This window comes from Pseudomonas kurunegalensis (genome assembly GCF_030291635.1).
Classification (GTDB): Bacteria; Pseudomonadota; Gammaproteobacteria; order Pseudomonadales; family Pseudomonadaceae; genus Aquipseudomonas; species Aquipseudomonas monteilii.
Genome location: NZ_CP127871.1, coordinates 5,308,682 through 5,539,367 on the forward strand (window position 1 = coordinate 5,308,682; position 230,686 = coordinate 5,539,367).

General features: G+C 61.4%; 196 protein-coding genes, 2 tRNA genes and 1 other RNA gene (2 of these 199 cut by a window edge). 91 read left to right on the forward strand and 108 right to left on the reverse strand.

Annotated elements, in window-relative coordinates:
• From gluQRS to QQ992_RS24355, 12 genes are all read left to right on the forward strand, one after another.
• On the forward strand, nt 1–524 hold the 3' portion of the coding sequence (gluQRS, locus tag QQ992_RS24300) for a tRNA glutamyl-Q(34) synthetase GluQRS (protein WP_177410905.1). It extends 364 nt beyond the left edge of the window; only the last 524 of its 888 coding nucleotides appear in the window; its start codon lies off the left edge, out of view; the stop codon is at nt 522–524.
• A 146-nt stretch (nt 525–670) separates the two neighbouring features.
• Nucleotides 671–847: a hypothetical protein gene (locus tag QQ992_RS24305; protein WP_003250005.1), complete on the forward strand. Its 177-nt coding sequence runs from the start codon at nt 671–673 to the stop codon at nt 845–847.
• Entirely contained in the window at nt 831–3,806 is a 2,976-nt protein-coding gene (locus QQ992_RS24310) for a sensor histidine kinase (protein ID WP_286111327.1), read from the forward strand. The genes QQ992_RS24305 and QQ992_RS24310 overlap by 17 nt, the downstream gene beginning before the upstream one ends.
• Nucleotides 3,807–3,810: 4 nt before the next feature.
• Nucleotides 3,811–5,256: a sigma-54-dependent transcriptional regulator gene (locus tag QQ992_RS24315; protein WP_286111329.1), complete on the forward strand. Its 1,446-nt coding sequence runs from the start codon at nt 3,811–3,813 to the stop codon at nt 5,254–5,256.
• A gap of 965 nt (nt 5,257–6,221) precedes the next feature.
• A complete protein-coding gene (locus QQ992_RS24320) occupies nt 6,222–7,610 on the forward strand; it encodes a polynucleotide adenylyltransferase PcnB (RefSeq protein ID WP_016712071.1) in 1,389 nt (462 codons plus the stop codon).
• Entirely contained in the window at nt 7,607–8,086 is a 480-nt protein-coding gene (folK, locus tag QQ992_RS24325; RefSeq protein WP_119371474.1) for a 2-amino-4-hydroxy-6-hydroxymethyldihydropteridine diphosphokinase, read from the forward strand. The genes QQ992_RS24320 and folK overlap by 4 nt, the downstream gene beginning before the upstream one ends.
• 262 nt (nt 8,087–8,348) lie before the next feature.
• Nucleotides 8,349–9,149 carry a 3-methyl-2-oxobutanoate hydroxymethyltransferase gene (panB, locus tag QQ992_RS24330; protein ID WP_019098148.1) on the forward strand — a complete coding sequence of 267 codons (801 nt, stop codon included), beginning with the start codon at nt 8,349–8,351 and terminating at the stop codon, nt 9,147–9,149.
• On the forward strand, nt 9,146–10,009 hold the full coding sequence (gene panC, locus QQ992_RS24335) for a pantoate--beta-alanine ligase (protein ID WP_286111332.1): 864 nt from the start codon (nt 9,146–9,148) through the stop codon (nt 10,007–10,009). Before panB ends, panC begins: the two co-directional genes overlap by 4 nt.
• A 144-nt stretch (nt 10,010–10,153) precedes the next feature.
• Nucleotides 10,154–11,818: a glucose-6-phosphate isomerase gene (gene pgi / locus QQ992_RS24340; RefSeq protein WP_286111333.1), complete on the forward strand. Its 1,665-nt coding sequence runs from the start codon at nt 10,154–10,156 to the stop codon at nt 11,816–11,818.
• 136 nt (nt 11,819–11,954) lie between these two features.
• Nucleotides 11,955–13,889, forward strand: coding sequence for an acetate--CoA ligase (gene acs / locus QQ992_RS24345; RefSeq protein ID WP_286111334.1), 1,935 nt, complete (start codon nt 11,955–11,957; stop codon nt 13,887–13,889).
• 42 nt (nt 13,890–13,931) lie between these two features.
• Nucleotides 13,932–14,801 (forward strand): oxygenase MpaB family protein, encoded by an 870-nt coding sequence (locus QQ992_RS24350; protein WP_286111335.1) that lies wholly within the window; start codon nt 13,932–13,934, stop codon nt 14,799–14,801.
• A 78-nt stretch (nt 14,802–14,879) separates the two neighbouring features.
• Entirely contained in the window at nt 14,880–17,816 is a 2,937-nt protein-coding gene (locus QQ992_RS24355) for a DUF748 domain-containing protein (RefSeq protein ID WP_286111336.1), read from the forward strand.
• A gap of 157 nt (nt 17,817–17,973) precedes the next feature.
• On the opposite strand, the gene QQ992_RS24360 is transcribed toward QQ992_RS24355, so the two are convergent.
• Nucleotides 17,974–18,387, reverse strand: a complete 414-nt coding sequence (locus QQ992_RS24360) for a VOC family protein (protein ID WP_027610101.1) — start codon at nt 18,385–18,387, stop codon at nt 17,974–17,976.
• Between the two features lie 60 nt (nt 18,388–18,447).
• On the opposite strand from QQ992_RS24360, the gene QQ992_RS24365 reads away from it, so the two are divergent.
• The gene (locus tag QQ992_RS24365) at nt 18,448–18,750 is read left to right on the forward strand and encodes a heme-binding protein (RefSeq protein WP_286111337.1); all 303 of its coding nucleotides are present in this window, start codon (nt 18,448–18,450) and stop codon (nt 18,748–18,750) included.
• Nucleotides 18,751–18,826: 76 nt separating this feature from the next.
• Here QQ992_RS24365 and QQ992_RS24370 read toward each other — a convergent pair whose 3' ends face one another.
• The 16 genes from QQ992_RS24370 to rlmE form a co-directional block, all read right to left on the reverse strand.
• A complete protein-coding gene (locus tag QQ992_RS24370; protein WP_105948687.1) occupies nt 18,827–19,177 on the reverse strand; it encodes a BON domain-containing protein in 351 nt (116 codons plus the stop codon).
• A 262-nt stretch (nt 19,178–19,439) separates the two neighbouring features.
• Nucleotides 19,440–21,545 carry a polyribonucleotide nucleotidyltransferase gene (pnp, locus tag QQ992_RS24375; RefSeq protein WP_003249974.1) on the reverse strand — a complete coding sequence of 702 codons (2,106 nt, stop codon included), beginning with the start codon at nt 21,543–21,545 and terminating at the stop codon, nt 19,440–19,442.
• A gap of 250 nt (nt 21,546–21,795) precedes the next feature.
• Nucleotides 21,796–22,065 (reverse strand): 30S ribosomal protein S15, encoded by a 270-nt coding sequence (gene rpsO / locus QQ992_RS24380; protein ID WP_003249971.1) that lies wholly within the window; start codon nt 22,063–22,065, stop codon nt 21,796–21,798.
• 147 nt (nt 22,066–22,212) lie between these two features.
• Entirely contained in the window at nt 22,213–23,130 is a 918-nt protein-coding gene (gene truB, locus QQ992_RS24385) for a tRNA pseudouridine(55) synthase TruB (RefSeq protein WP_016712081.1), read from the reverse strand.
• Nucleotides 23,131–23,133: 3 nt separating this feature from the next.
• Entirely contained in the window at nt 23,134–23,532 is a 399-nt protein-coding gene (rbfA, locus tag QQ992_RS24390; protein WP_286111339.1) for a 30S ribosome-binding factor RbfA, read from the reverse strand.
• A gap of 118 nt (nt 23,533–23,650) precedes the next feature.
• Nucleotides 23,651–26,191: a translation initiation factor IF-2 gene (gene infB / locus QQ992_RS24395; RefSeq protein ID WP_286111340.1), complete on the reverse strand. Its 2,541-nt coding sequence runs from the start codon at nt 26,189–26,191 to the stop codon at nt 23,651–23,653.
• A 27-nt stretch (nt 26,192–26,218) separates the two neighbouring features.
• Nucleotides 26,219–27,700, reverse strand: coding sequence for a transcription termination factor NusA (nusA, locus tag QQ992_RS24400; RefSeq protein ID WP_009685349.1), 1,482 nt, complete (start codon nt 27,698–27,700; stop codon nt 26,219–26,221).
• Between the two features lie 59 nt (nt 27,701–27,759).
• On the reverse strand, nt 27,760–28,218 hold the full coding sequence (gene rimP, locus QQ992_RS24405) for a ribosome maturation factor RimP (RefSeq protein WP_009685348.1): 459 nt from the start codon (nt 28,216–28,218) through the stop codon (nt 27,760–27,762).
• Between the two features lie 130 nt (nt 28,219–28,348).
• A tRNA-Met gene (locus QQ992_RS24410) sits at nt 28,349–28,425 on the reverse strand.
• A gap of 100 nt (nt 28,426–28,525) precedes the next feature.
• A tRNA-Leu gene (locus QQ992_RS24415) sits at nt 28,526–28,611 on the reverse strand.
• 21 nt (nt 28,612–28,632) lie between these two features.
• Nucleotides 28,633–29,031: a preprotein translocase subunit SecG gene (gene secG, locus QQ992_RS24420; protein WP_016712084.1), complete on the reverse strand. Its 399-nt coding sequence runs from the start codon at nt 29,029–29,031 to the stop codon at nt 28,633–28,635.
• A 4-nt stretch (nt 29,032–29,035) separates the two neighbouring features.
• On the reverse strand, nt 29,036–29,791 hold the full coding sequence (gene tpiA / locus QQ992_RS24425; protein ID WP_086977100.1) for a triose-phosphate isomerase: 756 nt from the start codon (nt 29,789–29,791) through the stop codon (nt 29,036–29,038).
• Nucleotides 29,792–29,856: 65 nt separating this feature from the next.
• Nucleotides 29,857–31,197, reverse strand: a complete 1,341-nt coding sequence (gene glmM, locus QQ992_RS24430; protein ID WP_286111343.1) for a phosphoglucosamine mutase — start codon at nt 31,195–31,197, stop codon at nt 29,857–29,859.
• Between the two features lie 16 nt (nt 31,198–31,213).
• The gene (gene folP / locus QQ992_RS24435) at nt 31,214–32,065 is read right to left on the reverse strand and encodes a dihydropteroate synthase (protein WP_286111344.1); all 852 of its coding nucleotides are present in this window, start codon (nt 32,063–32,065) and stop codon (nt 31,214–31,216) included.
• An 8-nt stretch (nt 32,066–32,073) separates the two neighbouring features.
• Complete coding sequence (gene ftsH / locus QQ992_RS24440; protein WP_105948691.1) at nt 32,074–33,978, reverse strand: ATP-dependent zinc metalloprotease FtsH; 1,905 nt, start codon at nt 33,976–33,978, stop codon at nt 32,074–32,076.
• A gap of 203 nt (nt 33,979–34,181) precedes the next feature.
• Entirely contained in the window at nt 34,182–34,808 is a 627-nt protein-coding gene (gene rlmE, locus QQ992_RS24445; protein ID WP_286111347.1) for a 23S rRNA (uridine(2552)-2'-O)-methyltransferase RlmE, read from the reverse strand.
• A 102-nt stretch (nt 34,809–34,910) separates the two neighbouring features.
• Here rlmE and yhbY point away from each other — a divergent pair, with 102 nt between their 5' ends.
• Nucleotides 34,911–35,219: a ribosome assembly RNA-binding protein YhbY gene (gene yhbY, locus QQ992_RS24450; RefSeq protein WP_003249945.1), complete on the forward strand. Its 309-nt coding sequence runs from the start codon at nt 34,911–34,913 to the stop codon at nt 35,217–35,219.
• Nucleotides 35,220–35,231: 12 nt separating this feature from the next.
• Here yhbY and QQ992_RS24455 read toward each other — a convergent pair whose 3' ends face one another.
• The 8 genes from QQ992_RS24455 to grpE all read right to left on the reverse strand — a co-directional run bounded on the left by QQ992_RS24455 (nt 35,232) and on the right by grpE (nt 45,570).
• On the reverse strand, nt 35,232–35,681 hold the full coding sequence (locus QQ992_RS24455) for a hypothetical protein (RefSeq protein WP_012053750.1): 450 nt from the start codon (nt 35,679–35,681) through the stop codon (nt 35,232–35,234).
• Nucleotides 35,659–36,135 (reverse strand): transcription elongation factor GreA, encoded by a 477-nt coding sequence (gene greA / locus QQ992_RS24460; RefSeq protein WP_024717413.1) that lies wholly within the window; start codon nt 36,133–36,135, stop codon nt 35,659–35,661. Before greA ends, QQ992_RS24455 begins: the two co-directional genes overlap by 23 nt.
• A gap of 2 nt (nt 36,136–36,137) precedes the next feature.
• Nucleotides 36,138–39,359: a carbamoyl-phosphate synthase large subunit gene (gene carB / locus QQ992_RS24465; RefSeq protein ID WP_274908586.1), complete on the reverse strand. Its 3,222-nt coding sequence runs from the start codon at nt 39,357–39,359 to the stop codon at nt 36,138–36,140.
• A 105-nt stretch (nt 39,360–39,464) separates the two neighbouring features.
• Nucleotides 39,465–40,601 (reverse strand): glutamine-hydrolyzing carbamoyl-phosphate synthase small subunit, encoded by a 1,137-nt coding sequence (gene carA, locus QQ992_RS24470; protein WP_003249935.1) that lies wholly within the window; start codon nt 40,599–40,601, stop codon nt 39,465–39,467.
• A gap of 245 nt (nt 40,602–40,846) precedes the next feature.
• On the reverse strand, nt 40,847–41,650 hold the full coding sequence (gene dapB, locus QQ992_RS24475; RefSeq protein ID WP_200928809.1) for a 4-hydroxy-tetrahydrodipicolinate reductase: 804 nt from the start codon (nt 41,648–41,650) through the stop codon (nt 40,847–40,849).
• A gap of 13 nt (nt 41,651–41,663) precedes the next feature.
• Entirely contained in the window at nt 41,664–42,791 is a 1,128-nt protein-coding gene (dnaJ, locus tag QQ992_RS24480) for a molecular chaperone DnaJ (protein ID WP_019098160.1), read from the reverse strand.
• A gap of 194 nt (nt 42,792–42,985) precedes the next feature.
• Nucleotides 42,986–44,911: a molecular chaperone DnaK gene (gene dnaK / locus QQ992_RS24485; protein WP_105948694.1), complete on the reverse strand. Its 1,926-nt coding sequence runs from the start codon at nt 44,909–44,911 to the stop codon at nt 42,986–42,988.
• 101 nt (nt 44,912–45,012) lie between these two features.
• The gene (grpE, locus tag QQ992_RS24490; RefSeq protein ID WP_274080290.1) at nt 45,013–45,570 is read right to left on the reverse strand and encodes a nucleotide exchange factor GrpE; all 558 of its coding nucleotides are present in this window, start codon (nt 45,568–45,570) and stop codon (nt 45,013–45,015) included.
• A 192-nt stretch (nt 45,571–45,762) separates the two neighbouring features.
• Here grpE and recN point away from each other — a divergent pair, with 192 nt between their 5' ends.
• Entirely contained in the window at nt 45,763–47,436 is a 1,674-nt protein-coding gene (gene recN, locus QQ992_RS24495) for a DNA repair protein RecN (RefSeq protein WP_110742383.1), read from the forward strand.
• Between the two features lie 78 nt (nt 47,437–47,514).
• Here the strand turns inward: recN and fur are convergent, their stop codons facing one another.
• Nucleotides 47,515–47,919, reverse strand: a complete 405-nt coding sequence (fur, locus tag QQ992_RS24500) for a ferric iron uptake transcriptional regulator (RefSeq protein WP_012274258.1) — start codon at nt 47,917–47,919, stop codon at nt 47,515–47,517.
• Between the two features lie 97 nt (nt 47,920–48,016).
• Between fur and QQ992_RS24505 the strand changes: the two genes are divergently transcribed.
• The gene (locus QQ992_RS24505; RefSeq protein WP_025754268.1) at nt 48,017–48,553 is read left to right on the forward strand and encodes an outer membrane protein assembly factor BamE; all 537 of its coding nucleotides are present in this window, start codon (nt 48,017–48,019) and stop codon (nt 48,551–48,553) included.
• Nucleotides 48,554–48,615: 62 nt separating this feature from the next.
• Here QQ992_RS24505 and QQ992_RS24510 read toward each other — a convergent pair whose 3' ends face one another.
• Nucleotides 48,616–49,050, reverse strand: a complete 435-nt coding sequence (locus tag QQ992_RS24510; RefSeq protein WP_060498454.1) for a type II toxin-antitoxin system RatA family toxin — start codon at nt 49,048–49,050, stop codon at nt 48,616–48,618.
• 163 nt (nt 49,051–49,213) lie between these two features.
• Between QQ992_RS24510 and smpB the strand changes: the two genes are divergently transcribed.
• Entirely contained in the window at nt 49,214–49,696 is a 483-nt protein-coding gene (gene smpB, locus QQ992_RS24515) for an SsrA-binding protein SmpB (protein WP_012274261.1), read from the forward strand.
• A 169-nt stretch (nt 49,697–49,865) separates the two neighbouring features.
• Here the strand turns inward: smpB and QQ992_RS24520 are convergent, their stop codons facing one another.
• Nucleotides 49,866–50,633: an FCD domain-containing protein gene (locus QQ992_RS24520; protein ID WP_019098164.1), complete on the reverse strand. Its 768-nt coding sequence runs from the start codon at nt 50,631–50,633 to the stop codon at nt 49,866–49,868.
• A gap of 255 nt (nt 50,634–50,888) precedes the next feature.
• Between QQ992_RS24520 and QQ992_RS24525 the strand changes: the two genes are divergently transcribed.
• From QQ992_RS24525 to QQ992_RS24565, 9 genes are all read left to right on the forward strand, one after another.
• Entirely contained in the window at nt 50,889–52,559 is a 1,671-nt protein-coding gene (locus tag QQ992_RS24525) for a lactate permease LctP family transporter (RefSeq protein ID WP_019098165.1), read from the forward strand.
• Between the two features lie 63 nt (nt 52,560–52,622).
• A complete protein-coding gene (lldD, locus tag QQ992_RS24530; RefSeq protein ID WP_016712100.1) occupies nt 52,623–53,768 on the forward strand; it encodes an FMN-dependent L-lactate dehydrogenase LldD in 1,146 nt (381 codons plus the stop codon).
• A gap of 75 nt (nt 53,769–53,843) precedes the next feature.
• Complete coding sequence (locus tag QQ992_RS24535) at nt 53,844–56,654, forward strand: FAD-binding and (Fe-S)-binding domain-containing protein (protein ID WP_286111352.1); 2,811 nt, start codon at nt 53,844–53,846, stop codon at nt 56,652–56,654.
• A 377-nt stretch (nt 56,655–57,031) separates the two neighbouring features.
• Nucleotides 57,032–57,322 carry a PA2433 domain-containing protein gene (locus QQ992_RS24540; RefSeq protein ID WP_119371493.1) on the forward strand — a complete coding sequence of 97 codons (291 nt, stop codon included), beginning with the start codon at nt 57,032–57,034 and terminating at the stop codon, nt 57,320–57,322.
• Between the two features lie 99 nt (nt 57,323–57,421).
• Nucleotides 57,422–57,820, forward strand: a transfer-messenger RNA (tmRNA) gene (ssrA, locus tag QQ992_RS24545).
• Between the two features lie 187 nt (nt 57,821–58,007).
• Nucleotides 58,008–59,264, forward strand: a complete 1,257-nt coding sequence (locus tag QQ992_RS24550; RefSeq protein WP_286111353.1) for an integrase domain-containing protein — start codon at nt 58,008–58,010, stop codon at nt 59,262–59,264.
• 941 nt (nt 59,265–60,205) lie between these two features.
• Nucleotides 60,206–61,186: an integrase domain-containing protein gene (locus tag QQ992_RS24555; protein ID WP_286111354.1), complete on the forward strand. Its 981-nt coding sequence runs from the start codon at nt 60,206–60,208 to the stop codon at nt 61,184–61,186.
• Nucleotides 61,183–61,542, forward strand: coding sequence for a hypothetical protein (locus QQ992_RS24560; protein ID WP_286111356.1), 360 nt, complete (start codon nt 61,183–61,185; stop codon nt 61,540–61,542). The genes QQ992_RS24555 and QQ992_RS24560 overlap by 4 nt, the downstream gene beginning before the upstream one ends.
• Before the next feature lie 282 nt (nt 61,543–61,824).
• A complete protein-coding gene (locus tag QQ992_RS24565; protein WP_286111358.1) occupies nt 61,825–63,168 on the forward strand; it encodes a ComEC/Rec2 family competence protein in 1,344 nt (447 codons plus the stop codon).
• Nucleotides 63,169–64,155: 987 nt separating this feature from the next.
• Here the strand turns inward: QQ992_RS24565 and QQ992_RS24570 are convergent.
• The 7 genes from QQ992_RS24570 to QQ992_RS24600 all read right to left on the reverse strand — a co-directional run bounded on the left by QQ992_RS24570 (nt 64,156) and on the right by QQ992_RS24600 (nt 85,119).
• Nucleotides 64,156–66,258: a UvrD-helicase domain-containing protein gene (locus tag QQ992_RS24570; protein ID WP_286111360.1), complete on the reverse strand. Its 2,103-nt coding sequence runs from the start codon at nt 66,256–66,258 to the stop codon at nt 64,156–64,158.
• A gap of 1 nt (nt 66,259) precedes the next feature.
• On the reverse strand, nt 66,260–72,697 hold the full coding sequence (locus tag QQ992_RS24575) for a DEAD/DEAH box helicase (RefSeq protein WP_286111362.1): 6,438 nt from the start codon (nt 72,695–72,697) through the stop codon (nt 66,260–66,262).
• Nucleotides 72,698–72,848: 151 nt separating this feature from the next.
• Nucleotides 72,849–77,696: an Eco57I restriction-modification methylase domain-containing protein gene (locus QQ992_RS24580; RefSeq protein ID WP_286111364.1), complete on the reverse strand. Its 4,848-nt coding sequence runs from the start codon at nt 77,694–77,696 to the stop codon at nt 72,849–72,851.
• Nucleotides 77,697–77,729: 33 nt separating this feature from the next.
• A complete protein-coding gene (locus QQ992_RS24585) occupies nt 77,730–80,627 on the reverse strand; it encodes a DEAD/DEAH box helicase (protein WP_286111365.1) in 2,898 nt (965 codons plus the stop codon).
• A 211-nt stretch (nt 80,628–80,838) separates the two neighbouring features.
• The gene (locus tag QQ992_RS24590) at nt 80,839–82,869 is read right to left on the reverse strand and encodes a DUF262 domain-containing protein (protein WP_286111366.1); all 2,031 of its coding nucleotides are present in this window, start codon (nt 82,867–82,869) and stop codon (nt 80,839–80,841) included.
• On the reverse strand, nt 82,859–84,379 hold the full coding sequence (locus tag QQ992_RS24595) for a DUF262 domain-containing protein (protein WP_286111367.1): 1,521 nt from the start codon (nt 84,377–84,379) through the stop codon (nt 82,859–82,861). The genes QQ992_RS24590 and QQ992_RS24595 overlap by 11 nt, the downstream gene beginning before the upstream one ends.
• Nucleotides 84,376–85,119, reverse strand: coding sequence for a hypothetical protein (locus QQ992_RS24600; protein WP_286111369.1), 744 nt, complete (start codon nt 85,117–85,119; stop codon nt 84,376–84,378). The genes QQ992_RS24595 and QQ992_RS24600 overlap by 4 nt, the downstream gene beginning before the upstream one ends.
• A gap of 321 nt (nt 85,120–85,440) precedes the next feature.
• Here QQ992_RS24600 and QQ992_RS24605 point away from each other — a divergent pair, with 321 nt between their 5' ends.
• Entirely contained in the window at nt 85,441–86,898 is a 1,458-nt protein-coding gene (locus QQ992_RS24605) for a DUF726 domain-containing protein (RefSeq protein WP_286111370.1), read from the forward strand.
• A 300-nt stretch (nt 86,899–87,198) separates the two neighbouring features.
• Here the strand turns inward: QQ992_RS24605 and QQ992_RS24610 are convergent, their stop codons facing one another.
• The 5 genes from QQ992_RS24610 to QQ992_RS24630 form a co-directional block, all read right to left on the reverse strand.
• Nucleotides 87,199–88,110, reverse strand: a complete 912-nt coding sequence (locus tag QQ992_RS24610) for a restriction endonuclease (RefSeq protein ID WP_286111371.1) — start codon at nt 88,108–88,110, stop codon at nt 87,199–87,201.
• 105 nt (nt 88,111–88,215) lie between these two features.
• Nucleotides 88,216–90,015 carry a LeoA/HP0731 family dynamin-like GTPase gene (locus tag QQ992_RS24615; protein ID WP_350157654.1) on the reverse strand — a complete coding sequence of 600 codons (1,800 nt, stop codon included), beginning with the start codon at nt 90,013–90,015 and terminating at the stop codon, nt 88,216–88,218.
• Nucleotides 89,948–91,579 (reverse strand): GTPase, encoded by a 1,632-nt coding sequence (locus QQ992_RS24620; protein WP_286111373.1) that lies wholly within the window; start codon nt 91,577–91,579, stop codon nt 89,948–89,950. The genes QQ992_RS24615 and QQ992_RS24620 overlap by 68 nt, the downstream gene beginning before the upstream one ends.
• A 55-nt stretch (nt 91,580–91,634) precedes the next feature.
• Entirely contained in the window at nt 91,635–92,510 is an 876-nt protein-coding gene (locus QQ992_RS24625) for a hypothetical protein (RefSeq protein ID WP_286111375.1), read from the reverse strand.
• Between the two features lie 277 nt (nt 92,511–92,787).
• Nucleotides 92,788–93,051, reverse strand: a complete 264-nt coding sequence (locus QQ992_RS24630) for a hypothetical protein (RefSeq protein WP_286111377.1) — start codon at nt 93,049–93,051, stop codon at nt 92,788–92,790.
• Between the two features lie 120 nt (nt 93,052–93,171).
• Between QQ992_RS24630 and QQ992_RS24635 the strand changes: the two genes are divergently transcribed.
• From QQ992_RS24635 to QQ992_RS24645, 3 genes are all read left to right on the forward strand, one after another.
• Nucleotides 93,172–94,044 (forward strand): helix-turn-helix transcriptional regulator, encoded by an 873-nt coding sequence (locus QQ992_RS24635; RefSeq protein WP_286111378.1) that lies wholly within the window; start codon nt 93,172–93,174, stop codon nt 94,042–94,044.
• A gap of 62 nt (nt 94,045–94,106) precedes the next feature.
• Complete coding sequence (locus tag QQ992_RS24640; RefSeq protein WP_286111379.1) at nt 94,107–95,309, forward strand: hypothetical protein; 1,203 nt, start codon at nt 94,107–94,109, stop codon at nt 95,307–95,309.
• A gap of 353 nt (nt 95,310–95,662) precedes the next feature.
• On the forward strand, nt 95,663–96,853 hold the full coding sequence (locus QQ992_RS24645; protein WP_286111380.1) for a ComEC/Rec2 family competence protein: 1,191 nt from the start codon (nt 95,663–95,665) through the stop codon (nt 96,851–96,853).
• A 386-nt stretch (nt 96,854–97,239) separates the two neighbouring features.
• Here the strand turns inward: QQ992_RS24645 and QQ992_RS24650 are convergent, their stop codons facing one another.
• The 3 genes from QQ992_RS24650 to QQ992_RS24660 all read right to left on the reverse strand — a co-directional run bounded on the left by QQ992_RS24650 (nt 97,240) and on the right by QQ992_RS24660 (nt 98,953).
• Complete coding sequence (locus QQ992_RS24650) at nt 97,240–97,611, reverse strand: hypothetical protein (protein ID WP_286111381.1); 372 nt, start codon at nt 97,609–97,611, stop codon at nt 97,240–97,242.
• A gap of 161 nt (nt 97,612–97,772) precedes the next feature.
• Nucleotides 97,773–98,453 (reverse strand): EcsC family protein, encoded by a 681-nt coding sequence (locus QQ992_RS24655; protein ID WP_286111382.1) that lies wholly within the window; start codon nt 98,451–98,453, stop codon nt 97,773–97,775.
• Nucleotides 98,454–98,686: 233 nt separating this feature from the next.
• On the reverse strand, nt 98,687–98,953 hold the full coding sequence (locus QQ992_RS24660) for a hypothetical protein (protein ID WP_286111384.1): 267 nt from the start codon (nt 98,951–98,953) through the stop codon (nt 98,687–98,689).
• Nucleotides 98,954–99,072: 119 nt separating this feature from the next.
• Here QQ992_RS24660 and QQ992_RS24665 point away from each other — a divergent pair, with 119 nt between their 5' ends.
• Nucleotides 99,073–99,948 (forward strand): BrxR family helix-turn-helix transcriptional regulator, encoded by an 876-nt coding sequence (locus QQ992_RS24665; protein ID WP_286111385.1) that lies wholly within the window; start codon nt 99,073–99,075, stop codon nt 99,946–99,948.
• A 65-nt stretch (nt 99,949–100,013) separates the two neighbouring features.
• Here QQ992_RS24665 and QQ992_RS24670 read toward each other — a convergent pair whose 3' ends face one another.
• Both QQ992_RS24670 and QQ992_RS24675 read right to left on the reverse strand, forming a co-directional pair.
• Nucleotides 100,014–102,407: a TonB-dependent siderophore receptor gene (locus tag QQ992_RS24670; protein ID WP_286111386.1), complete on the reverse strand. Its 2,394-nt coding sequence runs from the start codon at nt 102,405–102,407 to the stop codon at nt 100,014–100,016.
• An 88-nt stretch (nt 102,408–102,495) separates the two neighbouring features.
• Nucleotides 102,496–104,031, reverse strand: coding sequence for an MFS transporter (locus QQ992_RS24675; RefSeq protein WP_286111387.1), 1,536 nt, complete (start codon nt 104,029–104,031; stop codon nt 102,496–102,498).
• A 126-nt stretch (nt 104,032–104,157) separates the two neighbouring features.
• Here QQ992_RS24675 and QQ992_RS24680 point away from each other — a divergent pair, with 126 nt between their 5' ends.
• On the forward strand, nt 104,158–105,027 hold the full coding sequence (locus QQ992_RS24680; RefSeq protein ID WP_286111388.1) for a LysR family transcriptional regulator: 870 nt from the start codon (nt 104,158–104,160) through the stop codon (nt 105,025–105,027).
• A gap of 7 nt (nt 105,028–105,034) precedes the next feature.
• Here QQ992_RS24680 and QQ992_RS24685 read toward each other — a convergent pair whose 3' ends face one another.
• The 4 genes from QQ992_RS24685 to QQ992_RS24700 form a co-directional block, all read right to left on the reverse strand.
• Nucleotides 105,035–106,075, reverse strand: a complete 1,041-nt coding sequence (locus tag QQ992_RS24685; RefSeq protein WP_286111389.1) for a PDDEXK nuclease domain-containing protein — start codon at nt 106,073–106,075, stop codon at nt 105,035–105,037.
• Between the two features lie 144 nt (nt 106,076–106,219).
• Entirely contained in the window at nt 106,220–107,611 is a 1,392-nt protein-coding gene (gene gabP, locus QQ992_RS24690) for a GABA permease (RefSeq protein ID WP_286111390.1), read from the reverse strand.
• A 382-nt stretch (nt 107,612–107,993) separates the two neighbouring features.
• Nucleotides 107,994–109,337 (reverse strand): MFS transporter, encoded by a 1,344-nt coding sequence (locus QQ992_RS24695; RefSeq protein WP_286111391.1) that lies wholly within the window; start codon nt 109,335–109,337, stop codon nt 107,994–107,996.
• 119 nt (nt 109,338–109,456) lie between these two features.
• Nucleotides 109,457–110,401 (reverse strand): 2-hydroxyacid dehydrogenase, encoded by a 945-nt coding sequence (locus QQ992_RS24700; protein WP_286111392.1) that lies wholly within the window; start codon nt 110,399–110,401, stop codon nt 109,457–109,459.
• Nucleotides 110,402–110,500: 99 nt separating this feature from the next.
• Between QQ992_RS24700 and QQ992_RS24705 the strand changes: the two genes are divergently transcribed.
• Nucleotides 110,501–111,388 (forward strand): LysR family transcriptional regulator, encoded by an 888-nt coding sequence (locus QQ992_RS24705; protein ID WP_105946203.1) that lies wholly within the window; start codon nt 110,501–110,503, stop codon nt 111,386–111,388.
• 47 nt (nt 111,389–111,435) lie between these two features.
• Here the strand turns inward: QQ992_RS24705 and gudD are convergent, their stop codons facing one another.
• Both gudD and QQ992_RS24715 read right to left on the reverse strand, forming a co-directional pair.
• The gene (gudD, locus tag QQ992_RS24710; RefSeq protein WP_286111395.1) at nt 111,436–112,791 is read right to left on the reverse strand and encodes a glucarate dehydratase; all 1,356 of its coding nucleotides are present in this window, start codon (nt 112,789–112,791) and stop codon (nt 111,436–111,438) included.
• 19 nt (nt 112,792–112,810) lie between these two features.
• Nucleotides 112,811–114,163 (reverse strand): MFS transporter, encoded by a 1,353-nt coding sequence (locus tag QQ992_RS24715; protein ID WP_286111396.1) that lies wholly within the window; start codon nt 114,161–114,163, stop codon nt 112,811–112,813.
• Between the two features lie 261 nt (nt 114,164–114,424).
• On the opposite strand from QQ992_RS24715, the gene QQ992_RS24720 reads away from it, so the two are divergent.
• Nucleotides 114,425–115,126 (forward strand): FadR/GntR family transcriptional regulator, encoded by a 702-nt coding sequence (locus QQ992_RS24720; protein WP_019097491.1) that lies wholly within the window; start codon nt 114,425–114,427, stop codon nt 115,124–115,126.
• Between the two features lie 56 nt (nt 115,127–115,182).
• Here QQ992_RS24720 and QQ992_RS24725 read toward each other — a convergent pair whose 3' ends face one another.
• From QQ992_RS24725 to QQ992_RS24760, 8 genes are all read right to left on the reverse strand, one after another.
• On the reverse strand, nt 115,183–116,136 hold the full coding sequence (locus QQ992_RS24725; protein WP_119372048.1) for an IS110 family RNA-guided transposase: 954 nt from the start codon (nt 116,134–116,136) through the stop codon (nt 115,183–115,185).
• A gap of 308 nt (nt 116,137–116,444) precedes the next feature.
• A complete protein-coding gene (locus tag QQ992_RS24730) occupies nt 116,445–117,206 on the reverse strand; it encodes an ABC transporter ATP-binding protein (RefSeq protein WP_286111397.1) in 762 nt (253 codons plus the stop codon).
• Complete coding sequence (locus tag QQ992_RS24735; RefSeq protein WP_286111399.1) at nt 117,203–118,264, reverse strand: FecCD family ABC transporter permease; 1,062 nt, start codon at nt 118,262–118,264, stop codon at nt 117,203–117,205. The genes QQ992_RS24730 and QQ992_RS24735 overlap by 4 nt, the downstream gene beginning before the upstream one ends.
• A complete protein-coding gene (locus QQ992_RS24740; RefSeq protein ID WP_286111400.1) occupies nt 118,261–119,376 on the reverse strand; it encodes an ABC transporter substrate-binding protein in 1,116 nt (371 codons plus the stop codon). The genes QQ992_RS24735 and QQ992_RS24740 overlap by 4 nt, the downstream gene beginning before the upstream one ends.
• Nucleotides 119,377–119,500: 124 nt before the next feature.
• Complete coding sequence (locus QQ992_RS24745) at nt 119,501–120,511, reverse strand: zinc-dependent alcohol dehydrogenase family protein (RefSeq protein WP_286111401.1); 1,011 nt, start codon at nt 120,509–120,511, stop codon at nt 119,501–119,503.
• A 229-nt stretch (nt 120,512–120,740) separates the two neighbouring features.
• Nucleotides 120,741–121,331 (reverse strand): HAD family hydrolase, encoded by a 591-nt coding sequence (locus QQ992_RS24750; RefSeq protein WP_286111402.1) that lies wholly within the window; start codon nt 121,329–121,331, stop codon nt 120,741–120,743.
• A complete protein-coding gene (tesB, locus tag QQ992_RS24755) occupies nt 121,328–122,197 on the reverse strand; it encodes an acyl-CoA thioesterase II (RefSeq protein WP_201204975.1) in 870 nt (289 codons plus the stop codon). Before tesB ends, QQ992_RS24750 begins: the two co-directional genes overlap by 4 nt.
• Before the next feature lie 97 nt (nt 122,198–122,294).
• Entirely contained in the window at nt 122,295–122,864 is a 570-nt protein-coding gene (locus tag QQ992_RS24760) for a GNAT family N-acetyltransferase (RefSeq protein ID WP_019097494.1), read from the reverse strand.
• A gap of 180 nt (nt 122,865–123,044) precedes the next feature.
• Here QQ992_RS24760 and pmrG point away from each other — a divergent pair, with 180 nt between their 5' ends.
• The 3 genes from pmrG (at nt 123,045) to QQ992_RS24775 (ending at nt 126,074) form a co-directional block, all read left to right on the forward strand.
• The gene (pmrG, locus tag QQ992_RS24765) at nt 123,045–123,731 is read left to right on the forward strand and encodes a lipopolysaccharide core heptose(II)-phosphate phosphatase PmrG (protein ID WP_286111403.1); all 687 of its coding nucleotides are present in this window, start codon (nt 123,045–123,047) and stop codon (nt 123,729–123,731) included.
• Nucleotides 123,732–123,769: 38 nt separating this feature from the next.
• Nucleotides 123,770–124,684, forward strand: coding sequence for a histone deacetylase family protein (locus QQ992_RS24770; RefSeq protein WP_286111404.1), 915 nt, complete (start codon nt 123,770–123,772; stop codon nt 124,682–124,684).
• 148 nt (nt 124,685–124,832) lie between these two features.
• Nucleotides 124,833–126,074 carry a TIGR03862 family flavoprotein gene (locus QQ992_RS24775; RefSeq protein ID WP_286111405.1) on the forward strand — a complete coding sequence of 414 codons (1,242 nt, stop codon included), beginning with the start codon at nt 124,833–124,835 and terminating at the stop codon, nt 126,072–126,074.
• Between the two features lie 137 nt (nt 126,075–126,211).
• On the opposite strand, the gene rhlE1 is transcribed toward QQ992_RS24775, so the two are convergent.
• The 5 genes from rhlE1 to QQ992_RS24800 all read right to left on the reverse strand — a co-directional run bounded on the left by rhlE1 (nt 126,212) and on the right by QQ992_RS24800 (nt 130,648).
• Nucleotides 126,212–127,543 carry an RNA helicase RhlE1 gene (gene rhlE1 / locus QQ992_RS24780; RefSeq protein WP_016712133.1) on the reverse strand — a complete coding sequence of 444 codons (1,332 nt, stop codon included), beginning with the start codon at nt 127,541–127,543 and terminating at the stop codon, nt 126,212–126,214.
• A 55-nt stretch (nt 127,544–127,598) separates the two neighbouring features.
• Nucleotides 127,599–128,519: a drug/metabolite exporter YedA gene (yedA, locus tag QQ992_RS24785; RefSeq protein ID WP_286111406.1), complete on the reverse strand. Its 921-nt coding sequence runs from the start codon at nt 128,517–128,519 to the stop codon at nt 127,599–127,601.
• Between the two features lie 197 nt (nt 128,520–128,716).
• Nucleotides 128,717–129,322: a 3'-5' exonuclease gene (locus QQ992_RS24790; protein ID WP_028699929.1), complete on the reverse strand. Its 606-nt coding sequence runs from the start codon at nt 129,320–129,322 to the stop codon at nt 128,717–128,719.
• A 9-nt stretch (nt 129,323–129,331) separates the two neighbouring features.
• Nucleotides 129,332–129,823: an NYN domain-containing protein gene (locus tag QQ992_RS24795; protein WP_156867665.1), complete on the reverse strand. Its 492-nt coding sequence runs from the start codon at nt 129,821–129,823 to the stop codon at nt 129,332–129,334.
• A gap of 66 nt (nt 129,824–129,889) precedes the next feature.
• Nucleotides 129,890–130,648 carry a DUF2076 domain-containing protein gene (locus tag QQ992_RS24800; protein WP_286111407.1) on the reverse strand — a complete coding sequence of 253 codons (759 nt, stop codon included), beginning with the start codon at nt 130,646–130,648 and terminating at the stop codon, nt 129,890–129,892.
• A gap of 167 nt (nt 130,649–130,815) precedes the next feature.
• Between QQ992_RS24800 and QQ992_RS24805 the strand changes: the two genes are divergently transcribed.
• Together QQ992_RS24805 and QQ992_RS24810 are read left to right on the forward strand one after the other, a co-directional pair.
• Nucleotides 130,816–131,472 (forward strand): YciC family protein, encoded by a 657-nt coding sequence (locus QQ992_RS24805; protein WP_286111408.1) that lies wholly within the window; start codon nt 130,816–130,818, stop codon nt 131,470–131,472.
• Between the two features lie 84 nt (nt 131,473–131,556).
• On the forward strand, nt 131,557–132,048 hold the full coding sequence (locus tag QQ992_RS24810) for a hypothetical protein (protein ID WP_286111409.1): 492 nt from the start codon (nt 131,557–131,559) through the stop codon (nt 132,046–132,048).
• Between the two features lie 18 nt (nt 132,049–132,066).
• On the opposite strand, the gene hrpB is transcribed toward QQ992_RS24810, so the two are convergent.
• Nucleotides 132,067–134,595 carry an ATP-dependent helicase HrpB gene (gene hrpB / locus QQ992_RS24815; RefSeq protein WP_286111411.1) on the reverse strand — a complete coding sequence of 843 codons (2,529 nt, stop codon included), beginning with the start codon at nt 134,593–134,595 and terminating at the stop codon, nt 132,067–132,069.
• 117 nt (nt 134,596–134,712) lie between these two features.
• Here hrpB and QQ992_RS24820 point away from each other — a divergent pair, with 117 nt between their 5' ends.
• Both QQ992_RS24820 and QQ992_RS24825 read left to right on the forward strand, forming a co-directional pair.
• Nucleotides 134,713–135,132, forward strand: a complete 420-nt coding sequence (locus QQ992_RS24820; protein ID WP_016712156.1) for a hypothetical protein — start codon at nt 134,713–134,715, stop codon at nt 135,130–135,132.
• A 24-nt stretch (nt 135,133–135,156) separates the two neighbouring features.
• Nucleotides 135,157–136,026, forward strand: coding sequence for a cation diffusion facilitator family transporter (locus tag QQ992_RS24825; protein WP_286111412.1), 870 nt, complete (start codon nt 135,157–135,159; stop codon nt 136,024–136,026).
• 3 nt (nt 136,027–136,029) lie between these two features.
• On the opposite strand, the gene QQ992_RS24830 is transcribed toward QQ992_RS24825, so the two are convergent.
• Nucleotides 136,030–136,860 carry a DUF6515 family protein gene (locus tag QQ992_RS24830; RefSeq protein ID WP_105946252.1) on the reverse strand — a complete coding sequence of 277 codons (831 nt, stop codon included), beginning with the start codon at nt 136,858–136,860 and terminating at the stop codon, nt 136,030–136,032.
• Nucleotides 136,861–137,255: 395 nt separating this feature from the next.
• Here QQ992_RS24830 and QQ992_RS24835 point away from each other — a divergent pair, with 395 nt between their 5' ends.
• Together QQ992_RS24835 and QQ992_RS24840 are read left to right on the forward strand one after the other, a co-directional pair.
• Entirely contained in the window at nt 137,256–137,732 is a 477-nt protein-coding gene (locus QQ992_RS24835; protein WP_016712159.1) for an Lrp/AsnC family transcriptional regulator, read from the forward strand.
• A gap of 54 nt (nt 137,733–137,786) precedes the next feature.
• Complete coding sequence (locus tag QQ992_RS24840; protein WP_003249787.1) at nt 137,787–137,990, forward strand: DUF2788 domain-containing protein; 204 nt, start codon at nt 137,787–137,789, stop codon at nt 137,988–137,990.
• Between the two features lie 34 nt (nt 137,991–138,024).
• On the opposite strand, the gene QQ992_RS24845 is transcribed toward QQ992_RS24840, so the two are convergent.
• From QQ992_RS24845 to QQ992_RS24860, 4 genes are all read right to left on the reverse strand, one after another.
• The gene (locus QQ992_RS24845) at nt 138,025–138,663 is read right to left on the reverse strand and encodes a pseudouridine synthase (RefSeq protein ID WP_286111413.1); all 639 of its coding nucleotides are present in this window, start codon (nt 138,661–138,663) and stop codon (nt 138,025–138,027) included.
• A gap of 6 nt (nt 138,664–138,669) precedes the next feature.
• The gene (gene amn, locus QQ992_RS24850; protein WP_119371548.1) at nt 138,670–140,133 is read right to left on the reverse strand and encodes an AMP nucleosidase; all 1,464 of its coding nucleotides are present in this window, start codon (nt 140,131–140,133) and stop codon (nt 138,670–138,672) included.
• Nucleotides 140,134–140,238: 105 nt separating this feature from the next.
• A complete protein-coding gene (locus QQ992_RS24855) occupies nt 140,239–141,891 on the reverse strand; it encodes an acyl-CoA dehydrogenase family protein (protein ID WP_286111415.1) in 1,653 nt (550 codons plus the stop codon).
• Nucleotides 141,892–142,006: 115 nt separating this feature from the next.
• Complete coding sequence (locus QQ992_RS24860; protein WP_286111416.1) at nt 142,007–143,995, reverse strand: sensor histidine kinase; 1,989 nt, start codon at nt 143,993–143,995, stop codon at nt 142,007–142,009.
• 265 nt (nt 143,996–144,260) lie between these two features.
• Between QQ992_RS24860 and QQ992_RS24865 the strand changes: the two genes are divergently transcribed.
• The 4 genes from QQ992_RS24865 (at nt 144,261) to QQ992_RS24880 (ending at nt 147,741) form a co-directional block, all read left to right on the forward strand.
• Nucleotides 144,261–145,058 carry a hydroxymethylpyrimidine/phosphomethylpyrimidine kinase gene (locus tag QQ992_RS24865; RefSeq protein ID WP_016712164.1) on the forward strand — a complete coding sequence of 266 codons (798 nt, stop codon included), beginning with the start codon at nt 144,261–144,263 and terminating at the stop codon, nt 145,056–145,058.
• Nucleotides 145,059–145,071: 13 nt separating this feature from the next.
• Nucleotides 145,072–145,695: a thiamine phosphate synthase gene (thiE, locus tag QQ992_RS24870; protein WP_234229122.1), complete on the forward strand. Its 624-nt coding sequence runs from the start codon at nt 145,072–145,074 to the stop codon at nt 145,693–145,695.
• Between the two features lie 18 nt (nt 145,696–145,713).
• Nucleotides 145,714–146,997: a glutamate-1-semialdehyde 2,1-aminomutase gene (gene hemL / locus QQ992_RS24875; RefSeq protein WP_019098013.1), complete on the forward strand. Its 1,284-nt coding sequence runs from the start codon at nt 145,714–145,716 to the stop codon at nt 146,995–146,997.
• A gap of 198 nt (nt 146,998–147,195) precedes the next feature.
• Complete coding sequence (locus tag QQ992_RS24880) at nt 147,196–147,741, forward strand: tetratricopeptide repeat protein (RefSeq protein ID WP_016712168.1); 546 nt, start codon at nt 147,196–147,198, stop codon at nt 147,739–147,741.
• A 3-nt stretch (nt 147,742–147,744) separates the two neighbouring features.
• Here QQ992_RS24880 and QQ992_RS24885 read toward each other — a convergent pair whose 3' ends face one another.
• The gene (locus QQ992_RS24885) at nt 147,745–148,071 is read right to left on the reverse strand and encodes a DUF1820 family protein (RefSeq protein WP_060498505.1); all 327 of its coding nucleotides are present in this window, start codon (nt 148,069–148,071) and stop codon (nt 147,745–147,747) included.
• A gap of 275 nt (nt 148,072–148,346) precedes the next feature.
• On the opposite strand from QQ992_RS24885, the gene QQ992_RS24890 reads away from it, so the two are divergent.
• From QQ992_RS24890 to lnt, 4 genes are read left to right on the forward strand one after another with little or no spacing between them, the layout of a single operon-like run.
• Entirely contained in the window at nt 148,347–149,345 is a 999-nt protein-coding gene (locus QQ992_RS24890; protein ID WP_016712170.1) for a PhoH family protein, read from the forward strand.
• Nucleotides 149,338–149,811, forward strand: a complete 474-nt coding sequence (ybeY, locus tag QQ992_RS24895; protein ID WP_019098014.1) for an rRNA maturation RNase YbeY — start codon at nt 149,338–149,340, stop codon at nt 149,809–149,811. Before QQ992_RS24890 ends, ybeY begins: the two co-directional genes overlap by 8 nt.
• A 25-nt stretch (nt 149,812–149,836) precedes the next feature.
• Nucleotides 149,837–150,676: a CorC family transporter gene (locus QQ992_RS24900; protein ID WP_016712172.1), complete on the forward strand. Its 840-nt coding sequence runs from the start codon at nt 149,837–149,839 to the stop codon at nt 150,674–150,676.
• Nucleotides 150,677–150,684: 8 nt separating this feature from the next.
• On the forward strand, nt 150,685–152,202 hold the full coding sequence (lnt, locus tag QQ992_RS24905) for an apolipoprotein N-acyltransferase (protein ID WP_286111421.1): 1,518 nt from the start codon (nt 150,685–150,687) through the stop codon (nt 152,200–152,202).
• 125 nt (nt 152,203–152,327) lie between these two features.
• Here lnt and QQ992_RS24910 read toward each other — a convergent pair whose 3' ends face one another.
• Both QQ992_RS24910 and QQ992_RS24915 read right to left on the reverse strand, forming a co-directional pair.
• On the reverse strand, nt 152,328–153,089 hold the full coding sequence (locus QQ992_RS24910; RefSeq protein ID WP_286111422.1) for a YdcF family protein: 762 nt from the start codon (nt 153,087–153,089) through the stop codon (nt 152,328–152,330).
• A 135-nt stretch (nt 153,090–153,224) separates the two neighbouring features.
• Nucleotides 153,225–153,539 (reverse strand): hypothetical protein, encoded by a 315-nt coding sequence (locus tag QQ992_RS24915; protein WP_019098017.1) that lies wholly within the window; start codon nt 153,537–153,539, stop codon nt 153,225–153,227.
• Between the two features lie 229 nt (nt 153,540–153,768).
• Here QQ992_RS24915 and leuS point away from each other — a divergent pair, with 229 nt between their 5' ends.
• The 5 genes from leuS (at nt 153,769) to QQ992_RS24940 (ending at nt 159,791) form a co-directional block, all read left to right on the forward strand.
• Nucleotides 153,769–156,375 carry a leucine--tRNA ligase gene (gene leuS, locus QQ992_RS24920; protein WP_286111423.1) on the forward strand — a complete coding sequence of 869 codons (2,607 nt, stop codon included), beginning with the start codon at nt 153,769–153,771 and terminating at the stop codon, nt 156,373–156,375.
• Between the two features lie 61 nt (nt 156,376–156,436).
• Nucleotides 156,437–157,042 (forward strand): LPS-assembly lipoprotein LptE, encoded by a 606-nt coding sequence (locus QQ992_RS24925; protein WP_060498510.1) that lies wholly within the window; start codon nt 156,437–156,439, stop codon nt 157,040–157,042.
• A 37-nt stretch (nt 157,043–157,079) separates the two neighbouring features.
• The gene (holA, locus tag QQ992_RS24930) at nt 157,080–158,117 is read left to right on the forward strand and encodes a DNA polymerase III subunit delta (protein ID WP_016712178.1); all 1,038 of its coding nucleotides are present in this window, start codon (nt 157,080–157,082) and stop codon (nt 158,115–158,117) included.
• 132 nt (nt 158,118–158,249) lie between these two features.
• Nucleotides 158,250–158,414, forward strand: a complete 165-nt coding sequence (gene arfA / locus QQ992_RS24935; protein WP_016712179.1) for an alternative ribosome rescue factor ArfA — start codon at nt 158,250–158,252, stop codon at nt 158,412–158,414.
• Between the two features lie 60 nt (nt 158,415–158,474).
• Nucleotides 158,475–159,791 (forward strand): lytic murein transglycosylase, encoded by a 1,317-nt coding sequence (locus QQ992_RS24940; protein ID WP_198752391.1) that lies wholly within the window; start codon nt 158,475–158,477, stop codon nt 159,789–159,791.
• A gap of 147 nt (nt 159,792–159,938) precedes the next feature.
• Here the strand turns inward: QQ992_RS24940 and QQ992_RS24945 are convergent, their stop codons facing one another.
• The 13 genes from QQ992_RS24945 to QQ992_RS25005 form a co-directional block, all read right to left on the reverse strand.
• A complete protein-coding gene (locus tag QQ992_RS24945; RefSeq protein ID WP_286111426.1) occupies nt 159,939–160,877 on the reverse strand; it encodes a S66 peptidase family protein in 939 nt (312 codons plus the stop codon).
• An 86-nt stretch (nt 160,878–160,963) separates the two neighbouring features.
• Nucleotides 160,964–161,980, reverse strand: coding sequence for a lipoyl synthase (gene lipA / locus QQ992_RS24950; RefSeq protein ID WP_016712182.1), 1,017 nt, complete (start codon nt 161,978–161,980; stop codon nt 160,964–160,966).
• Between the two features lie 2 nt (nt 161,981–161,982).
• A complete protein-coding gene (gene lipB / locus QQ992_RS24955; protein ID WP_019098023.1) occupies nt 161,983–162,630 on the reverse strand; it encodes a lipoyl(octanoyl) transferase LipB in 648 nt (215 codons plus the stop codon).
• Nucleotides 162,630–162,905: a DUF493 domain-containing protein gene (locus tag QQ992_RS24960; RefSeq protein WP_003249736.1), complete on the reverse strand. Its 276-nt coding sequence runs from the start codon at nt 162,903–162,905 to the stop codon at nt 162,630–162,632. The genes lipB and QQ992_RS24960 overlap by 1 nt, the downstream gene beginning before the upstream one ends.
• Nucleotides 162,906–162,978: 73 nt before the next feature.
• Nucleotides 162,979–164,139 (reverse strand): D-alanyl-D-alanine carboxypeptidase family protein, encoded by a 1,161-nt coding sequence (locus QQ992_RS24965; protein WP_286111429.1) that lies wholly within the window; start codon nt 164,137–164,139, stop codon nt 162,979–162,981.
• A gap of 287 nt (nt 164,140–164,426) precedes the next feature.
• Nucleotides 164,427–165,425 (reverse strand): septal ring lytic transglycosylase RlpA family protein, encoded by a 999-nt coding sequence (locus QQ992_RS24970; protein WP_286111432.1) that lies wholly within the window; start codon nt 165,423–165,425, stop codon nt 164,427–164,429.
• On the reverse strand, nt 165,425–166,435 hold the full coding sequence (gene mltB / locus QQ992_RS24975; RefSeq protein ID WP_025754323.1) for a lytic murein transglycosylase B: 1,011 nt from the start codon (nt 166,433–166,435) through the stop codon (nt 165,425–165,427). Before mltB ends, QQ992_RS24970 begins: the two co-directional genes overlap by 1 nt.
• Nucleotides 166,436–166,452: 17 nt before the next feature.
• Complete coding sequence (rodA, locus tag QQ992_RS24980) at nt 166,453–167,556, reverse strand: rod shape-determining protein RodA (RefSeq protein ID WP_042131952.1); 1,104 nt, start codon at nt 167,554–167,556, stop codon at nt 166,453–166,455.
• 38 nt (nt 167,557–167,594) lie between these two features.
• Nucleotides 167,595–169,484 carry a penicillin-binding protein 2 gene (mrdA, locus tag QQ992_RS24985; RefSeq protein WP_286111433.1) on the reverse strand — a complete coding sequence of 630 codons (1,890 nt, stop codon included), beginning with the start codon at nt 169,482–169,484 and terminating at the stop codon, nt 167,595–167,597.
• Between the two features lie 16 nt (nt 169,485–169,500).
• Nucleotides 169,501–169,968, reverse strand: coding sequence for a 23S rRNA (pseudouridine(1915)-N(3))-methyltransferase RlmH (gene rlmH, locus QQ992_RS24990; RefSeq protein WP_003249722.1), 468 nt, complete (start codon nt 169,966–169,968; stop codon nt 169,501–169,503).
• Between the two features lie 10 nt (nt 169,969–169,978).
• Complete coding sequence (gene rsfS, locus QQ992_RS24995; protein WP_016712189.1) at nt 169,979–170,398, reverse strand: ribosome silencing factor; 420 nt, start codon at nt 170,396–170,398, stop codon at nt 169,979–169,981.
• A 43-nt stretch (nt 170,399–170,441) separates the two neighbouring features.
• Complete coding sequence (gene nadD / locus QQ992_RS25000; RefSeq protein ID WP_119371560.1) at nt 170,442–171,134, reverse strand: nicotinate-nucleotide adenylyltransferase; 693 nt, start codon at nt 171,132–171,134, stop codon at nt 170,442–170,444.
• Entirely contained in the window at nt 171,103–172,374 is a 1,272-nt protein-coding gene (locus QQ992_RS25005; protein WP_286111434.1) for a glutamate-5-semialdehyde dehydrogenase, read from the reverse strand. The genes nadD and QQ992_RS25005 overlap by 32 nt, the downstream gene beginning before the upstream one ends.
• Before the next feature lie 484 nt (nt 172,375–172,858).
• Between QQ992_RS25005 and QQ992_RS25010 the strand changes: the two genes are divergently transcribed.
• Nucleotides 172,859–173,527, forward strand: a complete 669-nt coding sequence (locus QQ992_RS25010) for a DNA-3-methyladenine glycosylase (RefSeq protein WP_104833882.1) — start codon at nt 172,859–172,861, stop codon at nt 173,525–173,527.
• Between the two features lie 2 nt (nt 173,528–173,529).
• Nucleotides 173,530–174,846, forward strand: a complete 1,317-nt coding sequence (locus QQ992_RS25015) for a bifunctional DedA family/phosphatase PAP2 family protein (protein WP_286111436.1) — start codon at nt 173,530–173,532, stop codon at nt 174,844–174,846.
• Nucleotides 174,847–174,860: 14 nt separating this feature from the next.
• Here the strand turns inward: QQ992_RS25015 and QQ992_RS25020 are convergent, their stop codons facing one another.
• From QQ992_RS25020 to QQ992_RS25030, 3 genes are read right to left on the reverse strand one after another with little or no spacing between them, the layout of a single operon-like run.
• Nucleotides 174,861–175,451 carry an LON peptidase substrate-binding domain-containing protein gene (locus tag QQ992_RS25020; RefSeq protein ID WP_119371563.1) on the reverse strand — a complete coding sequence of 197 codons (591 nt, stop codon included), beginning with the start codon at nt 175,449–175,451 and terminating at the stop codon, nt 174,861–174,863.
• A gap of 9 nt (nt 175,452–175,460) precedes the next feature.
• Nucleotides 175,461–176,177 (reverse strand): LrgB family protein, encoded by a 717-nt coding sequence (locus QQ992_RS25025; RefSeq protein ID WP_286111437.1) that lies wholly within the window; start codon nt 176,175–176,177, stop codon nt 175,461–175,463.
• Complete coding sequence (locus QQ992_RS25030) at nt 176,174–176,536, reverse strand: CidA/LrgA family protein (protein ID WP_286111438.1); 363 nt, start codon at nt 176,534–176,536, stop codon at nt 176,174–176,176. Before QQ992_RS25030 ends, QQ992_RS25025 begins: the two co-directional genes overlap by 4 nt.
• Nucleotides 176,537–176,679: 143 nt before the next feature.
• On the opposite strand from QQ992_RS25030, the gene QQ992_RS25035 reads away from it, so the two are divergent.
• The 9 genes from QQ992_RS25035 to QQ992_RS25075 all read left to right on the forward strand — a co-directional run bounded on the left by QQ992_RS25035 (nt 176,680) and on the right by QQ992_RS25075 (nt 187,766).
• Nucleotides 176,680–177,135, forward strand: a complete 456-nt coding sequence (locus QQ992_RS25035) for a MaoC family dehydratase (protein ID WP_286111439.1) — start codon at nt 176,680–176,682, stop codon at nt 177,133–177,135.
• 114 nt (nt 177,136–177,249) lie between these two features.
• Nucleotides 177,250–178,128, forward strand: coding sequence for a 50S ribosomal protein L11 methyltransferase (gene prmA, locus QQ992_RS25040; protein ID WP_105946274.1), 879 nt, complete (start codon nt 177,250–177,252; stop codon nt 178,126–178,128).
• Nucleotides 178,129–178,170: 42 nt separating this feature from the next.
• On the forward strand, nt 178,171–179,523 hold the full coding sequence (locus tag QQ992_RS25045) for a DUF3426 domain-containing protein (RefSeq protein ID WP_286111440.1): 1,353 nt from the start codon (nt 178,171–178,173) through the stop codon (nt 179,521–179,523).
• A gap of 202 nt (nt 179,524–179,725) precedes the next feature.
• Nucleotides 179,726–180,739, forward strand: a complete 1,014-nt coding sequence (gene dusB, locus QQ992_RS25050) for a tRNA dihydrouridine synthase DusB (RefSeq protein WP_016712200.1) — start codon at nt 179,726–179,728, stop codon at nt 180,737–180,739.
• The gene (fis, locus tag QQ992_RS25055) at nt 180,736–181,056 is read left to right on the forward strand and encodes a DNA-binding transcriptional regulator Fis (protein WP_019099786.1); all 321 of its coding nucleotides are present in this window, start codon (nt 180,736–180,738) and stop codon (nt 181,054–181,056) included. Before dusB ends, fis begins: the two co-directional genes overlap by 4 nt.
• 81 nt (nt 181,057–181,137) lie before the next feature.
• Entirely contained in the window at nt 181,138–182,745 is a 1,608-nt protein-coding gene (purH, locus tag QQ992_RS25060; protein WP_232888583.1) for a bifunctional phosphoribosylaminoimidazolecarboxamide formyltransferase/IMP cyclohydrolase, read from the forward strand.
• A gap of 184 nt (nt 182,746–182,929) precedes the next feature.
• Nucleotides 182,930–184,225: a phosphoribosylamine--glycine ligase gene (gene purD, locus QQ992_RS25065; protein WP_016712203.1), complete on the forward strand. Its 1,296-nt coding sequence runs from the start codon at nt 182,930–182,932 to the stop codon at nt 184,223–184,225.
• Nucleotides 184,226–184,360: 135 nt separating this feature from the next.
• A complete protein-coding gene (locus tag QQ992_RS25070; RefSeq protein WP_286111443.1) occupies nt 184,361–187,132 on the forward strand; it encodes a hybrid sensor histidine kinase/response regulator in 2,772 nt (923 codons plus the stop codon).
• A 37-nt stretch (nt 187,133–187,169) separates the two neighbouring features.
• On the forward strand, nt 187,170–187,766 hold the full coding sequence (locus QQ992_RS25075) for a MarC family protein (RefSeq protein WP_016712205.1): 597 nt from the start codon (nt 187,170–187,172) through the stop codon (nt 187,764–187,766).
• Here the strand turns inward: QQ992_RS25075 and QQ992_RS25080 are convergent.
• From QQ992_RS25080 to cobG, 7 genes are all read right to left on the reverse strand, one after another.
• Nucleotides 187,763–188,386, reverse strand: coding sequence for a hypothetical protein (locus QQ992_RS25080; RefSeq protein ID WP_286111445.1), 624 nt, complete (start codon nt 188,384–188,386; stop codon nt 187,763–187,765). The genes QQ992_RS25075 and QQ992_RS25080 overlap by 4 nt on opposite strands.
• Nucleotides 188,373–189,059, reverse strand: a complete 687-nt coding sequence (locus tag QQ992_RS25085) for a hypothetical protein (RefSeq protein WP_286111446.1) — start codon at nt 189,057–189,059, stop codon at nt 188,373–188,375. Before QQ992_RS25085 ends, QQ992_RS25080 begins: the two co-directional genes overlap by 14 nt.
• 61 nt (nt 189,060–189,120) lie before the next feature.
• Complete coding sequence (locus tag QQ992_RS25090; protein ID WP_286111447.1) at nt 189,121–189,816, reverse strand: hypothetical protein; 696 nt, start codon at nt 189,814–189,816, stop codon at nt 189,121–189,123.
• A gap of 100 nt (nt 189,817–189,916) precedes the next feature.
• Nucleotides 189,917–191,614 carry a precorrin-3B C(17)-methyltransferase gene (cobJ, locus tag QQ992_RS25095; RefSeq protein WP_286111448.1) on the reverse strand — a complete coding sequence of 566 codons (1,698 nt, stop codon included), beginning with the start codon at nt 191,612–191,614 and terminating at the stop codon, nt 189,917–189,919.
• The gene (locus QQ992_RS25100) at nt 191,602–192,336 is read right to left on the reverse strand and encodes a precorrin-2 C(20)-methyltransferase (RefSeq protein ID WP_286111449.1); all 735 of its coding nucleotides are present in this window, start codon (nt 192,334–192,336) and stop codon (nt 191,602–191,604) included. The genes cobJ and QQ992_RS25100 overlap by 13 nt, the downstream gene beginning before the upstream one ends.
• Nucleotides 192,333–192,959 (reverse strand): precorrin-8X methylmutase, encoded by a 627-nt coding sequence (locus tag QQ992_RS25105; protein WP_039613543.1) that lies wholly within the window; start codon nt 192,957–192,959, stop codon nt 192,333–192,335. The genes QQ992_RS25100 and QQ992_RS25105 overlap by 4 nt, the downstream gene beginning before the upstream one ends.
• The gene (gene cobG, locus QQ992_RS25110) at nt 192,952–194,283 is read right to left on the reverse strand and encodes a precorrin-3B synthase (protein ID WP_286111450.1); all 1,332 of its coding nucleotides are present in this window, start codon (nt 194,281–194,283) and stop codon (nt 192,952–192,954) included. Before cobG ends, QQ992_RS25105 begins: the two co-directional genes overlap by 8 nt.
• Nucleotides 194,284–194,425: 142 nt before the next feature.
• Between cobG and cbiE the strand changes: the two genes are divergently transcribed.
• The 17 genes from cbiE (at nt 194,426) to QQ992_RS25195 (ending at nt 212,207) form a co-directional block, all read left to right on the forward strand.
• Complete coding sequence (gene cbiE, locus QQ992_RS25115; protein WP_286111451.1) at nt 194,426–195,637, forward strand: precorrin-6y C5,15-methyltransferase (decarboxylating) subunit CbiE; 1,212 nt, start codon at nt 194,426–194,428, stop codon at nt 195,635–195,637.
• The gene (locus tag QQ992_RS25120; RefSeq protein WP_286111452.1) at nt 195,630–196,724 is read left to right on the forward strand and encodes a cobalt-precorrin-5B (C(1))-methyltransferase; all 1,095 of its coding nucleotides are present in this window, start codon (nt 195,630–195,632) and stop codon (nt 196,722–196,724) included. The genes cbiE and QQ992_RS25120 overlap by 8 nt, the downstream gene beginning before the upstream one ends.
• Nucleotides 196,721–197,512 (forward strand): cobalt-precorrin-6A reductase, encoded by a 792-nt coding sequence (locus tag QQ992_RS25125; protein WP_286111453.1) that lies wholly within the window; start codon nt 196,721–196,723, stop codon nt 197,510–197,512. The genes QQ992_RS25120 and QQ992_RS25125 overlap by 4 nt, the downstream gene beginning before the upstream one ends.
• 436 nt (nt 197,513–197,948) lie before the next feature.
• Complete coding sequence (locus tag QQ992_RS25130) at nt 197,949–198,386, forward strand: NfeD family protein (protein ID WP_286111455.1); 438 nt, start codon at nt 197,949–197,951, stop codon at nt 198,384–198,386.
• Nucleotides 198,387–198,412: 26 nt separating this feature from the next.
• Nucleotides 198,413–199,267 (forward strand): SPFH domain-containing protein, encoded by an 855-nt coding sequence (locus QQ992_RS25135; RefSeq protein WP_016712216.1) that lies wholly within the window; start codon nt 198,413–198,415, stop codon nt 199,265–199,267.
• 120 nt (nt 199,268–199,387) lie between these two features.
• On the forward strand, nt 199,388–199,777 hold the full coding sequence (locus QQ992_RS25140; RefSeq protein ID WP_105946284.1) for a DUF2946 domain-containing protein: 390 nt from the start codon (nt 199,388–199,390) through the stop codon (nt 199,775–199,777).
• A 46-nt stretch (nt 199,778–199,823) separates the two neighbouring features.
• Nucleotides 199,824–200,309: a copper chaperone PCu(A)C gene (locus QQ992_RS25145; protein WP_286111457.1), complete on the forward strand. Its 486-nt coding sequence runs from the start codon at nt 199,824–199,826 to the stop codon at nt 200,307–200,309.
• Nucleotides 200,310–200,331: 22 nt separating this feature from the next.
• Complete coding sequence (locus tag QQ992_RS25150; RefSeq protein WP_110740814.1) at nt 200,332–200,763, forward strand: DUF2946 domain-containing protein; 432 nt, start codon at nt 200,332–200,334, stop codon at nt 200,761–200,763.
• Nucleotides 200,764–200,829: 66 nt separating this feature from the next.
• Complete coding sequence (locus QQ992_RS25155) at nt 200,830–202,896, forward strand: TonB-dependent copper receptor (RefSeq protein ID WP_105946286.1); 2,067 nt, start codon at nt 200,830–200,832, stop codon at nt 202,894–202,896.
• A 58-nt stretch (nt 202,897–202,954) separates the two neighbouring features.
• Entirely contained in the window at nt 202,955–204,322 is a 1,368-nt protein-coding gene (locus QQ992_RS25160; protein ID WP_286111461.1) for a PepSY-associated TM helix domain-containing protein, read from the forward strand.
• A 222-nt stretch (nt 204,323–204,544) separates the two neighbouring features.
• Nucleotides 204,545–205,951, forward strand: coding sequence for a D-serine/D-alanine/glycine transporter (gene cycA, locus QQ992_RS25165; RefSeq protein ID WP_286111463.1), 1,407 nt, complete (start codon nt 204,545–204,547; stop codon nt 205,949–205,951).
• A 185-nt stretch (nt 205,952–206,136) separates the two neighbouring features.
• A complete protein-coding gene (gene urtA, locus QQ992_RS25170) occupies nt 206,137–207,402 on the forward strand; it encodes an urea ABC transporter substrate-binding protein (RefSeq protein WP_016712223.1) in 1,266 nt (421 codons plus the stop codon).
• Between the two features lie 86 nt (nt 207,403–207,488).
• On the forward strand, nt 207,489–209,009 hold the full coding sequence (gene urtB, locus QQ992_RS25175) for an urea ABC transporter permease subunit UrtB (RefSeq protein WP_433963126.1): 1,521 nt from the start codon (nt 207,489–207,491) through the stop codon (nt 209,007–209,009).
• Entirely contained in the window at nt 209,009–210,088 is a 1,080-nt protein-coding gene (gene urtC / locus QQ992_RS25180) for an urea ABC transporter permease subunit UrtC (RefSeq protein WP_019098563.1), read from the forward strand. Before urtB ends, urtC begins: the two co-directional genes overlap by 1 nt.
• Nucleotides 210,085–210,942: an urea ABC transporter ATP-binding protein UrtD gene (urtD, locus tag QQ992_RS25185; RefSeq protein WP_016712226.1), complete on the forward strand. Its 858-nt coding sequence runs from the start codon at nt 210,085–210,087 to the stop codon at nt 210,940–210,942. Before urtC ends, urtD begins: the two co-directional genes overlap by 4 nt.
• A 19-nt stretch (nt 210,943–210,961) precedes the next feature.
• Nucleotides 210,962–211,660, forward strand: a complete 699-nt coding sequence (gene urtE, locus QQ992_RS25190; protein WP_105946291.1) for an urea ABC transporter ATP-binding subunit UrtE — start codon at nt 210,962–210,964, stop codon at nt 211,658–211,660.
• 31 nt (nt 211,661–211,691) lie between these two features.
• Nucleotides 211,692–212,207 (forward strand): GNAT family N-acetyltransferase, encoded by a 516-nt coding sequence (locus QQ992_RS25195; RefSeq protein ID WP_286111465.1) that lies wholly within the window; start codon nt 211,692–211,694, stop codon nt 212,205–212,207.
• Between the two features lie 68 nt (nt 212,208–212,275).
• Here the strand turns inward: QQ992_RS25195 and QQ992_RS25200 are convergent, their stop codons facing one another.
• The gene (locus tag QQ992_RS25200) at nt 212,276–212,581 is read right to left on the reverse strand and encodes a chaperone modulator CbpM (protein WP_198752972.1); all 306 of its coding nucleotides are present in this window, start codon (nt 212,579–212,581) and stop codon (nt 212,276–212,278) included.
• 2 nt (nt 212,582–212,583) lie between these two features.
• Nucleotides 212,584–213,540, reverse strand: coding sequence for a curved DNA-binding protein (gene cbpA / locus QQ992_RS25205; RefSeq protein WP_286111467.1), 957 nt, complete (start codon nt 213,538–213,540; stop codon nt 212,584–212,586).
• A gap of 164 nt (nt 213,541–213,704) precedes the next feature.
• On the opposite strand from cbpA, the gene QQ992_RS25210 reads away from it, so the two are divergent.
• A complete protein-coding gene (locus tag QQ992_RS25210; RefSeq protein ID WP_286111469.1) occupies nt 213,705–214,976 on the forward strand; it encodes an Hsp70 family protein in 1,272 nt (423 codons plus the stop codon).
• A 138-nt stretch (nt 214,977–215,114) separates the two neighbouring features.
• On the opposite strand, the gene QQ992_RS25215 is transcribed toward QQ992_RS25210, so the two are convergent.
• On the reverse strand, nt 215,115–216,122 hold the full coding sequence (locus QQ992_RS25215) for an AI-2E family transporter (RefSeq protein WP_060498558.1): 1,008 nt from the start codon (nt 216,120–216,122) through the stop codon (nt 215,115–215,117).
• A gap of 70 nt (nt 216,123–216,192) precedes the next feature.
• Nucleotides 216,193–216,480 (reverse strand): PsiF family protein, encoded by a 288-nt coding sequence (locus QQ992_RS25220; protein WP_025754342.1) that lies wholly within the window; start codon nt 216,478–216,480, stop codon nt 216,193–216,195.
• A gap of 377 nt (nt 216,481–216,857) precedes the next feature.
• Here QQ992_RS25220 and QQ992_RS25225 point away from each other — a divergent pair, with 377 nt between their 5' ends.
• Entirely contained in the window at nt 216,858–217,730 is an 873-nt protein-coding gene (locus tag QQ992_RS25225) for a DMT family transporter (RefSeq protein WP_286111471.1), read from the forward strand.
• Here the strand turns inward: QQ992_RS25225 and QQ992_RS25230 are convergent.
• Nucleotides 217,727–218,617: an esterase/lipase family protein gene (locus QQ992_RS25230; RefSeq protein WP_286111473.1), complete on the reverse strand. Its 891-nt coding sequence runs from the start codon at nt 218,615–218,617 to the stop codon at nt 217,727–217,729. The two genes, QQ992_RS25225 and QQ992_RS25230, sit on opposite strands and share 4 nt — an antisense overlap.
• 123 nt (nt 218,618–218,740) lie before the next feature.
• Between QQ992_RS25230 and osmE the strand changes: the two genes are divergently transcribed.
• Both osmE and QQ992_RS25240 read left to right on the forward strand, forming a co-directional pair.
• On the forward strand, nt 218,741–219,082 hold the full coding sequence (gene osmE, locus QQ992_RS25235; protein ID WP_286111475.1) for an osmotically-inducible lipoprotein OsmE: 342 nt from the start codon (nt 218,741–218,743) through the stop codon (nt 219,080–219,082).
• Between the two features lie 42 nt (nt 219,083–219,124).
• Entirely contained in the window at nt 219,125–219,655 is a 531-nt protein-coding gene (locus tag QQ992_RS25240; protein ID WP_105946297.1) for a ferritin-like domain-containing protein, read from the forward strand.
• A gap of 48 nt (nt 219,656–219,703) precedes the next feature.
• Here the strand turns inward: QQ992_RS25240 and QQ992_RS25245 are convergent, their stop codons facing one another.
• On the reverse strand, nt 219,704–221,770 hold the full coding sequence (locus QQ992_RS25245; RefSeq protein ID WP_286111476.1) for an AsmA family protein: 2,067 nt from the start codon (nt 221,768–221,770) through the stop codon (nt 219,704–219,706).
• Between the two features lie 341 nt (nt 221,771–222,111).
• Between QQ992_RS25245 and QQ992_RS25250 the strand changes: the two genes are divergently transcribed.
• The 3 genes from QQ992_RS25250 to QQ992_RS25260 all read left to right on the forward strand — a co-directional run bounded on the left by QQ992_RS25250 (nt 222,112) and on the right by QQ992_RS25260 (nt 224,552).
• Entirely contained in the window at nt 222,112–222,654 is a 543-nt protein-coding gene (locus QQ992_RS25250; protein ID WP_286111478.1) for a phage infection protein, read from the forward strand.
• Between the two features lie 121 nt (nt 222,655–222,775).
• The gene (locus QQ992_RS25255) at nt 222,776–223,411 is read left to right on the forward strand and encodes a TetR family transcriptional regulator (protein ID WP_019098907.1); all 636 of its coding nucleotides are present in this window, start codon (nt 222,776–222,778) and stop codon (nt 223,409–223,411) included.
• 43 nt (nt 223,412–223,454) lie between these two features.
• Nucleotides 223,455–224,552: an AGE family epimerase/isomerase gene (locus QQ992_RS25260; RefSeq protein WP_286111480.1), complete on the forward strand. Its 1,098-nt coding sequence runs from the start codon at nt 223,455–223,457 to the stop codon at nt 224,550–224,552.
• Between the two features lie 113 nt (nt 224,553–224,665).
• Here QQ992_RS25260 and QQ992_RS25265 read toward each other — a convergent pair whose 3' ends face one another.
• From QQ992_RS25265 to QQ992_RS25290, 6 genes are all read right to left on the reverse strand, one after another.
• On the reverse strand, nt 224,666–225,433 hold the full coding sequence (locus QQ992_RS25265) for an SDR family oxidoreductase (RefSeq protein WP_016712242.1): 768 nt from the start codon (nt 225,431–225,433) through the stop codon (nt 224,666–224,668).
• 593 nt (nt 225,434–226,026) lie between these two features.
• The gene (locus QQ992_RS25270; RefSeq protein WP_016712243.1) at nt 226,027–226,743 is read right to left on the reverse strand and encodes an ABC transporter ATP-binding protein; all 717 of its coding nucleotides are present in this window, start codon (nt 226,741–226,743) and stop codon (nt 226,027–226,029) included.
• Complete coding sequence (locus QQ992_RS25275) at nt 226,740–227,615, reverse strand: ATP-binding cassette domain-containing protein (protein WP_010955466.1); 876 nt, start codon at nt 227,613–227,615, stop codon at nt 226,740–226,742. The genes QQ992_RS25270 and QQ992_RS25275 overlap by 4 nt, the downstream gene beginning before the upstream one ends.
• A complete protein-coding gene (livM, locus tag QQ992_RS25280) occupies nt 227,612–228,913 on the reverse strand; it encodes a high-affinity branched-chain amino acid ABC transporter permease LivM (protein WP_286111482.1) in 1,302 nt (433 codons plus the stop codon). The genes QQ992_RS25275 and livM overlap by 4 nt, the downstream gene beginning before the upstream one ends.
• Before the next feature lie 2 nt (nt 228,914–228,915).
• A complete protein-coding gene (locus QQ992_RS25285) occupies nt 228,916–229,830 on the reverse strand; it encodes an ABC transporter permease subunit (protein ID WP_119371591.1) in 915 nt (304 codons plus the stop codon).
• Between the two features lie 154 nt (nt 229,831–229,984).
• A protein-coding gene (locus QQ992_RS25290; RefSeq protein ID WP_286111483.1) for a branched-chain amino acid ABC transporter substrate-binding protein crosses the window boundary here: on the reverse strand, nt 229,985–230,686 show its 3' portion. 435 nt of this gene lie beyond the right edge of the window; the window shows 702 of its 1,137 coding nt (coding positions 436–1,137); the start codon falls outside the window, past its right edge — the gene reads right to left on this strand; its stop codon occupies nt 229,985–229,987.

Sequence of the window (230,686 nt, forward strand, 5' to 3'; positions counted from 1 at the left end):
CCGGGCATGCCCGTGAAGGCGCGGCAATCCGCTTGCGCGTGCCCGAGCTGATCTACCGCTTTACCGACCGGGTACAGGGTGAGTACCAGCAACACCTGGGGCGTGAGGTGGGCGACTTTGTCATCCAGCGCCGTGACGGGCTGTATGCCTACCAGCTGGCGGTGGTGCTGGACGATGCCTGGCAGGGTGTTACCGATATCGTGCGTGGCGCCGACCTGCTCGACAACACCCCGCGCCAGCTGTACCTGCAAGAGCTGCTGGGCTTTTCACAGCCGCGCTACCTGCATATTCCGCTGATCGTACAGCCGGACGGGCACAAGCTGGGCAAGTCATACCGCTCGCCGCCGTTGCAGGCGGAGCATGCTACGCCGTTGTTGCTGCGCGCGTTGCGGGCGCTGGGGCAAGAAGCAGACCCCGAGTTGCTGTTGGCAACACCGGCTGAAGTGCTGGCGGTGGCGCGCAAGCAGTGGCGGCCAGAGGCGATTGCGCAGCGGACCACGGTGCCAGAGGCTGATTTGCGCTGAGGCCGGCACAGGCAAACAAACTCTCAGAAACAAAAGCCAAACAAATTCAAAGCCTTGGCTAACACTATGGATTCCCGCTAGCATCCCCCCAGCCATTTGCGCCAATAATAAGTCCAAGCCCGCAGCGCCCAACCATCGAGGCCAGCATGTACATCTATCGTTTGGTCCTGCTTCTGGTCGTGGGGATCTACCTGTTCTCCCCGGCCATCATGGACTGGTGGATCGAACCGACCGGAGCCTGGTACCGCCCTTACCTGCTCTGGCTGATCCTGATCGTCGTCACCTTCATCCTGCAGAGCCAACGAGATGCCGATGAGCTTTAGCCTGACCCAGATGATCCTGATCAGCGCCGGGTACCTCATGGTGCTGTTCGGCGTGGCCTGGATCAGCGAGCGGGGGGTCATCCCGCGCTCGATCATTCGCCACCCGCTTACCTACACCCTGTCGCTGGGCGTATACGCCAGTGCCTGGGCCTTCTATGGCTCAGTCGGCCTGGCCTACCAGTACGGCTACGGCTTCCTCGCCTGTTACCTGGGCGTGTCCGGCGCGTTCCTGCTGGCACCGGTGCTGCTTTACCCGATCCTCAAGATCACCCGCACCTACCAGCTGTCATCGCTGGCCGACCTGCTGGCGTTCCGCTTCCGCAGTACCTGGGCGGGGGCGCTGACCACCATCATCATGCTGATTGGCGTGTTGCCTTTGCTGGCGCTGCAAATCCAGGCGGTGGCCGACTCGATCAGCATCCTCACCGGTGAGCCGGTCAAGGCAAGGGTGGCATTCGCCTTCTGTACGCTGATCATCCTGTTCACCATCTTCTTCGGTTCGCGGCACATCGCCACGCGCGAGAAACACGAAGGGCTGGTGTTCGCCATCGCCTTCGAATCGGTGATCAAGCTGCTGGCCCTGGGGGGCATCGGCCTTTACGCCCTTTATGGCGTATTTGGCGGCCCGCACGAACTGGAAGTCTGGCTGCTGCAGAACCAGACCGCCCTGGCCGCCCTGCACACCCCGCTGCAGGAAGGGCCATGGCGCACCCTGCTGCTGGTGTTCTTCGCCTCGGCCATCGTCATGCCGCACATGTACCACATGGCCTTCACCGAAAACCTCAACCCGCGCTCGCTGGTCAGCGCCAGCTGGGGCCTGCCGCTGTTCCTGCTGCTGATGAGCCTGGCCGTGCCGCTGGTGCTGTGGGCCGGCCTGCGCCTGGGCGCCAGCACCAACCCCGAGTACTTCACCCTGGGCCTGGGTATTGCCGCCAACAACGAGGCACTGGCACTGCTGGCCTACGTCGGCGGCTTGTCGGCCGCCAGCGGCCTGATCATCGTCACCACCCTGGCGCTGTCGGGCATGGCCCTCAACCACCTGGTGTTGCCGCTGTATCAACCCCCGGCCGAAGGCAACATCTACCGCTGGCTGAAGTGGACCCGCCGCGCGCTGATCGTTGCCATCATCACCGCCGGCTTCATGTTCTACCTGACCCAGAACAACCACCAGAGCCTGGCCAACCTGGGCATCGTCGCCTTCGTCGCCACCCTGCAGTTCCTGCCCGGCGTGCTGTCGGTGCTGTACTGGCCCACCGCCAACCGCCGCGGCTTCATCGCCGGGCTGCTGGCCGGCACCCTGGTGTGGATGGTGACCATGCTGCTGCCGCTGCTGGGCAACCTGCAGGGCTTCTACATCCCGCTGCTGGACATGATCTATGTGCTGGACGACACCAGCTGGCACATGGCGGCCATTGCCTCGCTGGCGGCCAACGTGCTGCTGTTTACGCTGATCTCGCTGTTCACCAACGCCAGCAACGAAGAAGTCAGCGCCGCCGAAGCCTGCGCGGTGGACAACGTGCGCCGTCCGCAGCGCCGCGAGCTGCACGCTGCCTCGCCCCAGGAGTTCGCCACCCAGCTGGCCAAACCGCTGGGCGCCAAGGCCGCACAAAAGGAAGTGGAGCAGGCCCTGCGCGACCTCTACCTGCCCTTCGACGAGCGCCGCCCCTATGCCCTGCGCCGCCTGCGAGACCGCATCGAAGCCAACCTGTCCGGGCTGATGGGGCCGAGCGTGGCCCAGGACATGGTCGAGACCTTCCTGCCGTACAAGTCCGGTAACGAAAACTACGTGACCGAAGACATCCATTTCATCGAAAGCCGCCTGGAAGACTACCACTCGCGCCTGACCGGCCTTGCCGCAGAGCTCGATGCCCTGCGCCGTTACCACCGCCAGACCCTGCAGGAGCTGCCCATGGGCGTCTGCTCGCTGGCCAAGGACCAGGAAATCCTGATGTGGAACAAGGCCATGGAAGAGCTCACCGGCATCGCCGCCAAGCATGTGGTCGGCTCGCGCCTGGTCACCATCGACGAGCCTTGGCGCGGCCTGCTGCAAGGCTTCATCAACGTGCCCGACGAGCACCTGCACAAGCAGCGCCTGGCGCTGGACGGCCAGCCGCGCTGGCTGAACCTGCACAAGGCCGCCATCGACGAGCCGCTGGCCCCCGGAAACAGCGGCCTGGTGCTGCTGGTGGAAGACCTGACCGAAACCCAGGCACTGGAAGACAAGCTGGTGCATTCCGAGCGCCTGGCCAGCATCGGCCGCCTGGCCGCTGGCGTAGCCCACGAAATCGGCAACCCGATTACCGGCATCGCCTGCCTGGCGCAAAACCTTCGTGAGGAACGTGAAGGTGATGGCGAAATCATCGAGCTGTCCAGCCAGATTCTCGACCAGACCAAGCGGGTATCGCGCATCGTCCAGTCGCTGATGAGCTTCGCCCATGCCGGCGGCAGCCACCAGAACAGCGAAGAGCCAGTGTGCCTGGCCGAAGTGGCGCAGGACGCCATCGGTCTGCTAGCGTTGAACCGGCGCAATTTCGAAGTACAGTTCTTCAACCTCTGCGACCCGGACCACTGGGCCGAAGGGGACCCGCAGCGCCTGGCCCAGGTGCTGATCAATCTGCTCTCCAACGCCCGTGACGCCTCGCCACCCGGCAGCGCCGTGCGTGTGCGCAGCGAAGTGAGCGAGCACACCGTCGACCTGATCGTCGAGGACGAGGGCAGCGGGATACCGAAGAACATCATGGACCGCCTGTTCGAACCCTTCTTCACCACCAAGGACCCGGGCGAAGGAACCGGACTGGGGCTCGCTCTGGTCTATTCCATCGTGGAAGAGCATTATGGGCAAATCACCATCGACAGCCCGGCCGATATCGAACGGCAACGTGGCACCCGGATCCGCGTGACCCTGCCCCGGCATGTCGTAGCGACGTCCCCTGAAATTCGAGACCGTCGAGAGAATTGAATCAATGCCGCACATTCTGATCGTCGAAGACGAAACCATCATCCGCTCGGCCTTGCGTCGCCTGCTCGAGCGGAACCAGTACCAGGTCAGCGAAGCCGGCTCGGTGCAGGAAGCCCAGGAACGCTTCAGCATTGCCACCTTCGACCTCATCGTCAGCGACCTGCGCCTGCCAGGTGCGCCCGGCACCGAGCTGATCAAGCTCGGCCAAGGTACCCCGGTGCTGATCATGACCAGCTACGCCAGCCTGCGCTCGGCGGTGGACTCGATGAAAATGGGCGCGGTGGACTACATCGCCAAGCCCTTCGACCACGACGAGATGCTGCAGGCCGTGGCGCGTATCCTGCGCGACCGGCAGAACGCTCCGGCCGCCGCACCAGCTGCCGAGCCACGCGCCACCAATGGCAAGGCCGCCCCGACCGACAAAGGCAGCACGGCTGCGGCCAATGGCGAAATCGGCATCATCGGCTCATGCCCGCCCATGCAGGACATGTACAGCAAGATCCGCAAGGTGGCGCCCACCGACTCCAATGTGCTGATCCAGGGTGAGTCGGGTACCGGTAAAGAGCTGGTGGCCCGCGCCCTGCACAACCTGTCACGCCGGGCCAAGGCACCGATGATCTCGGTGAACTGCGCGGCCATCCCCGAGACCTTGATCGAGTCCGAACTGTTCGGCCACGAGAAAGGCGCATTCACCGGTGCCAGCGCCGGGCGTGCGGGCCTGGTAGAGGCCGCCGACGGTGGCACGCTGTTCCTTGACGAAATCGGTGAACTGCCGCTGGAAGCCCAGGCCCGTCTGCTGCGTGTACTGCAGGAAGGCGAGATTCGCCGGGTGGGTTCGGTGCAGTCGCAAAAGGTCGATGTGCGCCTGATCGCAGCGACCCACCGCGACCTGAAGAACCTGGCCAAGGCCGGCCAGTTCCGCGAAGACCTTTACTATCGCCTGCACGTCATCGCCCTGAAACTGCCTGCCCTGCGCGAGCGCGGCAGTGACGTGAACGAGATCGCCAGCGCCTTCCTCGCCCGCCAACGCGCGCGTATCGGTCGCGACGACCTGCACTTCTCGGCCGAAGCCGAGCAAGCCATTCGTCATTACAGCTGGCCGGGTAACGTACGTGAGCTGGAAAACGCCGTGGAGCGTGCGGTGATTCTAAGCGAGAGCGCAGAAATTTCGGCCGACCTGCTGGGCATCGACATTGAACTGGGCGACCTGGAAGAGGACGAGATCCTCAACAACGCCCTGGTTGCAGCCAGTGCTGCCAATGCCAGCCACGAGCCGACCGAAGACCTGTCGCTGGAAGACTACTTCCAGCACTTCGTGCTCGAACACCAGGACCACATGACCGAGACCGAGCTGGCACGCAAGCTTGGCGTCAGCCGCAAGTGCCTCTGGGAACGCCGTCAGCGCCTGGGCATTCCTCGGCGCAAGAGCAACGTTACCAGCGATAACTGATCTGCCTGCCTTACGCCGCAGCATGTGCGGCGCCTGTGAGATCGAGCGCCGCCCGCGCGGCGCATCGCGAGCAAGCTCGCTCCTACATTTGTTTCCGGCCAGTAACGCCTGTGCCAGCGCGCGCGACAGCCTTCTTTGTTCATCACGATATTGAGGTGGATGCCAAGGGGCCGCGCGCGTTTGGTACAGAACTCATTGGCCAGAAACAAATGTAGGAGCGAGCTTGCTCGCGATGCGCCGCGCGGGCGGCGCTCGATCTCACAGGCGCTGAACCTGTCACGGCGAACACCCCAGGTAACACATCAGTCCCCGCAAAAATCTGTTACCCAACCTTTCCGTCGTAACAGTTCCCGAGGCGTACGGTAACGAAATCCCGACATTTTCAGCCCCTCGAAAATCGCCAGAACGCCTCAAACCCTTGATTTTACTGGGTTTGCAAAAGTTGGCACGGCACCTGCTATATGCTTAGTACAAAAACAATAACAAGCACTGCAACTCAGAATAAGAACAAGACGAAACGGCTCACGCACAATAAAAACAAGACGGCGGAGGCGCAGCTAACTGATTCTTTTGGAGAGGATGCGTGTTTGGGGCTTGCCCCACAACCAGGCAGAGAACAACAAAAACTGCACTAAAAAGCAGCGCCTGAACTGGTTGGATCGACAGATCAACGTGACATCAGCGGCCAAAGCAATCCGTTTGCTCTTAACCCCTGGATTGGGGGTCGTCCACAAGCTTTGAGATTTGTGGACAGGGCACTCAACAAAAACAAGAAGCCCAGCAAAAAAACAATAAGAGCACGCAACGACTTCTGGGGGAGCTTAGGCTCCCCTTGTCGTTTCTACCCTTCTGGCAGGCATCCTGCTACCCGCCTACACCATTCCCTGAGTAAATGCTAGAATCCCCGCCCATCATGCGGCCATTCTCCTATTCTTGGCCGAACATTCCTTCAAACAGTGCATCCCATGCTGAAGAAGCTGTTCCAGTCGTTCCGCCCGCCCGTACCGGGCCAGCACCACAGGCGCACCACGCCTGAGGTGATCAACAAGAGCCAGCACTCGCTGCAGCGCCACCAGTTCAGCCGCCATGCGGTGAACATCGTGGAACGCCTGCAAAGCGCCGGCTACCAGGCTTACCTGGTCGGTGGCTGTGTCCGCGACCTGATGCTGGGCATCACGCCGAAAGACTTCGACGTCGCCACCAGTGCCACTCCCGAACAGGTCCGTGCCGAGTTCCGCAACGCGCGCATCATTGGTCGCCGCTTCAAGCTGGTCCACGTGCATTTCGGCCGTGAGATCATCGAAGTCGCCACCTTCCGCGCCCCTCACTCGGAAGACGATCAGGGCGACAGCCACCGTTCGTCGCACAATGCCAGTGGCCGCATCCTGCGCGACAACGTGTACGGCACCCTGGAAGAAGACGCGCAACGCCGCGACTTCACCATCAACGCCCTGTACTACGACCCGGTCAGCGAGCGCATTCTCGATTACGCCAACGGTGTGCACGACGTGCGCAACCGCCTGCTGCGGCTGATCGGTGACCCGACCCACCGCTACCAGGAAGACCCGGTGCGCATGCTGCGCGCGGTGCGTTTTGCCGCCAAGCTCGACTTTGGCATCGAAAAGCACACGGTCCAGCCGATTCGCGAACTGGCCCCGTTGCTGCGCGAGATCCCGCCAGCGCGCCTGTTCGAAGAAAGCCTCAAGCTGTTCCTTTCCGGCCAAGGCGCCATCGCGTTCGAAATGCTGGTCGACCTGCAGCTGTTCGAGCCGCTGTTCCCGGCCAGTGCCCACGCCCTGGACGAGCGCCCGACCTACACCCACACGCTGATCAGCCAGGCACTGAACAACACCGACCTGCGCGTGAAGCAAGGCAAGCCGGTCACGCCGGCGTTCCTGTTCGCTGCACTGCTGTGGCCAGCCTTGCCATCCCGCGTGCTGCACCTGCAGAACCAGGGTGTACCGCCGATCCCGGCCATGAACGGTGCCGCTCACGACCTGATCGCCGAGCAATGCGCACGTATCGCCATCCCCAAGCGCTTCACCCTGCCGATCCGCGAGATCTGGGACATGCAGGAGCGCCTGCCACGTCGCAGTGGCAAGCGTGCCGACATGCTGCTGGACAACCCGCGCTTCCGCGCCGGTTACGACTTCCTGCTGCTGCGTGAAAGCGCAGGCGAAGAAACCGACGACCTCGGCCAGTGGTGGACCGACTACCAGGATGCCAACGACAGCGAGCGCCGCGAGATGATCCGTGAGCTGGGCAGCCGTGACGAAGGCACCGGTGCCGGCCCGCGCAAACGCAAGCGCAGCGGCAGCAAGCGCAAACGCGGTGGCGACGAGGCGTTCGAGTGAAGACCCGCGCCTACGTCGGCCTGGGCAGCAACCTGGACGCACCTGCCGAGCAGCTGCGTAGCGCCTTGCAGGCGCTTGACCAGGTGGACAGCACCCGCCTGGTAGCGGCCTCGGCCCTGTACACCAGCGACTCGTTGCTGCCCGGCCAACCGCGCTACACCAACGCAGTTGCTGCCCTGGACACTGCTCTGCCGCCCCTGGCCCTGCTCGATGCGCTGCAGGCCATCGAGAACGACCAGGGCCGCGTACGCAAGGAACGCTGGGGCCCGCGCACGCTGGACCTGGACATCCTGCTGTTCGGTGATCAGGTACTCGACGAGCCACGCCTGAAAGTGCCGCACTACCACATGCACGCCCGCCCCTTCGTGCTGTACCCGCTGGCCGAACTGGTCCCGGGCGATTTCCGCCTGGCCGATGGCCGCGCCCTCGCACAGTTACTCGACGACTGTCCGTTCGTCGGCCTGGAACGCCTGTAAACCGGGCGTTCCAGCCTGCCACGCCACCGCGGTAACGCCAGTAACACCCTGATCGTAACAATGCGGTAACAGGGTGATTGACTTCCCCCACCTCGCTCACGACTATAGGCGTCCCGTGTGGCACCAAAGTGCCGCATACCCGTATTTAGGCCCGGACGGACCTGTGCCCGAACATCACGCGCGATGATGTGCCGCTCCGGAAGATGACTACACGCGTTGAATGCAGTCGTTTTTTACAGCGCCTGAACGAGGAATTTCCTACATGCCTGAAGTAACCCTCACCACCCTCAATGGCCTCAAGGCCAAGGGTGAAAAAATCACCATGCTGACCTGCTACGACGCGACCTTCGCCAAGGCCGCCAGCCAGGCCGGTGTCGAAGTGTTGCTGGTGGGCGACTCGCTGGGGATGGTCCTGCAGGGCCACGACAGCACCTTGCCGGTCACCACAGCAGACATGGCCTACCACACCGCCTGTGTCAAACGCGGCAATGACGGCGCCCTGATCCTTGCCGACCTGCCGTTCATGGCACATGCCACCCCGGAGCTGGCCTTCGCCAACAGCGCCACGCTGATGCAAGCCGGCGCCCACATGATCAAGATCGAAGGCGCTGCCTGGCTGGCAGAAACCATTCGCCTGCTGGCCGAGCGTGGCGTGCCGGTGTGCGCGCACATGGGCCTGACCCCGCAGACCGTCAACGTGCTGGGCGGCTACAAGGTGCAGGGCCGCCAGGAGGCCCAGGCCCGGCAGATGCGTGCCGACGCCATCGCCCTGGAGCAGGCCGGTGCCGCCATGCTGCTGCTTGAATGCGTACCCAGCGAACTGGCGGCGGAAATCACCAATGCCGTGGGCATCCCGGTAATCGGCATCGGCGCCGGCAGCGCCACCGATGGCCAGGTGCTGGTGCTGCACGACATGCTCGGCCTGTCGCTGAGCGGCCGGGTACCGAAGTTCGTGAAGAACTTCATGGAAGGCCAGCCAGACATTCAAGGCGCCCTTGTCGCCTATGTCGAGGCCGTCAAGCAAGTCAGCTTCCCAGGTAGCGAACACGGGTTCAGTGCATGAATACAGTCAAAACCGTCCGTGAACTGCGTGCAGCCGTTGCCCGCGCCCGCGGTGAAGGCAAACGCATCGGCTTCGTGCCGACCATGGGCAACCTGCACAGCGGCCACGCAGCCTTGGTGACCAAAGCTGCACAGCGCGCCGACTTTGTGGTGGCCAGCATCTTCGTCAACCCGCTGCAGTTCGGCGCCAACGAAGACCTGGACAAATACCCACGCACCCTGGCCGCCGACCAGGAGCGCCTGCTGCAAGCCGGCTGCAACCTGCTGTTCGCGCCCACCGTGGAAGAGATGTACCCCGACGGCATGAGCGTGCAAACCCGTGTCAGCGTGCCGCAGCTTTCCGAAGGCCTTTGCGGCGCCAGCCGGCCTGGGCATTTCGAAGGCGTGGCCACCGTGGTCAGCAAGCTGTTCAACATGGTCCAGCCGGACCTTGCCGTATTCGGTGAAAAGGACTTTCAGCAACTGGCAGTGATCCGCGCCATGGTGCGCGACCTGAACATGCCGGTCCAGATCATTGGCGAGCCCACCGTGCGTGCTGAAGATGGCCTGGCGCTGTCGTCGCGCAATGGCTACCTCACGCCCGAGCAGCGTACTGCAGCGCCCGCGCTGTACCGCACACTGCAGCACATTGCAGCGGGCATCAGCCGTGGCCAACGGGATTTTGCCGCGCTGGTCGCTGAAGGCCAGGCGCAACTGAGCACTGCGGGTTTGCGCCCGGATTACCTGGAAGTGCGTCATGCCGTGAGCCTGCGCCCGGCAATGATCGATGATCGCGACCTGGTTGTGATCGCGGCGGCTTACCTCGGTAATACCCGGTTGATCGACAACCTTTACCTGCACGTCGAAGACAAGACCGCGTAATAGCCTGGGGCTGCTTTGCAGCCCCAAAATCACCCTGCCATACCCATTCCCAGCGCGTGGCCTTTGCCTATAATGATGCCAGCCTGAACCCGGCAATGACTGCCGTGTCCAAGGCATCACCACGCACCAAGGGAACCCCGCGCAATGGCGTATTACCGTACACCCCACGATGTGACGGCCCTGCCCGCCTGGCAGGCGCTTCAGCAACACCGCGACGCCATGCAAGGTTTCAGCATGCGCGAAGCCTTTGCCGCCGATGCCAAACGCTTCGACCAGTTCTCCCTGAGCTGCTGCGGCCTGTTCCTGGACTACTCGAAAAACCTGATCACCGAACAAAGCCGCGATCTGCTGGTGAACCTGGCCAACGAAGTGGGCCTGCAAGACGCCATCAAGTCGATGTTCGGCGGCGAAATCGTCAACGCCTCCGAAGGCCGCCCCGTGCTGCACACTGCGCTGCGCCGGCCAGTGGGCGACAAGCTCAGCGTCAACGGCGTGAACGTCATGCCGGAAGTGCACAAGGTGCTCAACCAGATCACCGAACTGGTCGGGCGCATCCACGACGGCCTGTGGCGCGGCTACAGCGAAAAGCCGATCACCGACGTGGTCAACATCGGCATCGGCGGCTCGTTCCTCGGCCCCGAACTGGTGTCCGAAGCACTGCTGCCGTACGCCCAACGCGGCGTGCGTTGCCACTACCTGGCGAACATCGACGGCAGTGAGTTCCACGAGCTGTCGGCCAACCTGCGTGCCGAAACCACCCTGTTCATTGTCTCGTCGAAGTCGTTCAACACCCTCGAGACCCTGAAAAACGCCATGGCCGCACGCACCTGGTACCTGGCCCAGGGCGGCTCGGAAGCCGAGCTGTACCGCCACTTCATCGCCGTTTCCAGCAACAAGGCTGCCGCCGTGGCCTTCGGTATCCGCGAAGAGAACATCTTCCCGATGTGGGACTGGGTCGGCGGCCGCTATTCGCTGTGGTCGGCCATCGGCCTGCCAATCGCTCTGGCTATCGGCATGGCCAACTTCAAGGAGTTGCTGTCGGGTGCCTACACCATGGACCAGCACTTCCAGACCGCGCCGTTCGACAAGAACATGCCAGTGCTGCTGGCCCTGCTCGGCGTGTGGTACGGCAACTTCTGGGACGCGAACAGCCATGCGATCCTGCCGTACGATCACTACCTGCGTAACATCACCAAGCACCTGCAGCAGCTGGACATGGAGTCCAACGGCAAGAGCGTGCTGCAGGACGGCACCCCGGTGAAAGTTGATACCGGCCCGGTGATCTGGGGCGGCGTCGGCTGTAACGGCCAGCACGCCTACCACCAGTTGCTGCACCAGGGCACCCAGCTGATTCCGGCCGACTTCATCGTGCCGGTGGTGAGCTTCAACCCGGTGGCCGACCATCACCAGTGGCTGTACGCCAACTGCCTGTCGCAGAGCCAGGCGCTGATGCTCGGCAAAACCCGTGAAGAAGCCGAAGCCGAGCTGCGCAGTAAAGGCCTGAACGAAGCGGACATCGAAAAGCTGGCCCCGCACAAGGTGATCCCGGGCAACCGCCCGAGCAACACCTTGGTCGTGGAGCGCATCAGCCCTCGCCGCCTGGGTGCGCTGGTGGCGATGTACGAGCACAAGGTGTTCGTGCAGAGCGTGATCTGGGGTATCAACGCGTTCGACCAGTGGGGCGTAGAGCTGGGCAAGGAATTGGGCAAAGGCGTTTACCAGCGCCTGGTCGGCAGCCTAGAAGACAACGCCGAAGACGGCTCCACCCAAGGCCTGATCAACTACTTCCGCGGCCGTCACCGCGGTTGATCTGATACCTGTACCGGCCTCTTAGCGGGCGAGCCCGCGAAGAGGCCGGCACAGGTTGAACACCTCTCCCAGCTACACTGTCCTATCGAATAGCCGTTGCAGTCCCTCGCCCCTTACAAGAGCAGGACCACCCGCCATGTTCGATATCCGCAATTACCCCGAGGCCCTGGCCGTCAGCCAGTCTGCCGCCCTCACCCCCGACGAATACCGCCGCCTCTACCGCCAGTCAGTCGATGACCCCGATACCTTCTGGGCCGAACAGGCCAAGCGCCTGGACTGGATCAAACCTTGGTCCAGCGTGCAGCAATGCGACCTGAAAACCGGTAAGGCCCGTTGGTTCGACGGCGCCCGACTCAATGTCAGCTACAACTGCATTGATCGCCACCTGGCCCAGCGTGGCGAGCAAACTGCCCTGTTGTGGGAAGGTGACGACCCAAACGACTCAAAAGCCATCACCTACCGCGAGCTGCACCGCCAGGTCTGCCGCCTGGCCAACGCCCTGAAGGCTCGCGGGGTAAAGAAAGGCGACCGGGTATGCATCTACATGCCGATGATCCCCGAGGCCGCCTTCGCCATGCTTGCCTGCACCCGCATAGGTGCCATCCACTCGGTGGTGTTCGGCGGTTTCTCCCCCGATGCCCTGCGTGACCGTATTCTCGATGCCGACTGCCGCACCGTGATCACCGCCGATGAAGGCGTGCGTGGCGGCAAGCGCATCCCGCTGAAACAGAACGTCGACAAGGCCCTTGCCAGTTGCCCTGCCGTCAGCAGCGTATTCGTGGTGCGCCGCACCGGTGGCGATGTTGCCTGGGTCGAGGGCCGTGACCTTTGGTACCACGAGGCAACAGAAAATGCCGGCAACGACTGCGCCCCCGAACCGATGGATGCCGAAGACCCGCTGTTCATCCTCTACACCTCTGGCAGCACCGGCAAACCCAAAGGCGTGCTGCACACCACCGCCGGTTACCTGCTGCAGGCGACGATGACCTTCAAGGTGGTGTTCGACTACCGTGACGGCGAGGTGTTCTGGTGCACCGCCGACGTCGGCTGGGTCACCGGCCACAGCTACATCGTCTACGGCCCACTGGCCAATGGCGCGATTTCGCTGATGTTCGAAGGCGTGCCCAACTACCCGGACACCTCACGCTTCTGGCAGGTGGTGGACAAGCATCAGGTGAACATCTTCTACACCGCCCCGACCGCCCTGCGCGCACTGATGCGCGAGGGCTCCGCGCCACTGCAAAGCACTTCGCGCAAAAGCTTGCGCCTGCTGGGCAGCGTCGGCGAGCCGATCAACCCCGAAGCCTGGGAATGGTATTTCGAGGAAGTCGGGCAAAAGCGCTGCCCCATCGTCGACACCTGGTGGCAGACCGAAACCGGCGGCATCATGCTTACCCCGCTTCCCGGCTCCGAGTCACTCAAGCCCGGCTGCGCGACCCAGCCCATGTTCGGCGTGCAACCGGTACTGCTGGACGAAAAGGGCAAGCTGATCGAAGGCCCCGGCGCCGGCCTGCTGGTGATCAAGGCCAGCTGGCCTGGGCAGATTCGCAGCGTGTATGGCGACCACCAGCGCATGGTGGATACCTACTTCAAGCCCATGCCCGGCTATTACTTCACTGGCGACGGTGCTCGCCGAGATGCCGACGGCGACTACTGGATCACCGGCCGCATCGACGATGTGATCAATGTCTCGGGCCACCGCATCGGCACCGCCGAAGTGGAAAGCGCACTGGTGCTGCATGACAGCGTCGCCGAAGCGGCGGTGGTCGGATACCCTCACGACCTCAAAGGCCAAGGCGTCTACGCCTTCGTCACGCCTATGAATGGCGTGACGCCAGACGACACGCTGAAGGCCGAACTGCTGGCCCTCGTCAGCAAGGAAATCGGCAGTTTTGCCAAGCCCGAGCTGATCCAGTGGGCCCCGGCGCTGCCCAAGACACGCTCAGGCAAGATCATGCGGCGTATACTGCGCAAAATCGCCTGCAACGAGCTGGACAACCTGGGTGACACCTCTACCCTGGCCGACCCCAGCGTAGTCCAAGGCCTGATCGACAAACGCCTCAACCAGTAACCGGCGGCCGCTGCTCGTGGCCGCCCTGCACCGCAGGTCGCCATGGAAGCCCTTCGTCGCCGTATCGAAACCCAGGTCATGAGCCTCACCGGGCTGGCCCTCGGCCAGCTCGACCTGGAAACGCCCAAGGGCGACCCCGGCCTGTTCGGCCCCCACAGCGTCAGTTGGCAAGTGCATGGCGACTTCCCGAGCATGCTTGTCGGCGGCATCAGTGCACTCATGCTGCAGTTACTGCACCCGCTGGCCCTGGCCGGTGTGTGGGACCACTCCAATTTCCGTGAGGACCTGATCGGCCGCTTGCGCCGTACCAGCCAGTTTATTTCCGGTACCACCTTCGGTTCCACGCGCGATGCCGAATGGCTGATCGACAAAGTGCGCACCATCCACCTGCAGGTCACCGGCACTGCGCCGGATGGCCGCCCTTATGCGGCCAGCGACCCCGATCTGCTGACCTGGGTTCATGTGGCAGAGGTCAGCAGCTTTCTCGCTGCCCACTTGCGCTACCGCAACCCGCAGCTGTCGCGCGCCGAGCAAGATGCCTACTACACCGAAATCGCCCTGATTGCCGAGCGCCTTGGGGCCCGTGACGTGCCACGTTCGTGCCAGCAGATCGAAGACTACCTGCTGCGCATGCGTGCGCAGTTGCGCTGCGACAGCCGCAGCCACGAGGTAGTCGGGATTCTGCTCGATGCCCCGGCCCCCAGCCGCCTGGCACAGCCGGTGGGCAAACTGATGCTGCACGCCGGTATCGACCTCTTGCCGGATTGGGCCCAGACCCTGCTCGGCCTGCAGCACGGGCCCTTGCAGCGGCGCCTGATACGCCTGGGCCTGCGACGCACCGCACCGGTATTGCGCTGGGCCATGCGAGACGGTTCGGCGCACCGGGCCAAACGGCGCATGGGCATCGAATAAGGTCAAATGGTCGCCCCTGCGGAACTGATTTAACGTGCCATACTCCAAGCACTCCTGCTTAGACAGACGAAGCGACACATGTACAAAGGATTGACTCGCGCCGCTGGCGCAATCTTGGCCCTGGTGGCCCTCTACAGCCTGCTCGGCTTTCTCATTCTTCCCGGTGTGGCACTGCGCATCGCCAACCAGCAGTTGGCCCAGTACGCGACGGTGCCGGCCCACCTCGAACGGATCGAACTCAACCCCTTCAGCCTGGAGCTGACATTGTGGGGCCTGCAGATCGGCGAGCCCGGCAAGGAACAGGTCGGGTTCGAGCGGCTGTACGCCAACCTCTCGCTCGACAGCCTGTGGACCAAAGCGCTGCACCTGGAAGCCGTCGAGCTCGACAAACCGCGTAACGAGGTGCTGTTTGCCAAGGACGGTAGCCTTAACCTGACCGGCCTGTTCAAGCTGCCCGCCAGCGAAGCCAAACCTGACGAGCCACCCAGCGATCCGTTTCCGCTGCGCATCGGTAGCATCAAGCTCATCGACGGCTACCTGCATTTCGAGGACTTGCGCCCCAGCGAGCCGATCGAGTTTCTCTACGACAACATGAACCTGGAGCTGAAAAACCTCAGCACCTTGCCCGACGACAGTGCCGACATGACCTTGGTGGCCAACGGCCCCAATGGCGGGCGCATCGATTGGAACGGGACCCTGAGCCTGTCACCGATCGCCTCTGAAGGCACGCTGAAGATCACGGAAGGCAAGATGAAGGCCTTCTGGCCGTACGTGCGTGATGTTGTGCCACTGGTGCTGGAAGACGGCGTGGTCAGCCTCGACACGCACTACAAGCTCAACCTCGCCAAACAGACGGAGCTACTGCTGGACAACGCCTCCGTACGCATTGCACCGTTCGCCATCAAGGCGCCGGATGGCCGCCCCTTGGCGCGCCTGGCCAGCCTGGAGGTGAGCGAAACCTCCGTTGACCTGGTCAAGCAACAGGTCACCGTAGGTAAAATCCGCAGCGAAAAACTCGAAACCTGGGCTGCGCTGGAAAAAGACGGCCAGCTCGATTGGCAAAAGCTGTTTGCCAGCCAGCCTGCCAAAGCCACGCCGAAGGAAAAGGCAGAGCCGGCTGCCGCCGAGCCGACACCTGAGCAGCAAGCCGCCAAAGAGCCGAGCAAGCCTTGGCAAGTGCTGCTCAAGGACGTGCAACTGCGCAACTACCTGGTGCACCTGGCAGACCGCAGCCAGAAAGAACCGGTAGCCTTGGACATCGGCCCGCTCAACGCCGACCTGCAAGGCTTCGACAGCCTCAACCAGTCGCCCTTCACGCTCAAGCTCGATACGGGCGTAGGCAAGCAAGGCAAGCTGCAGGCGGCCGGCCAGGTCAACCTGGCGCCGATATGGGCCAAGCTGGACGTAAGCACCCGCGATATCGACCTGCGCGTAGCACAGGCCTATATCAGCCCGTTCATCCTGCTGGAACTGCGCAGTGGCATGCTCTCCAGCGACCTCAAGGTCGACCTGAAGAACACCGCACCGCTGGCCTTCAATATCACGGGCAAGGCCCAGGTGAACCAGCTGCACACCCTCGACACCATCAAAAGCCGCGACTTCGTCAAATGGCAGCAGGTGAACGTCGATGGCTTGTCTTATGTACACGGCGATGCCTTGTCGATCGACAAGGTAACCCTGCTGCAACCCTATGCACGCTTCATCATCAACGAAGACCGCACCACCAACGTCAATGACCTGTTGATCCCGCAACCGGCTGGCACCCCGGCGAAAAGCCAGGCCAAGCCGGCCGCAGCCAGCAGCGACAAGCCGCTGGGTATCCACATCGGCCAGATCGACATCAACGACGGCTCGGCCAACTTCGCCGACCTCTCCCTCACCCCCAACTTTGCCACGGCCATTCAGCAGCTCAATGGCCAGATCGGCACCATCGACAACCGCAAGCCGACGCCGGCCAAGGTCGACGTGAAGGGCAAGGTCGACCGCTACGCACCGGTCACCATCAAGGGCGCACTCAACCCGTTCAACCCGCTGGCCAGCCTGGATATCGCCACCAGCTTCAAGCGCGTCGAACTGACCACCCTCACGCCCTACTCCGGCAAGTTCGCGGGCTTCCGCATTCGCAAAGGCCGGCTCAACCTCGACCTGCACTACCTGATTACCAACGGCCAGCTCAAGGCCGAGAACAAGGTGGTGGTGGAGCAACTGCAACTGGGTGAAAAAGTCGACAGCCCAGACGCCGTCGACCTGCCGATCCGCCTTGCGGTGGCGTTGCTGAAAGATACCGAGGGCAAGATTTCGATCGAGCTGCCAGTGTCTGGCGACCTCAACAACCCGCAATTCAGTGTGATGCCGATCGTCTGGCAAACCCTGCGCAACCTGGTACTGCGTGCGGCACAGGCACCGTTCAAGTTCATTGGCGGGCTGATTACCGGCGGTGGCTCGGAAGACCTGGGTAACGTGGCTTTCGCCCCTGGGTCCAGCGAACTCAGTGGCGACGCCCAGTCGTCCCTGGACAAGCTGGCATCCGCGCTCAAAGAACGCCCGGAACTGCGCCTGGAAATCGAAGGCACAAGCGCCCAGGCCAGCGATGGCCCGCTGATCGCCCAGCAGCGCCTGGAACGTGAGTACCAGGCCACCTGGTACAAGATCCTGCAGCGCCGGGGCGACAAGGTGCCTGCCAATGCCTCGATGCTGGTGGTGGACGACAGCGACAAACCGGCAATGCTCGAAGGTATTTACCGCACTCGCCTGAAGCAGCAGCCACCTTCCGAATGGGAGCAACTGGGCCGCGACGAACGTACCGCCAAGCTGCGCGAGGCAGTGATCAAGTCGTGGGCCGAGAGCACCGCCTTGCTGCGCACGCTGGGCCAGGAGCGGGCCAGCAGTATCAAGGATTACCTGGTGGACAAGGGCAAGCTGGAAGATGACCGGGTGTATTTCATCGATACCAGCCTGGGGCAGCCTGAGAGCGACGGGCGGGTGGTGACGCCGATGCATCTGGATGCTGAGTAGCCCCAGGAAATGATGCGCTCCCTGTAGGAGCGGCCTTGTGTCGCGAAAGGGCCGCAAAGCGGCCCCCGATTTTCAGCTTTGATGCATCTATCCCCGGGGCCGCTGCGCGGCCCTTTCGCGACACAAGGCCGCTCCTACAGGGAGAAGTGGTGCCTGCCTAGACCAACCGCTGCCCCGACACCGCCGGGTGATACAGCGGCTGCACCTTGTTCCCCGCCGGATCCAGCAAATGGAAGCTGCGCGCCCCGTCGCCATGGTTGAACGGCCGGTCCAGCAAGGTCACACCATGGGCTTTGAAATACTCGTACCAGGCCTCCAACTCCTCCACGCTGTCCACGATGAACCCATAATGATCCAAGGTCTGCAGCCCGTTGGCCGCCCCCGCCCCGCGCCCAAGCGAAAGGTTGTCGTTGCCACAGGTCAAATACACCAGATCTTCGTTGGCACGGTTCAACACCTCCATACCCAGCACATCGACATAAAAGCGTTCGCACTCTTCCAGGTTGGGTACCAGCAAGGCGATATGGCGCAAGCCATTCAAGCGGCCGGGGCGTGCAGGCAATTCGGACATTGGCGAGACTCCATTTTTGTATACAATTCATTCGTGAATTTAAAACAAAAGGAGCGACTTGTGTATAGCCTGTTTATCAAGACCCGTGTGAAGCCCGGTTGCGCCGAGGACTTCCTGACAGCGATCAAGGTCAATGCTGCGGCTTCTGTCGCCAACGAGCCAGGCTGCCTGGTATTCGATGTGTCGCAGGACCGACTCGACCCGGAGGTAATCTACCTGTACGAAATCTACCGCGATGATGCAGCGTATGAAGCGCATACCCAAACCGCACACTTTCGCGACAGTCGCCCACTGGTAGAGCCGCTGATCGTCGAGCAGGAATGCTTCGAAAGCGATGTGATCGCCCTCAACCCGGGCTACTGAGCGCAAAAGCAAAGCCCCGGCACAGGCCAGGGCTTCATCAGTGGTGGCCAAGTCCGTTTGGCCGACGGGACATCCCTTATTCGGACTTCAGGCCATCAGCCGAAACGGCCTGAACGCCTTTGATCTTCTTGGCGATGGCGACTGCCATCTCTTTCTGTGCATCGGTAATGGCCACTTCGGACGACAGCGACACGACACCTTTGTTGGTTTCGACTTTGATGTCACTGCCTGGCACGCCTTTCTCGGTCATCAGGTCAGCCTTGACCTTGGTGGTGATCCAGGTATCAGAGGTAGCTTCCTTGGCTTTGGTCACCTCACCGGCCGCCAGCGTCATGGGGGCCTGGGTGGACTGTTGGGCGAATGCCGCGTTAGCCATGGTCAGGGTCAGAGCGGTAGCAGTAGCGGCAGCAATGGCGAACTTCTTCATGTGGGTCACTCCTGTTTATCGAAAGGTCTGCGCCGTATGTCCTGGCGGCAGGTATGAAGGTAGTTGCATGTGCTGTGCCAGCTTTATCGCCTCAACTTAACCCTTTTAAATCAATGAGTTAGCAAAAAGACATCACTTTCAACATCGTGCATTTTGCAACCTGCACGGTAAACCTGCATGCAAGATGCAAGTCCGCCAAAGGTTTCCGCAGCCCATGAAAAAAGGGCCCCGAAGGGCCCTTTTCCTGTTGCGTGACAGTCGCTTAGACGCCCGAGGCCTTGGCCGCGGCAACGTCCTTGATCGACAGCTTGATACGGCCGCGGTTGTCCACGTCCAGTACCAGTACTTCAACTTCCTGGCCTTCTTTCAGGATGTCGGTGACTTTCTCGACGCGAGCATCGCTCAGCATGGAGATGTGCACCAGGCCGTCCTTGCCAGGCAGGATGTTGACGAACGCGCCGAAGTCGACGATGCGCTCAACCTTGCCGACGTAGATCTTGCCAATTTCGGCCTCGGCGGTGATGCCCAGGATGCGCTGCTTGGCAGCGTCTGCAGCTTCCTTGGTTTCGCCGAAGATCTTGATCGAGCCGTCGTCTTCGATATCGATCGAAGCCTTGGTCTCTTCGCAGATGGCGCGAATGGTGGCGCCGCCTTTACCGATGACGTCACGGATCTTGTCGGTGTCGATCTTCATCGCGATCATGGTCGGGGCGTTGGCCGACAGCTCGGTACGCGACTGACCAATGATCTGGTTCATCTGGCCGAGGATGTTCAGGCGCGCTTCCAGGGCCTGGCCCAGGGCGATTTCCATGATCTCTTCGGTGATGCCGTTGATCTTGATGTCCATCTGCAGCGCAGTAACGCCTTTGGCGGTACCGGCTACCTTGAAGTCCATGTCGCCCAGGTGGTCTTCGTCACCGAGGATGTCGGTCAGGACCGCGAACTTGTCGCCTTCCTTGACCAGGCCCATGGCGATACCGGCAACTGGCGCCTTCATCGGCACACCAGCGTCCATCAGGGCCAGGGAAGCACCGCAGACCGAAGCCATGGAGCTGGAACCGTTGGATTCGGTAATTTCCGAAACCACGCGGATGGTGTATGGGAACACGTCGGCGGCCGGCAGCATGGCCTGGACCGAACGACGGGCCAGACGGCCGTGGCCGATTTCGCGACGGCCAGCACCGCCCATGCGGCCACACTCACCTACCGAGAACGGTGGGAAGTTGTAGTGCAGCATGAAGGGGTCTTTCTTCTCGCCTTCGAGGGTGTCCAGCAGCTGGGCGTCACGGGCAGTACCCAGGGTCGCAACGACCAGGGCCTGGGTTTCGCCACGGGTGAACAGTGCCGAACCGTGAGTTTTCGGCAGCACGCCTACTTCGATGTTCAGCGGGCGAACAGTCTTGGTGTCGCGGCCGTCGATACGTGGCTTGCCGTTTACGATGTTTTCGCGAACGGTGCGGTACTCGATTTCGCCGAAGATTTCTTTGACTTCGGAAGCCGAAGGCTGGCCTTCTTCACCCGAGAACTTGGCAACGGCCTGGTCACGCAGCTCGCCCAGGCGCGCGTAGCGGTCAGCCTTGACGGTGATGGTGTAGCCCTGCGAAACCGCTTCGCCGAACTCGGCGCGGATGGCGTTGAACAGTTCGGTGTTGGCAACGGCTGGTTTCCAGTCCCAGGTCGGCTTGCCAGCTTCGGCAGCCAGTTCCTTGACAGCCTGGATAACGGCCTGGAATTCGTCGTGGGCGAACAGTACAGCGCCCAGCATCTGGTCTTCGGTCAGCTCTTGAGCTTCCGATTCAACCATCAGTACGGCGTCGGAAGTACCGGCTACGACCATGTCCAGGCTCGAAGCAGCCAGTTGCTCGTAAGTCGGGTTCAGCAGGTAGCCGGTGCTTTCGTGGAAGGCAACGCGCGCGGCGCCGATCGGGCCTTCGAACGGAATGCCGGAGATGGCCAGGGCAGCCGAGGTACCGATCATCGCGGCGATGTCCGGGTCGGTCTTCTTGCTGGTGGAAACCACGGTGCAGACGACCTGCACTTCGTTCATGAAGCCTTCCGGGAACAGCGGACGGATCGGACGGTCGATCAGGCGCGAGGTCAGGGTCTCTTTCTCGGAAGGACGGCCTTCACGCTTGAAGAAGCCACCCGGGATCTTGCCGGCGGCGTAGGTCTTTTCCTGGTAGTGAACCGACAGCGGGAAGAAGCCCTTGCCTGGATCAGCCTGTTTGGCGCCTACCACAGTCACCAGCACGGTGACGTCGTTGTCGACGGTAACCAGCACAGCGCCGGTTGCCTGACGGGCAATACGGCCCGTTTCGAGAGTAACGGTCGATTGACCGAACTGGAAAGTCTTGATTACCGGGTTCACGGTTTCCTACCTTTTTCAGTGGCTCTTGGGGGAACTGGTTTCTTGCGAATTCTTGGGCAGAACGGGGAATCGGCCCCATTGACCGTCCAGATACAACACGAGGCTGGGAGCCTGGCACCAAGCGGAAAAACCGCTCAGCATTGCCAGGCTGCCAACCTCGGAGATACGCGTGGCGTGTCCAACGGCAGCGCTGCAAAACAGCCCTGCCGAAGCCTGCGACACGCCATGCACACCACTGACCAGGCCGCTATTAGCGACGCAGGCCCAGGCGACCGATCAGGGCGCTGTAACGAGTGGTGTCTTTGCCCTTCAGGTAGTCCAGCAGCTTACGACGCTGGTTGACCATACGGATCAGACCACGACGGGAGTGGTGGTCTTTATCGTTGGCCTTGAAGTGGCCTTGCAGCTTGTTGATGTTGGCGGTCAGCAGAGCAACCTGCACTTCCGGGCTACCGGTATCGCCGGCGGCTTGCTGGTATTCGGCAACGATCTGAGCTTTTTCTTCAACGCTGAGGGCCATTTGGCTTCTCCTGATAACGGATCCCGCAAGCGGGGTCCAATAGGCCAGGGACAAATCCCTGTATTAATAAAAAAGGTGTGACCGTGCCTACTGACAGCCACCCTTGATGCCGCGGGGTTCGGCTACTGCCTGGCCCCCCGGTTTCGGTCATTCCGACCGAATCAGCCGACGCGGCGCAATGCGCCCGTCTTCGCTCACTTCACCGATACCGATGAAGCGCGCATTGTGATCCTGTACCCGGACCATGCCAAATTGTGGCGCGTCCGGTGCGCGTACCGCCTGCCCATGCAGCCAGTAGAACGCACTGTGTTCGGACAGGCACACCAAAGGCCAGTCCTGCAGGCCGCTGTCCGATGGCATCAGGAAGCGATCGAGCGCTTCGTTGCCACCTTCGGCGTGGGCCTGTTCGAGTTCCTCGAGGGTGACCGTCTGTGCCAGCGCGAAAGGCCCGGCCTGGGTCCTGCGCAGCTCGGCAACATAGGCGCCACAGCCAAGGGCCTCGCCAATATCCTCCACCAGGGTGCGGATATAGGTGCCTTTGCTGCATCCTACGCTCAACCGTGCACGGGTGCCTTCGCACTCGAGCAACTCCAAGCGGTTAATAGTAACAGAACGCGCCTCGCGCTCCACTACCTCTCCTGCACGAGCCAGCTTATACAGTGGCTGGCCGTCACGCTTGAGCGCCGAGTACATCGGCGGTATCTGGCTGATCTGGCCACGAAAACGCGGCAACAGCGCCTCGATGTCGGCGCGACCAACGGTCACGTCGCGGGTCTGCAGCACCTCACCTTCGGCATCGCCGGTGTTGGTAGTCTGCCCCATCTGCATGACGGTTTCGTAGCCCTTGTCGGAATCGAGCAGGTACTGCGAAAACTTGGTCGCTTCACCGAAGCACAGCGGCAGCACGCCGGTTGCCAGCGGGTCGAGGCTACCGGTGTGGCCGGCCTTTTCCGCATTGAGCAGCCAGCGCACCTTTTGCAGGGCGGCATTGGAGGTGAAACCCAGCGGCTTGTCGAGCAGGATGATGCCGCTGACGTTGCGGCGGATACGTTTGACCTGGGCCACCGCTTACTCCTTGGTGTCCGGCTCGTCGGCGTCCTTGTGCATGCGGTCTTCGGCCACTGCACGTTCGATCAGCGCCGACAGGTGGACACCGCGGCTAACGCTTTCATCGAAGTGGAAGTGCAGTTGCGGCACGCTGCGCAGCTGCATCGAGCGGCCCAGGTGCAAACGCAGGAAGCTGGCAGCGCTGTTCAACGCCTTCAGCGACTGCTGCACGGCATCTGGCGTTTCCTCGCCCATGACGGTGATGAACACCTTGGCATGGCCCAGGTCACGGCTGACGTCCACGGCGGTGATGGTCACCAGGCCAACACGCGGGTCTTTGACTTCGCGACGGATCAGCTCGGCCAGCTCACGCTGCATCTGATCGCCGATACGTTGGGTACGGCTATATTCTTTGGCCATTCTTGTTACCTGTAACTTAAAGCGGCAAACGCCCGGTCAGACCAATGCCTGACCGGGCGCTACCTGTAGAGGTGCTGAAAACCGCCGCTTAGAGAAGCGGTTTGCAGCCAGCTCACCCTTAGAGGGTACGAGCAACCTGGACTTTCTCGAAGACTTCGATCTTGTCGCCGACCTTGACGTCGTTGTAGCTCTTGACGCCAATACCGCACTCCATGCCGTTACGCACTTCGGAGGCATCGTCCTTGAAGCGACGCAGCGATTCCAGCTCGCCTTCGAAGATCACAACGTCTTCGCGCAGTACGCGGATCGGACGGTTGCGGTACACGGTACCCTCGATGACCATACAGCCAGCGATGGCGCCGAACTTCGGCGAACGGAACACGTCACGTACTTCGGCAACGCCCAGGATGTTCTCGCGAACATCGCTGCCCAGCATACCGGTCAGGGCCTTCTTGACGTCTTCGATGATGTCGTAGATCACGTTGTAGTAACGCATATCCAGACCTTCCTGCTCGACGATCTTGCGCGCGCCAGCATCGGCACGCACGTTGAAGCCGAACAGTACTGCATTCGAAGCCAGCGCCAGGTTGGCGTCGCTTTCGGTGATACCACCAACGCCGCCACCAATCACGCGCACCTGAACTTCGTCGTTGCCCAGGCCGCCGAGCGAGCCCTGCAGTGCTTCCAGGGAACCACGCACGTCGGTCTTGAGGACGATGTTGAGGGTCTTCTTCTCTTCCTGACCCATGGTCTCGAAGATGTTTTCCAGCTTGCCGGCGTGAGCACGGGCCAGCTTGACCTCGCGGTACTTGCCTTGACGGAACAGGGCCACTTCACGGGCTTTCTTCTCGTCGGCAACCACGGACAGCTCGTCACCGGCTTCCGGGGTACCGTCCAGGCCGAGGATTTCGACCGGAATCGACGGGCCGGCTTCCTTCACAGGCTTGCCGTTCTCGTCGAGCATGGCACGCACGCGGCCATAGTTGGAACCGCACAGGACCATGTCGCCCTGACGCAGGGTACCGTCCTGAACCAGGATGGTCGCCACCGGGCCACGGCCCTTGTCCAGGCGCGATTCGACAACCACACCGCGACCTGGAGCGGTCGGGGTAGCGGTCAGTTCGAGAATCTCGGCCTGCAGCAGGACGGCTTCCAGCAGCTCGTCGACACCGGTACCCATCTTGGCCGAAACCTTGACGAACGGCGTGTCACCACCCCAGTCCTCGGAGGTAACGCCCTCGACGGCCAGCTCGTTACGGATGCGATCGAGGTCAGCGCCCGGCTTGTCGATCTTGTTCACTGCAACCACCAGCGGAACGCCAGCTGCCTTGGCATGCTGAACCGCTTCGCGGGTTTGCGGCATCACGCCGTCGTCCGCCGCCACCACCAGGATGACGATGTCGGTGGCCTTGGCACCACGGGCACGCATGGCGGTAAACGCGGCGTGGCCAGGGGTGTCGAGGAAGGTGACCATGCCACGGTCGGTTTCCACGTGGTACGCACCGATGTGCTGGGTAATACCACCGGCTTCGCCAGCAGCCACCTTGGCACGACGGATGTAGTCGAGCAGCGAGGTCTTACCGTGGTCAACGTGACCCATGACGGTAACGACCGGTGCACGCGACTCGGTCTGGCCTTCGAACTTGAGCGATTCGGCCAGGGAGTCTTCCAGTGCAGTATCGCTGACCAGGGTGACCTTGTGGCCCAGCTCTTCTGCGATCAGCTGAGCGGTTTCCTGGTCGAGCACCTGGTTGATGGTAACCGGGGTGCCCAGCTTGAACATGAACTTGACGACTTCAGCGCCCTTGACGGACATCTGGTTGGCCAGTTCAGAGACCGTGATGGTCTCGCCGATGGTCACATCACGGATGATGGGGCCAGTCGGGTTCTGGAAGCCGTGCTGGTTGCGCTTCTTCAGCTTGCTCTTGCCACCGCGGCCACGGCGTACGCCATCGCTTTCTTCATCGGTGGTGCGCGGTGCGGCACGTGGAGTCGGAGCCTTTTCCTTCTCCTTGACCTTGACCTTGATCGACACGCGCGGGGCTTCGCCACGACGCTCGCCGCCACGACGGTCTTCGTCACGGGTGCGGCCTTCGTTGCGACGGGCTTCGTCCTTCTTGCGCTCGGCAGCACGGGCTGCGGCGTCTTCGGACGCCGGGGCGTCGGCGACTACCGGGGCCGGAGCAGCGGCAGGTGCCGGCTCAGGCTTGGCGGCTGGCGCAGGTGCGGATGCAGCAGCTTCGGCGGCCTGACGGCGAGCCTGCTCTTCGTTGCGCTGGCGAACTTCGGCCTCGACCTTGTCGCGAGCGGCATTTTCAGCCGCGCGGCGCTCATCCAGCTCACGCTTCTGCTCAGCCTGGATTTCTTCCGGGCTGCGCTGCACGAATACTTTCTTCTTGCGTACTTCTACGCTGATGCTCTTGCTACCGGCGACACGCAGCGTGCTGGTGGTTTTGCGCTGCAAGGTAATCTTGCGCGGCTCTTCCGCCTTGCTCTTGTGGCTGCTCTTCAAATGAGTCAGCAGGGTCTGCTTCTCATTGTCGGTCACTACCTGACCGGCGTCGGTGTGCGGCAGACCTGCCTCACGCATCTGCTGCAGCAGGCGCTCTACCGGTGCCTCGACCTCTTGGGCCAGTTCTTTCACCGTGACTTGCGTCATGCACTTCTCTCCTCAGGCCGCGCCTAATTACTCGAACCAGTGGGCTCGGGCGGCCATGATCAACTTGCCGGCACGCTCTTCGTCGATGCCGTCGATGTCGAGCAGATCGTCGATCGACTGCTCGGCCAGGTCTTCGCGGTTAACCACGCCGCGCACCGCCAGTTCAGCCGCCAGGTCCTTGTCCATACCCTCGAGGGAGAGCAGGTCTTCGGCCGGGTGGGCGTCTGCCAGTTTTTCTTCGGTAGCGATGGCCTTGGTCAACAAACGGTCCTTGGCTCGAGCGCGGAGCTCATTGACGATATCTTCGTCAAAGCCATCGATGTTGAGCATTTCTTCCAACGGTACGTAGGCAATTTCTTCGAGGCTGGTGAAGCCTTCGTCGACCAGCACTTGGGCCAGCTCCTCGTCGACTTCCAGCTCATCGATGAAGTTGCGCAGGATGTCACCGGTTTCGGCCTGTTGCTTGGCCTGGATGTCCTTCTCGGTCATCACGTTCAGGGTCCAGCCGGTCAGCTGACTGGCAAGACGAACGTTCTGACCGCCACGGCCAATGGCCTGGGCCAGGTTGTCCTCGGCGACGGCGATGTCCATGGCATGGGCATCTTCATCAACGATGATCGCCGCGACTTCAGCCGGCGACATGGCGTTGATGACGAACTGCGCCGGGTTATCGTCCCACAGGACGATATCCACACGCTCACCACCCAGCTCCCCGGATACGGCCTGGACGCGCGAACCACGCATGCCGATACAGGCGCCTTGCGGGTCGATGCGCTTGTCCTTGGAGCGGACGGCGATCTTGGCTCGCGAACCCGGATCACGGGAAGCAGCCATGACTTCGATCAGGCCCTCGGCAATTTCCGGCACTTCAATGCGGAAAAGCTCGATCAGCATCTGCGGCGCGGTGCGCGACAGGATCAGCTGTGGGCCACGGTTTTCGGTGCGAATTTCCTTGAGCAGCGCACGCAGGCGCACGCCAACACGGAAGGTTTCGCGCGGAATGATGTCTTCGCGGGCCAGCAGGGCCTCGGCGTTGTTGCCCAGGTCAACGATAACGTTGTCGCGGGTAACCTTTTTGACGGTGCCGGAGATGATCTCGCCAACGCGCTCACGGTAGGCATCGACCACCTGCGCACGCTCGGCCTCACGGACCTTCTGCACGATGACCTGCTTGGCGGTCTGGGCAGCGATACGACCGAACTCGATAGACTCGATCTTCTCTTCGATCACGTCACCGACCTTGGCTTCAGGGTGGGTGTCCTTGATCTTGTCCAGCCAGGTCTCGATTGCCGGATCATCAAGATCGGCTTCGTCGACCACGGTCCAGCGACGGAAAGTCTCGTAGCTACCGGTGTGGCGGTTGATTTCCACACGCAGGTCGACTTCGTCTTCAAAACGTTTTTTGGTTGCAGTGGCCAGGGCCACTTCCAGCGCTTCGAAAATGACGCCGGGCGGTACACCTTTTTCGTTGGATACCGATTCAACAACCAGCAGTACTTCTTTGCTCATCGTACGCCTCGCCTTGCGCAAGCCATTGGGCCCGGACAGTTCACCGGGCCCGGCACGTCTCAGTCAAAACTGGGAATAATATTGGCCTTGTCGATCGAGTCGATCGGCAACAGGAACTCCTGGTTGTCCACCTGGACCACCACATCCTGCTCCTCCACACCGCGGAGAAGGCCCTGGAAGTTACGACGACCCTCGAAGGGTGAGCGCAGCTTGATCTTCACTTGTTCGCCGGCATGCGAGGCAAACTGTTCCAGAGTGAACAGTGGGCGATCCATGCCTGGAGAAGACACCTCGAGGGTGTACTCACTGCTGATTGGATCTTCCACATCGAGGATTGCGCTGGCCTGACGGCTGACCGCTTCGCAGTCATCCACCAGGATGCCACCTTCCTTGTCGATGTAGATGCGCAGTACCGAATGCTTACCCTGGGAAACGAACTCGATCCCCCAGCACTGATAGCCCAGACCCTCGACAACCGGGGCCAACAAGGCCTGCAACTGTTCTAGCTTGCTCGACACCTGAACCCCCTCGTGCATGCTGTGCAAATAAAAAATGGGCGAAGCGCCCATCCCTGAAAGCGCCGTTGGACAACGACGCCGAAAACTGTTCGGTTAGCAAAAAGCCCCTGAAAAGGGGCTCCGCTGAAGCTGGTTGCGGGGGCTGGATTTGAACCAACGACCTTCGGGTTATGAGCCCGACGAGCTACCAAGCTGCTCCACCCCGCGACAAAGCTGGGGCAAAAGTATAAGACCGAACCCTGTTGAGGGTCAAATCAGAACCTTCACCTGCAAGAAAGCCCGCTAAAGCGGGCTCTCAAGCTTTAATTGGTACCGAGAAGGGGACTCGAACCCCTACACCCTATGGGCACAACCACCTCAAGGTTGCGTGTCTACCAATTCCACCACCTCGGCAATACTACTACTTGAAACCCGTTACTTCTGCTCTTGCGCCGGAGGAGGTACATCACCCGAGTTGCTGGTGGTTTCGCTCTTCTGCTGCTGGAGCACCGGTACATCATCATTAACTGCCGGTTTCTGCGGCTCTTTCACTTCTAGCACTGCTGGATCTGGAAGACCTGCTTGGCTAAGCTGGTGAGCTTGTTGCTTCGCGAAGTATCCTAACCCAAGTGCTGTCAAAAAGAAAGTGGCAGCGAGTATAGCAGTTAATTTACTTAGGAACGTTGCAGAGCCCTGGCTTCCGAACACGGTGTTTGAGGCACCCGCGCCGAAAGATGCACCTGCTTCAGCACCTTTACCCTGTTGCAACAGAACCAGCACTACTAGCGACAGCGCTGCCAACAGATGAAAAACAACGATGACTGTTTCCAGCATTTGTTCAGTTTCCTGCGGCGCGACAAATTGCACCGAATTCGTCTGCGTTCAGGGAAGCCCCACCAATGAGACCCCCATCGATATCCGGCATGCCGAACAGTTCGGCCGCATTGGCCGCCTTCACGCTGCCGCCGTAGAGCAACTGCACCTTCGCAGCCACTTCAGCATCTTCTGCCGCCAGCTGGCCGCGGATGGCGGCGTGCACATCCTGGGCCTGCTGTGGCGTGGCCGTCAGGCCAGTACCGATGGCCCATACAGGCTCATAGGCAATTACTGCATTGGCAAAAGCCTTAACACCGAATGCTTCGATGATACTGCTTAGTTGACGCCCGACAACTTCAAGCGTCTTGCCAGCCTCGCGCTCTTCAAGGGTTTCCCCGATGCAAAGCACTGGCTTCAAACCTTTGGCCTGCGCTGCTGCAAACTTGCGATTGAGCACTTCGTCGGTTTCACCAATGATCTGGCGACGCTCCGAATGACCAATCAACACCAACTTGCAACCCGCTTCAACCAGCTGCTCGGGAGCAACTTCCCCGGTCAGCGCACCCTGTTCGGGTTGTACAGCAGAATTCTGTGCGCCAACAGTAATTTCTTTACCTGCCAGGCCATCGATCACTTGATTGATGAACAAGGCCGGTGGAAATACCGCGACTTCCACTCCGCTCGGCAAGGCGAGATTACTCAAGCCTTCGGTCAGCTCAGCGACGCTAGCGCGGGTACCGTGCATCTTCCAGTTACCAGCTACCATAGGGCGACGCATGCTTTACCTCGTCGGTCAAAGTGGGCGCAGATCTTACCCAACCAGATCTGCGCTGGCAAGCGCCTTCAGACACAAACTTCGCCGACCAGTTTGGCCAGCGCTTCAGCGTGCATACGCACCTGGTTCTCGTCCTCGCCCTCGACCATAACCCGAACCAGTGGCTCGGTACCGGATTTGCGCAACAGCACACGGCCACGGCCCGCCAACGCCTCGGTCACCTTGGCACTGGCTTCCTTGACGGCCGGGTGCTCCAGCGGGTCGACCTTGCTGGCGCCGAAGCGCACGTTGATCAGCACCTGCGGGCACTTGCGCAGGGCCTGGCGGGCCTGGGCAAGGGTTTCGCCACGGCGCTTGAGCGCCATCAGCACCTGCAGCGCGGCGATGATCGCATCACCGGTAGTGGTGTGGTTGCAGCACACGACGTGGCCAGAGTTTTCACCACCGACCAGCCACTCACGCTCAAGCAGCTCGGCCATGACGTAACGGTCACCGACCTTGGCCCGCACGAACGGGATATCCAGGTCCTTCAGCGCCAGCTCCAAGCCCAGGTTGCTCATCAGCGTACCCACTACCCCGCCCTGCAGCTTGCCGCGTTCGTGCAGATCCCGGGCGATGATGAACAGCAACTCGTCACCATCGACGATGGCGCCAGTGTGGTCGACCATCAGCACGCGATCGCCGTCACCGTCGAAGGCGATACCGAGGTCGGCATGCCCCACCAGCACGGCGGCCTGCAGCGATTCGATGTGCGTCGAGCCGCAACCTTCGTTGATGTTCAGGCCATCCGGCTGTGCATGCAGCACGGTCACGTCGGCGCCCAACTCACGGAACACGCTCGGCGCAACCTTGTAGGTGGCACCGTGGGCGCAATCGACCACCAGCTTGAGGCCTTCAAAGCCAGTACCCGTGGGTACGCTGCTCTTGCAGAACTCGATATAACGGCCGGCAGCGTCGTTGATGCGCGAAACCTTGCCCAGCTTGCCCGAGTCGACCACGGACATCGGCTGGTCGAGCAGCTCTTCGATCATCAGCTCGACTTCGTCCGGCAGCTTGGTGCCCTGACCGGAGAAGAACTTGATGCCGTTGTCTTCATGCGGGTTGTGCGAGGCACTGATGACAATGCCAGCCTGGGCATGGAACGTGCGCGTCAGATAGGCGATGGCCGGCGTAGGCATTGGCCCCAGCAGCATGACGTCGGCACCTGCCGCGGCCAGGCCGGCTTCGAGTGCAGACTCGAACATGTAGCCGGAGATACGCGTGTCCTTGCCCACCAGCACCCGGCAATGGCCTTGCTTGCGGAAGGCCATGCCGGCCGCCCAACCCAGCTTCAGCATGAAGTCAGGCGTGATCGGGTATTCGCCGACGCGGCCACGAATGCCGTCGGTACCAAAGTATTTTCTGCTCATAGGGACTCCAATGTTCTTATTCGGCGTTTTGTACCGCAGCAATCATGCGCACCACATCGACCGTTTCAGCCACGTCATGGACACGAAGGATGCTCGCCCCCTTGGTCATGGCCAACGCCGCCAGCGCAAGGCTGCCGTACAACCGCTCGCCGACCGGACGTTCCAGCGTCAGGCCGATCATGCTCTTTCGTGAAACGCCCACCAGCAGTGGGCGCCCAAGGCGATAGAGCGCTTCCATGTGCTTGAACAGGCTCAGGTTGTGCGCCAGTGTCTTGGCGAAACCAAAGCCCGGGTCAAGGATGATTCTGTTTGCGTCGATGCCCACCGCCGCACAGGCGGCCATCCGCTGCTCAAGATAACGCGTAACGTCAGCGGTCACATCATCGTAATGCGGGTCGTCCTGCATGTTACCCGGCTCGCCACGCATGTGCATGAGGCAAACCGGCAGGCCGGTATCTGCCGCAGCGTCCAGAGCGCCATCGCGCTCCAGGGCGCGCACGTCATTGATGAGCCCAGCACCGAGACGGGCCGACTCACGGATGACGGCAGGCGTAGAGGTATCGACCGAGATGACCACATCGAGGCGGCTGTTGATTGCCTCGACCATCGGCGCAACACGCTCCAGCTCCTCAGTGACCGATACCGCCCGCGCACCAGGGCGCGTGGACTCGCCACCGATGTCGATCAGCGTGGCGCCGGCGGCGACCATTGCCTCGGCATGGCGCAGAGCCTCGTCGCGCTGACTGAAGCGTCCGCCATCGGAAAAGGAGTCGGGGGTGATATTGAGAATACCCATGACATGGGTACGCGACAAATCAAGAACCCGGTTGCCGCAAGGCAACCGGGTCGGGTACTGCGCTGAGCTCATAGATGCCCTTAGTGTTGAGCTGCTGGGCCGCCGATTGGCGATTCCGGACGGTCATTCTGGGCCGCAGGCGTACCCGAATCCTTGTCATCGTCCCAGTCACGCGGTTCACGCGGCGTACGCCCAGCCATGATGTCGTCGATCTGATCGGCATCAATGGTCTCATACTTCATCAGCGCTTCGGTCATCGCTTCGAGCTTGTCGCGGTTGTCGATCAGCAGCTGCTTGGCTGTCGCGTAGCACTGATCGATGATGCTGCGCACCTCGGAGTCGATCAGCTTGGCAGTCTCGCCAGAAACACTGGCGTGCTGGCTGCCGGCGCTACGACCGAGGAACACCTCACCCTCTTCTTCTGCGTACATCAGCGGCCCGAGCTTCTCGGACAGGCCCCATTTGGTGACCATGTTACGCGCGATCTGGCTGGCACGCATGATGTCGTTGGACGCGCCGGTAGTGACACCGTCGAAGCCCAGGGTCATCTCTTCGGCGATACGGCCACCGTACAGCGAGCAGATCTGGCTGATCAGCGCACGCTTGGACAGGCTGTAGCGGTCTTCTTCCGGCAGGAACATGGTCACACCCAGGGCGCGACCGCGCGGAATGATGGAAACCTTGTATACCGGGTCGTGCTCAGGCACCAGGCGACCAACAATGGCGTGTCCAGCCTCATGGTAGGCCGTGTTGCGCTTTTCTTTCTCGGACATGACCATGGTCTTGCGCTCGGCGCCCATCATGATCTTGTCCTTGGCCAGTTCGAACTCTTTCATTTCGACCAGGCGCTTGTTGGAGCGTGCGGCAAACAGCGAGGCCTCGTTGACCAGGTTGGCCAGGTCGGCACCGGAGAAGCCAGGAGTACCACGGGCAATGACCGCCGGGTTGACGTTTTCGCCGACCGGCACTTTGCGCATGTGCACCTTGAGGATCTGTTCGCGACCGCGGATGTCTGGCAGGCCTACCACCACCTGGCGGTCGAAACGGCCAGGACGCAGCAGCGCCGGGTCGAGCACGTCCGGTCGGTTGGTAGCAGCGATGACGATGATGCCATCGTTCATCTCGAAGCCGTCCATCTCTACCAGCAACTGGTTGAGGGTTTGTTCACGCTCGTCGTGACCGCCGCCCATGCCGGCGCCACGGTGGCGACCCACAGCGTCGATCTCGTCGATGAAGATAATGCACGGGGCATGCTTCTTGGCTTGCTCGAACATGTCGCGCACACGGCTGGCACCGACACCTACGAACATTTCCACGAAGTCCGAACCGGAAATGGTGAAGAACGGTACTTTCGCTTCGCCGGCAATTGCCTTGGCCAGCAGGGTCTTACCAGTACCTGGAGGACCAACCATCAGCACACCGCGCGGAATACGGCCGCCCAGACGCTGGAATTTGCCCGGATCACGCAGGAACTCGACCAGCTCGCCAACCTCTTCCTTGGCCTCGTCGCAGCCGGCAACATCGGCCAGCGTGGTCTTGACCTGGTCTTCGGACAGCAGGCGTGCCTTGCTCTTGCCAAAACTCATCGGCCCGCCCTTGCCGCCCGCACCGCCTTGCATCTGGCGCATGAAGAACATGAACACGGCAATGATGACCAGGATCGGGAAGCTCGCCACCAGCAGTTGCGTCCAGATGCTCTGCTGCTCAGGCTGCTTGCCTTCGATGATGACGTGGTTATCGACCAGGTCACCGATCAGGCCATTGTCGGTAATGGCCGGGCGCACGGTCTTGAAGTTGTCGCCGTCGGCGCGCTTGCCGGTAATGATGTAGCCGTCGACGGTCACACGCTCGACCTTGCCATCCTTGACCTGCTGGATGAAGTCGGAGTAGTTGAGGGTCTGCGGCTCGTTAGGGCTGGAGAAGTTGTTCATCACTGTCACCAGGACAGCTGCGATGATCAACCACAGGATCAGATTCTTTGCCATGTCGTTCAATTCGCTACCCTCTGAGGCCGGCGCACGACGCAGCCGTGCCTCGCATGATATTCATCGCCCTAACTTACTACATTACCCACGCAGCCGCAGGCACCGTCTGTAACCCTTTGTGAAAGCTAGACTACACGAAGTTCGGACAATCCTGACGCAGTGGCCGATTGGAATTAACTATCGGCCACCCCGCTTCACACCTTTCATGCCCCCTTGAAGCCCCTGCCCAACAGGTACTGCTCGCGGGAACGGTCCCGCGACGACGTCGGCTTGCGCATCTGCACCTTGTCGAACTTGCTGCGCACGTCCTTCAGGTACACGTCAAACCCTTCGCCCTGGAAAATCTTGATCAGGAAGTCGCCGCCGGGCTTGAGCACGCGGGTCGCCAGATCGAGGGCCAGCTCGCAGAGGAACATGGCGCGCGGTATGTCCACCGCAGGCGTACCACTCATATTGGGGGCCATGTCGGAAATCACAAGGTCTACGTGCGAATCACCGACCGCTTCGAGAATGCGCTGCAGGACTTCGTCGTGGGTGAAATCGCCCTGGATGAAGGTCACGTCGGCGATCGAGTCCATTTCCAGGATGTCGGACGCGATCAGCCGGCCCTGACCACCAATCAGACGACTGGTCACCTGCGACCAGCCCCCCGGGGCCGCACCGAGGTCGATTACGCTCATGCCTGGACGGATCAGGCGGTCCTTTTCCTGGATCTCAAGCAGTTTGTAGCTCGCACGCGAGCGGTAGCCATCCTTCTGCGCCTGCTTCACAAAAGGATCGTTGAAATGCTCTCGCAGCCAGTTTGCGCTGCTTTTGGAACGTTGTACCACGGGGCACCTCGATGATATGCGTCGTGATTGACTGGGCGGAGCCGGTGGCCCTCGGGTAAAATGCCCGTCAATTTTACAGAATCAGACGGAAAGGGTCAGATTATGCCGCTCAATAACGAGCAGAAGAAGCAATACAAGTCCATTGGTCATGACCTGAAGCCGGTCCTGATCGTTGCTGGCAACGGTTTGAATGAAGGCGTCATCGCCGAACTGGAACGCGCGCTGGTCGACCATGAACTGATCAAGGTCGAGATTCGCTCGGAAGACCGCGAAGAACGCGCCGAAACCATTGCCGAGCTGTGCAAGGCTGGCCGTGCCGAGTTGGTGCAGACCATTGGCAAGAAAGCCCTGATCTACCGCAAGAATCCACAGCCGAACAAGCAGCTGTCCAACATCCACCGCTACAAGTAACGGTGGCTCCGGTCAGTGGCGCGGCGAACGCGCCCTGACCGGCACCGGCTGGGCCACCAGCACGATGCCGGAAAAGCCCAGTACCAGGAAGCAGAACATCTGCCAGCGCTCGCCCACGGAAATACCGTAGCGCAAGGTGTAGTACCCCACGCAGGCGCCGAAGCCGAGCAACAGCATCTGGCCACGGAACTGCCGCCACCAGGCCGCCAGGCCGTCCACCCTTGCCAGCACTGCCAGCTGGGTCAACAAGCCAAGCAACGCCACACCGATCAACCAGCGGTCGATCTGCCCCGCGATATCCTGCACCAGCAGCGGCGCCAGGCCACTGACCTTGAGCGCAGGCACCAGCCCCACGTGAAACACCCAAAGGCCACCGACCCAGAAAACCTGGGCCAGCTGCCAGAGTATCCCCTCGAGGGATGGCGCCCGCAGGCGCCGGTCAGATGTGCTTGACTTCGACAATCTCGTACTCGACCGTGCCACTAGGCGTCTTGACGACGACAGTATCACCTTCTTCCTTGCCGATGATGGCACGGGCAATCGGCGCACCGCTCGAGAGCTTGCCCTGTTTCACGTCGGCTTCATCCTCGCCGACGATCTGGTAGGTCACCTCTTCATCGGTTTCGGTGTTGGCCAGTACCACGGTGGTACCGAAAATCACCTTGCCGGTGTGAGGGATCGTGGTCACATCGATCACGACCGAGTTCTGCAGACGGCCTTCGATATCGCGGATACGCGCTTCGACCATGCCCTGCTCTTCGCGGGCTGCATGGTATTCGGCGTTTTCCTTGAGGTCACCCAGTTCGCGCGCTTCGCCGATTGCCTGGCTCAGGCGCGGGCGCTCGGTCTTGCTCAGGAACAGGTGCTCCTCTTCCAGGGCGCGAGCGCCCTGGACGGTCATCGGGTACTTGGTAATGCTCATGCTTTCAGTCCTGCATGCAGATCTTGCAAGCGACGAACGGTCTTTTCCGGACCAAACTTCAGCGCCTCGCAGATGGCTTCACCGGCCGCAATGGTAGTGGTGCAGTAAATCTTGTGCTGCAGCGCATTGCGACGAATCGAGTAGGAATCGGCGATCGACTGGCGGCCTTCGGTGGTGTTGATGATCAGCGACACTTCGTCGTTCTTGATCATGTCGACCACGTGCGGGCGACCTTCGGTCACTTTGTTCACGCGGCGCACTTTAAGGCCAGCCGCTTCGATAACCTTGGCGGTGCCAGCAGTTGCAACCACTTCGAAGCCCAGGGCGATCAGGTCGCGGGCAACGCCAGCCACTTGTGGCTTGTCGTCGTCACGCACGCTGATGAACGCGGTACCGCCGGTCGGCAGCACTTCGCTGGCACCCATCTGGGCCTTGGCGAAGGCTTCACCGAAGCTGTCACCCACGCCCATGACTTCACCGGTCGATTTCATCTCAGGGCCGAGGATCGGGTCAACCCCCGGGAACTTGGCGAACGGGAAGACGGCTTCCTTGACGCTGTAGAAGTTCGGGATGATTTCCTGGGTGAAGCCCAGCTCTTTCAGGGTTTTGCCAGCCATCACGCGAGCAGCGATCATGGCCAGGGAAGTGCCGATGCACTTGGACACGAACGGCACGGTACGCGAGGCGCGCGGGTTGACTTCGATCACGTAGATCTTGTCGCCTTGCAGGGCCAGCTGCACGTTCATCAGGCCGACTACACCCAGCTCCAGGGCCATTTTCTTGACCTGTACGCGGACTTCGTCCTGCACTTCCTTGCTCAGCGAATAAGGTGGCAGCGAGCATGCGGAGTCACCGGAGTGAACACCAGCCTGCTCGATGTGCTGCATGATTGCGCCGATCACCACATCGGTACCGTCGCACACGGCGTCCACGTCCATCTCGATGGCGCAGTTGAGGAAGTGGTCGAGCAGTACCGGGCTGTCGTTGGACACCTGTACGGCTTCACGCAGGTAGCGCTTGAGCTCGTCCAGTTCGTAGACGATTTCCATGGCGCGGCCACCCAGTACGTACGACGGGCGCACCACCAGCGGGTAACCGATACCACCAGCAGCACTGATGGCTTCTTCTTCGCTGCGCACGGTGGCGTTTGGCGGCTGCAGCAGGTTCAGGCGCTGAACCATCTGCTGGAAACGCTCACGGTCTTCGGCGCGGTCGATGGCGTCCGGGCTGGTACCGATGATCGGTACGCCGGCTTCTTCCAGGGCACGGGCCAGTTTCAGCGGAGTCTGGCCGCCGTAGTGCACGATCACGCCTTTCGGCTTCTCGACGCGGCACACTTCCAGCACGTCTTCCAGGGTCAGCGGCTCGAAGTACAGGCGGTCGGAGGTGTCGTAGTCGGTGGAGACGGTTTCCGGGTTGCAGTTGACCATGATGGTCTCGTAACCGTCTTCACGCAGCGCCAGTGCGGCGTGTACGCAGCAGTAGTCGAACTCGATACCTTGACCGATACGGTTCGGGCCACCGCCCAGGATCATGATCTTGTCGCGGGTCGACGGGTTGGCCTCGCACTCTTCCTCGTAGGTGGAGTACAGGTAGGCGGTGTCGGTGGCGAACTCGGCGGCGCAGGTGTCGACGCGCTTGTACACCGGGAACACTTCCAGCTTGTGGCGGTGACGGCGCAGGTTCTTGTCGGTGATGCCCAGCAGCTTGGCCAGACGCTGGTCCGAGAAGCCCTTGCGCTTGAGGCGCAGCATGTAGTCCTTGTCGATCGCCGACAGGGCCAGGGTCTTGACCTTCTCTTCTTCCTTGATCAGGTCTTCCATCTGCACCAGGAACCACAGGTCGATGCCGGTCAGCTCGAAGATTTCCTCGATGGTCATGCCGGAACGCATGGCGTCAGCCACGTACCAGATACGCTCGGCACCCGGCACAGTCAGCTCGCGCTTGAGGATGCTGGCAGCCTCCGGGCTGGCCAGGTCGACTTTCGGGTCGAGGCCGCAGGCACCGACTTCCAGGCCGCGCAGGGCTTTCTGCAGGGATTCCTGGAAGGTACGGCCGATGGCCATGACTTCACCCACGGATTTCATCTGGGTGGTCAGGCGGGCGTCGGCTTTCGGGAACTTCTCGAAGGCGAAGCGTGGCAGCTTGGTGACGACGTAGTCGATCGACGGCTCGAAGGACGCCGGAGTGCGGCCGCCGGTGATGTCGTTCTGCAGTTCGTCGAGGGTGTAACCAATGGCCAGCTTGGCAGCGATCTTGGCGATCGGGAAGCCGGTAGCCTTGGAGGCCAGTGCCGAGGAACGCGACACACGCGGGTTCATCTCGATCACGACCATGCGACCGGTGTTCGGGCAGATACCGAACTGCACGTTGGAACCGCCGGTTTCAACACCGATTTCACGCAGCACCGCCAGCGAGGCGTTGCGCATGATCTGGTATTCCTTGTCGGTCAGGGTCTGCGCCGGAGCAACGGTGATCGAGTCACCGGTGTGCACGCCCATCGGGTCGAAGTTTTCGATCGAGCAGACGATGATGCAGTTGTCCTTTTTGTCGCGGACCACTTCCATCTCGTACTCTTTCCAGCCGATCAGCGATTCGTCGATCAGCAGCTCTTTGGTCGGCGACAGGTCCAGACCACGGGTGCAGATTTCTTCGAACTCTTCACGGTTGTAGGCGATACCACCACCAGTACCGCCCATGGTGAACGATGGGCGGATGATGCATGGGAAGCCCAGCTTCTCGAGGACCGCGTTGGCCTCTTCCATGCTGTGAGCGATACCGGAGCGCGGGCACTCCAGGCCGATGTCCTTCATGGCCTTGTCGAAGCGCGAACGGTCTTCGGCTTTGTCGATGGTGTCGGCATTGGCACCGATCATCTCTACGCCGAACTTCTCCAGAACGCCGTGGCGCTCCAGGTCCAGGGCGCAGTTCAGTGCGGTCTGGCCACCCATGGTCGGCAGGACGGCGTCCGGGCGCTCTTTCTCGATGATCTTGGCCACCGACTGCCATTTGATCGGCTCGATGTAGGTGGCGTCGGCCATGGCCGGGTCGGTCATGATGGTGGCTGGGTTGGAGTTCACCAGGATGACGCGGAAACCTTCCTCGCGCAGGGCCTTACAAGCCTGGGCGCCGGAGTAGTCGAATTCGCAGGCCTGGCCGATCACGATCGGGCCAGCGCCGAGAATCAGGATGCTTTTGATGTCTGTACGTTTTGGCATGGTTGTCACTCAAATCCGGGGTCAGTCGGCAAGCCGCTTTGAACAATCTGGGTCAGGCGCTTCCGGGCGCGGCGCGAGCCGGCCCGGGGCCTTGAAGCAGGATGCTCAGCGGCGCTTGGCCATGGCATCGGTGAAACGATCGAACAGTGGCGCGACGTCGGTCGGGCCTGGGCTCGCTTCAGGGTGGCCCTGGAAGCTGAACGCGCTCTTGTCGGTGCGCTCGATACCCTGCAGGGTGCCGTCGAACAGCGACTTGTGAATGGCGCGGACGTTGCCCGGCAGGGTGGCCTCGTCAACGGCAAAGCCGTGGTTCTGGCTGGTGATCATGACCACGCCGGTGTCCAGGTCCTGGACCGGGTGGTTGGCACCGTGGTGGCCGTGGCCCATTTTCACGGTCTTGGCGCCGGAAGCCAGGGCCAGCAACTGGTGGCCGAGGCAGATACCGAATACCGGGATCTCGGTTTCGAGGATTTCCTTGATCGCCTGGATCGCGTAGTCGCACGGCTCAGGGTCACCAGGGCCGTTGGACAGGAACACGCCGTCCGGGTTGAGTGCCAACACTTCGCTGGCCGGAGTCTGGGCCGGTACCACGGTCACGCGGCAGCCACGGGCCACCAGCATGCGCAGGATGTTCAGCTTGACGCCGTAGTCGAAGGCAACCACGTGGTACGGCAGGTCGGCCGCATCAATGGTCGGGTGGCTGTCGGTCTTCAGCTCCCACACGCTGGAGCGCCACTCGTAGCGTTCCTTGGTGGAGACGACCTTGGCCAGGTCCATGCCCTTCAGGCCCGGGAAGCCGCGAGCGGCGGCGATGGCGGCTTCTTCGCTGATGTTGTCACCGGCGAGGATGCAACCGTTCTGAGCGCCCTTTTCACGCAGGATTCGGGTCAGGCGACGGGTGTCGATGCCAGCGATGGCAACAACGTTGTTGGCCTTGAGGTACTCAGGCAGCGACTGGGTGTTACGCCAGTTGCTGGCCAGCAGCGGCAGGTCACGGATGACCAGGCCAGCGGACCAGACGCGGTTCGACTCGGCGTCTTCCGGGGTAGTACCGGTGTTGCCGATGTGCGGGTAGGTCAGGGTAACGATTTGCTGCGCGTAGGAAGGGTCTGTAAGGATTTCCTGGTAGCCGGTCATAGCGGTGTTGAATACCACCTCACCAACGGTCTGACCGTCGGCACCAATGGCTTCACCGCGAAAAATACTGCCGTCGGCAAGGGCGAGTATGGCTGGCTTTGTCAAGAAGACCTCCCGTAAATCAAGCATGAAAGGGCGATCGCAGGTTGCAAAAAAGCGGAGTGACGTATGGACACGTCACCCCGCTTTCATGTGCTGAATTCAATTCGCTGCGCGCTTTTAGTGGACACACTAAAGCTGTAGCTTACAGAAAAGTGCGTTTTGGGTCTACCGCGGATGTGTCTCTAAAACACAAGATTGCGACAAAGGGGTGCATCGCACCCCAATCGCGGGCCAGGCCCATGCAAGACTCAGTGCAGTTCGAGCACATCCTGCATATCGTAAAGGCCAGGCTCACGCCCATCCAGCCACAGCGCTGCACGTACGGCACCTTTGGCAAAGGTCATGCGGCTGGAGGCCTTGTGGGTAATTTCCAGGCGCTCGCCTTCGGCAGCGAACAGCACGGTGTGATCACCCACCACATCGCCGGCACGCACGGTGGCGAAACCGATCGTCTTGCGATCACGCGCCCCCGTCTGCCCTTCACGGCCATACACGGCCACTTCCTGCAGGTCTCGGCCCAGCGCATTGGCAACCACTTCACCCATGCGCAGCGCCGTACCCGACGGGGCATCGACTTTGTGGCGGTGATGCGCCTCGATGATCTCGATATCGACATCATCGCCCAACACCCGAGCGGCCAGATCAAGCAGCTTGAGGCTGAGGTTCACACCCACGCTGAAGTTGGCGGCGAACACAATTGGAATGTCCTTACCTGCCTCAGCCAGCAACTGCTTTTCTTCAACCGTAAAACCGGTGGTACCGATGATCATCGCCTTGCCGTGCTTGCGGCAGAATGCGAGGTTTTTCAGGGTCACCGAAGGGTGAGTGAAGTCGATCAGCACGTCGAATTCGTCGGCGACCTTGGCCAGATCGTCGGACAACAACACACCAATCCGACCAAGAGCCGCCAGCTCTCCGGCATCAGCCCCAACGAGCGAGCTGTCAGGGCGATCGATCGCCGCCGTCAACCCTGCACCCGGCGCTTGTTGCACGGCTTCGATAAGGGTCTTGCCCATCCGCCCCGCCGCGCCCATCACTGCAATACGTCGCATAGCTTGTTCCTTGTCAGAGATCGCCGAAGAAGCGCTTCACGCCATCGAACCAGCCACTGGCCTTGGGCGAGTGGGAGCTGTCGCCTTCCAGCGAGTCACGCAGCTCTTCGAGCAGCTCGCGCTGGCGACGGCTGAGGTTGACCGGGGTTTCCACCGCCACACGGCACAGCAGGTCGCCCGCACCACCGCCGCGCACCGGCGCCACACCCTTGCCACGCAGGCGGAACTGCTTGCCGGTCTGGGTACCTTCCGGAATTTTCAGCTTCACGCGGCCATCCAGGGTCGGCACTTCCAGCTCGCCACCCAAGGCAGCATCGGTGTAGCTGATCGGCACTTCGCAATACAGGTGCTTGCCATCACGCTGGAAGATCTCGTGCTCACGCACGCTGATCACCACATACAGGTCGCCGGTCGGGCCACCATGGGTACCCGCCTCGCCCTCGCCAGACAGGCGGATGCGGTCGCCCGTATCGACGCCCGCCGGTACCTTGACCGACAGCGTCTTGTATTCCTCGACCCGGCCTTCGCCGTGGCACGAGGTGCATGGGTCGGTGATGATCTTGCCCTGGCCATGGCAGCGCGGGCAGGTCTGTTGTACCGAGAAGAAACCTTGCTGCATGCGCACCTGGCCGATGCCACCGCAAGTCGGGCAAGTCGATGGAGTCGAGCCCTTCTTGGCGCCGGAACCATCGCAAGGCTGGCAGTTGACCAAGGTAGGTACACGGATGCTGACCGTGGTGCCACGCACCGCTTCTTCCAGGTTCAGCTCCAGGGTGTAACGCAGGTCGCTGCCACGCTGGGCACCGCCACGACCACCACCACCACGGCCGCCACCGAAGAAGTCGCTGAATACATCGCCGAAGATGTCGGAGAAGTTGGCGCCGCCGAAACCAGCACCGCCGCCACCCATGCTTGGGTCTACGCCGGCATGGCCGTACTGGTCGAACGCCGCACGCTTGCTGGCATCAGACAGTACTTCGTAGGCCTCGTTGGCCTCTTTGAACTTGTCTTCCGACTCTTTATCGCCCGGGTTGCGGTCCGGGTGGTACTTCATCGCCAGTCGGCGGTAAGCCTTTTTGAGGTCAGCTTCGCTGGCGCCGCGCTCGACACCCAGAACCTCATAGTAATCACGCTTGGACATAGGTCATTTGCACCTTGTTGGGCGTCTGGCATCTGCGCCGCGCCATCAGTACCTGCCGCCCCTCCAGGAGCGCTGACAGATACTGTAAAAATTCTCGAATTCCAGATACGCCAACGCGGGAGCAAGCCCCCGCGCGGCGACATCCTACCAGCTCACCGCCAAACGGCGGTGAACTGGCCGACAACATGCAGGGATTACTGCTTGTTGTTGTCTTTCACTTCTTCGAACTCGGCGTCAACCACGTCATCGTGCTTGGCTTCCGGCTCGGCCTGCTGCGCGCCACCTTGAGGCTGCTCAGCCGACTGCTCGGCGTACATCTTCTGGGCAACCGGGGCAGAGACCTTGGACAGCTCTTCAACCTTGGCATCGATTGCGGCCTTGTCGTCGCCTTTGACAGCGGCTTCCAGGGCAACAACGGCAGCCTCGATGGCGGTTTTCTCTTCAGCGGTAACCTTGTCACCTGCGTCAGCGACCATCTTGCGGGTCGAGTGAACCAGCGCATCACCCTGGTTACGGGCAGCGGCCAGTTCTTCGAACTTGCGGTCTTCCTCGGCGTTGGCCTCGGCGTCACGCACCATGCGCTCGATTTCTTCGTCCGACAGGCCGGAGTTGGCCTTGATCACGATCGACTGCGACTTGCCGGTGGCCTTGTCTTTGGCGCTGACATGCAGGATGCCGTTGGCGTCGATGTCGAAGGTGACTTCGATTTGCGGCACGCCACGCGGCGCTGGCGGAATGTCAGCCAGGTCGAACTTGCCCAGCGACTTGTTCTGCGCAGCCTGCTTACGCTCGCCTTGCAGCACGTGAATGGTCACGGCGCCCTGGTTGTCGTCGGCAGTCGAGAACACCTGCGACTTCTTGGTCGGGATGGTGGTGTTCTTCTCGATCAGCGCGGTCATCACACCACCCATGGTTTCGATACCCAGGGTCAGCGGGCTGACGTCCAGCAGCAGTACGTCTTTCACGTCACCGGCCAGAACGGCGCCCTGGATGGCAGCACCCATGGCCACGGCTTCGTCCGGGTTGACGTCCTTGCGAGCTTCTTTACCGAAGAAGTCCGCAACGGTTTTCTGTACCAGCGGCATACGGGTCTGGCCACCGACCAGGATCACGTCGTCGATCTTGCTGGCGTCGATGCCGGCATCTTTCAGGGCGATGCGGCAAGGCTCGATGGTGCGCTGCACCAGCTCTTCAACCAGCGACTCCAGCTTGGCGCGGGAGATTTTCACGTTCAGGTGCTTAGGACCGGTGGCATCTGCAGTGATGTACGGCAGGTTGACGTCGGTCGACTGAGCGGACGACAGCTCGATCTTGGCCTTTTCAGCGGCTTCTTTCAGGCGCTGCATGGCCAGCGGGTCGCCCTTCAGGTTCATGCCGGTTTCTTTCTTGAACTCTTCGACCAGGTAGTCGATCAGCAGCATGTCGAAGTCTTCGCCACCCAGGAAGGTGTCGCCGTTGGTGGCCAGTACTTCGAACTGGTGCTCACCGTCGACTTCGGCGATTTCGATGACCGAAACGTCGAAGGTACCGCCACCCAGGTCATAAACGATGACAGTGTGGTCGCCCTTGGCCTTGTCCATGCCGTAGGCCAGTGCAGCGGCGGTCGGTTCGTTGATGATGCGTTTTACGTCCAGGCCCGCGATGCGGCCGGCGTCTTTGGTGGCCTGACGCTGGCTGTCGTTGAAGTAGGCCGGTACGGTGATGACTGCTTCGGTCACTGGCTCGCCGAGGTAGTCTTCGGCGGTTTTCTTCATCTTTTTCAGCACTTCGGCGCTGATTTGCGGCGGTGCCATTTTCTGGCCGTTCACTTCAACCCAGGCGTCACCGTTGTCGGCCTTGGCGATTTTGTACGGAACCAGCTGGATGTCTTTCTGCACGACCTGCTCTTCGAAGCGGCGGCCGATCAGGCGCTTTACCGCGAACAGGGTGTTGTGCGGGTTGGTGACAGCCTGGCGCTTGGCCGACTGACCTACGAGGATTTCGCCATCGTTGGCGTAGGCCACGATCGAAGGGGTAGTACGCGCACCTTCGGCGTTTTCGATGACCTTGACGTTACCGTTTTCCAGAATGGAGACGCACGAGTTGGTGGTCCCCAGGTCGATACCGATGATTTTGCCCATGTTAACTCTCCCGAAACTTGAATTTGGTAGCAGCGACTACTTTGGCCAACTGCGGTAATACTTGAAGGCTTGACACCTAGATGGGGATGCCCCGATGGATTTCAAGCCTTTTCATTGATCGAGGGTTGCGCCGCGCTCGGCGCCTTGCTGACCACCACCATGGCGGGGCGCAACAGGCGGCCGTTCAGCAGGTAACCCTTCTGGAACACGTTCAGCACGCTGTTTGGCTCTACTTCAGCGTTTTCCTGCATGGCCATGGCCTGATGGTGGTCAGGATTGAATGGCTGGCCGTGCGGATCGACAGCTTCGAGGTTGTAGCGCTTGAGGGTGTCCTGGAACATCTTCAAGGTCAGCTCGACGCCTTCACGGATCTGCTTGACGTGCTCATCCTCGGCACTGGAGTGTGCCAGGGCCAGCTCCAGGCTATCGATCACCGGCAGCAGGTCGCTGGAGAATTTCTCCAGGGCGAACTTGCGGGCCTTGTCGACTTCCTGCTCGGCGCGACGAATGCTGTTCTGCGCTTCCGCAGCGACACGCAGCGACTGATCCTTGGCGGCGGCCAGCTGCTCCTCGAGTTCCAGAACACGGGCGTCCGCAGTGGTTTCTGCACCGGTTTCTTCAACGTTAAGGTCTTTTTCGTTCAGCTGTTCGTCAGCCATGGGGTCTCTCCTGCGCAATTTTGTGGACTGCGAGCCAGGCTCGCCTTGGATGTCGGCTATATGGGGCCGGAAAAACCAGCTTCAAGGGGCAAGGTGGTTTTCCGGGCAGTAACAGAATCTGCCAAGGAGCATTGGCAGGCCTGAAAAAAGTACTGTATAAATAACCAGACCTGACTTTCGGGAGCCGCCCCCATGCTGGTGCACCTGTCCATTCACAACTACGCCATCGTCGAGCACCTCGACCTCGAAATTGCCCGCGGCATGTCCGTCATCACCGGCGAGACCGGTGCCGGCAAATCGATCATGCTCGACGCCCTCGGCCTTGCCCTGGGCGACCGGGCCGACAGCGGCGTGGTGCGCCCCGGCACCGACAAGGCGGACATCCTCGCCACCTTCGACCTGGTGGACATTCCCGAGGCCCATGCCTGGCTGGCCGAACGCGACCTGGACAACGACGGCCTGTGCATCCTGCGCCGGGTCATCACCGCCGAAGGCCGCAGCCGCGGCTACATCAACGGCACGCCCTGCCCGCTCGGCGACCTCAAGGCGCTGGGCGAACTGCTGATCGATATCCACAGCCAGCACGAACACCAGTCGCTGCTCAAGACCGATACTCACCGCCGCCTGCTCGACGAGTACGCGGGTGCCGTCGACCTGGCCCGCCAGGTGCAACTGGCGGCCAAGCGCTGGAACCAAACGCGCCTGGAGCTGGAACGGTTGTCCAACTCCGGCGATGAGCAGCGCGCCCGCCACCAGTTGCTGAGCTACCAACTGGAAGAGCTGGACAACCTTGGCCTGGGTGAACACGAACTGGAACACCTGGAGCAGGAGCACAAGAACCTGACCAGCGCCGAAGCGCTGTTCGGCATCTGCCGCCAGGTTATCGATCAGTGCAGTGAAAGCGATTCGGGCAACGTGCTGAGCGCCCTCACCTCCAGCCTCAACCGGCTGGGTGCAGCCACCAACTCACCCAAAGCCCTGGGAGAAGCAGCCAACCTGATTGCCAGTGCACAGATCCAGGTAGAAGAAGCCGTAGGCGAGCTCAACCGCTTCCTCGACAACTTCGACGCCGACCCTATGCGCCTGCAAGCCTTGGAAGAACGCCTCGACACCATCTATACGCTGGCGCGCAAACATCGCGTGCACCCCACCGAGCTGCCTCACCTGCAGCAGCAGTTGATGGAAGAGATCGAGGGCCTTAACGCCAGCGACGAGTCAATCGAGCGATTGGGCGAAGAGCTTGCCGCCTTCGCCCAGCACTATAAAGAGAAGGCTCGCGAACTCAGCGGCCTGCGCCAGCAAGCGGCGCAGCAGCTGGCAGGCGCAGTGGAGCAAGAAATCCAACGCCTGGGCATGCCTGGTGGGCGCTTCTGCATCGACCTGACGCCCAACGAAGGCGCAGATTTGTCGCCTCACGGCCTGGAGCAGATCGAGCTGCTGGTCAGCGCCAACCCCGGTCAGCCGCTCAAAGGGCTGGCAAAGGTAGCCTCAGGCGGCGAACTGTCGCGTATCAGCCTGGCGATTCAGGTGATTACCGCGCAGACCTCGCGGATCCCCACCTTGGTGTTCGACGAAGTCGACGTGGGTATCGGCGGCCCCACTGCAGAAATCGTCGGGCAACTGCTGCGCCGCCTGGGCGAGCGCGGGCAGGTACTGACCGTGACCCACCTGCCGCAGGTGGCCGCACAAGGGCATCACCACCTGTTCGTGCACAAGGTGCGCAACAGCGATACCACCCACACTGCCGTGGCCAGCCTGGGCAAGCGTGAGCGGGTCGAGGAAGTGGCGCGAATGCTAGGCGGCATCGACCTGACCAAGGAATCCCTGGCGCATGCGCGCAAGATGGTCGTAAGCGGCAAAGCCTGACCCCTTCCTGTTCGAACCCTCCAAAAGCACAAAGGCGACCCTAGGGTCGCCTTTGTCATTCATAACGATAAAAAATCGTTACTTCTTCTTACGCACATACAGGACCAGATTGTGGTCCACCAGCTCGTAGCCATGCTCGGCCACGATTTCGCGCTGGCGCTTCTCGATTTCGGCGTCCATGAACTCGATGACTTCACTGGTATCCACGTTCACCATGTGGTCGTGGTGACCACCATCGGCCAACTCGAACACGGCGTGGCCGCCGTCGAAGTTGTGGCGAACCACCAGGCCCGCCGCTTCGAACTGGGTCAGTACGCGATAGACGGTGGCCAGGCCTACGTCCTCGCCTGCTTCCATCAGCGCCTTGTAGACATCTTCGGCGCTCATGTGACGCTGCTCGGTGGAATCGAGCATCTGAAGGATCTTGACTCGAGGCAGGGTCACCTTGAGACCGGCTTTGCGCAATTCGCTATTTTCAACCATGGTCAGCTTTCTCGCCGATGCTGCTTCGCAGCTTCTCTTAATACGGGTATGATCGGGGTTTACGTTGTCCAGCCAAGATAGTGGAAGTCGCCCACCGATGCAAAACACCAAGCTCTTGCTAAACAGCCTCGCCCTCGCGGGACTGCTCGCACTCGCCGGTTGCTCGTTTCCCGGGGTTTACAAAATCGACATCCAGCAGGGCAATGTCGTCACGCAAGACATGATAGACCAATTACGCCCCGGAATGACCCGACGGCAAGTAAGGTTTATCATGGGCAACCCGCTGATTCAGGACACCTTCAACACCAACCGTTGGGACTACCTGTACAGCCTGCAGCCAGGGGGCGGTAAACGTCAGCAAGAACGCATGAGCGTGTTCTTCAACGAAAGCGACCAGCTGGTCAGCCTGTCTGGCGACTTTATGCCAGGTGTCAGCCGCGACCAGGAAATCCTCGGCGGCAGCAGCGACACCACGGTCAGCCCGGCCACCGAACCAGGCCAGGCCGAACAGCCAGCCGCGCAGCCTGTGGAAAAACCAGCCAAGCCTGGCTCGACCGAAGAGTCCATCCAGCGCGAAATCGACACCATCGAGACCACCCCGGTCCCGACCCCCGCACCGCTGGAAACCCGCTAATCGGGCCAGCAGGCACAAAAAAGCCCGGACGTGTTCCGGGCTTTTTATTTTCGCTCGCTTAATCAGGCATTCAGTTGCTTGGCGCGCTGGCAGAAAGCATCAACCAAGGTGTTGGCCGCCTGGTTGAACAGCGGGCCCAACGTGGCGCGCACAATCGGCCCGGCATAGTCGAAGGACAGGTCCAGGCTGATCTTGCAGGCCTTTTCACCGAGCGGCTTGAACACCCACACACCATGCAGCTGGGTGAACGGCCCTTCTTCGAGGTTCATCTCGATGGACTGCCCCGGTACCAGCACGTTACGCGTGACGAAGTGCTGGCTCATGCCCCCCTTGGCCACTTCGAGCCTGGCGCGCATATGCGTCTCGCTGGCTTCCATTACCGTCGAAGCCGAGCACCACGGCAGAAACTCAGGGTAGCTGGCCACATCGTTGACCAGATCGTAGAGCGCCTGGGCGGGATATGGCAGCAGGGCAGAGCGTTGAATATGGGTAGTCATCCAGGCGTCACTTCCAAGGCTGGGTGGCGGCGCTTCGCAGCGTGCCGAAAACAGGTTCTGTGCGTATGACAGGGTTTGTATTGTCCGGTATTCATTCCGGTGGCTCAAGCACACCGAAATCCCATAGCGGACGACGCGCGGACTTGCCTATAATGCCGCCCCTATGGCTAAGCAAAAAAAACATCCGACCGGGACCATCGCGCAAAACAAGAAAGCGCGACACGATTACTTCATCGAACACAAGTTCGAGGCCGGGCTGGTCCTGTCCGGCTGGGAAGTAAAAAGCCTGCGCGCCGGCAAGGCACACCTGACGGACAGCTACGTGCTGCTCAAGGACGGTGAAGCCTGGCTGTTCGGCAGCCACATCACCCCGCTGACCACCGCCAGCACCCACGTCATCGCCGACCCCATCCGCACCCGCAAGCTGCTGCTGAACAAGCGCGAGCTGGAGCGCCTGGAAGCTGCCGTGGCGCAAAAAGGCTACACCTGCGTAGCCTTGGCGCTGTACTGGAGCAAGCACCTGATCAAGTGCGAAATCGCACTGGGCAAGGGCAAGAAGGAATTCGACAAGCGCGACACCATGCGCGAACGCGATTCCAACCGCGAGCTGCAGCGGGCTGTGCGGAACAAAGGCAAAGAAGACTAAAACCTTCTTTGTCGGCAGCGCGATCAGTGTAGGAGCGGCCTTGTGTCGCGATGGGCTGCGAAGCAGCCCCGGCAATCTCGGCTCATTGCCGAAGCCCTAGGGCTGCTTCGCAGCCCATCGCGACACAAGGCCGCTCCTACACTAACCGCACTTGCCTGAAAATAGTGAGTCAGCGCCCGCTACGCCGCTCCGCCCGCGCCACGCGCTGCGCTTCCTCATGCGCCTCTTCCAGCACCTCCTGCACATACAGAATGTGCCGGCTGGACACCTCCCGCGCATCCTCCGCCCTGCCCTCGACAATCGCCAGGTACAGCTCCCGGTGCTGACTGATCAGCATGTCCCGCGTCTCGGTGCGCTGCTGGTACATGCCGCCAATGTTGGTCACCACGTTGCGCTTGAGCAGGTCGAACAGCCCTCGGATGGTGTGCAGCAACACTGCGTTGTGGCTGGCCTCGGCAATCGCCAGGTGGAAGCTTGCGTCGGCTGCGCCCTCTTCCGCCCGGGTCACTTCATCGACCCGGGCATAGCAGTCCTGCAGCGCATCGAAGGCCGCCTTCAACCGCGCCCGGTCCGGCTCGGTGGCGCGCTGGGCCGCGTAATAGGCACACGACGCCTCCAGGGTATGACGGAATTCAAGCAGGTCTCGCTGCGCCTCGGCACTGTGCTCAAGCAACTGCAGCAACGGGTCGCTGAAGGTTGACCCCAACGACTCGGCAACAAAATTGCCCCCGCCCTGACGGCTGACCAGCAGCCCCTTGGCCACCAGTTTCTGGATCGCCTCACGCAATGACGGGCGAGACACGCCGAACTGTTCGGCAAGGACGCGCTCGGCCGGCAGCCGCTGCCCCGAGGTCAGCGTACCTTCCAGAATCATCCCTTCCAGACGATCGACAATGTCGTCGGACAGGCGCCGTTGGCGGACCTGATCAAAAACCATCACATGCTCTCCACAAACCCCCGGCAAATTTCAGGGGGCGCCTATTCTCGCCGATCCAGGCCGCGCAAACACCCATCAAGCCGCGATTTTCCCAGCGTATCAGGTGCCCGCTCATCGGCACGCGACCAAAGTTTTGCACGGGACAAATTGACACACCCACGACAGCGCTTTTAACCTAGCGTCCAGCCATTGTAAATTGGTCTTACCAATTATCCAATGCCAGTGCTGACCAACAACAATTAGGGGCCACCCCATATGCAAACCTGGCAACAACTCTATAGCCCGCTTGGTAGTCTTGGCCTGTCCGCACTGGCGGCGGTCATTCCCATCGTGTTCTTCTTCCTTGCCCTCGCCGTGTTCCGCCTTAAAGGCCACGTAGCCGGCAGCATCACCCTCGCGTTGTCGATCCTGGTGGCCATCTTCGCCTTCCAGATGCCTGTCGACATGGCATTCGCCGCCGCGGGTTATGGTTTCCTCTATGGCCTCTGGCCAATTGCCTGGATCATCGTTGCCGCGGTGTTCCTGTACAAACTCACGGTCAAGAGCGGCCAGTTCGAAGTGATCCGCAGCTCGGTGCTGTCGATTACCGACGACCAGCGCCTGCAAGTGCTGCTGATCGGCTTCTGCTTCGGTGCCTTCCTGGAAGGTGCGGCAGGCTTTGGCGCACCGGTGGCAATCACTGCCGCGCTGCTGGTGGGCCTGGGCTTCAATCCGCTGTACGCCGCCGGCCTGTGCCTGATCGCCAACACCGCACCTGTAGCCTTTGGCGCCCTGGGCATCCCGATCATCGTGGCCGGCCAGGTGACGGGCATCGACGCCTTCCACATCGGCGCCATGACCGGTCGCCAGCTGCCGCTGCTGTCGCTGTTCGTGCCGTTCTGGCTGGTGTTCATGATGGACGGCCTGCGTGGCGTGAAAGAAACCTGGCCTGCCGCCCTGGTCGCCGGCCTGAGCTTCGCCGTCACCCAGTACTTCACCTCGAACTTCATCGGCCCGGAACTGCCCGACATCACCTCGGCCCTGGCCAGCCTGATCGCCCTGACCCTGTTCCTGAAAGTCTGGCAGCCCAAGCGTTCGTTCAGCGAAGCCAAGGGCAGCGTCGGCGCGGCGGTTGTGCAGCCAAGCGGCAGCCAGCCTAGCCCGTACAGCTTTGGCGAGATCTTCAAGGCCTGGTCGCCGTTCCTGATCCTCACCGTGCTGGTCACCATCTGGACCCTGAAGCCGTTCAAGGCAGCGTTCGCCCCGGGCGGCGCGATGTACAACTTCGTGTTCAACTTCGCCATCCCGCACCTCGACCAGCTGGTGATCAAGACCGCACCGATCGTTGCCGCGCCAACCGCCATGCCTGCGGTATTCAAGCTCGACCCGATCTCCGCCACCGGCACCGCGATCTTCCTCTCGGCGCTGATTTCCATGGCCGTGCTGAAGATCAACTTCAAAACTGGTCTGACCACTTTCAAAGAGACCTTCTGGGAGCTGCGCTGGCCGATCCTGTCGATCGGCATGGTGCTGGCCTTCGCCTTCGTCACCAACTACTCGGGCATGTCTTCGACCATGGCCCTGGTACTGGCCGGCACCGGCGCCGCGTTCCCGTTCTTCTCGCCGTTCCTCGGCTGGCTGGGCGTGTTCCTGACCGGTTCCGACACGTCGTCCAACGCCCTGTTCAGCTCGCTGCAGGCCACCACCGCGCACCAGATCGGGGTCAACGACACCCTGCTGGTAGCCGCCAACACCAGCGGCGGCGTGACCGGCAAGATGATCTCGCCGCAATCGATCGCCGTGGCCTGCGCCGCTACCGGCCTGGTGGGCAAGGAATCCGACCTGTTCCGCTTCACCGTCAAGCACAGCCTGTTCTTCGCCACCATCGTCGGCCTGATCACCCTGATCCAGGCTTACTGGCTGACCGGCATGCTGGTTCATCACTAAAGTGAAAGGGGCCGGGCGCCATCGCGCGCCCGGCACTCCCCACAAGCAACGCTGCGAGAATCCATGATCATTTCTGCCTCTACCGACTATCGCGCCGCGGCCCAACGCAAGCTGCCTCCTTTCCTGTTCCACTATGCCGACGGCGGTGCCTACGCCGAGCACACCCTGCGCCACAACGTGTCGGACCTGGCCAGCATTGCCCTGCGCCAGCGCGTGCTGAACAACATGTCCGAGCTCAGCCTTGAGACCAAACTGTTCGACGAAACGCTGAGCATGCCCGTGGCCCTGGCCCCGGTCGGCCTTACCGGCATGTATGCCCGCCGTGGCGAAGTGCAGGCCGCCCGCGCGGCAGCCGCCCACGGCATCCCGTTCACCATGTCTACGGTGTCGGTGTGCCCGATCGAAGAAGTGGCCCCGGCCATCGACCGGCCGATGTGGTTCCAGCTGTACGTGCTGAAAGACCGCGGCTTCATGCGCAACGCGCTGGAGCGGGCCAAGGCTGCCGGAGTGAAGACCTTGGTGTTCACCGTCGACATGCCCGTACCCGGCGCCCGCTACCGCGACGCCCATTCCGGCATGAGCGGCAAGAACGGCCCGCTGCGCCGCGTGCTGCAGGCCATGACCCACCCTGAATGGGCATGGGACGTCGGCGTGATGGGCCGCCCGCATGACCTGGGCAACATCTCCAAGTACCGTGGCAACCCCACCGGCCTTGCCGACTACATCGGCTGGCTGGGCAACAACTTCGACCCGTCCATCTCCTGGAAAGACCTGGAGTGGATCCGCGAGTACTGGGACGGCCCGATGATCATCAAAGGCATCCTCGACGCCGATGACGCCCGCGATGCGGTCAAGTTCGGTGCCGACGGTATCGTGGTGTCCAACCACGGCGGCCGCCAGCTCGATGGCGTGCTGTCCAGTGCCCGCGCCCTGCCGGCGATTGCCGACGCGGTCAAAGGCGACCTGAAGATTCTCGCCGACTCCGGCATCCGCAGCGGCCTCGACGTGGTACGCATGATCGCCCTGGGCGCCGACACCGTGCTGATCGGCCGCGCCTTCCTCTACGCCTTGGCCGTGCATGGTCAGGCCGGCGTGAAAAACCTGCTGGAGCTGTTCGAGAAAGAAATGCGCGTGGCCATGGTGCTGACCGGCGCCAAGTCGATCAGCGAGATCACCCGCGACTCGCTGGTACGCGAACTGGGCGCCTGACCGCCTGCAAGAACGACCGCCTGATTGACCCGGGGCATGTGGCGCACAGACGCCACGGCCCCGCGAGGAGACTGCATGAGCCTGCCCGCCGCGTTCCTGCGTGATGCCGAGCGCCTGATACCCGCCGAACGCCGCTTCGACGACCCCACTTCCACCCTGGCCTTTGGCACCGACGCCAGCTTCTACCGGCTGATCCCCAAGCTGGTGGTGCGTGTCGAGTCCGAAGACGAAGTGGTTGGCCTGATCAAACTGGCCCAGCGCGAGCGGGTGCCGGTCACCTTCCGCGCCGCCGGCACCAGCCTGTCTGGCCAGGCCATCACCGACTCGGTGCTGATCGTGCTTGGCGATAGCTGGGGGGGTAAAGAAATTCGCGGCCAGGGCGAGCAGATCCGCCTGCAACCCGGCGTCATCGGCGCCCAGGCCAACGCCTGGCTGGCCCCCTTCGGGCGCAAGATCGGCCCGGACCCTGCCTCGATCAACGCCTGCAAGATCGGCGGTATCGTCGCCAACAATGCCAGTGGCATGTGCTGCGGCACCGCGCAAAACACTTACCACACCCTGGCCGGCCTGCGCCTGGTGCTGGCCGACGGCACCCGCCTGGACAGTGAAGACCCGGCCAGCGTGGCCGCCTTTGAACGCAGCCATGCCGACCTGCTGGAGGCGCTGGCCCGCCTGGGCCGCGAAACCCGCGCCAACACGGCACTGGCGGAGCGCATTCGGCACAAATACCGGCTGAAGAACACCACCGGCCTGTCGCTGAACGCACTGGTGGACTTCGACCAGCCGCTGGACATCCTGCAGCACCTGCTGGTGGGCTCCGAAGGCACGCTGGGCTTTATCAGCGCCGTCACCTACGACACCGTGCCCGACCACCCGCACAAGGCCAGTGCCCTGCTGGTGTTCCCCAGTGTCGAAAGCTGCTGCCGCGCGGTCACCGTGCTCAAGCGCCAGCCGGTTTCGGCCGTGGAGCTGCTCGACCGCCGCAGCCTGCGCTCGGTGCAGAACATGCCCGGCATGCCGCTGTGGGTAAAAGGACTGTCGGACAACGCCTGCGCCCTGCTGATCGAGTCCCGCGCCGCCAGCCAGAGCCTGCTGCACGAGCAACTGCAACAGGTAATGGCCTCCATCGCCGATTTCCCGCTGGAACAACAGGTGGACTTCAGCGAAGACCCGGCTGTGTACAACCAGCTGTGGAAAATCCGCAAGGACACCTTCCCCGCTGTCGGCGCCGTGCGCCAGACCGGCACCACGGTCATCATCGAAGACGTGACCTTCCCCATCGAGCAGCTGGCCGAAGGCGTCAACCGCCTGATCCAGCTGTTCGACAAGCACCGCTATGACGAGGCGATCATTTTCGGCCACGCGCTGGAAGGCAACCTGCACTTCGTCTTCACCCAGGGCTTCAACAGCGCCGAGGAAGTCGCCCGCTACCAGGCCTTCATGGACGACGTGGCGCAACTGGTGGCCGTGGAGTTCGGCGGCTCGCTGAAGGCCGAACACGGCACCGGGCGCAACATGGCGCCGTTCGTGGAGCTGGAATGGGGGCATGACGCCTACCAGCTGATGTGGACGCTCAAGCGCCTGCTCGACCCCAACGGCATCCTCAACCCTGACGTGGTGCTGAGCGAAGACCCGGACATCCACCTGAAGAACCTCAAACCGCTACCTGCCGCCGACGAAATCGTCGACAAGTGCATCGAGTGCGGCTTCTGCGAACCGGTGTGCCCGTCCAAGGGGCTGACCCTCAGCCCGCGCCAGCGCATCGTCATGTGGCGTGACATCAAGGCCAAGCAGCGCGCCGGCATCGACACCCGCGAACTGATGCAGACCTACCAGTACCAAGGCATCGACACCTGCGCCGCCACCGGCCTGTGCGCCCAGCGCTGCCCGGTCGGCATCAACACCGGCGAACTGGTGAAAAAACTGCGCAGCCAATCTGCCGACCACGGCAAGACCGCTGACTGGCTGGCCGAGCACTTCCACACCGCACTGGGCGGCGCCCGCCTGACCCTGACTGCCGCCAACACCGCACGCAAGCTGCTCGGCGCCCCCCGCCTGGGCCGCCTGACCGCGTCGCTGAGCAAAGCCAGCAAAGGCCGCCTTCCGCAGTGGACCCCGGCCATGCCACAGCCGCTGCGCCCGCTGGACTTCGGCCCGGCCAGCAACGACGCCCGCCCCCGCGTGGTGTACCTGGCCGCCTGTGTTTCACGGGTGATGGGCCCGGCCTATGCCGACCGCGAGCAAAGTTCGCTGCTGGACAAAACCCGCGCCCTGCTGGAAAAGGCCGGCTATCAGGTGGTGTTCCCCGACAACGCCGACAGCCTGTGCTGCGGCCAGCCGTTCGCCTCCAAGGGCTACCCCGAACAGGCCGAGCACAAGCGCCAGGAACTGATCAACGCCCTACTGCACGCCAGCCGCGGCGGCCTTGACCCGATCTACTGCGACACCAGCCCCTGCACCCTGCGCCTGGTGCAAGACCTGGGCGAAACACGGCTGGACCTGTACGACCCCGTGCGCTTCATCCGCACACACCTGCTCGACCGCCTGGAGTTCACCCCCCAGGACGAGCCGGTGGCTGTACACGTGACGTGCAGCACCCAGCACCTGGGTGAGAGCCAGGCCTTGATCGACCTGGCGCGACGTTGCAGCAAACAGGTGGTGATCCCGGAGGGCATTCATTGCTGCGGCTTTGCCGGCGACAAAGGCTTCACCACCCCCGAGCTCAATGCCCACTCACTGCGCAGCCTGAAGGATGCGGTGCAGTATTGCAGCGAAGGCATCTCCACCAGCCGCACCTGCGAGATCGGCCTGTCGAGCCATAGCGGCATCGACTACCACGGCCTGGTCTACCTGGTGGACCGCGTCACCCGGCCGCGCAGTATTTAGGCTGGAGGGGTTCGCCGTTAGGTTTGCGGCGCCTGGTAGATCGAGCGCCGCCCGCGCGGCGCATCGCGAGCAAGCTCGCTCCTACATTTGTTTCGGGCCAATTATTCCTGTGGGGTTTGCGCGCGAACGCCTTGGCGCATGGCTCGATATCGCGCCGTACAAACAAGGTGGTCGCGCGCGCTGGCGCAGGCGTTACTGGCCCGAAACAGATGTAGGAGCGAGCTTGCTCGCGATGCGCCGCGCGGGCGGCGCTCGATCTCCCAGGCGCTATAGAAACAAAGGCGAGCACCAGCAGCCCCTATCCCGATTGAACCCCCGCCAATCCCCCACAGTCCACCTTACAGGCCCACCTTCCAGAGGCCCCAGAGGAGACACCCATGAAAGGTACCGCGCTTTCGGCCCTGTTCGCGGCCGCCACCCTGCTGGCTTCGCCGGTGTTTGCCGCCGATGACCTCTGCACCATCAACCTGCAAAAGATCGACGACAGCATGGCCACCGCCGGCGCCACCTCCGAAGGCCTGGACAAGGCCATCACCGAGCACGTCGACAAAGCCAAAGCCGCCCAGGCCTCGGGCGACACCAAGGAATGCATCGCCATCACCAGCAAAGTGCTGGAGCGCCTGGAGAAAACCGAGAAAGGCAGCGGCACCGGCAGCGGTGGTGCGTAACCCTGAAAGCGGGCGACTAGACCGGCTGTCGACGTCGCCCGCGCAATGGCGTATACTCCGCCTCACGTGCCGTAAGGTGCGTTAGCCAAGAGCTAGTGTGGGGCCGATTAGGATTCGACGCCGGTAGCGAAACTCTAGGTGCATGCCGAGTTGGTAACAGAACTCGTAAATCCACTGTTGCAACTTTTATAGTTGCCAATGACGAAAACTACGGCGCGGAGTACAAGCTGGCTGCGTAAGCGGCCCTCTTGACCCGTTGCTTCTGGTAGCTTCGGCTCCAGCAATCACTAGGGGATGCCTGTAAACCCGAACTGATTGTCATACAGAACAGGATCGTCGCGTAGCACGTTGTGGGCGAAGTGACTAAAACTTACACAACTCATCCAAAGCACCCTGCCCGTCGGGCGGCTGCGGATTAAATCAGTAGACACGGCTAAGCATGTAGTACCGACAGCGGAGTACTGGCGGACGGGGGTTCAAATCCCCCCGGCTCCACCAAATAACCATCTAAAGACGTCCACGGACGTCTTTTTTTGTGCCTGGAAGCCAGTAAATACGCGGCCTCCAGCGCTTTTGCGGTCTTTCAAGAGTTTTTGAGGTCCAGCCATTCGGGTATTCCAGGCGGTATTCCAGCTCACCCAGTGCTAATCTTTGGAATACCGAATCAGTGCTTGAGGACAATCTCATGCCTGCTCAAAACCTCCGCCTCTCCGATCGACAACTCAAGGGAGTCAAACCCGCGTCCAAGGATTACGTCCTCACGGACGGTGACGGTTTGCAGCTCCGCGTACGCAGCAACGGCTCGTTGCTGTGGAATTTCAACTACCGCGAACCGGTGACCAAAAAGCGCATCAACATCGGCTTCGGGACCTACCCCGAACTGTCGCTGGCGAATGCACGAAAGAAGGCAGTCGAAGCCCGCGAGCTGCTCGCTCAAGGCATCGATCCGAAGGTGCAGCGCAATACGTTGAATGAAGCCAAACGCGCGGAAACCGAACACACCTTCGAGAACGTGGCCACCGCCTGGTTTGAACTCAAGAAAGACTCGGTCACCCCGGCCTACGCCGAGGACATTTGGCGATCGCTCACGCTGCACGTGTTCCCCGATTTGAAGATGACGCCACTGACGAAGATCACCGCTCCGATGGTGATCGCATTGCTTCGCCCAATCGAAGCGAAAGGCAGCCTGGAGACGGTCAAGCGTCTCAGCCAGCGACTAAACGAGATCATGACCTACGGCGTAAACTCCGGCCTGATCTTCGCCAACCCGCTCAGCGGCATCAGGGCAGTCTTCAAGAAGCCCAAAAAAGAGAACATGGCTGCGCTTCCACCCGAAGAGCTCCCGGAGCTCATGCTGGAGATCGCGAACGCCAGCATCAAACGCACCACCCGCTGCCTGATCGAGTGGCAGTTGCACACGATGACTCGCCCCGCCGAGGCGGCGACTACTCGCTGGGCAGACATCGACTTTGAAAGGCGTGTCTGGACTATCCCTGCGGAGCGGATGAAGAAGCGCCGCCCACACAGCATCCCGTTGAGCGATCACGCTGTCGCACTGTTGGAGTCACTGAAGGCTCACAGCGGCCATCGCGAATACGTCTTCCCGGCCGATAGAAATCCACGCACCCACGCCAATAGCCAGACCGCCAACATGGCATTGAAACGCATGGGCTTTCAGGATCGATTGGTCAGCCACGGTATGCGTTCGATGGCCAGCACCATCTTGAATGAACATGGGTGGGACCCCGAACTCATTGAGGTCGCACTGGCGCATGTCGACAAGGATGAGGTGCGCAGCGCCTACAACCGAGCCGACTACATTGAACGCAGACGACCGATGATGGGCTGGTGGAGTGAGTACATCCAGAAAGCCGCCACCGGCAGCCTGCTTGCCTCAGCATATGGTCAAGTCAGAGACAAGAACGTAGTAGCGATCCGCTAGCTCTGTACGGCGCAAGAATTGCGGAAACAACTGAACGTCCAAGATTCGGGGCAAGCAGCCTCGCTTATCTGCTTCTCAGCGCGGGTCCATCCAAACAGGGCTGCAAAGCCGCCCTGTTTGGATGGACCTCATTTTGAAGAGCTAAAAGCCACGACGTTGTCCGGGATTTACCAAGTAATTCCACCGATGGATAAACGCTTTTCACGTCCTCAAGGGTGCTTAATTTCAGCCCTTGACCGGGTTTATCCACAGGCGTAGAACTGGCCGTGCAAAGGCTGTCGATGACAGCACCCCAGGTGACCCGAGCCTTAAAGGTCACGCCGCCCCGCGGTGGTTCAGCCCAAGTACGATTCGCATCCGGCAGCTCGTACGGTCACTACCCATGTGATGGATGCTCTTACACATATAGCGCTCGTGCGCCAGATACACCGTACCTCGCTGCCCTGCAGCAACCTATCCGTTTGGCCGAATCTTGCGCCAACCTGTGCCCGTCTCTTTCTTCTGGAAAGAGACGGGCACTTCTACCACTGCTGCAGCCCTGATCGCACAAGGCTTTGCGGCATTCCCCCTCGTGACAATCGGCGTGACAAACGCCGATGTCACCAGCAACAGCGCTGTAGATGATGGTGCCGCAGACCAAGGAATGGACTGCACCTGACCGACAGTCAGGCATGCCCCGGTCATCGCATTGCTGCGTTCACCCGGCTCAGGATCTTCAGGCGCTGGTCTAGTCAGCCAGTGCTGCCTCCACCCGCCCACCGGTAACGGTGTTCAGGAGGCCAGATCATGAGATGCCCTTGCTTCCCGGACGTAAGGAGCCGCCAGTCCCGCGCTAGAGGACATCCCCACAGGTCGCAGGGGCCTTGATCCCTGATAACACTCAACATTCTTGGCGGGATGACGTGGGGCAGGGTCGGAAAACGGCAGATGAGGTGACCGATATGGCATTGGTGGGTAGACGCGATGGTCGCAATTTCGGCTATGGCAGGCAATTGAGCTACGCAGGACCCCAGGCGCTGAAAGACATGTTTGGCGGTGGCCATTACGGCACGGTCAAGGCGCACTGTGACCGTTGGCAGGCATTCGTCAAATGGTGCCGTTCCGAACAGGGGCCTGGTATCAATGATGCGCGGCAGATTGATCGAGAGATGTTGGCGGACTACGCAGCGTACCTGCACGACTTGGTTAAGAATGGTGAGCTTGCTGTCAGCACCGCACAAAACCGGCTGTCCAGCGTTAACAGGACCATGGCAGCGCTTCGCGGTGATCAGTATGTGAAATTGCCCAGCCCGAGCAAGGCGTTGGGTATGCAGCGCACTGGGGTTCGTCACTCGGTGCCTCAGGGCCAAGACCGCGAACAGGTCAGGCAGATCGTCGATGCGCTTTGCAGCCATCATCAGTTACGGGCCGCCGCGATCGTTCTGTTGGCACGAGCCACTGGCATGCGTTTGCGTGAGGCTATCTTGGCTGACCTGCCACGGCTGAGCCGTGAGGCTAACGGCCAAGGCAGGATTAACATTCAGGATGGCACCAAAGGCGGCCGCGCCGGCGCCTCGGCGCCCCGTTGGATTGCGGTGGATGAGCATATTCGAGGTGCACTTGGGTTTTCACGGCAGGTGTCGCCTGCGGGTAGCAACAACCTGATTGAGCCAAACGAAAGCTACTTGGATTTTCTGCAACAAATTATCCGCCCTGCGCGGGACATCCTCCATGCCCACAACCTCAATGGCTTCCATGAACTACGAGCGGCGTATGCATGTGAGCGCTATGAGCAAATCACCCAACACCGTGCACCTATCAACGATGGCCAGTGTTGCCTGGTAGATAGGAACCTTGATCGTGAGGCCCGGAGGCAAATCAGCTATGAGCTGGGGCACGGTCGGATCGATGTGGTGGCTGCCTACATTGGGGGGCGGGTATGACCAAGGCTTTTGATATGGAGTTGTTCTTGGCTGGCGTACTGACGGGGTCGCATGCGACGCGGCAGCGGCATTTGCGGCAGGCGAGAGTTATCCAGGCCGCGATAGCTGTTCGGTGGCAGCGGGAGACGCCTTGGGGTTGGCAGAGAAAGCATCTGGATTGGTTTTTGAAGAATCGCTTGGAACAGCGTAGTGACTACACACGTTATTATTATGTGCTCACCGTCAGATTGATCGCTCGACGCTTAGGGGCGTCGTGGGTTTTCGTTCTTCGAGCAGAGACTGCCCTCCACCGGAACCGGCCGCATTCGACCCAGGCTGTGAAAACGCAAACGCTTCCTGAAAGATCGTGTTCCTAAGTGAAATCTGAAAAGGCTGGCTACTCAGCCAACCTAGAATTCGCATGGGAGCGTAAATTCTAGGTTGTTTTTTAACCAGCCTTATCGCCCCGGGGTTTTCACACAGCCCGGACCCATAGGGGCCTTTCGGAAATATCAGCAGTCGCCTAGAAAACGTATAGGCATCCGAAAGAGAAGTGCTTAGTGGAGAAACGCCGGTAGCGAGCTGAATGCTGGCGAAAGGCTACCCTGCTAGTAAAGTTGGGTTAGCATAACGCGGTCAAAAACTTGGAAACGTATGCTATGGAACGCTATTTTCACGTGCAACAGTGCTTTCATGCCGTAGGGCACGGTACATTTTTCACCGGATTGGTATGGGATGAGGCCCGAGGGACGCCGATGTTCAGTTGGGCATATGACTGCGGCTCCAAGAGCACCACCAGCCTCACAGCGGCTCTAGATGCCGTGAACTCTTCGCCTTTCATCCCCGACCTTATTGATCTATTGGTCATATCTCACTTTGATAATGATCATGTTAACGGAGTGAAGGATTTTTTACAGTCAAAAAAAATCCGTTGGCTCGCAGTACCTTACTTGGACTTGTTCCAACAAGCGGAACAAATTGCAATCGGGGACGCGTCATCTTGTTCTGCTTCCACGGCTCTATTTCAGCACGATCCTGTGAGGTGGCTGAAAGTCAATGGCCTGTCTGAACAGGTCAATACAATCATATTCGTCAAAGGTGATTCTGAAACAAAGGCTCCGGATGAGGGCCCGAAACCAGATACTCCTCATGGCCCCTTGCTCAAGCTTGAAAGAGCTGAATCTCCGTCTATTAATGAAACGGATGGCGAAGTAACCTATCCGATTTCATTGGATGATTTATTTCAGCCCCCAGCCAGCACTAAAAAATCCGGTATCGCAACAATGGAGCTGAGTCACTCAGTCAGCTTCGGTCTCGGTGAAGTCCCCATTGAGTTTAAGTTTTTCAATTCGGACCAGCCAGATCTCTTTGATATTCAATCAGGAGCGCGGGTGGCACGAATATCGCGGGCACCGATCGAAGTTGTGCAAACTGAGCTTGAAATAGCTTTGAAGGCTTCTGGGCTTGACAACCCTGCAACAATTGATCGAAAGTGGAGATTTAAATTTAAAGAGGTCTATGAACGCCATTTCGGTCGTTCCGGCATGCAAAAAAACAACATTTCATTATGTCTCATGGTACAGCCTATCATTGAGGTTCAATCGTGCGGCTGGTTTCCTAACCATGAAAGCATACTGTATGACTCCCCCAAAAAAACTGATGGCTCAAGTTTGCAGCGGAGTGGCTTACTTTGTCTGGGAGACCTGAAAATAGACTTCTCTACTATTTCATCCATGCAGTTCCATTATGGAATTGATCGTTGGGACAACTTGGCTGTTGTGCAGGTACCTCATCACGGTTCTAAAGACTCTTGGACACCTGGCGTCGCGGCTAAATTTGCGTCAGACCATTTTGTTCACTGCGTGCCAGATCGTTCTGGTGGCTATTTCCCACACAAGTTTGTGAGTGATGATCTAAGTAGCCTCCCTACCGCTAAGGTCCATAGAGCCGACTATAGGAATACGGTAACTCTCAATTACCACTTTTCTCATTGTCCCGTCTGAGCAGAGAGTAGGCCGCAGGAGTCTTTTCTGGTGATACAACTAACTTATACAGCACACCAATCGACTGTACCGCTGTAGGGCCTAATCTCCCTTGCGCTGAGCGTACATAAGCGCTCAGCGCGATCTCCATGCATTGATTGGTAGCTTGATACGAACGCCCATAAATGATGGGTCAGGTGATATTTCCAAACAGGGGCGAAGATTGTTTGTGGCTGGTTCAGGATCACGATCACCGGTATCTCTGGCTCGTTACATGTTTTTCCTGAATGACGGCTATTGGCTGATTCTGTTGAAAAAGTCGCCCCGGCCTAGATAGCCATGCATTGTGTGGTGAAAACACCTTTTTTGCACGCTGTTACGTCAAATCTGAGCCCTGAACCTTCTGCGCAAAACACGGACTTCTATCTCAGACGCGCGCTTTTCTGCCGTGGAAATCAAAGCCGACTTTTTCAACAGAATCGGCTGTATGATGCCGTTCGCGAGCGGCCTCAGCGAAGCGCAGACCTGACGATACCCCCCCCTGCGAGCCCTCTAAAACGCCACTAATCAGGCAGAGCGTTCGGCGCTTTATATTCATAACGCTCATCATCAAATCCGCGCCGCCGTTCTCAATTAAATTCCACCAAAAAACATAATTATCTGATTTATTTATAGCTACCCTTTGATGTACGCCAAAAAAACCAAATTCCGGCCCCGCGAGATCCCTGCCCTCTCAGCAAAAAACCGTTCGTCTGGTGCCGCATTGGGGTTGGAAACAGAAGCAACTGTCTTAGTTTCTCAAACAGAGACTGAAACAGCGCAGCGAGCAGACCCTATATTACTATCTGCTCACTGATCAGTTGATTACCCGACGCCTAGAAATGAAATGGGTTTTCGACCTTCAAGCGAAAACTGGACCGCCAATGCGACCGAAAGCAAGGCATCGCCTCCAGCGCGCATTGAGAGCTTAAAGATTTATGCCTCACAACCCATCTGTGGTCTTCTATTTCAAAACCACTCACTCATCTGTCCGTACCCATAGACAAACGCCAGCTTTCGGGCCCTGGTCAGACTGACGTAAATGAGAGCACGCTCCTCGTTTTCCTTCTGGCGTCTGGTGACCAGATCAGCTGCCTGGCTAACCACGAAGTCCAGGGGGACCAAGCCCTTATTCACAGAGAGGATGAATACCGCATCAAATTCAAGCCCCTTGACCCGGTGCATGGTCGCCAGGTTGATGGCACCATCAGGGGTGGAGGCACTGTCACGATCCAGCATATGACAGCGCAGGCCACAGCTCTCGAATGTAGCTTGAATTTCCAGTAATTCCTTGCGGGTACGAGCGATCACGCAGCAATTGTCAGAGGCCAAATCATTGGCCTGAAGGTCCCCTATGACCTGTCGTACCTGCTCAACCATACAGGCAAAACTCCTGATGACCGGACTAGGTCCGTGCATCAGCGAATGGTAATAAGCGTTGCTATCCTCGCCACCATCAAGATCGTCCACGGACACACCCTCAAGCACACTAACCGCGACCTTTCGGGTTTCATCCGTAGTACGGTAGTTCACTTTGAGGCGGGAACTGCGACCTCGAATATCGATACCGCATTGGCCCAATATCACCTTGTTCTTGCCATAAATGCGCTGGTGCCCATCCCCGACAACGAACAAATCGTTAGAACTCGGCGGTACCAGCGCACGAATTAGCATGAATGCCTGGGTGCCCATATCTTGCGCCTCATCCACGATAACCGCGCACAGCTCCGGTCGGAGCTCAGCGCGGCCTTCAAGCAGCCGGCGCGCATCGCGATAAGCGTCATCCGGCTCCTTGAGGTAATTGCTCGACAGCAGATGTCGATAGCGTTCAAACACAGGCCAGATATCGATACGCTGCTGTCTATTCAGTGGAGTGCCACGACCGATACGTGAAGCAGTCTTGAACTCATCGGCAGTCATGATCGATAGGGGCTGAACCACCCTCGCCCATTCTTCCTGGAAGAATGCGAGACTCAGCTCAGAGCCTGCTGGCTTATCGGAGTAAGCCTGCTCCCATAGCTGCCTTTCCTGCTGGGCATTCATCAACAGCCCATAGTCATAGCCCTGCTTCTTCAGGAAGCTGATCACCCAAGCATCCAGGTTGATTACCTCGATACGCTCGCGTTGTGTCGGGCTGCAAATCTTGTTCAGATTTTGCTGGATATCCGTCGCCAGGTTGCGAGTGAAGGTGGTGAACAGCACCTTATTACTTGGATTGGCCACATGCTCGGCCAGCCATTTAGCACGATGCATGGCCACTACGGTCTTACCAGTACCGGCACCGCCCAGCACTCGCACCGGGCCATTTTTCTTGCCTTCCACCAAGCGCCGCTGCGCCGGGTGCAGAAAAACCCGCCATTTCTCCAGCGACTGATTGAGCACCTCCCGCAGTGCCTCTTCATTTTCTGCCACAACAAAGCATGCGCGAGACTCGGGGCGCGCCAATGCCGTAGTGAAGTCGTCGGTATCCACCTGCTGTGTAACTACCGGAACAACCTCGTTGAAAGCCTCCTCGAAGCTGGCGCCAGCCATCAACATGAACAAGCCATCATGTACATCTGCCGGGATCTGCTCATTAAGGCGCGCCGTGTCCAGATCAGCCTCGATCTTCATGCTACGCACCAATGGCAAGGCCTCCTCCGGCACTCCCAACTGAATCAGCTGACGATCGCGGATGGCATCAAACAGCCCAGGCTGTGCAACCATGGCAGGCTGTTCGGGCGCCACCAACTCTTGCTCCTGGACAGTAAATACTTGCAGACTGCCTGTGTTGGGGTTGATCTCGACCTTACGACGGGCCGCCCAAAAGTAAGCCTGCTCGTGGTGGTCTATGTAGAGCATCAGATATAAGTTCTGTTTCTCCACTGTCGCCAGGATGATTCGAACATCTTGGTTCACCCGGATCGAACGCAGTTTGTCATCCCTGAAAGCTGTCAGCTTTTCGTAGTGCAGACCGCCATGCTGCGGATCCTGCTGGAACAGCATGACCGCCTTGTTAGCCTGAGCTTGCTCGTTCGGCGTGAGCTTCAGCAGGCTGTCAAAATATTTGTCCGAAAACGCAACACTAACCATCTCAGGCTCCTGAATTCAATTGGGTGATGGCCTTAACCAGATCCTCGGCGCTGGAAACGATGATCCAGCCTGCTTTCTGCAAATACGCCATCGCCGCCTGCTGGTCTTCCAAATGCTCAAGCAGCAGAGCAATTTTCTGCTCAGGTAAGAGCAGCTCTGCTTCACCGACCACCTCACCCTGCTCATCCATAACCGCATCGCCCACAACAACAGACATAGGCCAAGCAATCTGATGCACACCCAAGGCGGTGGCTACGTTCTCGTCCAGCAGCTGGAACCAGTCGGGCAACTGGTGTACTTCCACCGACTTTTCGGCCCCCGCACCAACCAACGGCCAGAGCAAGCCTGCAGCTGTCCCATCGTGCTTGGACTGGGGCGTCCAGGCATAAAACAGCGGCAGGAACTGCAGAAAATTCACCGCAGCCCAAAATCTCTGCCATTGATAGCGAGCAGCCTCTTCACTGCCTTGCTTCAAGTCGTAGCAAAATGACACCAAGGCTTGGTTCAGATCAAACTGTCTGACCAAATCCGCACCGGCAATAAAACCCAAGCTGATCAGCGCAGCCCCTTGCGCATCCTTGAATTCCACCGCCCCCCCGAGAGCTATCGGTTCAGGTTGCTGATCGGTAAAGCTTACCGGCAAGCCATGGAGACTTTGCAAAAGCTTCGCCCGAACTTCGGCGTCGGCCAACGAAGCAGCCGGCAAGCATTGCAGAATGAAAAACAGCGCTTGCTCCGACAACGCTTGCGGATTCTGATCGGCAAGAAAGTGCATGAGCAAGTCGAAGGTGGGCATGCTCAGGTGTTGAGCCGTATTGGCTGTCCCTGCCAATTTTGCCAGCCCCGCGATCGCCTGGTGATGCTGTGCTGGTGAAGTCATACCGGTTAGTAATGGCACATCCGAGGCTTTATCACCGATCACCTTGTTAACGTCATACCAGTTCAATGTCCATACCACGAAACCGGCATGCATCAAGCTTTGTCGCTTGATCAAGTCCTCGCTACTTTTCTGTCCGTGAAATTGGTAGCCATCAAGGAAGATCGCAACTGGCTTGAAACCAGCCGATGCAGGCCAAAGCACGAAATCCGGTCGACTGGCAAACTGGACACCCTCAGCCTTGCCCAGATCAACCTGGGGCTCCACTTCATAGGCCTGCTCGCCGATCGTTAGCCGGTAACCGGTCTTACCGTGAATAATGTCAGCCGATACCCTGACCTTCTGACCGCTGACGCAATCCATACCACTGAATCGCGCAAGCGCCTCGGGGAAACGCGCTTCCAGCTCACTCTCCACCCAGGGATTACCGGAGAGCGAACTTAGGGACTCACTGTTCTGCACCCACTCATGCTCACCTTCGACAATGTCCTTGAGCATTTCCAAGGCTATCGCCTTACTGGTGCTCTCCATGCCATAGGCATTGCGGTACTCCAGCAGGCAGCGATAACAACCATCCATCGTGTGCTCGTAGCAGTCACACGCCTCCATGACATCGTAAGCCATGCGGAACACAGCCTGCATGTTCTCAGCCCGGCTCAGTAGCTCATGCAGATACCCAGTCCCGCCAGGCACAGAGTCGTACAACACAATAAAATGTCGACGTTCGTCTGTTTCCCCTATCGGCTCGCTCTGATGGGCTACTCGCAGATGGTCAACTTTGCCGCCAAACCGTCGTTTGAGTCCCAACTGCAGGGCTGCAACAAAGGAGTTAATCTGCTCTTCAGTCCCCCCCGTTGCCAGTCTTGGCAACAGAATACGTAGGGCTTCCGAGGTAAATTGGCGGTACAGATACAGGCAGTTGTCCAGTCCAAAGTCGTCACCGCCATTGACAAGCTTTTTCACGCCCTTGGCATAGCTACAGCTCTTCAGATGAACCGGCTCGCCCTTGCCTGCCATCACCTTACGGCTCTGCACCGAGCCACACTCGCGACAAACGGCAAAGCCGGATCGCTGCAGCTGCTCGCCAGCCACCTCGAACATCATCTCGTCGCCGTCACGGCGACCGAAGTTCACCTCAAGGAAAGTCGCCGAGCGGATAAACTCGAAACCAAACGGACGATCCTTATCATCCAAAACCCAAGTGATATGGATATCTGCAGGCTTAAAATCGATCAGCATCTGCTTACTAAAAAATACCGGCTCCCGATCATCCGAGTGGTCATTCAACAGCGCATCGCGTGAGTTAGTAAACGCATACACCTGCGTCATCTTCAGCATCTTGGTACGAGCGCTTGAATCCCCCCACTGACTAGTATGGCAACGCGGACAGAGCTTTTCGCTGAAGCCTGCAGTGGGGTTGTCCGCAGCCGCGGAATAATGGCATCGCGGGCAGAATCTCCAGTCCTGAATATTGCGCCCTTTGGCGGTTTCCACTCGGGATATCTTCACCTTGCGGTTACCGGCATAGAACACCGACTCGGGCGCCAATTCCGTCAGCGCTGCCTGTGCCGGTCGCTGGTATTCGTACTCGCGCTTGATCAACTCGCGCTCAGCCCCATCACCAGAAGTCGCTTTTTCTGATCGGAAGATAACCGAATGCAAGGTTGCTCCTTCCTCTGGGAAGGCGTAGTTGGGGAGTAAGCCTTCATCTGTCAGGAAATTGAGCGTTTCGCGCCGGTTCATCACATAGCGCAAACGATTGAAACCCTCACGCTCTCGCTCAAGCTCAGCGAGTTCGTCACGGGTATGCTCGTCCTGTGGTGCCTTGACTAGCTTGTCGATCTGCTTTTTCAGATCCGCACTGCGCGCAGCCATATTTGCCCGCTCATCAGCAACCACCTTGAGCCGCCCAAGCACATACAACTGCAAATGGTCATCCAGATGCTGCGGCCCGCCAAACAAGAACTGGCGCAGCAACTCAAGATCATCACCACTGAGCTCCCTGGCTACATAAGCACTGAAGCCATCCCAGATTTCCTGCATATTGTGCTTAAGGAAATTCAGCAGGGTATAGGGGAAGCGGTCTTCTTGGACCTTTTCCACCGCATCCAGTACCGGCTGCATATTCGAAGGCACTAGGTTGTCGCCCCTGGATTCTCTGGTCCAGCAGTCCATCGCATATGCCAGCAATTGCCTACGCAACACATACCGCGCTTTGAGAAAAACCGCTGGGGGCTCCACCGGGGTATCCAGCATACGGCTCGGGTCGGCGTAGAACACCAGGTCATGGGGCCGACCGTTGGCCACGGTCAGGACGAAGGAGTTGCCATCACGCCGCCCACCTCGCCCAACGCGTTGCAGGTAGTTCGCCTGTGCCGGCGGCACGGAGCAAAGCAGCACGCTGGACAGATTGCCAATGTCGATACCCATTTCCAGGGTCGGCGTAGCAGAGAGCAGGTTGTATTCCCACGGTTTGCCACCCTCACGCATAAAACTGTTCTCGACGCGGATCCGCTCCGGTGTGGATAGCAGCCCGGTATGCTCATGAGCTATCACCCGGTGAATGACGCCATGGCGGAACAGGTTGCGATACAGCGAGTCCCGTGGGGGTACAACTTGCAAGTAATGCAGATCCGGGTGTGCCGCATTCAACAGCGGCATGCCTAGCCAAGCCTTGGCATGGCTTGCCGGCAACAGCAGAGAACGATGGCCCGGGCACTCTACGTTATGCACTTCCGTGGTTACCTGCAGCACGTCAGGCACCACCGCCCACAACTGAACACCACGCTCACTCAGTTCCTCTTTAAGCAGCCCAGTCGCACAAAGAGCCTTGAGGGACGCTCCCAACACCGACTCCAACTGTTTTCGATCGACCAACTCTCCCGGATTCAGACAAACTAGCCAACGCTGGTACCAGCTAGCGCCCTGGCTTCCAGAAAGCACTTCAAAGCCATCACCATTACTCGCTGCCGGATAACGTGGCCGAGCGGCAGACGGACCGCTGGCCGGCGCGTAATCAAGGAGGTTCAGCAAATAAGACTTCCCAGAATTCCAGCGATAGCTCGCGAGGTCCTCTAACGCGAATGCCCCCAGATACACCAGATGCAGCATCAGACCCTGCATATACTGCTGGGCTGCCTCAGAATCAATCCGATAACCGAGCGTATTATTTACCTCAGTCGCCCAACGTTTCGCAGCCTGCTGCACCTTATCCAGCGGCCACTCTAGCGCTGCAATGCCTAAGCGATTTAACGAGCGACCTACCTGCGCACGCCAACCCAGATCCTCCAGCACCTGCCAAAGCATGCGATTACGGATGATCTTCAAATGTCGGACCGGATTGCGCACCTCACCGGACTGCTCAAAAAATTCAAAGTCCCCATCAAAACGCTTATCCGGCGGCATGAACTCACGCAGGTAATACGGCAGCGCCAAGTGCCCATGCTGACCTTCATGCTCTAGCCAATAACGCTCAAACAATTCCGGTATCTGCAAGAGCGGCACCGGACCGGTATGATTTTCCAGCAGCTGAGTCAGGGCCATTCGAACGTTGTTCTGCCAGGTACGGGCGGCAAAGAAACCGGCGCGATGCGCTGCATCCTGCACCGAATCACTAAAAGTCAGCAGTTTTCGGTCATCGTTATCGCGACTGCTGAAGAGCTGATGAATTGCCACCGCGCTCAGACTCGCGGCTCGCGCACCGAACACCACGAGGGATGCTTTTGCGGAGCAGTACGGGCAGTTGTGCTGATGTACAACCCGGTTTACCTGGCCGACACGCTCCTCCTTGAGCAAATCTGGGCGACTGACACGCACCAGCGCTTCATTCCCAGCCTGGCATGCCTTGCACCCACCGCTATGTTCCAACCCTGCGGTAAAGCCGCACTCACGGCAAACCCGGAAATGGGTCAACCTTGGACCGCTCATCTGCTTATCACCACTAGGCTGCCAAGGCATCAACAACCCGGTTTCCTGGTGATTGCTGAAGAACGCCGAGTAGATATTGGCCAGATCCAATTCGATCTGCTGATTGACCGGCTGCGCCACCTCCATCCGCGTCAACCAGGCCGTACCGTGACACTCACGACACTGCACGAGTGGCAACCGAATCTGCTGCTTGTCCCTGGCCGGCGGGTCATCACCGAACGCCAGCAAGGGCGGCAAGCGCTTGATACTGTCGGTCTCCTCGATCTCAAGATCATCTGCGGGAACAGGCTCACGCAAGGTACCGACAATACGTCGCAGCTCTCGTGCCCACAGCTGCAGGCGCAGCTGCATCAGGGGCAGCTTCGTTTCCGCCCGTGCATGAGCTGCCAATGACAAAAGAGCAATCAGTGCCTGTTCCGGCTGACGTTGAAAACGCTTTGGAATCTGAGCGGCCAGACGATTCGCCAGCTCTCTGAAGGTTGGAGTCTTGTCGCCCTGCCGCAGATGTCGCAATAGATTGGCCAGTTGCCCGTGCTGCTTCAGCTCCTTACCAAGCGCTATACGCCCTGGCATTTCCTGTAGATCCATCTCTGGCTGTTTGCTGAAGTACAACTCGTAAGCGACCAGCAAATACTCGTTCAAGCCCTGGCGCAGCGCGACCTGCAGGGTCTCTGGAGCAATGTCCGGGTTCAGGTTGAGGAACGACAGCGTGTCGATGAATTCATCCGGCGACTGACGCTGCTCAGTAATCACCGCCTCCCGTGGGAAGGGAGCGGAAAATATATCGCTGGCATACTGAAGCAGCCCCGCCACACTGTCTTCACCTCCCAATGTCGCCGAGGTACCCACGCAGATCAGGCGCTCCGGCGCCAGATCAAAGCGGGCACGTAAGCGGCGGATCAGGAGCGACAGATCCGTACCTTGGGCGCCATCAAAAGTATGCAGCTCATCCACTACCAGATAACGGAGGGTGTCGGGCCCGTTGTTCACCCACAGTTTCTGGTCCTGCGGGCGCATCAAAAGGTAGTCGAGCATCTTGTAGTTGGTAAGCAGCACGTCGGGCGGATTCTGGCGCAGGGTTTCCTTATCCGTGATTACCTGGTCCGGTCCCATGGACTTGATGCCCTGGCCATCACCGCCGACAAACAACCCAACACGCAGCCCCTTCAGTGACGGTTGGTTATAGATTTCTTTGGCAAAACGCTTGGCCTGATCCGTCGCCAAAGCGTTCATCGGGTAAATGACAATAGCCTTAATACCGGGCTTGCCAGCCTTCTGACAGAAATCCAGCACCGGGTACATAAAGCACTCGGTCTTACCCGAACCAGTACCCGTCGCCACCAGTGCATTGGCTGCTTTGCCATTCGCCGTAAGGCGCCGCCAAGCCTGCTCCTGGTGAGCATGAGGAGGGAATTCAGTCTTAAATCCAGAAAAGAAATCGCAGCCTGACTGACCACTCAGAAATGGCAAGCCAACGGTAACGTAAGGCCCCTTGATGAAAGCCTCGCCGTCCTGCTGCTCCTCAACCAGACGGCGGAACTCCCCCCGGAATGGTGAGGTTTCAGTCTCGAAACCAGTAATGATAAATTCGCGTAGTGCAGCGGATACTTCGCTGGCCAACAAGCCGGGAATCATGAAACGTCCTTATCATCTGGGACAGAGCAAATGCCCTGCTGAAGGTACCTCGCAGTGCGCTGGGCCGCACAGCCAGACCCCTAATATAAAAATTTTACCTTAGGCAAACCAACACATCTCCGCTCATGCGCCAGCACCGCTCGGCGCGTGATTACGCGCATCCAGTGCTCTCCTCGAAAATGGCCCAAGCCACCCGGTAGTCATCTTCCCGATCAGGTTTAAAGAAGGGGGCGTGGTAAGTGATGGTGGTTTCCCAAGGACCGCCAGGCAGGGTGTCGTCCTGATAGGTTTTGCGTACAACGCCCTGGGTCAAATGCTGGATATCTTCCCAGCCGAGGGCAATGTCGTGAGCGTTGAAGTCCGAGGACTCGACCGAGTAGTGGGTGCCTTCGGCCAGGTCACTGTTACGGGCTTTTCTATGCAAGCCGACACCGACTAGGCCTTTACTGGGCGTGAAGACGATGCGACCATTCTGGTCATACCAGGTATCGGCTTCATACTGGCGCATGACCGGGAACTGAACCCTGTAGATGGTGAGCAGTTCTTCCAGCGTTAGGCCAAGGGCCTGTGAAACGAGGACATCGATTTCAACCAGCGCCTGCCGGCGGGAGTAATCGCTACGCAGAGCGTTATGGCGTTGCCACTCGGGGGTGAGGTTGGAGAAGAAGTCTCGCAACAGACACTCATTATTAGAGGTCCATTTAGCCCCCCTAAATTCATTACACCAAACAGCCCCCCAAATCTCCTTGTATACTTCAAGAGTCGAGAACAGACAAATACCGCGAACCAGAAACTCAGCTCTCTTAGAGGCCGAGAACTCTAGAACAGGCAGTTTTCTAAGCGCATTCAACCGGAAATCCGGCTTACCAATAACCCTATGAAAATAATCATAAGGCAACGAGCTTAACAATGTCGCCCATAAGAGATTCTCAGCATTATCACCTAAAGAAAAATAACTGACCCCTTCTTGCTGAGCCAAATCCGGAGCCCAACCTGACAGCAAAGTCCGTTCCCCCTCTTTATCCACCCGACGTCTAGCCACTATTTTTGATACGGACAGATTGGGATCGTAACCCTCGACTACAAAGTTACTTCTAGGAAGATAATCATCCCCGACATCGAAAATATCTAGAGCCGTATAGGCGCGATGTGTATCGCACACCCGCTTCGGCGTTTGTGAGAAAACATTAGCCAATCCGATATGGGCGCTCTGAAGTACGAATTTTTTTTGCTCAACAAAGCCAGTTTTCTCGACACACTCTAGCTCTCCAAAATTTCGTTCACCAGCAGTAAACTTCAAATTATTTTTCGAAAATTTATTTAGCTTAAGCAGCGCAGCTATTTCCAGCCCCGACCGGAAGGAAATAAGCCTTGCAGACCGCCAGCTCTCAGCGCTCATGCTTTGCTCAAAAAAATAATCGACAAACTTTAAATATTCCTCATCTAGATTGATGACGCGAGCAAGAGATCCCTGCCTATTCCAGCCTCCATTGAGATTCTTTTTACCCAAATCAGAGACAGAGTGGCTGGTAAAGCATTCATCGATCGTATTTGGATGATAAAGGCCAAATATCATTTGAGCAGAATTATTACGCTCAATATGTGAAACCACATTAAGACTATAAGCTCTAGTATTTCCGATCGGAAATAATTTTTCTTGGTTCACGAAAGAAAAGTGATAAATCAAATGCTGATACACTTTCCCCCTCATAGAACCGCCTTTTTCCTCCTCAAAAATACTGTTTTGGTGTAGCAGTCCAGAGACACCACTCCGCGAAAGTAATTTAAATTGGAGCTCCGCGAACCCTTTGTACAAATCACACTTCATTGAGGATGAAAACGGGTAATTCCCAACACTACCCAGAAAGCTTCTAGCCCCAGAGATTTCTTCAAGCTCCTTTATCACTGCCGAGAGAACATCATCCCTCTTTAACATTCGCGCCTCTAATGCGGCCTTATCCTCTCCACTCATAGCCCTGAGAATTAGTTCAGGAGAAAAGTCACCGACAACTCGCTCCAAACTAAAATTCAATGCAGACCATGGAGGATTACCAAGAGTAATATCAAAGCCACCGCGCTTGGCGTAGATGTCGGCAAAAGCCAGTTCCCAGTGGAAAAAGCGGAAGTGTTCACCCAGTTCGTTGGCGATGGCCAGGGTCTTAAAAAACGGGTTCTTGAACAGCTTTTCCAGGTTGAGCTCGCCCTGCTGGGTGCTGACGTCGCGGACAGCTTGGGTTTCAACGCGCAGGGCTTGTTGGGGCTCGTCGGCGGCGAAAAGGTCCTCGATGGGTTTAAAGAGGTCCTCTCCTTTCGCTGACTCAGCACTGAACAAGCCTTCTTGCATCGGGGCAAATTCGAAGGTGCCAGCGCTGTTGAGGATGGTATTGAGGTCGAATAACCATTTTTGCCGATCGGGCAGTTGCTCTGCCTTGTCCAGCGGCCAGAACCAGAGGGCGCACCAGTAATCCATGGCCAGTTTCAAGCGGCGGTAGGGCGAGGCAACGCGGGCATTGGTATTGAAGATGCCAGTGGTGCGCAGCTGGTCTTTCTCTTTGGTGCTGGTGTGGTGTTCGGCCATGCCCTGCTGGCCCCACAAGGGGTAGCTATCTTCGGTGCGCCGGCGGTGCTGTTCCAGCATCTGGGTGTGTTCGCGCCATAGACGATCGACTGCATTACTCAGCGCTTGCAGGGTACGAATTTCCTGCGCTTCGAGCGGAGCACAGAAAGCCTTTTTCCATTCTTTGATAGCACTGAAGGCATCCGGGCGCAGCTGTTTGGCAACGCTGTCGTTGTAGCCAACCATGCCAGGATCGGGCAGCAGGAAGTGGTAAATCTCCCCTTCTTTTCGGCCACCCTCGCCTGCCTGTTCCTGCAGACCAAAGGGGTCGAGCCGGCGCGGAGCATGGTTGTACCAGAGGCTTCCCTTGGCTTGTTTCTTGAGAGTGCTGGCCGGAAAGACCTCACGGCGGGCACCAATCAAGCTATTTCCGGCGAACAGCTGGTAACCGAACCAGGGTACGTTGTGGCCACCGCTGAGGGCGTTAAGCCAGAGGGAAACTTCCGCCAGTTCAACAGCGATGGGGTTGAGGTCAACACCGAACACGTTGTGATCGGCGATGTGCATTTTTACCCTCTGCAGTTCGCGTTGGTAGTCCTCGTGGGGAATCCGTAGGCCCAGCTCCTGCTGTTTACGCGTGAGGTAGGCCTCTGCGAGCTGGTTGACGGCTTCATTCAAGAAGGCGGCGCTGCCCATGGCGGGTTCGCACACCGTCAGGTTGAGGATATCGTCGGCGGTGATGTCGTCTGTCAGGCGTTCCTTGAGGGTGTACTTCACCAGGCTTTTGGTAAGTACTTCCGGGGTGTAAAAGCTGGCGGATTTTTCCCGATCGCGCCCGGCCATCCGATAGATGAATTTGCCTTTGGGGTGGACGCGCAGCTTTTTCTTTTTGTCCTCGATGTCGTAAACCCATTCGCTGTCTTCGTCGAATTCTTTCAGCTGGCTTTGCGTGACGAAGAAGCCAGTTTCCAATTCATCAGGGTTGATGTTTTGGCCTTTGGCGGCGACTTCGTGGAGGTCCTCGGTGGCGAAGAAACCACGGTAACTGAGCAGCGCTTCATATACGGCACCAAGCTGGTTGATACCGAGCTGGGTGTAGCTGACACGACCACGACGCTTACGGCCCTTTTGAGGCCGGGTCAAGGACATGCTCTGGATCACTCGCTGTAGGGTTTCGTTGCTGAAGGTGACGCGGTTGAGCAACGGAGTGTTAGCCGGGTCAAACAGGTGGCTGTCCAGGCCCTGCAGGGTGAAGCCGTTGGCGGTGCTTTCGTGCAACTGGTCGAGTTGGCGGTTGAGCTGGTGGCCTTTGTAGATCAAGCCGAACATGCGCTGTAGGCTGTGGTGAAAATAGTGACCGCGACGGCTTTCTTCGGTGGTCAAGCGAACACTTTCCAGATCGCGCAGGCTTTCCAGACTGTAGCCTTGGCGCCAGGCATCGTGCTGGTGCGGTAGGTAGCCGAGCTCTGGCCGAGCTTCGATATAAAACAGGAAAAGGATGCGGTACATGGTGCGCAGGCATTCGCTGGACAACTGGTCGGGGTCCAGCGCATTGCTGCCACTGTATATGCCCTCTTTGCGGTCTCGGGCCTGCTCGACCAGTCGCGCGGCCGCTTCGTTGCCGAGCAACTCAATAGCGTGGCGCAGGGCGTATTTCAAATCATCGGAGACGGCAAAGGCGTGCTTGTGGCTGTTTTCATCCAGGCTGTCGAGTCGACTCTGGCCATCATCCGGCACCAGGCTTTCTCGGTGCAGCAGTACCGCGGTAGCCTTGAGGGTGCGGTCGTCTCGACGTCCGAGAATTTCTTCCCAGTCAAAACGCAGCATGCGATTCTGCGACCACTTGTAGCGGTCAATCAGAATGCCCTGGCGGTCGCTGAGCAGCAGTACCCAACGCGGCGGCTGCTCGTTATACGGGCTGGATTGGCGAAACACCACTTCATTGAGGATGCGGTACCAGTCGGTATTGCTCAATTTGTCGTGGTGCGGACCAGAGCCGAAGAACTGGTCACGGTGCAGTTGCAGCGACAGCGGATCTTCGCCCTCGCTATTAGCATCCAGTGCACCCAACACCCATAGCTGGTCACCCAGCACACTGAGCACTGGCAGCTCCATATTGGCGGCAACCTCACGGTTGCCGGGCTGGTAGGTAATACCCAGCGCACCAAGCAGGTCGCGGTAGAACTCGCGTTGCAGACGGATGCGCTCACTGGCGCTGCGTTCAGTCTTGAGCTTGTGGCGCAGGGCAAAATAGCCCTGATTCAGGTTGCGCAGAGCGCGCTGCGGGGTGACGAAACCTTCGCCCTGCTCTTCCCGGATTTCCCACTCTTTGATGGTGTCAGCCAAGTCGCCCTGGAATACCTCTGCAAGGTAATGAGCGCTAAAAAACTCGTTATCGTTGCTCAACCCGATAAAGGTGGCCACGCTGTCCTGTAACGACATCTAACTTTTACTCCTTTGCCTGAGCCCGACTGCTCAGTCTGTGACCCGGGTAAATACGGCAAGAATCTGAATAAACGGCACAGGTTCTATGGTGTGAGTGTCCTGCACCCAGGTCTGGTAGTCAGCAAACACCTTTTCAATCCGGTTCAGACGCTCTTCTTTGCGAGCGGCCTTGAAATGTTCCGCCTGACTGGAACCTTCCAGTTGCAGATCGAGCTGCAGGACCTGACGCCCCTTAAGCGCCTTGAGCTCGGCCAGCTGACGCTCCAGCTGCGGTCGGTGTGCGGCGATGTAATCCTGTTGCAGTTGCTGCATCTGCTTACGCGCAGCGGTAATCACTGCCGGCCGCAGACGTTCTAGCTGAACGATAGCCAGCGGCTGAGCGCGGTTAGGCAAGCGGTTGTCCAGCTGCAGGCGCTGCAACCACGCTTCGGCAGGTTCGATGCCCGTGACCGCGTCGTTACGGATCCTGATGGCGAACCACTTCCAGATCACTGGGTGGGCCTTGCGGTTGGGAATCAGGCCACTGACCAGGAATACACTCTCGTCGGGTTGCATTAGCTGAGTGACCCGGTCGATATCCGGCAGCGCTAGTACCGGCGCACTGTGCCGAGCCACTTGGGCCAGCAGCTTGTCTTGCAGCCATTGGATCGCCGGATGTTGGGGCCAGAGGTAGTGCAGCTTGGGCCAGGCGTTCTCGTCCTGACGACTACGGCGAATTTCTTCGGCAAAACGCTGCCTGTCAGCGGTAAGTACCAGGCTGCCATCTTCCGGGCGGATCTCCGGGGGTAGGAAGCGGAAACGGTAGTCCAGGTCGTCCGGAGGCGTCAGGGTGATGGTTTGACGTTCATTGTTGGCCGTGAAGTTGACCTGGCGGCGCTCACGGTTGATGGCTTCCAGCGCCTGACGAGCGAACTCATAGTCACTGGGGAACAAGCTGAAGCCGTCGACGGTGAACTGTTCTACCTGCTCAGGAGTTTTTGGCTGCACGGCCTCGGGGTTGAGAAACAGCGCCAGCAGATCGTCGCCTTCATTACTGTCATCGGCTTGGTACTGCTGATCAAAGGTTTGTGCGTCGGTGCCGTTGGCCATGGCCTGCATGGTCAACGCTTCTTCAGCGTCCGCATCGTGGACCTTCATGAAAGTGGCTGGATCCCCGATGTTACGGTAGGCCTGATCGTCCTTCTCCTTGAGGATTTCCAGTATGCGCTGGTCGCCCTTGACCGTCGGGTTGCTGCTCTGGGCAATCAGGTAGGTGATGATCGGCGTCTGCTCTTGGCCGTAGCGGTCAACCCGACCGTTGCGCTGCTGGAACACCATCAGCGACCAGGGCAGATCAAAATGCACCAGACGATGAGACAGGTAGTGCAGGTTGATACCCTCACTAGCCACGTCCGAACAAAGCAATACACGCAGCTTGCTTTCCGGCTTGCCGAAGGCTTCGACAATGGATTGCTGCTCTATGTCGCTCATGCCGCCATGCAGTATCTGGATGGCATCGTCCTTAAGTTTGAGATCCTGCTGCAATTGGGCCTGCAGCCAGTTGAGCGTTTCGATCCGTTCACTGAAGATCACCAGGCGGTCGTCGGTGTCGCTCTTCTTCCAGCCAAAGTCCTTGCTGTTCAGCAGGCCGAGAAATTCCCGATATTTGCTGAAGCTGGTCGGGGTGATGTTGCGCAAGGCGTGCTGAAGGTTGTGGAGCGCTTCAATTTCAGCCTGCTCGTCGGTGCTGGCACCCTTACCCTGCAACTTGGCAATGCGCTGCTTGACCGATATCTCGGCGGCAGCCGGCGAGCTAAACATGGCTTTCTGCAGGCCGATACGCACTAACTGGCCGTTGCTGGTCGCACTATGCTCGCCACGGTAAGTGAAGGGCACATCAAGCAGGGCTTGGTAAACACCCTCCTCCTCCAGTGAGGCGTGCAGGTAGATGTCCTTGACTACCCGCTCCTTGAACTCCTGCTTTACCTGGTCGCGGATGTCCTTCTTGAAGCGACGGATGACCAGCCCCTTATCTCGGAAGTCCTCCTTGGCGTAGTCGTCCGGATCGGAAATGGCAGTCGGGTCAAGCATGTTCATCAGGCTTGCAAAACTGCGCGCCTTGCCATCATGCGGCGTGGCCGAGAGCATGATCAGCGTATCGGAGCGGCCAGCCAGCAGTTGCGCGAGCTTGGCACGCTGCGAGCCACTGCTGCGCTCGGCGACGTTATGGGCCTCGTCGATGACAATAATGTCCCAGTAGGCCTCTTCCAGATGGCGGCGATACTCGTTGTCCTGCTTCAGCGTGTCGATAGATATGATCGACTTATCGTAGTAGTAGAAAGGGTTGTGATTACCCGGTATGTGATTGCGCACACGCTGCAGGCCGGCGGAGTCCAGCCGAGTCAGTGGGATAGTGAATCGGTTCCACATCTCCTTCTGGAACTGGGTCATCATGCTTTTCAGCGTCAGCACCAGAATGCGCTTGCCGCGGCCCCGGCGGATCAGCTCAGTCATCAGGATGCCGGCTTCCAGAGTCTTTCCCAGGCCTACTGAGTCGGCAATAAGGATTCTCTGGCGGTTCTGCTTGAGCGCCTGCAGCGCGGGATCGAGCTGATAAGGTACCGTATCCATCGCTGCGCGATGACCCAGATGAATCTTGCTATCGGCTGGAGTGATCTGCCGCAGCTGGGTTTCGATGAACAACCGACTCTTCTCAAACCCCGGGGTGGTGTCCTGCTCGAAGCAGGTCTCTGCAGGATCCAGAATACGGATCACGTCAGCCTGCTCCTCTAGCCGCGAGAGAAACTGCGCACTCTTGCCATTGACCAGCTCGGATAACCCGTCGACCGTGAGGATGTAACCACCGTCATCGCAGGGATCAGCTCGGCGCACTACCCATTCGCAGTCACGGATAACGACGCGAGCGCCTGGAGCATAAAGACTTTGCATTGAACATTCCTGTAACAGACACGACCCCAACATCCGGTGCCATGTGGCGTCAACGATAATGGCCCGATGATGCGACAGATCCACCGGTGAGGTGAAGCCTTAAATGGATATTTGGCTGACCGGATGAACATGCTGCGACAGACAGCCAACCATCGCTCACCAATTCCGAATGTCACGTTGTGAACTGGTGACCGCTGTCATTCACTCCACGCTACTCAACCGCAAAACGCCTTTGGTAGTGGCGCTGCATTGCTGCCTGCATGGCAGCCTGATGCTCAGCCGCCCTTGCATCACCCCATTCGTTGCTCGAATAGATCAAGTCCATTTTCAAAGAGTCTGGCCGCTTCTCAAGGGCTCGCTTGTTGAGGAATCGCTGGCGCTTTTCGTTGTACGGCAAATTGCTGTACTCGGAGTTGATGCTGCGCGAGACCAGCGCCAGATTGCCAAAGCGGTTCAGCCAGGCGCTGGTGACCTTATTGGTATCGGTCGCCTGTGGATTCTGCGGCGAAATATGTTCCACCGAGTTCTTGGCTGTGAAGCGAAAGTTGCCCCATGCGTCATGATCACGATGCTGCTCATGCCAGAGCACAAAGTCCAGCTTGTAGAACCAGTAATGGGCAAAGTCGACGCCGTAATCGCAGGGCAACACTGCCTCGAACTGAAGCGCAGCAGCGGTACGCCAGGGCTCATTCATGAATGCCCGCGTGCGCACTACCAAGGGATCGCTCGTCACTTCCCCTAGCAATTGGTTATCCAAATGGCACAGGAAGCCGTAGTAGCGCTCAACCTCCTCCACGCTGCCACGCACGGTTTGCGCATGCTTGTGGATGAAATAGAGGAACGGAGTCAACCAATAATGGGTGGTGATCTCCTGGGAGTGGTAGAGCATGCTCTGCAGTAACGACATGCCTTGTTTCAGATCATTGTCACGGCTGCGATTGATGTAACGCTTGTCATCATTGGCAGAGATCGAGGTGTGGCAAATTTGATGAACCTCGTCATCCCCCTGATCGACCCACTTGATGACGTATTCATCCCAAAGCACTCGCATACGCCAAAGCAGGTCGATGAACCCTTGTGCCCTCACGGTACGCTGCGCGGGCTCCGCCGGCTGCAGTAAATGGGCCTCGAACAAGGTAAGCAGGTGCCGATCCAGCACACGGGGCAGATCCGGCTGCCCTTGCTCTTTCAACCAGATACGCAGCACATGCAGAAGGAACAAAGGGAAGCCAATAATACTGCGCGCCCATGGTGCCTCCCCTTCGTCCATCGCGATGGTCGCGGGTCCATTGTCAAACTTGGGATCTGCGCCGTTGACAATGTTCTCCAAGGTCAGCCGCTCAGCAGATTCCACCTGTGGAGCCTCGGCTCTTCGCGACAGCAGCCCGTGCACAGCTACTGCGTGAAGCAACTGCCCTTTGCTATAGAGGTCACCCAAACGGTGAGCCTCCAGCCGTGTATCCTGGCAGAGATTACGTTCGACAAAGCCACTCATGTCGGCACAAGCGTTCCACAAAGCTGCGTAACGGGAACGGCTTTCGGCGGGGATGTCGCGCAGTAGCCTAGCCTTGAGAATTTCGTGATGCTGGAGCTGGATGCCGCGGTTGTTGATGACTTCAAACAACTTGTTCAAGTCCATCCCCTCAGGCACCTGTGTGAGCACGAGCAAAACCTTGCGATAAACGAAGCAGGCCAGTTCCTTGAGGTATTCGTCATCCACAGGCTTGCCATCCGCACGCTTGTAGGTCTGCTTGAAAGAAGCCATCAGTTGCTGAGCTTCTCTCATGCTTTGAGTATCGGGGATCTCTGAGCTTGCTCCACTTTTGCCAGGCATCATGCTGGCAAGGAAGGCGTTCACCTGCTCGCGGATCGAGAAATGCAGGCGAGGAATCACGCTGTCCTTCAGCACTACCCTGCTGAAGTCGCCCATCACTTGGTTCCATATGGCGACCGTGCTGAGCATCCACAGCGTCGTGAAGCGCTGCTGCCCATCGATCAGGTCGAAGCGGCGCAGACCCTTAAGGCGATCTTGTTCAGAGGTTTTTTCGACCACCAGGGCACCACCCAGAAAAAACTGGTCTTCGTCCCGATCAAAGGCATTCGCCATATCGGTCAGCAATGTCTTGATCTGATCATCACCCCAGACGTACAGACGCTGGTAGATAGGCACGTTGAAGCACCAGGCCGCGTCGTCTTGATGAGCCAGCTGCTCCAAGGTGAAGAGACGGGAATCAATACTCATGGCGATCTTCCTGGCAAGTCTTCAAGTACGTTTCGAGCCATAGCGATTTACCCGCAAGGGTCGAGCATTCGGAGTCCAACTGCCCTTGATAGAAATCCAGGACCGCCCTCTTGTATCGCCCCTGCACCCCCTGCCCTGCTGATACCGTTTCGTTAGCATATGAAGACGCCACCGCTTGTTGTCGGTGCTGAAGGAAATCCAGCACCTGCTTCGGGTGGTAACTCTGGGCAATCACATCCAACAGGTTCAGCTCGGCCAGCCTGAAGAAATTGGCCGCGGTTTCCTGCTTGACCTGTTTTCTCTCCAGGCGAATCGCGCCCAGCAAAAACTCCAAGCGCAGGGCAAAAGCGGTCAGTTGTTCAACGTCGAACTGATCGACATACATCAGGCTACAGAGCATGAAGATCTCGCGCAGGTACTCCTGGTTACTACGCAGCAGCTGTTTATAAATCGTGCGGAAGATACGGACCTGCGGACAAGGCGCAGGATCATTCATTAGCCGTTGCAGCAACGCTGCGTACTTGTCCACGTATAGAAAGAACCCGACACCTTCATGGATGGGCTGACGCAACGCCATAGGCAGGCTTGCAGGATTTTGCCCGACTCGCAGCTGGCTACCCTGCAGCACATAATCACCATCCCCCGCCAGCGTCATGCAGGACGCTAGCCGATTGTGCCGGGTCGCGTAGAGCGGCACGCTGTCAATACGGCTACGGCTGTCGGCGGCGTGGGGCCAAGTGTCGCGCTGGAATTCTGCCAGGAGCGGTTCGTGCCTCCCCGCAGGCGTGTGCGATCCGCGCCAACGCCGCGCACGCCAGAGAAAACGATTGAATAAGTTAGGGGCGAAGTCCTGACCTGGGCTCAGCACCGCCGGGTGGCGTTGCAGGCTCTCCCAGCGCTCTGCACAGTCCCTCTGCAGTGCAGCCTTGAGTTCAGTCTTCCCTTGCGCGTAGTCGATCGCGCGCAGGTGATAGGCCTTGAGCAGGTCAGTGGCCTCCAAGCGCACCCCGCGGTTGTTCTGGGTGTCGAAGAAGGTGAAAGCGAGGTCAGTGCTGTCCACTTCGATCACTGTCAGCCGCAGCCTTTCGATGATCTGCGGCGCAATCGCCTCCATTTGCTTCAATGCCTGCAACCCTTCAGCAATATGTCGCGCGGATTGTCCCGAATAGCTGAGTGCCTGCCCCACTGGCAGCTTGCCGCTAGAGCGGTGGTACAACAGCGACAGCGCGGTGATGCGCTGCTGACCATCGATGATGAACCGCTTCGACTGGTTTGCGTCGCGATGCAGTAGTACACCACCCATGTAGTAAGGCAGGACGGTATCCGCCTGTGCTGCATATGTTGCTAGGTCATTGACCAGTTGCGTCAGCTTGTCTGGCCCCCAGACGAAACCACGCTGATAGCTGTCCAATGCCAACGGCCAATCGCTTGCATTGAGTAATTCGGCGAAAGACAGAGTACTGACCCGTACAAGCGAAGCCGGCTTGGCGGGTAGGATTTCCCGGATCAATTTTCGTCCCACCGTCTACGCAACGTCCTGATCAGCGCGTTTCCTCGTAACGCGCGGCCGTCTGGCCCACAGAGTGCGACAGAGCCTTCCGGTAATCCGAAGACTTCTTCGATCCTTGCCCGGATTGTGCTCACTTTCGCATCCGAGCGCGCGGCCCGATAGCGAGCCGCCTTCCGGTTTCCGATAACGACCGTCGAGTCTTCTTCCTGGTCATCCGAAGCCTCCAGAACCTCGGCATCCCAGGTCTCTTCCACTTCATCTTCCTCGATAAGCTCACCATCGTCGTCGCCCTCTTCAGCCTCGTCGACTTCAGCGGTTAGATCAGCCAGCGTCTGGGCATGGGAGTACCAAGTACTGGCATCCTCTTGTTCCCACACTAAGCCATCCTGGACATGGAAGGTGCGCAGGGCTGCGGAAGACGGAACGTAATCACTGAATCGCGACTTCACGGCCGGCAAACGTTCAAAACCGACCCCCAAGGCGCGCAGCACCTTTTCTGGACCTGCAACCAGCAAAAACTCAGACCAGCACGGCTCGCGGAAATTGACGCTGACCGTACCGTACATATAGAGAGTCGCCAGCAGTGAAGCATCTTGCTCTGCCAATTGGGTGAGTACCTGCATCACAGTGCGGTAGATGCTGAAACCTGCGTCCTCAATGGACTGCGAATCGACTTCGACTGTGGGTAAGGGCGATTTACTGTTGACGAACGCGAGCTCCGTCACCGATTTCTTGATCATTGCCTTCATTCCTTGAGCGGGACCTTGGATGGATGTAACGAGCTGATTTGCGACGATTGCAAATGTTGGGATGACCGCAGAAAGCCGCGAGATCCATCACCAAGCGGACGCCGCATGACTGAAGGGGCATAATGCCACTATTGCATGACTAAGACTCTAGAATCCCTCGTCGAGCCTGGTTTTCTGCTTGGGGTGCCACCTGAGACAGCAGAAACGTCAAGCAAGATCAACGGCGTGATTGCGCCAGCAGGCTGGCAGTATGCCACCTAGCCTGACATGCTAAGCCCCTGTAGATCGCGCCCTCGCCCGGAGCTCTCGCCCTTGAAACCCCAGCACTTCAGTTTCACTACCCAAGCCTTTAACAGCACTGCCACCACCGCCAACGTGTTTATCCACGGTTACTCCGCGGGCCACAACTTCACCGACCGGACACTGCTGGTCAGCCAGATTCCGCAGACCTTGAATACCGATATCAACCTGCTGGCGTTTTGGGAATCCAGCCACTTCGGTTCGATCGGCAAGCTTTCGCGCAATGTCATCTTCGGCGCCTCACGCCTGCACCCCGCAGCAACGCTGGCAGCGTTTGCCGGGGACAGAGCCGTGCATTTCGCGATGTCCCGCAAACGCGCGAATCTCGTTGGCGAAGCCCTGCTCGATGAGCTGGGGGAGTACCTGCTAGAACACTACCCCTACGTCACCCACGTAAACCTTGTCGGCCACTCTTTGGGCGGACGAGTGGTGATCAGCGCGCTGCGCAAACTGGCCCAAAACCGCGATGCGTGCGACCTGGTCATCAATGACGTGCTGTTGATGGCTGCTGCTGTAGAAGTGTCGGCGGACGAAGCACAGACATTGAACGACACCGCGAAACGTGTAATTAACGCCTACTCCAAGTCAGACGGTGTGTTGCTGCTCAATGCCGATGAAAAGTGCCTAGGACGGCATGAAGTTAGGCCCTTCGATAACGTTGAAATGACCAAATTCGGCCACCTGGATTACTGGCCGAAACTGCATGATGTGCTCATGCGCACGGGGTTTGCCGGCTTCAACGGCCAACAAATCGGCCAGCCTCAGTTGCAAGACCCGGTGCTCAACGACGTCCTGCTGTATGGCCTGCTTCAAGGCGCCCCGCGAGAGGTACTGGCCCAAGGCATCAAACACCTCAAAACCAGCAGTTGGACCAGCATTGATGAGCAACAGCCGCTGCACTCCTTCGTCCGCGAAATGCAGTACCTGGGTGGCCACTGCATGGTGAATTTCGTGCGGGGCCGGGGTATTGCCTACGCCGCGCTGCTAGACATGCTGGTGGAGCACTTCGACCTGGGCAATGACCGACAACGTTGCGGCGCCGTCGTGGAGTTAGAGGCGCTGTTGGTTCGGCAAGTGTTCGACAACGCGTTCCCGGAAGGTCATCCCTTCAGCAGCTCGCCTATTGCCGCAGTGAAGGCCATGCCTGCTGACACCTATTTCAGCCATGTCGACGCACTGGCTGAGCGCTTGACCTTGGCCTCCTACGTCAAGGCTTCAGCCTCTGCTCCAGAGGTGGAAACCTCCCAAACGCTAGCAGTCACCGGCGGGACCCTCAATATCACGCAACTAGCAAGCTGGAAAATGCTGTCGGCGTTGCCCGAGCTACTGGGCACGCATATAGCCGGCCGCTGGATGACTAATTTCAAGACCGCGCTGAAACCCGGCTACTCGGCATTGATACCCGCCGTGGCTGTGGTGTTTTTTGCGCGGGTTCACTGGGGGAGCGAGCGTGGATTCAGACACCGCTGAGACATCCACGCACCAAGCGCAACCAAAGTCAGAAAGGAAGCCACCATGATTGCAGCAAAAGACTTCTGCCTCGAACTCATCGAACATGTTGGCGCGCTGTTCAGCGCCCAGACGCCCAGCGATTGGTGGTGTGTAACCTCCAGCAACTGCAGCCCTAGTTGATGAAGTACTGACATTCGGCTGTTTACAGCGTCAAGCGAGATAGACTGGGTGACTTAAAGCGAAGAGCTATAAACGGAGCATTCGAGAATGGGTAACAGGGCTGCTGATCTCCCACACAACCGACTATCCCCCTCCCCCTCACTCCTCCCCAAAATAGTCACTATCCATCTGCTTCACCTCATAAACCTGCTTCACACTAACCCCCAAATTATTCTCAACCATCAACCGCGCCAGCTCGACGCCATCAATCAACACCACCTTGATATCCAACCCAAGTGCGGCCTCCCGAGCCCCTATCGAGAATTCCGAGGTCGTAATAAACACGCCTTTGCGCGCCCGCTGCCGGGTCAGCGCGCCGATGAATTTATCGATCTCGGGCCGATGCACGGTGTTAGTCCAGCGCTTGGCTTGCAGGTAGATAACATCCAGGCCGAGCTTGTCTTCCTTTATGATCCCGTCAATGCCATCGTCATTGGTGGCCTGTGTGGCTCTACCGGCCTCTCTTCGCGACCCGCCGTAGCCCATGGCAAGCATCAAATCGACAACCAGCTGCTCAAAAAAAGCCGGTGTTGCCGCCCTCACTTGTGTGAGAATTTCATCAGCCAACGATTGCAAAAGCGCCTGATGCGCCTGCGCCAGTTGCTCGTCTGGTGTAATCTCGGGCACCTCGGTCTCAAGCCCTTCCAGCACATCGACCATTTGTGGTTTGGCTGTGTGGAAGTCGGCAAATTCGGGAAATTGCTTCAACCAGGTCACGGTGAGCCGCTCGGGCCCATTGGCTAGCGCTTCCCGGCCACGCGCGGTGATCTGCACCATCCCTTTGCTGGGAATAGTCAGCAAACCGGCTTTATTCAGGTAGGTCCGAGCCCAGCCTACTCGGTTGTTGATCACCGTCTGGCGGCCCGATGGCAGGCGCTCTTTGCGCTCGTTCTCGCTCAACTGGAAGACATCAGCGACGTGCTCGCGCAACGCGCTCAGCGGCATCGCTACGCCGTCGCGTACCGATTTCAGTACCGGGCGCATGATGGTTTGAAAATCTGGGATGGACATCCAGGCTCCTTATGTTCAATCAATGCTGCTCTGCACGCTCGCAGCCCTGCCCCCATCGGGAAAACCTAGGGCCGATGAACGTGCAGATACTTGGAGGTCTGGCTATCAAACCACCTGATACTCCCCCTCAATCGGTGCACGCGCGCCAAACGCCTGACTCAGATGGCTTTCCAACTCCGCCAACTGCTCCTGCCGCCTGCGCAAGTCTTCCAAGCTCTGCTCCTGATCCTGCAAAATCTTCTCGAACGCTTTAATCTGCGGCGCGAAAATTTCCATCACCTTTTCATGATCCTGAAGCAACTTCATGGGCTCAGCAAAGTGGCTCTTCACTACTTCAGCCAAGTCATTTTGCAACTGCTTCAGCTCGGCCTCGGCACGTTGCTGCTGAACCACGCTGATGGCATCGGTCAGCACCTGGATCCCCGCACCGATCGGCCCGGCCCAACGGCTGATATTGGCCGCTAGCTTGGTCGCTTCCCAGGGTTTGAACTTGTAAACGTAACCCGTAAGGTTCTTCAACGTTTCCCGCGCGAGGAACACCCCGTTCTTGATGCTTTCGACCGGAATCTTGGAAACCGCGCTCAACGCTCGGCTAGAGGCTGCCAAGGCTGAGGCTGCAATGCTGTCGGCGAAGTCGGAAGAACTGTCGAGCTGATGTTCGATCTTCGCGCTGATGCCATTCATGATGCTGGAAGACTGGTTGAACGCGGTGCTGAACAGGTGATCGATGCGAAAACGCAACTTTTCGCCAATATCGTCCTTGGTGAAGCCAATTTTCGATTCCAGGAACGCGTGCACCTGGTCACGGGGCAACGTGCGAATGCTGTTAAGCAGGTCGGTTTCGAGGTTGTTCAGTTCCTCGTAGAGGTTGCCGACTGTAGCCAGGACCTTACGTTTGCCCTCTGCAATGTCCTCTTGAATGCGCGCCGAATCGAGGCGCTGGTTATCGGCGAGTAACCTGAACTTGATCAGCTCGTCTTGAGCGACGGCGATCTTCTTGCCCAGTACATCGCGCACCACATCGATGCCGGTCTTTTTGATCAAGGTATCGCGGCCGCTGCCGTCCAGCACTTGCTGAGTCACCAGCTTGAGTTCGCCGATACGCGAGCGCTGGTCGTAAAGGTCTTTTTGCTCAAGCCAGAAGTCCAGTCCGCGGCTGTTGGGGTTGGAGGCCACGCACACCACGTTGATCGCTTCGCGTTCCGCAGGCGTTAGCTCGACGAAGCGCTGCAGCTTGTTCAGCAGGTTGGTTTTCTTGATGGCGCTCTGTTGCTCGAACTCTTCGGGGTCGCGCAAGTCGGCGACCTCGTCCATTTTATTGATGACGAAAATGGTCGAGCTGAGTTTGTTCAGGTCGCGTAGCACCCAACGCACGATGTCTTGGTGGCTGTCTTTCAGCGGGTTGGTGGCGTCGACGACGTAGAAAATCAGGTGCGCTTCAGAAATGTAATTCTTGGTGATATCGCCGTATTGCACCAAGGCGCCGTTTTCCGCTGCCTTCTCTTTGTCACCGAAGAGGCCAGGGGTGTCGACGATTTCACAACGGTCCTGGAGGCTGGCTGGGCGGTAGATCGCCAGCGCGTCTGAGGACTCGTTGGTGTCGATCTTCATGTCCTTCATTACCTGGCCAAGCCAACCGGCCACCACGCTGGTTTTGCCATCAGAGAATGCCCCGAGCAAGGCGATACGCAGGGCATCGGACTGCACGTCACCAATGGCTTTCTTGATTTTATCGATGTCTTGCGAAACATCCAGGCCCAATTCTTCAAGCGCGCCAACCAGCTTGTGCAGGTTGTCGAGCGACTTGATGACCTCGGTTTTGCTGGCGTTGAACTGTTTAAATTGTTCCATGGGGTTTGGCTTCCACTTGCTGTTTGAGGGCCTGGATCGAGGCAATTTTTTCATCGAACAAGGCAGTGACATCGGCCATCTTCCGGCGCTCGTCTTTGAGCTGGCGCAGCACGCTGTCTTCGATCTGCTCGCCGATTTTCGCCAGCATCCCTTTGGTGTCGGTGGCGAACGTCTTGGTGACTTTTTCGCGCTCGGTTTGAATGGCCTTGGCCACCTGTTCCTGGGCTTCAGCGATTTTTTTGCCGCGCCCGCCAAAGAAGTAGCTCAGGCCCGCAGCCAACAGGCCGAACAAGCCGCCGACGATTGCCCCGACTATGTTGCCGATCCCTGGGAATACCGTGCCTATGCCAAAACCGCTGAGCGCATAGCCGCCAATACTGAGCAGGAAGCTGCCGACGTCGGAGAAGTTGAAGCTGATCGCGTCCATGGCGCTGGAGAGCGACAACGAGTTGTTCGCCGCTTCGCTCAACTGCTGCTGGAAACTCACCCGCTTGGCATTTTCTTGCAGGCGTTTGAGCGCGCGTTCGATCGCTTGGGTAAGGTCCGCGAGCAATTGCTGCTGAATGGTTTCCAAGCGCTCGGCTAGCCGATCCTGGCCCTCGCTGACATGCTGTTGAATCACCCGCTCTACATCATCTTTGTCGCTGAAATGCTCTTCAACCGCATCACGGGCGGCCGAGTTCAGTTCATTGAAGAAGCGGTCCAATGCGCTATTACGCTTGGAGGTAAAGCTGCTTTTGAGTTCATCGAAACTTTTGCGGATGACGTCCTGGCACTCCTGGACCTCGGCACCGATTTTCTCGGAGAAAGTCTGGTGCTCGTTACGATGCTTTTGCAGGTCATTGACGGTGTCTTGCAACAGGCGCAGCACTTTGCGCTTGTTGCTTTCGACAATGTCCACCTCGAAGTTGGCGCAGCTGTTGCCGATGACATCCTGCAATTGTTCTAACCGGCTGAAGCTGCGCATGGCCTGCTGGCTGGTGAAGTCTTGCAGGTAGGTGCGCTGCGACTTGAGCAAGTCGGTGCGGCTGGGGTGGATGCTGGTTAGGCCTCGCTGATCGAAGGCCACGCTGGCAAAGCCCAGCAGCCCTTGCAGTGTTTGGCAGCCACTGACCAGTTCGGCGCCGAGCATGTCCTCAAGCACTTCTTGGGTCTGGTCGCGCATCGCTGCCGCGTCTTTGTGGGTCTGCTCAAGCGACTCGCGGTCGCGCTCGAATTCGTAGGTGTCACCCTTGCCGCGCAAGTTGCAGATGGCATACACCTTGGCATCACGGTTCAGGTAATGCTTGATCTTCTGCGCGGTGTTCTGTTCGGGCTTTTTGTTGGTGCCGTTCACGTAGAACACCAAATGAGCCTTGGCGATGGCCGCTTGCACCATCGCTTCATATTTCTTCTCGTTGCCTTCGATGCCTGGCACGTCGATCAACTGGAATGACTTGCCTTGGTGGGTGAAGTGATAAACGACGTTGTCCTGAGTGAAGTCTTCCTGACCGGTGCCGACGATTTCGCCATCGACTTGGCCTGCAACGCGCTGCAGGCGCTCAAGTTGTTGCTGTTGCTTCAGCAGAGTGGGCAGCCTGTCGCTGACCAGCTCGCTCAAAGAATGTTGTTCGCGCATGGGGAGTCCGGAGTCTATGAAATGAAAGTCAGTTCAAGGCGATCACCGCCCTGGCTCACATCAACTGCATATAGCCCACGGCACCGGCAATGGCACCGATCACCACGCCGCCGAACAGCCCAAACCACAACTTCATTTTGCCACTCTGCTCAAGCGCGACGCGAGTTGCTTCGCCCTGGCGCTGGCATTCGCTCAGCTGCGCTTGAGTCGCCTGCAACTGATTACTTTGCTCGGTCAGCTGTTGCTGGCTACGCTGGAAATCGGCCCGCACGCCTTGCAGCTGAAGCTCAACCTGCTGCATCGCGGTTTGAGTCTGAGTGAGCGCCAGCTGGCTCTGGCTTAACCGCGCCTCGCTGCCCTGCAGCGATTGGCGGGTGCTTTCCAGGTCGGTATTCGCACTGGTCAGGCGCTCTTTGCTATAGGTAAGATCCTGCTGGGTGTGCGCCAACTGTTGGCGGGTACTCGCTAAATCGCGCTGGGTCTGGTTGACCAACGCCCCGATATCGTCGCCTAAAGTGGCGATGTCTTCGCAGAAATGCACGTAGCGTGTGCTGAGTTCTTCGATCAGCTCATCGCTTTTGCTAGAGAACACCGCCTGGATGTTTTTGGCGGTCGCCTGGTTACGCTCGATCAGCGCTTGACGCTTCTTCTCTTCGAACAGGATCCGCAGGCTTTCGATGATGGTGCTCTTGCCAGCGTTGGTTTCACCGAAGAATGCGATGGTGAAGTTTTCCCACTCGGCGTGCTTCTCCAGATAGGTGATTTCGCCGTCGAAGCGCGACTTCATTTCGCCGAGCTTTTCCTTGACGTTGGCAAGGTGGGCGTTGCCTTTGTCGTTACTCACGTCCAGCCGGGAGACATCATCCAGCGCGGTGGCAATGTCATTCGCTACCCGAGCGTATAGCTTGGAGAAATCTTGAGCCCTACTCATATCGTTCCCTGTTCATTCTAGGCTGGATCCAATTCAACTCGGTAAATTGCATTTTGCCACTACGACTGTCAAGTTCACCTTCGCCGCAACGACTGCCACCATTGAGCGACTAAACGTTGTATCGGGCCGCTGAGTATTTTCTTGCGTACTTGGCCATTACACCGTGGACAGCAGCTGTACCACTCCCCCGGTTGCAGCGCGTCACTGGCCGGTGCAACGGTCTTGCACCAGCGGCACTTAGAGCACTCCAGCGTGTAAGGCATAGGGCGAATCGGCATCAGTCGTTCTCCTTTACCTTCACGCTTGCACTCAACCGGTCCACCTGCGCTTTGAGCTGCCCGCTTATACGCTGCTCGGCGCGCAAGCTACGTTTCAGTTCGAGGTTCTCGCTCTCGAACACCTTGGCCCAGCGCAGCATTTCTCTGCACCGGCTAAGGCCCATCCAGATCTCCCGCAACCGCAGGTACTTCACCAACAGCACTACCAAGATCACCCCAATCAAGCCCAGCGCACCCGCCGTCAGCCAGTCATACAGACTCATATCCCTCTCCCTAAACAGTGGCCATGTGCAATCAATGCCAGGCAGACGATATGTAGCCTTAAATGACAGGTCCATAGTGTTGACTCATACAGGTAAAGTTATGGAACACACGGAGGGGCTATGAAACGCAAGCAATCTATCGCTCAGGTCCGCTGGGACCTGGCACTTCGCTATCGTTTGATCGAGACCGTTGCCTGGTGGGAAGGCCGGCTGACCACGGGACACCTGATCCAGAGCTTTGGCATCAGCCGCCAGCAAGCGTCTAAAGACATCAACACCTACATCAGCGAGCATGCGTCAAGAAACTTGACATATGATAAGCGGATCAAAGGCTACGTTCCTACGCCACACTTCAAACCACGCTTCATCGACCTCAGCGCTAGCGCCTACCTCAATATGATTGCCCAGAACAATGAACGAGCCCCGCATATCGAAGGGCTGAAGCTGGCCTATGCGCATACATTGATGTTGCAAGTTCCCGATCGCAGCATTCAGCCTGAGGTGCTTCGGCCCCTTTTGCGGGCTTGCCGGGAAGGGTTGCGACTAGAGGTCGAATACGTTTCGCTGACCAACCCCGAGCCTGAGATTCGCTTGATCGAGCCGCATACTTTGGTTCATACCGGCATGCGCTGGCACGTCCGGGCTTACTGCGAGAAAAACAGCGCTTACCGCGACTTCGTGCTCAGCCGCATGCGCGGCAAGCCAGACCTGCTGGACGGCAATGGCAACGGCATCGAAGGCGATACAGTATGGAACACTGAGGTATCGGTGATCTTGGAGCCTGACCCGCGGCTCGATGGCGCGCAGAAGGCGATCATAGAGGGTGACTACGGCATGCTGAATGGCCGGCTGGAGATCCCGAGCAGGCAAGCGTTGGTCAAGTATGTGCTGCAACGCTATCAAATCGACCCCAAGAACCTGAACCCTAAGCCAGAAGCGCAGCAGGTCGTGATCGCTAACTTGAACGCGCTGAAACCTTGGCTCTACGACTGATTCAACGTGCTCGTTGCACCCCATAACTACGAACACTGCACTCAAGGAAGAAACACACGCTCATGACAGCCGTATCTCCCCCCACAACCATCCCGCAAAGCCCATCACCCGCTTCAACGCCCGACCCCTCCGCCTCCAGCAGCCCCCACCAGGCACTATTCAAACTCCTCGCCGATATCAAATGGTGGCTGCCGGTAGTTTCAACGCTTATCTCAATCTCACTCCTCACCAAGTATCTCTGGGTAATCCATCACCCCGAGTTGATCCTGAGTTCGTTAGGTAACCCCTCAAACCTCGTCGCCTGGTTATTCTTCAGCCTGCTGATACTTGCGTCGCTGCTGCTCATCGTATCGGTACCGTCTGTGGTCTTCACGTTGAGCATGTCTGTATGCACCGTTGACAGAGAACTGGAAAAGAGGCTCGCTTTTCGCTTTGGCCTCATCGTAGGCGGGGGCTACCTACTGCTATCGCTCAATCTGCTGGGGGCCATGTTTGATTACACAATTGCCCCAGGCTACTTCTTCCCTATCGTCGTAGTCGCTGCCGCTTGTGCCGTGATAGTTCTGCTTCGCCGCGATACGCTCCTGCATAGCAAAGTACTGGAGCTGCCGCCGGGTCCCCGCAAACCCTTGCATCGCAGACTCTATTACACAGCCCTCGTTGGCTGGCTAGGTGCGCTGCTAGCGTTTACTTCAGTGAGTGGAGTGATGCCCGCCCAACTAGCCCTCATGACGTGGCGGGGCGGAGATAGCGACGAAGAGGCATTCGGGGCTATCGCTCTCTGCTTGCTGATAATGTTCCTGTACCTAGCGCCGGTTTTCGTCTTTTATCTGACAAACGGCAATGCGATGCAGCGCACTGGCAGAGCCGCACTGGTGCTGCTCGGGTGCATCTTCGTCAATGCCATGCTGTTGCCGGCCCTCTTGGACCTGTGGGTCTATTCCGCCGCCAATCTGATCAAAATCAGGGACAATACCGAGCTGAGCTATGTGTTGAACGAAAAGGATTATCCGAAGGAGGTCTTCAGCAGCGACCCGTGGCAACTGGAGAGCTACGATGGGCCAAATGGTTTGTATAGCGTCAGGGCGTTTCGTCAGTTCCGCTTCGGCGATACGTTGTTAATCTGTCCCGCTTGCTATCGAAATATCGCTTTGAAAGAGATCGGCAGCTATGCACACCGCTGTATTGCGTTGTCTGAGGCCAAGGTACATGTAGCCGCTCCTGCATTAAGCAAGGATGCCGCGACGGTAGCCAAGCCGAATTGATCCTGCCCCCCATGCCTACCCACGTTCCGGTGTTGATTGAACACCGGAACGCAAAATATAAATCTGTCCCCTTTTATCGCGGTAGACAAACATTTCGAGCGAACGAGTGCCCATGGCCGTATCTGGTTCTCCACCGGTTGCTGTCGATGTGCACAGCCCTATCGTACAGGTACCTGGTACATTCCGCCTGGAATAGAGACTGCTCATCCTATATCTTCCAGGGGGGCGCCCTGTGTGTTGGAGGTATAAAATCCTGCAAGCACCGAGGCCCCCCTGGGCCTTTTCATCGCAACGCGATGCTCTTGGGGAATCTGGGTTTTCAAAGCGTCATTGATCATGCGTGAGGATTGACCATGGATGGGCAGGGAAGGCCGGTTATTAAGGCTTATGGCTTTGTTGAAGCAGTGACTTACCCTGACCCTAAGGAGAGTAACCGGGGGCGCGTGAATTTAGTTTTGGATAGCCTTCGAGTAGAAGCAATCCAGAAGGGTGTGAGCGTCAGGGACACGGCTGATGATCTTTTGATAGTTCGGATCCTTTCAACCATCAATCGTTTAGAAGCGCGCTTCCCAGGGAGCAATTGGGAAGAGGGAAGCTGGATCGAGTTCAAGCTCCAAGACAGTCCAGGAGATCCTCCAGCTTGGTACCTCTCCGCTGATGGTGACTACGGCGGAAAGGTCGTTCGCACGAACATCACCGACGCTGTCCGCATAGGAGGTGGGCCGTTTGCGGCAAGTAGACTTGAACAAAAGCTGGTCGAGTTTTGCCAAGCTCCTGATGCGAAACACGTCCAACAGCTTTCAAGTTGGCGTCCTCAACGAAACGCGAGCGGTCCGTTTGTGAGAGTAGTTGATGTCGGTCAAGCTAGCTTTTCAGCCATCCATCCCAGCAAAAACATCACATCTCCAATCATGGGGTACTTTGACGTAGGAGAGCCGCTGTTCTTTCATCACAAGACATTCCCCAGCGTGTTTCTCGAACAGAAAAGGGTGCCTCAATCGGGATTTGTCGTCCTGTCTCACTGGGACTTTGACCACTATTCGTTAGCCGTCAGCAAAATTCCGGAGCTTCGGAACCTCGCGTGGTATGCGCCTGATCAACCAGTCGGGCCAAATGCGGCCCGGCTCCAGGCTCTTCTGGGTACCAACCTGACTCTGCTTTCTGCTCCGTTCCTTAGCATCGGGAGTGGAATAGAACTATGGAAAGGTACAGGCGCTCGCAGCAATCGAAATGACAGTGGATATGCGATGAGGATAATCAGGGCTGGAGGACCCGTTCTACTCTCGGGTGATCTACCTTACTCCCTATTGCCCCTTGGCATTGGGACTCAGTTTTCTGCAATTGCGATAACCCATCACGGAGGTGCCTTCACTGGGCCTCCTCCCATCCCTATGTCTCAAGGAGCCCTGGCAGCCGTTTCTTACGGTATACCAAATCGCTATCATCATCCCAACACTGCGGCCATTGGGCTACATCAAAGCGCAGGCTGGTCGATCCAGCCGACCAACACTTCAGCCAGGAAGCGTGGAGACATCTGGCTCTGACATTGCTCATGCGAAAGCATCTGTTTAGCGCCACGCATTCACGCGCTCGTACCTACTATTCCTGTCGGGCGTGGATGCTCATGACTCCAGCTTTCGAAATATTCCATCGTCCAATAAAAAGTTGCGTATCGCCGATCTAGAAACTTAACCCAGCTGTCTTCTAGTCGCTTTGCATAAAACTCCAAACCTAGCTATTTAATTTTACCCAGCATTTCTTTTGGCATTTCCTCAAGAGGAGCAGATGTCCATTCTTGAAATATCTATATATAGGAGTTAATTATATTTTTTAATGTTTTCAGTTATATCCAAAACCTCTGTTTGTGCCTTACCCTTTTGCCCTAGCAGCACTTCTTCAACAAATGAAAAACTTAGTAGCTTTGATTTTCTCAGTCAACAATTTTGTTTTTTGATCCGAAAGGCACTGTGAAACTAAACACGAAAACATCGAACACAATATTGCAAATCATGTGCGGGTATTTTTTCTTATCATGTGGTACAAAGCCGCAAGGCCTTAATGAAAAACGTGCTGCAGCGCTATCACATCGACCCTCGCAACCAGGCTCGAAGCCCAGCATATCGTGGTCAAAAAACCCTGGGAACAGCACCCTTAGCTGATGAACGACTGGCCCAGACAGGCCAAGAGCGCCCCGGGCGGCCGATTTTTCTATAGATCTGATCCCGGTTCGTTTATGGCGCGTAGCTCCAACAGCACCGTCCACCGGAATCCAGGCCACGCAGCGTTCCAACTGGTATTCCAAGCAAGTTAACCAAACACTTTTTTACTAGCCAAAACAAATAGATACCGAGTTGTTTCAAATTACCCCGGCCCTGCCCCCTTGCCTGCCAGACGACCAACCCAGCAAAAACAATACCACTGAGCTTTATTTCAAGCCTTTCCACACAACTCAAACACCGCCCACTACTCAGCAGCAACCTCCTCCTTAACACTCAACCGAAACGCATCCCGAGCCGTTTTCCCCACATACTTAGTAAGCGCATAGTTCGCCGTGCCTCCCACCACAACTCCAATCCCAAATGGAATGACCTTTGCTGCAGCCTTCTGGGTAAACGAAATCCCAATCTTCGCAAACAAGTCCTTGATCACCACAAGCACCGGCCCTGTCAGGTACTTTTTGACCATGCGCACCCCCGCTTTGCTAGCGATTCTGGTCGTTCCCGCAGACCCCATCTGCTCCAGCGAACCGTACAACGCAATAATGTACGACATGTGCTTAGCATCTTCGTTGGACATCTTGCCGTTGATCGCCACTGCAAGGCACATGGTCATATCAATCTGCAGCTTCATGCACACTGAAATATCCGCCAGCCCTCCACCCACTGCGCTCACGGCGGTGCCGATCCCAGGGATAACACCTGGAAGTGCGGTGGCAGCACCGGATGTGGCGGCCAGCTTCGAGTACCGGCTGATGATCTTGTCTACAACCACGTCCTCAATTTTCTGCTCGGTTGCAGACGGCGAGGCGTTGCGTGCTTGAACCTGGTACTGAGCGACCAGCTCCCGTGCATCCTGAGGACTGATTGCGATGGCTTCTACCATCTTCATCAGTGATGAGCTGCTTTCTGCTTTTTCGGTGGTCATACCAGATTCCGTTCGAGAAGTTGTTGGTCCGCTACCTGCACCAGGCTTAGTGGGGACCAAGGCTGAAATGGTCGATATCAAAACTGTTTCCAATAATGGCATTTAGCCATAATTCTGGCTAGCATCATTACCGTGTTCACTTGCGCCCTGCTCTGATCAAAACCGCGCTATCAAGGGTGGTGCAGCCCAGTGTATCTCCAGCGGCAGGCAGTCGCTGACCCGCTCAATGTTACTCATACTTGCCGCCCGTCCCCGAAGGCTAGGTCCTGCAAGATCACCACCTTCCTCTGCAACTGCCCCACATGCTCCCGCTCCGCCCGCACCGCCGCCCTAAGCTCCCGGTTCTCCATCTCCCAAATCTGCAACCAGCGCAAATCCCGCTGGCAATGCTCCACCTTCTTCCCAAGCTCACCCAACCTCAACCCCTGCTGAATCAGCACCAGCAGAATGACCCCCATCGCCACCAAGGCCCCCGTCGCAACCACTTCCGGCATCGTCATACTCATGTCCTTTGCAGCCCCCGATGTATTCCGAAGACGAGCCAAAGATATGTAATGCAAAACTACACGTCTAGAATGTAGACTTATACAGGTAAAGTAATCGCGCACATGGAGAGGGTATGAAACGTAAGCAATCCATCGAGCAGGTACGCTGGGACCTGGCACTTCGCTATCGCCTGATCGAAACCGTTGCCTGGTGGGAAGGCCGGCTGACCACGGGCCACCTGATGCAGAGCTTTGGCATCAGCCGCCAGCAGGCGTCGAAGGACATCAATACCTACATCACCGAACATGCGCCCGAAAACTTGACGTATGACAAGCAGATCAAGGGCTATGTACCGAGCGAACAGTTCGAGCCGCTGTTCATCGACAACAGCGCCAGCGCCTATCTGCACCTGCTGTACCAGAACAATGAACGCGCCCCGCACATCGATGGGCTGGCACTGGCTTATGCACACACCCGGGTGCTGGAAGTGCCTGATCGGCCCATTCGGCCCGAGGTGCTGCGCCCCTTGCTCAAGGCCTGCCGTGAAGGCCGGCGGCTGGAAACCGAGTACGTGTCCTTCAACACCCCCAACGTCGAGGTGCGCCTGATCGCCCCGCACACGCTGGTGTACACCGGCATGCGCTGGCACGTACGGGCCTACTGTGAAAAGAACGGCCAGTACCGCGACTTCGTCCTCAGCCGACTGCGTGGGCAGCCGGACTTGCTCGACACCTCGCCGAACACGCGCGAGCAGGATGAAGACTGGAATGTCGAAGTGCCGATCATCTTCGAGCCCGATTGGCGCTTGAACGCGGCGCAGAAGGCAATCATCGAAACCGACTACGGCATGACGGATGGGCAATTGGTGGTGCCCAGCCGCAGGGCGTTGGTGAAGTACGTGTTGCAGCGGTATCAGATCGACCACCGCAACATGGCGATACTGCCCGAGGCCCAGCAACTGGTGGTCAGCAACCTCCAGGCGCTGGACCCGTGGTTGATGAAGTACTGACCCCGGATGTCGGGAGCAGGGGCAATGCTCGCCACGTTGCGGGCGCTACAGCACTGCCCCTCGGCTTACCAGCTATAACTCAACTTGGCCGTAACCTCCCGCCCCGGGTTGTAGTAGTTCGCCGTCCCCGACCCCACCACATGCTGTTCGTCAAACAGGTTGCTCACATTCAGCGCAAGGTCTGTCCCCTTGGCAATCTTGTAGTTCAGCGCCGCGTCAAACAGTGTGGTGCCGTCGCTTTTCTTGGTGTTGGCAGCATCCATGTAATAGCCACCCACGTACCGAGCACCCAGGCCAACGCTCACATCCGTATTGGCAATGTCGTAGTAGCTCCACAGCGAAGCCGTATGCTTCGGCGCCACGGTGAATTCCTTGCCCTTGAGCGAAGTACCGTCATACAGCGCACCGCGCAGCACCTCGGTTTCCATGTAGGAATAGGCACCGATCAGGCTGAGGTTTTGCGTAACTTGCGCCTTGGCTTCCAGGTCCAGGCCACGTGCTCGTGACTCACCCACCGTCTGCTGCTCGATGATGCCGCTCGGCAGCACGACGGCGATGGTGACGTTTTCCTGGGTCAGGTCATAAACGGCTGCAGAGAACAACGCATCCATGCCCAGTGGCGAGTACTTCACGCCCACTTCGTACTGCCTGCCGGTCTGCGGCGTTACGCCAACCTGCGGAGGCGAAACCGACTCCACCATGCTCACATAAGTGGAGACCTCATCGTTGACGATGTACGTCAGCGCGCCCCGGTAGGACGTTTCAGAGAAGTTGTCGCTTTGCTTGTTCACCCCGCCCACGTACTCCGTGCTGGACAGGTCCATGGAGTCATTACGCACACCCGCTGTTGCGATCAGGCGGTCGTAGAAGGACAGGTTCTGCTGCAGGAACACGGCCTTGGTGGTGGCGTCGTTTTTCTTGCGGGTATAGGGCGTAACGCCACCGGGAACGCCGGTGAACACGGGGTTGGCAATGTCGATGGACGGTGCAAGGCTGTACACCGAACTCTGCTTGGTGGTGGAGTCGAGGTATTCCACACCCACCAAGGTGCTGCTGTCGATGTGCTCGAGCTGGGCGTCGTATTGCAACATCAGGTTGCCGTTGAGCTGGTCGGCATCGCTGTCAGTGCCGAATACATAGCGCGGTATGGTGGTACCCACACGCGAAGCGCTGTCGCTCAGGTAGACATAGCCAAAGTCATCGGTCAACTCGCTGTAACGCAGGTTACTGCGCAGCGTGAAGCCGTTATCGAAGTCGTGGGTGATGTTGCCGCTGAGGCTGGTGCGCTCGACATCGTGGAAGTTGTAGCCGGGCTCGCCGTAGAAATCGCTGCGGTCGTATTCCTTGTCCAGTGGGTAACCACCACTGTTTGGCGAGCTGTTGGTCTTCAGGTAGTCGAGGATCACCGTGGCCGAAGTGAAGTCGGTAGGCGCCCAGGTCAAGCCGCCCATCACGAAGCGGTTGTCGTCCTGCGAATGGTCGTACTCGCGGTCGCTGTTCTGCATCTTGGCTGTGAAGCGGCCGGCCAGCGTTTGTTCGTCGTTCAGCGCATCGCCCACATCGATGCCGGTCTCGGCATGGTCATAGGAGCCATAGGTCACGTAACCCTGGCCAAACTTTTCGAAGCGAGGCTGCTTGGTCACGAAGTTCAACGAACCGCCCGGGTCTGCCGGGCCGAACAGGGTGGAGTTGGCGCCGCGCAGAATCTCGATGCGCTCGTAGGCGTAAGGGTCTTCACGCACACCCCGCATCGAGCTCAAGGTCAGGCCGTCACGGTAAGTGGTGGCCTGAAAGCCGCGGATCTGGAAGTAATCGTTGCGGTCGTCCGAGCCGTAGAAGTCGCTGACCACGCCAGGGGTGTATTGCAGCGCCTCTTCCGTGGTGCTGACACTGCGCTGCTGCATTTCCTTGTTGGTGACCACAGACACCGACGCTGGCGTGTTGAGGATGCTGGTCGCTACCTTGCCACCTACCCACAGCTCCTTGGCAACCACCGAGTTGATGTCGTCATCGGCACTGGCCTTGACCTTGGAGTTGATGATGATGGGCGCCAGGCGGTAATCCTCGGTCGCACCCAGCTCCAGCGGGCCGGCAGCTTTGGGCTGCGGCACCACCAGGTAGGCACCCGGGCCTTGCTGCTCAGCCTGAAGCTCGGTCCCCTGCAACAGCGACGAGAGTGCAGCCGAGGTGCCCAGCGTACCCTGAACGCCCGCCGTGTTGCGGTTGGCGATGCTCTGTGCGTCGTAGGACAGGCTGATACCAGCCTGGCGCGCAAAGTGGTCAAGCGCCGGCGCCAGTGGGCCGCCTGGAATGTTCCATTGCTGGACTTGGTTGTTGTGCTCAGCGTTTGCAGCTTGCGCAAGCGCAGGCAACGCAGCGCTACTGACAACCAGGCCCAGGAAAGCAGCGTGCACGGCACGGCTCAAAGGATGGCGCTGTGAAACCGGGGTAGAACTCATTCTCTCGCTCCGTAGGGGGTCGGCGGGGCGGCCTGTATTCCGGCCTTCTCTACAAGCCGAACGAGAATGAGAAAACACCTCATTTATTTTACGGCGCTATCAGCACGCCCTGCCGGGTGGGCAGCGGGCGGTTCAGCAGCACGCCAACCAACACCGCAAACAACAGCGCGGCAACACCCGCAACCTGCAACACGGCCTGAAAACCACCCATGAAGGCCTGCCGCGCAACGGGAGCTACTGCGTCACGTAAACCCGGGTCGAGCAACGCCAGCGCCGCCTGCAAGTCCCCTGCGGCAACCCGCGCGGCCATCGCAGCAACCTGGCCCGATTGCGCGGGGGCTACAGCAGCCATGGATGCGTGCAGCAACTGCCCGCTGCGCGTAGCCAGCACACTGCCGAGCACGCCAATGGCCAGCACGATCGCGCCAAACCGAATGGTGGTACTCAACCCCGAGGCCATTCCGGTTCGCTCACGCGGCACACACGCCATGATGTTCTTCTGTGTATCGCCATTCAGCAGACCGGCACCCGCGCCCAGCACCAGGCTGGCCAGGGCGAATGCGCCATAGCCGCCGTGGCGCGTGGCCCAGGCACACAGCAGGTTGCCCGTGCCCACCAGCACCAGGCCCAGTGCAAATACTTGCGCCGGGCTCATGTGGGCAGCCAGGCGCATACCCAAGCGCGGTGTCAGCAGCATGGCGATGGCGAATGGCAACATGCCTGCGCCAGCCGCCAAGGGTGACAGTTGCAAGCCGCTCTGCAAGTAAAGCGGCAGCAGGGTCATCATCACCTGGGCGCAGGCTGCGTAGGCGAACATGCCCAGCAAGGCACCAACGAAACGCCCGCTACGCATCAGCTGCAGGTCGATCATCGGCCGCGTCTGGCTGCGCTCCACCATGATGAACAGGCCGAACAGGAAGGCACTGATCACCAGTCGACCGAGGGTTTTCGCGCTGCCCCAGCCCACCTGGTTGGCATCGATCATCGCCCAGATCAGGTAGCCCAGGCTGCCGGCGAAGGTCAGGCTGCCCCAAGGGTCGAGCCGCGCGGCGGCGCTGTCGCGAGATTCCTCGACACTGCGCAAGACCATCACCGCCAGCAATGCCACCAACGGCAGGTTAATGTAGAAAATCCAGCGCCAGCCCAAGGTGCTGGCAATCACGCCACCCAGCAGCGGCGCCAGGGTGATGGTGGCGCCCATGCAGGCCCCCCAGAAGGCCCAGGCACGCATGCGTTCCTGGGGTTCATGAAAGCGGTTGCCGATCGCCGCCAGGGCCGAAGTCAGCAGCAACGCGGCACCAATCCCCTTGGCGGCCCTGGCCAGGTCGAGGAACAGCAGGTTGGGCGCCGCACCGCACGCCAGCGAAGCGATGCCGAACAGGGCCAGGCCAAGCAGCAGCATGCGCCGCCGGCCGAAGCGGTCGGCCAGGCTGCCGGCGGGCAGCAGGCAGGCGGCGAAGGCCAGCAAATAGGCACTGACCACCCACTCGATATCGGCGAACGAGCCGGACAGGTCGCGGGCGATGCTGGGCAGGCTGACGGCGACAATGTTGGTGTCGAGGATGATCAACGCACAGACCAGGGAGGCAGTGAGCAGGGTAAAGCGTGCAGAGGGGGCAGGCATGGCAGGCTCCAGATACGGGCTGGTCGCCGCAGCGCCAGCCTTGTAGTGTTGGCCTCACCATAACGCCGCCAACCCCAGGCCTTGTTAGCCCAGGCGGCCTGCGTCATTACCCTGTAGGTAACACCCATGGAAATCCGCCATTTCCGCTATTTTCTCTGCGTTGCCCGCCACGGCCATTTCACCCGGGCCGCCGAGCAACTGGGCATCGCCCCGCCTACCCTCAGCCGGCAGATCCAGGACATGGAGCGCGAGCTGGGCGTGCGCCTGTTCGAGCGCAACCAGCGCGAGGTCAACCTGACCGCTGCCGGCCAAGCCTTGTTGATCGAGGCCGAGCACGCCGTGCGCCAGTTCGACGCCGCACAATTGGGCGCACAACGGGCCGCCCGTGGTGAAAGCGGGCGCATCGAACTGGGCTATGTGGCTTCAGCCGCCTACTCTGGCATGCTCCAGCAGCAAGTCGCCCGCTACAGCGAAACCTGTCCCGGCGTGCGCCTGAACATCCGCGAACTGCCCATGGCCGAATTGCCCGGCATGGTTCGCGATGGCCTGCTCGACCTGGCCTATGTGCGCTCGCCAATGGAGCTGCCGGAAGAACTTGATGCCATCGCGTTGCATCAGGAAGGCTTTGTTCTCGCCCTGCCCGCCAGCTCACGCATCAACGAAGTGCCACAAGTTCCGGCCGCGCGCCTGGCCAATGAAACCTTCATCCTGCCGGAGCAGATTTCCGGCACCCTGGAAGTGGCGACGCAGGGTGGGTTCGTTCCCCGGCTTGGTCCGCAGCCCGGCAGCCTGGTGGCGGTGATTACGCTGGTATCGCTCGGGCAAGGTATCGCAGTGGTCCCGGAGTCGGTGGTGCAGCGCATCAACCTGCCACAGGTGAACTACCGGCGTATCGTCGATTGCCAGGCCAGCTCTTGGCTCAGCCTGCTTCACAGGCGTTTCGAAAAAGCACCGGCGGTGAAGCGCTATGTGGAAGGCGTGAAATGCGGTGCATGACCGATGCTCAGGCGTCCTCTTGCGCGGTAGCGCCCAATGCATAGAACTCATGCAGCTTGGCTTGCAGCAACGCCTTGTCCGGCAGGCGCGTTTGATACTCTGCAATCAATGCTGGAGACAAACTGCGATTCAGCGCGTACTCGACCACCTCATCGTCCCTGCTGGCGCATAGCAACACGCCAATGGCGGGGTTTTCATGAGGCTTGCGCTCGTTGCGATCCAGTGCCTCCAGATAGAAATCGAGCTTGCCAAGGTACTCAGGTTCGAAGCGGCCAACTTTCAGCTCGATCGCTACCAGGCAGTTGAGGCCGCGATGGAAGAACAGCAGGTCAAGTGCGAAGTCCCGGCCGCCGACCTGGAGCGGGTATTGAGACCCAACGAAGCAGAAATCCCGGCCCAGCTCATTCAGGAACGCCTTCAACCGATCCATCAGTGCGCAATGCAGATCTGCTTCAGCATGGACTCCAGGCAGATCAAGGAACTCGACCATGTAGGCATCTCGGAAAACCTCCATGGCCTCAGGATAACTTTGTCTCAGCGTTGCTGTGGCTTTCGCAGGGCTGGTGATGCTGCGCTCATACAAAGCAGCTTTCAGTCGGCGCTCGAGCTCACGACGTGACCAATGCTCCTGTACGGCCATGCGTACATAAAACTCACGCTCATCATGCTGCTTGCACTGCCCAAGAATGATGAGGTTGTGGCTCCAGGACAATTGTCGCACCAGTGGTGCGACTTTCTCATCAGCTCGATATAGATCATAAAACTGCCGCATCCGGAACAAGTTTGCACGCGTGAACCCACGCAACCCAGGCTGCGTTCGAGCAAGATGAACGGCCAGCTGACTGACCACCGAATCCCCCCATTCAGCCTTCTCCAGCTTGCGACTGATGTAGGCCCCCACCTGCCAGTACAATTCGATCAACTGCGTGTTGACCGCCTGCACCGCACGTTGCCTCGCGTCCCTGATTAACCCGAGCACTTCCTCGAACCGGTCATCCTTGACCGAAGGAAGGGCCGTCGACGCTTGGGATTGTTGTTCTGCGCTCATGCCTCGACTCCCTTTATGAATTCGACAGGAAGTCTACGCCTGGTAAGCCGCCTTCCAACCGCTAGCGGCGCCAAACAAGTGTTTCAAAAAAACAAAGGGCACCCATCCACAGGTGCCCTTTGCCTTACTGCCAGGTGAACTCAATCACCCCATCGAACGCGCCCCCACCGGTTGCGTATGGCCGCGCGAAGTCACGATCCCCAGGAAGGAAATCACGATCGCCAGGCCCAATGTCGAACTCACTTCCGCCCGGTGCTCGGGCGTGTACATCATCACCGCCAGCGCCCCGGCGATGAAGATGATCACCGCCCAGGTCAGGTACGGGAACAGCCACATACGGAACTTCAGCTCGGTGTTCTCCCGCTCCAGGCGGCGGCGCATGCGCAGCTGCGAGATGGCGATGACCATGTACACCAGCAGGGCGATGGCGCCAGAGCTGGCCAGCAGGAACTCGAACACGCCCTTCGGCGCGAAGTAGTTGAGGATGGCGATGGCCGCGCCGATCAGGGTGCTGCCAAACACTGCAGCACGCGGTACGCCAACCCTGGAGGTCTTGTTGAGGAAGGCCGGGGCATCACCGCGCTTGGCCAGCGAGTACATCATCCGCGAAGCAATGTAGATCGACGAGTTCATGCAGCTGGTCACGGCCACCAGCACAACCAGGTCGACCATGAACGCCGCATTGGGGATGTTCATGATTTCCAGCGCACGCTGGTACGAGCCCACCACGGCCAGTTGCGGGTCGTTCCATGGCACCACCGAGATGATCACGAAGATCGACAGGATGTAGAACGTGCTGATACGCCAGATCACCGAGCGGGTGGCCTTGGCGATGTTGCGCGACGGGTCGCTGGACTCGGACGCGGCGATGGTCACCGCCTCGGTGCCGATGAAGCTGAACATCACGGTAATGAACGCACCCACCACTGCCGACCAGCCCTTCGGCGTAAAGCCGCCGTGCTCGGCCATCAGGCTGCTCAGGCCGCTGACCTCGCGGTTAGGCAGCCAGCCCATCAGCGCGGCAAAGCCCAGGCCGATGAAACCCAGAATCGCCGTTACCTTGAGGATGGCGAACCAGAACTCGAACTCACCGTACTTGGCCACGCTGAACAGGTTGGTGCCGGCCAGCAGCAGTACCGAGGCCAGGGCGAAGATCCAGCTGTCCACCTGCGGGAACCAGGCGTTCAAAACATGCCCTGCGGCCAGCGCTTCGATAGGGATCACCAACACCCAGAACCACCAGTACAACCAGCCGATGGTGTAGCCGGCCCAACGGCCGATGGCCTGGTCGGCATAGGTGGAAAACGATCCGGTGTCTGGGTGTGCCACGGCCATTTCGCCGAGCATGCGCATAACCAGAACCACCAGGGTCCCGGCCACGAAATAGGAAATTATGGTAGCTGGCCCGGCCGCCGCGATGGCATGGCCAGAGCCTACGAAAAGTCCGGCGCCGATGATGCCGGCGATGGACAGCATCGTTACATGACGTGGCTTGAAACCTTGTGCAAGGTTGCCATCAGATCCCACGGTGTTCATTGATGTTGTTCTCTTTTTGCTGACACAAGGATGGACGGGCAGGCGTAGGCGAAAATATCTCCTTTCAAATCAATAAGTCGACAGGTTGCTCGCGCGCTGTTGTTGATCTTTGGCACGCATCACAGAGCAAGGTGTCATTGCGGTTCGGGCTTCATTTAAGCCCCCTAAGGCTGTGGGAAATTACACGAGAACGCCCCGGAACTGTTCGATCACGACAGGGCAATTCCATTCACGCCAGATGTCGCGAACGGCATGCCCGATCGCGTCATCGGGCCGTCTGAAGCTTTTGTTTTTCATTTGAATGTGCCAACTGGTCTGGCCACGTTCGAGCGCCCACAAAAAAGCCCCGGTCTCCCGAGGCCTCTGTTGCCAAGGCGTCTGCCTACGCCTGCCCGGTGCGCTCGAAGCGTCGGGCCAGCAACAGGTAAGCGAGGATCCCCAGCACGCCATGGGCGGCCACGAACCAGAGTGCGTTATGGAACGAGCCGGTGCTGGCCACCACATAACCGATCACCAGCGGGGTGACGATACCGGCGATGTTGCCGATGCCATTGAACACACCGCCGCACAGGCCAACCATCTTCTTCGGCGCCACATCCGACAGCACCGCCCAACCTACCGCCGCCAGGCCCTTGCCGAAGAAGGCCAGGGTCATCATGGCAATCACCGCCGCGTTGCTATCCATGTAGTTGGCCAGCACCAGGCTGGTGGACAGCGCCATGCCGATGATGAACGGGGTCTTGCGCGCCCTGGACGGATGCACGCCACGACGGATCAGCCAATCGGACACGAACCCGCCAAGGATGCCGCCCGTGAAGCCACAGATGGCCGGCAACGCAGCCACCCAGCCCGCCTCCATGATGGTCATGCCACGGCCCTTGATCAGGTAGATCGGGAACCAGGTGATGAAGAAGTAGGTGAGCGCTGTGATGCAGTACTGGCCCAGGTACACCGCCCACAGGTTGCGGCTGGTGAACAGTTGCATCACTTCGGCACGGGTCGGTTTGCTTTTGGTCGCTTTACGTTCCTTTTCCAGGTCGACCAGGGCGCCGCCTTCACGCATGTAATCCAGCTCTTCGCGGCTCAAGCCTGGCGCGCTGTGCGGTTCGTGGTACAGGCGGAACCACACCACGCTCAGTACCAGCCCCAACACCCCCATCCAGATGAACACCTGCTCCCAACTCAGCGTATGGGTCATCCACGCCATCAGTGGGGCAAACACCACCACAGCCATGTACTGCGCCGAGTTGAACAGCGCCGAGGCGGTTCCACGCTCACGGGTGGGGAACCAGCAACTGACGATGCGCGAGTTGGCCGGGAACGCAGGCGACTCCACCAGGCCCAGCATGAAACGCATGGAAAACAGTGCGACCGCAGCGGACACACCGGCCAACCCCATCCAGCCGACAGTCCCTTGCAGCAGCGTGAACAGCGACCAGAGGATCAGGCTGATGCCATACACGCGGCGGGCACCGAAGCGGTCGAGCAACCAGCCCCCGGGCACCTGGCCCAGCGCGTAGGCCCAGGCGAACGCGGAAAAGATCATGCCCAGCATGACCGGGTCCAGGCCGAGGTCCTTGAGCACCTCGGTGCCGGTGATCGACAAGGTGGCGCGGTCGGCGTAGTTGATGACGGTGATGACGAAGATCAGTGCCAGGACCAGGAAGCGATGGCGACCGATCCCGGCCACGGCCTGCGGTGCGGCGACGGCGGATTTGCTGTTCATGTGGACCCTCTTGCTTCTCGATGGAAGCGATTGTTCTTGTGAAGAGAAGGTGTGGCCCTTGGGCCTTTTGTTGCCTGTACTGGCCTCTTCGCGGGCGTGCCCTCGAAGAGGCCCTTGAGCTAAACCACCCGATTCGGCGGCACCTCACCCCGGAAGCAGGCCTCCAGATTGCTTAAAACCATGCCCCCCATCTCCAACCGGGTCTGCAACGTGGCACTGCCCCGGTGCGGCTGAAGGCTGACCTGGTTGAGGTCCCGCAAGGCCGGCGGCACCTGCGGCTCATCGACGAACACGTCCAGCCCGGCGCCTGCGATACGCTGCTCGCGCAATGCCTCGACCAGCGCGTCTTCATCCACCAACTTGCCGCGCGCCACGTTGATCAGGTAACCATTCGGCCCCAGTGCCTCCAGCACCTCGGCCGTTACCAACACCTGCCCGCCATCGGCGGAGGCAGCGACCACCAGTACATCCACCGACCGCGCCAGCTCGACCAGGTCAGCCTCATAGCGGTAGCCCGTTTCCGGCTGTTCACGCCGCCCGTTGTAGGCAATGCGCATGTCGAATGCCGCCGCACGCCGGGCAATCGCCTTGCCCACCTGGCCAAGCCCGACAATGCCCAGGTCGCTGCCACTGACCCGCCGCGCCAGCGGCAGCTCGACCTTGCCCCACAAGCCATCGCGCACCAGCCGTTCGCCCTCGCCCAAACGGCGCAAGGTGTCGATGATCAGGCCCATCGCCAGGTCAGCCACATCGGCGGTGAGCACACCCGGTGTTGTGGTGACATGGATGCCGCGGCTGGCTGCATGGCGAAGGTCCACCGCGTCGGTACCGATGCCGCTGATGGCGATGATCTCCAGCGCGGGCAGCTGATCCATCAGCGCATTGGACAGCCCTTTGGCACCGCCAGTGACCACACCGCGAATGCGTGGGCCAACGTCGTTGATCAGCTGTTGCGGGTCACGTTGTTGATACAGGCGATGCACCTGATAAGCGCTGACCAGCTGGGCATCGATGGCCTCGGGGACTGGCTGGGTCAGCAGCACTTCGATGGCGTTTTCGTTCATGTTGAGCATCCGGCAGTTCGAAGACATGACTCGATGCTAGGCCTGCAATTGATACAGGTCTAATATAGATACTGGATCGAATAATTCAGGAATTGAATCATGGAGCTGCACCAGTTGCGCTGCTTCGTGGCCGTTGCCGAAGAGCTGCATTTCGGCCGTGCCGCGACCCGCCTGCACATGACCCAGCCACCCTTGAGCCGGCAGATACAACTGCTGGAACATTCCCTGGGTGTACTGCTGCTCGAGCGTAACAACCGCCAGGCGCGGCTGACCCTGGCCGGCCAGAGCTTTCTTGAAGACGCCCGGCGCATCCTGCAAATCGCCGACTCGGCCAGCCACTCGGCACGGCGCATCGCCCATGGCGAGGCAGGCCGGCTGACCCTGGGCTTCACGGCGGTGGGGGCCTACAGCATGATTCCGCGCTTGCTGGTGCATGCCGGGCAGACGCTGCCGGATATCGAACTGGTGCTCAGCGAACGGGTTTCCAGTACCCAGGTGCACGACCTGGAAGCCGGGCTGATCGATGTCGGCCTGGTGCGCCAGGTGCTGCCCAGTGCGCGCGTGGAGTACCTGCCGATTCACCGCGAACCCTTCGTCGCCGCCCTGCCCGCCGGGCATGCGCTGGCACCGCGCGAGCGGATCAGGCCAAGCGATTTCGATGAGCAGCCGTTCGTGATGTACAGCGCCAACGAAGGGCGCTACTTCCATGACCGCATCGCCAACCTGTTTGCCCGGCATGAAGTGCAGCCGAAGTACCTGCACCAGCTGGGGCAGACGCATTCTATTCTGGGCCTGGTCAATGTGGGGTTGGGGTGTGCAGTGGTACCGGCCTCGGCGCAGGCGCTGCGCCTGGAACAGGTGGTGTTCAGGCCGCTGGTGGGGATGGAGCAGCAGGCGGAGATATTTTTGGCGTACTGCCGGGATAACCCCAATCCGGTGCTGGGGGCATTCGTAGAAATGGCGCGGGCCTTCTTTGAAGCAGGATAAATGGTGATGGCCTCTTCGCGGGCAAGCCCGCGAAGAGGCCGACAGCTTTAACGCACCAGGCAAGGCCGCTTGTTATCGAAGCTCCACCCCGGAATCAGGAACTGCATCGCCACGCTGTCATCCCGCGCGCCCAGGCCCATGTTGCGGTAGCACTCATGCGCCTTGGCCAGCTGATCCTCATCCAGCTCCACCCCCAGCCCCGGCCGTGCCGGTACTCGCACATGCCCGTCGACAATGCGCAGCGGCTCACGGGTCAGGCGCTGGCCATCCTGCCAGATCCAGTGGGTGTCGATCGCGGTGATCTCACCCGGCGCCGCAGCCGCCACCTGGGTGAACATCGCCAGCGAAATGTCGAAGTGGTTGTTCGAATGCGAACCCCAGGTCAGCCCCCAGTCATTGCACATCTGCGCCACCCGTACCGACCCCTGCAAGGTCCAGAAGTGCGGGTCGGCCAGCGGGATGTCCACCGACTGCAACTGGATTGCATGGCCCATCTGCCGCCAGTCGGTGGCGATCATGTTGGTGGCGGTCGGCAAGCCGGTGGCGCGGCGGAACTCGGCCATCACCTCGCGGCCCGAGTAACCGTTCTCGGCACCGCACGGGTCTTCGGCGTAAGCCAGCACATCGTGCTTGTCGCGGCACAGGGCAATGGCTTCCTTCAACGACCAGGCACCGTTCGGGTCAAGGGTGATACGGGCTTCGGGGAAGCGCTCGGCCAGGGCCGTTACCGCCTCCATCTCTTCTTCTCCCCGCAGTACACCGCCCTTGAGCTTGAAGTCACTGAAGCCATAACGCGCCTTGGCGGCCTCGGCCAGGCGCACCACTGCTTCCGGGGTCAGGGCCTTTTCGTGGCGCACGCGGAACCAGTCATCATCGGCATCGGCTTCGTTGCGGTAGGCCAGGTCGGTCTGCTGGCGGTCGCCGATGTAGAACAGGTAACCCAGCATCTTCACGGCATCGCGTTGCTGCCCTTCACCCAGCAATGCCGCCATCGGCACGTTGAGGTGTTGGCCGAGCAGGTCGAGCAGTGCCGATTCAATGGCCGTTACCGCATGCACGGTAATGCGCAGGTCGAAGGTTTGCAGCCCGCGCCCCGCCGAGTCGCGGTTGGCGAAGGTCTGGCGCATGGCATTGAGCACGCGCTGGTAATGGCCGATCGGCTGGCCGACCACCAGGCTGCGGGCGTCTTCCAGGGTTTGCCGAATTTTTTCCCCACCCGGCACTTCACCCAGCCCGGTGTTGCCAGCGCTGTCGCGCAGCACCACTACGTTGCGGGTAAAGAACGGGCCATGGGCGCCACTGAGGTTGAGCAGCATGCTGTCGTGGCCAGCCACGGGGATCACGCGCAGGTCGGTGACCACCGGGGTGCTGGTGTGAACGGCGGGATTGGTCTGCATATTCATGGTTGTTGTCTCGCAGTCATCAGTGGGTCTGGCCCAGGGCCGAACCGGCCTTGAGGTCGTCAGAAGGGGCGCCCTTTGGGCGAGTGCGTACAAAGAAGATGGCAATGGCCGCCAGCACCGAAGTTACCGCCAGGCCGTACAGCCCGCCCTGGATCGAGCCGGTCTGCTGCTCGAGAAAACCAAAGGTGGTGGGGGCGACGAAGCCGCCGAGGTTGCCGACCGAGTTGATCAGGGCGATCACGGCCGCGGCGATGCGGGCGTCCAGGTAACCCTGTGGAATCGGCCAGAACAGCGACGACGCCGACTTGAACCCGATGGCTGCAAAGCACACGGCCACGAAGGCAAACACCGGCCCTCCGGTGGTGGACATGAACATGCCGATGGCGGCGACCACCAGCGCCCCGGCCACCCACGCCTGCTGGAACTTCCAGCGTGCAGAGCCGGCCGCGAAGGCATACATGGCCAGGATCGAGATCAGCCACGGGATCGAGTTGAAGAAGCCGACCTGCAAGTCGCTGAGGTCACCCATGCGCTTGATGATGCTCGGCAACCAGAAAGTGGCAGCGTAGATCGTCAGCTGGATGCAGAAGTAGATGAGGCAGAACAGCACGATCTGGCGGTCCTTCAACAGGCTCCAGGCCGAGGGTTTGACCGCCCCCACCGCTTCGCGCTCTCGCTGCTCTCGGTCGATGGTAGCTACGAGCGCATCTTGCTCGGCCTGGCTCAACCACTTGGCATCCTGTGGTTTGGAATCCAGCCAGAAGAATACGAAGAAGCACAGCACCACCGAGGCCATGCCTTCGATGAACAGCATCCACTGCCAGCCATGCATACCCAGGCCCTGAATCTGCATCAGCGCACCGGCCAGCGGCCCGGAAATCAGCGAGGCCAGCGCCGAGCCGCTGAGGAAGATGGCAATCGCCTTGCCGCGCTCCGCACCTGGCAGCCAGCGGGTGAAGTAGTAGATCACACCGGGGAAGAAGCCCGCTTCGGCAACACCCAGCAAAAAGCGCAGCACGTAGAACTGGGTTTCGTTCTGCACAAAGGCCATGGCCGTGGCCACCAGCCCCCAGGTGAACATGATGCGCGTCAGCCAAAGCCGCGCGCCCACCTTCTGCAGCAACATGTTCGAAGGCACTTCGAACAAGGCGTAGCCAATGAAGAACAAGCCGGCACCAAAACCATAAGCTGCGGCACTGATGCCCAGGTCGCTTTCCAGGTGCGGGCGGATGAAACCGATATTGACGCGGTCGAGGTAGTTGACGATGAACATGATGACGAACAGCGGCAGGACGTGGCGCTTGACCTTGGCCACGGCACTGGCCAACGCGTCGCCTTCAGTCCGCGCAGACGGAGCGAGGGTGTCGTTCACTTGTGAATCTCCCACTAATTGTTTTTGTGCGGGTCTGGGTTGTCTGACATGGCAGTGGGGATGAGCATATGCCCAGCGAGGTTGTACGACAAGATCAACAAAGTCGGCAAATACGCAAAATACAAGCTGTCACAATGACAATTTGCTGCGATCTTGAAAAAACACTGCGACTACGCGCGGGATTGGCAACAGGAAAAAACGGCAAAAAATATTTTTATGGTTTAACTTGTCGTACAAGTACAACAAGAAGTGGCTCACACCATGGAACCCGAACACACGCACAAACGCGGCCATAGCCGCGCCCATGACCTGGTCTCCAGCCTGACCCAACAGATTTTGTTGGGCACCTTCAGGCCTGGGGACAAATTGCCCTCGGAGAACACCCTGGTGCGCGAGCATGGCGTCAGCCGCACGGTGGTGCGTGAAGCCTTGTCGAAATTGCAGGCCTCGGGGCTGGTGGAGCCGCGCCACGGTATCGGTACCTTCGTGATGGAGCGCCAGCCACAGGCGGGGCTGCGCATCGGCGCGGAGAGCGCAGCCAATGTGCGCGACCTGCTGGAGCTGCGCATTGGCCTGGAAGGCCAGGCCGCTGCTCTGGCCGCACTGCGCCGTGACGAGGGGCACCTGGCTCGCATGCGCCAGGCACTGGATGACTACCAGGACCTGGCGGCGGCCGGCGACAGCTGCATCGAAGCGGACCGGCGCTTCCACCTGCTGATTGCCGAGGCCACCGGTAACCTGTACTTCACCGAGATGCTGCTGCAACTGGGCAACAGCCTGATCCCGCGCAACCGCATGGCGCTGGCAGAACGCGGCGGGGCGAAGCTGGCGCGGCAGGCTTACCTGGCGAACCTGGAGCATGAGGCCGTGCTCAATGCCATCCGCCGGCAAGACCCGGATGCAGCGCGGGCGGCGATTTGCCTGCACCTGTCCAACAGCCGTGATCGGCTGTTGCCGGACTGACAGGAAGCACACTGCCATCAGGCCTGATGCGGTCATTGTGGGAGATTCTATGGTTTTCAGCAAGCTGTTTTGGCTCCTTTGGTGATGTATTCGTCCTGATTTTTCATCAGGGCGAATGCCACCCGTGCGAGCTTCCTGGCGAGGATTACCAATGCTTGGGTCGTTGCCTTTCCATTGTTCCGATGCCGCTCATAGTCCCCTTTCCAAACGGGTGACTTGCTGGCGGCCATCGCTGCGTTATGCAACAAACGACGGATTTCTGAGCAACCGCGCTTAGTGAGGCGACGTTGCCCACTTTTCTGCCCAGAGTCACTGACTCGTAGATCCATTCCCAAGAATGCGATGTACGCGTCACTGCTCTTGAACTCACCCCTCATAAAAGCCATTACCAGCGCTGTGGCGGTTAGAAAACCAATACCCTCTACTGCCTGGCAGCGAGCGACTTGCTCGTGCAATCCAGCTTCTCGCAGCACTTCCTTAATCTTCTTTTGGATCAACAGCTCCAGCCGATCTATCGATTTCACGAAGGTACTGAACGCAGCCTTCAAGAGGCCTTCATTAGCCCAGCTCTGAGTCATTGCAGTGCGAGCACTTACCAAGGCTGCTCTGCGACGAAGCAGGCTCTGAAGCTTGCCGTAGACAGCGGGAGGCGGGCTCCAGGGACGAAGATCCTCCCCTTCGTTTCTCAGAAATCGGGACAGCAACCGAGCATCGGAAGGGTCGGTTTTAACCCGTCCTCCAACACTTTTCCGGTAGTTACTCAGTTGGAAACCATCGATGACATAAACCTCGAAACCCAAGCTATGGGCCAGCTCAACCAAGTCCAGGTGATAAACATTGGTCGCCTCAACCGCGATAGCGGTGTTCAGCGGTTGCTGCTTCAACCATTTTTTGATTTCGGGTTTGGAATTTTTCAGTCTGACGATCTCATCACGGTCATCGTGATGGATAACCAGCTCAGCTTTTGCGACATCCGCACCCACAATCAGCTTGCCTACCTGCATTGCCATGGGCGACTCCTCACGCTATGGTTTTTCGGCTTGAAGGGGTTTCACCAAGAGGCGCTGGCTTGCTTCTATCGTCGCTTGTAAACGATGCATTCTTTATCGGCGCTTTGGTGGAAGGGGTGGGGCGATGTCTCCCACGGTCTGTACTGATGCGAGCAGTCAGAATCGGGCATTTAGTCCCACCACCCCTTCAAGTCTAACCATACAAGCGGGCTTGTCCCGCGAATGGGGCTACGCGGTGCATGGCACCGGCTTCGCCGGTGTTCGCGGGACAAGCCCGCTCCCACAAGGAACCGTATACCAGCAAAAAATCAGGCCAACGCCCGATCCACCAGCACCTGCAATCGCCCCTGCGAGCAAGCCTCCACCCGCGCCTCCACGCCATACACCTCAGCCAGCAATCCCGGCTGCAGCACATCCCCAGGTGCCCCACAGGCCACCACCCTCCCCTCACGCAACACCACCAGCCAGTCGGCATGACTCGCCGCGAGGTTGATGTCGTGCAGCACGGCCACCGCCAACAACCGGTGCGCCTGCACCCGCTCGCGCACCGCCTCCATCACCCGCAACTGATAATGCAGGTCCAGCGCACTGGTCGGCTCGTCCAGCAACAGCACCTGCGGATTGCGCGCCATCAGTTGCGCCAGCGCCACCAACTGCCGCTGCCCCCCAGACAGGCTGTCCAGCGAGCGCTCGGCCAACCCCTCGATACCCAACTGGCGCAAGGCCTCGTAGGCGCTTCCCAGCAGGTCGTCGCAACCACTCACGCGCAAGGCCGCCACAATGCTTTCCAGCACGCCCAAGGCAATGCCGGGCGGCAATTGCTGAGGCATGTAGGCCAAGCGCCGCGAGCGCTCGGCAAAACCCAGCCGCGTCACGTCCTGCCCGTCCAGGCTCAAGCCGCCGCGCATCCGCTCCAGCCCTGCCAAGGCACGCAGCAGCGTGGACTTGCCCGCGCCATTGGGCCCGACCAGCGCCACCAGGCTACCGGCCGGCAGCGCCGGCAGGCTCACCCCATGCAATATCTGCCGCGCGCCGTAAGCCACCGATACCCCCTCGATCAACAGGCTCACAACCTTCTCCCCCGGCGGAACACCAACACCACGAACACCGGCACACCGACCAGAGCGGTCACGATGCCCACCGGCACGATCACCCCCGGCAAGATCGCCTTGCTGGCCAGCGACGACAGCGACAGCATCAACGCCCCAACCAACGCACTGGCCGGTAGCAGAAAACGCTGGTCCTCGCCTACCAGCAAGCGGGCGATATGCGGCCCGACCAGGCCAACGAATCCGATGGTGCCGACAAACGCCACGGCCGTCGCCGACAACAAGCTGATGCGCAACAGCGATGCAAAACGCAGGCGCCGGGTGTCCACGCCGAAGCTGCGTGCGCGGTCCTCCCCCATGCGCAGCAAGGTCATCGCTGGCGCCGCCCTTAGCGAGAACGGCAGCAACAACACCAGCACCAATGCCAGGATACCGAGCTTCTGCCAGTCGGCCCGGGCCAGGCTGCCCAGGGTCCAGAACACCAGTTGCTGCAACACGTCCTCGGTGGCCAGCAGTTGTAGCAACGAGACCAGCGCGTTACAGCTGAACACCAGGGCGATGCCGAACAGCACCAGGCTTTCCACGCCCGCCCCGCGCAAGCGGGACATGGCTTGCAGCAACACCACTGACAGGCAAGCGAAGGCGAACGCCATCACCGTCACCTGGGCGCTGGGTGCCAGCCAGGCGATGCCCAGCGGGTAGGCAATCGCCAGCGAGGCCCCCAGTGCCGCAGACGACGACACCCCCAGGGTAAACGGGCTGGCTAACGGGTTGTCGAGGATCGCCTGCATCTCGGCACCGGCAAGGGCCAAGGCTGCCCCCACCAACACCGCCATCAGCGAGTACGGCAGGCGCACGTTCCAGATGATCACTCGCTCGGTGGCGCTCAGCGTCGCCGGGTCGAACATGCCATGCAGCAATTGCCCCAGGCCCATGCCCGAGGCACCGCTGGCCAGGTCGCCCAGCACCGACAACAGCAACAACAGCGCCAGCGTGAACACCAGCAAAGCCCGCCGCCAAAGCAGGCGGCGGTAATGCCAGGCCGCGAGCGCCGCGCCTTCCTGGGCCAACGCCGTCACTTGGCGTCGACCCAGTACTGGCCGTCCAGGCCTACCTTGAGCAGGCGATTGATTTCACCCAGGGTGGCTTGCGGGTCCACGTCCTTGAAGCGTTCCGGGTGTACCCAGCGGGCCATGGCTTCGACCGCCAGGATATTGAACGGCGAGTTGTAGAAGTCATGCCACAGGCCATGCGCCTGGCCCGCCTGGATCGGCCGCAGCGGGGCGAACTCGGGGCGGGCGGTAATCTTCGCCAGGCTCTGCCGTGCAGTGTCGATGGGTACACCGGCACCCAGCAGCACACCCGGTGCGCGGTTGCCGGTGGCGATGTACACGTCCGGGTCGGCCTGCAACACGTACTCGACACTGACATCGCCCAGCGCACCAGGCACCACGTCGGCACCAATGTTATGCCCACCCACTGCTTCGACCACGCTGCCCAGGCCGCTCTTGCCGGTGGTGTGCCCCGGCGCCTGCCATACGCCGGCCAGCAGTTCGAGGAATACCTTGGGCCGCTCACTTTCCTTGATCCCCGCCACGCCGTCAGTCACCCGCTTCAGGTGGCGGTCGTACAGGCCAAGGTACTCCTGCGCCTGCTGTTCACGCCCAAGCAAGCTACCGAGCGCCTCCATGCTGACCCGGGTATTGCGGATCGGGTGCACGCGGAAGTCGATGAACAGCACCGGCACCCCGGCCTTTTCCAGCAAGTCGGCCACCGGGCTGTGCTGGGTCGGGCCTTCGCCGGCAATGCTGAAGATTGCCAAATCGGGCTTGAGCGCCAGAATCTGCTCGGCGCTGACGCTCTGCTCGGAGGCCTGGCCGATCAGCGGCAGCTTGGCAATTTGCGGGTACCTTTGCGCGTACACCTCGTAGGTGTGCGGGTCGAGCAGGCGCATGTCGTTCTGCCAGCCGACCACCCGCTGGAACGGGTTGTCACGGTCGAGCAAGGCCAGGGCAAAAAACAGCCGCCCTTCGCCGAGCACGATGCGCTGTGGTGCGTGATCGACTTCGACCTTGCGCCCAAGTACGTCGGTCACTTGCACGGCACTGGCGGGTTGGGTGAAGCCGAGGCAGGACGCCAACAGCAACAAGGCAGGCAGCACACGCCGCCAGAAACGGGGGAGCAAACACATCGGGGCATCCTCTTGAAGAGAATCAATTGCAACAGAGCGGGGCATTCTAGCCAGCCGCCCTGTGCTGCCGATGTGCGCGAATGTAGTGGCTTGTAGCGTGGCCGTTACATCCGGCCAGCTCACCTCACCAGGTCAGGCAAATCTTGCCGAAATGCCGGTTGCTTTCCTGGTAACGGAACGCCTCGACGATCTGCTCCAGCTCGAAGTGCTTGTCCACCACTGGCCGCAGACCGTTGGCATCGATTGCCCGCACCATCGCCTGTTGCTGCGCACGGCTGCCCACCAGCACACCTTGCAGGCGAATTTGCCGCACCAGGGCCTGTACCAGCGGCAACTGCCCCGCCACACCGGTGAGGATGCCGATCAGCGACACATGCCCACCAATGCGTGCGGCAATCATCGACTGCTCCAACGTCGCCGGGCCGCCCACTTCAATCACATGATCGACGCCGCGATTACCGGTCAGCTCGCGCACTTTTTCGCCCCAGGCCGGAGTGCTCTTGTAATTGATCAGGTGATCGGCACCCAGGGCCTTGAGGCGCTCCAGCTTGGCATCGCTGGACGAGGTGGCGATTACCGTGGCGCCGGCCAGCTTGGCGAACTGCAGGGCGAAGATCGACACGCCACCCGTGCCCTGTACCAGCACCGTGTCGCCTGGCTTGAGGTGGTCATCGCTCATCAACGCACGCCAGGCGGTAAGGCCGGCTGTAGTCAGCGTAGCCGCCTCGGCGTGGCTGAAGCCATTGGGTGCCAGGGTGAACGCGGTAGCGCGGGCAGTGACCTGTTCACGGGCATAACCATCGATGCCGTCGCCGGGCACTCTGGCAAAGCCTTCGACATTGGCCTGGCCGTCGAGCCAGTCGGGGAAAAAGGTGCTGACCACGTGGTCGCCAACCTGGAACTCGGTGACACCAGCCCCGACCGCGACCACTTCGCCGGCGCCATCGGCCATGGGGATGCGCCGCTCGCTCGGGCCCCACATGCCGCTGACCACGGCGAAGTCGTGGTAGTTGAGGGAGCTGGCGTGCAAGCGCACGGTGATCTCGCCGGCCTCGGGCGCGGCAGCCTCGCGGGTGCCGACCTCGACCTTGTCGTAGCCGCCGCCGGGTTGTACGTAGATGGCTTTGCTGGTCATGGGTGGGTCTCCGTATCAGGGGAAAGAGTGGGGTTCAGCATAGACAGGTAGGGCACTATTGGTTTCAAAGGCTACGCGGACTCCTGTAGGAGCGGCCTTGTGTCGCGAAAGGGCTGCGAAGCAGCCCCGGCGATCTTGCTGTGAGGCAGAAATCCTGGGGCTGCTTCGCAGCCCTTTCGCGACACAAGGCCGCTCCTACAAGAGCCTGCGTAGGCCGCCCGAGATGGGTTCAGCCCAGCATCACCTTCAATGCCCGGCAATCGGCCGCATGCCAATCCACCAGCTCCGGCCATGGGTTATCCGGCAAATTCACCAGCACTGTCCGCGCCCCAGCCGCCCGCCCGCAGTCCAGGTCGAACCGGTAATCCCCCACCATCACCAGCTCGCTCGGCGCCACGCCCCAGGCACTGGCAATCTTCAGCAACCCATCCGGGCTCGGCTTGGGTGCGGCCTCGTCACGTCCCAGAATGTGCTCAACCGGGAAGCAGTCCGCCAGGCCGATGGCCTCCAGCGTCACATGCGCCAGCTCTCGTGCATTGCGGGTGAGAATACCCAGCCGGCAACCACGCTCGGCCAGCTCACGCACCAGCTCCACCGCTCCGGTGGCCGCCGTGGAAGCAAGCGCCAGGTCGCGCTCGTGCTCCAGCAACCAGGCATGCTTGGCTGCAGCTATGTCTGCCGGTAAGGCTGCCAGATGGGTAAGGATGTCGTCCTCGGCCGGGATATCCAACGCCACACGAATGGCGGCAAAGTCATGCACGGCCACGGTCAGGGTGCCGTCCATGTCGAACACCCAGTTGCGTACCTCGCCCAGGCTCATGCCCAGTCCTTACGGTGGCGAATCAGGCCTTCCTGGCTCGACGATGCCACCAGTTGCCCGGCCTGGTTGAAGATGCTGCCACGGCAGAAACCGCGGGAATTACCGGCCCATGGGCTGTCGGTGGCGTACAGCAGCCACTCGTCGGCACGCAGGTTGCCATGGAACCACAGCGAATGATCAAGGCTGGCGATCTGCATGTCGCGCTGCCACACCGATTTGCCATGCGGTAACAGCGAAGTGGTCAGCAGGCCGAAGTCCGAGGCGTAGGCCAGCATGTATTTGTGCAGGGCAGGTACGTCGGGCAGGTTGCCGTCGGCGCGGAACCAGGCGTACTTCACCGGGTCGCCAGGCTTGGGGTTGAACGGGTCGCGCTCGGTGACCGGGCGAATTTCGATCGGCTTGGCGCACAGCACCTTGTCGCGAATGCGTTCTGGCAGCTGGTCGGCCATGGCGCGGGCCAGCTCCACCTCGGTGGGCAGGTTTTCCGGGCCGACCACGTCTGGCATCTGCGCCTGGTGCTCGAAACCTTCCTCGTCGTACTGGAACGACGCGCTGCAGGTGAAGATGGTCTGGCCCTTCTGAATCGCCGTCACCCGCCGGGTGCTGAAGCTGCCGCCATCGCGCACGCGGTCAACCGAGTACACCACCGGCAGGCTGGCATCGCCCGGGCGCAGGAAGTAGCCGTGCAACGAATGCACATGGCGAGCGTCCTCGACCGTCTGGCTGGCCGCCGACAAGGACTGGCCCAGCACTTGCCCACCGTACAGCTGGCGGAAGCCCAGGTCCTGGCTGCGTCCACGGAACAGGTTCTCCTCGATGGATTCGAGGCTCAACAGGTCGACCAGGTCGTCCAACACATGACTCATTGGGGGTTCTCCTCGCAAGGCAACACGTCTCTACAGCGCTCTTTGATAAGGGCAAATGATACAGGGTTTGTCATTCGCGCCGGGCATGGCCGTGCATTCAGGCACGCAGGGTCTTTTCCCAGTGCGCGCGGTCGATGCGGTACAGCACATGCGGGCGCAGCGGGTGGCCCTCGGGCAGGCGGGGGTGTTCGAAGCTGCCGTTCAGGTCCTGCTGCATGCCAATGGCCTGCATCACCTTCTGCGACGGCAGGTTGCTCTCGCTAGTGAACGACACCACCTCTTCCAGGCGCAATTGGGCGAAAGCACAACGCAGGCAGGTCCACGCCGCCTCGCTGGCGAAACCCAGGCCCCAGTGCCGCCGTGCCAGGCGCCAACCAATCTCTACAGCCGGCGCAAAATCGGCATCGAAGCCGACATGCAACAACCCGGTCATGCCGATGAACGCACCGCTGTCCTTGCGCTCCAGCGCCCATAAACCAAAACCGTATTCGTTGAAGTGCCCACGCACGCGGCCAATCAGTGCAGCCGCTTCAAGGCGTGTCAGCGGCGCCGGGAAGTAGCGCATTACCTGGGGGTCTGCACACAGCGCGGCGAACTCGCGCAGGTCGTCGTCATGCCATTGGCGCAGCACCAGCCGTGCGCTTTCCAGTTCAAGAATGGGGGTCATCGGGCCTGCTCCGGTTTTGCCGTGTTGCAGTTTACAGCGTAGGCGCGGGCGCAGGTTTCACCCAGCCGTCATCAGCCGAATGCAATTTTCACATGCCCTTCACTGCCTCCCGACAGGGCGCTTGGCAGGATGCCGCCATTACTGCTGCGCCAGGCGCGGCCATGCCAATTGGAGCAATGCATGCTATCGAGCAATACCCTGGGGCACCCTGCCATCCACGCCCGGCGCAAGCGACGCCTGTCCCGCAAAGCCCTCGGTGCCGCCCTTGGCCTGTGCATGGTCGTGGCGGCGTTGACCACCTGGCTGGCGACGAGGACGCACATCGTGGACCTTGGCAACGAGCAACAACTGAGTGACAGCGGCCTACTGCAGGATTGGGCCGATGGCGCAGTGATCGTGATGATCCGCCACGCCGAACGCTGCGACAGCGCGCCCGGCCCCTGCCTGGACGACCCCACCGGCATCACCGTGGCCGGGAGCCAGGCCGCTGGCCGCGTTGGCCAAGGGCTGCACCAGTTGGGCCTGGACGATGCCGACCTGCTCAGCAGCCCGAAACTACGTACCCGGCAAACCGCGCACTTCATCCTCGGCCAAGCGGTGGCCAGCGAAGACTGGCTGGAAGGTTGCGACAAGCAATTCGCCAGTGAGGCATTGGCCCATAAACGGCCCGGGCATAACCTGGTGCTTGTGACCCACAACGGCTGCATCGACCATTTCGCCCGCCAGCAGAACGTTGTGGGTGGCGAGCGTGAAAGCGGCTATGCCAGCGCCCTGTTCGTGTCGGTGGATGGCAACGGCAAGGCGCGTATCCTCGGGCGCCTTAACGCGCCGGACTGGCAACGCGTATTGGCCAGCGCAGGGCGATAACTGGCAAGATCAGCACTGGCCCCGATTGCGAACACCCCATGCCGCTGCCGCTGATCTACCACGAAGACTACAGCCCGGAGTTCCCCGCCGAACACCGCTTCCCGATGGACAAGTTCCGCCTGCTGCACGACCACCTGGTCGACAGCGGGCTGACCACTGATCAGGCCCTGCTGCGCCCGGACATCTGCCCCAACGACATCCTCGCCCTGGCCCACGACCGCAGCTACATCGAACGCTACATGAACGGCGAACTGTCCCGCGAGGACCAGCGCCGCCTAGGCCTGCCCTGGAGCGAAGCCCTGGCCCGGCGCACCGTACGCGCCGTAGGTGGCTCGCTGCTGACCGCCGAAATGGCGCTGCAGCACGGCATTGCCTGCCACCTCGCTGGCGGCACCCACCACGCCCATTACGACCACCCCGCCGGCTTCTGCATTTTCAACGACCTGGCCGTGATCAGCCGCTACCTGCTGGAGGCTGGCCGGGTACACCGGGTGCTGATCTTCGACTGCGATGTGCACCAGGGCGACGGCACCGCGCGCATTCTGCACGACACACCCGAGGCCATCACCGTGTCGCTGCATTGCGAACAAAACTTCCCGGCGCGCAAGGCACAAAGCGATTGGGACATTCCCCTGCCACGCGGCATGGGCGACGCAGCCTACCTGAAGGTGGTGGACGACGCCCTCAACTACCTGCTGCCCCTCTACCAACCCGACCTGGTGCTGTATGACGCTGGCGTCGATGTGCACAAGGACGACGCGCTGGGTTACCTGCAACTGACCGACGCTGGCGTTGCTGCCCGTGACGAAGCAGTGCTGCGCCATTGCCTGGGCCGCGATATCCCGGTGGTGGGTGTGATCGGCGGCGGCTACAGCAAGGACCGCGAGGCCTTGGCCAAACGCCATGGCATTCTTCACCACAGCGCGGCACGGGTCATCGGTTGTTCACAATGACTGTGGAACCGCTTGTGGATAACCTGCGGGAAAGGCGCTGTAGCCCTTTGCGGGCAAGGCCTGCAGAACACTGATTATTTTTTGACCAGTGCTTCCATGGGCAGCGCTGCGCTAGAATGCGCCTCTTTTCCACAGCCTGCTGCCCACCATGCCCGATCTCAACCCCGCCCCTTCTCCCCTCGCTGTCGTCATCGGTGGCGGCCCTGCCGGCCTGATGGCCGCCGAAGCACTGGCCCAGGCGGGCCTGGCGGTCGAGGTGTTCGATGCCATGCCGTCCGTGGGCCGCAAGTTCCTGCTGGCGGGTGTTGGCGGCATGAACATCACCCACTCCGAGCCCTACCCGGCCTTCGTTTCCCGCTATGCCGGGCGTCAGGGCGAAATTGATGCGCTGCTGCGCGACTTCGATGCCGACGCCTTGCGCCAGTGGATTCACGGTTTGGGCATCGAGACCTTCGTCGGCACCTCGGGCCGGGTGTTCCCCACCGACATGAAAGCCGCGCCACTGCTGCGTGCCTGGCTCAAGCGCCTGCGCGACGCCGGGGTAGTTATCCACACCCGACACCGCTGGCTGGGCTGGGACGCGGATGGCGCCTTGCGGATTGCTTATCCACAGGGCGAGCGCGCGGTGAAAGCTGCGGTCGTGGTGCTGGCGCTGGGCGGTGGCAGCTGGGCGCGATTGGGCTCCAACGGCAGCTGGCAACCGCTGCTGGCCGAACGGGCTGTGGATATCTCGCCTTTGCAGCCGAGTAACTGCGGTTTTGAAGTTGAGGGCTGGAGTGCGCTGCTCAAGGACAAGTTCGCGGGCGCACCGCTGAAGAACATCGCCCTCAGCGTTCCGGGCAGCGCACCGCGCAAGGGGGAGTTCATCCTTACCGCGCAAGGGGTGGAAGGCAGCCTGGTGTATGCCTGGTCGGCACCGGTGCGCGAGGCCATCAATCGCGAAAGCCGTGGGCTGCTGTTGCTCGACCTGCTGCCGGACAAGCCTGTGGACAAGATTGCCCTGGCACTGGCCAAGCCACGCGGCTCGCGCTCCATGGCCAAACACTTGCACAGCCAGTTGGGGATTGATGGGGTGAAGGCTGCGCTGCTGCGCGAGCTGACCGATCAGGCGACCTTTGCCGACCCGCAGGCGCTGGCCCGGGCGATCAAGGCATTGCCGATCACACTGGTGCGTACGCGGCCGCTGGATGAAGCGATCAGCAGTGCCGGCGGGGTGCGTTTCGAGGGGCTGGATGAGGGGTTGATGGTCAAGGGCATGCCGGGGGTGTTCTGTGCCGGCGAGATGCTCGACTGGGAGGCGCCGACCGGGGGGTATTTGCTGACGGCGTGCTTTGCCAGTGGCTTGCGCGCCGGGCGGGCGGCGGCGGATTGGGTTTTGCGGGGTTCCTGACAGAATGCCGGGGCTGCTTTGCAGCCCTTTCGCGACACAAGGCCGCTCCTACAGGGCCCGCACAATGCCTGGGGCTTGCACTGGACCTGTAGGAGCGGCCTTGTGTCGCGATGGGCCGCACAGCGGCCCCAAAAATCTCAAGGCTTACGCTTACGCGGCCCACCGTTGAAGCTTGGCACCTTGCGCACTGCCTTCACCGCCGGCTCCGCATTACCCGCTTCAGTGCTGTCCATCCACCGTCCCAGCCCACGCTTGGCGCTGTTCTCTTTCGGCTTCTTGGGCTTCTTCGGCTTCTTGATCACCTGGCCCGTGGCGTCGGTCATCGGCACCCGGTGATCGGGGATGAAGTCCGGTTCTTCATGGCGCGGCAGTGTCTGGCGAGTCAGCACTTCGATGGCCGCCAGCAGTTGCACTTCATCCGCGCACACCAGCGATATCGCCTCGCCTTTGTTGCCGGCTCGCCCGGTACGGCCGATTCGGTGCACGTAGTCCTCGGCCACGATCGGCAAATCGAGGTTGACCACCAGCGGAAGATCATCGATGTCCAGGCCACGGGCCGCCACGTCGGTCGCCACCAGCACCTGTACCTCGCGGGCCTTGAAGCTGTCCAGCGCGCGCTGGCGGGTGGCTTGCGGCCGGTCACCGTGGATACCATCGGCATTCACACCCTCGGCCAGCAAGCGCTCTACCAGCTGGTCAACGCCATTGCGGGTCTTGGCAAATACCAGCACCTGCTTCCAGCGCTGTTTGCGCAGCAAGTGGCAGAACAGGTCGACCTTGCGTTTTTTATCCACAGGCACCAGCCACTGCTTGACGCTGGCGGCCGTGGCATTGCGCGGGCTCACTTCGATGCTGAGCGGGTCATTCAGCGCCAGCCCCGCCAGCATGCGGATCTGGTCGGAGAAGGTGGCGGAAAACAGCAACGTCTGGCGCTTGCGTGGCAGCGCGGCGTACACCGATTGCAGTTCTTCGGCAAAGCCCAGGTCGAGCATGCGGTCGGCTTCGTCCAGCACCAGCGTTTGCACCTGGTTGAACTTCACCGCGTTTTGCCGGAACAGGTCGAGCAAGCGGCCCGGGGTGGCCACCAGCAGGTCCACGCCACGGCGCAGGCGCATCATCTGCGGGTTGATGCTGACCCCGCCGTACACCGCGTAAGTGCTCAGCGGCAGGTTCTCGGCGTACTCGCGCACGTTGTTGTGCACCTGCTCGGCCAGCTCGCGGGTGGGCACCAGCACCAGCGCACGGATCGAGTTGCTGGCCACTTTCTCACCCTCCAGCGCCAGGCGCTGCAGCACAGGCAAGGCAAAGCCCGCAGTCTTGCCGGTGCCGGTCTGGGCGGCGGCCATCAGGTCGCGGCCAGCCAGCACGGCAGGGATGGCCTTGGCCTGCACCGGGGTCGGGGTGGTGTAGTCCAGCTGCTGCAGCGTGCGCAGCAGCGGTTCGATCAGGCCGAGTTTGGCGAAATTCATGGCAATACCGTCAGGGGGTTCAGCGAAGGCGGCAAGTTTACCGCATCGCCCCTGCCTACTTGCAGATTTCGCCTTTCAACGGCTGAGGGGGCTGGGGCGCCTTGCGCCACTGTGGCAGGCCGATCAGCACCACCGCACCGATGATCACTGCCATGGCCACGCACTCTTCGGCACCAATCTGTTCACCGGCAAAGACAATGCCCAGCAGCACCGCCACTGCCGGGTTGACGTAGGCATAGCTGGTGGCGGCAGCCGGGCGCACATGCTTGAGCAGGTACAGGTAGGCACTGAACGCCAGGATCGAGCCGAAGAACACCAGGTAGGCCAACGCCCCCCAGCCAGCGGCAGTCGGCATCTGCGTCATGCGCTCGCCCGACAGCACGCTGCCCAGCAACAGCACCGCACCACCTACCAGCATTTCCGCAGCACTGGCCATCGGCCCTTGGGGCAACGGCAAGGTCTTGCTCCACACCGAGCCGAATGCCCACGACGCCGCCGCGAAAATGATCAGCGCCGCACCAATCGGGCTCGCCTGCAGGTTGGAGCCCAGGTTCAGCATGCCGATGCCCACCAGCCCCAAAGCGATGCCTGCCCACTCCAGCTTCGAATTACGGTGCCCGAACAGCAGGCCAAACAGCAAAGTGAACAATGGCACTGTCGCCACTGCCAGCGCCGCCACACCCGACGCCACCCCAGCGTGTTCGGCCACGGTCACACCGCCGTTGCCACAACTGAGCAGCAGAAAGCCGATCGCCCCCGCTGCTCGCCATTGCGGCCAGGTCGGTGCCGGCACGCCACGCCAGCGCAAAAAACCGTACAGCAGGCCACCGGCAATCAGGAAGCGCACCCCGGCCATGAGCATCGGCGGCCAACTCTCCACGCCGATACGAATGAACAGGTAGGTAGACCCCCAGACCAGGTACAAGGCCAGGAAAGCACCAATGAGCAACAGCGGGAAACGACGGGCGGCAGGCATGGGAAAAACTCGAAATCCGTTTACGGGTGACTCAGTTTAACGGCCTGCCTTTGTGAAGTTACGCTACAGAACTGGCGCAAATGAGCGGCACACTTTTGGTGCGTTTGGTTTGAGTCATGTATTGCCTGGGCGACCGAGCGCCGCCCGCGCGGCGCATCGCGAGCAAGCTCGCTCCTACATTTGTTTCGGGCCAGTATTCACCGGTATTTGGCCAAGGTTTCGCGAATCTTTGCGGCGGGCACTTTCTGCAAGCGGCACAGGAAGTCGTGTGAAAGTTGCTGGATACCATGGGCCTGACGCAGTTCACCGGCCAGGTGTTGCAACAGGTTGGCCGCCATCTCGGCATCGGCCATGGCCCGGTGCGCGGTACCGGTGTCCGGCAGCCCGGCCCAGCGGGTCAGGGTGCCCAGCTTGTGGTTCGGCGCCATTGGCAGCAGGCGCCGCGACAACAGCAGGGAGCAGGCGAACGACTGGCGGCGGCTACGGCCGATGCGGCTCAGTTCGTAATCCCAGAACTTCTGGTCGAACGCCGCATTGTGTGCCAGCAACGGGGTGTCGCCGACAAACTCGGCCACTTCGTTCATTACCTTGTCCACCGGCGGCGCGCTGCGCAGCATGGCGGTGGTGATACCGGTCAACCCGGCAACGAAGGCCGGTACCGGCACGCCCGCGTTCATCAGGCTCTGGTAGCGCTCGACGATGCGCCCACCTTCCAGCATCACCACCGCCACTTCAGTGGCACGGCAACCTGCACTGGGGGTGATACCGGTGGTTTCAAAGTCGATGACAGCAATACGTTCCATGCAAGGGCCTCAATGTTTGAGCAATAGCTTACCCTCGATGGGCACATAACGGGTGGCCGCACGGATCAGCGACAAGGCGGTAAGCCCGGGCACGCCATATACCACGGCCTCGGTGCCATGGCGCTGGATCACCCGCTCCAGCAGCAAGTCGAAATCACCATCGCCAGAGGCCAGCACCACCTGGTCGACCCGGCTGGCTGCATCGATTACATCCAGGGTGATACCCACATCCCAGTCACCTTTGGCCGAGCCGTCGCTGCGCTGGATGAACGGTTTGAGGCGCACATCGAAACCGAGGTTGCGCAAGATCTGCTGGAACTGCTGTTGCTTGCTGTCGCCACGGTCGATGGCATAGGCCACGGCTTCGACGATCTGGCCTTCACGGCTGACGTCGGCCCACAACGCGGTGTAGTTGAAATGGCAGCCGTGAGCCTGGCGCACGGTGTAGTAGAGGTTCTGCACATCGGCGAACAGCGCGATCTTTTTCACCTTGAACCTCATGGTCGGCCTGGAATACAGAGGGCTGCAAAGCAGCCCCCCAGAAATGCCAGCAGTATGCCAGACCTGTCAGACGTACGAATCGTCGTCCGAGAAGAACCCGCCATCATCGCTGCCGTAATCGGTGTCGGCATAACCGCCTTGGTCATTGCCCCAACCACCGTTGTCAGCCACTTGCTGCTGCCCGCCCTGGTCGTTCCAGCCGCCGTTGTCACTGGCCGGTGTCGGCTCTTCCTTGATCACTTCGACCACTTCTTCCGGCTGCGAGTTGTGGTTGAACAGGCTGCTGATGCCCTGCGCCAGCAACACACCACCGGCCACACCGGCCGCAGTTTGCATGGCCCCGCCGAGGAAGCTGCTGGCACCACTGCGCGCTGGCGCCGCGCCAAAGCCAGGCTGCTGCGCTGGCGGCTGGGAGAAGCCCGGTGCCGAGGGTTCGCGCCAGCCACCACCGGAGGCTACGGGCGGCGACGAAGGCCGTTGCGGCTGAGGCGCCGGGGCCGCGTTACGCCCACCCGAACCAAAGATGCTGGACAGGAAACCACCACCGCCATTGCTCGGCGCACTGTTGGTGGCTTGTGCGGCCTGAGCCTGAGCCCGGGCCTGCTGCAGCTCGGCTTCCAGCTGCTTGTTCTGCTCGTCGAGGCGCTTGATTGCCGCCTCCTGCACCAGGATGGCCTGGGCCATGTAGTAAGGCGCCGCCGGCTGCTGGCGCAGGTGTTGCTCGATGCACGCCTGGGCCTGCGCGTCACGCGGCTGGCTGGGGTCTTCGGCTTGCTTGATGCGGCCGAACAGGCCGTCGATCAGGGTTTGTTCTTCAGTGTTCATGGGGCGACCTCATGGGGTAGCGGGACAACGGACAGCGTCAAAGATGGGGCGTACCGGCGCGGGATTCAATCACCGCCGCGGTGAAACTTTTTTCAGCAAGTGACAGCCGCAAGCCCGCTTTGGGCTAAAGTTAGGCCCCTGTTTTAACTGCCATGCGATGTTGACTGATGAATCCGCTGAGCGTTCTGCGCGACTCCCTGTACTTCTTCCGCCGCCACCTGCCGAACATCCTCCAGCTGTGCCTGCCGCTGGTGGTGCTGGAAGCCCTGCTCACCCAGTTGCTGTACCGGCAGCTGGGCGACCAGGCATCACCGGCCTACGGCATGCTGGTGAGCCTGCTGTTCTACCCGCTGTACAGCGCCGCACTGATCCTGTACCTGCACACCCGCAGCAACGGCCAGGACATCGCCAAGCGCGACCTGTTCGCCCGCGCCCTGCAACTGTGGCCGCAACTGGCCTTGCTGATCCTCATCAGTTCGCTGCTGATCATGGCGGGCCTGGCACTGTTCATCTTCCCGGGCGTATGGATCATGATCAACCTGGTGTTCGCCGAATACCTGCTGGTACTGCGCGGCCGCCCCGTGGTGCAGTCGATGCGCGAAAGCGCAGCCATGACCACCGGGCACTTCATGCGCATCATGATCTGCGTGGTGGCCGTGCTGGCACCGATCTGGCTGATCGACGGGCTGCTGCTGATGGCCTTCCCCGAGCCATCGCCCGGCATGGAGCTGGCCATGGACAGCCTCAGCGGCTTCCTGCAGCTGTTCAGCACCGTGGTGTTGTACCGCCTGTTCATGCTGCTGGAGAGCGAATCCAGCACTTGAAACAACAAGGGAAAACCTTCGATCTGCTGTGGTCTGCGCCCTTGGCATTAGGGTGCACCCTCAATGCCAATCGAGGAGCACACCATGAACGAAGCCATTCAAACCGGGTTTGCCAGATCGTTTCGCGGCAAGCTGTACATGCGCGGCGCCAAAGGCAACATCCCGCTGCGCCTGAGCCGCAGCACCGACAAGTTCAGTTGGGGTATCACCCCCGAGGATGACTGGTTGCAAGCCGGCGGCAAACAGGACTCGCCGACGATGGACTTTCATTACCAGTCAGGCAGCGAAAATCGCCTGCACTACCACATCAGCATCCCAGGGTGCCCCGAGGCCAAAAAGTTGGGTGTAAGCCTCAATGGCTACCTGGGGTTCTACTGGGTTGCCGACGTCACCGATGACTGGAAAATCGAACCGCTGCAGTTGACCGAAGAAGGCCTGGTTTGCCATTTGCGCGACCATCGAGGCTATCGGGTGGGGGCCATCATGGATGCCCCCCACTTCAGCGGGGACGTTGTGGCACTGCTTAACGTCGAACAAGGTGAAGTGCGTACGTTCCTTCTAAAACCGATTGACTGACCGCAGTCAAACAAGCCTTCAGGTTCCGCGAGGCTTGGCCCGCGCGGTGGCCTCGGCCACCAGCGGGTCATCTGGCCAATAATGCTTCGGATACCGCCCTTTCAGGTCCTTCTTCACCTCGGCATAAGTCGTACGCCAGAAATTGGCCAAGTCCTGGGTTACCTGTACCGGGCGGCGGGCCGGTGACAGCAGGTGCAGCTTGACTTGCTGGCGGCCATTGGCGATGCGCGGGGTGTCGGCAAGGCCGAACAGCTCTTGCAGGCGCACCGCAAGAATCGGCGGGTTTTCGCTGTAGTCCAGGCGAATGTGGGAGCCGGACGGCACGGCCAGGTGCGCAGGCGCCTGTTCTTCCAGCCGCTGTGGCAGCGGCCAGGGCAACAGGTTACGCAGCATCGATGGCAGGTCCAGTGCGGCGAAGTGGCTGAGGCGCGATACCTTGCCCAGATAAGGCTGCAGCCAGTCTTCCAGGCTGGCGAGCAACGCCTCGTCCCCCAGGTCGGGCCACTCGCTGTGGCCATCCTTTTCCAGGTCGAGCTGACGCAGCAGGGCCACCCGTGCCTGCCACTGGCGCAACTCCGGGGTCCAGGTCAGCAGATTCAGGCCTTTACGCCGGACCAGACCAAGCAGCGCCCTTGCCCTGGCTTCATCATCCAGCCCCGGCAGCGGCTCACGGCTGAGCACCAGCTCGCCAACCTTGACCTGACGCTCGGCGCGCAACACCTGCTCGCGCTCGTCCCAATCCAGGATATCGACCCGCTCGACCTGCTCGGCCAGCACACCGTCGAGCAAGGCCGGATCGAACTCGGCGGCCAGGTAAATCCGTTCTTCGCGCTGCCCTTGGCGGCTCCCCAGGTCGGCGATCACCAACCATGGGCACTTCATCAATGCATCGACCTCGGCGAATAGTGCTGCACGGCCGTTGGCCAGCCGGTACTCCGCACCGCCCTCGCGGCGCTGCTGGGCGACACGGTCGGGGTAGGCCAGCGCCAGCAGCGCGCCCAACCAACGCGGGTGCTCGGGGTCGGCGACCGCAGCCCCGGGCTTGCCACGCAGCAGGCCGCGGTACTGACGAGCCAGCTGGCGGGCACGCTGCACACCACCCTGGCCACCACGTGCAGCCTTGCTCTCGCCGCTCACCAGCGCCAGCCGGCTGTGCAAGTCGGCGCCACCGCCCCGCTGGATATCCCGCTCCCCCAGCAACGCAGCCACATCGCACGCCATCTGTGCCAGGCCCAGGTGCTGGCCCCGTAGCAACAAATGCGCGATGCGTGGATGAGCGGGCAGCTCGGCCATGGCCTGGCCATGTTCGCTGAGGCTGTCACGGCTGCCGGGTTTGAAGGCATTGAGCCGCGCCAGCAGGTCCTGGGCTTGGGCGAATGCAGCAGGCGGCGGCTGATCGAGCCAGCACAACTGCTCGGGGGTAACGCCCCAGCGCGCCAGTTGCAGGGCCAGGCCGGCCAGGTCGGCCTGAAGGATCTCGGCACTGCCATAGGCGGCCAACTGGTCATGCTGGGCCTCGGACCACAGGCGGTAGCAGACACCGGGCTCCAGGCGCCCCGCACGCCCGGCGCGCTGGGTGGCACTGGCGCGGGAAATGCGCTGGGTGTCCAGGCGGGTCATGCCGCTGCCGGGGTCGAAACGCGGCACGCGGGCCAGGCCGGCATCGATCACCACCCGCACGCCGTCGATGGTCAGGCTGGTCTCGGCGATGTTCGTGGCCAGCACCACCTTGCGCAGGCCCTGGGGCGGAGGGTCGATGGCGGCACGCTGGGCATTGAGGTCGAGTTCGCCATGCAGCGGGCACAGCAGGATATCGGAACGCTCGCTCAGCGCCTCCTGAAGGCTTTGGTGCACCCGGCGGATCTCCGCCTGGCCGGGCAGGAATACCAGCACGCTACCCGCCTGGTCGGCCAGCGCCTGCAACACGCTGTCCACCACCCGTGGCTCGATGAATTCGCCCGGCTGAAACGGCCGCCCCCAGCGAATGTCCACCGGGTGCATGCGCCCTTCACTGCGGACCACCGGGGCATCGTCCAGCAGCCGCGACAGCCGCTCACCCTCCAGGGTGGCAGACATCAGCAGCATTTTCAGCGGCGGGTCATCACGCAGCAGTTCCCGGCCATTAAGGCTCAGCGCCAGGGCCAGGTCGGCATCCAGACTGCGCTCGTGAAACTCATCGAAGATCAGCAAACCCACGCCTTCCAGCGCCGGGTCAGCCTGCAGGCGGCGGGTAAGGATGCCTTCGGTCACCACTTCGATACGGGTTTTCGGCCCCACCTTGCTGTCCAGGCGAATGCGATAACCCACGGTCTCGCCCACCTGCTCGCCCAGTTCGCTGGCCAGCCGCTCGGCAGCCGCCCGCGCGGCCAGACGCCGGGGTTCAAGCATGAGAATGGTCTGCCCGGCCAGCCACGGCTCGTTCAGCAGCGCCAGCGGCACGCGGGTGGTCTTGCCAGCACCTGGTGGTGCTTCAAGCACCGCTTCGTCACGTTTTTCCAGGGCTTGGCGCAAGGCGGGCAAGACGGCATCGATCGGTAATGAAATCATGGTGGTCCTCGAACAGTCTCGCGAGTATAACGGCGAACCCAGCCTGCTCTATCATGGTCTTAAGCTTCAGGCGCAGGCGCTTCGCTTGCCCTGCTGAATACCTTCTCGGAGATTTACATGCGCATCTCGACCCGCGTCATCGGTGGCGCCCTCATCGCCACCCTGCTGACCCAACTGACGGCCTGCGGCACCATTTTCTATCCAGACCGGCGCGGCCAGATCGGCGGCAAGATCGACCCTGTGGTTGCCGCAATGGACGCCATCGGCATCCTGTTCTACGTGATCCCGGGCCTGATCGCCTTCGGCATCGACTTCGCCACGGGCGCCATCTACTACCCGGGTGGCCGCACCGCCCAGGTCGACCCGGCCAAACTGCAAGAAGCCGTCAGCCCCGACGGCAAGGTCGACAACCTGAAGTTGCAGGCCATTCTTGAAAGCGAGCTGGGCCAACGCCTGCCGCTGAACGACCCGAGGCTGATCCAGCACCGCGGCAGCGTCGAGCAACTGGCCAGCCTTGGCCTGGTGCCGGCAGCCTGAAACCCACACGGACATTGACCACGGATGATCACCCCGGCTGAACACCAGCGCCTACTACGCCTGGCCACCCGCGCATCACTGGCGGTGGCCAGCATCCTTGTACTGAGCAAGGCGCTGGCCTGGTGGCTGAGCGGCTCGGTGAGCCTGCTGGCCGGGCTGACCGACTCGGCACTGGATGCCGTTGCCTCGTTTCTCAACCTGCTGGCGGTGCATTACGCCCTGCGACCGGCCGACGACGACCACCGTTTTGGCCATGGCAAGGCCGAAGCGCTGGCAGGCATGGCGCAGGCGCTGTTCATCGCCGTCAGTGCGGTGCTGATCGGCGTGCAGGCAGCCGAACGCCTGCACACACCGCAACCCTTGGGCGATACCGGTGTCGGCATTGCCGTGATGCTGCTGTCACTGGCGCTGACCCTTGCCCTGCTGGCATTGCAGCGCAAGGTCATTCGCCTGACCGGCTCCACCGCCGTGCGGGCCGACTCCCTGCACTACCGCTCGGACCTGCTGCTGAACAGCAGCATCCTGTTGGCCCTGTTGCTGGCGCGTTTTGGCTGGCCACAACTGGATGCGCTGTTCGGCCTTGGCATAGCCTGCTACATCCTCTGGAGCGCACTGCAGATTGCCCGCGAAAGTACGGCGATCCTGATGGACAAGGAACTGCCCGGCGATGTTGGTGAAGGCATGGCCGCACTGGTACTGGCCATTCCCGGCGTGAAAGGCGTGCACGACTTGCGCACGCGGGTATCGGGCAACCAGTGGTTCGTGCAGTTGCACCTGGAGCTGCCGGGGCAGTTGCCGCTGCATGAGGCGCACGGGTTGTGCGTTGAGGCATCAAAGGTCATCCGCCAGCGTTATCCACAGGCGGATGTGACGGTGCACGCAGACCCGGTATAGCGATCAGTTGATGCTGTAACCTCGCCCACTGAAGCAAGCCCCCAGCGCCCGCCGGTAGTTGTCCAGCACATTGGCAGGTGGCGCATACGTCGCCGTCGCGGGGTCGAAGCCAGACTGGCTCACTGCCCAGCGATGGCACTGGTAACGGTCCTGGTCCTGCTGCTGTTGCCCCTGCCCATACATCGGGTAAGCCACCACGTCATACCCGCCGTTTGCCGGTGCCACCGGCGCGGGCGCCGGTACGCCGACCGGTGGGTTGACCACCACGTACTCCTGGCTGTCCGCCAGGTACTGGTAATAGGTATCGGCCACCAGGAAGAACAGCGCCCCTCCCAGCCAGACCTCACGCGCATAGGAAGGCAGGTAACTGACCCGTACGCCGTAGGGTGGGGCCACTACGATGTAACTGCCACCGTGTGGGCGGTACCAGTAGCCACCGGAATAGAAGTAATCCGCACCACGGTAGGGCACTTTCCAGTAACGGTCGGGGAAATGATCAATGGTGTGGCCCGGGCGATACTGCGGCCCAGGCCCCCAGCCATTGCCATGGCCATCCGGGCGCCCCTGCCAGTCACCACCGGGCCGTGGGCCACCGGCTTGCCAGTGGTGGTCGTCGCCATGGCGATGGGGAATGTCCTGGTAATAACCCTGGCGCGGCGGCTGGGTCTGGCGCACTTCATCGCGCGAGTTGAGCGAGCGGCCTGGCCCGCCCTCGCCTTGCACCTGCTGGCCGCGTTCGCCATGCCCCTCGCCCGGCCCTTCGGCCAGTGCCCCGAGGCTGATGCTCAAACCCAGCAAACCAACACCTGCCAACTGCCAGATGCGCGACTTCATGGTATTCCTCTCGGTAGAAAATACTGCAACCACAGCCAGTCTACCGCGCCCGTCGCAGAGGCCAATTAAATTTCCAGACATGAAAAAAGGGAGGCCGCAGGGCCTCCCTTCAGGAATTGTCGTCCGTGCTCGGCACTTGTGGCGCCGGCTCACCTCACACCGTCTTCTGGAGGGTGTGTAGCCCGGGGGCCTGCAGATCCTGTTGGATGGCTGGCCGCGACCGCCCGCCTAGGGCGCGTCGCCGTGGACTGATGTCCGGGCAGTGATTCTGGTGATAAAGATACCGGACAGGTTGCGGCAGAGGATTGCGAAGATTGCTCGGATAAATAGCACTTGCGCAATTTTTCACCCTGGATTGATAATTCGCCGCAATACGAACAGAAAAGGCAAATGCCATGAGCAAACTTGACCGCTACGACCTGAGCATCCTCGCCGAATTGCAGCGCGATGCGCGCATTTCCAACCAGGAGCTGGCCGAACGCATCGGCCTGTCGCCTTCGCCATGCTCGCGTCGGGTCAAGCAACTGGAGGACGACGGCTACATCTCGCGCCAGGTGGCCCTGCTCGACCGCAAAAAGCTGGGCCTGAGCCTGACCGCCTACGTGCTGATCGGCATGGACCGTCACACCCCGGAGCGCTTCGAAACCTTCGAGGCGGCCATCCGCAACCTGCCACAGGTGCTCGAATGCAGCCTGGTCACCGGCATGGATGCCGACTATCAGCTTAAAGTGGTGGTACCCGACATGGACCACTACCAGAAACTGCTTCTAGGCAGCCTGACCCGTATCGAAGGCGTTACCAGCGTGCGTTCGAGCTTCGTGCTCAACCAGGTGCTGGCCAGTACCGAGATGCCATTGACCCACCTGCGTTAATTGCCCATGGCAGCCGGCGTATAATCGGCTGCTCAGACTGCCTGGAGAACACCGATGGATCCCGCCGTATTCGAAGAATGGATGATGATCATCCTGGTCACCGTGCTGATCGGTTTCATGGGTTTCATCGTCTGGGACCTGGCGAAAAAGTCCAAGGCCGGGAAGTTCGGTACGTTGATCCTGTTCTTCGTGTTGGGGCTGGGGGTGTTGGCCTTTATCATCAAGAGCGTGGTGGTGGGGTTTCTCGAAGGCGTGTGAGGCTCAAGAATGCCGGGAGCGCTTTGCGCTCCTGCTAGCGCTGCAACTTCGCCGGGACTTCGCGCCAGCAACCTTGCTCCAGCCCATCCAGCGCCCAATCCCCGATCCGCACCCGCACCAGGCGCAAGGTCGGCAGCCCCACCGCCGCCGTCATCCGCCGCACCTGGCGGTTACGCCCTTCGCGTATCACCAGCTCCAGCCAGCTGGTCGGCACGCTCTTGCGAAAACGTACCGGCGGGTTGCGCGGCCACAGCTCAGGTTCTTCCAGGCGACGTGCTTCAGCCGGCAAGGTAGGCCCATCGTTCAGCTCCACGCCATCACACAAGCGCTGCAACTGCTCGTCGCTCGGTTCACCCTCCACCTGCACCCAGTACGTTTTGGCCAGCTTGTGCTTGGGGTCGGCAATACGCGCCTGCAGCCCGCCATCGTTGGTGAGCAACAGCAAGCCTTCACTGTCACGGTCCAGCCGCCCGGCCGGGTACACGCCCGGGATGTCGATGAAGTCCTTGAGCGTCGCCCGCCCGTCGCCGTCGCTGAACTGGGTCAGCACGTCGAACGGTTTGTTGAACAGGATCAGGCGCGGCTCGGCGGGTGGCGCCTTGGGCTGGCGACGTGGGCCGGTGGCAGGCCGCGCCTGGGGGCGGCGCGGCTTGTTACGGGGTGGCAGTGACATGGATCCTCAGCGGAACGGCGGCTCATCGAAGCTGCGCAGTTTACGCGAGTGCAGCGAGTTGAGCTCGGTGCGCAGCAAGTCGAGCGCGGCGATGCCGATCTTCAGGTGCTGGCTGACCGCCCGGTTATAGAAGGCGTTGGCAGAACCCGGCAGCTTGATCTCGCTGTGCAGCGGCTTGTCGGACACACACAGCAAGGTGCCGTACGGCACGCGCAAGCGATACCCTTGGGCGGCAATGGTGCCACTTTCCATGTCTACCGCCACGGCACGCGACAGGTTGATGAGCGGGCGCTCCTGAGCCCAGCGCAACTCCCAGTTGCGGTCGTCGTAGGTCAGCACGGTGCCGGTGCGCAGGCGCTTCTTCAACTGCTCGCCACGCTCGCCGGTAACCTGGGCTGCGGCTTCCTGCAAGGCCAGTTGCACTTCGGCCAGGGCCGGAATCGGGATGTTCGGCGGTACCACCCGGTCGAGAATGCCGTCACGGCGCATGTAGGCGTGCGCCAGCACATAGTCGCCGATGGTTTGCGACTGCCGCAGACCGCCGCAGTGGCCGATCATCAGCCAGCAGTGTGGGCGCAGCACCGCCAGGTGGTCGGTGATGTTCTTGGCGTTGGACGGGCCGACACCGATGTTGACCAGGGTGATGCCGTCGCCATCGGCGGCAATCAGGTGGTAGGCCGGCATCTGGTAGCGGTGCCAGATCACGCTGGCCACCAGCGCCTGGGTTTCACCGTGGTCCATGCCCTTTTCGATCACCACATTGCCCGGCAGCACCATGCGCACGAAACGCGGGTCGTCACGCAGCTGCTCCAGGCCATGGCTGATGAACTGGTCGACATAGCGGTGGTAGTTGGTCAGCAGGATCCATGGCTGCACATGGCGCCAGTCGCTGCCGGTGTAGTGCACCAGGCGGCGCAGCGAGAAGTCGACGCGGGCGGCGTCGAACAGCGCCAGCGGAAAAATTTCGGCACGGTCCCAGTCGTACAGGCCATCGGCGATGTTGTCGGTGGCGGCCGAAAGGTCGGTGCTGGGGAACACCCGCGCCAGTTGCGCGGCGGTAATACCGCTACCGGCCAGCTCGTCGCCCTGGTCGACCACGTAGGGGTAAGGGATGTTCTGCTCGCTGACGCCGACCTCTACCGTGACGGTGTAGTCGTGCATCAATGGGCGCAGTTGCTCCAGCAGGTAGCTACGGAACGCGGATGGCTGGGTGACGGTGACGCTGTAGGTGCCGGCCACCTGGACCTTGGCATAGGCCCGCGTGGTGGCGGCCACTTCACCGTGGCTGTGGTAGGTCAGGCGCAGTGCCGGGTAGCGGAACAGGTCGCGCTCATCGGCGCCCGGCTCGGTACGGTCCTTCAGGTAACGCTTGAGGGCCTGGCTCAGGGCCCCGGTGGCCTGTTCATGCAAGGCCGCCAGACGGTCGACGGCCTGTTCGGGAGTATCAACGACTACAAAAGCGTGGCTCACACTGTGCTTCCTGTCTGGACATGCATGTGATCCATCTTGCCTGCCTTCTTGGGTAAAAACATCCCCATTGATCGGTGTTGCATGCATTCGCGGGCAAGCCCGCGCCTACAATGGCCAGACGGGCGTAGCCCTGGTCACCAACGCCTCGACATCAATACCGCGCGGCAACGCGCCATAAGCCCGCCCCCCACCTGCCAGCCGGCTGCCAATGAATGCATCGCTGACCGCCGCATTCCCCGCTTCCAGCAACAGCTTGGCCTGCAACGCCAAGACAATGTCCTCAGTCAACTGCCGCGCCCGGTACTGCATGTCGCCCGTATCGGCAAACGCCCCCTTGAGGTTACCGATGTGCGCTGCCAACCGGGGGTCACCATGCCCATCGCCCAGTTCGGCAAACAACGCGTCCAGCACGCCCGGCTCCTTGGACAACGCCCGCAACACATCCAGGCATTGCACGTTGCCCGAGCCTTCCCAGGTCGAGTTGACCGGTGCTTCGCGGTACAGGCGCGGCAGGATGCTGTCTTCCACATAACCCGCACCGCCCAGGCATTCGGCTGCCTCGTTGACCATGGCCGGCGCTCGCTTGCAGATCCAGTACTTGCCCACGGCCGTGACCAACCGGGCGAAATGCGCCTGCTGCGGGTCGTCGAGTTGCTCCAGCGCCTGCCCCATGCGCAGGCTCAGGGCCAGCGCGGCCTCGCTTTCCAGGGCCAGGTCGGCCAGCACGTTCTGCATCAGCGGTTGTTCGTTCAATACCCGGCCACCGACCTTGCGGTGCGCGCAGTGGTGAGCCGCCTGAGTCAGCGCCTGGCGCATCAAGGCGCTGGAGCCGACCATGCAGTCGAAGCGGGTCATGGCCACCATCTCGATGATGGTCGGCACGCCCCGCCCTTCCTCGCCAATCATCCACGCCAGCGCCCCCCGGAACTCCACCTCGCTGGAGGCATTGGAGCTGTTGCCGAGCTTGTTCTTCAGCCGCTGGATGTAGAACTGATTGCGGTTGTCGTCCGGGCGATGGCGCGGCAGCAGGAAGCAGCTCAGGCCTTTTTCGGTCTGGGCCAAGGTCAGGAAGGCATCACACATGGGCGCCGAGCAGAACCACTTGTGCCCCACCAGCTCGTAGGCCTGGCCCGGGCCGGGTGCCCCCACCGGATAGGCCCGCGTGGTATTGGCGCGCACATCGGTACCGCCCTGCTTCTCGGTCATGGCCATGCCCAGGGTAACCCCCGCCTTGTGCCGGTCACCGATGTTGCGCGGGTCATATTCGCAGGCCAGGATTTTCGGCAGCCAGTATTCGGCCAGCTCGGGCTGCAGGCGCAGCGCCGGCACGGCGGCGAAGGTCATGGTCAGCGGGCAGCCGGTCCCGGCCTCGGCCTGGCTGTGCAGGTAGGTCATGGATGCCCGCGCCACATGGGCGCCAGCGCGGGGCTCGGCCCATGGCAGCGAAGGCAGACCGTGTTCGACGGCGGTGCGCATCAGTTCGTGGTAGGCGGGGTGGAACTCGACCAGGTCGATGCGATGACCATAGCGGTCGTGGCTGATGAATTCGGGTTTGTGTGCGTTGGCCAGGAAACCGGCCTGCATCAGCGGGCCGCCAGCCAGGGCACCGTAGGCGTCGATCCGCGACTCGGCCCAGCCTGCGCCGAAACGCCGGGACCATTCCTGCAGCGGCAGGTCGAGGCGGTAGAGGTTGGCGCCGTCGAGGGGCGGAGGCTGGTTGGTGACTTCGTGGGTTTCAGCGTACTGGTGCAGGTTCATCGGGGGCTCCTGGATCCGGGTAGGCGTGAAGCCCCCAGTGAAGCACCCCGTGCTGTTCCGTCAAAGTGGCATTAATGACTAAACGTGTGGTGGGGTGCGCAAGAGGCCATCGGCGTTAGAGCGAACGCCGCGCCTGCAGGATGCTCGGGCTCATCTGCACCTGCGAAATCGCCATGTTCAAGCTCAACTCGAACCGGCTCCCCAACCCGCGCGTCGACTCATGCGCCAACCGCGCCCCCAGCAATTCCCCCATCTGCCGGCAGATCGACAAGCCAATCCCCAACCCGCCATAGCGCCGGGTCATCGACCCATCCACCTGGAAGAACCGCTGGTACAGGGTCGACTGCTCAAGGTCATCAAAACCAATCCCGCTGTCACTGACCGTAAAGGTCAACGCCAGATCCCCCGGCCCTACCCGGCGCCCGCGCACCTGGATCATCACCCCGCCCTGGTGGGTGAACTTCAACCCGTTCTCCACCAGGCAGCCAAGGCAGCGGGCCAGTTTCTCTCCATCGCCCTCCAGCGCATCCGGCAGGTCAGCCGGGATATCCAGGCTCAGGTACAAGCCTTTGCCCAAGGCCTGCCCGGCATAACCGGCGCGCAACCCCTGCAACAGTGTGCGCAGGCTGAACGGCGCCGGCTGCGCACGCAGGCGGCCGGCCTGCAATTCAGACAAGGTGAGAATGGCATCGACCATGTCCATCATCCCCTGCGCAGACCCCACCGCCGTGCGGTGATACTGGGCCATCTCGGCCTCCATCGGCAGGGTGTGCATCAGTTCCAGCGAGCCGATCACGCCATTCATCGGGGTGCGCAGTTCGTGGGTCACACTGGCCAGAAACTCATCCTTCAACCGGTTGCTTCTGGCCAGCTGCAGGTTCAACTGCTCCAGCGTGCGTCCGGTTTCGCGCAAGGTTTGCGCCTGCTGCTCGCGCAGGCTGTTGATGCGGTCGGCCAGCGCCAGCGACAGCAGTGCCACCTCCAGCGCCGAACCCAGCTGGCTGGCATACATGGTGATGAACACGTTCGGCAGGTAGCCCAGCACCATCAGGGTGTTGACCAGGCCGCCGAGCAGGAAGGCCGTCCAGGCGATGATGAACCAGCGCGCCACGCGCAAGCCCCGCCACCAGGCGTACAACCCCGCACTGAAGATGCTCACGGTAAACAGCAAGGCCAGCAGCGTGGCCATGCGCAGGGCAATGCCATAGGGCACGCTCACCGCCATTACCATGACCAGCGCGCCACCCAGCATCAGCAGTTGCAGCAAACGGTCAAAGCCGCGGCTGATGTTGCCCAATTGCAGGAAATGCCGGGCAAACTGGCAACCGAACAGGCCTGCCGCACCGATGAACAGCGGTGTCGAAGCATTCGCCCACCAGGGGCTGTCCGGCCAGAAATAAGCGACACCCGCACCGTTCACCGACACCTGATAGAAACCGAACGAGGCGATATAGAGGATGTAGTAGAGGTAACTGACGTCCCGCACACTGAGGTAGATGAACAGGTTGTACACCAGCATCACCAACAACACGCCGTAGATCATCCCCAGCACATACAGGCGCGTGGGCTGCTCTTCCATATAGGCTTCAGGGGACCACAGCGCCAGCGGTGCCTGCACCGAGCCCTGGCTGTGCAGGCGCAGGTAGGCGGTGGTCACCTCGCCTGGCGGCAACTGCAGTTCGAACAGGTAGTTGTTCTGCCGGATCTGCCGGCTGTCGTAGGGCAAGGCATCGCCGGTGCGCTGCGCCAGGCGGTAGACGCCGCCGCTATCAGGCAAATACAGCTCCAGGTGGTCCAGCGGCGGGTAAGCCAGCTCCAGTAGCCACTGCCGAGGGGCAGCGCCGGGCACGGCAACCGGGCGCAGCTCGACCTTGAGCCAGAACACCGAGGTGGAGTAACCGGCATTCAGCACGTCTTTATCGTGGGGGCGGAAATGTTTGGCAAACCCGGGGGCACTGACCTGGGCGATGCTGGCACTGCCATCAAGGTCTTCATACACCTGCATGGCCTTGCCCAATGGAAGGTGCTGCGTAGCGCTGTCGAAATCGACCGCTCCAGCCAGCACGGGCAGCAAGCCCAGAAGCACAATCAGCAAATAGCGCATACAGCCCCAGCATGGCCTGTCCGGTCGCGTCGCGGTTGCCTCCCATCCGTTTGAGACGACGTGATCCTGCAGAACCCGTTTGTCGAGTTATCCGAGCACTCTAGCATAGCTTCGCAACCTGGCAATCGGCCATATCAAAAATCAAAGAAAAGGCTCTAAATCAATACTTTCAGAAGAATTCAACAAACAATTCTGACCGATCGATCAACAAAACTCGTTTGTCGGACGATCCGCCCAAACAGGTTTGGTGGTAAGCTCGCCGACCATGAATACCTACAGCTCCCGCCCCGTTGTCCTCTGTCTCTCCGGCCACGACCCAAGTGGCGGCGCCGGCTTGCAGGCAGATATCGAAGCCCTGATCGCCCAAGGCTGTCACGCCGCGCCCGCCGTGACCGCCCTGACCGTGCAGGATACCGTCAACGTTTCCGACTTCCGCGTGCTCGACCGCGAGTGGGTACTGGCCCAGGCCAATGCCGTGCTGGCCGACTCCACGGTGGCTGCCGTCAAGCTGGGCATGCTCGGCTCGATCGAGATGGTCGACACCGTCGCTGAGCTGCTGGCCGCCCACCCGCACCTGCCGCTGGTGTGCGACCCGGTGCTGCGTGCCGGTGGTGGTGGCCGCCTGGGCAAGGACGAAGTGGGCTACGCCCTGCGCGAACGCCTGCTGCCACTGGCGACCATCGCCACGCCGAACCTGCCTGAGGCGCGCATCCTCGCCGAACTGCCCGAAGGCACCGCCGACGAGTGTGCCGAGAAACTCTTGCCGTTCTGTAGACACCTGCTGATTACCGGCGGTCACGGCGACGAAGACGAAATCCACAACCGCCTGTACACCCAGGACGGCAAGCACCACACCTGGACCTGCCAGCGCCTGCCGGGCAGCTATCACGGCTCAGGCTGCACCTTGGCCAGCGCCCTGGCCGGCCGCCTGGCCCTTGGCGAGCAACTGGAAAGCGCCGTACGCAGCGCACTGGACTACACCTGGCGCACCCTGCGTGACGCCGAACAGCTGGGCAAAGGCCAGTACGTGCCGCGCCGCCTGCCCCTGGACTTCTGCTCCTGATACGAGGCCTTCCATGAAGCTACGCGGTCTGTACGCCATCACCGACAGCCAGCTGCTCGCCGGCCGTTTCCTGTCCCATGTCGAGGCGGCACTGGAAGGCGGCGTGTGCCTGCTGCAGTACCGCGACAAAAGCGACGACGCAGCGCGCCGCCTGCGCGAAGCCGAAGGGCTGATGAAGCTCTGCGAGCGCTACGGCACCCAGCTGCTCATCAACGACGACGCCGAACTGGCCGCACGCCTGGGCGTCGGCGTACACCTGGGGCAGACCGATGGCCCGCTGACCCCGGCCCGCGCCCTGCTCGGCCGCCAGGCGATCATCGGCTCCACCTGCCACGCCAGCCTCGACCTGGCCGCCCAGGCCGCCAGCGAAGGCGCCAGTTACGTCGCCTTTGGCCGCTTCTTCAATTCCGTCACCAAGCCGGGCGCCCCCGCTGCCAACGTCGAACTGCTGGAGCAGGCGCGTGCCCAGGTGAAACTGCCGATCGCGGTGATCGGCGGCATCACCCTCGACAACGCCGCCCCGCTGGTCGCCCACGGCGCCGACCTGCTGGCGGTGATCCACGGCCTGTTCGGTGCCGACAGCGCGCAGGAAGTTACCCGCCGCGCCCGCGCCTTCAACGCCTTGTTCGCATCCTGATTTCGAGAGAATTTTTTCATGTCCCGTTCTGAAGACCTGTTCGCCAAAGCCCAGAAGCACATCCCCGGTGGCGTCAACTCGCCAGTGCGCGCTTTCAAAAGCGTGGGCGGCACGCCGCTGTTCTTCAAGCATGCCGAAGGCGCCTACGTCGTTGACGAGGACGACAAGCGCTACGTCGACTATGTCGGTTCCTGGGGCCCGATGATCCTCGGCCACGGCCACCCGGACGTGCTGGAGTCGGTACGCAAGCAGCTGGAGCACGGCCTGTCCTATGGCGCACCGACCGCCATGGAAACCGACATGGCCGACCTGGTCTGCTCGCTGGTACCGTCCATGGAAATGGTGCGCATGGTCAGCTCGGGCACCGAAGCCACCATGAGCGCCATCCGCCTGGCCCGTGGCTACACCGGCCGTGACGCCATCATCAAGTTCGAAGGCTGCTACCACGGCCACTCCGACAGCCTGCTGGTAAAAGCCGGTTCCGGCCTGCTGACCCAGGGCGTGCCAAGCTCGGCGGGCGTACCGGCGGACTTCGCCAAGCACACCCTGACCCTGCCGTTCAACGACATCGCCGCCGTCGAGAAGACCCTGGCCGACGTCGGCCAGACCGTGGCCTGCATCATCGTCGAGCCGGTGGCTGGCAACATGAACTGCGTACCGCCGGCACCGGGCTTCCTCGAAGGCCTGCGCGAGCAGTGCGACAAGCACGGCGTGGTGCTGATCTTCGACGAAGTGATGACTGGCTTCCGCGTTTCCCTGGGCGGCGCCCAGGGCCACTACGGCATCAAGCCGGACCTGTCCACCTTCGGCAAGATCGTCGGTGGCGGCATGCCGGTCGGCTGCTTCGGTGGCAAGCGTGAAATCATGGGCTGCATCGCCCCGCTCGGCCCGGTCTACCAGGCCGGCACCCTGTCGGGCAACCCGCTGGCCATGGCCGCCGGCCTGACCACGCTGAAGCTGATCAGCCGTCCGGGCTTCCACGCCGAGCTGACCGACTACACCAGCCGCATGCTCGACGGCTTGCAACAGCGCGCCGATGCCGCTGGCATACCGTTCGTCACCACCCAGGCCGGTGCCATGTTCGGCCTGTACTTCAGCGGTGCCGACGACATCGTCACCTTCGAAGACGTGATGGCCAGCGATGCCGAGCGCTTCAAGCGCTTCTTCCATTTGATGCTGGACGGCGGCGTGTACCTGGCACCAAGCGCATTCGAGGCAGGCTTCACCTCCATTGCCCATGGCGACAAAGAGTTGCAGATCACCCTGGATGCGGCTGAAAAGGCCTTTGCTGCACTGAAATAATGGTTAGCCTGCACCGGCCTCTGTGGGAGCGGGCTTGCCCGCGAAGAGGCCGGCACAGGAAATAATTACCCCGCACAATCAGCTGACTTCCCCAACCAAGCAGAAATTCGAGTAAAACTTTGTAAGGTTGGCGCTGCTTATCCCATAATGTGCCACCAGAGACATTGGCCGCAGCTTCGCAGAGGTAAGTCGATCCCCATGAACCGCACCGGCCGCGCCCTGACCCTGGGCTGCCTGTTGCTTCTTCAGCCCCTGCTGGCCTTGGCGGAGGGCGGTAACTCGTTGCTCATTCCGGCAACGGGCCGCTGCACCTTGAACGTTCAGCCTGAAGACCTGGCAAACGCCCTCAAGGCCTGCGAGCAGACGGCAACCGCAGGGGATGCCCAGGCGCAGTTCGAGCTGGGCGAGTACTTCTACACGCAAACGCCAAAAAACCTCGACAAAGCCCTGGACTGGTTCCAGAAGGCTTCGCTGCAAGGCCACGCCGACGCGCAGTATCGCCTGGGGGCCATGTTCTTCCATGGCGAAGGGGTCAAGGCCAACAACGTGCAGGCCTACATCCTGCTGAAGATGGCCGCCGTCAACGGCGCAGAAGATGCGCTGGACATGGCCGACGAAGTGACCGAGCAAATGCCCCGCGACGAGCTTGAGCACGCCACTCAGGTGCTCGGCCAGATCTTCCGCAAATACCTGCTGGAACTGCAGAACGCCGAAGGGCGTACGCCGTTCTCGCCGCTCCCCTGAGGCTTACTTTTCCGGCATCGGCATCGGGAACGGCATGACATTGCCGCCGCCCTTGGCTTCGCTGATCTTGGCTGTGCCCAGGCGCTCCACCTCATCGATGCGCACGATCGAGTGCATCGGCACAAAACTGCGGACTACCCCCTCGAACTGGCTCTTGAGCTTTTCCTCGCTCGGGTCCACCACCAGTTGCGAGCGCTCGCCGAACACGAACTCCTCGATTTCCAGAAAGCCCCACAGGTCGCTCTGGTAGATCTGCTTGGCATACATCTCGAAGACCTGCCCCTGGTTGAGGAAGATCACTTTATAGATGGCAGGTTCGCGTTTGCTCATGTCTGGTGGAATAACACATGCGTAAGAAAAGGGGCGCATCATAGCAGACAGGCTTGTAGATCTGTGTCGGCTGTACCGGCCTCATCGCCGGCAAGCCAGCTCCCACAGGTACTGCGTAAGCCTGAGGCCTGTGCAGTACCTGTGGGAGCTGGCTTGCCGGCGACAGGGCCGGAACAGGCTGTACATACCGTTGAACGTTTCAGTGCTTTCGCCACTGCCATTCAAGGGTTATTCTTGAGTTCACATCCATTGCCGTCGAGCGGCTAAAAACGACCTTGAACGCACCCATAGAACCCCATCGTTTCATCCTCGAGCCCTTCGAGGCCCACCGTTTCGCCAACCTGTGCGGCCAGTTCGACGAGCACCTGCGCCTGATCGAACAGCGCCTGGCCATCGAAATCCGCAACCGCGGCAATCAGTTCGAACTGATCGGCGAACCCAAGACCACTTCCGCTGCCGAACAGCTGCTGCGCCGTCTCTACCGCGAGACCAAGGCCACCGACCTGTCGCCGGAAACCGTACACCTGTACCTGCAGGAGTCGGCCGTCGAGAACATCGACAACCCGGCCGTCAACGAGGTCAGCGTGTCGCTGCGTACGCGTAAGGGCAACATTCGCCCGCGCGGGCTCAACCAGCAGCGCTACGTGAAGGAAATCCTGGCCAACGACATCAACTTCGGCATCGGCCCGGCCGGTACCGGCAAGACCTACCTGGCCGTGGCCTGTGCCGTGGACGCGCTTGAGCGTGAACAGGTACGCCGCATCCTGCTGGTACGCCCGGCGGTCGAGGCGGGCGAAAAGCTCGGCTTCCTGCCCGGCGACCTGGCGCAGAAGATCGACCCGTACCTGCGCCCGCTGTACGACGCCCTGTACGAAATGCTCGGCTTCGAACACGTGGCCAAGCTGATCGAGCGCCAGGTGATCGAGATCGCCCCGCTGGCCTACATGCGTGGCCGCACCCTGAACAACAGCTTCATCATCCTCGACGAAAGCCAGAACACCACCCTGGAACAGATGAAGATGTTCCTCACCCGCATTGGCTTCGGCTCCACCGCGGTGATCACCGGCGACATCACCCAGGTCGACCTGCCGCGTGGCACCAAATCGGGCCTGGCGCATGTCATCGAGGTGCTGAAAGACGTTCCGGGTATCAGCTTTACCCACTTCCAACCCAAAGATGTGGTTCGTCACCCACTGGTGCAGCGCATTGTCGAAGCCTACGACCGCTTCGAAGCCCGCCAGGCCAAGCCCGAGGCGCCCGGCAAAGATGCTTGAACTTGATATTCAACGGGCCACGGACGCTGCCGCCCCGGATGACGCCGCCTTCCGCCGCTGGTGCGAACTGGCCCTGCGCCAGCGCAGTGCCGACTCGGAAATGACCATTCGCCTGGTCGACGAAGCCGAAGGCCGCGAGCTGAACCACACCTACCGGCACAAGGACTACGCGACCAACGTGCTGTCGTTCCCGGCCGACGTGCCCGACGACCTGCTCGACATCCCGCTGCTGGGCGACCTGGTCATCTGCGTGGCGGTGGTCGAGCGCGAAGCGGCCGAACAGGGCAAATCGCTCGAAGCGCACTGGGCACACCTGGTCATCCACGGTTGCCTGCACCTGCTCGGCTACGACCACATCGAGGATGAGGAAGCCGAGGAAATGGAAGGCCTGGAACGGGAATTGCTGGCAGAACTGGGTCACCCCGACCCGTATGCCGACGATGAAACCGACTCAATCACACACTGATACACGAAGGATCACGAGAACCGCCATGAGCGAAGATCGATCGAGCAACGGGCAGAAGTCCTGGCTGGGTAAACTGACCCAGGCTTTTGCCCATGAGCCGAAAAACCGCCAGGAGCTGCTTGAGCTGCTGCGCGAAGCCCACCAGAACAAGCTGCTGGACAGCGAAGCACTGACCATCGTCGAAGGCGCCATCCAGGTCGCCGACCTGCAGGTTCGCGACATCATGGTCCCGCGTTCGCAGATGATCAGCATCAAGGCCAGCCAGTCGCCGCGCGAATTTCTGCCGGCGGTGATCGACGCCGCGCACTCGCGCTACCCGGTGATCGGCGAAAGCCACGACGATGTACTCGGGATCCTGCTCGCCAAAGACCTGCTGCCGCTGATCCTCAAGGAAAACGGCGACAGCTTCAACATCAAGGACCTGCTGCGCCCGGCCACCTTCGTGCCCGAGTCCAAGCGCCTCAACGTGTTGCTGCGCGAGTTCCGTGCCAACCATAACCACATGGCCATCGTCATCGACGAATACGGCGGTGTGGCGGGCCTGGTGACCATCGAGGACGTGCTGGAGCAGATCGTTGGCGACATCGAGGACGAGCACGACGTCGAGGAAGACAGCTACATCAAACCGCTGCCCAGCGGTGACTTCCTGGTGAAGGCGCTTACCCCGATCGACAACTTCAACGAGTTCTTCGACAGCGAGTTCTCCGATGACGAGTTCGACACGGTCGGCGGCCTGGTGATGAGCGCCTTCGGCCACCTGCCCAAGCGCAACGAAACTACCGAGATCGGGTCTTACAAGTTCCGTATTCTCAACGCCGACAGCCGGCGGATACACTTGCTGCGCCTGACCCCGATCACCCGTTAAGGACAAACATGCGTTGGATCACCCGCCCCGGCTGGCCCGGTAACCTGCTGGCCCTGGCGGCCGGTGCCTCCACACTCCTGGCCCTGGCGCCGTTCGACATCTGGCCGCTGGCCGTGTTGTCCATCGCCATGCTCTACCTTGGCCTGCGCGAGCTCAGCCCGCGCCAGGCCATGTGGCGTGGCTGGTGGTTCGGTTTTGGCCTGTATGGCGCCGGCACCTGGTGGATTTACGTCAGCATGAACACCTACGGCGGCGCCTCGCCGCTGCTGGCGATTCTGCTGCTGCTGGCGTTTTTCGCCGCGCTGGCGTGGTTCTTTGCCTTGCCCACCTGGCTGTGGGCACGCTGGCTGCGGCGCAACGAAGCGCCGCTGGCCGATGCCCTGTGCTTCGCGGCGCTGTGGCTGCTGCAAGAGGCCTTCCGCGGCTGGTTCCTGACCGGTTTCCCTTGGCTTTATGCCGGCTACAGCCAGCTGGACGGCCCGCTGGCCGGCCTGGCGCCACTGGGCGGCGTGTGGCTGATTTCCTTCACGCTGGCGCTCACTGCTGCCCTGCTGTGCAACCTGCACCGCCTGCGTGCCCGCCCCTCGTTCCTGGCCGTGGGCTGCCTGCTGTTGTTGGCCCCATGGGCGCTGGGCCTGGCGCTCAAGGGCCACGCCTGGACCAAACCGGTAGGTGACCCGTTGAAAGTGGCGGCCATTCAGGGCAACGTCGAGCAAGACCTGAAATGGGACCCTGCGCACATCGACGCGCAACTGGCGCTGTACCGCGACCTGAGCTTCAGCTCAAAACCCGTGGATTTGCTGGTGTGGCCAGAAACGGCGGTGCCGGTGCTCAAGGACCAGGCCCAAGGCTACATCGACGTGATGGGCCGTTTTGCTGCCGAGCGGCATTCGGCGCTGATCACCGGCGTGCCAGTGCGGGAAGTGGTGCACCATCAGCGTCGCTACTACAACGGCATCACAGTGACCGGTGAAGGTGACGGCACCTACCTCAAGCAGAAGCTGGTGCCGTTTGGCGAGTACGTACCGTTGCAGGACATGCTGCGTGGCGCCATCGAGTTCTTCAACCTGCCCATGTCGGACTTCGCCCGCGGGCCGGAAGACCAGCCACTGCTGCAGGCCAAGGGTTACCAGATTGCGCCGTACATCTGCTACGAAGTGGTCTACCCCGAGTTTGCCGCTGGCCTGGCGGCACGCAGCGACCTGCTGCTGACCATCAGCAACGACACCTGGTTCGGCACCTCGATCGGCCCGTTGCAGCACCTGCAGATGGCGCAGATGCGCGCGCTGGAAGCCGGACGCTGGATGATCCGCGCCACCAACAACGGCGTGACTGCGCTGATCGACCCGTTTGGGCGTATTACCACGCAGATTCCGCAGTTCCAGCAGGGGGTGCTGTATGGTGAGGTGGTGCCGATGCAGCAACTGACGCCTTACCTGCAATGGCGTTCGTGGCCGTTGGCGATTGTTTGTGCATTGCTGCTGGGCTGGGCGTTGCTGGCTGGCCGCATCGCCAAAACCGTCTGAGTTTTCCTGTACTGGCCTCTTCGCGGGCAAGCCCGCTCCCACAGGTACTGCACATGCCTTCCAGTCTGTGAAAAACTGTGGGAGCGGGCTTGCCCGCGAAGAGACCAGTACAGGCGATGCAAGGCTCAATAGAAAACCCGATACCCCACCAACCCCACCACCTCATTAAACAACTGCCCGCTCTGCCACATCGCCCGGCTCTCTGGCAGCAACCCACCAAACGGCCGCGCATGGTCCTGCCCCAGGAACCCCACTGGCGCCGGCACCACCTCGAACCCCGCCTGCTCGAAACTCCAGCGCGAGCGCTGCATATGCCAGGCCTGGGTCACCACCACCACACGGCGAATCCCCAACGGCTGCAGCACCTTGGCCGTGAACTGGGCATTTTCCCAGGTCGTGCGGCTGGCCTCTTCGCGCCACTTCACGTCAACAGCAAAGTCTTCGTGCAGGCGATCCGCCATCAACTGCGCCTCGCTCGGCGGCGTGCCATAGTGCAAGCCGCCACTGGTCAGCACCGGCAAGCCCGAGGCCTTGGCCAACTGCGCAGCAAAACGCATACGTTCCAAAGCCGTGGCCGTGGGCTGGTCGCTACCGCCCCAGGCCGGGTCGCCACGCTCACGCCCTGCGCCCAGCACCACAATGGCATCCGCCCGCCGCGCAAGAGCGGTCCAGTCGTTTACGGCCAAGGGTGGCTCGCTTTCCAGCCTATGGGCGGTTTCCTGCACCACCAGCGGCAAACTCATCAGCCACAGGCCACCAAGCCCCACGGTAAAGCACAGCGCCGCCAACCGTGGCCGTCGGGCACGCAGCCACCACGCCGCAAGCAGCAGCAGAAACAGGATGCCCGGCGGCATCAGCCATTGTTTGATGAAGAATCGGATCGGCATCGGCCACACCTCCTTGGCAGGCGTGCAGCCTAGAAGGATCGGCGCCGGTCAACAAGGGTGCGGCCGGCGCCGATCGTGAGTTGTGTGATAGTGAAGAACCGGCGCGCGATAGCCCGCGCCTGGCGTCCTGAACGGCTAGCGATGTGGCAGCGTCCTGGATCTCGCCGTATTGGCGGGGCGTTTCTTGTCCTTGAGCCAGATGATCTTGGCCGATGTCGGCTCCGCTTGCGGGTAACTGCCGACAGAGGCATTGTGGCGCTCCGGGAGGGATTCCAGGTAAGCCTTGATCACTTCGAACTCTGCGTGGCTCAGGCCACGCAACTCCAGCTCGGCTGGCATCTCGTCGCGCAATCGTACCGAGGTCCTTGCCACTTCCAGTGCCAGGCCAAGCCGGTCGATCAGGCGCTCGTAAAGCTCCGGTTTCATTGCGGGTAGCTGCGTCTCTCCCATCCGTTCACCTCAATTGAAGATAAAGAATATCTCCCCCCACACCTGAGCTTAGCGGCGCCATGAAAAGCAGCCGGGTGCTGCGACCAGCGGCCATTCGCAACGAAGGTTTCCCACGATGCGCAGCGCTGCTGTATGCTACGGCGTTCACTCTAAACGACACCGGAGTGCCGGACGCAGCGAGGTTCCGCTGCCTGGAACAAGGTCTCTTCTCTCTCAGCCAAAAGTAGCCATGCACGAACAATACACGCCCCGTGATATCGAAGCCGCCGCCCAGAAGTTCTGGGACGAGCAACAATCGTTCGCTGTTACCGAACAGCCAGGCAAAGACACCTACTATTGCCTATCGATGTTCCCGTACCCGAGCGGCAAGCTACACATGGGCCACGTTCGCAACTACACCATCGGCGACGTGATTGCCCGTTACCAGCGCATGCTGGGCAAGAACGTCCTGCAGCCGATGGGCTGGGACGCATTCGGCATGCCCGCGGAAAACGCGGCGATGAAAAACAACGTCGCCCCGGCCAAGTGGACATACGAAAACATCGACTACATGAAGACCCAGCTCAAGAGCCTGGGCCTGGCCATCGACTGGGCACGTGAAGTCACCACCTGCAAACCCGACTACTACCGTTGGGAGCAGTGGCTGTTCACCCGCCTGTTCGAGAAAGGCATCATCTACCGCAAGAACGGTACCGTGAACTGGGACCCGGCAGACCAGACCGTACTGGCCAACGAGCAGGTCATCGACGGCCGTGGCTGGCGTTCGGGCGCGCTGATCGAAAAGCGCGAAATCCCGATGTACTACTTCCGCATCACCGACTACGCCGACGAGCTGCTGGAAAGCCTCGACGAGCTGCCGGGCTGGCCTGAGCAGGTCAAGACCATGCAGCGCAACTGGATCGGCAAGTCGCGCGGCATGGAAGTACAGTTCCCGTACGACCAGGCCAGCATCGGCCACGAAGGCACACTGAAGGTCTTCACCACCCGTCCCGACACGCTGATGGGCGCCACCTACGTCGCCGTCGCCGCCGAGCACCCGCTGGCCACCCAGGCGGCCCAGGGCAACCCGGCGCTGCAAGCGTTCATCGACGAGTGCAAGAGCGGCAGCGTTGCCGAGGCCGACATGGCCACCCAGGAGAAGAAAGGCATGGCCACTTCCCTGCTGGTAGAGCACCCGCTGACCGGCGAGAAGCTGCCGGTATGGGTCGCCAACTACGTGCTGATGCACTACGGCGATGGCGCCGTGATGGCCGTGCCGGCCCACGACGAGCGCGACTTCGAGTTCGCCCACAAGTACAACCTGCCGGTCAAGGCCGTGGTGCGCACCAGCGCGGGCGATGAAGTGGGCAGCGAGTGGCAGGCCGCCTATGGCGAGCACGGCCAGCTGATCAACTCCGCCGAGTTCGACGGCCTGGACTTCGCCGGCGCCTTTGACGCCATCGAAGCCGCCCTGATCCGCAAGGAACTGGGCAAGTCGCGCACCCAGTTCCGCCTGCGTGACTGGGGTATCAGCCGCCAGCGCTACTGGGGCTGCCCGATCCCGATCATCCACTGCCCGTCCTGCGGCGACGTGCCGGTGCCGGAAGACCAGCTGCCGGTCACCCTGCCCGAGAACGTGGTGCCGGATGGCGCTGGCTCGCCGCTGGCGCGCATGCCGGAATTCTATGAGTGCACCTGCCCGAAATGCGGCACTGCGGCCAAGCGCGAAACCGACACCATGGACACCTTCGTCGAGTCGTCCTGGTACTTCGCCCGCTACGCCTCACCGAACTACGACAAGGGCCTGGTAGACCCGAAAGCCGCCAACCACTGGCTGCCGGTCGACCAGTACATCGGCGGTATCGAGCACGCGATCCTGCACCTGCTGTACGCGCGCTTCTTCCACAAGCTGATGCGTGACGAAGGCCTGGTTACCTCGAACGAGCCGTTCAAGAACCTGCTGACCCAGGGCATGGTCGTTGCCGAAACCTACTACCGTGTGGCCAGCAACGGCGGCAAGGACTGGTTCAACCCGGCCGATGTCGAGATCGAGCGCGATGCCAAGGCCAAGATCATTGGTGCTCGCCTGAAGACCGACGGCCTGCCGGTGGAAATCGGCGGCACCGAGAAGATGTCGAAATCGAAGAACAACGGCGTCGACCCGCAGTCGATGATCGAAGCCTACGGTGCCGACACCTGCCGCCTGTTCATGATGTTCGCCTCGCCGCCCGACATGAGCCTGGAATGGTCCGACTCCGGCGTCGAAGGTGCCAGCCGCTTCCTGCGCCGCGTCTGGCGCCTGGCTCAGGCGCACGTCAGCCAGGGTCTGCCTGGCAAGCTGGATGTTGCTACCCTGGACGACGCGCAGAAGGTCATCCGCCGCGCCATCCACGCGGCCATCAAGCAGGCCAGCACCGACGTGGGCCAGTACCACAAGTTCAACACCGCCATCGCCCAGGTGATGACCGTGATGAACGTACTGGAGAAGGCCCCGCAGGCCAGCGAACAGGACCGCGCACTGCTGCAGGAAGGCCTTGAAGCCGTCACCCTGCTGCTGGCCCCGATCACCCCGCACATCTCCCACGAACTGTGGCAGCAACTGGGCCACCCAGGCTCGGTAATCGATGCCGCCTGGCCGAGTGTCGACGAACAAGCGCTGGTGCAGGACACCATCACCCTGGTGGTGCAGGTCAACGGCAAGCTGCGTGGCCAGGTCGAAATGCCGGCTGCTGCCAGCCGCGAAGAAGTCGAAGCCGCTGCCCGCAGCAACGAGAACGTCCTGCGCTTCATCGATGGCCTGACCATCCGCAAGGTCATCGTGGTACCGGGCAAACTGGTCAACATCGTCGCCAACTGATGGCAGCGCCCGCTCGCAGTCACTGCGGGCGGGCGTAACAGGCCCACAAGGGAGCAACAACATGATCAAACGCAATTTGCTGGTAATCGGCCTGGCGGTCATGCTCAGCGCCTGCGGTTTCCAGCTGCGCGGCACCGGCTCTACCGAGCTGAGCGTGAAGGAAATGGACGTCAGCGCGCGCAACGCCTATGGCCCGACCGTGGTCCAGCTGCGTGAAGTACTGGAGCGTAGCGGTGTCAACGTACACGCCGGTGCGCCCTACCGTCTGGTGCTGACCAACGAGCAGGAAAACGAGCGTTCGGCCACCTACAGCAGCGGCAACCGTACTGCCGAATACGAGCTGACCACGGTGCTGAACTACAGCATCCAGGGCCTGAACAACCTGGAACTGATGAGCGACAAGCTGGAAGTACGCAAGATCTACGTGCGTGACGGCTCGAACATCACCGGTTCCGAGCAGGAAGCCAACCGCGCCCGTGAAGAAATGCGCCGCGATCTGGTCAACGCGATGGTCGTGCGCCTGCAGATGCTGAGCCCGTCCCAGCTGGACGAACTGCAACGCAAAGCCGACGAACGCGCCCAGGCCGAAGCCGCCGCGCTGGAAGCTGCCCGCCGTCAGCAGGCCGAAACGCCTCAGCAGTCGCCGTTGGAAGTACCGGGCAACTAAGCCCGTGCGGGGCACCTTCGGGTGCCCCCTGTTTCCCATGAAACTCGCCCCCGCCCAACTCAACAAGCACCTGCAAGGTACCTTGGCACCGGTCTACGTGGTCAGCGGTGACGACCCGTTGCTATGCCAGGAAGCCGCAGACGCCATTCGTAATGCCGCGCGTCAGCAAGGTTTCGACGAGCGCCAGGTGTTCAGTGCCGATGCCAACTTCGACTGGGGCACCCTGCTCCAGGCTGGCGCCAGCCTGTCCCTGTTCGCACAACGCCGCCTGCTGGAACTGCGCCTGCCTTCGGGCAAACCTGGTGACAAAGGCGCCGCGGCGCTGATGGAATACTGCGCCAACCCCGCCGAAGACACCCTACTGCTAGTCAGCCTGCCCAAGCTCGACGGTAGTGCGCAAAAGACCAAGTGGGGCAAGGCGTTGATCGAAGGCGCGCATTGCCAGTTCATCCAGATCTGGCCAGTGGACGTGCATCAGCTGCCGCAGTGGATCAACCAGCGCCTGCAACAGGCCGGCCTGTCGGCACAGCGTGACGCTGTCGACCTGATTGCCGCACGCGTGGAAGGCAACTTGCTGGCAGCCGCGCAGGAAATCGAAAAGCTCAAGCTGCTGGCCGACGGCAACCAGATCACCGTGGAAACCGTGCAGGCCGCTGTTGCTGATAGCGCCCGCTTCGATGTCTTCGGCCTGGTGGACGCCATTCTCAACGGCGAAGCTGCACATGCCCTGCGTATGCTCGAGGGGTTGCGTGGCGAGGGGGTAGAACCGCCGGTCATCCTCTGGGCCCTGGCCCGTGAGCTGCGCCAGCTGGCTGGGCTAGCCCAACAGTTCAGCCAGGGTGTACCGCTGGACAAGGCCTTCAGCCAGGCCCGCCCGCCGATCTGGGACAAACGCCGACCGCTGGTCAGCAAAGCCCTGCAGCGCCTGTCGGCGCAACGCTGGGCGCAGCTGTTGCAGGATGCCCAGCGGATCGACGCGCAGATCAAGGGGCAGGCCGAGGGCTCTCCTTGGACGGGTTTGGCTCGGCTGTCGCTGCTGATGGCTGGCCAGCGTCTGGCGCTACCTCCGGAATAACCCGCTCCCACAGGTCCGGTTCTCGGCACTGACTTAGCGCCATGATGTCGACCATAAACACAATCAATTGGCTCCCCGGTAGCCCAAGCCCTAAAGTGCGCCCCGAAACCCACCCAACCCGGGAACCCCGCCATGAGCAAAAAGCCGAAAAAGCACGGCCCCAACAAGGCCAAGTCCATCATCGCCCAACCGCTGTTCCGCTGCCGCCAGGAACAACCAGCCAAGGGCAAAGGCAGCTACCGCCGCGAAGCCTTCCAATCGAGAGATTGGGAGGCTTCCTACTTTTTGGCTGCATGAAAGCATCGCAAGCGCAGGCATGGTATGGTCGTCACCTGACCTGCAATTCTGGATCTGTGCATGCTCTTCCGTCTTCTCCCCCGTTGGGAAACCCGCCAGCTGATCGCGGCCTCCAGCTTCATCCTGCTTGTGGCCTGCGCGGAAAAACCCACCGCCGCCGACGCACTGCCGCTGGCCCCTGCGCAACCCGCTCCCGTGGTAACCGTGCCCGGCGCGACGCCTGACGTCAGCACTGAAATCCAGCCTCTGCAAACCTTCGCCCAGTGGCAGGCCGGCTTCCGCCAACAGGCCCTGCAAGCCGGGATTTCACCCAGCACCTTCGACCGCGCGTTCCTCGGCGTCACCCCTGATATGGACGTGATCAAGGCCGACCGCAGCCAGCCGGAGTTCACCCGCCCGGTGTGGGAATACCTCGAAGGCGCCCTGTCGCCTCTGCGCGTGCGCAACGGCAAGAAGCTGCTGGAGCAGAATGCCGAGCTGCTGACACGCATCGAACAACGCTATGGCGTGGACCGCCAGGTGCTGGTCGCGGTATGGGGCATGGAAAGCAACTTCGGTCAGTTCCAGGGCAACAAGTCGGTGATCCGCTCGCTGGCCACCCTGGCCTACGAAGGCCGCCGCCCACAGTTCGCCCAGGACCAGCTGATCGCTGCGCTGCAGATCATCCAGCATGGTGATATCCAGCCTGAAGCCATGCGCGGCTCGTGGGCCGGCGCCATGGGCCAGACCCAGTTCATCCCGACCACCTACAACACCCATGCCGTGGACTTCGACGGCGATGGCCGCCGCGACATCTGGAACAGCACACCGGATGCCCTGGCTTCGACCGCGCACTACCTGCAGAGCTCGGGCTGGAAACGTGGCCAACCGTGGGGCTTCGAGGTACAGGTGCCGGCTGGTTTCGATTTCTGGCAAGCCGATGGCGCGCTGCGCAAGCCGGTGAGCGAGTGGCTGGCGATGGGCGTGAAGCTGCCTGCAGGCACTCAGTTGCCCGCCAACAGCAACCAGCTGTCTGCCGCCCTGCTGCTACCGGCTGGCGCACGTGGCCCGGCGTTCCTGGTGCTGGACAACTTCCGCGCCATCCTCAAGTACAACAACTCGTCGTCCTACGCGCTGGCGGTGAGCTTGCTGGGGGATCGCTTCAGCGGCTGGGGCTTCATTGCCGGCAGCTGGCCGAAGGAAGACCTGCCGCTGAGCCGCAGCGAGCGTATGGAATTGCAGAACCTGCTGAACAGCAACGGGCATGAGGCCGGGAATGCTGATGGCATCATCGGCGCCAATACCCGCAAGGCTATCCGCAATGCCCAGCAGGGGCTGGGGTGGCCGGCGGATGGGTATCCGACCCACAAGCTGCTTGAGAGCCTGCGTAGCCAGTGAGATTTTTGGGGCCGCTGCGCGCCCCATCGCAGGCAAGCCAGCTCCTACACCGACCGCGCCGCTCTCAAGGCCTGCGCAGTACCTGTAGGAGCTGGCTTGTCGTGGCGACGAACCGCTGCGATGGGCTGCAAAGCAGCCCCGGCAATCTCAAGCCTTGAACAAATCCTGTTCCAACACCAATTCCTGCCGATCACTATCCAATCTGACCCGCGCCCCTAACGGCAAGCACACATTCGGGTCACAGTGCCCGCTGCGCCACCCCGCCAGCACCGGCACACCCAGCGGGGCAAAGGTATCCACCAACAACGGCGTCAGCGCCGCCGTGGTAATGCCGGCAAAATCCCCAACCAGCACGCCCTTCACCCCTTCCAGCTTGCCCGCCAGACGCAACTGCGTCAGCAGCCGGTCCACCCGGTACAACGGCTCGTTGACGTCCTCGATAAACAAAATGCAGCCCTGGGTATCCAGTTCGGCCAGCGTCCCCATGGTCGCCCCCAGCATCGACAGGTTGCCGCCCAGTAGCGGACCACTGGCCACACCCGCCAATACACTGCTCAAGGCATAGTCCGTCGGGTGCACGATCTGCTCGCCCGCCCGCACATGCCCAGCCAACTGCGCCAGCAACGACGACTCGGTCGGCGGCAACTTCGCCCCCAGAAGGTCGGCATTGAGCATCCCTCCATGGAAGGTAACCAGCCCGCTATGCCGGTAGATCGCCGTGTGCAGCGCGGTAATGTCGCTGTAGCCGATCAACGGCTTGGGGTTGCGCCGAATCAGGTCAAAGTCCAGCCGATCAAGCAGGCGCATGCTGCCGTAACCACCGCGCATGCACAGGATGGCGTCGATGGCCGGATCGGCAAAGGCATCGTGCAAGTCTTGAAAGCGCTGCTGGTCCGAGCCTGCCAGGTAGCCCTGGGCCTGGTGTACACCGGGGTAAAGGCGGCAGCTGTAGCCACGGTCGGCAAACCACTGGCTGACCTTGAGCGTATCCAGCCGCGCCGCGCCTGCCGGGGCGACGATGGCAAAGCAGGCGTTAGCCGGCAACGCGGCTGGCAGGCTCGGTCGTAAGGTTTCGGCGCAGTTCATTGCGGCTCCTTGCAGCGCTTGGTACACAAACAAAAATGCCGATGCCGCCCTTCGGCGTGCATCGGCATGCGTGCCTCAGACCAGGCTCAGAGCTTGATCTTGGCTTCGTGGGCCTGCTGGTCAGCGTGGTACGAAGAACGCACCAGCGGGCCGGAGGCGACGTTCTTGAAGCCCATCTTGTAACCTTCCTCGGCGAACCAGGCGAAGGTGTCCGGGTGCACGAAACGCTGCACCGGCAGGTGGCTGCGCGACGGCTGCAGGTACTGGCCGAGGGTGAGCATGTCGATGTCATGCTCGCGCATGCGGTGCATCACTTCGATCACTTCCTCGTCGGTCTCGCCCAGGCCGAGCATCAGGCCCGACTTGGTAGGTACATGCGGGACCATCTGCTTGAACTTCTGCAGCAGGTCCAGCGACCAGTCGTAGTCCGAGCCCGGGCGCGCGGCCTTGTACAGGCGCGGCACGGTTTCCAGGTTGTGGTTGAACACATCCGGTGGCTCTTGCGCGGTGATTTCCAGCGCGACGTCCATACGGCCACGGTAGTCCGGCACCAGGGTTTCCAGCTGCACGCCCGGCGACAGCGCGCGGATTTCGCGGATGCAGTCGGCAAAGTGCTGGGCACCACCGTCACGCAGGTCGTCGCGATCCACCGAGGTGATCACCACGTACTTCAGGCGCAGGTCGGCAATGGCGACAGCCAGGTTTTTCGGCTCGTCCAGGTCCAGCGGCTTCGGCCGGCCGTGGCCCACGTCACAGAACGGGCAACGACGGGTGCAGATGTCACCCATGATCATGAAGGTGGCGGTACCACCCGAGAAGCACTCGCCCAGGTTCGGGCAGGAAGCCTCTTCACACACGCTGTGCAGCTTGTGCTTGCGCAGCAGTTGCTTGATGCGGTCTACCTCGGGCGATACCGGAATACGCACGCGAATCCAGTCAGGCTTCTTCGGCAGCTCTTCGGTGGGGATGATCTTCACCGGGATGCGCGCCACCTTTTCGGCGCCACGCAGTTTTACCCCAGCTTCCACCTTCTTCGGCGCTGGGCGCGGGGTGACATCCTGGGTGGGTATCAGGTTCGGCACGGCTTCTTGCACAGTTGTCATATTCAGTCGATTCCGCCCGTGAGGGTCGTCTGCTCAGCGTAGTCGAGGTGCTTGACCAGCTGTCCGCGCAGCCTTGTCCTGACCTCGTCGAGTTCGATCGGACCTGCCAGGTCGCGCAGCTGGGTCATCGCCAGCCCCGCATAGCCGCAGGGGTTGATTCGGCGGAATGGCGCAAGGTCCATGTCCACGTTCAGGGCAAGGCCGTGGAACGAACGGCCGTTGCGAATTCGCAGGCCGAGGGAGGCGATTTTCGCTCCATCGACATAGACGCCCGGGGCGTCGGGCTTGGCAGAAGCCTGCACGTCGTAACTGGCGAGCAGGTCGACCAGCGTCTGCTCGATACGGCTGACCAGCTCGCGCACGCCAAAGCCCAGCCGGCGCACATCCAGCAGCAGGTAGGCCACCAGCTGCCCGGGGCCATGGTAGGTCACCTGGCCGCCGCGGTCGGTCTGCACCACCGGGATATCGCCCGGCACCAGCAGGTGCTCGGCCTTGCCAGCCTGGCCCTGGGTAAAGACCGCAGGATGCTCGACCAGCCAGATTTCATCCTGGCTGTCCGGGGTGCGCTGCTCGGTGAAGCGACGCATGGCCTCCAGCACCGGTTCGTAGGGCTGCAGGCCAAGCTCGCGAAAACCGAGGCAGGCGGACATCAAAGCACCATTTTCACAATGCCGGTAGCGCGCAGGGCGCTGTTGATATCGTGCAGCTGGTTCTCGCTTTCGGCAACGATGTGCAATTGCACGGTGGTGTACTTGCCTTCCTTGCTCTGGCGCTCGGCCAGGGTGGAAAGGTCGACTTTGGCGTGCTTGCTGAGGATTTCGATCACGGTGTCCTTGAAGCCGACAACGGTATCGCCGATTACCTTGATCGGGTAATCGTCGCAAGGGAATTCGATTTTATGCGACTTGACGTCTGGTTCGCTCATGGCGGAAACGGCCTCGTAAGCCGTGGCAACAACAATGCCCCCGCGTGATACGCGGGGGCTTGCAGGTCACGTATCAGTTGAACAAGCCATAGAAGAATAGACGGATGCTATCCCACATACGGCGGAAGAAACCACCTTCCTCGACGCCATCAAGGGCGATCAGGTCGGCGCTGTGAACCACTTTCTCGTCCAGTTTGACTTCCACTTTACCGATCACGTCACCTTTGGCGATAGGCGCGGTAATTTGCGGGTTCATGGTCATCGAAGCCTGCAGGCGCTTCAATTGGCCTTTAGGCATAGTCATGGTCAGGTCGTCGGCCAGGCCGGCCTTGACGATGCTGGAGGCGCCCTTCCAGACCGGAGCCTGGGTCAGCTCGGTACCCTTCTGGTAGAAGGTCTGGGTTTCGAAGAAGCGGAAGCCATAGGTCAGCAGCTTTTGGGTTTCGGCAGCGCGCGATTGCTCGCTGTTGGTACCGAACACCACGGCGATCAGGCGCTGGCCGTCGCGAACGGCCGACGCCACCATGCAGTAGCCGGCTTCGTCGGTGTGGCCGGTTTTCAGGCCATCGACGGTCTTGTCACGCCACAGCAGCAGGTTGCGGTTCGGCTGCTTGATGTTGTTCCAGAAGAATTCCTTCTGCGAATAGATGGCGTAGTGGGCCGGGTCGACGGTGATGATCGCACGGGCCAGGGTGGCCATGTCGTGCGCCGACGAATAGTGGTCCGGGTTCGGCAGGCCGGTCGGGTTCATGAAGTGGCTGTTGGTCATGCCCAGGTCGGCAGCCGTCTTGTTCATCATGTCGGCAAAGGCATCTTCGCTGCCGGCGATGTGCTCGGACAGGGCGACCGAAGCGTCGTTGCCGGACTGGATGATGATGCCGTGCAGCAGGTCGCTGACGGTCACCTGGCTGCCCACCTTGATGAACATGCGCGAACCGCCGGTACGCCAGGCATTTTCGCTGACGGTGACCGGGTCGTTTTCACCGATCTGGCCACGGCGGATGTCCAGGGTGGCGATGTAGGCGGTCATCAGCTTGGTCAGGCTGGCCGGCGGCAGGCGCTCGTCACCGTTGTTCTCGACCAGCACGTTGCCGCTGGACGCGTCCATGAGTACGTAGGACTTGGCTGCCAGTTGCGGTGGTGCCGGCGTCATCTGCTCCGCCGCGAAGGCGGCAGGCGTGATCATCAGCAGTACAGGCAGGCAAAGTCGTTTGGCAAGGTTGGTGATGTTCATCCGTCTCTCGAAAATCGCTAATGGTCTGAGATGTTCCCTGGGCAAGATCGTGTGCCCAGCGCCAGTCAGTCTAGTTTTGTGGCCGTCGGCCTGGCCCACGAACGTGCGGCTTTATGTCGCTGCGGGCAAAAGCCGTCATTGTACATGGGCGCGCCCGCCAATTCATGACAAAACCGACAGTTAGAGCCTCAAGCTTCAAGCTGCAAGCCACAAGACAAAGCGGGTGCGCACGGGCTCTTCTTGCAGCTTGCAGCTTGCAGCTTGCAGCTAGTTGCTTGTAGCTGAGGTCAGTCTGTGACCAGCTTGGCCTGCCCCAAGTTCGCCAGGCGGATGCTGTCTTGTGCCTGCTGGATCTCGCCCTGGCTGCCAATCGGCCCCAGGCGCACGCGGTGCAGGGTTTGCTGGTTACGCACGATCGAGCTGATGAACACCGGCGCACTGACCATGGTGCTGAGCTTGGAACGCAGCAGTTCAGCGGCGTCGGGGTTGGCGAAGGCGCCTACCTGCAAGAAGCTGCCGCCATTGCCCGCCGGCACGTTGTTGCCACTCACCTGCACCGGCACGACCGGTGCCGCATGCTGCTGTGCTGGCGGGGTCCATTGCTCGACACGCCCGGTGTTGGCCGGGATCGCCTGGGTCTGGGCTACCTGCGGTTCTTTCAGCACCATCGGCGGTGTCTGGCCACGCTGGGCCCACCACTGCTGCGGGTCGATGCCCTCGACGCGCACATGCGCGGTGCCGATCTCGGCGTAACCAAGCTTTTTCGCCGCCGCATAGGACAGGTCGATAATACGGTCGGAATAGAACGGGCCACGGTCGTTCACCCGCAGGATCACGCTGCGACCGTTGGCCAGGTTGGTCACCCGCACATAGGCCGGCAGCGGCAGCGTCTTGTGCGCCGCGCTCATGCCGTACAGGTCATACAGCTCGCCGTTGGCGGTGTTCTGCCCGTGGAACTTGGTGCCATACCACGACGCGGTGCCCTCGGCGCGGTAGTTGCGCGAGTCCTGCATCGGGTAGTAGGTCTTGCCCAGCACCGTGTACGGGTTGGCCTTGTAGTTGCCGGTGTGCACGGTCGGCGTGGCGTCGGGGATCTTGTTCACATCCACGTCCCACCACGGTGCGCCGTCCTTGTGTGCCCGGTTGATGTCCAGGCCTGGCTGGCTGCGCACGACGTTGCCACTGCTTTGCTGGGCCGGGCGGTTGGAGGAGCAACTGGCCAGCACCACGCCAACGGCGAGGCAGGTGAGCAGCTTGAAAGAATTGGCAGAGATGATTGCGCGCATTACTTGACGCCCCGTACTTGAACCAGCTGTTCCGCAAGCTGATGCACCGCCATGGCATACATCACGCTGCGGTTGTAACGCGTGATCGCGTAGAAGTTCTTCAGGCCCACCCAGTACTCGGGGCCATTGTCACCCTCAAGGCGGAAAGCGGTAACCGGCAGATCATCGCGCAGCGAATCATGAACCGACCAACCAAGCGTGCGCAACTCCCCGACGGTTTTCACAGGCTCGATGCCTGTGGTCAGACCTTCGTCGGCGCGCGCGCCATCCACCCAGGCGCGGCTGACCACGCCCCCACCGGCCACCCAGCCATGGCGCTTGAAGTAGCTGGCGACGCTGCCGATGGCATCGTCCGGGTTGTTCCAGATGTTGATGTGGCCGTCGCCGTCGAAGTCCACCGCAAAGTTGCGGAAGCTGCTCGGCATGAACTGCGGCAGGCCCATGGCGCCGGCGTAGGAGCCTTTGAGCGTGAGCGGGTCGAGCTGCTCATCGCGGGCCAGCAACAGGAATTCGCGCAGTTCCTTGCGGAAGAACTCAGCCCGAGGCGGGTAGTCGAAGCCCAGGGTCGACAGGGCATCGATCACCCGGTAGTTGCCGGTGTTGCGGCCGAAGAACGTTTCCACACCGATGATGGCGACGATGTACTGTGCCGGCACGCCGTATTCCTGCTCGGCGCGGGCCAACACCGCCTCGTGCTGGCGCCAGAAGTCCACACCACGGGCGATGCGCGCGTCGGTGAGGAACATCGGCCGGTAGTCCTTCCACGGCTTGACCCGTTCGGCCGGACGCGAGATAGCGTCGAGGATCGACTGCTTTCGCTGCACGTCAGCGAACACGCCCATCAGCTGCTCAGGGGCAAAGCCATAGTCGCGGCTCATTTCGCCGACAAACTGGGCCACCTGCGGCGAGCCTTGGTAATCGCCGGCATGGGCCAGCTGTACAGCGCCGAACAGGCCCACCGCGCCGATCCACGGCGCACAACGGGCAGCCCAGTTACGCACTGCTTGCATGAAATTCTTCACCTTATTCAAACCTGTGCGATCCATTTGCGGTGCGTGTGGATCGACATCAGAACGCCAAACGCTGACAGCAGCGTCACCAACGATGTTCCGCCATAGCTGATAAACGGCAGCGGCACGCCCACCACGGGGAGAAGGCCGCTGACCATTCCGATATTGACGAACACGTATACAAAAAAGGTCATGGTCAGGCTGCCCGCGAGCAGCTTGCCGAACAGGGTCTGCGCCTGGGCCGTGATCATCAGGCCGCGGCCGATCAGCAACAGGTAGACAATCAGCAACAGGCAGATGCCGACCAGGCCGAATTCCTCGCCCAGTACGGCGATGATGAAGTCGGTGTGGCTTTCGGGCAAAAAGTCCAGGTGCGACTGGGTACCGAGCAGCCAGCCCTTGCCGAACACTCCGCCCGAACCGATTGCAGCCTTCGACTGGATGATGTTCCAGCCCGTGCCCAACGGGTCGCTCTCCGGGTCGAGGAAGGTCAGTACCCGCTGCTTCTGGTAGTCGTGCATCACGAAGAACCACATCGCCACCGCCACCGGCACTGCCGCTGCCAGCACGCTGAGGATCCAGCGCCAGCGCAGGCCACCCATGAACAGCACGAAGGCACCGGAGGCAAGGATGAGCAGCGCGGTGCCCAGGTCGGGCTGGCGTACGATCAATATGAACGGCACGCCAATCAGCACAAGGCTGATGGCCACGTGCTTCAAATGCGGCGGCAAGGTGCGTTTGGACAGGTACCAGGCGATGGTCGCCGGCATGATGATTTTCATGAATTCCGAGGGCTGGAAGCGGATCACTCCGGGGATGTTGATCCAGCGCGTGGCCCCCATGGCGTTGTGGCCCATCACGTCCACCACCACCAGCAACAGCACACCGGTCAGGTAGGCCAGCGGCACCCAACGGGCCATGAAGCGTGGCTCGAGCTGGGCGATGACGAACATCGACACCAGGCCGATGCCGAACGAGGTGGCCTGCTTGAGCAGCAAGTCCCAGTTCTTGCCACTGGCCGAATACAGTACGAACAGGCTGCCGGCCGCAAGGGTGAGCAGAATGACCAGCAAGGGGCCGTCGACATGAATGCGCTGCAGAAAGCTGGCGCGCCGACGCATCACATCCTCGCTGGAGAGCATGCGATCGAAATTGTTCATCACAGGGCCGATTCCTGGGTCACGGTGGCAGGCGCGAACTCGGGCTTGAGTCGGCCGTTTTCGTCGAGCAGCCAGGCGTCCATGATCTGGCGTACCACGGGGGCAGCAACACCCGAGCCGGACTCACCGTTCTCGACCATCACCGAGACCACGATTTTCGGGTCATCGGCCGGGGCAAAGGCGACGAACAGGGCGTGGTCGCGGTGGCGCTCCTGGAGCTTGTTGCGGTCGTACTTCTCACCCTGCTTGATCGCCACCACCTGGGCGGTACCGCTCTTGCCGGCAATGCGGTACTGGGCGCCAGCAGCCGCCTTGCGTGCGGTACCACGGGCGTTGTGCATCACCTGCTCCATGCCGTGGGTGACCTTGGCCCAGTCGGACTTGTCACGCAGCACGATGTTTTCCATGGGGTTTTCGTCCACCGGCGGCTGGCCTTCGATGGTCTTGGCCAGGTGTGGGCGGTTCCACACGCCCTTGTTGGCGATCAATGCCGTGGCCTGGGCCAGTTGCAGTGGTGTGGCCTGCATGTAGCCCTGGCCGATGCCGAGAATCAGGGTTTCACCCGGGAACCAGGCCTGGCGGCGCGTGGCGCGCTTCCATTCACGCGATGGCATCAACCCGGCGGACTCCTCGAACATGTCGAGGGAAACCCGCTGGCCGATGCCGAACTTGTTCATGTAGCTGGACAGCCGATCGATGCCCATCTTGTGCGCAAGGTCATAGAAGTAGGTGTCGTTGGAACGCATGATCGCGGTGTCCAGATCGACCCAGCCATCGCCGGAGCGGTTCCAGTTACGGTATTTGTGGTCGTAGTTGGGCAGTTGGTAATAGCCCGGGTCGAACACCCGGCTGCTGGCGTTGACCACGCCACTGTCCAGGCCGGCAATCGCCACGGCCGGTTTGATGGTCGAACCCGGCGGGTACAGGCCACGCAGCACGCGGTTGAACAGCGGCCGGTCTATCGAGTCGCGCAGTTCGGCATAGGCCTTGAAGCTGATGCCCGTCACGAACAGGTTGGGGTCGAAACTTGGCTGGCTGACCATCGCCAGCACCTCGCCAGTACGCGGGTCAAGCGCCACCACTGCGCCACGCCGGCCGCCCAGCGCGGCTTCGGCGGCTTCCTGCAGCTTGATGTCCAGGCTCAGTACGATGTCCTTGCCAGGTTTCGGGTCGGTGCGCTTGAGCACTCGCAGCACACGGCCACGGGCGTTGGTCTCGACCTCCTCGTAGCCGACCTGGCCGTGCAAGGCGTCTTCGTAGAAGCGCTCGATACCGGTCTTGCCGATATGGTGGGTGCCGCTGTAGTTCACCGGGTCGAGGGTTTTCAGCTCTTTCTCGTTGATGCGCCCCACATAACCCACCGAATGGGCGAAATGCGCCCCCTGCGGATAATGCCGCACCAGCTGCGCAACCACTTCCACACCTGGCAGGCGGAACTGGTTTACCGCCACCCGGGCGATCTGCTCTTCATTCAGCTCGAACAGGATCGGCACGGGCTCGAAGGGCCTACGGCCCTGACGCATGCGCTTCTCGAACAGCGCGCGGTCGTCGGCCGTCAGCTCCAGCACTTCGACGATGGTATCCAGCACTTCTTGCCAGTTACCCGCACGTTCGCGGGTCATCGACAGGCTGAAGCTGGGCCGGTTGTCGGCAACGATCACCCCGTTGCGGTCGAAAATCAGCCCGCGAGTCGGGGGAATCGGCTGCACATGCACCCGGTTGTTCTCCGACAGCGTCGAGTGGTAGTCGTACTGGATGATCTGCAGGTAATACAGCCGCGCGATCAGCACACAAATAAGCAGCATGATCGCCACCGCGCCGACCACGACGCGGTTGCGCACCAGGCGGGCGTCTTTCTCGTGGTCCTTGAGACGGATCGGCTGCGACATCGGACTGCTTACAGGCTCATTTGTGGTAAGGGTGCCCGGACAACACGGTCCAGGCGCGGTAGATCTGCTCGCCGATGAGTATCCTTACCAACGGGTGCGGCAGGGTCAGCGGCGACAGCGACCAGCGTTGCTCGGCGCGCGCACAGACCTCAGGCGCAAGGCCTTCCGGGCCCCCCACCATCAAATTCACCGTGCGCGCATCCAGGCGCCAGCGGTCCAGCTCGGTCGCCAGCTGCTCGGTACTCCAGGGCTTGCCATGGACCTCGAGGGTGACAATGCGTTCCCCAGGCTGCACCTTGCTCAGCATGGCTTCGCCCTCCTGACGGATCAGGCGGGCGACGTCGGCATTCTTGCCACGGGTATTCAGCGGGATTTCCACCAGCTCCAGCGACAGCTCGGCAGGCAGGCGCTTGGCATATTCATGCCAGCCTTCCTCGACCCACTTCGGCATGCGCGAGCCGACCGCAATCAGGCGCAAACGCACAGCGCTGCCCTTATTCGCGGTCTTTGAGCTTGTCGGAGTACTCGTGAGCGTGGTCCGGGCTGTGGTGCTTGCCATCGGCAGCACGGCTTTGCTCGGCACCCTGCCACAGGCGCTCCAGGTCGTAGAACTGGCGGGCAGCGGCAGTCATCATGTGCACGATGACGTCGTTCAGGTCCAGCAGTACCCAGTCGCTGTCGCCTTTGCCTTCTTCACCCAGTGGCTGGGCGCCCTTGGCCTTCACGGCTTCGCGGACCTTTTCCAGCATCGCGTTGATCTGGCGGTTGGAGGTACCGGTGGCAATGATCATGTAGTCGGTCAGGCTGTGCTTTTCGCGCACGTCGATGACCTGGATGTCCTGGGCCTTGACGTCTTCCAGCGCTGCCTTGGTCAGGGCGACCAGTTCTTCGCCGTAAATTTTCTGCTTGGTCATATAAAACTCGTTCAACTCGTTGGATGAGGCGCCAGAGGCACCGTCAGTTGGGCGCACGATACAGTTCGTGCGCCTCGATGTAGGCCAGTACGGCGTCCGGCACCAGGAACCTCACCGATTTGCCGCTGGCCAGCAGCTGTCGGATCTGTGTAGCCGACACCGCAAGCGGCGTCTGCCAGACGAACGAAATATTTCCCGCCGGGCCGGACATGGCGGCAGGATCGCTCTCCGAACGCGCAGCCAGCAGGTTGCGCAGCTCGTCAGGGGGTTCTACGTCGGCATCCGGGCGTTGCAGCACCAGGATGTGACAGTGTTGCAGCAGTTCTTCCCAGCGATGCCAGGTAGGGAGACCACAAAAGGCATCCCAGCCCAGCACCAGGAACAGCTGGTCGTTGTCGGCCAGTTCGGCACGGATCGACTCCAGCGTATCGATGGTGTACGACGGTTTGTCACGTTCCAGCTCGCGGGCATCGACGCTCAGGCAGGCAACGCCTTGCACCGCTTCACGCACCATGGCCAGGCGATCCTCGGCGGCCACCTGCGGGGTATCGCGGTGTGGCGGCCGGGCGTTGGGTAACAGGCGCAACTCGTCCAGCCCCATGAACTCGGCCACTTCCAGCGCGCTGCGCAGGTGGCCGATGTGCACGGGGTCGAAGGTGCCGCCTAGAATGCCGATGCGCCGGACTGCCTGGGCCTTGCTCAACTCAGCACGACCCCTGGCCGCGCAGCTGGCCATCGCCGATGACCACGTACTTCTCGCAGGTCAGGCCTTCCAGGCCGACCGGGCCACGGGCATGCAGCTTGTCGGTGGAAATGCCGATTTCCGCACCCAGACCGTACTCAAAGCCGTCGGCAAAGCACGTCGGGGTGTTGAGCATGACCGACGCCGAGTCGACTTCAGCCATGAACTGGCGGGCTTCGCCCTGGTGTTCGCTGATGATCGAGTCGGTGTGGTGCGAACCGTAGTGGTTGATGTGCTCGATGGCCTGGTCCAGGCCGTCCACGACGCGGATCGACAGGATCGCGTCCAGGTACTCGGTGTGCCAGTCGTCTTCGCTGGCCGGTTTGGCTTCGATCAGCGCGCGGGTACGCTCGCAGCCACGCAGCTCCACGCCCTTCTCCTGGAAGCGGCGGGCCATTTCCGGCAGGAAGCGCTCGGCCACCTGCTGGTCGACCAGCAGGGTTTCCATGGCGCCACAGATGCCATAGCGGTAGGTCTTGGCGTTGAAGGCCACGTTCCAGGCCTTGTCCAGGTCGGCATGCTGGCTGACGTAGACGTGGCAGATGCCGTCCAGGTGCTTGATGACCGGCACCCGGGCATCGCGGCTGATGCGTTCGATCAGGCCACGGCCGCCGCGCGGCACGATGACGTCGACGAACTGCGGCATGCTGATCAGCGCGCCCACGGCTTCGCGGTCAGTGGTCTCGACCACTTGAACCACGGCTGCCGGCAGGCTGGCTTCAGCAAGGCCACGCTGGATGCAGGTGGCGATGGCGCGGTTGGAATGGATGGCTTCGGAGCCACCGCGCAGGATGGTCGCGTTACCCGACTTAAGGCACAGGCTGGCGGCATCGATGGTCACGTTCGGGCGCGATTCGTAGATGATCCCGATCACCCCCAACGGCGCACGCATCTTGCCGACCTGAATGCCCGATGGGCGGTAGCTCATGTCGCGAATCGCACCGACCGGGTCCGGCAGGCTGGCCACCTGGCGCAGGCCGGTGATCATGCCGTCGATGCGTGCCGGGGTCAGCGCCAGGCGGTCGAGCAGCGCCGGCTCCAGGCCATTGGCGCGGCCGGCGGCCAGGTCCAGTTCGTTGGCGGCAGTCAGCTCGGCACGGGCAGCATCCAGCGCATCGGCGGCGGCTTGCAGGGCGCGGTTCTTCTGCGCGGTGCTGGCACGGCCGATCACCCGGGAAGCCTCACGGGCAGCGCGACCCAAGCGGGTCATATAGTCAAGAACGGACTCAGTCATGGGTTCGGTGTCTTGGCGAAGGGGAAATCGGCTGATTATAACTGCCGCGCAGGTGTACGCCCAGCGGCGGGTGGCGGATGGTAGAAAATGGATGTTTGCCTTTGGCTTTTCTGCGCCTGTGAGATCGAGCGCCGCCCGCGCGGCGCATCGCGAGCAAGCTCGCTCCTACATTTGTTTCGGGCCAATTATTCCTGGGGATGTGCACGCGAACGCCTTGGCGCATGGCTCGATATCGTGTCGTACGAAAAGGGCGGTCGCGCGCGTTGGCACAGTTGTTACTGGCCCGAAACAAATGTAGGAGCGAGCTTGCTCGCGATGCGCCGCGCGGGCGGCGCTCGATCTCAATAAAAACGAATACCTCAAGGCGAACAATCCACAGCCCCGCCAACGAAACATGCAGATACCATTCAATCTAACCCCCAGTTCAGCCTCGATTAAGCCATTCATTGCTATCATCCCGCCTCCCCAGCCACGAACCGCCCGCATGCCAGCCCTGCCCGACAGCTTTTTCGACCGCGACGCCCAGACCCTGGCCAAAGCCCTGCTCGGCAAGGTTATCCGCCATCGCCACGGCGACCTGTGGCTGGCCGCGCGCATCATCGAAACCGAGGCTTACTACCTCGCCGACAAAGGCAGCCACGCCTCGCTCGGCTACACCGAAAAGCGCAAAGCGCTGTTCCTCGATGGCGGGCACATCTACATGTACTACGCCCGTGGCGGCGACTCGTTGAATTTCAGCGCTCACGGCCCGGGCAACGCGGTGCTGATCAAGTCCGCCTATCCTTGGCAGGATGCCCTTTCAGGCCCCAACAGCCTGGCGCAGATGCAACTGAACAACCCCGATGCCAGCGGCCAGCTGCGCCCGGATGAGCGCCTGTGCGCGGGCCAGACCCTGCTATGCCGGGCCCTGGGCCTGAAAGTGCCGCACTGGGACGCCCAGCGCTTCGACGCGGAGCGGCTGTACGTGGACGATTGCGGCAATGCCGTACCACGGGTCATCCAGGCGGCGCGCCTGGGCATCCCGCACGGGCGTGACGAACACCTGCCCTACCGTTTCGTCGATGCCGAATACGCCCGCTTCTGCACGCGGAACCCGTTACGCCGCGGCCAAGTCGAAGGCCGTGACTTCTTCATTCACGAACAAGGAAGCTGAACATGGGCCAATGGCTCGACAGCCTGACCGGCTGGCTAAGCGCCAACCCACAGTGGCTTGGCCTGGCGATTTTCCTGGTGGCCTGCATTGAATGCCTGGCCATCGCCGGCATCATCGTGCCGGGCACCGTGCTACTGTTCGCCGTCGCGGTACTGGCCGGCAGTGGCGCCTTCAGCCTGGGTGAAACCTTGCTGCTGGGCTTCCTTGGCGGCCTTTTGGGTGATGCGCTGTCGTACACGGTGGGCAAGTACTTCCACCAGAACATCCGACGCCTACCACTAATACGCCACCACCCGGAGTGGATCGGCAGCGCTGAGACCTACTTCCAGCGCTACGGTATTGCCAGCCTGCTGGTAGGGCGCTTCATTGGCCCCCTGCGGCCGATGCTGCCCATGGTCGCCGGCATGTTCGACATGCCTCTGCCGCGCTTCATTGCTGTCAGCCTGGTGGCCGGCGCCGGCTGGTCGGTCGCCTATCTATTGCCCGGCTGGGCCACCGGTGCAGCCATGCGCCTGCCGCTGCCGGAAGGCTTCTGGCTGGATGCGGGCATCATCGCTGGCACCCTGGCCGTGCTGATTGGCCTTAGCCTCAACAGCAGCCTGCGTGACCAGCGCCACGGCACCCGGCTGGTTGCCGGCCTCAGTTTCATTGCCCTGGCCGGGATATTTATCGGCTGGCCTTACCTGCATGAGTTCGATCAAGGCGTGATGACACTGGTCCAGGAACACCGCAGCCAGGCCATCGATGGCACCGTGGTCCTGGTAACGCGGCTGGGTGACTTCCGTACCCAGTTCTTCCTTGGCGGGCTGCTGACAGGCCTGTTGCTGCTTGCCCGGCAGTGGCGACACGCCCTGTTCGCTGCCGGCGCCCTGATGGGCACGGCGATTGCCAACGGCACACTCAAATGGCTGTTCGCCCGGGCACGGCCGGAAGTGCTGACCGACCCGCTGACCAGCTACAGCATGCCCAGCGGGCACAGTTCGGCGTCGTTTGCGTTCTTTCTGGTGATGGCCGTGCTGGCGGGGCGTGGGCAGCCGCCGAGGATGCGCCTGACCTGGGTGATGCTGGGTTGCATTCCGGCCCTGGCGATTGCCCTGTCGCGGGTTTACCTGGGGGCTCACTGGCCGACAGACATTCTGGCCGGAGCACTGCTGGCGTGCTGCGTGTGTGCGCTTAGCCTGACCCTGGTGCAACGGCGCCAGACACTGCCAGCCTTGCCGCAGCGGGCGTGGTGGCTGGTGTTGCCGGCCTGCGTGGCGCTGCTGGCGTTCTTTGCCATGCATGCGCTGCCGCAGGCTTTGCTTCGATACCAATATTGATGTAGCCAGTACCCTCAGGCAAACAGTTCGCCCTGAATCCGCTCCAGCAGCTTCTGGATCTCCCCCAGCCGCTGCTGCGGCGAGTCAAGCGTCAACAAGTCCAGCTTGTCCTCTTCCATGAACGGCAGCAGGTACGCCAGCTGATTGGACAGCGCCTGACGCCCATCCACTGGCCTCGGCATGTCCAGCGCTTCGACCATCGGGTGCTCACCCAGCGCCACCAGCAACGCCAGCAGGTCGTCGTCCGCCTCCAGCAACGGGCTGTCCGCCTGCTCCGGCAACCATTGCACCTGCCCTACCAGCAACTGGTCTTTCTGCACTTCGGTGCTGTCGAGGTTAAAGCGCCGAACGCCTTCAACTCGGATACCCAGCAACCCGTTGTCCTGCTGCACGAAGTCGCGGATGACCGCCTCACAGCCAATCGAGGCGACCATCGGCGGCGCTTTGCCAACCTGCTCGCCCTCAAGGATGCACACCACACCAAAACCTTCGCCCTGCTTCATGCAGCGGCCGATCATGTCCAGGTAGCGCGCCTCGAAAATCTGCAAATCGAGAAAGCAGCCAGGAAACAGCACGGTATTGAGCGGAAACAGCGGTAGCGTCATCACAAGTCCTCAAGCCACCAGGCTGACCGCCAGCGGCAGGAACACCGCCGTGGCCACGCCCATCAGGCTCATCGCCAGCGCGGCAAAGGCGCCGCATTCATCACTTTCCTGCAGGGCCACCGAAGTGCCCACCGCGTGCGCAGTCACCCCTAGCGACATGCCTCGCGCCTCAGGGCTGTGCACCCCGAAGCGGTTCAGCAGTGCCGGGCCGAAGATGGCCCCGATCACCCCGGTAATCAACACGAACACCGCAGCCAAGGCCGCCACGCCACCAATCTGTTCAGCCACCAGCATGGCGATCGGCGAAGTGACGGACTTCGGCGCCATGGTCATCAGGATCATGTGTTCGGCACCGAACCACCAGCCCAGCAACAGACAGCACAGGGTGGCGAACAGGCCTCCGACTACCAGCGTAGTAAATGTGGGCCAGAACAGCTGGCGGATACGCCGCAGGTTGAGATAGAGCGGCACAGCCAGGGCGACAGTGGCAGGCCCCAGCAGGATGTTCATGATTTCGGTGCTTTTGCGGTACTCGCTGTAGTCGATACCGCACAGCAGCAATACGCCGATTACCAGCAACATCGACACCAGCACCGGCTGCAGGAAGATCCAGCGGGTCTTTTCGTAGGCCGCCAGCACAACCTGGTAGGCCCCGAGCGTAATGCCGATACCGAACAACGGGTGATGGACGACTGCGTCAAGCGCGCCTTGCCAGTCGAGCATCATGGCTGCTCCTCACGCTTGCCCTGGCGCTGGATGAGCTTTTGCATCAGCACCCCGACAAACACCAGCGTCACCAGACAGGAAATCAGCAAGGCTCCGACAATGGCCCAGAAATCGGCCGCAATGTCCTTGGCATACACCATCACCCCCACCGCCGGCGGCACCAGCAACAGCGGCAGGTAGCGCAACAGGCTGCTGGCGGCCTCGTTCAACGGCTTGCCCACCTCACCGCGAGCCATGAGAAAGACCAGCAGCAGCAACAGGCCAATGATCGGCCCCGGCAAAACCGGCACCAACAGGTGATTGATCGCCGTTCCCAGCAGCTGGAACAGCACCAGCCAGGTCAAACCACGCAACAGCATAAGCATCTCCCTCGGGCATGGTGGCCATTATAAGCACGCCCGGCTATAGACCGATATTCGCCGAAAAGCGGGCAACTTGACTGAAACGGTTAGCCGTGCTGATCTTGCACTTTCGTACCAACTGACAACCTGGAGAGTCCGCGATGCCCTATGTACCGGTTACAGAGCTTTCGCAGTACGTTGGTAAGGAACTGGGCCGCTCTGCCTGGCTCAAGATCAACCAGCAGCGCATCAACCTGTTCGCCGAGGCAACCGGCGATTTCCAGTTCATTCATGTCGACCCTGAGAAGGCGGCAAAAACACCGTTTGGCGGCACGATTGCCCACGGTTTCCTGACGTTGTCGCTGATTCCCAAGCTGATCGAGGACATCCTGGTCCTGCCGCAAGGGCTGAAGATGGTGGTGAACTATGGGCTGGACAGCGTCAGGTTCATTCAGCCGGTCAAGGTCGACAGCCAGGTGCGTTTGAAGGTGGACCTGGCCGAGGTGACCGAGAAAAAGCCGGGGCAATGGCTACTGAAGGCGATTGCCACGCTGGAAATAGAAGGTGAAGAGAAGCCTGCTTATATAGCCGAATCGCTTTCCCTGTGTTTTGTCTGATGCATTCCGGGGGCGCCACGTGCGCCCCGATCCACAAATCCCCCGCACTCGCGTAAACTGCCAGCCTTCGCGCAGCCTAGGGCTGCCCCTGTCGATTTACCAAAGGTGCCCGCCATGCCCTGGCTGCAAGTACGCCTGGCCATCAGCCCGGAACAAGCCGAAACCTACGAAGACGCCCTGCTTGAAGTAGGCGCCGTCTCGGTCACGTTCATGGACGCCGAAGATCAACCGATCTTCGAGCCAGACCTCAACACCACCCCGCTGTGGTCGCACACCCACTTGCTGGCGCTGTTCGAGGCCGATGCCGACCCTGAGCAGGTGTTCGCCCACCTGCGCCTGCTGACCGGCGCCGAGCTGCCCGAGCACCAGGCCGAAGTGATCGAGGACCAGGACTGGGAACGCAGCTGGATGGACAACTTCCAGCCGATGCGTTTCGGCCAACGCCTGTGGATCGTGCCGAGCTGGCACGACGCCCCGGAAAAGGACGCCGTCAACCTGCTGCTCGACCCGGGCCTGGCCTTCGGCACCGGCACCCACCCCACCACCGCCTTGTGCCTGGAGTGGCTGGATGCCCAGCAAATGGAAGGCACCCAAGTGCTGGACTTCGGCTGTGGCTCGGGCATCCTGGCCATTGCCGCGCTGCTGCTGGGCGCCCGTGAAGCCGTCGGCACCGACATTGACGTGCAGGCCATCGAGGCTTCGCGCGACAATGCCCAGCGCAACGGCATTGCCGATGAAAAGCTGGCGCTGTACCTGCCCGAGCACATGCCGGCCATGCAGGCCGACGTGCTGGTCGCCAATATTCTGGCCGGCCCGCTGGTGTCGCTGGCGCCGCAGTTGTCCGGCCTGGTCCGCCCAGGTGGCCTGCTGGCCCTGTCGGGCATCCTCGCCGAGCAGGGCGAAGAAGTGGCTGCCGCCTACGCCGCCGACTTCGAGCTGGACCCGATCGTCGTGCGCGACGGCTGGGTGCGCATCAGTGGTCGCCGCCGTTAAGCGGGCCTAGAATAGTCTTCTGCACAGCTCCCGGATTGCCGCATGACCGACAGTTTCGTCACCCAGTGCCCGCATTGCCAGACCAGCTTTCGCGTCACCCACCACCAGTTGAGCGTGGCTCGCGGTGTGGTGCGCTGCGGTCACTGCTTGCAGGTGTTCAATGCCGCCAAGCAGTTGCTGGAGCAGAACCGCGCCAATGCACCGGCGGTGCCTGCGCCAGTACCCGCTGTGCCGGCCGAACCGCTGATCGAACAGGCGGTCACCCCTGAGCCCGCCATCGAAGTACGCAACGATAGCCCTGACGAGGCCTGGGCGCTTACCGCCCAGGCCCTGGATGAGCTTGACCTCGACAAGGAACTGGAACGCCTGGAACGTCGTGGCCAACCGGCACCCACACGCCCGGCCAACCTGGATGGCGGGCTGCAGGCACGGCGCGACGAACTGCACCCGGACGAGCACGCAGACGACCTGTTCGGCACAGCCACCGATGAGCCCTTCGAACCACAACAGCCGGCAGAAGCCGCCCCGGTGCTGTTGGAGCCAGAGCCCCTGGCGCTGGACCTGGAACCGGCACCCGGCGAGCGCACCGAACCGACCCTGGGCAGCAACCTTGACCTGGATATCGATGACGAGCCGCCCGTACACCGCGCGCCCGAAATCGATGAGCAGCCTGCCTTCAGCGAGCCACTGCGCGCCAGCGATGACGAAATACCGGAAAAAGGCCTGAGCGCCCGCGACGATGAGCCGCTGGCGCTGCACCTGTCGGCCCGCGACGACGAACCTGACGAGCCACTACCCGGCGACCGCCTTGAACCGGCCCTTGCCAGTAAACCCGAGCGCCCGGCACGCAAGGAACCGCTGGTCGACGTGGTCGACGACCCGCTGCAGCTGGGCTGGGAAAAACCCGCCCCCAACTGGGGCAAGCGTTTGCTGTGGGGCTTTCTGACCTTGCTGGCTGCTGGCCTGCTGGCCTTCCAGTACGTGTGGTTCCACTTCGACGAAATGGCCCGCCAGGACCAGTACCGGCCAATCTTCCAGCAGGTCTGCCCGATGGTCGGTTGCCAGGTGCCCACCCGCGTCGATATTGCACGCATCAAGAGCAGCAACCTGGTGGTGCGCAGCCATCCCGACTTCAAGGGTGCACTGATCGTCGATGCGATCATCTACAACCGCGCCCCCTTCTCCCAGCCGTTCCCGCTGCTGGAACTGCGCTTTGCCGACCTCAATGGCCAGCTGATCGCCAGCCGTCGCTTCAAGCCCAGCGAGTACCTGTCGGGCGAGCTGGCCGGGCGTGGCGACATGCCCAGCCAGACGCCGATCCATATCGCCCTGGACATCCTCGACCCGGGGCCGAAGGCCGTCAACTACAGCCTGAGCTTCCGTTCGCCGGAATAAGCGACAAGCGGCAAGCTTCAAGCCACAAGACAAGCGAGCCGATAGCCGGCCTGCTCCCTCTTGCAGCTTGAAGCTTGCTGCTTGTCGCTCGCCCTGATTGTTCAGATTTTATCCAAATCCATCTTTATCCGGTCACCGAGAGCGGGTATCATGCCAACCCTTTTTCGAACTCCAAGATTCGGCCCCACAACAGGGATCACCTATGTCGGCGGTACGCATCGGCCAATACACACTACGTAACAACCTGATCCTCGCGCCCATGGCCGGGGTCACGGACCAGCCTTTCCGTACACTTTGCCAGCGCCTGGGCGCGGGCATGGTGGTGTCGGAAATGGTCAGCAGCGACATGAGCCTGTGGAACAGCCGCAAGTCGAGTCTGCGCCGCATCCATGAAGGTGATCCCGAGCCACGCTCGGTGCAGATCGCCGGCGGTGATGCGCAGATGATGGCAGCGGCGGCAAAGGCCAACGTCGAAGCGGGCGCCCAGATCATCGATATCAACATGGGCTGCCCGGCAAAAAAAGTCTGCAACAAAGCTGCAGGCTCTGCTTTATTGAGAGATGAAGCCTTGGTCCACGAAATCCTCCACGCCGTTGTCGGCGCCGTGGATGTTCCGGTGACCCTGAAGATCCGCACCGGTTGGGACCGGGCGAACAAGAACGGCCTGAACGTGGCGAAGATCGCCGAACAGGCCGGCATCCAGGCGCTGGCGGTGCATGGCCGCACACGCGCCGACCTGTACACCGGCGAAGCCGAATACGACACCATCGCTGCCATCAAACAGGCGGTGTCGATCCCGGTATTTGCCAACGGCGATATCACTTCGCCAGAAAAGGCCCGGGCGGTGCTGGATGCCACCGGGGTCGACGGCCTGTTGATCGGCCGCGCCGCCCAGGGGCGGCCGTGGATCTTTCGCGAGATCGAGCATTACCTGCGCACTGGCGAACACCTGCCAGCGCCGCAGCTGGACGAAGTGGAACGCATCCTGCTGGAGCACCTGGCCGCGCTGCATGCCTTCTATGGCGATGTGATGGGCGTACGTATCGCCCGCAAGCACGTTGGCTGGTACCTGGCAACACGACCCGGCGGCAAGGAGTTTCGCTCCCGGTTCAACGCTTTGGAAGACACACAAGCGCAGTGCGCCAACGTTCGCGCGTTTTTCAGTGAACGTCGACAGAGCCTTGAGACAGAGGACGGACAAGGGGTGGCCGCATGACGATGATGACCGAGACATTTGTGAGTGGAACAACGCCCGTGAGCGACAACGCCAACCTGAAACAGCACCTCAACACGCCGAGCGAAGAGGGCCAGACCCTTCGCGACAGCGTCGAGAAGGCGCTGCACAACTACTTCGCCCACCTGGAAGGCGCGACCGTGACGGACGTGTACAACCTGGTGCTCTCCGAAGTCGAGGCGCCCCTGCTCGAATGCGTGATGAACTACGTGAAGGGCAACCAGACCAAGGCCAGCGAGATGCTCGGGCTGAACCGAGGCACCCTGCGCAAGAAGCTCAAGCAGTACGACTTGCTGTAAGCCAGAATCCCAACCAGAAAAGGCGGCTCCCTGAACAGAGGCGCCTTTTTTGCTGACTCCACCGCGTTATTGGAACCCGAAATGACCGACCAGACTACCCGCCTGCCAGTCCGCCGCGCCCTGATCAGCGTCTCCGACAAGACCGGTATCCTCGAATTCGCCCGTGAGCTGCAACAGCTCGGTGTCGAGATCCTGTCCACCGGCGGCACCTACAAGCTGCTCAAGGACAACGGCGTGAACGCGGTGGAAGTGGCCGACTACACCGGCTTCGCCGAAATGATGGATGGCCGGGTCAAGACCCTGCACCCGAAGATCCACGGCGGCATCCTCGGCCGTCGCGGCACCGACGACGCCATCATGAACGAGCACGGCATCAAGCCGATCGATCTGGTCGCGGTCAACCTGTACCCGTTCGAAGCCACCATTTCCAAGCCTGGCTGTGACCTGCCGACCGCTATCGAGAACATCGACATCGGCGGCCCGACCATGGTCCGTTCGGCTGCCAAAAACCACAAAGACGTGGCCATCGTGGTCAACGCCAGCGACTACGCCGGCATCGTCGAAGGCCTCAAGGCCGGTGGCCTGACCTACGCCCAGCGCTTCGACCTGATGCTCAAGGCGTTCGAGCACACTGCCGCCTACGACGGCATGATCGCCAACTACATGGGCACCATCAACCAGGCCAAAGACACCCTGAGCACTGAAGATCGCAGCGAATTCCCGCGCACCTTCAACAGCCAGTTCGTCAAGGCTCAGGAAATGCGTTACGGCGAGAACCCGCACCAGAGCGCGGCGTTCTACGTAGAAGCCAAGAAAGGCGAAGCCAGCATTTCCACCGCCATCCAGCTGCAAGGCAAGGAACTGTCGTTCAACAACGTGGCCGACACCGACGCCGCGCTGGAGTGCGTGAAGAGCTTCGTCAAGCCGGCTTGCGTCATCGTCAAGCACGCCAACCCGTGCGGCGTGGCCGTTGTGCCTGAAGACGAAGGCGGCATCCGCAAGGCCTACGACCTGGCCTATGCCACCGACACCGAGTCGGCATTCGGCGGCATCATTGCCTTCAACCGCGAGCTGGACGGCGAAACCGCCAAGGCCATCGTCGACCGCCAGTTCGTCGAAGTGATCATCGCACCGAAAATTTCCCAGGCTGCCCGTGAAGTGGTTGCCGCCAAGCAGAACGTACGCCTGCTTGAGTGCGGCGAGTGGCCTGCCGAGCGCGCTGCCGGTTGGGACTTCAAGCGCGTCAACGGTGGCCTGCTGGTGCAGAGCCGCGATATCGGCATGATCACCGCCGATGACCTGAAAATCGTCACCAAACGCGCCCCGACCGAACAGGAAATCCACGACCTGGTGTTCGCCTGGAAAGTGGCCAAGTTCGTCAAGTCCAACGCCATTGTCTACGCCAAGCAGCGCCAGACCATCGGCGTAGGCGCTGGCCAGATGAGCCGCGTCAACTCCGCCCGCATTGCTGCAATCAAGGCCGAGCATGCTGGCCTGCAGGTGCAGGGCGCGGTCATGGCCTCGGACGCGTTCTTCCCGTTCCGTGATGGCATCGACAATGCGGCTAAAGTGGGTATCAGCGCCGTGATCCAGCCGGGTGGTTCGATGCGTGATGCCGAGGTGATTGCTGCCGCTGATGAAGCCGGTATCGCCATGGTCTTCACCGGTATGCGCCACTTCCGCCACTAATCAGATGCTGGGCCGATCGCCGGCCCTTGTAGGAGCGGCCTTGTGTCGCGATAGGGCCGCAAAGCGGCCCCGGCAATTTCTGCTGCAAAGCTGAAAACCTGGGGCCGCTACGCGCCCCTTTCGCGACACAAGGCCGCTCCTACAGGAAGCGGGATCGGCGCCAAACAGAATTCGAGGTTTTGACATGAAAGTTTTGATCATCGGCAGCGGCGGCCGTGAGCACGCCCTGGCCTGGAAAGTTGCCCAGGACCCACGCGTCGAGAAAGTCTTCGTTGCCCCAGGCAACGCCGGCACCGCCATTGAAGCCAAGTGCGAAAACGTCGCCATCGACGTGTGCGCCCTGGAGCAACTGGCCGACTTCGCCGAGAAGAACGTCGACCTGACCATCGTTGGCCCGGAAGCACCGCTGGTCATCGGTGTGGTCGACCTGTTCCGCAGCCGTGGCCTGGACTGCTTCGGCCCAACCAAGGGCGCGGCCCAGCTGGAAGGTTCCAAGGCCTTCACCAAGGACTTCCTGGCACGCCACAAGATCCCGACCGCCGACTACCAGAACTTCACCGAAATCGAGCCTGCACTTGCCTACCTGCAAGAGAAAGGCGCACCGATCGTGATCAAGGCCGACGGCCTGGCTGCGGGCAAAGGCGTGATCGTCGCCATGACCCTCGAAGAAGCCGAAGCCGCCGTGCGTGACATGCTGGCTGGTAACGCCTTTGGTGAAGCCGGTTCGCGTGTGGTGATCGAAGAGTTCCTCGACGGCGAGGAAGCCAGCTTCATCGTCATGGTCGACGGCCACAACGTGCTGCCCATGGCCACCAGCCAGGACCACAAGCGCGTCGGCGACCAGGACACCGGCCCGAACACCGGCGGCATGGGTGCCTACTCCCCTGCCCCGGTGGTAACCGCCGACGTGCACCAGCGCGTGATGGACCAGGTCATCTGGCCGACCGTGCGCGGCATGGCCGAGGAAGGCAACGTTTACACCGGCTTCCTCTATGCTGGCCTGATGATCGACAAGGCGGGCAACCCCAAAGTCATCGAGTTCAACTGCCGCTTCGGCGACCCAGAGACCCAGCCGGTCATGCTGCGCCTGGAGTCGAGCCTGGTGCTGCTGATCGAAGCCGCCTTCGCCAAGGCGCTGGACAAGGTCGAAGCCCAGTGGGACCCGCGCCCAAGCCTGGGCGTGGTGCTGGCAGCTGGCGGTTACCCGGGCGACTACGCCAAGGGCGACGCCATCAGCGGCCTGGACGCTGCAGCCAAGATCGAAGGCAAGGTGTTCCATGCCGGTACTTCGCTCAAGGATGGCCAGGTGGTCACCAACGGCGGTCGCGTTTTGTGCGCCACTGCCATGGGCAGCACCGTCGCTGACGCGCAGCAGCAGGCTTACCGTCTGGCCAAGGAAGTGAGCTGGAACGGCAGCTTCTACCGTACCGACATCGGTTATCGGGCCATCGCCCGCGAGCGCGGTGAGCACCAGCAGTAAGTACAACCGGAACGCCGTAGCGCTTTCAGCGCACGGCATCCGGCTCGTCGACAAGGCCCGGCACGGGCCTTGCCTTCGACTTGGCGCGCCGCGCATAGTTAGTACCCGGCACATCGGCTAAGAAGGGATTTCGTAGTGCGTCGGCTTCGGATTGCCTCAGCTCTGATCGTCAGCTTGCTGACCTTGCTCTGCATGTTCCCGGCAGCTGCCGAACATGACGGAGGCTGGACCGTTCTGCTCGACGAACAGGCCAACCTGCAACTGAGCGATGTTCGCTCCGAGCGCTACCGCAACCAGTTCAGCCCGCTGATTCTCGCCGAGCTGGATGCAGCGCCTGCAGAACAGGCCTTGTGGCTGCACTATCGCCTGCAACCCGGCGACCAGGAGCAACTGCTGCGGGTATTTGCCCCGGACCTTTCTGGCCTGGACCTCTATGCCCTCGAGGGCAACCAGCTTCTGCGTCAGCTGCACCACGGGCGCCTGGCTGGCAACGCCAGCCCCACCCTGCGTGGCAGCGACCATGTATTACCCCTGCCCAACAGCAAACAACCGCTGGACATCTACCTGCGCCTGGTTTCCGAACACCAGCTGCGCCCGGCCATCAGCCTGGAGCCGGCAGCCGTAGCGGCCTCAGACCAAAGCCAGCCCCTGCTGTTCGGCATGCTGTTCGGCGGCCTGGTGATGCTGATCATGCACAACCTGATCCGCTTCCTCTACAGCCGCTCCACCACCACCCTGATCCTGGCGCTGTACCACGGCCTGATGCTGCTCAGCGGCCTGATCCTGCTGAACCTCAGCGGCCCTTGGTGGCATGTGTGGCATAACGCGCAAACACCGGCCGCCTACCTGACGCTGGTGCTGGCAGGCCTGGCCGGGCTGTATTTCACCCAGCATTTCTTCACGCCGTGCAATTCGCCAAGGCTTAACCGCCTGCTGCAAGGTGAAATGCTGGTGGTCGGGGTCAGCGGCCTGGTGCTCTTGTTCGTCGACACCCTGCCCCTCAACCTGATGACCTACGCCCTGCTGGCCTTGGGCAGCGTGAGCATGCTGCTGGTCAGCAGCTACCACTGGTACCGTGGCTATGCACCCGGGCGCCTGTTCAGCCTGGCCATGGTGGTGTTCAACCTGGGTGGTCTGGTACTGCTGCCGGCCTTGCTGGGCCTGACCCGCACCTCGACGCCCTGGTTGCTGTGCATCCTGTTGGGCCTGACCGTGGTCAGCGGCCTGCTGCTGAACCTGGCCGTCAGCGAACGCCTGCGGCGCATGAGCGAGGAGCGCTTCAGCGCCAGCCGTGCACTGGCCGCCAGCGATGCCGAAATCAATGCCAAGGCCGAGTTCCTGGCCAAGATCAGCCACGAAATCCGCACCCCCATGAATGGTGTTCTGGGCATGACCGAGCTGTTGCTGGGCACACCGCTGTCGGTCAAGCAACGCGACTACGTGCAGACCATCCACAGTGCAGGCAACGAGCTGCTCACGCTGATCAACGAAATTCTCGACATTTCCAAGCTGGAATCCCGGCAGATCGAGCTGGATGATGTGCAGTTCGACCTTAACGCGCTGATCGAGGACTGCCTGAACATCTTCCGCGCCAAGGCCGAGCAACAGAACATCGAGCTGATCAGCTTCACCCAGCCACAGGTGCCGCGCGTGATCAGTGGCGACCCGACACGCCTGCGCCAGGCCTTGTCGAGCCTGCTGGAGAATGCGCTGAAAAACACCGACCAGGGCGAGATCCTGCTGGTGGTGGCGCTGGACCAGCGTGGCGAGGTACCACGCCTGCGCATTGCCGTGCAGGACAGCGGCGAGCCGTTGCCCGCCGCCGACCGCGAAGCCTTGCTGCAGGCCGAGTTGCACAGCCACCACTTCCTGTCCAGCAACAAGCTGGGCGGGCACCTTGGCCTGGTCATTGCCAAGCAGCTGATCGGCCTGATGCAGGGCGAGTTCGGCATCAAGAGCAGCACCGGTGTGGGCAACACCCTATGGCTGACCCTGCCGCTGGACCCTTCACGCCTGGAGCAACCACCGGCCGACCTCGACGGCCCGCTGCGCGATGCCCGTGTGCTGGTGGTGGACGACAACGACACCTGCCGCAAGGTGCTGGTACAGCAGTGCAGCGCCTGGGGCATGAACGTCAGCGCGGTGCCATCGGGCAAGGAGGCCCTGGCGCTGCTGCGGACCAAGGCGCACCTGCGTGACTACTTCGACGCCGTGCTGCTGGACCAGAACATGCCCGGCATGACCGGTATGCAACTGGCCGCCAAAATCAAGGAAGACCCGAGCCTGAACCACGACATCCTGGTGGTGATGCTCACCGGCATCAGCAATGCGCCGAGCAAGGTCATTGCGCGTAACGCCGGGGTCAAGCGGATACTGGCCAAACCGGTGGCCGGCTACACGCTGAAAACCACCCTGGCCGAGGAACTGGCACAGCGCGGCCGCGAGCAGGCGGTGCCTGCCAGCCTGCCAGGCATCCCGCAGGCGCTGGACCTGCCGGGCAACTTCCGCGTGCTGGTCGCCGAGGACAACAGCATTTCGACCAAAGTGATCCGCGGCATGCTCGGCAAGCTCAACCTCGAGCCCGACACGGCCTGCAATGGCGAAGAAGCCCTGCAGGCGATGAAAGCGCAGCGCTATGACCTGGTGTTGATGGACTGCGAGATGCCGATACTGGACGGCTTCTCGGCCACCCAGCAACTGCGTGCCTGGGAAGCGGCCAACCAGCGCCAGCGCACGCCGGTGGTGGCGCTGACGGCGCACATTCTGGCCGAACACAAGGAGCGCGCGCGGCTGGCGGGCATGGACGGGCACATGGCCAAACCGGTGGAGTTGTCGCAACTGCGCGAGCTGATCCAGTACTGGGCCAACCAGCGGGAAACCCAGGTAGATCCGGCGCATACTTCCTAGCTGACACAAGCATCTGCATTGCTGAGGACTACGCCCCATGCTCCATGAGTTGTTCAGCGTCTACCTGAAAATGCTCGTGCTCTACAGCCCGTTCTTCGTGCTGTCGTGCTTCATCAGCCTGACCCGCGGCCACTCCAGCAAGGAGCGCAAGCAACTGGCCTGGAAGGTGGCCTTCGCAGCGCTGGTCGCCAGCGTGCTGCTGTACCTGTTCGGGCGGGTGATTTTCGGTATTTTTGGCATCACCGCCGACGCCTTCCGCATCGGTGCCGGCAGCGTGCTGTTCATCTCGGCCCTGGGCATGGCCCAGGGCAAACCGGCCGTGCAGGCCGACAACGTGCAGCAAGATGTGACCATCGTACCGCTGACCATCCCGCTGACCGTCGGCCCCGGCACCATCGGTGCCCTGCTGGTGATGGGCGTCGGCCAGCCGCACTGGGATGACAAGCTGCTGGCCATCATCAGCATTGCCCTGGCCAGCTTCACCGTGGGCCTGGTGCTGTACCTGTCACACGGTATCGAACGCATTCTTGGCGAGCAGGGCCTGCAGATCGTCAGCCGCTTGATGGGCCTGTTTGTCTGCGCATTGGCAGCGCAGATCATCTTTACCGGTATCAAGGGTTACCTGATGCCCTAAATATCCGCTTTATCGATTTCCTTCAAGGCAGTTGCCACCAATGCCCGCTCTACACTGCTGCGACGCTCCTGATCGAACAGGCGAGTATTGAAGCGCACCAGCTCTGCGGTCACCTGCATGTTGCGGCGCTCACGGAACAGAAAGCCACTGGTAAAAACAGCCGAGTTACCAGCCTCGTGGTACAGCACAATGTCCACATAACTGCCGTTGACGGGCGCGCAGGACAACAGTTGAAACTGCTCTCGTTCTTTGCTGCGGGATTCAAATTGCAACAAGGCCCAGTCGTTTTTCTTCAATACTTCAAATGCCACCGCCATGCTGCTGGAGTGCTGAGACCCTGCTACGGCGTCGATCTTGCTTAACGCCTGGTCAACGATTTTCGGACGCTGCGGGTCTGGCCAATGGACTTCTTCAGCAGACTTTGCGTCCCACCCCAGGAACATTAATTTCTTACGGTAGTATTGGTACTGTTCACGTTGCGCTTCCTTGGCCATATCTTTCAATGTCACGGTCTCAGCCCACAACGCGGCCAGTTTCACGGCCTTGCGCTGTTCGAGGCTGACCCCGGGAATGAAAGAAACCAAGCCCGCGCCCACAACGACGGTTTCATGCTTTTGCATCGTCTTCCTCCGGCTTCAACACGCCCAGGTCCATAATTTTTCCAGCGTGCTGCGTTCGCTCAAGCAGGTCGTGCAGACTTTGACGATGAGCGACGGTCAGGTATTCGCTCAATGTCGCAACGCTGGCTCGTATGTCTACCCCCTCGGTAGGTAACAGCTGCAAAGGGGTGCAAGGACGAACCTGCGAGGGGGGCATGGAACTCTTGAAAGCCAGCCCACACACGTCCATAGAAGCATCAGGCAGCACCACACCAAGCTCGTAGACGCCGTGTGTGACGTTGTCCTGCTGCGCCAATGTGAAGGGTTGCAGGTGCGGCTGGATCGCGCCCTGCGAGAGCCGGGCAATGGCAGCTCGCAGATGGCCCGACAGGCTGGGGTGACGGGCCTGCAGATCGTCGGTGAGCCGCTCAACCGGCACCAGTGATTGCTCAGCCTGCACATGCTGGTGATCACTGCGACTGCGTACAATCACCCAACCGCGCTCCTCAAGGGCCGTGCGGTATCCGCTGTACCAACGCCCGTAATGGGTAAAACGTGAACCGTTCAATTTGTCCGAGCGCAGCTGGGCAAACAGAATCGAGTCCAGCGCGTACTGCCGCAAGGGCTGCGCCGTTTCCGCGATCAATAACGCGGTGCCGCCAACGAGCCACAGGGAATAGACTTCCTTACTCATCGGAATACCTCAAAGCTCAAACTTGCAGAATGAAAAACGGGGCCTGCGGCCCCGTCCGGTATCAGATACCGATATCAAACTCGGCAACTGCCTTGACAGCACTGTCCGCAAGCTTGCGCTCCACCGCTGCGCGAACCTGGTCGGTGTACACCACTTCGTTCAAGGCAAGTACAGCCGAACCGCAGTAACGGTCCTTGCCCGAACTCTTCCATTCGAACACCGTGGTATTCAGGTCGTTTTCACTTGGCGAAGCACTGAATGCGTTCACCAGCATGAACAGTTCGCCCTCAGGCGTTTCAATGCACGTTCCCAACCCCGTGGTCGAGACCGGGTTGCCTTTGACGTTCTGTTTGTAGATTTTCTGTGCTTCTTCGATATTGCCGAGTGCAGTGATGGCATCACCGGCCAGCTTGGCCATGGCCTCGCCTACTGGCCCGCCGAGCAAGGCTTTACCTGCGGCACTGGCGACCTTGAACGCGATCGGGCCCAAGGTCAGCGATCCGCTCTTGTCATAGTCGCGCTCGTAAGAACGTCGGCCAGCCACCCAGCCCAGGGTGCGCATCACTTCCAGAAACTTGTTGAACCAGGCTTCGGACTCACCGTCGCGGTCATGCAGTCTGGACGCCACGCGAGAAGCGAACTGGAAGGTGGTCTTGGCATCGCGCCGGCTTTGCGCCGACATGCCTGCGCTCAGCGCCAGAAGGGATTGTTCGACAACAGCGATGCTATCGCCACTGGATGCTTTGGTATCGGTCATGGAAAGGGTCCTTGAATGCCCTCGACGGGAATCATCGAGGGGCATTCACCCTATGCCGTAAACGACGAGGGAACAGGCATGAACCGGTTCCCTCGGTACCTCACTCGGCTGCCGGGTACCAACGCGGGGTATACACCCACTGCTTGCCGTCGGCACTGGGGAATTGGCAGGTCGTGGACGAGCCGACCAGAACCATGGTGCGCATGTCGACCATTTCTGGCAGCAACTCGGCCAATGTGACTACCTTCAGCGTCTGCCCCGGCCTACCGATGTCGCGGCCAAGGACTACGGGGGTGTTGCCATCGCGATGCCGGCGCACAACCTCCAGTGCCACACCCAGCTGATGAGGCCTGGCTTTGGAGATCGGGTTGTAGAAGGCCAGCACCAGGTCAGCCTGGGCCGCCAGGTCCAGGCGTTTTTCGATGATCGACCAAGGCTTGAGGTTGTCCGACAGCGACATCACGCAGAAGTCATGCCCCAGTGGAGCACCTGCCTGGGCGGCCGTCGCGAGCGAGGCCGATACGCCAGGCAGTATCTCGAGGTCGACGCGGTGCCACGCCGGGTCACTGGACTCATGCAACGCTTCAAGCACCGCAGCAGCCATGGCGAACACGCCCGGGTCACCCGACGACACCACCACCACCGAACGGCCCTGGGCCGCCAGCTCGAAAGCATGCCGGGCGCGCTGCATCTCTTCACGGTTGTCGGTGCAGTGCAGCACCTGGTCGTCACGGAACGGCCCGGCCATGCGCACGTAGGTTTCATAGCCGAGTACGTCTTCGGCACGCGCCAGCTCGGCCTTCACCGCCGGCACCATCAGTTCGGCAGCGCCCGGCCCCAGGCCGATAACGGCCAGACGACCACGACGGCGGCCAACCTGCGCCACCTCCACCGGGGCAGGCGCCACCGCAATGACCGCACCCTCAAGCTCGGTCAGCCGGGCATCGGGCAATGCCGCCGCAAGCATGCTGGCCACCCCGTCTGGATTGGCAGCGAAGCGCAGGGCAACACCCAACGCCTGCGCGGCCTCATGCAAGCCGCTGTCGGCCATGGCCTGCTCGTCCGCCAGCAGGCAAGCTACTGATGGCTCGGCGATGCCGGCCTGCTGCAGTGCGGCACGAATACCGTGCAGGTTACCGCCTGCAACAGCCACAACCACCGAACGCGGGTGAATCAGCAGTTCGTCGCGGTTGGCCGGGCGCGCCTGATGCCCCACATGAATGGTGCGCCGAGCCGCCTCGCTGGCGGGCAACTGCGCCTGCTGCAGCCAAGGGGCATCACCTTCGATGCGCACCGATTCGCCGGCCAGCAGGTCGGAGACAAAACGCTTGCCTTGCTCGATATCCGCCAGGGCATAGCCCTGCGGCGGGTTCAGCAAGCAGGTACCAAAACGCAGCTCGCCACTGGTGGTAATGGCAGCGGCAACCCCCAGCGCTTCAGCCAGTTCACGCGCCATCACGTTCACGCCGCTCAGGCCACCGAGCAGCGGCACTACCGCGCTGCCATCTTCGGCCACAGCCAGTACAGGCGGCTCGACGCCCTTCTCGCTGAGCAGGCTGGCCAGGCTGCGGATGACGATACCTGCAGCGCACAGGGCGATGATCGGCGTGTCCTGCTGGTACAGCCGGCGCAGGGTGTCGCCGAACGCGGTGTAGTGAAGGTCGACACCTTCGACCCGGCCTTCCAGGCCATGGATCGACGCCTGCGGGTAACGCTTCTGGATACGCTGCGCGGTGGCCAGGCTGCCGGGGCCAAGGATGACGATGGCGGGTGCCTTGTGCATGTTCAACCCTGCCATTTTTCACCCGGCACGATGATCAGCGAAAAATACGGCGACGACTGCGGGTCGACCTGGTCCAGCGGCACGATCTTCTGGTTGGCCATGGTGGCCCGCTCCACATACAGCGCACGCCCGTCCAGGCCCAGTTCGGCCAGCACCTCGCGCACCTTGGGGAAGTTGCGGCCAAGCTTCATGATCACCGCAGCATCGGCGTCGGCCAGGCGGCGCTTGAGCTCTTCGGCCGGCAATACGCCCGACAACACCGACAGGCTCTGGTTGCGGTACACCAACGGCGCGCCCAGCACCGAAGCACCACCCAGCATCGAGCAGACGCCCGGGATCACTTCGGCCTCATACCGCTGCGCCAGGCGATCGTGCAGGTACATGTAGGAGCCGTAGAAGAACGGGTCGCCTTCGCAGATCACCGCCACGTCGCGGCCGGCATCCAGGTGCTCGGCGACCTGCACGCTGGCTTCGTCGTAGAAGTCGCTGATCACCTGTTCATAAGACAGCGGCGCCGGCAGGGCTTCGGTGGTAACCGGGTAGACCAGTGGCAGCAGGGTCTGCTCGGGCTGCAGGTGTGCCTCGATGATACCGAAGGCGTTGCCACGCTTGCCCTTGGCCACGAAGTAGCCGACCACCGGTGCTTCGCGCAACAGGCGCAGGGCCTTGAGGGTGATCAGTTCAGGGTCGCCCGGGCCCACGCCCAGGCCTAGCAGTCGTCCATGCGGCGCCATCATTCCACCTCCGTGGCCAGGGCGTTGACCGCGGCGGCGGCCATCGCGCTGCCGCCCAGGCGGCCCTGCATGATCACGAACGGCACGCCACGGCTGTCGGCGGCGAGCATGGCCTTGGACTCGGCAGCGCCGACAAAGCCAACCGGGAAGCCGAGGATCAATGCCGGCTTAGGTGCACCGGCATCGAGCATTTCCAGCAGGTAGAACAGCGCGGTGGGGGCATTGCCGATTACCACTACGCTGCCTTCCAGGTATGGGCGCCACAGCTCGAGGGCCACGGCGGAGCGGGTATTGCCAGCATCCTTCGCCAGGCCCGGCACGCTCGGGTCGCGCAGGGTGCAGATAACCTTGTTGTCTGCTGGCAGGCGTGCCCGGGTAATGCCTTCAGCCACCATGTGCGCATCGCACAGGATCGGCGCGCCGTTCAGCAGCGCTTCGCGCCCGGCCCGGCCGGCACCTTCGGAGAACTGCAGGCCGTCGATGGCATCGACCATGCCGCAGGCGTGGATCACGCGCACGGCGAGCTTTTCGAGGTCTGCGGGAATCCGCTCGAGCCGGGCTTCCTCACGGATGATCCGGAAGGAATTGCGATAGATCTCCTGACCATCGCGGATGTAGTCAATCATCAAGGTGCTCCGTCGGCAGGTCGAGCATGGCGCCTGCTTCATTCAAGGTAAGGTCGGTGGCGCGCAGGGCTCCGAAGCCCGGATGGCGCGCATCACGCAGGTACAGGTCATAACGGCCCGGTGAACGGGCCAGCAAAGTGGCCGGGGCTACATGGGCCACGGCGCAGGAACGAGGGCAACCGGACAGGTGCACGCTGGCGGGTACACCAGGGCCCAGCAGCGCGGCCAAGGCAACGGCGTCGGCCTTGGTTTCGCCAAGGGCCTTGGCGCAGCCGCTGGCGCCGGTGCAGGCACTGATACGCGCCAGGGGTTCATGGTCGTGGCACAGCAAGCCCAGCGCAGACAGTTCGGCCTGGGCCTGGTCGATGTGTCGTTCTTGCAGATTGGTCAGCACCAGGCTTTGCCAGGGGCTAAGGCGCAGGCTGCCATCGCCCCATTCACGGGCAATATATGCAGCACCGCGCAACATGGCAGGGGTCAGGCGGCCTTGGGGCGGGGCAACGCCGAGTGCCACGCCCTGCAACTGCGGCAGCACGCCCAGCCAAGAAGCGCGGTGTGGTTCGCGTCGCCATGTGAGCACGGCGTCGTCGCGGCGGATGTCCAGCCCGAGCCCATCAACGAAATCGCTTGCCGGGTACACCTCAAGCAACTGGCGCATGCGCGACTGCGCTGGGGTTGCCAGGTCGAGAAAGCGTTCCAGCACGGCACGCACCAGTGCCAGGCCTTGCTCCAGCGGCACCGCACCGAGCGCCTGGCCATCTGCCGGGCAACCCGCCAGGCCGAACGCCAGCCAGGTCTGCTGCTCCAGGCGCAGGGCCGACAGCCACAGGTCGTGAGGGTGTTCGAGCATGGCCAGGCGTTCACCGGCATCCAGCTGCACGGCGAACTTGGCCGACAGTTGATGGAAGCGCGGGGTGCTTTCCAGCATAAGGAGGATCTGCTCGGCCAACGGCCGCGCATCCAGCAGCATGGCTGGGTCATGCCCGGCCAGCGGGCTGAGCATCAGGTTGCGCACATCATCACCGGCCGCTTCGCGCGGCCCCAGGCCGGCAACGAGCAACGTATCGATCAATGCACGGTGCTCGCTGCCGATGCCACGAATCTGCAGGTTGCCACGGTTGGTGGCCTCGATCACCCCGCCGGCGAAGCGCTCGGCCGCCGCCGCCACCGCTTCGGCCTGGCTGGCCAGCAGCAGGCCGCCCGGCAGCTTGATGCGGCAGATGCCGCCGTCACGGGCACTGACGATGCGCCACAACCCCGGGCAGGCCGAGGGGCGGGGCGAAACGTTGGGAGCATGGGCCTGCGTCAAAGGGGCGTCCGGCAATCTGTGAAAATGCGCTTGAGTGTAGAAGGCGCGGTATTATGCCTGCTTTGTCCGGCGGCATGAAAAGCCGGTGGTCGAGCATCATTCGAGTTTGAGCAGATTTTTGGATGCGCAGCGGCCCCAAAATCTTGAAGAGGTATACATGGCACCCTGGCTGACAGTAGTAGGCATCGGCGAAGACGGCTTCAGTGGCCTGGGCAAACAGGCCCGGCGCGCGCTGCTGGGTGCTGCGCGGATCTTCGGCAGCCCGCGCCAGCTGGCCTTGCTGCCACGCTGCGTGCCCGGCGAACGGCTGGGCTGGCCAAGCCCGTTCTCGCTGGCCCCGGTGCTGGCCTTGCGCGGCGAGCCGGTGTGCGTGCTGGCCAGCGGCGACCCGATGTTCTACGGCGTCGGCGCCAGCCTGGCGCGCCAGGTGCCTGCCGATGAAATGCGCGTGCTGTCGATGCCCTCCTCCTGCGCCCTGGCCGCTGCGCGCCTGGGCTGGCCGCTGCAGGACGTGCAAGTGGTGTCGCTGGTCGCCCGCCCCTTGGCGGCGCTCAATGCCCACCTGCACAGCGGTGTGCGCTTGCTGGTGCTGAGCAACGATGGCGACAGCCCGGCGGCCGTTGCAGCATTGCTTCGCGAACGTGGCTTCGGGCCAAGCCGCCTGCAGGTTTTCGAACACATGGGTGGCCAGGAAGAACGCGCATTGGCCGGCACTGCCCAGGACTGGCCGCACGCCGAAGCCGCAGCGCTCAACCTGGTGGCCATCGAATGCCTGGCCTCACCCGAAGCGCCACGCCTGCATCGCCTGGCCGGGCTGCCGGACAGTGCCTTCCGGCACGACGGCCAGCTGACCAAGCGCGATGTCCGCGCTATCACACTGGCGCGCCTGGCGCCCCAGCCCGGCGAACTGCTGTGGGACGTGGGCGCGGGCTGCGGCTCGATCGGCATCGAATGGATGCGTGCCCACCCGGCCTGTCGCGCACTGGCCATCGAGGCCGACGAAGGCCGCCAGGGCTTCATCGAACATAACCGCGATGCGCTGGGTGTACCTGGCCTTCAACTGGTTCGCGGCAAGGCGCCAATGGCACTGCAAGGCCTGGAACAGCCCGATGCCATCTTCATCGGCGGCGGCGTCACCCGTGAAGGCGTGCTGGACCTGTGCTGGGCAAACCTGCGCCCCGGCGGCCGGCTGGTGGCCAACGCAGTGACCTTGCAAAGCGAACTGGCCCTGGCGCACTTTCGCGAACAGCACGGGGGTGAACTGACCCGCCTGCATGTCGCCCATGCCCAACCCTTGGGCACGTTCGACACCTGGCGCCAGGCGCTGCCGATCACCCTGCTGGAAGTGATGAAACCCGCCGATGCGTGAAGAAACCCGCGAACAGCCGGCGCCCCTGCGCAGCGGCCTGACCACCGGCAGCTGCGCCACCGCCACCAGCCTGGCAGCGGCCAAGCTGCTGCTCACCGGCCAGCAGGACGATGCAGTGGACATCACCCTGCCCAAGGGCAAGGTGGTGCAGATGCGCCTGGAGTTCTGCCGCCTGATTGGCGAAGGCGCCGAAGCCGGCACCCTCAAGGATGCAGGCGACGACCCGGACGTGACACACGGCGCCTTGCTCTACAGCCAGGTGCGTCTGTTGGCCGAGACGGGCATCCGCTTTGTCGCGGGGACCGGCGTCGGCACCGTGACCCGCCCGGGGCTGGTGCTTGCGGTGGGCGAGCCGGCCATCAACCCGGTACCTCGGCGCATGATCACTGAGCACCTGCAGCGCCTGGCCGATGAGTGCGGCTATCCCGGCGGTTTCGAGGTCACGGTCAATGTGCAGGGCGGTGAGCAACTGGCCCTGAAGACCATGAACCCGCGCCTGGGCATACTGGGCGGGCTGTCGATCCTCGGCACCAGCGGCATCGTCCGGCCGTTCTCCTGTGCAGCCTATATCGCCTCGATTCATCAAGGCATCGACGTGGCCCACACCAACGGCTACACGCATATCGCCGCCTGCACCGGCAACGCCAGCGAAGACACCATGCGCCGCGTCTACGGCCTGCCAGAAATCGCCCTGATCGAAATGGGCGATTTCGTTGGCGCAGTGCTCAAGCACCTGCGCAAGGTGCCGGTGCCACGCCTGAGCCTGTGCGGTGGCTTCGGCAAGATCAGCAAACTGGCGGCCGGGCACATGGACCTGCACAGCCGCCATTCCAGCATCGACCTGCCGCAACTGGCGGGCTGGGCTGCAGACATTGGCGCTGACGAAGCGTTGCAGGCCGCCATCATCGGCGCCAACACCAGCCAGCAAGCACTCGCTCTGGCTCACGCGGCCGGCGTTGCCCTCGGTGACGCAGTGTGTGCCCACGCCCTGGCCTTCGCCCGCAGCGTGGTGCCGGCACAGGTGCACGTGGAAGTGTTCGCCATCGACCGCCAAGGCGGCATCGTTGGCCGGGCGGGTGTGCAATGACCGCGCGCATTCTGCTGTTGGGCGGCGTCACCGAGGCCCTGGCCATCGCCCGTCGCCTCGGCCCGCAGCACGTCTACAGCCTGGCGGGTATCGGCCGCGTGCCGCAGGATTTGCAATGCCAGGTGCGGGTCGGTGGCTTTGGTGGCGCCGAAGGCCTGGCCAGCTACCTGCGCGAGGCCGGTATCACACTGCTGATCGACGCTACCCACCCTTACGCCGCGCAGATCAGCCGCAACGCCGCCAGTGCTGCGCGTATCGCCGGCATCCCGTGCTGGGCCTTGCGACGCCCGGCCTGGCAGGCGCAAGCGGGGGACGACTGGCGCGAGGTCGAGGACTGGGCGGGTTTGATCGAGGCGCTCAAGCCGTTTCGCAGGCCGCTGTTCACGCTGGGGCGAGAGCCGCTGCAACATCTGGACGAAATACCGCCGGAGCAGTTCTGGACCTTGCGGGCGTTGGAGGCATGCGCTGGCAACGAACGGTGCGAAGTCATTGGTGCGCGAGGCCCATTCCACATCGAAGATGAGCGCAGCCTTTTTGATGAGCGGGGTATTGATGTGCTGATCAGTAAGAACAGTGGCAGCGTGGCAACAGAACCAAAGCTGGAAGTCGCTCGGGAACGTGGAGTTCCGGTTCTGATTTTGAGGCGTCCGTTACTACCTGCCGTGGACCGCGATTTCGATTCACAGGAATTGCTGGTGGCTGCATTGCAAGGCTTCGATGATGACGCCACCGCAGACTTCATGGTTACCCGCGATCAACCGGAAGAGCAAAAGCGGGAAGAGTTGTAGGTCGCTGCACTTTCTGCTCGGTACGACGAGAGTTAATTATCGCCCTCAGGATCGAGCGCCGCCCGCGCGGCGCATCGCGAGCAAGCTCGCTCCTACATCTGTTTCGGGCCAATTGTTCCTGAGACAGAGGCGCGCGCCCCTTGGCGTTCACCTTGATATAGCGTGGAACGAACAAGGCGGTCGCGCGCGCTGGCACAGGGTGTACTGGTCCGAAACAAATGTAGGAGCGAGCTTGCTCGCGATGCGCCGCGCGGGCGGCGCTCGATCTCATAAGCGCTGCATACCTGTCGACATTCGCCTGTTTAGCCTTGCATCTTCTCTATCAGCCCACAGCCAATTTCAGAACACTCCTACAGCCCGCTCGCTCTCACCTGAATAGCCTTCGCCCACCCCGCTGCATTAAGCTTTACTCCCCACCCCGGAAGGTTTCACCCATATGGAAATGCAATGGTGGATCTGGCTGGTCTTCGGCATCGCGCTGATCCTGCTCGAACTGGTCCTGCCGACGTTCTTCATCCTCTGGTTCGGCATCGGTGCCGTGCTGGTCTCGCTCATCTCGCTGGCCGCTCCCAGCCTGCAACTGGACATGCAGGTACTGCTGTGGGTGTTGCTGTCGTCGGTCACCACCGTGTGTTGGTTCAAGCTGTTCCGGCGCAAGCAGCCGGATGTGCGCTGGACCGCCGACAGCGTGATCGGTGAAGTGGGCTTGCTGACTGCCGGCGTTTCGGAATTCCAGAAAGGCCGCGTACGCTTCCAGAAGCCGATTCTGGGTAACGAAGAATGGACCTGCATCGCCGACAGCGAGATCCCTGCTGGCGAACGGGTGCGCCTTACCGCCATCGAGGGGAACACCGCCCGCGTCATCCGGGCCTGAACCTGCACAAAAAGGAATTTCGCATCATGACCAGCCTTATCGTCGTCGCGGCCATCGCCCTGTTCGTCCTGATCACCGTGTTCAAGGGGGTGCGTATCGTGCCCCAGGGCGAGGAATGGATCGTCGAGCGCCTGGGCCGCTACCACAGCACGCTCAAGCCCGGCCTGAACATCCTCATCCCCTACATGGATGTGGTCGCCTACCGCCTGCCGACCAAAGACATCATCCTTGATGTGCAGCAACAGGAAATCATCACCAAGGACAACGCAGTCATCGTCGCCAACGCGCTGTGCTTCGCCAAGGTGGTCGACCCACAGAAGGCCTCCTACGGCGTGCAGAACTTCTCGTTCGCCGTCACCAGCCTGACCATGACCTCGCTGCGTGCCATCGTCGGTGCCATGGACCTGGACGAAGCCTTGTCCAGCCGCGAGCAGATCAAGGCACGTTTGCGCGATGCGATGTCGGAGCAAACCGAAGACTGGGGCGTGACCGTGCGCTCGGTGGAAATCCAGGACATCAAGCCCTCCGAGAACATGCAGCTCGCCATGGAGCGTCAGGCGGCAGCCGAGCGTGAGCGCAAGGCCGATGTAACCCGTGCCGAAGGGGCCAAGCAGGCCGCAATCCTTGAGGCGGAAGCACGCCTGCAAGCTGCCAGGCTGGATGCCGAAGCGCAGATCAGCCTGGCCGAGGCCTCGGCGCGGGCGATTTCGCTGGTGAAGGAAGCGGTGGGCAACGAGACCGTGCCGGCCATGTACCTGCTGGGCGAGCGCTATGTCGGGGCCATGGAGAACCTGGCGGGCAGCAGCAATGCCAAGGTGGTGGTGCTGCCGGCGGACCTGCAGGAGACCGTGCGTGGGTTGATGGGCCGTAACAAGGCTTGAGATTGCGGGGGGGCTTTGCGCCCCCATTTCCCGGCAACCTGCGTCACTTCACCGCACCCCGCCATTTTTACCTATACTCCGCCTTACAATACCCACCACGATTCCTGACCGGATCTCTCCATGCCCCCACGTCGGCACATTGCCTGGATAGCCTGCCTTGCAGTGCTGTTCAACCTGCTGGCCATGCCGCTGTCTTCTGCTGCGCCCAAGGGCCCGGCCGAGCAGCTGCTGTGGGGGGCTTTCTGTTCCAGCATGGCCAACAAGGCCAAGGTCGACGTCCAGGCCCTGGCCAAGATCGACCTCGGCACGCAAAACGACGACAGCGCCAGCATGATGAACTGCTGGTGCTGCTCGGGCGCCGCACCGTTGCTGGCCCTGCCCGGCTACCCGCCACAGTTGCACAACCCGCCGACACTGCTCGCCGGGCTGTTGTCGCCACCGGCTGACTACCAACCCACGCCGCGCCAGCTTTGGCCTGCGCTCAACCCCCGTGCCTCTCCGCTGGCCTGAGTTCATCACGCTGTCTGCCTGAACCTGAACAGAACGGAGATTCACCATGCTCAAGCACGCCCTCGTCATGGCCGCCCTGCTGCTGCCTGGCGCCTTTGCCAATGCCCACGAATACAGCGTGGGCGACCTGCACATCGCCCACCCCTGGTCGCTGCAGTTGCCCCCCAACGCCCCCAACGTCGCCGCGTATTTCGTGGTGCACAACAATGGCAAGACCGATGACCGCCTGCTCAGCGTCGACAGCCCCATCAGCGATGACGCGCAACTGCACGAGCATGCCATGAGCGCCAGCGGCGCCATGAAGATGCAGCAGGTGCCCAGCGTGGTGGTACCTGCCGGCAAGAACCTGACCTTCGCCCCCAGCGCCTACCACGTGATGCTGATGCAGCCCAAGGACCGCAGCCTGCTCACCGACGGCAAGCGCTTCCCGTTGACCCTGCACTTCGAAAAGGCCGGCGACGTCACCGTCGAAGTGGCCGTACAGAAGCAGGCGCCAGCGGACCAGCCGCAAGCCCACGAACACGCGCACTGACACCTGCTGACAGGCACTCGCCATGAGCCTGCCGCGCAACAGCATCAGCCGTACCACCCGCCCTGACCGCAGGCGCGCCGGTGGCGGATGGCTGAGCCTGTTCGCCATGTGGATGATCTTCATCGGCCCGCTGATTTCCCAGTCGATGCCGATGGACCACCATGCTGGCATGAGCATGCCGATGGACATGCCGATGACGGCTGCCCATCAGCATGGCGGCGACACCCATCACGGCCACGGCAACGATGGCCAGTTGCATGTGATGTGGGAAAAGTGCGGTTACTGCAGCCTGTTGTTCAACTGCCCGGCCCTGCCCCAGGCCCTCAGCCCGCTCAGTGCCGGCAGCGTCGTCCCCACCACCCACCTGCTTGCGCCAACGCACCAGGGCCATGCCCGGCAGGCTGTATTCCCCGGTGCGCGCAGCCGCGCCCCACCTTCCTCGATCAGCGTCTGAACCCACATTTTGCGCACGAAGCCAGGAGGCTTCGCGCTAACTCATGACTGATCGACTGGAATCATTATGTCCGGCTGCACCCCTGTTTTTGCCTTGTCCCTGCGTGGGACCATCGCCGCCCTGTGCGGCTCGCTGCTCGCGCCCGTGGCCCTGGCCGCCGACCCTGGCCATGAAGGCCATGTGCACGAAGCACCTGAGCTGAGCCCGACGGTGATCACCGCCGTGGCCCCGAGTTCGCCGCTGACCGTGGTCACCAACCCGAAAGACCCGCGCCAGCCCGTACCGGCCAGCGACGGCGCCGACTACCTGAAGACCATCCCCGGCTTCTCGGCAATCCGTGCCGGTGGCACCAACGGCGACCCGGTACTGCGCGGCATGTTCGGCTCGCGCCTGAACATCCTCACCAACGGTGGCCTGATGCTGGGCGCCTGCCCTAACCGCATGGACGCGCCCACGTCCTACATCTCGCCGGAAACCTACGACCGCCTGACCGTGATCAAAGGCCCGCAAAGCGTGATCTGGGGCCCGGGCGGCTCGGCAGGCACCATCCTTTTCGAACGCGAACCAGAGAAATTTGGCACCCTCGGCAGCCGCGTGAACGCCAGCCTGCTGGCCGGCTCCAACGGCCGCTTCGACAAGGTGCTGGATGCCGCCGCCGGCAACAGCCAGGCCTATGCCCGCTTCGTCGGTAACCAGTCTCGCTCGGACGACTACCACGACGGCAACAACGACACCGTGCCGTCGCGCTGGGAAAAATGGAACGGCGATGTCGCCCTCGGCTGGACGCCCGACCAGGACACCCTGCTGGAGCTGACTGCCGGCAAGGGCGATGGCGAGGCCCGCTATGCCGGGCGTGGCATGGACGGCTCGCAGTTCAAACGTGAAAGCCTGGGCCTGCGCTTTGAAAAGTCCAACCTCGGCGAGGTGCTCGACAAGGTCGAGGCGCAGGTCTACTACAACTACGCCGACCATGTGATGGACAACTACAGCCTGCGCACCCCATCGGGCAGCGGCATGATGGGCATGCCGATGGTCAGCAACGTCGACCGTCGCACCATGGGTGCACGTATCAAGGCCACCTGGCGCTGGGCCGACGTGCAACTGATCAGCGGCATCGACGCGCAAACCAACGAACACCGCCAGCGTGGCGGCATGGGCGTGGATGCGCACAAGGGCCAGGCCTGGACCAAGGACGCCGACTTCCATAACTACGGCGCTTTCAGCGAACTGACCTGGTACGTCAGCGGTGAAGACCGGCTGATTACCGGTGCCCGCCTGGACCGCGCCTCGGCCCGCGACTTCCGCAAAGGCAGCGCCACCGAAGGCGACACTCGCGCCGACACCTTGCCCAGCGGCTTCGTCCGTTATGAGCACGACCTGGCAGCCATCCCGGCCACTACCTACATCGGCCTCGGCCACGCTCAGCGTTTCCCCGACTACTGGGAGCTGTTCTCGCCCAAGCTGGCACCACCGGGGGCGGCCAACGCCTTTGACGGTATCAAGCCGGAGAAAACCACCCAGCTCGACTTTGGCATCCAGTACCGCACCGAGCGCCTGGAAGCCTGGGCTTCGGGCTATGTCGGCCAGATCCGCGACTACATCCTGTTCGACTACCGCACCGGCATGATGGGCATGAGCACCTCTCAGGCACAGAACATCGACGCCCGCATCATGGGCGGCGAACTGGGCGCGGCCTACCAGCTGACCGAAAACTGGAAGGCCGACGGCACGCTGGCCTACGCTTGGGGCAAGAACAGCAGTGATGGCAAAGCGCTACCGCAAATGCCGCCCCTGGAGAGCCGCCTGGGCCTGACCTACAGCCGTGATGTGTGGAGCGTCGGCGCACTGTGGCGGTTGGTGGCGGCGCAAAACCGCATTGCCGAGAACCAGGGCAACGTGGTCGGCAAGGACTACGACAAGAGCGCCGGCTTCGGCGTGTTCTCGCTCAATGGCGCCTACAAGGTGAACAACAACCTCAAGCTCAGCGCGGGGGTCGACAACCTGTTCGACAAAACCTACGCCGAGCACTTGAACCTGGCCGGGAACGCCGGGTTCGGCTACCCGGCTACAGATCCACAGCCGGTCAATGAGCCAGGCAGGACCTTCTGGACCAAGGTCGATTTCAGCTTCTGATAACAACAACGGGCGCAACTTCGGTTGCGCCCATCAGCTGGTCACACAGGAGGTTCCCATGAGAGGAACACGCATCAATTTCTATAACCTGGCCTGGCGTTGGCATTTCTATGCGGGGCTGTTCGTGGCCCCGTTCATGATCCTGCTGGCAATCACCGGGATCATCTACCTGTTCAAGCCGCAGCTCGACCCGCTGCTGTACCGCGACCTGATGGTGGTCGAAGCCGGCCACCATCGACAGAGCGCCGACGTGATGCTGGCCGAAGTGCGCCAGGCCTACCCCAAGGCCCACGTCGGCCAGTACCTGCCACCGCTGAACGCGGAGCGCAGTGCGCAGTTCGTGGTGCATGACGGCGGGCGTGAGCTGAATGTGTTTGTCGACCCGTACAGCGGCAAGATCCTCGGCGAGCAGGACGGCAAGCAAAACCTGCAAGCCATCGCCCGCGCCCTGCATGGCGAACTGATGGTCGGCACGGTCGGTGACCGCCTGGTGGAGCTGGCGGCCGGCTGGGGCATCGTGCTGGTGGTGTCGGGCCTGTATTTGTGGTGGCCGCGCGGGCGCAATGGTGCCGGTGTGCTATGGCCACGGCTGTCGTCACGCGGCAGGCTGCTGTGGCGCGACCTGCATGCGGTAACCGGCTTCTGGGGCTCGGCCTTGCTGTTGCTGATGCTGGTCAGCGGCATGACCTGGACCGGCTTGTGGGGTAAGCAGTACGCCGATGTGTGGAACCGCTTCCCGGCGGCCATGTGGAACGACGTGCCCAAGTCGGACCAGCAGGCGGGTGAATTGAACAGTGCGCACCGCCAGACCGTGCCCTGGGCAATGGAGAACACACCGATGCCGCAGTCCGGCGCGCACGCCGAACACGCCGGGCACCACATGATGTCGGACATGCCCGCAGCACCCCAGGTGAGCGTGCAGCAGGTCGAAGACATTGCCACTGCCCGCCAGGTCGAGCCGGGCTACAGCATCACCCTGCCAACCACGGCAGACGGCGTGTTCACCATTGCCGTGTTCGCCGACGACCCGCGCAACGACGCCACCCTGCATGTCGACCAGTACACCGGCAAGGTCCTGGCCGATGTGCGCTGGCAGGACTACAGCCCGGTCGCCCGCGCCACCGAGCTGGGGGTAATGCTGCATGAAGGCAAGATGTTCGGGGCGCTCAACCAGATCATCATCCTGCTGGTGTGCCTGATGATCCTGCTGGGCTCGGTGAGCGGTCTGGTGATGTGGTGGAAGCGCCGGCCAACGGGTGGGCTGGGCGTACCGCCGCTGCGCCATGACCTGCCGCGCTGGAAGGCGGCGGTGGGGGTGATGCTGGTGCTGGGGGTGATGTTCCCGCTGGTGGGGGTGTCGATGGTGGTGATGTGGGTTGTCGATAGCCTGGTGGTAAGGCGCCGCCGGGTGCTGGTTCAGGCTTGAGATCGCCGGGGGCGCTTTGCGCCCCTTTCGCGACACAAGGCCGCGCCTACAGGAATGCGCGATCATTGTAGGAGCGGCCTTGTGTCGCGAAAGGGCTGCACAGCAGCCCACAGCTGCCACCCAAAAGTAGAGTCGATCTGTCGCGCCCTGAACTGGAACGCGCGTGTTAGCCTAACCGGCTACCTCAGACAAGAAGACCGACCTTACAAGGGAATGCAGCCTATGACGCAAACCTCATCCACACCGCCCGAAGAGCAACACCTGCAACGCAACCTGACCAACCGCCACATCCAGCTGATCGCCATCGGTGGCGCGATCGGTACCGGCCTGTTCATGGGCTCGGGCAAAACCATCAGCCTGGCGGGGCCATCGATCATCTTCGTCTACATGATCATCGGCTTCATGCTGTTCTTCGTCATGCGCGCCATGGGCGAACTGCTGCTGTCGAACCTCAACTACAAGTCGTTCATCGACTTCTCCGCCGACCTGCTCGGCCCGTGGGCAGGTTACTTCACAGGCTGGACCTACTGGTTCTGCTGGGTGGTCACCGGTATTGCCGACGTGGTGGCCATCGCGGCCTACACGCAGTTCTGGTTCCCGGACCTTCCACAGTGGATACCCGCGCTGACCTGTGTAGGGCTGCTGCTGTCGCTGAACCTGGTCACCGTGAAGATGTTCGGCGAGATGGAATTCTGGTTCGCCCTGATCAAGATCGTCGCCATTCTCGGCCTGGTCGCCACCGGGTTGTACATGGTCATCACCGGCTTCACTTCGCCCAGCGGGCGCACGGCGCAACTGGCCAACCTGTGGAATGACGGCGGCATGTTCCCCAATGGCCTGATGGGCTTCTTCGCCGGTTTCCAGATTGCCGTGTTCGCGTTCGTCGGTATCGAACTGGTGGGCACCACCGCAGCCGAAGCGAAGAACCCGGAGCGCACCCTGCCACGGGCTATCAACTCGATCCCGGTACGGATCATCGTTTTCTACGTGCTGGCGCTGATTGCGATCATGGCCGTGACCCCGTGGCGCGACGTGGTGCCGGGCAAGAGCCCGTTCGTGGAACTGTTCGTACTGGCCGGCCTGCCGGCGGCAGCCAGCATCATCAACTTCGTGGTACTGACCTCGGCGGCCTCTTCGGCCAACAGTGGCGTGTTCTCCACCAGCCGCATGCTCTATGGCCTGAGCCAGGAAGGTGACGCACCCAAGGCGTTCGAAAAACTGTCGAGCCGCTCGGTACCGGCCAACGGCCTGTACTTCTCCTGCACCTGCCTGTTGCTGGGTGCGGTGCTGATCTACCTGGTACCGAACGTGGTCGAGGCGTTCACCCTGGTGACCACCGTTTCGGCGGTGCTGTTCATGTTCGTGTGGACGCTGATCCTGCTGTCGTACCTGAAGTACCGCAAGCATCGTGCAGCGCTGCACCAGGCGTCGAAGTACAAGATGCCGGGCGGGCGCTTCATGTGCTACGTGTGCCTGGTGTTCTTTGCTTTCATCCTGGTGCTGCTGAGCCTGGAGGCGGATACGCGTTCAGCGTTGATGGTGACGCCGATCTGGTTCGTGCTGCTGGCGGTGACTTATCAGGGTGTGCGCAGCAGACGTCATCCACGCTCGGCTGTGCGTAACGGCTGATTGCCCTGGGGCTGCCTTGCAGCCCCAATGCTGTGCACACAAATCCCTCAGGCACCAATCTGGATCCAACCAACGCCCCAACACCTCGCACAACCCCTCTATTACGCCCCTTTTGCCACTAGGCACACCCCTTGCAACACCCCTCCCCGCTTGCCCAACACATAAAAACTCAGCGGAGAGAGCACATGAAGCGTCGCAGTCTGATCAAGGCCTTTACCCTTAGCGCATCGATTGCCGCAATGGGCCTGAGCTGGAGTATCCAGGCCGCCGAGACCATCAAGGTCGGCATTCTGCATTCGCTGTCCGGGACCATGGCCATTTCCGAGACCTCGCTCAAGGACATGGCGCTGATGACTATCGACGAGATCAACGCCAAGGGTGGTGTGAACGGCAAGATGCTAGAGCCGGTAGTAGTCGACCCAGCCTCCAACTGGCCGCTGTTCGCCGAAAAAAGCCGCCAGCTGCTGACTCAGGACAAGGTGGCGGTGGTGTTCGGCTGCTGGACGTCGGTGTCGCGTAAATCGGTGTTGCCTGTGTTCGAGGAGCTCAACGGCCTGCTGTTCTACCCCGTGCAATACGAGGGTGAAGAGATGTCGCCGAACGTGTTCTACACCGGCGCCGCGCCCAACCAGCAAGCGATCCCGGCCGTGGAATACCTGATGAGCGAAGACGGCGGCAGCGCCAAACGCTTCTTCCTGCTGGGCACCGACTACGTTTACCCGCGCACCACCAACAAGATCCTGCGCGCCTTCCTGCACAGCAAAGGTGTGGCCGACAAGGACATCGAAGAGGTGTACACGCCGTTCGGTCACGCCGATTACCAAACCATCGTCGCCAACATCAAGAAGTTCTCCGCTGGCGGCAAGACGGCGGTCATCTCAACGGTCAATGGCGACTCCAACGTGCCGTTCTACAAGGAACTGGCCAACCAGGGCCTGAAGGCCACCGACGTGCCGGTGGTGGCGTTTTCGGTAGGCGAAGAAGAGCTGCGCGGCATCGACACCAAGCCGCTGGTGGGCCACCTGGCGGCCTGGAACTACTTCGAGTCGGTGGATAACCCGGTGAACCAGAAGTTCGTTGCCGACTGGAAGGCCTACGCCAAGGCCAAGGGCCTGCCGGGCGCCGACAAGGCCGTGACCAACGACCCGATGGAGGCCACCTACGTAGGTATCCACATGTGGGCGCAAGCCGTGGAAAAAGCCAAGTCCACCGATGTGGACAAGGTGCGCGAAGCGCTGGCCGGGCAAACCTTCAAGGCGCCATCGGGCTTCACCCTGACCATGGACAAGACCAACCACCACCTGCACAAGCCGGTGATGATCGGCGAGATTCAGGATGACGGGCAGTTCAGCGTGGTGTGGGAAACCGAGCAGCCGCTGCGGGCGCAGCCTTGGAGCCCGTTCATTCCGGGTAACGACAAGCGCCCGGACTATGCAGTGAAAGGTAACTGAGTGCATTGGGGCCGCTGTGCGGCCCAATCGCGAGCAAGCTCGCTCCTACAAATGCGGTGCCCTCTGTAGGAGCGAGCTTGCTCGCGATGAATCCACCGCCGATTTCCAGGATTACCCGCATGCTCAGACTCCTGCTCACCCTGCTCCTGCTATTGCCCCTGGCAACCCAGGCCAGCGAGGGCGAATTCTTCCTCACCGCCAAGCCCGCCGAGCAAGCCCAACTGCTCGAAAGCTGGGCGGCGCAACCCGATGCCACTCGCCTGCCGCTGCTCGAAAACCTGCGCCAAGGCCGCATCGCCGCTGACGACACCCGCAAAGTACGCCTGAACAACCGCCTGCGCGGCCTGATCGACAACGCCCTGGCCAGCCACCAGTTGCTCAGCGACAACAGCGACACCCGCTTGGCCGCCGCCCAGCAATTGCAAAAAAGCGCCCAACCCGCACAAATGGCCTTCCTCGACCGGCGCTTCGCCAGCGAACCCGACGCCGCCGTGCACGCCGCCCTCGGCCTGGCCCTGGCCAACCTGCAACTGGGCGCCAGCGAGCCGGCAGTACGCCTGGCCGCCGTGCGCCTGCTGGGCGAAACCGGTGACCCGCTGGCCCGCACCCGCCTCGAAGCCCTGCTGCAGCCCGATGCAGAAAGCGACCCAGGGGTGCGCACCGCTGCCGAAACCAGCCTGGCCCAGGTCAAGCGCAAGCTGCTGGTCGGCGAACTGCTCGGCCAGGCCTTCAGCGGCCTGTCGCTGGGCTCGATCCTGCTGCTGGCGGCGCTCGGCCTGGCCATCACCTTCGGCCTGCTCGGGGTGATCAACATGGCCCACGGCGAAATGCTGATGCTCGGCGCCTACAGCACCTACATGGTCCAGGTGCTGGTACAGCGCTACGCCCCAGGTGCCATCGAGTTTTATCCACTGATTGCCCTGCCGGTGGCCTTCGCCATCAGTGCCGGGGTCGGCATGGCACTGGAGCGCACGGTCATCCGCCACCTCTACGGCCGCCCATTGGAAACGCTGCTGGCCACCTGGGGCATCAGCCTGATCCTGATCCAGGCCATCCGCCTGCTGTTCGGCGCGCAGAACGTCGAGGTGAGCAACCCGGCCTGGCTGTCGGGGGGCATCCAGCTGCTGCCCAACCTGGTGCTGCCGTACAACCGCCTGGTCATCATCGGCTTTGCCCTGGCCGTGGTGCTGCTCACCTGGCTGCTGCTCAACCGCACACGGTTGGGCCTGAACGTGCGCGCTGTCACCCAGAACCGCAACATGGCCGCCTGCTGCGGCGTGTCCACCGGGCGCGTCGACATGCTCGCCTTCGGCCTCGGCTCTGGCATTGCCGGGCTCGGCGGCGTGGCCCTGAGCCAGGTCGGCAACGTTGGCCCGGACCTGGGCCAGAGCTACATCATCGACTCGTTCCTGGTGGTGGTGCTGGGCGGCGTCGGCCAACTGGCCGGCAGCCTCTGGGCCGCCTTCGGCCTTGGTATCGCCAACAAGCTGCTGGAGCCCCAGATCGGTGCCGTGCTTGGCAAGATCCTCATCCTTGCGTTGATCATTCTGTTCATCCAGAAGCGCCCGCAAGGCCTGTTCGCCCTTAAGGGACGGGTAATCGACTGATGAACCAGCCACTGCTTGTCACCGCTACGCAAAAGGCCGGGCCGCGCCTGACGCTGGCCATCGGCGCCCTTGTCGTCCTGCTGCTGGTCGCCCTGCCGCTATTGTCACTGCTGCCGGCGGACCATGCCCTGCAAGTGTCGGCCTACACCCTGACCCTGGTCGGCAAGATCCTCTGCTACGCCATCGTCGCCCTGGCCCTGGACCTGGTCTGGGGCTACGCCGGCTTGCTGTCGCTGGGCCACGGCCTGTTCTTCGCCCTGGGCGGCTACGCCATGGGCATGTACCTGATGCGCCAGGCGGCCGGTGACGGCCTGCCGGGGTTCATGACCTTTCTGTCGTGGACCGAGCTGCCGTGGTACTGGGCCGGCACCCAGCATTTCGCCTGGGCCCTGTGCCTGGTGGTGCTGGCGCCGGGGCTGCTGGCGCTGGTGTTTGGCTGGTTTGCCTTCCGTTCGCGAATCAAGGGCGTGTACTTCTCGATCATGACCCAGGCCCTGACCTTCGCCGGCATGCTGTTGTTCTTCCGCAACGAAACCGGCTTTGGTGGCAACAACGGCTTCACCAACTTCCGCACCATCCTCGGTTTCGACATTACCGCGCAAGGCACCCGGGCCGTGCTGTTCCTGCTTACCGTCGGGTTGCTGCTGGCCAGCCTGTACCTGTGCTGGCGCCTGACCCGCAGCAAGTTCGGCCGCCTGCTCACCGCCGTGCGCGATGCCGAAAACCGTCTGATGTTCTGTGGCTACGACCCGCGCGGTTTCAAGCTGCTGGTGTGGGTGCTGAGCGCTGTGCTGTGCGGCCTGGCGGGTGCGCTGTACGTGCCACAGGTGGGCATCATCAACCCCAGCGAGATGTCGCCGACCAACTCCATCGAAGCCGCCGTGTGGGTGGCCCTGGGCGGACGCGGCACGCTGATCGGCCCGTTGCTCGGTGCCGGCCTGGTCAATGGCATGAAAAGCTGGTTCACCGTGGCCTTCCCGGAGTTCTGGCTGTTCTTCCTTGGCGCACTGTTCATCCTTGTCACCCTGTACCTGCCCAAGGGCGTGGTCGGCCTGTTGAAGAAAAGGAGCCAGCCATGAGAGGCGTGCCCCCGGTCCACCCGGAATTCATGCTGGAACCTGTGTTCGACAACCTGGGCGCCGGCCGTGATGCCATCGGCCTGGGCCAGAGCCGCAAGGCCGGCCTGGATACCCGCCACGGCACGGTGCTGAGCCTGGAGGACATCAGCGTCAGCTTCGATGGCTTCAAGGCACTCAACGCGCTGAACCTGTACATCGGCGTGGGCGAACTGCGTTGCATCATCGGCCCCAACGGCGCCGGCAAGACCACGATGATGGACGTGATCACCGGCAAGACCCGCCCCGACACCGGCAGCGCCTATTTTGGCGACACCCTCGACCTGACCCGCATGAGCGAATACCAGATCGCCCAGGCCGGCATTGGCCGCAAGTTCCAGAAGCCCACGGTGTTCGAGGCGCTGACCGTGTTCGAGAACCTGGAGCTGGCGCTGAAGACCGACAAGTCGGTGTGGGCCAGCCTGGCGGCGCGCCTGGGCGGTGAACAGCGCCAGCGTATCGAAGAGGTGCTGACCACCTTGCGTCTGCTACCCCTGGCCCAGCGCCAGGCCGGCTTGCTGTCCCATGGGCAGAAGCAGTTCCTGGAGATTGGCATGTTGCTGGTGCAAGAGCCGCAATTGCTGCTGCTGGACGAACCTGTGGCCGGCATGACCGATGCCGAAACCGAGTTCACCGCCGAGCTGTTCAAAGGCCTGGCCGGCAAGCACTCGCTGATGGTGGTGGAGCATGACATGGGCTTTGTGGGGAGCATTGCCGACCATGTGACCGTGTTGCACCAGGGGAGTGTGCTGGCAGAAGGGTCGCTGGAGCAGGTGCAGGCAGATGAGCGGGTGGTTGAGGTGTACCTGGGCCGATGATCAACTCCAAGGACAAAACATGCTGAAAATCGACACGCTGCACCAATACTACGGCGGCAGCCACATCCTCCGGGGCCTGTCCTTCGAAGCCAAGGTTGGCGAAGTCACCTGCCTGCTGGGCCGCAATGGTGTGGGCAAGACCACCCTGCTGCGCTGCCTGATGGGCCTGGTACCCGCCCGTGACGGCAGCATCGAATGGGAAGGCAAGCCGATTACCCGCCTCAAGCCCCAGCAACGGGTACATGCCGGTATCGCCTATGTCCCCCAGGGCCGCGAGATCTTCCCGCGCCTCACCGTCGAGGAAAACCTGCTGATGGGCCTGTCCCGCTTCCCGGCCCGTGAAGCCCGCGAAGTCCCCGCGTTCATCTACGAGCTGTTCCCGGTACTGGAGCAGATGAAGCAACGCCGTGGCGGTGACCTGTCGGGCGGCCAGCAACAACAGCTGGCCATCGGCCGCGCCCTGGCCAGCCGCCCGCGCCTGCTGATCCTCGACGAGCCGACCGAAGGCATCCAGCCCTCGGTCATCAAGGAAATCGGCGCGGTCATCCGCCGCCTGGCCGAGCGTGGTGACATGGCGATTCTGCTGGTGGAGCAGTTCTACGACTTTGCCGAAGAACTGGCCGACCAGTACCTGGTCATGGCCCGCGGTGAGATCGTCCAGCGCGGCCGTGGCGAAAACATGCAGGCCGAAGGTGTGCGTGGGCTGGTAACCATTTAATCTGCAAGCAACGACCCTGCGAGACGCTGTCATGAGTTACGAAATACGCGATGCCCTGCCTGCCGACGTGCCAGGCATCCTCGACATCTACAACGACGCCGTGCGCAACACCACGGCGATCTGGAACGAAACCCCGGTAGACCTGGCCAACCGCCAGGCCTGGTTCGATGCACGCGCGCAGCAGGGGTATCCGATCCTGGTGGCGGTGGATGAGACGGGGGTACTGGGGTATGCCTCGTTTGGCGACTGGCGGCCGTTCGAAGGGTTTCGCCTGACCGTGGAGCACTCGGTGTATGTCCGGGGTGACCAGCGTGGCAAGGGGTTGGGGCCGGTGTTGATGGCGGCGTTGGTCGAGCGGGCACGCGGGTGTGGCAAGCATGTGATGGTCGCGGCCATCGAGAGTGGCAATGCAGCGTCGGTGCGCCTGCATGAGCGGCTAGGCTTTGTGGTGACCGGGCAGATGCCGCAGGTGGGGGTGAAGTTTGGCCGGTGGCTGGATTTGACCTTCATGCAGTTGGTGCTGAACCCAGGTGCAGAGCCAACCTGAGATTGATGTTGCCTTAACTGGCCTCTTCGCGAGCAAGCCCGCGAAGAGGCCGGTGCAGGCAAACACACTCACATCTGAGTGAACCTGCCCAGCCGCTGGCGCAACATGTTGTTCTCGCTGCGCAACTGCTGCACCTCCTGCAAAAGCTCCAGCGCCAGCGCCACCCCTTCCCATTCCAGTTCCAGCTCTTGATGCAGCTTCGCCGCGCGCTTGGCCAATAACGGCGCCTGATCGTCGAACAACCAGTCCTCAGGCGTTCGCCCGGAGGGTTCGACAATGCCGTGCTCGACGATTTCGATCACGCAGTCCGCCGTGACATCGGCTTCCTGACACAGGGTACGCATGTCCAGTTGAACGATCAGGGTGCTGCTCATGATCACTTACTCCATTGTGCCCTCGGGTTGAACGCGGCCTTTTCGGAAAGCTTGGCCCACAGTTCACGGGTAGATTCGTCAGAAGCCGTCGGCATGACCACCTTGAGCTGCGCGTAAAGGTTGCCGCGCTCGCCCTGCTTGTTCGCCAGGCCTTTGCCCGGTACGCGCAAGCGCTGGCCGCTCTGGCTGTCGGGGCGGATGGTCAGGTTGATTTTGCCGTCCAGGGTCGGCACCGCCACCTTGGCGCCCAGGGCCGCCTCCCACGGTGCCAGTGGCACAGTGATGATCAGGTCATGGCCTTCGACATCGAACAGCGGGTGCGGTGCCATGCGGATGGTCAGGAACAGGTCACCATTGGCCCCACCACCGCTGCCCGGGGCGCCCTGGCCTTTAAGGCGGATGCGCTCGCCGTCGGTCACCCCGGCCGGGATCTTCACGTTCAGCGTCTTGGTGGTGAAACCAGTGCGCTGGCCCATGGCATTGGTTTGCGGCACCTGGAAGCTGATCTGCTTGGACTCCTTGCTCAGGGTCTCTTCAAGGAATACCGCCAGTTCAAGCTCCACGTCCTGCCCTCGCCTGCCGGCACTGCGTTGTTGCTGACGGGCGCCACCGAAAGGGTTGCCACCCCCTCGCCCACCGAAGATCGAGCTGAAGAAGTCGGAGAAGTCGCCGCCCTCGAAGCCGCCGCCACCGCCACGGCTTTCCCAGCCCGGTGGTGCCTGGAACGGCCGGCCATGCTGGCCGCCGTACTTGCGGATTTCGTCGAACTCGGCACGTTTCTGCGCGTCGCCCAGCACTTCGTAGGCCTCGTTGGCCTCTTTGAATTTGTCCTCGGCGTCGCGCTCCTTGCTGACATCGGGGTGATACTTGCGGGCCAGCTTGCGGTACGCGGCCTTGATCGCCTTGTCGTCCGCTGTGGGCTCTACGCCGAGTATCTTGTAATAGTCTTTGAAGTCCATTTATGGATCACCAATGTAAATGTGCGTGTTGCCACTGAAGATAGGGGTCAAGCATAGCCTTTCAAGGCCGCCTTGGGTTTGCCCCATGGCAGACGACTGGTCTTGATTCTGTAGCCAACTGGCATACACTGCGCGGCCGTTTTGCCTCCGGAAGCTCATTCCCCATGTCTGACGTATCCCCGGCCCGTGCCCTGGGCATCGACTTTGGCACCTCCAACTCCACGGTCGGCTGGCACCGCCCTGGCGTGGAATCGCTGATCGCCCTGGAAGACGGCAAGATCACCTTGCCCTCGGTGGTGTTCTTCAACATCGAGGAACGTCGCCCGGTGTATGGCCGCCTGGCACTGCACGAGTACCTGGAAGGCTACGAAGGCCGCCTGATGCGCTCGCTGAAGAGCCTGCTGGGCTCCAAGCTGATCAAGCACGACACCAGCGTGCTGGGCAGCGCCCTGCCGTTCAAGGACCTGCTGGGCATGTTCATCGGCGAGCTGAAAAAGCGCGCCGAGGCTGCGGCTGGCCGCGAATTCGACCAAGTGGTGCTGGGGCGCCCGGTGTTCTTCGTCGACGAAGACCCGGCTGCCGACCAAGAGGCCGAGGATACCCTGGCCGAAGTAGCGCGCAAGATTGGCTTCAAGGACGTGTCGTTCCAGTACGAGCCGATTGCCGCCGCCTTCGACTACGAGTCGGGCATCAGCCGTGAAGAACTGGTGCTGATCGTCGACATCGGCGGTGGTACGTCCGACTTCACCCTGATCCGCCTGTCGCCCGAGCGCCACCTGGTCGCCGAGCGCCAAAGCGACATCCTCGCCACCGGCGGTGTGCACATCGGCGGTACCGACTTCGACAAGCAGTTGAGCCTGCAGGGCGTGATGCCGCTGTTCGGCTACGGCAGCCGCATGAAGAGCGGCGCGCTGATGCCCACCAGCTATCACCTCAACCTGGCCACCTGGCACACCATCAACGCCCTGTATTCACAGAAGTCGCAACTGGCGCTGGGCAGCATGCGCTACGACATCGAAGACAGCTTCGGCATCGACCGCCTGTTCAAGCTGATCGAACAGCGCGCCGGGCACTGGTTGGCGATGGAGGTCGAGGCCAGCAAAATCGAGCTGACCAACAGTGAAAACCGCCACATCGACCTGCGGCGTGTCGAGCCTGAGCTGACGGCAGAGCTGACTCGCGTGCTGTTCGAAGAAGCGATCGAAGGGTTGCTGGAGCGAGTGCGGGGTAGCGTGACCGAATTGCTGGCCAAGGCTGGTGTGAGCGAAGGCCAGGTCGATACAGTGTTCTTCACGGGTGGTTCCAGCGGTATTCCGGCGCTGCGTAACAGCGTTGCGGCGATGCTGCCGAATGCGCGGCATGTGGAAGGCAACATCTTTGGCAGCATTGGTAGCGGGCTGGCCATCGAGGCGCGCAAGCGGTACGGGGCTGCTTGAGCCATTTTGGGGCTGCTTCGCAGCCCATCGCGACACAAGGCCGCTCCTACAGTGGACCGCGCAATCATTGGGTTCACGCGGTCGCCTGTAGGAGCGGCCTTGTGTCGCGATGGGCCGCAAAGCGGCCCCGGCAATCTGTCAGACCAGCTCAGCCCGCTTCAGCTCACTCTTCAGGTAGGCATAGTAGATCGGCCCCGCCACCACCCCAGGCAGCCCGAACGCCGCCTCGAACACCAGCATCGCCAGCAGCAACTCCCACGCCTTGGCACTGATCTGCCCACCCACGATCCGCGCGTTGAGGAAGTACTCGACCTTGTGGATGACAATCAGGTAACCAAGCGCCGCCGCCGCCACCCAGATCGACAGCGACAAGCCGACAATGGTGATCAGGGTGTTGGACATCAAGTTGCCGATCACCGGCAGCAAGCCCAGCAGGAAGGTCAGCACGATCAGCGTCTTGGTCAGCGGCAGGTGCACGCCGAACAGCGGCATCACCACCGCCAGGAAGATGCCGGTGAAAACCGTGTTGAGCAGCGAGATCTTGATCTGCGCGAAGACGATGTTGCGAAACGCCTTCACCAGGAGATTGAGGCGCTCGAACAGCGCCGCCGCCAGGGGCTTGCGCCGGGAAACATCGGGAATGCGCTGCAACGCGATGATGGCACCGAGGATCATGCCGATCAGCAGTGTCACGAACATGTGCGCCATGCCCTTGCCCACCAGTTGCAGATCGCTCAGGTGGCTCTTGATCCAGTCACCGATGGCCACCTTGAACTCGGCGGCGCTGGCGGGCAGGTAGCCCTCGATGAACGGCGGCAGCTGGCCACGGGCGCGCTCGACCAAGGCCATGAACTTGTCCAGCGAGGCGCCGGGGTTTTCCGCCTCGTGCAGCAGGAAGCTGAAGGCACCGGCAATCAGCAGCGTCAGGGTACTGACCACCAGCGTACCGAGCAGCGCCACGGCCAGCCAGCGGGCGCGTTGGCCGGCCAGCAGCGGTTGCAGGCGCGGGGTGAGCATGTTGACCAGTTCGAACACCAGCAGGCCGGCAAGCAGGCTGGGCAGCAACTTCAGGGGCAAGGCCAGCAGCAGCCCGGCCATGACGATGATCAGGCTGGCCAGGGTGATCTGACGGGGGGTAAAGGTCATACAGCCTCGACGGCAGACAGCGGGAATGCCCGCAGTCTGCCAGCCTTGCGCCTGCAGGCATAGGCGCAGGTCATTTCTTCTTCAGGCAGTCGCTCATGAAGGCTTTGCGTTCGTCGCCCTTCAGGGCCTTGGTGGTGGCGTCGGCGTTGCAGGTTTTCATCTTCTCTTGCTGGGTTTGCGGCACGTCCTTTTTCAGGCAAGTGCTCATGAAGGCTTTGCGCTCATCGCCCTTGAGGGCCTTGGCGGTGGCGTCGGCGTTGCAGGTTTTCATCTTTTCCTGCTGCGCGGTGTTGGCCGCGAAACCTTGGGCGCTGAACAGCACGGCCAGCACCAGTAATGGAATGTGCAGCACTTTCATGGAGTGGTCTCCTTCGCTCCGCGCCCGATGCACGGGGGTCGAGCTGAGTGTAGCCAAGAGATGCCTGACTTGAGTTTTTAGGTGGTGCAAAGATCGAGCGCCGCCCGCACGGCGCATCGCGAGCTGCGCTCGCTCCTACGTTTGTTTCGGGCCAGTAACGCCTGTGCCAGGCGCGCGCGACCGCCTGCTTCGTACAACGCGATATTCAGCCATGCGCCAAAGCGTACGCGCGCAAATCCCACAGGCATAATTGGCCCGAAATAAACGTAGGAGCGAGCGCAGCTCGCGATGCGCCGCGCGGGCGGCGCTCGACCTGACAGGCGCCACTGCTATAAAGGCGAACGCCTCCAAAATCTGCTTTTCCGAGTACCTGTTCCATGAACTACCTGTTCCCCCTCACCGCCATCCTCATCTGGGCCGGCAACACCGTGGTCACCAAGATGTCCGCCGGTGCCATCCACCCCGCCGAAATCGGCTTCTATCGCTGGCTGCTGGCCGCGCTGCTGTTCACTCCGTTCCTGCTGCCCGCCGTGTGGCGCAACCGCGCGGCGATCCGCCCGCACCTGGGCAAGGTGTTCGTGCTGGGCGTGCTGGGCATGGCGCTGTACCAGAGCCTGGCCTACTTCGCCGCCGGCATTACCAGCGCCACCAACATGGGCATCATCCTCTCGCTGATGCCGCTGATGTCACTGGCACTTTCCATCGCCTGGCTGGGCCAGCGGCTGAGCTACGGTGCCCTGTTGGGCGCAGTGATGTCGTTCTTTGGCGTACTGGAAGTGGTCAGCGCCGGCCATCCCGCCAGCCTGCTGGCACACGGCCTGAACAGCGGCGACCTGCTGATGCTGGTGGCCACCCTGGCTTACGCGCTGTACAGCTTCCTGCTGAAGAAATGGCAGCTGCGCCTGCCGCCCCTGCAGTTGCTGTACCTGCAGGTGCTGGTGGCCATCGTCGTGCTGCTGCCGTTGTTCCTGCTGTCGGACAAGACCGGCCTGAACAGCCACAACATCGGCCTGGTGCTGTACGCCTGCGTGCTGGCCTCGATGATCGCGCCGCTGGTGTGGATGCAAGCTGTGCATCGTCTGGGGCCAAGCCGCACCACGCTGTTCTTCAACCTGCTGCCGGTTGTCACCGCAGTGATCGCCGCCGTGGTGCTCGACGAACAACTGGCCCGCTATCACCTGGTCGGCGGCTTGCTGACCCTGGCTGGCGTGGTGCTGGCCGAGCGCTGGACCACGCCCATTCGCCGCTAAAGCCCCGCGGCCTTGAGCCGGGCGGCATGTTCAGTGAACAGCCGCACCGGCTCTGCACCTTTGCCCACGGCGCCGAGCGACTGGTTGACGATATCCAGATGGTCCAACGGGTAGTCGTCGCCAATCACCTGGCCCAGGTGCGAACTGAAACGCCCGACCATGCCGTCACACTGGCCCTTCTCCTTGACGAAGCTGCGCGCGAACAGGCGGCAGAATCGGTTGCTGCCGTCAAAGCGGTTGCGCCCCTGGTCGGTCAGGCCGGGCTGCAAGGTGCCGGACCACGAGTAATAGCGCACGCCATTGACCTCATACGCCCCTTCCCCACCCCAGGTCTGCGGCAGGCCCTGTGGATAAGCCTGGTTGAACAGCGCCACCCCGGCGCTGGTCAGCGACTGGTGCGAGGCGTGCACATCCACCGGCAGCGGGTCGCGGCGCCAGCCGGTTTCCAGCCACACCAGCAACACGGCAAAGCCATGCAGCACGGCCTTGAGAATACGGCCCTGGGGGGAATCGCCCGGTGCCGTTCGCTCCAGGTGGTCAGCCAACTCGGAACCATGGTTGGGGCCAGCCACCGAGGTGACCGAAGCCACCCGATCCGGCCGCCTGGCCGCTGCGTAGCGCGCACTCAGGGCACCCTGGCTATGGCCGATCAGGTTGACCTTGGCGGCGCCGGTGCGCTGGCAAATGTCTTCGATGATCGCCAGCAACTGCTCGCCACGCACCTCGCTTGAGTGCAGCGGCGAAACCTGCACCGGAAACACCCGTGCCCCGCCCTTGCGCAGGGCCGGCACGATGCCGAACCAGTACGGATAGAGCACCAACCGGACAAACCCGAGCATGCCCGGCACCAGCACCAACGGGTATCGCGTGGCCAATTCCTGCTGCATTGCCCCAGCCCCTTTCCGTGGACGACCGGCCAACACTACAGCGGCCATCATGACCATCGCAATCGAACTCCCGGCGCGCGCTGTGGTTCCAAACCACACAGACCCTTTGCAAGGAGCGGGACCATGTACAAGCAGACCCTGGCAATCCTTCTGGCAAGCGCCACCCTGGCCGCCTGCGGCAGCCGCCCGGAAAACCCGGTGGACTACGTCACCTACCGCGACGAACCGCTGGTCAAGCAGGTGGGACACGGCATGACCATGCAGAAGGTCATCGCCATCGGCGGCAGCCCGTCGAACGTGATCGACCTGCCGCACGGGGGCACCTGCAACGACTACATCCTCAACCGCGACGGCAAACAGCAGCCCTACTACGTGCGCTTCGACGCCACCGGCCATGTCGACGCCAAGGGTTTCAAAACCTGCAAACAACGCCAAGAGGACAGCGACGCCTTGCATGGCGCCTGAGTCCCACCCGCATCTACCGTCCTGACCCGTCTGGAGATAACCATGAGCAACGTTGAACTGACCGATGTGCAAACCCTGCGCGAGCGTGCCCGCCAGCATGTCGAGCAAGGCGCGGTGACCGAGGGCTACAACGCCGACCGCAAGGAGATCCTGCGCCTGCTGAACGAGTCACTGGCCACCGAACTGGTCTGCGTGCTGCGCTACAAACGCCACTACTTCATGGCCAGCGGCATCAAGGCCAGTGTGGCGGCCAGCGAGTTTCTGGAGCATGCCAACCAGGAAGCCGAGCATGCCGACAAACTGGCGGAGCGCATCGTGCAGCTGGGCGGGGAGCCGGATTTCAACCCGGACAACCTGAGCAAGAACTCCCATGCCCAGTATGTGGCGGGCAAATCGTTGAAAGAGATGGTGCTGGAGGACCTGGTGGCCGAGCGGATTGCCATTGATAGCTACCGCGAGATCATTCAGTACATCGGCGATAAAGACCCGACTACGCGGCGGATGTTCGAAGACATCCTGGCGCAGGAAGAAGAGCACGCGGACGACATGTCCGATCTGTTACAGGGGCTGTAATCGCAAGGGGCTGCCTTGTGTCGCGAAGGGCCGCACAGCGGCCCCCTGCTACTTCCGCCCTTTCACCGCCGCCGGCGCCTTGCCCGCCTTCATCTGCTGCAACAACGGCGTGCACTGGTTAGGATCATCCCCGCTGCTAGGCGCAATCAGCGCCAGCAACCCCGCCGCCGGCCCGGCCACGACACCGAGCGCCACCATTCCCGCACCGCGTAGCGCCAGCGGCAACGCCTGCACCCCGGCACTGGGCTTGGCAAACGGCCCGCGCACATACAGCGGCGAGCGCAGCGAGAACAGCCGCAGCCCTTTCGATTCCGGCGTGATCTTCAAGTCCAGCTGCTCGCTGGCGAAATTGGCCGTGCCGTTGATGTAGATGATGGCGTTCTCGGTATCGAAGATGAACAGGCGCGTTGTGGCCAGGCCATCCTTGATCCCCACATCTGCCGCCGCGCAATTGATCTTCACATCCTCGTCACCAAACAGTTTGCCGACCACGTAGTTGCCCACATTCAAACCGGCAATCTCCATCAGGCTGCGACTGATGGCGCCATCGTTGATCAGCATGCGCAGGTCGCCATTGGCCGTGCCCAGCAAAGCCGCTACCGAGTTGCCACGGCCGCTGATGTCGGCATCACCGTTCAGCTCGCCAAAACTGGTCTGCATCGGTGCAAAGGAAGGGAACAGTTGCTTGAGCTTGAAACCACGTGCAGTCAGCTGGGCACGCCCTTGCAATGGCACGTTGCGCCCGTCCAGGCGGATCTTTGAGGCCAGGTTGCCGCCCGCCACGCCAAACCGCAGGGGCTCCAGGCGCAGCAGGCCGTCTTCCAGAATCACGTGGGCCGACAAGTCATTAAATGGCAGTTGCGCGCTGTGCACGATGCGCTTGCCGGCAAAGGTGACATCCGCGTCCATGGCGCGCCAACGCTCGGTGCGGAACTCTTCCACCGGCAGCACCTTGCCCGCCGGCTGTTTGCTGGCACCGCCACGGGCCTTCTGTTCGGCGTTGGAATCGGCGCCGATCAGCGGTGCCAGGTCCTTGAACAGCAACTGGTTCGAAACCAGGTTGCCGGACAGCTTGGGCCGTGGCTGGCTGGCGACGAAGGCCAGGTCACCGTGGATATCGCTGTCACCGATCTTGCCGTTGAAGCCCTGATAGTTGAATGTCGCCCCTTGCGCCGCGTGCAGGTTGGCGTTGAGGCGGCCGTCAGTGGAGTAGGCCGGGGTGTCTGGCAGGGTCACGCCGGTCAATGGATAGAGGTTACCCAGGCTGGCGCCGGACAAGCGCAGGCGCAGGTCGAGGGCGCCGAGGTTGCGTGGATCGGTCAGGGTGCCGGCGAGCACCACATGGGTGTCGGCGATCCGTACGTCGGCCTGCAGCGGGAACGGCTGGCTGGCGTCCTGTAATGCCAACAGGCCGCCGATTTTGCCGGTGCCGGACACCGGCTGGCCCTTGTAGCGGCCCTGGGCCTTGAGCCCGAAGGCATAGTCCTGGGCACCACCGGCTTTCTCGGCGCTGGCCTTGCCGACGATATCGCTGAACGGGATCGGCTTGCCCAGCGGGTCGATCTGCACCTTCATGCTGGTTTGCAGGGTCTGGTCGTCGAAGCTGACATTGCCTTGGTCGAAACCGATGGCGCCAATGTCCAGCTGCCACTTTGAGGGCTCTGCGTTTTCGTCCTTAGGCCCGAGGTCAAAGTTCCAGTTGGCCCGGCCATCGGCCAGGCGGGTGAGGCTGGCCGTAGGTTTGGTGAGGTTGATGCGCGGGATGCTGATCTGCTGGAACAGCAACGGCAGCGGCGCCAGGCGGAACTCGACACGCTCCAGGCCGACCATCTTCGGCTCCTTGAGCCAGTCGGGGTTGCCCAACGTCAGGTCTTCGGCGATGAAGTGCGGCCACGGCACCCAGGCACGCCAGCCACCTTCCTCGGGCTCGGTGTGCCACTGCACGGCAAGGTTGCCATTGATCGCAAAAGGCCGATGCAGGGCCTCGGAAACCTTCTCGTTCAGCAGCGGCTTGACGCGGTTCCAGTCAAAGGTGGCAATCACAACCACCAGGATCGCCAGCAGTGTCAGCAGGCTGGTGAGGGTCCAGACGAGAATTCTGGCGGGACGCGTCATTGCGGGGTTCTCCTTGCGGCATGGCACAAAACGGGCGCAGCGGTGGCACTTAATATCTGGGACTGATGAAAACCCGCAGGGTTTTATCGATGGCGCCATGATAGCGAAGTTTTTCCTGGCCTTTTGCTCAGCAATTTGTCGCGCCAGGCCCTACCTGTTACCCGCCCGCCGCAGGGGAAACTCGCCACACCTATCCCTGCAAGGTACGGAATAGAGCCGTTTCAAACCTCTATCAATGCGGTCGATTGTTACCATTACCCGTATGAACTTCTCTCTGGCGTTACGCGGCGTAGCATTGGCTCCGTACCCACTTTCCAGCCCCCGAGAGGAGCACCGATATCATGAAACGCCATCTGCTGACCCTGACCCTGTCCATCCTGGCTGCCAACGCTTTTGCCCTGCCAGCCGCCGAACAACACCTGACCGCTGAATCGCGCTCCAGCGCTGCCGAAATCGCCCAACCGCTGAAAACCGTAGCCGAAGGTGGTTCTGACCGCCTGATCGAACGCAGTGGCCGTGTCGCCGAAGGTGGTTCTGATCGCCTGATCGAACGCAGTGGCCGTGTCGCCGAAGGTGGTTCTGATCGCCTGATCGAACGCAATGGCCGCGTTGCCGAAGGTGGTTCCGATCGCCTGATCGAACGCAGTGGCCGCGTCGCCGAAGGTGGCTCTGACCGCCTGATCGAACGCAGTGGCCGTGTCGCCGAAGGTGGCTCTGATCGCCTGATCGAACGCAGTGGCCGTGTCGCCGAAGGTGGCTCTGATCGCCTGATCGAACGCAGTGGCCGCGTCGCTGAAGGTGGCTCTGATCGCCTGATCGAACGCAGTGGCCGCGTCGCCGAAGGTGGTTCCGATCGCCTGGTTGAACTCAGCCGTGTGAGCTGATCGCCATGGTCGAAAAGAACAACTCATGTCACAACGCTTGCTCCCCTCCAGGCCCGGTCATTGACCGGGCTTTGTTTTTTTAACTAGAGTGCCCAGCCTTACCGTCACAGAAGCCCGCACCATGCTGCCGCGCGCCGAACAGAAGCTACAGACCCGCCAGGCCCTGCTCGATGCCGCCTGCCTGCTGATGGAGAGCGGCCGGGGGTTCGGCAGTATCAGCCTGCGTGAAGTGGCAAAGACGGCAGGCATCGTGCCCACCGGGTTCTACCGGCATTTTTCCGACATGGACGCCTTGGGCCTGGCCCTGGTGGCCGAAATCGACACAACCTTCCGTCAGACCATCCGCCTGGTACGGCAAAACGAATTCGAACTGGGCGGCATCACCGACGCCTCGGTGCGCATCTTCCTCGATGTGGTGGCCGCCCACCGCGCGCAGTTCCTGTTCCTGGCCCGCGAGCAGTACGGTGGTTCACAAGCCGTGCGCCAGGCCATTGCCCGCCTGCGCCAGGACATCAGCGACGATCTGGCCACCGACCTTGCGCGCATGAAGCGCTGGCAGCACCTGGACAGCGCCGCACTGGCGGTGATGGCCGACCTGGTGGTGAAAACCGTGTTCGCCACCCTGCCAGAGCTTATCGACAGCCCTGAGCCGGGTTATCCACAGGCACTGACGCCGCAGGAAAAGATCACCCAGCAATTGCGCTTCATCTTTGTCGGAGCGCGGCATTGGCAAGGGCTGGGCAACCCGCAACCCTAGTTCTGCTACCATGGCGCCCTGCCCGACAGCGACGAGCGCCGACATGTCCAACCCCCGCCACACCCTGCCCGAACTGGCCCGTTTCAACCAGCACTTCGCCGAGCGCATCGTGCCGATGTGGCAAGGCCCAGGCTGGAACGCCGACATGGCCCTGCCCTACGAGGCACTGGACAATCAGCATCAGCCATTGCCAGTGCAGCGCTACCGGGCCATGGCCTGCGCACGCCAGCTGTATCTGTTCAGCAGCCGCATCGGGCAACCCGGCGCAGCCGAGCGCGCAGCCGCCTTGTTCCGCTCGCTGCAAAAGCACTTCCACGACGCCGAGCACGGTGGCTGGTTCTACAGCATCGATGCCCAGGGCAAACCGCTGGACCGTCGAAAGGATCTGTACACCCACGCGTTCATCGTGTTCGCCTGCGCGCACTACTGGGGCAAGGTGCGCGAAAACCTGGTGGCGTCCACCCTGAACGCTGCGCTGGACATCATCGACCAGCAGTTCGCCCGTGACGACGGCCTGTACGAAGCCAGCCTGGGCGAAGACTGGGCCGACCTGGGCAGCGGCCCGCTGCAGAACCCGCAGATGCACCTGGCCGAAGCGTTCCTGCAAGTGCTGGCGGTGCGTGATGACGAGCATACCCAACAGTCGCTGCTGCAACTGTGCGAAGCCCTGCAAACACACTTCATCGAACCGTCCCACGGCCTGATGCTGGAAAAGCCACGCGGGGCTGTGGATAACTGGTTTGAGCCGGGGCATCAGTTCGAGTGGTTCTACCTGCTGCATACCTCACCGCTGCTGCGTGATACGCCGCTGCATGCGTCCCTCGACCGGGCTTTCGGTTTTGCCGAGCAGTACGGGGTGAAAGATGCGGCAGTGCTGGCGATGCTGGATGTGGATGGCAAGGTGATCGACGCCACCCAGCGGATCTGGGCGCAGGCGGAGTATCTGCGGGCGTTGGTGCTACGTGAGGCGGGTGAGGCGAAGTTGGCTACCCAGATGCAGGCGCTGGAAGCGCGGTTCCTGCGGGAAGCGGGCTGGTATGAATGCCGGGATGGGGAAGGCAATGTCAGCCGGCATGATATGCCTTCGACTACGCCCTACCACTTGGCGACCTGCCTGGAAGGCTTGCAGCGCCTGAGCTGACGCAATCGCCGGCAAGCCAGCTCCCACAGGTACAGCGCAGCTCCTGAGGAATGCGCAATCCTGTGGGAGCTGGCTTGCCGGCGATGGGCCGCAAAGCGGCCCCGCTTTGTTGATCAGCCCTTGACCGTACGGTCGATGGAGAACCCTGCCCAATCCTGGCTCACCGGCATCAGCTCCAGGCTGTTGATGTTGATGTGCGCCGGCTGGTTGAGAATCCAGAAGATGGTCTCGGCAATGTCCTGCGGCTGGATCGGCTCGGCACCCGCGTAAGTGGCGTCGTACTTGGCCTGGTCCCCCCCGAAGCGCACCAGCGAGAACTCGCTCTCGCACAGGCCCGGCTCGATGTTGCTCACCCGCACGCCAGTCCCGCGCAAGTCGCAGCGCAGGCTCAGCGAGAACTGGCCAACGAAGGCCTTGGTGCCGCCATACACGTTGCTGCCCGGGTACGGGTAGTTGCCCGCCACCGAACCCACGTTGAGGATCGACGCCCCACGGCCGTGGGCGATCAGGCGTGGCAGCAGCAGGCGGGTGGTGTACATCAGGCCCTTGATGTTGGTATCGACCATGGTTTCCCAGTCGTCCAGGCTGCAGTTCTGCGCTGCGTCCACGCCCAGCGCCAGGCCAGCGTTGTTCACCAGGCCGCGCAGCTTGTCGAAGCCGGCCGGCAGGGTGGCGATGGCCTGTTCCATGGCCTTGCGGTCACGTACGTCCAGCACCAGGCCATGCACTTCGGTCTTGGCCGACAGTTCCGCGCACAGGGCGTCCAGGCGCTCCTTGCGACGGCCAGTGAGCACCAGTTTCCAGCCGGCCTCGGCAAAGCGGCGGGCGGTGGCCTCGCCGAAGCCGGACGTGGCGCCAGTGATGAATACGGTGGACGTCATGCTCTGTTCCTCACAGTAGGTTGTCATGGCAGCTTTGCAGCATGCCCGCGCCGGGCGCTCGCAGCAAGCCAGTCAGGCGGCTGTTCATTTTTTGTTCATCTGCGGCAAACCCTTGCAGCAGAGGGCCCGGCGCCAGCTATGCGCATGTTATCCACAAGGCTTTCCCCACGGATTGGGGGCAACTTGTCCACGGTGCGGAACCCTTTCAGCGATAGGTGGTCGGTGGATATCTTTCGAGTGATGGCGCAAGGCTTTCAAGCATGCCGCCTGCAGCGGTCTGTCCAACGTTTCTTCACAGAGTTATCCACAGGTTTTTCAGCGACATTCAAGTGCTTGCAGGGCTTTGAAAAACCTTGAAAAATCATCCACAAAGAGCACCTGATCAAAAAACGATCAAACCTCTGCAGGGCTCGGTATCAAAGGGATTGAGCGAGATGCCACCATGTTTTCCACAGGCGGTTCCACATTATCCGTGGAAAAGATCCGGCCTGTGGAAAGATGGGCTCGGGAAGGAAAACGGGGGTATGTGGAGACAGGCCCGTGGCAAGTTGTCCACATTGAGAATGGGGCCGCTCAGCGGCCCCGAATGAAACTCAGTGCCCGCCAAGGTAGGCGTTACGCACCTCTTCGTTGACCAGCAACTCCTGCCCGGTCCCGGTCATGCGGATCTGCCCGTTGACCATCACATACGCCCGGTCCGACAGCTTCAGCGCATGGTTGGCGTTCTGCTCCACCAGAAAGATGGTCATCCCGCTCTTGGCCAGCTCGCGCAGGGTCGAGAAGATCTGCTTGACCACAATCGGCGCCAGCCCCAGCGACGGCTCGTCCAGCAGCAGCAACTTCGGCCGGCTCATCAGCGCCCGGGCAATCGCCAACATCTGCTGCTCACCCCCGGACATGGTCATGGCCCGCTGGTTACGCCGCTCCTTCAAGCGCGGGAACAGCTCGTACATACGCTGCATGTCTTCGTCGGCATGCTTGTCGCCGATGGGGATGGTGCCCATCATCAGGTTCTCCTCGACGGTCATGTCGGGGAACACCCGGCGCCCTTCCGGCGACTGAGCGATGCCGTTGGAGGCGATGTAGTGCGACGACTTGCGGGTGATGTCGGTGCCGCGATAAACGATGTGCCCCGACGCGGCCCGAGGCTGGCCGAAAATAGACATCAACAGGGTCGACTTGCCGGCACCGTTGGCACCGATCAGGCTGACCGTCTCGCCTTCGTTGATGTGCATCGACACCTTTTTCAGCGCCTGGATCGGCCCATAGAACACGTCCAGGTCCTTCAGTTCGAGAATGGGCGCACTCATACCAGTTCCTCTTCGTCTGCACCCAGGTAGGCGGCGATCACCGTCGGGTTGTGGCGGATGTCTTGCGGGGCGCCTTCGGCAATCACGTTGCCGTGGTCCAGCACCACGATATGGTCGGAAATGCTCATGACCATGCCCATGTCGTGCTCGATCAGCACCACGGTGATGTCGTGCTCGTCACGCAGCACGCGGATCATGCGGCTGAGTGCCTCGGTTTCCTGCGGGTTCAGGCCTGCTGCCGGCTCGTCCAGGCAGATGATTTTGGGCCGCGTACACATGGCCCGGGCAATCTCCAGGCGACGCTGCTGACCGTACGACAGCTCACCGGCCAGGCGGTTGGCGCAGTCGACCAGGTCGACCACTTCCAGCCAGTAGAAGGCGTGGTCCAGCGCATCGCTCTCGGCCTTGCGGTAAGCCTTGGTGTTGAGCACTCCGGCCAGCAGGTTGCGGTTGACCCACATGTGCTGGGCCACCAGCAGGTTTTCCACCACCGACATTTCCTTGAACAGGCGAATGTTCTGGAAGGTACGGGCCAGGCCTGCGCGGTTGACCAGGTGGGTGCCGCCGAACATCTTGTAGTACATGCGGTTGGCAAAGCGCGCCGGCGACACGAAGTCCGCCGCCTGGAAGCGCTCGCCAAGCAGCTGGATGACGTTGGTGTGGCTGCCGCGTACGTTCAGCTCGATGCGCCCGCCGCTGGCCTTGTAGAAGCCGGTCAGGCAGTTGAACACTGTGGTCTTGCCGGCACCGTTGGGGCCAATCAGGGCGAAGATCTGGTTGCGCCGGACCTTGAGGCTGACGTCGCTGAGCGCCTTGATGCCACCGAACTGCATCATCAGGTTGTCGACCGACAGAATGATATCGTCGCTCATGGCGCCACTCCTTTACGCGGGGTCACACCGGTACGGCTGATGCGGATCAGCCCACGCGGTCGCCAGATCATCATCAGCACCATCAGTACGCCGAACAGCAGTACCCGGTATTCGGAGAAGCTGCGCAGCAACTCGGGCGCCACGGTCAGCACGAACGCTGCGATCACCACGCCCACGGTCGAGCCCATGCCACCCAGCACGACGATGGCGAGGATCAGCGCCGACTCGAAGAAGGTGAACGACGACGGGTTGACGAAGCCCTGATAGGTGGCGAAGAACACCCCGGCAAGGCCGGCAGTGGAAGCACCCAGGGTAAACGCCGAAAGTTTGACCAGTACGTGGTTCAGGCCCATCGAACGGCAGGCGATCTCGTCTTCGCGCAGTGCTTCCCACGCCCGGCCGACCGGCATGCGAGTCAGACGGTGCTTGATGTACAACACGGCCAGCACGACGATGAACAGCACCGCGTAGATGAACACGAACTTGAGGTTGGCGTTGTAATCGAAGCCGAAGAACTCGTGGATCGGTACGCCGCCGTCCTTGGCCCGACGGCCGAACTCCAGGCCGAAGAAGGTTGGCGACGGGGCCGGCATGCCGTTGGGGCCACCGGTGAACGACAGCCAGTTGTTCAGCACCAGGCGGATGATTTCGCCAAAGCCCAGGGTCACGATCGCCAGGTAGTCACCGTGCATCCTTAGCACCGGGAAACCGAGAATGCACCCCGCCAGCGCTGCGGCGATGGCCGCCAGCGGCAGTACGCTCCAGAAGCCCAGGCCGAGGTACTGGTAACCCAGCGCCAGGCCGTAGGCGCCGATGGCGTAGAACGCCACATAGCCCAGGTCGAGCAGGCCGGCGAGGCCGACCACGATGTTCAGGCCAAGGCCCAGCAACACGTAGATCAGGCCGAGGATGACCACGGTCAGCAGGTATTTGTTGGCGAAGATCGGGAAGACGATGGCAATCACCACCAGCGCCGGGATGATGTAGCGCAGCCGTGACTTGTAGTCCGGCGCATTCACATGCACGCCCGAGCCACCGCTGTCGAAGCCCTGGAGCATGCGCACGCCAGCGGCGGTCTGCAGGTACAGGCTGAGCAGGAAGCGCCCGAGCATCACCCCGCCGACCAGCCAGGCTACCCGACGAGGCTCGGCGTTGAAGGTGTAGCCGTCGAGCACCACGCCGACGACCGGGCCAAACACAATGAGTGCCAGCAGGCCGGCGACGATGGTCTCCAGCAGGCTGCGTTTAAGGTCGAAACCCTTGGTTTCGGTAACAGCGGCAGTTTTGGCAACGGACATGTTCACACCTTAGCCACGAGCGGGCGACCCAGCAGGCCTTGTGGGCGGAAGATAAGGATCATCACCAGCAGCGAGAAGCTGAACACGTCCTTGTAGTCGGAGTTGATCAGGCCAGAGAACAGCGACTCGGAAATACCCAGGATGATCCCGCCGAGCATGGCGCCAGGCAGCGAGCCGATACCACCGAGCACAGCGGCGGTGAACGCCTTGATGCCGATGATGAAGCCGGCGTAGAAGTCGAAGGTGCCGTAGTTCATGGTGATCAGCACGCCGGCCAGCGCGGCCATGACAGCACCGATGACGAACACGTAGGAGATCACCCGGTCGGTGTTGATGCCCAGGATCGAGGCCATCTTGCGGTCTTGCTGGGTGGCGCGGCACATGCGGCCGAGCTTGGTGTACTTGATCACGTAGGTCAGCAGGCCCATGCCCACGAAGGCAGCGATCAGGATGAAGATCTTGGTGTAGGTCAGTTGCACGAAGCCGGTGCCGACTTCAACACGCAAGGCACCTTCAAGCAGGGTCGGAACACCTTGCTGGCGGGCACCCTGGCTGATCTGTGCATAGTTCTGCAGGATCAGCGAAATGCCGATGGCGCTGATGAGCGGTGCCAGGCGGGTGGAGTTACGCAGGGGTTTGTAAGCGATGCGCTCGATGGTGAAGCCGTATACGCCCGTAACGACGATGGTGAACAACAGCGTGCCCAGCATCAGCAGGGGGAACGACTCGATACCGAAGTAAGCCAGCAATGCCAGGCTGATCGCCGCGAGGTACGCGGAGATCATGTACACCTCGCCGTGCGCGAAGTTGATCATGCCGATAATGCCATAGACCATTGTGTAGCCGATGGCGATCAGGCCATAGACCGACCCGAGGGTCAGGCCGTTGACCAGTTGCTGCAGGAAAATACCATCCATAACGCAATCTCACCTGATTGAGATTGCACGAGCGCCGACCACGGCGCGGGCCACCGGTGCGGGGCCCTCGCAGCGCAGAACTGTGCAGATCTACGAATAAAGACAGGTACCGCGGGGCTTGGGCCCGAGCATCAGCCCGGGCCGTGGGCCGTTGTTATTTTTGTTTTTCCAGCTGGTGGTATTTACCGTCTTTGTCCCACTGGTAGACCACGTAGTCGGACACGGTCAGGTCGCCCTTGCTGTCCCACTTCTTCTCGCCCATGACAGTCTTGACCGGGTTGGCCTTCAGCCACTTGGCGGCGTCTTCGCCCTTGTTCGACTTGGCGCCATTGAAACCGGCGGCCAAGGCTTCCAGCGAGGCATAAGCGTACAAGGTGTAGCCTTCAGGCTCGGTACCGGCCTTGCGGAACGCCTCCACCACTGCCTTGCTGTCTGGCAGCAGGCGCGGGTCGGCGCCGAAGGTCATGTACACGCCATCGACGTACTGTGCGCCGCCAGCGGTGGCCACCAGTTCGTCGGTGACGATGCCGTCATCGGACATGAACTTGACGTCCTTCAGGCCCTGTTCGCGCAGCTGGCGTACCAGCGGGCCAGCCTCTGGGTGCAGGCCACCGAAGTAGACCACGTCGGCACCGGTGGAGCGGATCTTGGTGACCACGGCGCTGAAGTCTTTCTCGCCACGGGTCAGGCCTTCGTACAGCACAGGCTTCACGCCGCGCTTTTCCAGTTGCGCCTTGGTGGCGTCGGCCAGGCCTTGGCCGTAGGTGTCCTTGTCGTGCAGCACCGCGACTTTCTTGCCCTTGAGTACATCGACGATGTAGTCGCCGGCCACGATGCCCTGCTGGTCGTCACGGCC

What these genes read in the sequence shown, in the direction of transcription:
- QQ992_RS24655 (WP_286111382.1), bottom strand. Translation starts at nt 98,453, where the DNA reads ATGACCACCGAAAAAGCAGAAAGCAGCTCATCACTGATGAAGATGGTA.
- grpE (WP_274080290.1), bottom strand. Translation starts at nt 45,570, where the DNA reads ATGGCTGACGAACAGCTGAACGAAAAAGACCTTAACGTTGAAGAAACC.
- nusA (WP_009685349.1), bottom strand. Translation starts at nt 27,700, where the DNA reads ATGAGCAAAGAAGTACTGCTGGTTGTTGAATCGGTATCCAACGAAAAA.
- QQ992_RS24760 (WP_019097494.1), bottom strand. Translation starts at nt 122,864, where the DNA reads ATGACCCCCATTCTTGAACTGGAAAGCGCACGGCTGGTGCTGCGCCAA.
- QQ992_RS25080 (WP_286111445.1), bottom strand. Translation starts at nt 188,386, where the DNA reads ATGCAAAAGCATGAAACCGTCGTTGTGGGCGCGGGCTTGGTTTCTTTC.
- QQ992_RS24800 (WP_286111407.1), bottom strand. Translation starts at nt 130,648, where the DNA reads ATGAACACTGAAGAACAAACCCTGATCGACGGCCTGTTCGGCCGCATC.
- purH (WP_232888583.1), top strand. Translation starts at nt 181,138, where the DNA reads ATGACCGACCAGACTACCCGCCTGCCAGTCCGCCGCGCCCTGATCAGC.
- QQ992_RS24750 (WP_286111402.1), bottom strand. Translation starts at nt 121,331, where the DNA reads ATGAGCCTGGGCGAGGTACGCAACTGGGTGTTCGACATGGACGGCACC.
- glmM (WP_286111343.1), bottom strand. Translation starts at nt 31,197, where the DNA reads ATGAGCAGAAAATACTTTGGTACCGACGGCATTCGTGGCCGCGTCGGC.
- QQ992_RS24970 (WP_286111432.1), bottom strand. Translation starts at nt 165,425, where the DNA reads ATGCGCGCAATCATCTCTGCCAATTCTTTCAAGCTGCTCACCTGCCTC.
- QQ992_RS24640 (WP_286111379.1), top strand. Translation starts at nt 94,107, where the DNA reads ATGACAGCCGTATCTCCCCCCACAACCATCCCGCAAAGCCCATCACCC.
- gabP (WP_286111390.1), bottom strand. Translation starts at nt 107,611, where the DNA reads ATGAACACCGTGGGATCTGATGGCAACCTTGCACAAGGTTTCAAGCCA.
- QQ992_RS24915 (WP_019098017.1), bottom strand. Translation starts at nt 153,539, where the DNA reads ATGGGAGAGACGCAGCTACCCGCAATGAAACCGGAGCTTTACGAGCGC.
- QQ992_RS25135 (WP_016712216.1), top strand. Translation starts at nt 198,413, where the DNA reads ATGACCAGCCTTATCGTCGTCGCGGCCATCGCCCTGTTCGTCCTGATC.
- QQ992_RS24740 (WP_286111400.1), bottom strand. Translation starts at nt 119,376, where the DNA reads ATGTGTTTGCTCCCCCGTTTCTGGCGGCGTGTGCTGCCTGCCTTGTTG.
- leuS (WP_286111423.1), top strand. Translation starts at nt 153,769, where the DNA reads ATGCACGAACAATACACGCCCCGTGATATCGAAGCCGCCGCCCAGAAG.
- QQ992_RS25265 (WP_016712242.1), bottom strand. Translation starts at nt 225,433, where the DNA reads ATGACGTCCACCGTATTCATCACTGGCGCCACGTCCGGCTTCGGCGAG.
- cycA (WP_286111463.1), top strand. Translation starts at nt 204,545, where the DNA reads ATGACGCAAACCTCATCCACACCGCCCGAAGAGCAACACCTGCAACGC.
- cobJ (WP_286111448.1), bottom strand. Translation starts at nt 191,614, where the DNA reads ATGGCAGGGTTGAACATGCACAAGGCACCCGCCATCGTCATCCTTGGC.
- QQ992_RS24795 (WP_156867665.1), bottom strand. Translation starts at nt 129,823, where the DNA reads ATGAGGTTCAAGGTGAAAAAGATCGCGCTGTTCGCCGATGTGCAGAAC.
- QQ992_RS24885 (WP_060498505.1), bottom strand. Translation starts at nt 148,071, where the DNA reads ATGAGCAAACGCGAACCTGCCATCTATAAAGTGATCTTCCTCAACCAG.
- thiE (WP_234229122.1), top strand. Translation starts at nt 145,072, where the DNA reads ATGAAGCTACGCGGTCTGTACGCCATCACCGACAGCCAGCTGCTCGCC.
- QQ992_RS24665 (WP_286111385.1), top strand. Translation starts at nt 99,073, where the DNA reads ATGAAACGTAAGCAATCCATCGAGCAGGTACGCTGGGACCTGGCACTT.
- QQ992_RS24525 (WP_019098165.1), top strand. Translation starts at nt 50,889, where the DNA reads ATGCAAACCTGGCAACAACTCTATAGCCCGCTTGGTAGTCTTGGCCTG.
- panB (WP_019098148.1), top strand. Translation starts at nt 8,349, where the DNA reads ATGCCTGAAGTAACCCTCACCACCCTCAATGGCCTCAAGGCCAAGGGT.
- QQ992_RS25105 (WP_039613543.1), bottom strand. Translation starts at nt 192,959, where the DNA reads ATGATTGACTACATCCGCGATGGTCAGGAGATCTATCGCAATTCCTTC.
- pgi (WP_286111333.1), top strand. Translation starts at nt 10,154, where the DNA reads ATGGCGTATTACCGTACACCCCACGATGTGACGGCCCTGCCCGCCTGG.
- folP (WP_286111344.1), bottom strand. Translation starts at nt 32,065, where the DNA reads ATGAGCTCAGCGCAGTACCCGACCCGGTTGCCTTGCGGCAACCGGGTT.
- rpsO (WP_003249971.1), bottom strand. Translation starts at nt 22,065, where the DNA reads ATGGCCCTCAGCGTTGAAGAAAAAGCTCAGATCGTTGCCGAATACCAG.
- QQ992_RS24610 (WP_286111371.1), bottom strand. Translation starts at nt 88,110, where the DNA reads ATGTCCATCCCAGATTTTCAAACCATCATGCGCCCGGTACTGAAATCG.
- QQ992_RS25245 (WP_286111476.1), bottom strand. Translation starts at nt 221,770, where the DNA reads ATGACGCGTCCCGCCAGAATTCTCGTCTGGACCCTCACCAGCCTGCTG.
- purD (WP_016712203.1), top strand. Translation starts at nt 182,930, where the DNA reads ATGAAAGTTTTGATCATCGGCAGCGGCGGCCGTGAGCACGCCCTGGCC.
- QQ992_RS24535 (WP_286111352.1), top strand. Translation starts at nt 53,844, where the DNA reads ATGAGCCTGCCCGCCGCGTTCCTGCGTGATGCCGAGCGCCTGATACCC.
- QQ992_RS24620 (WP_286111373.1), bottom strand. Translation starts at nt 91,579, where the DNA reads ATGCGCGAACAACATTCTTTGAGCGAGCTGGTCAGCGACAGGCTGCCC.
- QQ992_RS25230 (WP_286111473.1), bottom strand. Translation starts at nt 218,617, where the DNA reads ATGCAGCAGGAATTGGCCACGCGATACCCGTTGGTGCTGGTGCCGGGC.
- QQ992_RS25075 (WP_016712205.1), top strand. Translation starts at nt 187,170, where the DNA reads ATGCTCCATGAGTTGTTCAGCGTCTACCTGAAAATGCTCGTGCTCTAC.
- QQ992_RS24810 (WP_286111409.1), top strand. Translation starts at nt 131,557, where the DNA reads ATGAACGAAGCCATTCAAACCGGGTTTGCCAGATCGTTTCGCGGCAAG.
- QQ992_RS24635 (WP_286111378.1), top strand. Translation starts at nt 93,172, where the DNA reads ATGAAACGCAAGCAATCTATCGCTCAGGTCCGCTGGGACCTGGCACTT.
- yhbY (WP_003249945.1), top strand. Translation starts at nt 34,911, where the DNA reads ATGCCGCTCAATAACGAGCAGAAGAAGCAATACAAGTCCATTGGTCAT.
- QQ992_RS24805 (WP_286111408.1), top strand. Translation starts at nt 130,816, where the DNA reads ATGAATCCGCTGAGCGTTCTGCGCGACTCCCTGTACTTCTTCCGCCGC.
- mltB (WP_025754323.1), bottom strand. Translation starts at nt 166,435, where the DNA reads ATGCAAGCAGTGCGTAACTGGGCTGCCCGTTGTGCGCCGTGGATCGGC.
- QQ992_RS25225 (WP_286111471.1), top strand. Translation starts at nt 216,858, where the DNA reads ATGAACTACCTGTTCCCCCTCACCGCCATCCTCATCTGGGCCGGCAAC.
- QQ992_RS25125 (WP_286111453.1), top strand. Translation starts at nt 196,721, where the DNA reads ATGACCGCGCGCATTCTGCTGTTGGGCGGCGTCACCGAGGCCCTGGCC.
- rodA (WP_042131952.1), bottom strand. Translation starts at nt 167,556, where the DNA reads ATGCGTCGGCGCGCCAGCTTTCTGCAGCGCATTCATGTCGACGGCCCC.
- lldD (WP_016712100.1), top strand. Translation starts at nt 52,623, where the DNA reads ATGATCATTTCTGCCTCTACCGACTATCGCGCCGCGGCCCAACGCAAG.
- urtE (WP_105946291.1), top strand. Translation starts at nt 210,962, where the DNA reads ATGCTGAAAATCGACACGCTGCACCAATACTACGGCGGCAGCCACATC.
- QQ992_RS24315 (WP_286111329.1), top strand. Translation starts at nt 3,811, where the DNA reads ATGCCGCACATTCTGATCGTCGAAGACGAAACCATCATCCGCTCGGCC.
- QQ992_RS25130 (WP_286111455.1), top strand. Translation starts at nt 197,949, where the DNA reads ATGGAAATGCAATGGTGGATCTGGCTGGTCTTCGGCATCGCGCTGATC.
- nadD (WP_119371560.1), bottom strand. Translation starts at nt 171,134, where the DNA reads ATGGCCAGCTGCGCGGCCAGGGGTCGTGCTGAGTTGAGCAAGGCCCAG.
- QQ992_RS25100 (WP_286111449.1), bottom strand. Translation starts at nt 192,336, where the DNA reads ATGATGGCGCCGCATGGACGACTGCTAGGCCTGGGCGTGGGCCCGGGC.
- QQ992_RS24305 (WP_003250005.1), top strand. Translation starts at nt 671, where the DNA reads ATGTACATCTATCGTTTGGTCCTGCTTCTGGTCGTGGGGATCTACCTG.
- QQ992_RS25260 (WP_286111480.1), top strand. Translation starts at nt 223,455, where the DNA reads ATGTCCAACCCCCGCCACACCCTGCCCGAACTGGCCCGTTTCAACCAG.
- osmE (WP_286111475.1), top strand. Translation starts at nt 218,741, where the DNA reads ATGTACAAGCAGACCCTGGCAATCCTTCTGGCAAGCGCCACCCTGGCC.
- QQ992_RS24570 (WP_286111360.1), bottom strand. Translation starts at nt 66,258, where the DNA reads ATGGTTAGTGTTGCGTTTTCGGACAAATATTTTGACAGCCTGCTGAAG.
- smpB (WP_012274261.1), top strand. Translation starts at nt 49,214, where the DNA reads ATGGCTAAGCAAAAAAAACATCCGACCGGGACCATCGCGCAAAACAAG.
- mrdA (WP_286111433.1), bottom strand. Translation starts at nt 169,484, where the DNA reads ATGTCGCAGCCGATCCGTCTCAAGGACCACGAGAAAGACGCCCGCCTG.
- QQ992_RS24580 (WP_286111364.1), bottom strand. Translation starts at nt 77,696, where the DNA reads ATGTCGTTACAGGACAGCGTGGCCACCTTTATCGGGTTGAGCAACGAT.
- tesB (WP_201204975.1), bottom strand. Translation starts at nt 122,197, where the DNA reads ATGAGTCATGTGTTGGACGACCTGGTCGACCTGTTGAGCCTCGAATCC.
- pmrG (WP_286111403.1), top strand. Translation starts at nt 123,045, where the DNA reads ATGCTATCGAGCAATACCCTGGGGCACCCTGCCATCCACGCCCGGCGC.
- holA (WP_016712178.1), top strand. Translation starts at nt 157,080, where the DNA reads ATGAAACTCGCCCCCGCCCAACTCAACAAGCACCTGCAAGGTACCTTG.
- livM (WP_286111482.1), bottom strand. Translation starts at nt 228,913, where the DNA reads ATGTCCGTTGCCAAAACTGCCGCTGTTACCGAAACCAAGGGTTTCGAC.
- QQ992_RS25285 (WP_119371591.1), bottom strand. Translation starts at nt 229,830, where the DNA reads ATGGATGGTATTTTCCTGCAGCAACTGGTCAACGGCCTGACCCTCGGG.
- QQ992_RS25025 (WP_286111437.1), bottom strand. Translation starts at nt 176,177, where the DNA reads ATGATGCTCGACTGGCAAGGCGCGCTTGACGCAGTCGTCCATCACCCG.
- QQ992_RS24550 (WP_286111353.1), top strand. Translation starts at nt 58,008, where the DNA reads ATGCCTGCTCAAAACCTCCGCCTCTCCGATCGACAACTCAAGGGAGTC.
- QQ992_RS25220 (WP_025754342.1), bottom strand. Translation starts at nt 216,480, where the DNA reads ATGAAAGTGCTGCACATTCCATTACTGGTGCTGGCCGTGCTGTTCAGC.
- QQ992_RS24825 (WP_286111412.1), top strand. Translation starts at nt 135,157, where the DNA reads ATGATCACCCCGGCTGAACACCAGCGCCTACTACGCCTGGCCACCCGC.
- QQ992_RS24685 (WP_286111389.1), bottom strand. Translation starts at nt 106,075, where the DNA reads ATGAGCGCAGAACAACAATCCCAAGCGTCGACGGCCCTTCCTTCGGTC.
- QQ992_RS24790 (WP_028699929.1), bottom strand. Translation starts at nt 129,322, where the DNA reads ATGGAACGTATTGCTGTCATCGACTTTGAAACCACCGGTATCACCCCC.
- QQ992_RS24360 (WP_027610101.1), bottom strand. Translation starts at nt 18,387, where the DNA reads ATGTCCGAATTGCCTGCACGCCCCGGCCGCTTGAATGGCTTGCGCCAT.
- QQ992_RS24585 (WP_286111365.1), bottom strand. Translation starts at nt 80,627, where the DNA reads ATGCAAAGTCTTTATGCTCCAGGCGCTCGCGTCGTTATCCGTGACTGC.
- urtA (WP_016712223.1), top strand. Translation starts at nt 206,137, where the DNA reads ATGAAGCGTCGCAGTCTGATCAAGGCCTTTACCCTTAGCGCATCGATT.
- QQ992_RS25120 (WP_286111452.1), top strand. Translation starts at nt 195,630, where the DNA reads ATGCGTGAAGAAACCCGCGAACAGCCGGCGCCCCTGCGCAGCGGCCTG.
- QQ992_RS24940 (WP_198752391.1), top strand. Translation starts at nt 158,475, where the DNA reads ATGCTCTTCCGTCTTCTCCCCCGTTGGGAAACCCGCCAGCTGATCGCG.
- QQ992_RS24625 (WP_286111375.1), bottom strand. Translation starts at nt 92,510, where the DNA reads ATGAGTAGGGCTCAAGATTTCTCCAAGCTATACGCTCGGGTAGCGAAT.
- QQ992_RS25210 (WP_286111469.1), top strand. Translation starts at nt 213,705, where the DNA reads ATGTCTGACGTATCCCCGGCCCGTGCCCTGGGCATCGACTTTGGCACC.
- QQ992_RS24960 (WP_003249736.1), bottom strand. Translation starts at nt 162,905, where the DNA reads ATGAGCGAACCAGACGTCAAGTCGCATAAAATCGAATTCCCTTGCGAC.
- QQ992_RS25145 (WP_286111457.1), top strand. Translation starts at nt 199,824, where the DNA reads ATGCTCAAGCACGCCCTCGTCATGGCCGCCCTGCTGCTGCCTGGCGCC.
- ftsH (WP_105948691.1), bottom strand. Translation starts at nt 33,978, where the DNA reads ATGGCAAAGAATCTGATCCTGTGGTTGATCATCGCAGCTGTCCTGGTG.
- QQ992_RS24355 (WP_286111336.1), top strand. Translation starts at nt 14,880, where the DNA reads ATGTACAAAGGATTGACTCGCGCCGCTGGCGCAATCTTGGCCCTGGTG.
- QQ992_RS24310 (WP_286111327.1), top strand. Translation starts at nt 831, where the DNA reads ATGCCGATGAGCTTTAGCCTGACCCAGATGATCCTGATCAGCGCCGGG.
- QQ992_RS24560 (WP_286111356.1), top strand. Translation starts at nt 61,183, where the DNA reads ATGACCAAGGCTTTTGATATGGAGTTGTTCTTGGCTGGCGTACTGACG.
- QQ992_RS24945 (WP_286111426.1), bottom strand. Translation starts at nt 160,877, where the DNA reads ATGAACTGCGCCGAAACCTTACGACCGAGCCTGCCAGCCGCGTTGCCG.
- rsfS (WP_016712189.1), bottom strand. Translation starts at nt 170,398, where the DNA reads ATGACCAAGCAGAAAATTTACGGCGAAGAACTGGTCGCCCTGACCAAG.
- QQ992_RS24880 (WP_016712168.1), top strand. Translation starts at nt 147,196, where the DNA reads ATGAACCGCACCGGCCGCGCCCTGACCCTGGGCTGCCTGTTGCTTCTT.
- yedA (WP_286111406.1), bottom strand. Translation starts at nt 128,519, where the DNA reads ATGCCTGCCGCCCGTCGTTTCCCGCTGTTGCTCATTGGTGCTTTCCTG.
- QQ992_RS24835 (WP_016712159.1), top strand. Translation starts at nt 137,256, where the DNA reads ATGAGCAAACTTGACCGCTACGACCTGAGCATCCTCGCCGAATTGCAG.
- QQ992_RS24660 (WP_286111384.1), bottom strand. Translation starts at nt 98,953, where the DNA reads ATGACGATGCCGGAAGTGGTTGCGACGGGGGCCTTGGTGGCGATGGGG.
- QQ992_RS24720 (WP_019097491.1), top strand. Translation starts at nt 114,425, where the DNA reads ATGGAACCCGAACACACGCACAAACGCGGCCATAGCCGCGCCCATGAC.
- hemL (WP_019098013.1), top strand. Translation starts at nt 145,714, where the DNA reads ATGTCCCGTTCTGAAGACCTGTTCGCCAAAGCCCAGAAGCACATCCCC.
- tpiA (WP_086977100.1), bottom strand. Translation starts at nt 29,791, where the DNA reads ATGCGTCGCCCTATGGTAGCTGGTAACTGGAAGATGCACGGTACCCGC.
- QQ992_RS24675 (WP_286111387.1), bottom strand. Translation starts at nt 104,031, where the DNA reads ATGCCTGCCCCCTCTGCACGCTTTACCCTGCTCACTGCCTCCCTGGTC.
- QQ992_RS24645 (WP_286111380.1), top strand. Translation starts at nt 95,663, where the DNA reads ATGGATGGGCAGGGAAGGCCGGTTATTAAGGCTTATGGCTTTGTTGAA.
- urtC (WP_019098563.1), top strand. Translation starts at nt 209,009, where the DNA reads ATGAACCAGCCACTGCTTGTCACCGCTACGCAAAAGGCCGGGCCGCGC.
- infB (WP_286111340.1), bottom strand. Translation starts at nt 26,191, where the DNA reads ATGACGCAAGTCACGGTGAAAGAACTGGCCCAAGAGGTCGAGGCACCG.
- ybeY (WP_019098014.1), top strand. Translation starts at nt 149,338, where the DNA reads ATGCTTGAACTTGATATTCAACGGGCCACGGACGCTGCCGCCCCGGAT.
- QQ992_RS25010 (WP_104833882.1), top strand. Translation starts at nt 172,859, where the DNA reads ATGCCAGCCCTGCCCGACAGCTTTTTCGACCGCGACGCCCAGACCCTG.
- QQ992_RS24770 (WP_286111404.1), top strand. Translation starts at nt 123,770, where the DNA reads ATGCCGCTGCCGCTGATCTACCACGAAGACTACAGCCCGGAGTTCCCC.
- QQ992_RS24775 (WP_286111405.1), top strand. Translation starts at nt 124,833, where the DNA reads ATGCCCGATCTCAACCCCGCCCCTTCTCCCCTCGCTGTCGTCATCGGT.
- QQ992_RS25240 (WP_105946297.1), top strand. Translation starts at nt 219,125, where the DNA reads ATGAGCAACGTTGAACTGACCGATGTGCAAACCCTGCGCGAGCGTGCC.
- QQ992_RS24745 (WP_286111401.1), bottom strand. Translation starts at nt 120,511, where the DNA reads ATGACCAGCAAAGCCATCTACGTACAACCCGGCGGCGGCTACGACAAG.
- QQ992_RS25155 (WP_105946286.1), top strand. Translation starts at nt 200,830, where the DNA reads ATGTCCGGCTGCACCCCTGTTTTTGCCTTGTCCCTGCGTGGGACCATC.
- QQ992_RS24600 (WP_286111369.1), bottom strand. Translation starts at nt 85,119, where the DNA reads ATGATCAAGAAATCGGTGACGGAGCTCGCGTTCGTCAACAGTAAATCG.
- QQ992_RS24680 (WP_286111388.1), top strand. Translation starts at nt 104,158, where the DNA reads ATGGAAATCCGCCATTTCCGCTATTTTCTCTGCGTTGCCCGCCACGGC.
- QQ992_RS25200 (WP_198752972.1), bottom strand. Translation starts at nt 212,581, where the DNA reads ATGAGCAGCACCCTGATCGTTCAACTGGACATGCGTACCCTGTGTCAG.
- hrpB (WP_286111411.1), bottom strand. Translation starts at nt 134,595, where the DNA reads ATGATTTCATTACCGATCGATGCCGTCTTGCCCGCCTTGCGCCAAGCC.
- QQ992_RS25140 (WP_105946284.1), top strand. Translation starts at nt 199,388, where the DNA reads ATGCCCCCACGTCGGCACATTGCCTGGATAGCCTGCCTTGCAGTGCTG.
- QQ992_RS24670 (WP_286111386.1), bottom strand. Translation starts at nt 102,407, where the DNA reads ATGAGTTCTACCCCGGTTTCACAGCGCCATCCTTTGAGCCGTGCCGTG.
- QQ992_RS25160 (WP_286111461.1), top strand. Translation starts at nt 202,955, where the DNA reads ATGAGAGGAACACGCATCAATTTCTATAACCTGGCCTGGCGTTGGCAT.
- QQ992_RS25270 (WP_016712243.1), bottom strand. Translation starts at nt 226,743, where the DNA reads ATGAGTGCGCCCATTCTCGAACTGAAGGACCTGGACGTGTTCTATGGG.
- QQ992_RS24630 (WP_286111377.1), bottom strand. Translation starts at nt 93,051, where the DNA reads ATGAGTCTGTATGACTGGCTGACGGCGGGTGCGCTGGGCTTGATTGGG.
- dapB (WP_200928809.1), bottom strand. Translation starts at nt 41,650, where the DNA reads ATGCGACGTATTGCAGTGATGGGCGCGGCGGGGCGGATGGGCAAGACC.
- QQ992_RS24855 (WP_286111415.1), bottom strand. Translation starts at nt 141,891, where the DNA reads ATGAACCTGCACCAGTACGCTGAAACCCACGAAGTCACCAACCAGCCT.
- fis (WP_019099786.1), top strand. Translation starts at nt 180,736, where the DNA reads ATGACGATGATGACCGAGACATTTGTGAGTGGAACAACGCCCGTGAGC.
- QQ992_RS24575 (WP_286111362.1), bottom strand. Translation starts at nt 72,697, where the DNA reads ATGATTCCCGGCTTGTTGGCCAGCGAAGTATCCGCTGCACTACGCGAA.
- QQ992_RS24540 (WP_119371493.1), top strand. Translation starts at nt 57,032, where the DNA reads ATGAAAGGTACCGCGCTTTCGGCCCTGTTCGCGGCCGCCACCCTGCTG.
- QQ992_RS24505 (WP_025754268.1), top strand. Translation starts at nt 48,017, where the DNA reads ATGCAAAACACCAAGCTCTTGCTAAACAGCCTCGCCCTCGCGGGACTG.
- QQ992_RS24590 (WP_286111366.1), bottom strand. Translation starts at nt 82,869, where the DNA reads ATGAGTATTGATTCCCGTCTCTTCACCTTGGAGCAGCTGGCTCATCAA.
- panC (WP_286111332.1), top strand. Translation starts at nt 9,146, where the DNA reads ATGAATACAGTCAAAACCGTCCGTGAACTGCGTGCAGCCGTTGCCCGC.
- gudD (WP_286111395.1), bottom strand. Translation starts at nt 112,791, where the DNA reads ATGAATATGCAGACCAATCCCGCCGTTCACACCAGCACCCCGGTGGTC.
- rbfA (WP_286111339.1), bottom strand. Translation starts at nt 23,532, where the DNA reads ATGGCCAAAGAATATAGCCGTACCCAACGTATCGGCGATCAGATGCAG.
- fur (WP_012274258.1), bottom strand. Translation starts at nt 47,919, where the DNA reads ATGGTTGAAAATAGCGAATTGCGCAAAGCCGGTCTCAAGGTGACCCTG.
- QQ992_RS24840 (WP_003249787.1), top strand. Translation starts at nt 137,787, where the DNA reads ATGGATCCCGCCGTATTCGAAGAATGGATGATGATCATCCTGGTCACC.
- lipA (WP_016712182.1), bottom strand. Translation starts at nt 161,980, where the DNA reads ATGACAACTGTGCAAGAAGCCGTGCCGAACCTGATACCCACCCAGGAT.
- QQ992_RS25020 (WP_119371563.1), bottom strand. Translation starts at nt 175,451, where the DNA reads ATGACGCTACCGCTGTTTCCGCTCAATACCGTGCTGTTTCCTGGCTGC.
- QQ992_RS25005 (WP_286111434.1), bottom strand. Translation starts at nt 172,374, where the DNA reads ATGACTGAGTCCGTTCTTGACTATATGACCCGCTTGGGTCGCGCTGCC.
- rhlE1 (WP_016712133.1), bottom strand. Translation starts at nt 127,543, where the DNA reads ATGAATTTCGCCAAACTCGGCCTGATCGAACCGCTGCTGCGCACGCTG.
- QQ992_RS24860 (WP_286111416.1), bottom strand. Translation starts at nt 143,995, where the DNA reads ATGCGCTATTTGCTGATTGTGCTTCTGGGCTTGCTGCCCGTGCTGGCT.
- QQ992_RS24900 (WP_016712172.1), top strand. Translation starts at nt 149,837, where the DNA reads ATGAGCGAAGATCGATCGAGCAACGGGCAGAAGTCCTGGCTGGGTAAA.
- QQ992_RS24830 (WP_105946252.1), bottom strand. Translation starts at nt 136,860, where the DNA reads ATGAAGTCGCGCATCTGGCAGTTGGCAGGTGTTGGTTTGCTGGGTTTG.
- recN (WP_110742383.1), top strand. Translation starts at nt 45,763, where the DNA reads ATGCTGGTGCACCTGTCCATTCACAACTACGCCATCGTCGAGCACCTC.
- QQ992_RS24615 (WP_350157654.1), bottom strand. Translation starts at nt 90,015, where the DNA reads ATGAAAAAATTGCCTCGATCCAGGCCCTCAAACAGCAAGTGGAAGCCA.
- QQ992_RS24555 (WP_286111354.1), top strand. Translation starts at nt 60,206, where the DNA reads ATGGCATTGGTGGGTAGACGCGATGGTCGCAATTTCGGCTATGGCAGG.
- QQ992_RS24370 (WP_105948687.1), bottom strand. Translation starts at nt 19,177, where the DNA reads ATGAAGAAGTTCGCCATTGCTGCCGCTACTGCTACCGCTCTGACCCTG.
- QQ992_RS25015 (WP_286111436.1), top strand. Translation starts at nt 173,530, where the DNA reads ATGGGCCAATGGCTCGACAGCCTGACCGGCTGGCTAAGCGCCAACCCA.
- QQ992_RS24565 (WP_286111358.1), top strand. Translation starts at nt 61,825, where the DNA reads ATGGAACGCTATTTTCACGTGCAACAGTGCTTTCATGCCGTAGGGCAC.
- QQ992_RS24910 (WP_286111422.1), bottom strand. Translation starts at nt 153,089, where the DNA reads ATGCCGATCCGATTCTTCATCAAACAATGGCTGATGCCGCCGGGCATC.
- QQ992_RS24725 (WP_119372048.1), bottom strand. Translation starts at nt 116,136, where the DNA reads ATGGCAATGCAGGTAGGCAAGCTGATTGTGGGTGCGGATGTCGCAAAA.
- QQ992_RS25255 (WP_019098907.1), top strand. Translation starts at nt 222,776, where the DNA reads ATGCTGCCGCGCGCCGAACAGAAGCTACAGACCCGCCAGGCCCTGCTC.
- carB (WP_274908586.1), bottom strand. Translation starts at nt 39,359, where the DNA reads ATGCCAAAACGTACAGACATCAAAAGCATCCTGATTCTCGGCGCTGGC.
- QQ992_RS24865 (WP_016712164.1), top strand. Translation starts at nt 144,261, where the DNA reads ATGAATACCTACAGCTCCCGCCCCGTTGTCCTCTGTCTCTCCGGCCAC.
- QQ992_RS25275 (WP_010955466.1), bottom strand. Translation starts at nt 227,615, where the DNA reads ATGAGCGACGATATCATTCTGTCGGTCGACAACCTGATGATGCAGTTC.
- QQ992_RS25085 (WP_286111446.1), bottom strand. Translation starts at nt 189,059, where the DNA reads ATGAGTAAGGAAGTCTATTCCCTGTGGCTCGTTGGCGGCACCGCGTTA.
- prmA (WP_105946274.1), top strand. Translation starts at nt 177,250, where the DNA reads ATGCCCTGGCTGCAAGTACGCCTGGCCATCAGCCCGGAACAAGCCGAA.
- arfA (WP_016712179.1), top strand. Translation starts at nt 158,250, where the DNA reads ATGAGCAAAAAGCCGAAAAAGCACGGCCCCAACAAGGCCAAGTCCATC.
- dusB (WP_016712200.1), top strand. Translation starts at nt 179,726, where the DNA reads ATGTCGGCGGTACGCATCGGCCAATACACACTACGTAACAACCTGATC.
- QQ992_RS24350 (WP_286111335.1), top strand. Translation starts at nt 13,932, where the DNA reads ATGGAAGCCCTTCGTCGCCGTATCGAAACCCAGGTCATGAGCCTCACC.
- lipB (WP_019098023.1), bottom strand. Translation starts at nt 162,630, where the DNA reads ATGTCCGCCTGCCTCGGTTTTCGCGAGCTTGGCCTGCAGCCCTACGAA.
- QQ992_RS25195 (WP_286111465.1), top strand. Translation starts at nt 211,692, where the DNA reads ATGAGTTACGAAATACGCGATGCCCTGCCTGCCGACGTGCCAGGCATC.
- secG (WP_016712084.1), bottom strand. Translation starts at nt 29,031, where the DNA reads ATGCTGGAAACAGTCATCGTTGTTTTTCATCTGTTGGCAGCGCTGTCG.
- QQ992_RS25090 (WP_286111447.1), bottom strand. Translation starts at nt 189,816, where the DNA reads ATGACCGATACCAAAGCATCCAGTGGCGATAGCATCGCTGTTGTCGAA.
- QQ992_RS24700 (WP_286111392.1), bottom strand. Translation starts at nt 110,401, where the DNA reads ATGAACGAAAACGCCATCGAAGTGCTGCTGACCCAGCCAGTCCCCGAG.
- QQ992_RS25045 (WP_286111440.1), top strand. Translation starts at nt 178,171, where the DNA reads ATGACCGACAGTTTCGTCACCCAGTGCCCGCATTGCCAGACCAGCTTT.
- urtB (WP_433963126.1), top strand. Translation starts at nt 207,489, where the DNA reads ATGAATCCACCGCCGATTTCCAGGATTACCCGCATGCTCAGACTCCTG.
- cbiE (WP_286111451.1), top strand. Translation starts at nt 194,426, where the DNA reads ATGGCACCCTGGCTGACAGTAGTAGGCATCGGCGAAGACGGCTTCAGT.
- QQ992_RS24965 (WP_286111429.1), bottom strand. Translation starts at nt 164,139, where the DNA reads ATGAACATCACCAACCTTGCCAAACGACTTTGCCTGCCTGTACTGCTG.
- dnaK (WP_105948694.1), bottom strand. Translation starts at nt 44,911, where the DNA reads ATGGGCAAAATCATCGGTATCGACCTGGGGACCACCAACTCGTGCGTC.
- QQ992_RS25215 (WP_060498558.1), bottom strand. Translation starts at nt 216,122, where the DNA reads ATGACCTTTACCCCCCGTCAGATCACCCTGGCCAGCCTGATCATCGTC.
- QQ992_RS25030 (WP_286111438.1), bottom strand. Translation starts at nt 176,536, where the DNA reads ATGCTGTTGCGTGGTTTGACCTGGCTGGTGCTGTTCCAGCTGCTGGGA.
- lnt (WP_286111421.1), top strand. Translation starts at nt 150,685, where the DNA reads ATGCGTTGGATCACCCGCCCCGGCTGGCCCGGTAACCTGCTGGCCCTG.
- QQ992_RS25035 (WP_286111439.1), top strand. Translation starts at nt 176,680, where the DNA reads ATGCCCTATGTACCGGTTACAGAGCTTTCGCAGTACGTTGGTAAGGAA.
- QQ992_RS24320 (WP_016712071.1), top strand. Translation starts at nt 6,222, where the DNA reads ATGCTGAAGAAGCTGTTCCAGTCGTTCCGCCCGCCCGTACCGGGCCAG.
- QQ992_RS24925 (WP_060498510.1), top strand. Translation starts at nt 156,437, where the DNA reads ATGATCAAACGCAATTTGCTGGTAATCGGCCTGGCGGTCATGCTCAGC.
- QQ992_RS24695 (WP_286111391.1), bottom strand. Translation starts at nt 109,337, where the DNA reads ATGAACAGCAAATCCGCCGTCGCCGCACCGCAGGCCGTGGCCGGGATC.
- urtD (WP_016712226.1), top strand. Translation starts at nt 210,085, where the DNA reads ATGAGAGGCGTGCCCCCGGTCCACCCGGAATTCATGCTGGAACCTGTG.
- QQ992_RS24845 (WP_286111413.1), bottom strand. Translation starts at nt 138,663, where the DNA reads ATGTCACTGCCACCCCGTAACAAGCCGCGCCGCCCCCAGGCGCGGCCT.
- QQ992_RS24520 (WP_019098164.1), bottom strand. Translation starts at nt 50,633, where the DNA reads ATGGTTTTTGATCAGGTCCGCCAACGGCGCCTGTCCGACGACATTGTC.
- QQ992_RS24820 (WP_016712156.1), top strand. Translation starts at nt 134,713, where the DNA reads ATGCGCATCTCGACCCGCGTCATCGGTGGCGCCCTCATCGCCACCCTG.
- acs (WP_286111334.1), top strand. Translation starts at nt 11,955, where the DNA reads ATGTTCGATATCCGCAATTACCCCGAGGCCCTGGCCGTCAGCCAGTCT.
- cbpA (WP_286111467.1), bottom strand. Translation starts at nt 213,540, where the DNA reads ATGGACTTCAAAGACTATTACAAGATACTCGGCGTAGAGCCCACAGCG.
- QQ992_RS25250 (WP_286111478.1), top strand. Translation starts at nt 222,112, where the DNA reads ATGAAACGCCATCTGCTGACCCTGACCCTGTCCATCCTGGCTGCCAAC.
- QQ992_RS24510 (WP_060498454.1), bottom strand. Translation starts at nt 49,050, where the DNA reads ATGACTACCCATATTCAACGCTCTGCCCTGCTGCCATATCCCGCCCAG.
- QQ992_RS24705 (WP_105946203.1), top strand. Translation starts at nt 110,501, where the DNA reads ATGGAGCTGCACCAGTTGCGCTGCTTCGTGGCCGTTGCCGAAGAGCTG.
- QQ992_RS25150 (WP_110740814.1), top strand. Translation starts at nt 200,332, where the DNA reads ATGAGCCTGCCGCGCAACAGCATCAGCCGTACCACCCGCCCTGACCGC.
- dnaJ (WP_019098160.1), bottom strand. Translation starts at nt 42,791, where the DNA reads ATGTCCAAGCGTGATTACTATGAGGTTCTGGGTGTCGAGCGCGGCGCC.